Genomic DNA, 208,526 nt, shown 5'->3' on the forward strand with positions numbered 1-208,526 from the left:
ATTGGATCGTAAGCCGGATGGCAGTGAATATTGGTTGAAGGAATCTTGAAGCTAGGCGCTTATGAAATCAGCATTTTGCATAATTCGATTCCCAACGCTCGTAGGTACAATATATAGACGAACTAAAGCGTTTCGATCTATACATTGCTGATTTGAAAATGCTCTTGGGATTTATGCAAAATGCTCAAATAGGAGGATTCGACAATGAATCGAAGAAAAGAACTGGTGCAGCAATACATGGAGATTAAGACAGAGGCAGGAATCTATTGCATTCGCAATACACGTAATGGGAAAATTTTCGTCTCTTCCACGCCGAATTTAAAGTCGCTGAATGGACGGCGTTTTGAGCTAAATATGGGCGGATTTAAGAATAAACAACTACAACAGGAATGGAATGAGTACGGAGAAGATTCATTTGAATTTGAAGTGCTGGACGTTTTGAAGAAAAAGGACTCAGCGTTCTTTGATGTCAAAGATGCACTAGCAAAGCTGGAGCAGACCTGGCTTGATCGACTCCAGCCATACGGAGACAAGGGATATTTGTAAACTTACCGATTCACGGGATGCTCTTCCTGAAGGTATCCAAAAATAACAGCGTCGACAAACTGGCCTTTTTCATAAAAATAGTCTCTCAGGTGACCTTCTTTAGTAAAGCCACTTTTGAGCAGCAGCCGTCTGGAGCCTTCGTTATCTGGATCAATGAAGGCTTCTATACGGTGAACCTGCGGCAATTGAAAGCCATAATCCACTACCACCTTCATCGCTTCTGTCATCAGACCTTGCCGCCAATATTCCGGTGCCAGCTCATACCCAATTTCAATACGGGAGTGCTCCTTGTGCCAGTTATGGAATCCAATTGTACCCACGATCCGCTCAGGAGCTTCTTTTAACGTAATCCCCCAACGAAAGCCCTCTTGCTTCTCATATCTGGTTAGCATCGAACGAATAAATTTTTCGGCTTGCTCTACCTCAGTAAAGCTTTCCAAGTCATAATATTGTGTGACCTCATCCTTGGAGAAATAGCCGAACACATCCTCCGCATCCCCTACTGTAAGCTGTCTTAAACGAAGCCTATTGGTTTCTAAAATCGGAAACGTTTCCATTGACATTATCCATCTCCTCCTTCACATCGAAGAGCCTATCTTATCAGCCACCAGCCAATCCCAACCATCACTCCATTGATGAAGAATAATACAATACATACTCTCCACTTGTTGATTCCACTTGTTTGAAAAAAACCTGTCACTTTACTACGACACATGAACAACGTAAACAACAAATTCCAAATAATACGCATACCATATTTTACGTAGTATAAAGCAGGGTTTAACTGTACACCGCCCAACGTTGGAGGGACATCCGGAATAAACAGAATTGCACACGTATAACGCATGGTCTCATATGTAAAGTAAAATACTGCCAGCCACCAAGCCCACTTCTTACCAAATAACATGCCGACACCGGCAGTCGTCCCTGCCAAACCGAGTAACGCGATAAATCCTTGAAACATGCCTCTGCAAATGCCTACAAACGTAGAAGCCTCATTTAATGCATTAAGCGTCAATAGCTGGGTCACCAACAGAAGTGCTCCATTAAAGATCAATAAAATGGCTGAAATACTTACACCTAAAGGTCGTTCGAAAACCACGTTGGTTACATAATCTTCTACTTCTTTTTTCGTATACAGATCTGACACTTCTTCTACTCTCCTAACCCAAATTATATACATCCATTTTCGGGCGGGTATAATAACAGTATGTTCTCGCCTCATTCCCATATATCGGCTTTTAGGAAAATATGATTTAATCTTTCCTGAAAATTCCGTTATCCGTAGGCTAATCATTATTATTCAGTGCAGCCATACTGCTAATGATCATCCTCTAATGGTGTCAAATCAGCGTTGTGAGAATCTCTATCATTAACAGAATCCCAAATAGAGTAATATCTATCCTTATACTACCATTCCAAGAACGGATCTGACAAATGAATGGACTACTACTTACGCTTATGAATGTATACGCGTTATTTTCGTGGCTCTGTAACCTTCAGAAGACTGGATATACTCTACTTGATAACCCATTCGGGCATTCAAAAGCTCTTCCATAAATGGAAGGCATGGACTGTAAATAAAACTCCCTCCTGGCCGAATGGCTCTAAGCAATTCCATATATTTGCGAGCGTACTCATGAATATTACCATCTGCCTTCAGATGATGATGTATAAAATGATTGGAGAATGCCATATGTGAAACGATCGTCCCCCATGTACGTTCCCCAAAGGTGGTCTCTAACCAATCTCCTTGAGTGACCCAACCTTCTGTTTCAGCCAACCGATCTGTTCCGTAAGCCTCAATTCCACAGGCACGTAAATAAGTAACCAACCGTGCCTCAGATCCGCAACCAACATCTAGAACAGGCTCTTGCAAACGAGCAATGTCCAATCCTAGCAGATTGGCTTGCAACTCCGGCGTATATTCCTCACAAGGTATCCAAAAGGTATACTCACACTCTGCATACTTAGCAAACATTTCACGTCCGTTGGTACGAGTTAAAAAATCTCTCAAATGCCCGTAATGCTGCTGGAGCAGCAAGTCCAAGGTTGCTCTATCTATAGATTTCTTCTGGAACAGTTTTTCAATCCGGGTGAAGAGTCGATCATACAGCTTCGTGAGCTCCCTCGCATGGTCTGTGTGAAAATGTAGATACTGATTGGTATTTACAAACTGGGACAGTATTTTAGCCGCTACATCCGTCACAAAAGCGTTATACGTATGCTGGCGCTTCAAGCTTTGAAGCATGAGGATCAGTTCCGAGCTTCTCTGCGTTAGCCAGAACGTCATTTCTGTTGAAGGTCCTAACAGAACAGAACCCTCGCGCATATAAAATAAACTCCGATGCTGATTGTACAGGAGTTGATCGTTAATAAGATTATGAAGTTGAGCGACTGTCATTCTCGCTTCCTCCTTAAGATCCAGAACATTAAAGCCCTACCCAAGCTTAAACAATGCTATCTTTGGGTAGGGCCAGCTTATTTTCTAAGTATACCATGACTATGGAAATAATGTTTTATTGCGAATCTTCCACCTGTACATAAGAGGATAAAGGAATATTCAGCTCACGGATCCCTTGAGCTACCAGGCGAGCTATTTGCTCCGCACCGTTTTCCTGAAAATGTGTATCATCCTTCACTCCATCAGGAAATGCAGGATACACCCCTGGCTCCACATGTAAAAATAACGGGAGTGTTCCTTCCAGGCCAAGTGTATCATAGTACGCTACACTCAAGCGGCTAAGATCGACCAGTGCAACATTTGTCTCCGATGCTGTTTCCTTCATGGCCTGCACATATTCCGGGAAACTAATCCGAAACGAGGCACTTGCCGCATCATAATCCCGGCGGCCAACAGGAGTGATTAGCACAGGTGTTGCACCGCGTTGGATGGCTCCTTGGATGTAGGTTTTTAAGTAAACTTTGTAATCCGCGGGTGAAACATAACGCTCTTGGTTGTTGATCGCGGCATCATTATGCCCAAACTGTATGAGCAGATAATCTCCTGGACGGATATTGCGTAAAATATCATCTAACCGCCCTTGTACCAGAAAGGTTTTCGTGCTTCGTCCACCAATAGAACGGTTCACAAAAATAGGCTCATCTGTGAAGAACGGAGCAATCATTTGCCCCCAGCCCGCCTGAGGCTTCATCGCGGATTTATAGGTTTGAACCGTAGAATCTCCCGCAAGGTATACCGAAGGATGTTCTCCAGCCGTTCGAGCATCCTTTGGAGTAATAACCAAAGCGTTAATCTTCGCTTCATTACCTGAGAAATACAATTCGAGCTGACCGTCGATAAGTGCAAGTTCAAATCCAGCCTCGACAAATTGTCCTGCTGTTTTGGCGGTAGGTTCTACCTTGACGATAGACTCGGCTTTAACCGTAATGTCTGTGTTTCCGGCAGTATCTCCGGCAATCAGGGAAAGCGTGTAATCTGCAGGTGGTAAATTGACGACAAATGATGATCCTTGAACACGAACAAAATCTGAGCGTATAGCATCACTTCCACCACGATCCTCTTCATTCACTTTGGAAAGATCGGTAAATCCATAGCCTCGCTCAGGCGTGTAAGCATCCTTGGCAGTGACTTGGGTGTAGCCTTCAGCTACGTTGCCGGGGCCAAAGTCAAATCGAAGAGGCGCCGCAAGCTGTTTTTCGGCTAATGCCTGCCCTGGGATAAGTATGGTTGCAAACAATAAGCTGAACCCTGCGCATAATCCAATCATCTTACCGAACAACCTGTGACGCTTTCCCTTTTGTTTCAAGCGCAACCCTCGCTTTTCAGGTTATTTGAGTGGTTTGTCATTGTCTATACGTGTATTGATCCCCGCCAGCTTTTGACAGCCTTGGTCCAGTGCCCAGGATACCACAATGCCAACTGTGTACCTGATCAGATCCGCGGTCAGGAACCCTTTCCCAAGCACCAGGCCGCCCAGCGTCGTTGCCCGAATGTGGTTAATCCAGGGAGCCTGGTACATCTGGCTGAACTCAATGGCGAAGCAAAACAGCAAGCTGCCCCACAGGGCTACAGACAATTGACGATTCACCCACAACATTCTCAGCCCAAAATAAATCATGCACGCCCACAAGGCATCCCCAAAGTGATTAGCAACGAATTCAGGCAACTGGGAGGAGAAAACCCGGCTTCCCAAACCCAACAAAATCGTGACCAGCACAGCAATTAGGTACGCAGCGCGGGCCTTCCAGCGGAATTTCTCCTTTATTTCGCGATTGGCCTTCCTGCTGACGCTCTTACGATCGCTCCTCATGCTACATCACCTGTCCTAATGCTGGGACATCTGCGCCAAGCTGCTGGAAATTCGTAAAGCATCCTCTCTTGGATAGCGCTTGCAAGATTGCTGAACCTTTTGCTGATGTCATATTGTATGCACACCAACTTGTCTGTATTTTTCATAATATAATTAATCATAATAAGCCTCCGTAATATCGTACAAACATATCAGCAACTTCCAACCTGTTCATGTGAGGATACTAAAATTCAATACCACGCACCTTGGCAAAAACCATTTGGTGTGCCATGCTTCCCTTTTCATCATACTCGACGTTTCTTAAAATCCCCTCCAGTGTAAAACCTGCACGTTCCGCTACCTTGGCGCTACGCGTATTTCTGGAATCACAACGAATCTCCAACCGATTGGCATGCAAATGCTGTATGGCAAAATCCGTAATACCGTGCACGGCCTCTGTTATAATGCCTTTTCCAGTCCATGATGTTCTGAGCCAATACCCAATTTCAAATCTTCGTGCTTCCCAATCAATACGATGCAGACCGCTGCTGGCTACAAATTCTCCCGAAGCCGTATCAAATATATACAACATCATGTCAGACCGATCCAGAAATTTAAGTCTGGCTTGGCGCGAACGGATTTCAGATTCCTCTGCCGTCGGAAGATTTCTTGCAAACGGAAGCCAAGGCCGCAGTTCATTCGCACTTTCTCGCATCGCCTCATTGACTGCCGCTCCATCCCCCCACTGCGGAGCGCGTATAGTCAATCGCTCCGTCTGGAATTGGTCAGGGAACGATAAGAGAATGGGATTCGGTTGCTGCTCCATACTCATGATGCACCCTCCTCCTTATTCGTTGAATAACTGCGGCGATCCAGCCAACCTGTGATTTCACGCAAACTCCCAATCTGATAGTCCGGTACAATGCCCGTTTCCTGCCACGTCATAAAGCCTTCCAGCCAGATGGTATGCAATCCTGCACTTTGTGCACCACGAATATCATTTGTCGGATGATCGCCTACATAACAGGCATGGCCGGGATCGACAATGTCCAGCTCATTTAGAGCCAACTCGAAAATTCGAGGACTAGGCTTCTGGATGTTGACGCCACCCGATACGATAATAGAATCCACATAATCCCTCAGCATAACTCGGTCGATTTTCGCTTGCTGCGTGCGGAGTGAGCCGTTAGTAATAATACCAAGCTTCAAGCCACGCGACCGCAGTTCGGACAATACTTCCTTGGCCCCGTCCATCAACACCGTAAACTTATGAAATTCACTATACCAAAAGCCCAACATCTCTTGTACTGACGTATTGGGATTTTTCAGTTCCAAGTCTGCATGCAGCTCGGTATACAGTTCCCTCTTATCCCGATATCCGTCCTGATCCGCCAAACGCATCTGTTCAACGACAGCCGCGCGGATCGCAGGTTCTTCTACCACAATAAATCGTTCTATAAAGCGCTCTGTATATGCCGCAAACGCCTGTTTACGATGAATAAGAGTATTATCCAGATCAAAAATAATCGCTTCTATGGACATAAAAAGCTCCCTTCCTTCGTTTCGACTTATTCATCTTCCGGACACCCACTCACACAATTCGCTCCAAAAACGCACTTTTTTTACAGCATTAAAATCAATTTGTTCATAAGACTTCTCCCCAAATTCCAGCTTGAAATACTCCTGCAAAGATTCCCCATACACGATAATATCCGTTTGATACACTGAAAATACCGGATTTCCTTCTTCAGATGGCTGCTCTGGGATATATCGATGTCCGTTGATCGGGATTAGCTTGGGCACACGTAAAAACTCACGTTTACATATATCAACAGCTTCCGCCGAATCTGTCGGTTTTTCGCCCCATTCGGGAGGCCAGAATACATGCTGCTCTACATCAAAAATCATACCTTCCAGCGGCCAATTCAACCTTTGCCGGATTACACCCATCCGCTGTGGTGACGTATCTCTCCAAGGGATAAATCCTTTACCGATGGGAAGAACACTCAGCAGAAGCTCCCTCAAATCGGGCGGGAAGTAAATATCATACCTGCCTTCGACGTCGGTAATCTCCTGCATGGATAAGCCTGGAGCTAGGGTCACATCGTGTTTACGTAATAAATCTATGATATAAGCGATATCCATCTCTTATCGACTCCTCAGCAGCTAGCGTGCTCGGTATCCATGATCAATTGACCATCTTTATCTTCAAACTAGAATGTATGGCATAAATTCTCGTCGTCGTGATTTCATCGCTCCCATAGGCAAAATCGCAGCGGTACCCCTGAATAGGCAGTTGTTTCCTGTCTCCTTCTTCCAGCGTGTAGAATCGATATTTTATTGTAAAATCGTGCGTATGCTGCCTGCTGTTTTCATAGGGGAGTCCACATTTCATATCATCCCCTTAGGTCTTTTCCAAAAATATGTACTTCTTTCTAGTGTAGTTCAATAGGAAAAGAAATCCAAGACCTATCCGCAATACATTGCTGAATAAGCTTGGATTATATGAGAGTCCTTCATTAGAATGTATGACTTCTATGCTTGCTGTCCGTTCACCTGAATATCTACGGATACTTGCTGTCCCAACCAAACCCGCATGCGATTCCACGAAAAAACCTGCTCCATGTGAAATACACCATATGGAAGTTCTGAACGGTACAGGGCGAGCACTGCAAAGACGGCTGCCTTAGCGGTTAATTCAGACTGATGGTGCCCCCTTAGCCGGCATTCAACCTTCGTTTCCTTGCCATTGAGAGTTCCTCGAGCATCTACCTTGACCGCTACAGCATTCCCTCCTATATGTACCTTGCCAAAGCTGCGAACCACCGCATCACGCACGGTTTGCTGTCGGAGTAGACCTGATACTCCTATCGTTCGAAGTCCTGCCAGTAGCCGGGTGGTCAGGCGTGAGTCGAAGCAAAGGCGTGTGCTAACCGTAGGAACTTTGAGCGTACGAGGAAGTGTCTGCTGATCCGAAAAAGGGAATCGATACGCCCGATGACGACCCACTCCTGCACCAAAGTCTGCCACTATGCCATCGGTAAAGCTTTTTCGAGTCACAGGACGTCCCTGTTCTATAACCTCCAAATCGGCATGAATCTGATCTACTGTCCACTCAATAGCAGCCTGACCATGTCGATCCCCCAAGCCCAACATCAAAGATATATTCAACTCATCCGTCTGATCCATGAGCTGTGTCGCTTGCAGTGCCAACAGATTGGTCAGTCCCGGAGCTAATCCTACACTTAACAGGGCTGTGGCCTCATAATCTCGGGCCTCCTGATGACACTGCTCCACCTGACTCAAAAAGTCCGCATTCGCGGTAATATCTATGTAATGTACCCCATGTTGAAGACAGGCACGTACCAAGGCCGTATTGTCCTGATCCAGACACATGATCACCAATTTGGCTTGCTCTAATATCGACGGGTCCATCGGCTCATGAATATTAAGCTGCAAGGGCCTTATCTTACCATTCGATTGTTGGCTAAATTCAGTGGCCCGTTCCAGGCTACGACCTGCGGCAAATACCTTGCCGGGAAACATTTCACTTAATTCCGTGCATATAATTTTTCCAACATGGCCATACCCGCCAATGATGATGATGTTATCCTTTGTCATAAGCTGTCTCTCCCTCTTTAACTGCAAACCATGCATTTACTAAAAAAGCGCCATAATACCGGGTGATATGGGTAAAGCCTGCATTTATCAACAGTTCCTGTATTACCGCGTTGGATACCGGGTTTGACTCACGACCGATGGAAGCAGAGAATCGTTCCCAATCCTCCAGCGAAATGCCTTGACTTAGCATATGACCTTTCCACGCCTGCATTTGGATGGAAAAAGAAGGCCCCTGCGGATTCCCATTAATAGAAGCTAGACAAAAAGGCGCACCCGGCTTGAGTTGAGCCGATATCTGGCGTAGCAATGCTTGTTTACTTTCCAAGCTCTGAAGAAAATGAAGCACCAGCAGGCAGGTTGCAGCGTCATAGACCGCTTCTCTGCATAACTGTTCGCCTTGCTTTTCGAGCTGTTCTTCAGACTGTTCTCCAGACAAATCTTCCAACGTACCTGCAACAAACGATATTTTTGAACTGATGCCCGCATGTGTTACACGCTTACGAGCCAAATCCAGCATGTGCTCAGAGGGATCTACTGCCGTAAAGGACCATGCTTCATGGCGCTCTCCGAGCGTAATCAATTCCTGACCGCCTCCAGCACCGACAATTAACACATTTGGATCTATATTTCGAATATGAGCTTGTGCCTCAAGCTGTGCGGTTATCAAACCGTCTGTCATCTCGTACAAATGAGCATATCCAGGTATTTTTAAAGCAATCGTATCCGCGTACTTGTGCACATTCGGATGATTCCAGCTCATAGGTTGATTTGAGTCCGTATTTCCAATAGGGGTATGTTTCATATGTGCTTTCCTCCAATCATTTAGCCTTGATCTTCCCGGGCCATTCGTTTATTGTAGATTTAATTAATAATCATTCTCAATTATAAAGACAATACGAATATCCACCATCCCATAAATGTGGGATTTAATAATCGCGCTTGAGAATCTCCAGCTTTCACGATAGGAGTAAATGATGAACGCACACTACAAGCACACCCTAATCGACCGCTTGCGTACTCAAGTTACTTTTGATGCGGCGTGCTGTACCTCGGTAGATCCGCGTACGCTGCTTTCCACAGGGGCATTTACAGAGTCGGGTGTGGAGAACATTCATAACAAACTGCTAGAATACGAATACCTGCACGACGATATGATGAAATACGATCAGTTGGTGCGAGAAGGACAGTCTGTAGCGACGCTACATGGGTCTACACAAGGCCAACCGGATCGGAGCACACGATATAGAGATGTTTTGCAACCCGCCGGATTCGGGGACGAGCTACGTGTTCCGTTTATGTACAAAGGGAGCTGTTGGGGATTTCTTACGTTGTTCCGTCATCACGGAAAGCCTGTATTCAGCGTGGAAGAGCAACAACTGCTTGAGGCGTTAGCGCCGTCCATAGCCTACCATCTGCGTCAAGCCAGTGTCGGTTTATCTCCAGCCCCTGCCATGATCACGGAAAATGAACTTGAGCCAGGAGTTCTAATGCTTTCCGATAAGCTAGAACCGATCTCATCCAATACAGTAGCAGAACAATGGCTACAGCTGCTTCGGCAGCAGGAGGGAATCCATGAAGACAGCCTTCCGGCTCCTGTCCGGGCGGTATGCTTGCGAGCGCTATCCACTGCCACTGCACCAGCCCGACTATGTATCCCCTCCGCAGACGCAGGAACCCCATGGGTAACCATCAGGGCCACCCTTCTGCAAGGAGGAAAGGAGCATACGGGCCAGAAGCAGCTAGCCGTATGGTTCGAGGCTGCTAAAGCAACTGACATGCTGCCGCTTATGGACGAGGTGTACTCATGGTCCGAACGAGAGAGACAGATTGTCCAGCTCATTGTTCAAGGCTTTTCGACCAAGGAGCTGGCGAGCGCACTCCATATTACTGCCTACACGGTGCAGGATCATCTGAAAGCGATTTTCTTAAAAACAGATGTAAGCAGCCGTCGTGAGCTCGTATGGAAGGTATATTCCAGATTTAACTAACCTATGTAAAAAAGACAGATGACCCGATTAGCGGTCATCTGTCTTTGCTTCACTGCTCTATTTGGACGCAAGAGCCTTATTTCTTCGAAGAGGAGTTCGTATCATCGTATGACACTGGTGAGGGCTTCGCAATCCATTCATCAGCCTCAGGCTCGATATCCACGCCATTTTCCAGCTTCGTTTTCTCCATCAAGGAATCTCCGTCCTCGTCCTTCTTGTTGCGGATTTTCGCTTCGTCTTGAGTGTGGTCGCTCATGTTGATTCCTCCTTTTTTAATTTCATCTGATGGTTGTACCTTACTCATAATTACCCATTGCCGTCCTGTACAAACCTCTACACGACCAGATGCCCTTTTTTCTCCGCCGGTCCAATGACCGCCTCAATGCCAGCATTAAACTCCAGAAAGTCGCTCTCCAATCCATCGCTGAAAATAACTCCATTTTCCGGCATCTGCGATGCAATCCGTAACGGTTTTTCGGCTGCTACCTGACCAAACACGAGATCCGCAGCAGTCGTTCGACTGGGGAATGGTTCTCTCACCGTAAAATAAAGCGATGGTGAACTCCAGGTTGCACGATGATCCTGACTCATTCCGTCTGCTGCCCCTTCCTGACAGAAGGCTCCATCTGACATCAGGTGGTCTGGAGTCAGCGAAATCGAATGCCGCGTAGCGCTGCCGACAATTCCGGCCGCTCCAGCCAGCACGCTGGTCAGCCAGCCTGTCGCTCCCAATCCGGTTGAAACGATAATGCCGCTGGAGGATTGCTGCTCTACCTGATCCTCCAGCCTTAGCTCATATCTCGCGGAGACATGAGTTTTGCGCCCAATGAACAAATCATTTACAGCATACAAGGATTGGCCATCATTCAGTTGGGCCTTAGCCAGCGTAACTTCCTTAACTGGCCGTCTGTGCACGAATACATCCGGCACTACCCAGCGCAGGTCGGATACGGTAAACGGCAGCAATACCCCGTCCCAGCGCAATGGATCTGGATTCACACCGATAAGCGGCTGCTCGGTCAAATATTTTAATGTGTTGGCTACCAGCCCATCCTGACCCAGCACCACCACTGTATCCTGCTCACCAAAAATAAAGTTCGGCACATGCTCCCGCTCCACAATCTGAACACGCCCCAAGGCCGTTAACTCCGACGTTGCCGTTGCTACCGCCCTACGGTAATTTTCGTCCTCCAGCACATAATCACTGAAATCCGCACCCAACCGTTCCATAAAGAAGCGCGCCTGCTGCACCGTATTGTATCGGACAATCAGTTCCTCCAGTCGCGTTTTACGCTTCACCAAAATAATCTTCTGTTCTGTCATTCGGCTACTCATCGTGTTCTTCCTCCAGACCCTCTCGATCCTGCTGATCCGCTAGCTCCCGTATCTGACATGAGACCTTGCAGCAGATCCGGCGTAATATTCAGCTGACCGATTTTCCCTGCATTTTCTGCAAGCTCCTGGAACGCAATCGCAATTAGTTTATCCGGGCTCATATCCATGTTAGCCATAGCTTGAAGTACGTTCGGCTCAACATCCTGCAACGATTTCATGACTGCTGTCAGCTCATAGGCCTTGGCATCGGCTTCTGCCTTTCTATTCGTTACGGTCAGCTCAATCAGCTCGCGCTTTTTCTCCTCCAAGGCCGTGTCAAATCGTAGCTGTTCCTCTTTCATCTCGCTTTGCTTTTGCTTTACAGAACGCTCGGCATCGAGTTGAGTTTCGCGGATTTGTTTCTTTTTCGTCTCCACTGCAATCTCCGTATTCAGCTCGTTTTCCTTCACACGCCGCTCTTGCTCAATAGATGCATTACGACGCTCATACAAAGCATGATCCGCGTTGCGAAGAATCTCTTCCCTCGCTTGAGCCTCCAGCGCTCTCATCGTCTCCTTATTAGGTAGAATCGCCAAAATCGACAGCCCCATAACCTCAATGCCGAGCTTTTCCATTTCCGTATGCTGAGCAATATCCTTTGTCATGTTTTGGGCCAGACGTTCACTGGACTGAACAGCTTCTTTGAGCGGGACACGCTCCAAATACTTTTTGGTAAGCACCTTAGCGATGTTAATCACCCGTTGGGCCAGCTTGCTTGGATCATCCGAAATGTAGCGTCGTTCCTTCAAGTCATACGTATAGTTTAAAATCTGCGTCGTTCTCCGATAATCTACAATTCGATAAGTCAGTTGCCCCTGCACCGTCACCGCCTGAAAATCATTCGTCATGTCCTCAAACATGAACGGCGCATCAATGGAAGAGACGGGCACGACAACAACCGAGGTGGTCGGGGCGTAGTAATAAAAAGATAATCCAACACCCTCCCGAACCACCTTCCCGTTTTTCACCTTCATCACATATTCACTGGGCTGAAATTTAACAAAGTTAAATCCAAACATAGCCGCTTCCCCGCTTTCATTATAGTTTATAATATTTTGTTATTATCACTTTGTTATTAACAATAAAATAACACATGTTTCCGATAATATCAATATGACATTTATAAAAAAATAAAGGCTGTTTCCCCTCCGATACGCTCGGTTAGAGGAAACAGCCTGATTCGTTCTCTGCCGTCCTATGAAACTTTAAAGATCAACAAAAAATTGTATGATATCATCAAAAGGTGCTACATTGACATCATTTCATGGGTCATATATGAACAACAGTTGTATAAAGATATGATGGCTCCCCGGATTAGCGACGCACTGCATCGGCCTTAGGATGCAAGGAATCCAGCCTCATATCTATCCAATGTGTGCTGATATAATCCATACATGCCTCACGGCTGTCTGTCTGGTGAACGACCTCCCATCCAGTCGGTACATGCTGGAAATCAGGCCAGAGTGAATACTGTCCTTCTCCATTCATCAGCACTAAATAACCACCTTCATTCTGCTCAAAAGGATTAATCATGGTTTGTTTTCCTCCTTGCGATTGTGATGTATTGATTTAGAAAGCCTGTATAGTTTTGCCGCCATCAGTTTTCCAATATGAGCCAAGGGTCCCGGCTGGCACAGATCCTTATGACGGCAATCCAGTTCATGCTGCTCTAGCTGTCCATCAATATAGGGAAGCCAGGTTTCCGGAGCAATCGGCTCAAACCAATCTGGGATAATTGTCGATCGGAAAAATAATATATCGCCTTTGTACCGTCTCGGAACGTACTCCCCCAAGATACGCACAGAATTTACATAAGTATCCTTGAGATTTAAAATCGTCTCCTCGCTGAGGCTGGCCAAGGCGCTACCATCGCTTCGTAAGATATGCAGGGCAGTGGAAAGCCGCAAAGGCTCATCTTTCAGACTATCGGGGTCATAACCCCCCAGAGCCAGCAGAGCGATTAACGCTTCCTCCTCATCTGGTCCTCCCCGCAGGGGCAAATGGTTGCTTGGGTAGGAATCCAGCATGGTCAGAATCGCAATCGTCTCTCCTTCGTATTGAAGCTGTGTCGCTATTGCATGAGCTACATTCCCTCCCAAAGACCACCCCAACAGATGATACGGTCCTTTGGGCTGAATAGTGCGAATATGACGAATATAATCGGCTGCCATATCATCCAGCGTCTGCGGCAATTCCTCCTGTCGGGCGATCCCGCGAGCCTGTAAGCCATAAATGGGATAATCCTTGCCCATGGACTGGATCAAGCCCGCATAACACCAGCTTAATCCGCCTGCCGGGTGTACACAGAACAACGGAGCTTGCAATCCGCTTGCCCGTAAAGGCAGCAAAACGTCCAAAGCCCCTTGACTGGCACCTACGTTCAACTGCTCGGCTAGGCCAGCCACTGTTGGCGTTCCAAAAAGGTTGCCAATGCCCAACTCGATACCCAATGCCTCGCGGATTCTACTAATCAGCTTCACAGCCAGCAATGAATGACCGCCCAGATCAAAAAAGCCATCATCTATACTGATTCGCTCCATGCCAAGCGTCTCGGCAAACAAATCACACAGGATTTCCTCCTGTGGCGTTCGCGGTCCCCTTCCTCCACCCGCAGCCATCTGCATGGGAGCAGGTAATGCTTTACGGTCCAGCTTGCCATTAGGTGTAAGCGGGAGATCAGATACCGTGACAAAAGCTGACGGTATCATATAATCAGGCAAGCTGACTCCTGCATGCAGTCGGAGTCTGGACGCTTGCGGTTCACCGCCAGGTACAGGGACAATATAGGCGACGAGTCGTTTGTCCCCTGGCTGATCTTCGCGGACAATGACCGCTGCCTGAGCCACATCATCATGCCGAACCAGCACCGCTTCAATTTCTCCCAGCTCAATGCGAAAACCACGTATTTTGACCTGCTGGTCAGCACGTCCGGCATACTCCAGCGAGCCGTCAGACCGCCAGCGTGCCAAATCACCTGTCCGATACATCCGGCTCCCCGGCAAACCGTACGGATCGGCTACAAAACGCTCTGCCGTCAAAGCGGGTCTTCCAAAATAGCCTTGTGCCAATCCAGCACCGGCGACATATAAATCACCCGTTACACCCGGCGGGACAGGCTGAAGTCGATGATCCAGCACATACACTTGCAGGTCAGGGATGGGACGCCCAATCAGACTGTTTGCTTTTTCAGCCACCATATCACGATCCAACGCAATATAGCTGACATGTACAGTTGTCTCCGTAATCCCATACATATTCACCAAGGTAGGAGCATCGTCTGCATGACGCTCATACCATGCAGGCAGCCGGCCCAGTTCCAGAGCCTCACCACCAAATACGACATAACGCAACGCCAGCTTTTGTGAAAGGACAGGCTGTTCAAGATCAGCCTGCATCAGTTGATAAAATGCCGAAGGTGTCTGATTGAGCACCGTTATGCTCTCGTCCACCAGCAATTGCAGGAATTGCTCCGGAGAACGACTGACCGTATACGGCACAATGACAAGACGGCCTCCATGCAGCAACGGTCCCCAAATTTCCCATACTGAAAAATCAAACGCATAGGAGTGGAACAGAGTCCATACATCCGATGGACCAAAATGAAACCAGGGCTGCGTCGAATCAAACAAACGCGCGACATTTTGATGAGGAATAACTACTCCCTTTGGTTTTCCGGTAGAACCAGACGTATAAATAATATAGGCAGGATGAAGCGGCAACAAAGGTATCAGACGATCTGCATCCACCGGGTTCCGGTCGGGATATGACTTCAGCTCCTTATTTATCTGAGGATCCTCCAGTACAACCGGGAATACCGTGCTTGTTACCGGAATTGAGGATATTGTCACGTGAATGCTGGTAATCATCAGAGCAGGTGAAGCATCCTCCAGCATATATGCGAGACGGTCTGCCGGATAATCAGGATCTAGCGGCAAGTAGGCGGCTCCCGATTTAAGCACAGCCAGCAATGCAATAACCATATCCAGTGACCGAGGAAGTGCCAGCGCCACAATGCGATCTGGACCTGCACCACGCGCTATCAGCAGATGCGCCAGTCGATTGGCACGCGCGTTCAATTCCTCATAACTTAGCTGGCTACCTTCACATGAAACTGCAACAGCTCCCGGGGTACGGGCAGCCTGTTGTTCGAATAAAACAGGCAAGCTCGAGGACGCTTGGTTTGGACAAGTGCTCGCGTTCGTGTCACCGTTCCACTTCACGAGAATTTCGTGTCGTTCCTCTGGTCCCAAAATATCCAGGGCCCCTATCGGTTGTTCTGTATTAGCCACCGCGGCCACTAATAGCCGTTCCAGCCGTACCTTCATAGCTTCTATCGTTTCTCTTTTAAATAAATCGGTATTGTATTCGATCCATCCCTCGATTCCATCAGGTCGCCCGTCTGCGGTCCGACACTCGCGCAGCTCCACCGTCAGATCAAATTTCGCTGCACCCACACTGGCCAATTGCAGTTGAGTTTCCACACCGGGCAACAGCAATTCGGGATCAGGGGTATTTTGTAAAGCAAGCATAACCTGAAACAATGGATGTCTCGATCTGGAACGTGTAGGGTTCAGCATCTCTACAAGCCGCTCGAAGGGTACATCCTGATGTTCATACGCATCCAGACAAGTACGACGGACCCGTTCCAACAGCTCACAGAAAGTAGGGTCGCCCAATGTGTCGATACGAAGCACCAGCGTGTTGATAAACAAGCCTACGAGATGATCCAGTCCCTCTGCGTTACGTCCCGCTATCGGACTGCCCACCGGGATATCCGTCCCTGCACCCAATCGGGTTAGCAATGCGGCCAACCCGGCCTGCATCACCATAAACAGGCTGGCCCGACTTTCACGAGCCAAACGCAGCAACTGCTCATGCAATTCGGGAGCGATACGCAATACAACGGTATCTCCCCGGTAGCTGGCCTCGGAAGGGCGTGGATAGTCTGTAGGCAGATCTATTTGATCCGGAAGATCTTTCAATGCGTCGTGCCAATAAGCAAGCTGCTTGTTCATCAGGCTGCCAGTCTCGTTCTCCCTGCCAAGCAGCTCCTGCTGCCATAACGCATAATCCGCATATTGTACAGGCAGCATCGGCAACGCCGGTGCCATGCTTTCAGGATGTGCGGATTGTTCCGCATGTGCATTACGGTCGATGTGCGCAGCATAGGCTGTAGCCAAATCACGTGTGAGTGCATTCAGCGACCAGCCATCTCCGACAATATGGTGCAACGTCACGAGCAGCACATGCTGGTCAGCGGACAGCGTGAACAGTTCGGTTCGCAAAGCCGGCTCCACTGCAAGATCAAAGCAGTAACGGGACCCTTCAGCAAGTAAGTGTGGCAGCTCTGCCTCACAAATTTTTGTAACACGGAGTACAGGCCAAGCTTGCTGCGTTTCCAGAATGACCTGCTGCGCTACACCTTGCACATCTGGAAAAATCGTACGCAGCGTCTCATGGCGGGCCACGATGTCTCCTAAGGCAGCTTGAAGTGCCTCCACATTTACATCCCCCGACATACGGATAACGAGTGGGATATTATATGTAGGGCTTGGTCCCTCCATCCGATGCAGGAACCATAATCGGCTCTGGGCGAAGGAGAGAGGAATTCGTTGTGGACGTACGGCCGGGAGCAATGAGGGCCTTAAGCTCTGTCCTTGGTCCAGTCGTTCCGCAAAACTGGCAACCGTAGGAGTTTCAAACAGGCGGCCTATATTCACTTCTACCCCGAATACCTCCCGGATTCTGGTCATCAAGCGTGCGCCAAGTAGCGAGTGACCGCCCAGATCAAAGAAACTGTCATCAATACCGACTATCGGTAGTGCCAGCACTTCTGCGAACAGGTCACACAGCATGGCTTCCTGTGGTGTTCTGGGAGTACGGACGTGGAGAACCTTATCCATAACAGGAGCAGGCAATGCCTTACGATCCAGCTTGCCATTGGGCATGAGCGGCAAGGCCTCCAGCAGCATAAACGATGAGGGTACCATATAATCGGGCAGACTCGCAGCGGCATATTCACGTAACGCCAGTGAATGCAAACGATGAGGTGATGAGCCCAAGTCCCCTCTTATATTTTGATATCCAACAGGTTCGGCAGGCGCTTTTTGTTCGGATTGCTCACTTGGTCCCGATGACCTACCCGGCTCCTGCTGAATAGTCTCTGTCTCGGCTCCGGTAAGCACCGGCGTTGCTGCGGCAGCGATCGGTACGATATAGGCAACCAACCGCTGATCGCCCTCGCGGTCCTCACGGACAATCACAGAGACCCGAGCTACATCGGGATGCCGCGCCAAAACGGCTTCAATTTCACCCAGTTCAACGCGGAAGCCGCGAATTTTAATCTGGTGGTCCGCACGCCCCCCGTATTCAAGAGATCCATCCAATCTCCAGCGGGCCAAATCTCCAGTTCGATACATCCGGCTCCCCGGAGGGCCAAATGGATTGGCTACAAAGCGCTCCGCTGTCAAATCCGGACGGCCGTAATATCCCTGAGCCAGCCCATCCCCGGCAATGTACAGGTCCCCTGTGACCCCTGCCGGAACTGCCTGAAGACTACCGTCAAGCACGTACACTTGCGTATTGCGGATAGGTCTACCGATAGCCGGTGTTCCCGTGTCCCCATTTTCGATGGAAGCTGCCGTAGACCAAATCGTCGTTTCGGTGGGACCGTACAGATTCGTAATGCGGCAATCCAGGCGTTGGAGTGCATGCAGCAATTCCTCAGGCAGAGCCTCGCCTCCAACCAACACCCGCAAGCCCCGAATAGCCTCTGGGTGTTCCGTTGCCAGCACATGCCACAGCGTAGGCGTCGCCTGCATCAGAGTAGGCTGTGAACGGTTAATCAGCTCGGCCAAAGCAGACGGCTCCTGAACGGTTTCCTTCCGGGCAATAATCAGTTGCGCACCATTCAGCAAGGGCAAATAGATTTCTAGCCCGGAGATATCAAAGGATATCGTCGTAACTGCCAGCAGTCGATCCTGCTCATACAACGTGAATTGATCCTGCATGGCGAGCAAAAAATTCGTCAGGCTCTTGAAAGTAATAACGACTCCCTTCGGCTTGCCTGTCGAGCCAGAGGTATAAATAATATACGCAGGATGGTCCGTGGATAGAGGCTGAACACGTTCACGATCCGTAGGATTCGTATCTGGGTAGGCTGATAGTTCATGATTATGTCCGTTCAAAACGGCTGACAAATCCTCTTGGCCGCTTCCTCCATCCAAAAGCATACGTGGCACAGAAATGTCTGCCGGAATGCGGTCCGCTACCTGGGCATTTGTTAAAATGCAGACCGGAGACGCATGCTCCAGCACATAAGCAACACGATCCTGCGGATAATCAGGGTCCAGAGGAACATAAGCCGCGCCCGTTTTAAGCACAGCCAGCATCCCTATAACCATGTTAACGGAGCGTGGGAGCATCAGGGCAACGACCTGCTCAGGCCCTGTTCCATGAGCAATCAGCCAATGGGCCAATCGGTTCGCCCGCTTATTTAGCTCTTTATAGCTAAGTACCATGTCGTTGTCACATTCCACAGCTACAGCATCGGGTCTAAGTTCCGCCTGTAGCTGGAGCATATCCTGTAAGGAGGCGATTGGCATCGGACTGGAAGAACGATTCCAGCCCTCCAGTATAAGCTGACGCTCCGCAGGCAGCAGAAGGTCGATTTGTCCAATCGGCTGTTCTGGCTCCGAAGCTGCGACCTTTGCAAGCAACTGCAAGAAACGCTGTTGGTGCTCTTCTATTTCCCGTTTGCTATACATGGCAGGGTTGGCATCCCAATCTATGCGCAATCCAGATCCGTCCGACCTGTCATAGACATTCAAGGACAGATCATCAACCGGGCCTGCCGACAGGTTATGTGTAGTTCCGCGAGAACCGTTAAAATTCAGCTCATAGTCAAATGGCATAATATTGACCAATGGACCAAACAATCTCCTGTTTTGACTAAGCAAGCGCAGATCACGCCGCAGCTCCTCATGCCTGTATTTTGCATGACGCCGTATCTCATTCAGCTCCTGAACCAATTGGCGGAGCAATGTGGCTACCTTCATTCCTGGCTGAATCGACAAACGCAGCGGCAGCAAATTCATTACCATACCTGGCACACGGAGCGAGGCTGAGCCTAATCGGTTCATCATCGGCAAACCAAGTATAACGTCTTGTGCACCTGTGAGTCGGTGGATATAAATAGCCATTGCCGCCAAAATTAAATCCGGCCAGCTCACGTTGAGACGTTCCGCAGCCATCCGAAGACGTTCACGCTCCGCAGAGGTGACATATGCTGTATGGCGTATGAAACCTCCAACCGTCACTTCTTTCGAAGTTGCATGCTTAGAGTTTCTCGTTGCATGGTCTGCCAAGCTAACCACCTCGAACCCATCGGCAAAGCGCTTGATCCAAAACTCACGCTCCTGCCCAAACCTCTCCGAGGCGCGATAGACCGAATCTTCCTCCAATAGTTGACTAAACCGCGGAAAGCGGCCCTCTTCGTCCAAGCGGCCTTCCGCTAAAGATGTGTAGAGTTGAGCCACCCGCTGCGCTATGAGCGAAAAGCCAAAGCCATCCAAAGCAATATGGTGAACACGCTGATACCAGAAAAATTGATGATGACCTACCCGAAACAACGCCTGTGTAAATAGTGGCCCTTGGGTAAGATCAATCGGCTTGAGCAAATCATCCCTCATCCAGACTTCAGCAGCTTTACAAGGATCAGGAGCTGCGCTTACATCTATTTGGTGAAGCGTCCATTCCCCCGAAGGCATAATCATCTGCCAGGGTCCATCCTCATCCTCTCCGAACCGCAAATGCAGTGATTCAGCCTCTGCCATCGTGCGGCGCAGTGCTTCCTTAAAGCAAACGGGATCGACTGGCCCGTGAATTTCAACGTATTCACCGGTATTATAGGCCGGATTTTGCAAATCCATCTGTTGGGCAAACCAAATACCCGCTTGCGCTCCCGACAAAGGAAGACGAATATCCTGATGCTTGTGCATACACAAACCCTCCTTTAAAGGGAAAAATAGTCTAAATTAGGCATTGACTGCCTAGTTCGCGAAGACAATAGCTTCCACCAATCAGCAAGTGTCGGACGTTCAGCCAACTCCACGAACGTCACCCTTGCCCCGTAGCGGCGCCATTTTTCCACAAGACTCATCATTCGAATCGAATCCAATCCCCTATCCATCAGATTATCGTGGGCAGCCAATCCTTCCGGCGATTCCTGCAGCAATCCTGCGACCTGCTCACGTACCAATTGTTCAGTTAACTGCGGAGCCGCAGTTACTTCCTTTTCAGCCATTGCTGAATCTGAAGTCTTTGCCTCGCTTTCTCTTTCACCAGGCTTCTGGTCAGCTATGCCTGTCTGAACTGTAACCATATTTCCATCTTGCACCTGAGCACCTTCCGTTGCTGACCCCTTCGTAGTCTCCAACTCGTCAATCAAGGGGGCAGTCAGCATCGTAACTGCGCAACGCTCGGCAGCGTAAGTCAGGGCCATTTTGTGGTATTCCAGTGAAAAGTCCCCCAAGGCGTCAGCTACAAAAAAAGGCTGTATATCCTTCATAAATGCCTCGGTCGCGGTCATTAGACAGCCAATATGTGCGTAAATACCGGTAATCATGATCTGATCGCGATGATATTGCCGCAATATATCGTCTAAATTGGTTTTTTGAAATGCGCTATACCTCCATTTCGTCAAAACAATATCCTGATCCGAAGGGGCAAGCTCGTTCACAATCTCCTTTTGAACAGGTCCATCATCCATCCCCTTGCCCCAAAAGTCCTGCTGCAGCCCCCTTTTCTCAGGAGCCTGACCTCCCGGCTGCGCCGAATAGATTACAGGTATCCCAAGCCGCTGGCAGTGGCTTTTCAACAACTGGATGTTAGCGATCAATTCCTTGACCGGAGATTGCCCAGCCTCAAAAGCGGTAACAAAATATTGCTGCATATCATGAATCAACAGCACTGCACGTATGGGATCAGGCCGCCATGCCACTTTATTTTGGGGCATATCCGAAGCACTCGGCATCGGATATGCTGAGATTGGAGGAATAGCCATCATATCGCTTCCTTTCATTTTTCGATTCATTCCGCGTATCTGTCCTGTTTTATGTGTTCTTGCTCATCGTTATGTCTCAATGCGGTTCAGGGGCAGATGCTATCTGCTGTGTAATCATTTCCCGCAATGCTTTTTTACTAACCTTGCCTACACTGGTCTGTGGAAACGCTGATATAAACTCAATTCTGTCAGGAATTTTGTAAGCCGCCAAACCACGTTCACGCAGAAATTTCTTCAACTCCGTCACGGTCGGTACCATCTCATACGGGATAATAAAAGCACAGGAACGTTCACCCAAATATTCGTCAGGCATGGCTACAATCGCTGCATCATGCACACCGGGATGGGCCAGCAAATGATTTTCAATCTCCTCGGCCGCCACCTTTTCCCCGCCCCGGTTAATTTGATCCTTGGCTCGGCCTTCCACAATCACATTACCATCGGGACTCAACCTCACCAAATCGCCCGTACGATAAAATCCATCCCGCGTAAATGCTCTTGCATTATGCTGATCCGCCTTATAATAACCCCGAATCGTGTAAGGTCCGCGTGTAAGCAAATGGCCTACCTCTCCCGGTGCCACTTCCTTGTCCTCATCATCCAATATTTTAATTTCATCGTCGATTGAAATGGGACGTCCCTGAGTTGCTACAATGATATCCTCCGGATCATCCAGTCTGGTATAATTGACCAGCCCCTCCGCCATACCAAACACCTGTTGCAGGGTACACCCGAGCTCCGGCTTTATCCGACGAGCAGCCTCCTCACTGAATTTGGCTCCCCCTACTTGAAGCACCTGAAGACTGGACAAATCACAGCTTCTCGACGAAGCACTATCAAGCCATGCCAGCGCAAGCGGCGGGACCAAAGCAGTAATAGTTACTTGCTCCTGTTCAATCAATGGAAAGGCATCATCTGGACTGGGAGTAGGTGCAAGTACAATTTTGCCTCCCGCATACAAAGTTCCGAAGACACCCGGGGAACTGAGCGGGTAATTGTGAGCCATGGGAAGCGCGGCTAAATACACGCTATTTTCATCCAGACCGCATATTTCAACACTGCCCCGCAGACTGTAAATATAATCATCGTGTGTCCTTGGAATCAGCTTGGGTAAGCCTGTACTCCCACCGGAAAGCTGGAGAAAGGCAATATTCCCCGAAAGCACCCGGGGTAACGACTGATCGGGTTCGATATACAATCCGGATAGAGCTGTAAATTCCTGCGGCTTGCCTACGACAATGACATGACGCAGGGTTGCCACTCTGGCTTGTACCTCTCTGGCCAGTCCACGATAGTCAAAGCCCGAATATACATCTGGAATGATATAAGCGACCGCCTCGGAAAATTCACCGAAATAGGCAATCTCGCTACTTCGATGAGCCGGAAGCGAGAATATGGGTAACGCCCCCAATCTGAACAGCGCAAAGCATACATCAAAAAACTCCACGATATTTGGCAACTGAACGATGACCCGATCCGCCGGTCTAATTCCCAACTGGTAAAGTCCAGCTGCCAGCTGATTTACTTTTCCGTCCAATTCACGGTAGCTTGTACTTTTTTGACCGTCCGTCACTGCCGTCCGGTCACCTTGCGTTAATGCACGCTCCCGCAACATTTCTCCAAAGGTCACTCCCTCCCAGTAGCCTGCCTTCCGGTAACGCTCGGCAAATTCCTGCGGCCATGTAGGGCATCCGGGTAACATCATGATATTCCTCCTCTTTCTGTATCGTTCTCTTTATTCATGCTTCAGTCCCAATGCCTGAAGCATGGTTCCAAACTTGGCTGCTGTTTCCGCCAGCTCGTCTTCCGGGTTTGAAGCCGCCACAATGCCTGCCCCTGCAAACAGACGTAAGGAATGCTTTGCAGCTTCTGCACAACGGATCGTAATCACCCATTCTCCATCTCCGGCTGCATCACACCATCCAACAATCCCTGTGTAAAAGCCCCGATCAAACGATTCGATATCTCGAATAACCTTTTTGGCCTGCTCTGTAGGCGAACCGCATACGGCTGGCGTAGGATGCAGCGCCAGGGCAACGGCCAGAGATGAAACCGACAAATCCGCCAATTCCCCCGTAATTTCAGTCGAAAGATGCCACATCGTCTCTGTTTGTATCAGCGAAGGCTCCTGCGGCACATCCAGTCTCCGACATAGCGGTCTGAGTGCCAAGGCCACCGCTTCAACGACTACCGCGTGCTCATACCGATCCTTGACTGATTCCAGCAATGCCGCAGCCCGTAGCTTATCTTCAACAGGATCATCACTACGAGGAGTAGAGCCAGCCAGCGGATTAACCGTCAGATGCAGTCCTTCTCGGGAAACGAGTAGCTCGGGGCTGGCTCCAATCAGCGTTCGCCGTTCCACACCGACATCAGCCCCGTCCGAGCCTGCCTCTTCCGCCTCCAAAGCGGGTAAATCAACAGCGAAGGTATAGCCTTTGGTATTATGTCTGGCTAAATTATGCAAATAACCGGGAATGTCCACTTGTTCCGAAGTATCTAGCTGTAGCGTTCTAGACAGCACGATTTTGCTCAGCTCCCCGGACGCAATATATTTCAGGGCCTGTTCCACCCCCTGTACAAACTCCGACGGTTCGGGCACGGAACGAATACCGTAGTCCGGTGCCTGTCCAAGCTTCGTCGGGTTCACACGGCTGGCAGCATTCGCTGAATCGACATCTTTCCGATTCTCGGAGTGCCAGTTTGTAGAGTGAGAATGAAGCGGTCCCGCCCATCGAGTCTCTGCCGGAACCAGAAGCTGTGCTACCCGTGAATCATCAAAGGGAATAGCTCCCACCACAATCGGATGTCCACCGTGGGACTGACGCACACTCTCGAGCAACGTGGCTACACGCCCGGCCAATCCGCCCTCCGTATCGCTTGCCTCCCCATGCGGCAATGCCCCCAACATACCTTGGGCCAGTAAAGTCCGGGTGGGTGACGCAAAAAAGAAGGAAGATCCCGGCTTGTAATCTTTTAGCAACTGAGTTGCTTGCACCTCAAACGCAGTATTGGATTTCATACGTTATTGCCTCCTGTTCCATTGTTTTCTGTCACGATTGCCGTCACCTATTTCCATACAAGACCGCTGCATTCCAGTCAGACACCTAACGTAGCTCCACCATCAATGCGCAAATCATGCATCGTTATATGACGTGACTTGTCCGAAACAAGAAAAACAACAGCATCCGCGATATCTGCCGGATCAGCCAACCTTCGCAGTGGAATGCCGACCTTGTAAGCGTTCGGCGATCCGTCAATAGCTGCTTGTGCCCCACTTTCATCAGACCACAGAGACCACTGCATTTCTGTCTCCGTAGAACCTGGGGACACCACATTACAGCGAATATGATGGCAGGCAACCTCCAATCCCAAGCATTTAGTAAACATCGCCGAAGCGGCCTTTGAAGCTGCATAAGCTGCCATATACATACGAGGTACAGCTCCCGCATTGGAACCCACCGTGACAATCGAACCCGATTTGCGGGGAATCATATGCTTCACCACAGCCCGGGATATGTAAAAGACACCGTTTGTGTTTACAGCAAAGGTTTCCGTCCAGTCACTGTCACGGAGCGTGTCTACTAGCCCAATTCGTAGCACACCCGCAACATTCACCAAAATGCCAACTGGTCCGAGATGATGCTCAATCTGCTCGACCATCTCGTCGACAGCCGCACGATGGCTGACATCGACAGGAAAAGCCGTTGCACGATAGCCGTCACGCACCAGCTCGTCTACCAGCCTGCTCACACCTTCTGCGTTTCGGTCTACAGCGGCAATGATTGCTCCCAATTCGGCCAGAGAACGCGCCACAGCAGCACCGATACCTTGGGCAGCACCTGTAACCAGAGCTACCTTCCCCTGTATTCCGTCATCACTCATGTTCATTCCACCCTTTCCAGCGAAATCAAAAGAAGCAGTTTAACGCCCAGTTTCTGCTGTAATCATCATTCATTTTGAATTTAAATAACTAATAATGATAATCATTATCAATTAATAGTTACAAAATATGATAACTAAACCATCAATTACAGTCAATGTTGAAAATCGTCTGTTTTCGTCCATATTTGTACATTTAAGAAAATTATCAATTAAAAAAAACCTCTCCTAGTAGCATTGGAGAGGTTTTTTTGAATTTTATCCCTTTTTATACTCTATATCCCTTTATATATCTTCATTTTTTGGTTCTTTTTATAGTTTTAGTGACAAACCGAAGCAAAACGAACGGCTCTGCTCACCAGTACTGGCAACACGGATATATGGCCTTCATCTGCAAATTCACGGAATTCTACATGCAAGCCCGAATCATTCACATTTGTTAAACGCTCGGCAAGCTCCCTGGCCTTTTCCTGCATACCACTTGAATGTCCTGCTTCCAGCTCACCCACCGCAATCAACAGCCTTTTGTTCCGTTGTTCCTGAGCTGTGGAGGCTAAAAAGTGTTTCTCTTCCTCCATAATGGCCCTCCCGCCCCAGTGAATAGAGGGACTTCCCGCCACATAGACCTGAAAAGAGCCGGGTCTTGTAAACAGGGTATGTAATACGAACAGGCCCCCTAATGAATGACCGAAGATCGTTTGTCGGCTGCGATCAATGTGAAAATCACGCTCCATTTCAGGCTTTAGCTCATCTTCAATAAATGACAGGAAATGCTCGGCTCCCCCGCTTTCAATAGGTGCTTCTCCATTTGGTTTTACAGGAAGCTCTACTGCCGTCCTTGGTAGTGTAAGATCGTAATATCGAGAAGGATGGAACGGAGCCTCTGTTGGGTAGCCTATTCCTACAATGATAGCTGGGACAACACCCGTTTTGTCGGGTCGTCTGCCCTGAACACGCACCGCTTCCACCATGGTTCCAAAAACAGAATTGGCATCCAGTACATAAATAATTGGATATCCGGATACAGGAGGTTCCTCAGCAGGGATGGCAATATAAATATGATACTCACGGTTTTCAGCCTGTGAATACATCACTCGATGCTGGCTTCGAGGAACGTACACAGCTCCATGTGCATCACTGGAACGATGAGCATGCGTAAATAGGTCTTTCACGGGAATAACCTCCAATAGAACCTCAATTTCAATTCAATTAGGCCGTTTTTTTCATGAGCAGGACTACAAAATAAGGGACCCCGATCACCGCAATAATCAGCCCAACGGGAATTTCCGCAGGCGCAACCACCGTTTTGGCAACAAAATCAGACAACAGTACCAGCACCATACCCACCATGCCGCATACGGGAATCACAAGACGATGATGAAGGCCAACCAGTCTTCTGGCGATATGAGGGGACAATAATCCTACAAAGCCTATTCCTCCTGAAACAGACACACAGGCACTCACCAGTCCAATGCTGGACAGCAGAAGAATAGACTTTTCCTTTTCGGTCGCAACGCCGAGACTTTTAGCTGTATGTTCATGCAATTGAAATAGATCCAATACATACGATTTCAACCAAATAACAGGGATCAAAATGACAAGCCACGGAATTACGGCGGCAACCAGTTTCCAATCCGCACTCCAAATACTGCCCGACATCCATACTGTCGCCATCTCGAAATCCGAGGCTTTCATTTTCAGCGATAGATATAAGGTCAAAGAACCGAAGCCAGAGCCAATCGCGATACCAACGAGAAGCAGACGCTGCGGATCAAGACGTCCTGCTTTCCAAGCAAATAAATAGATTAGCAGGGCAGCCACCAAACCTCCAATCAAACCAAAAAAGGGCATAGCCAGCGCTGCAGTCCAGCCGGTTGTTTCCATCTGCCCTTGGTAAAAGAACATAAATATGACGATGGCTGCCCCCGCCCCTGCATTAATACCCAAAATGCCGGGATCGGCCAAGCCATTCCGTGTAACTCCCTGTACCGCCGCCCCAGCAACCCCCAGCCCCAGACCGACCAAGGCGGCAATCACAATACGAGGTAGCCGAAAATCAAATATCACCAAATCCAACTGCGGAGTAGGATGAATACGGAACAACGTCTGAACCACTTCCTGCAGAGTCATGTCGAACTCCCCATGGGTCAGACTAATATAGGAGGCTGCTAAAATGAGCGCGGCCCCGCCTGAAAGTACGAGCCACAGCCGTTTTGCACTGATTTTACGCATGCTCTCCCCCTCCTTTTCTACGTATTAAGTACAGAAAGAAAGGGATGCCAATGACTGAGGTTACCACACCAATAGGCGTTTCAAACGGATAATTAAGAAAACGGCTCAACACATCAGACATACCCAAAAAAACGCCACCGATCAAACCAGAGCATGGAATGACCCAACGGTAATCTACTCCGATTAAATATCGGGTGATGTGCGGAATCAATAAGCCAACAAAAGCAATTTTTCCTGCCAGCGCAACAGAAACACCCGTCAGCAATGCTACACAGAGCATCGCCCCCAGCTTGACCGGTAATGACCGCTGTCCCAGACCTGTGGCTACGTCGTCGCCTAGCGACAGTAGTGTTATTGGCTTGGCCAGCAGCATCGCTCCCACAATTGCCACAAGAGCAAAGGGAATTGCCAATTGAATCATCTCGGGGTCCATCTGATGCAGACGAGCGTTAAACCAAAAGCTTACATTTTGCGATACATTAAAATAAATGGAGAGAACGGCCGACAGACTGCTTAAAAACGTACCGATGATCGTTCCCAAAATGGCCATACGAACCGGAGCAAGGCCGCCGGGAATCATCCAGGCTAAACCGAATACAATAGCCACCCCCAGAGCCGATCCTACAAAAGAACTGCCGATCAGCCCCATCGAAGTGGAGTTCGGCGCGAGGATCATCATTAAGGTGATCACAAATGCCGCTCCATCCGACACGCCCATAATTGAGGGTGAAGCCAAGAAATTCCGGGTCATTCCCTGCATAATGGCTCCTGAAATCGCAAGAAAAGCACCAATCAATATAGAGCCGACCGCTCTAGGCAGACGAGAGTTTAATACGACCTGATGATCCACATTCCCAGCATCAAAATGAAAAAAGGTAGCAATTATCGTCTCCCATTCTATCGTCTTGGCTCCGTACATCACAGACAGCAGTAACGTTAACACGATAAACAAGGGAGAGACGAAGATGATAAGGTAAGGAGAGATTAACTTTTTTCCCATGTTCCTACCTTTACTGCGAAAGTCGGTTCATAACCGCTTCCAAAAAGGCTAGTTTGCTCCATGAAGTACCGCCTTGAGCATTGGGATCTACGATGTTGACGAAGGTTTTCCCATTCTTTACGGCGTTGATGCTGCTCCAAATCGGATTTTTCTCCAGATCCGCTAATGCCTCCGGTTGATCCTTGTTCTCACCTTCCGAGAATTGTACGAACAGATAATCAGGGTTCATATCAGCCAACTTCTCCAAAGAAACTGCCTCTTGTGCTTTTACTGTATTTAACTCTTCCGGTACCTTAGCTCCCAGATCAACATATAGCGAAGGATTGAAATATACGTCTGCAGGATATACATACAGATTACCTGTACGAATCCGTACCATAAGCACCTTTTTGTTTTCCCATAATGGCTTGAGCTTCTGTTGGGCCGCCTGAACATCTTGCTTGTACTTGTTCAGTATCTCTTTCGCCTTCGCCTCTTTGCCCGTAAGTTGCCCCAACATGAGCAGGTTCGCTTCCCAGTTCGTTGAAATATGAGATACTGGAATCAATGTAGCGACCTTACCCAGCTGTTCTGCCACCGCAGGCCGAAATTTGGAGCTCCCAAGAATCACATCTGCCTTCAGTTTCAGGATCGTTTCAGCACTAGGCTGCATTCGGTCACCAACATCTGCGGCTCCTTCCATCGCTTTTTCCATGTATTCGGGGAATTTCCCTCCCGAAGTAACCGCCCCAGTCGGCTTTACTCCCAGGACAGCCGCATCTTCCATCGCTTCCAGACTTGCTACAATAATATGATCCGTCTTGGTCAGCTTATAAGTCTTATCTAGATATGTAATCGTCTTGGCACTTTCTCCGTCGGAAACTGACGTCTGTGTCGATGCATTGGAATTCCTTTGAGCCGAGCTATCCACCTCCTGCACTTTTCCACCACACGCTGTCAACAACAAACTTGCCGATAATAAAGTACACACCCCTACTGCAAACTTCTTCATAACCTGAATGGCTCCCCTCTACTACTTGAATTACAGATAATAGTTATCATTATCAATGATAACTATTATCAATAGTAGGAGAGAAATCAGTGTATTGCAATATTTTTTCTAATATTTTTTCTAATATTTATTAAAAAGGCGAGCTTTTTTCCTTGGAATCACTGTATCTAAGAAGCATCAGCCTTCCTCTCTCTACTGAACATCATCCACATTCCATTCTCTATAGAACTGCTCCAGGTACATCTCCATCCATTGATGCCGAACCTCAGCCAGCTCTCGGGCATAAGCGGTATTCATTAAATCCTTAAGCTTGAGCAACTTTTCGTAAAAATGGTATATGGCACTTTTACCTGCGGCACGATACTCATGCTGTGAAAAATCTTTATCCGGGTGATGCATCATACTGCCTTTTGAGCCTGCATACATAAAGGTTCTTGCAATCCCAATTGCTCCGAGAGCATCCAACCGATCCGCATCCTGCACAACTTGACCTTCTAGCGACTCCATAGGCGGGTTTTGTCCACCATTGTAGGACATCGTAGCTATAATGGTCATCACGTGCGCGATTACCTCCAGATCATTTACATGCAGAAGCAGCCACTGCTCTACTTTATCCAGCCCAGCTTGTTTGGAATCATTTAATTTTTCATCCGCTACATCATGCAGCAGTGCTGCCAGTTCACAAATAAACGAATCTGCGCCCTCTTTAGCAGCAATTTTAAGGGACAGCTTTCTCACCCGGTCTATATGCCACCAATCGTGGCCACTATGATCATGCTCCAACTGTTGCTGTACAAAGGGCTCCGCTTTTTGAATAATATCTGCACAAATCGCTTCCTGTTGCTCCGTTCGTCTCTTCATATGTCACCTTTCAATCCCGTCCATACTTTCTATAGTAGGTTCGTTTGATTTTTTTAATGCTTGTCCATTTAATTACGCGAATCATTGAAAGTGCCTTACAGGCTGCCAGCTTTCAGCTTCCATCGTGTCGTCTGACAGATGAATGGCTAGCCGTTCAAGTACCTCTCGTAAGCTCATTTTTTTCACACTCCCTATCTTCATTTTATTCTATAAGGTGTATGCTATCCAACCTTTAGAATGAGAAGTCAGCAACCTGACAAAAAAAGAACCTCCAAAACCACATCAATCGTAGTCACGGAAGTTCTTTTACATTTTCCCTACCCTATCTTTAATCCTATATAACTTATGCTTCTTATCTTACTCCACGACACCAAGCTCGCGGTTTTTTTCCTTGAATCGGCTGTTATGAGAAGATACATATGCCGCTTTGTCAGCTGCCGGATCAATGTACAGCTTGGCACTGTTTAGTGCAAGGGCGGCATCTGTGAAGGTACCGGCAATTAGATACAGCTTGCTTCCGTACTCGACAAAATCGCCTGCCGCGAAAATCCCTGGTAGATTCGTTTCCAGCTTGTCGCTCACTCGGGCATGCCACTCTCCCATATCCAGTCCCCAATCCCGTAGCGGGCCGAAGTCGGATTTTAGTCCATGATTCACGATGACGGCATCGACATTCAACACCTGTATTTCGTCCGTATCTACATGACTGATCGTCACCTGTTCAATCGTCTCTCCATTGTTGCTATGTAGCTGACTCACCGCATATGGTGTAAGAACACGGACCGAAGATGATTTCATACGAGCTACATTTTTCTCATGTCCGCCAAAGTGATCCCGACGATGTACGACGGTCACACTCGCCGCAATAGACTCCAGCTCATTTGCCCAATCCACCGCCGAGTCGCCTCCACCGGAAATCAGGACGTGCTTGCCCCGGAATGGCTCCAGCTCTTGCACCGTATAATGCAGGTTCGTAACCTCATAGCGGTCCGCCCCCTCAATCTCCAGCTTAGCCATTTTGAGAATACCATAGCCTACTGCCAAAACGATCGTGCGTGTCCAATGCTGTTCTCCTGTGGCAGAAGTTAGCAGGAACGTGCCATCCTCTTGCCGATCCAAACCAGTGATCTGCTGTCCCAGCACAATGGTAGGCTCGAACGTCCGTGCCTGCTGCTCCAGCTGATCAATCAGCTTTTCACATAAAACCGGGGTAACCCCCCCGACATCCCATATCATCTTCTCTGGGTATATGCGCATCCGTCCGCCCAGCTCATGCTTGGCTTCGATCAGCTTTGTTTTCATATCTCTCATTCCACTGTAAAATGCGGTATACATACCGGCAGGACCACCGCCGATGATCGTTACATCATATAATTCCAAGGATACTGTCACTCTGCAACTCTCCCTATCATAGCGTAATATGTCTGCTTCTATTATAAGTGATAATAATTATCAATATCAATTAAGAAATAAAAACATGACGATTACAGAGGTTTTCGTGACCTTAGAACTGCATTTTATGGGTTAATATAGCTACTGCTTCCGTTATTCTCGTAGGTTATGCAAGGATTGCTGCACTATCGCATGCAATGCTTTTTCATTAAGTCCTGTCTGTACAAATTGAAAACGGTGATCTGCCAATCTCTGAACTCGGTCTATGATCTGCCCCAGATGATAAGCCGTATGCTCCACCACATGGTATACGTCATACATATTTATCGCCCCCGTGTGGTCCAATGCTGCACAGAAGGATGAAAAAGCTTCTTCTACCTCATCCCTCAGTTGTTCCTTGTTTTGCATGGAGGGTATAAAGCTATCCTCCATTCCTTGCTTGTATGTAATCGTCGGATCTATGAGCTTGGCTGCGTTTCTGCGCACATGCACCATGATATGGTTGATGATCCCACCAATGCTATTCGTTTCCGCCTCACCGACGCGCCACAGCACCTGTTCATCCAAAAGTCCAATGCATGCCCGCAACTTTACCCAATATTGATCGTACATTCTGTGCTTGGATATGATTTTAAATTCATGCATGGAAGAATTCATATATTCATTTCCTCCTTCGTCCTATCAAGTGAATTTCTCAAAAAAATTACTTCCATCGATCATCCAATATTGTTCAGGTGAAGGTACCTCGTTCAAAAAGTCTTGATATTTCCCTTCCCACCCCGCTGGGACATAGTCTTCAAACGAAGCTGGCTCAGGAAATAGCGAATAGAGAATTTTCTCGTCAAAGTTAACATACAGAGCAGGACAGAACTCCAACAATTCATCCTTATGCTGAATAGCATCATCAAGCAATTGGAGCACTGAAGTTAGTTCCCCAGTAGCCACCTTATATTCATAGATGTGATCCAAAAATGCTCCCGCTATGGTTTCATCCAACATAGGGATACCAAACCGTTCCTCCATCTCGGTATTCAAAAACCAATACTCTCTTTCCGTCACATACCAATTCCATTTCCCTTCAAAAATAACACCAACAATGATGTTTTGCGCATATTCAGGCCATATTTTCATGAGCTTCTCGCGTTCCCCTCTTTCTCACTCACAGTTCGATCCAAAACCGGTTTACACGGTTTCCATCTTCCTCTATGTAATCCTTGTCCGGCGTTCCGCCGTTTTGTATGATTGTTTTTTTGGAAGCAATATTATCGGAGTCGCATACGACCAGGGCTCGGGAAATCCCCAGCTCTTTTGCTTTTTCTAGTGCCAAGGCCAGCATTGTAACAGCGTACCTGTTCCCTCGAGCAGAAGGACGGATACCGTAACCAATATGACCTCCGGCATTCGTTAGATGTTCGTTAAGGTCATGCCTGATATTCACTGCTCCCACGACCTGTTCCTTCGCATTCACAAGCCAGTATGTTGAGCTTTTGACCCAGCCTTCAGACAGGTTGATTCCATTTTCCTGATTACTTAAAACCATCAGCATACCTTCAAAATCGTACGGCTCTACAGAGATCACCCAAGGTACCATATGCTCCTGACTCTGTTTCCATTCCTCATAAAATGAAAGATAAGCTTCCTTCCATTCCTGATCCGGTTTTACCAATCTGACGGTCTGCATTCACTCACGGCCTCCTCTTTAAACGTTCAGTTCATCTGCTATTGCTTATATACCTCAATATCCATGAATTTTTGCGCCCAATCTGCAAAAGAGAGCTTATCATCCCAAGTGACTTGCTTCATCGCTTTGGCACATCCCCAGTTTAGAACCTGCTGATGCAGCATATGCACCCGGAAACGCTCAGTAAATCCTTCTTTAGCTTCCATCCCTTGTGCGTAAGCAGTAAGAAAACCTTTTGCCAACTCTTCTTCGCCGTTCTCCAGATACATGGTGGTTATTTTCGGAAGATCTGCAACCCCATCCCCAAAATAGGCTGTCGTAAAATCAAAAAGGCCACTGACTCCCCAGCCCTTATTCCCATTCTGCACAAGGAAATTTTGCGGTTTAAAATCCCCCATCACGAAAGTGGCAGCTTCCAGCTGATCGAATGCTTGACGGGAGCCTTCCAATATTTCCTCTACCCATTCCATATCCTGTACAGAAATGTTCGAGTATTTTTTGGCATCCTCTAGCCAATATCGAATTCGTCCACACAACCATACTCGATAAGAGACTTCAAAAGGACGAATGGCTAGAGTTGTTGTATCCAGCTCTCCACAGTTCTTAACCTTCCATCTATGAAGCTCTAACAGAACAGTAGCAAGCATTTCAGCCATTTGCTGTTTATCCAGCGAGGTCAGCTTTGCTTGCAACTCAGGTGTATGTATATGCTGACCGTTTAGACGAGGCATAACTGCATAGCTCCAGCCAAAGATGTCCTCTGTATCATCGACAAAATACGGTGTTGGCACGGGAATTCGAGTCCGTGCCTGGATTTGCTCTACCATAAACTTTTCTTCTATCCATTGTCCTGGAAAAAGCGGGTTCCCCTTCAGCACAAACTGACCAGCCGTTGAGGAAACATAGAGAGTTTGTCCTAAAACACCTTCTGCCGTTTTTTCGTAAGATAGCAATCGCCCCAAATCAAAACGATTCAGCATCCTTTGCATTTGATCATTTGTTACCTCGCCTAGCCGATTAGACGAAAAATAAATGGTCGTCGTCATCTCTACACACCATAGCTCTTCATCGTTGCTTCCAGGGTTTCATCTGTATCCGCCAGCCAGACGGAACTAACTTCAAACGTTCCCGGTTCAAAAAACAATGGAAATCTCCGCTTAAACCAATCCTGCATCGGCAGATTTAGCGCCTCCTTCATATCCACCCACAGCAGTTCTCCCTCAGGGGGATTTTTTAATAGATCACCTTCAGTAGCTGTAGCTAGATAGTTAAAGACCATATATCTCAGCCCTTGGCTGGGGTCACAATATTCGTCGATTCCTTTAAATACAATTTCCTTAACAGTTAAGCCCGTTTCTTCCTTTACTTCACGAATGGCCCCATTCACAATGCTTTCTGGAAACTCTACTTTTCCTCCTGGAGCAATATAACCTGGAAACCCCTTTCGATTGGGTCTATTCATAAGCAATACCTTGCTTCCGTCTTGAATCATACACATGGTATATATTTTATGTGTCAATTCTGTTGTCAATCCGATCATACCTTTCTTTATTCACGATTCACTATAATCTAGCTTTACTTTCACACCGACAAACTGTGGTTAAATATGGCATTTCCCATACTTTAACTCGTTATTTTGTAGAGCGCAATAACTCTAACCATAGACTAGATCAGAAGGGTAACCTGGAGCGATCACAGTCCCTCGTCAAACAACTGTAGGCCTATGATTTCAAAGACTACCCCGTCGCCCGCTTTAACGTTGGCATCACCATTCATTTCTTCAGAATCCAAAATAATCATGGTGTCTCCTACTACAACCTCCAGACATTCTATCTCGTCAGCTTCGTTGTGCAGCACTTGATGTATCGTTCCTTGAATCCAGTAGTCGCCTAGCTTTGGTTGAGGTCTAACAATCCCTGTCTTTTCAGTAGACTTCAGACTTCTGAACCCCTCTATTCTAGATTGAGAAATCTCGACCGAAATTACACAACCGGGAATCAACTTATCCAAGCTTTGTTCATAGGGGACAACATATGCATATCCGGAAGTCAGTTCATGCCAAAAATATGTCCAGTAGCCGTATACTTTTTCCTTTCCAATACTACGAATGATAATATGCTGATCTTTATTTATTTCCTTGATCTGTACGCGCATATATAGAGTCCTCAGTAGATACTTTTCTTATAATAATAGTGTTTAAAGCCTCTCGGAGCATCGTCAATGACACCAACTACTTCATACCCATGCTTTTCATAGAATTCGGGCGCTTGAAAAGTAAAGGTATTAAGTTGTATAAAATTACACTCTTTATCTTTAGCAATTTGTTCAATTTCACCAAGCAGTTGTGAACCGTAGCCCTTTCCTCTGTAGCGCTGATCTACCCACAAAATATCAACCTCCACCCAGTTCCAACATAGTACACTTAGGAGACCGCCTATCACCTGACCGTCTTCATTTTTGAGCGTTAAATTAATCTCTTCGTATCGGCTTCGAATATCTGCTGGGACGTGTTTCGCATTAAACTCAATCAACTTGTTTCTGACTAAACGCGCTTCATCCCTACTACTTCGATTCATCTGAGGTTCCAGCGTCATGGCATAAATCCTCCAATTTGAAATGATTACTAGCACTTACTGATTTAAATATAGAAAATAATAGGGTTAAAATACTTTCATCTTCCTACTGTTATATATTGTATATACTTTTCTATGTTTAGTCACATGATTCAATTTAGATGGACAGAATTATTCTAATCTAAATATCGCTGATTAAAGTCGCTCCCTGGATTCATGCAAAATATTTAGTAAACGCAAAAAGCAGACCCCGATGAAACGGAGAGCCTGCTATCGTTGGTATCCATCGTCTGTCATACAGGAAAAGAGATGGGATGATTAAATTGAAATATCCAGTGATTTTCCAATCCCCGTAATATCACTGCTGTTAGCGCTGTTGATACGAGTTGTTTCTGTGTTACTTGGAGCGGGCTTTTCCATTTTTGGAGTTGACGTGCTGCTGGATTGCGAGCTTTGCTGTACCTTGTTGTACTCCGCTTCAAGTTGAGCTTTTTGCTTTTCCAGACTAGCTGTATCGTTGGTACTGGATGCTGATGTGCTTGCAATAGATATAGAACTGCTGGATGTGGATGAAATGTTCATACGAGATTTCCCCTTTATAAAAGTATGAGTTTTACACGTGTGGGCTAACCGGTTCTAAGCTATGGCATTGCACTCTAATGACTATGACGAAGATGATACAGATTGTTCAAAAATCTTAGCGATTTTATCGAATAAAGCCGATATTTCTTCATCTGTGGCATTCGATTCATCTGTATTTCCCCACGCGTCTTTTAATGCAGAAAGCAGATCTGTTTCCTGATCTTTGTCCGAAGCTATTGACCCGGATATAAGACTGGAGCTCAGAACGCTTTGCAAATCACTCAGCAAGGACCTTTTTTCATCTACTGTAAGCTCTTTTTCAGATGTAGTGCTGTTATCCTCTTGATTGGAAGTCTCTTGGATATTCCATGCGAATGGAGGCATAATTCCACCCATTGCCTGCATCATAGGAGGCAGACCACTGCTTTCCATTTCAGGATGGGATGGGTCACCTTCAGGCGGCGGTGCAGGACGATTATTTTGGATCGTTTCTGCTATCTTATCGAATAGATCGGATACTTCCTCATCTGTTGCCGTCGCAAGATCCACACCGGCTAATAAGTCGCTAACCGAAGCCAACGGATTCTTCGTGCTGTTGGTGAGTTCATCTGTATCAGAGGAAGTACTTGATGACATCAGGTAACTTTGCAGATCAGACAATAGCGTTTTCTGTTCGTCTGTAGTTAGTGCAATGGTATCCTGATCGTCGTGCTTGTAATCATTACTGTAGTTTTCCGTAGGAAGCGGAGTCTGCATTCCTCCCGTGTATTCCATGAATTCCTTACTCAATTCGAGTGAATCGTTAGAGTTCTTGTGTGTGGTATGACCCGCGGTATTTAGTCCATTCTCATTTGACTTCACCGTATTCGATTGATCATAGGAAGTTGTGATGAGATGCCTGTTAATGGATAGTGACAAAGTAGATCCCCTCTCAGTGTACATAATGTTTTTAGCTGCCCACCTACCTTTCATCGGTAACAAATCTGAATGCAACCTGAGGGGATGCTGAATGATAACTGAATAATTATTTCCTAGACCATAGTCAAGGAAAATCCCCTCCGCAAGACGGGGGAATCAACCCTACTCAAGACAGGAGTAAGTAAAGGGATAATTTGTTACTCTTAGCAAAGAATAAATGAACGTATTTTAAAAATTGAAAGTAGGGAAATGATGTATGATCCGTATTAGCCATTTGGTTCACGAGAGACTTATGTTCCTAGTCAAATTTTTGTACTCGCCTGCATACGTGGGTAGTGTAACACCAAGTTCCAGATTTTTAGCCAAAAATATGATAGAATCCATTCCATGGAGTGAAGTTCATGCTGTTGCCGAGCTTGGTGCTGGAACAGGGGCAATTACCCAATACATCCCGTCTGCTGCTGAATTTCAACCCAAGGTTTTACTCTTTGAGAAAGACCAAACCATGCAGCAGAGTTTAAAAAGAAGATTCCCGAATTATCTGTGCTATTCCGACTCGCGTGAGCTTCAGCTTGCTATGAAAAATGCCCAAATAGAACAGCTTGACTGCATAATCAGCGGGCTGCCTTTTTTCAATTTTCCACAAGCGATGCGGAATCAAATTGTAGAACAAATTCATCTATCGCTCAGGGATGGAGGAATGTTTGTCGCCTTTCAATACTCTAAACAGATGAAGCAGCAGTTAGGTGAATGGTTTGATATTGAAGAAATCAAGTTTGTGCCTATGAACGTTCCACCCGCATTCGTGTATGTATGCCGAAAGAAAGCATAAGAAAGGAGTATGCGTATGGACGTGGAATATTTAATTTCCATCATCGAACAATATGGCTATGCAGCATTATTCTTTTCTCTATGGCTCGGAATTGTGGGTCTGCCCATCCCGGATGAAGTCATCGTAATGACTGGCGGGGCTGTAACAGGCATGGGCATACTTCACCCGTTACCCGCTTTTTTAATTGTATATCTTGGGGTTATATCAGGCTTGTCCTTAGGTTATGTATTGGGGAGAACCGTGGGCACACCGATTCTAGAACGTTTACGCCGGAAGAAAAAAATGGACAAGTACATTACGTTTTCGGAAAAATTGATACATAAGTATGGAAACTTCACTATTTGCATCAGTTATTTGCTGCCGATCGTCCGTCACATTATTCCTTATATTGTCGGAATCAATAAAATGAGCTTCAAGCGCTATGCCCTCTTCTCTTATTCAACGGGTTTGATCTGGACGCTGATCTTCTTTCTGCTCGGACGTATCTTTGGCGATAATGTACAAGCAGCAGGAGAACTGATCCATCGTTATGGCTTGCAGATGGCATTGCTTCTCATCATGCTGGTCATTATATTTTTTATTATGAAATTGGTATGGGGGAAGAAAACAACGGAGGAGTAAAGGTTAAGTATATTCAGCATGTTCATTACCTACATGAAAAAGAAATAGACCGCCCTCTGGAAAAGGTTAGCGGTCTATTTTACTAATCCAACCATACAGCCACCGCCCTTATAAGCGGCTGTTGTAAAAGAGTGAGGATGTTGGCAGCATCCTTACTCTTTTTCAGTATATACTTATTAGCTTTAGTTTATCACAGGAAAAACCATATTGCCAATATGGCAAATCTTTTTAAGGGGCGGCTTTCCTTTCACACCATGTTACTTCTTTAATTGAAGCAACTTTACTAACTTGTCATGAATAGCAGTATTCGGATAATTCCCGCTAAACTGAGAGGACCCAGGTCCCATCGCGGTTAACGCCACATCAACAGATGTATGTCCTCCCGTGGTCCAGTCGATATAAAACTTCTCATCAGAGCCTTTTACAGTAAAAGGACCATCCTCTTTGGAGATGCCTTCACCGGATTCATCCTCCGCATCTTCGCCTTCAATCGCCAAACCGCCCGTTTCATGATCTGCCGTCACCAACACTAATGTATCTGGATGTGCTTTGGCATACTCTTTAGCTACTTTAACGGCCTTATCAAGCTGTTGCCCAGCCTTAATCGTTAACTCACCTTCATTGTCATGCGCCATCTCATCTGTTCCTTCTTCTTCTACCATCAGGAAAAAACCTTTTTGGTTTTTGGAAAGAACATCAATTGCTTTAGCCGTCATATCCGGTAGAGAAACCGTTGGGTTGTAAGAGTTACCCAGCTTGTTGTGAGCTTGGAACATCTCTTCATTGGCGAACAGCCCCAACAACTTAGAACCTTTAGCTGCTTTCATTTCTGTCTGATCTGTCACATAGCTATAACCCAGCTTCTTCGCTTGTTCTACTAAATTTCCTTGAGTTCCCTTACTCGCTTCCTCAGGATCTTCTGCCGGAGCATCTGCATGTTTGCCTACTGTTCCGGCAGGGTACCAAAAATCCTCACCACCGCCCAGAATAACATCTAGCTTGCTTTTCTCCAGATACTGTTTGGCAATCTCACTTTGAGCGGAGCGTTTTTCTACATGTGCACCAAAGGCGGCCCCCGTTGCGTCTGTCACTTGGCTTGTCGTCACGACACCTGTAGACATGCCTGCTTTTTTGGCCAGCTCCATAATCGTTGTCACTGGTTTTTTATTCAAATCCATTCCAATCGCACCGTTATACGTTTTCACACCTGTTGCAATTGCAGTCGCAGCGGCTGCAGAATCCGTAACCAGGTTATCCCCTGAACTTGTGCTAACCAAGCCGGTTACAGGCATGTTGTCCATTTCAAGCAATCCCGATTTCCCTACCGTCGCCAAGCGAATCGCGTTACGACTTGCTTCTCCCATACCATCGCCGATAAAGAGAATGACATTCTTAGGAGCATCGACTTTCGCTGACGAAGTTTTCAGTCCTTTGGATACCTGTGCGGTAGTAGACTTGGTATTAGATGAGGCTGCAAAAGCGTTAGGGATATTAGCAGATAACAATGGCGCACTCAAAACGGTAATGGCACCTAAAGCAAGGATACTCTTTTTCATTGAACGCTTTTTCACAAGGTCACACTCCAATAAATTTGATATTCATATATGATAAAGTAATCATATATTTGTTTTGTAAAGCATCGTCAAGAAATGGATTACGCGAATGTAAAAATTGGAATGGTCGCTTGATTATAAGAAAAAAGACACCGACTCTTGGAATACCAAAGTCGATGCCTTCTGATGCTTATATTAAATCGCGGCGATATTTTTGCCGATGGGCATAGTGTAGTACAGCGGTTTTTGCTGTCCATTTTGCTGATAGACTACAAGCAGCAGCGTGCGGCCTTCAGCAGTCAATGGGCTTCCCCCACTCAGGATATGATCCAGACTGAACGGCAGTACATCCAGCACCGCGTGCTTTTGCAGTTCCTTTTCACTCAGCTTCAATGAAGCAAAGGCGGGAATGATCTCGCGGTATGGTTGCGGCTGTTGGTTGCCTACATCCGTCCCACCTGTACTCTCCTTGCTCGTATCTGCCACAAAATCTGCAACCGCAGGTGACAACAGCGCATCCGGGTGCTGGAGAATCATTTTCATATAGCTGGACCAATCGTCCTTCTCCAAGGTATGTTCCCACCAGATTTTACGCGGCTTATATTTATGGTTAAGGAAATAATCAAGCTTCATCAGTCCAAGCACCATATCCATTCGCTTTGTTCCACGCGATTCCAGAAAGGACTGGAGACGCGTGAACAAGTCTTCGAGCTGATGTCCGATTTTTTGCCAGCCCTGTCCTTCCCAGTAGTCTCCGAATTCCTGAAAGAAATCAAAGGCGGACGAGAATTCACGCTCAATCAAGTAGTTGACTGTATGATCCATACGATGAGAGTTCCAGTATTTTTCCAATACATCTTCCAAGCGCTTGAGTCGAACGATATCGGCAAAAGAAAGGACGTCATTGCTCAGCATTTCATAAGGCGCCACGTCCATATACGTGTAATTGTACTTATCTGCGTCGATACGCAGTCCAGTGCCACGCAGCATTTTAAGGAAGCCAAGTTGAAGCTCTTCCGGGCCGAGTGCAAAAACGTCATTAAACGTTTTACGGAATGTGTTGTAGTCCTCCAAAGGCAATCCGGCGATCAAATCCAAATGCTGGTCGATTTTACCGCTTTGTTTGACCTTGGTAACAGTACGGGAAAGTTTGGTAAAGTTCTGGCGACGTTTAACCAACTCATTGGTGGGATCGTTTGTTGATTGAACGCCGATTTCAAAACGAAATACGCCCGGCGGCGCGTTTTCCGCCAAATAATCCAACACCTCGGGACGCATAATATCTGCCGTAATCTCAAACTGGAAGACGCAACCACGGTGATTTTCAATCAAAAATTTGAACATTTCCAGTGCATAATCGCGTTTAATATTAAACGTCCGATCCACGAACTTGATTAGGTTTGCTCCGTTATCGATCAGATACAGAATATCCGACTTTGTGCGCTCGATATCGTAATAACGCACCCCAACCTCAATGCTGGACAGACAAAACTGGCAGCTGAACGGACAGCCCCGGCTCGTTTCAAAATAAACAACCCGTTTCCCAAGTTCCGGTATATCTTCTGCAAAACGATAGGGCGACGGCAGCTCGTTCAAGTCCGCTTTCGGACGACCGGGCATCTGAATGACCTCTTCTCCCTTACGGTAAGCGAGTCCATACACAAAATGGAACTTGCGATCCCCTTCCAGCTCCTGCAGCAGTTGATGGAATGTTTCCTCTCCTTCACCAACGACGATAAAATCCACATTCGCCAAACGCTTCATCCAGTGATCCGTATCGTAGGATACCTCCGGACCACCCAGAACAATTTTGACCTCGGGCATAATCTTTTTCAACACATCAATGACTTTAATCGTCTCTTCAATGTTCCAAATATAACAGGAAAAGCCGATGACATCTGCCCCCCGTTGAAACAAATCGGATACGATGTTCATCACCGGGTCCTTAATTGTGTACTCCGCCAGCTCGATATCAAAGTCCTTTTCACTGTAGGCTTTGAGACATCGGATGGCCAGCGAGGTATGAATATATTTTGCATTTAACGTTGATAAAATGACTTTCATAGGTCACAACCTTCTATAGTTTGCATGGACTGTTATATCCTTACCTTAGTATAGCTATTCAAAATCCTCGTACACATCGTCTGCATAAATCTCGTCCTCGCTTACCGTTCCCCCGATATTCCCCTGATTTTGAAAAAAATCAAGAAACGGCTTGCCGTACTTGCGGAACTTCACTTCGCCGACACCCTTGATCCGCAACATGTCTGCCTCGGATTGCGGGCTCGCTACGCTCATCTCACGCAGCGTCGCATCATTGAAAATGATATAAGACGGTACATGCTCCTGAGCGGCCAGATCGCGGCGGATCAGGCGCAATTGCTCGAACACGGTTTCGTTGACTGCAGCCGGGTATGCATCGCGTCCCTGTCTTCCGCGTGAACCTGCTCCACCTGCAAAAGCCGTGGCATGTCGCACCACACGCTGCATGACTTCTCGCTGGCCTTTCAGCACTTCAGCCGCAAGCTGCTGCAAACGCACGACCGGATATTGTCCCTCGGACAACATCAGATAGCCTTCCGAAACAAGAACATTGATAATTTCGGCAATTTCTTTTTCCGTCCGGTTGCCCATCACGCCATAGGTTGGCAGGCTGTCAAAACCATACTGCAGCACTTTTTTGTTACGCGAGCCTTTCAACACCGAGGCGACCATCGAGACCCCATAACGTTCCCGCATGCGATGAATGCACGAAAAAATCTTTTGCGCATCTATGGTCATATCAACCAGTTCCCGCTCATCTGTACATGAACTGCATATGCCGCAAGCTTCATGCTCCTCCGCTTCTCCGAAATACTCAAGCTGTGCCGTACGTAGGCAACGAGTCGTGTAGCAATAATCAACCATCTGCTGGAGCTTGCGGTAGTCGTTGCGCTTGCGGTCTTCATCCTGTGGATTTTGCTCAATCAGGAACTTCTGCGTCACGATATCTTGCGGTCCAAACAGCAAAATACATTGACTCGGGTCGCCATCACGTCCTGCGCGTCCCGCCTCTTGCACGTAAGCCTCCATATTTTTAGGCATGTTGTAGTGAATGACATAGCGTACGTTCGATTTATCTATCCCCATGCCGAAGGCATTGGTTGCTACAATGACACGGATATCGTCGTACAGAAACCCTTCCTGGCTATCTGCACGTTCCTGATCTGTCATCCCGGCATGATAGCGTCCAGCCGCCATGCCTGCGTCACGCAGCCGTTGGTACAAATCGTCCACGTCCTTACGTGTCGCAGCATAAATAATGCCTGATTCACCCTCATGCTCACGGGCATAATTCAGTAAAAAGCTGCGTTTGTCTTCCCCGCGCAGTACACTGAACGCCAAATTTGGCCGTCCAAGGCCCGTAACGAACGTCTCCGGTGAGCGCAGACGAAGCAGGCGCACGATGTCATCCATGACCTGCGGTGTCGCCGTTGCCGTAAACGCCGCCACGATTGGGCGTTCATACAGCCCGTCCACGAATGGAGCCACGGCCAGGTAGCTGGTACGGAAATCATGGCCCCACTGGGATACGCAGTGAGCCTCATCTACCGCAACGCAGGAAATCGGCAACTGAGCCATTTCATCGCGGAACCAGTCCAGTTCCAGTCGTTCCGGTGCGACATACAGTAACTTCAAGTCACCATTCCGTGCGGCTCGTATGCGGTCATTCACTTCTCGACCACTCAACGTACTATTGATGTAGGCAGCAGCAATCCCCATTGTGGTCAGCGCATCCACCTGATCCTTCATCAGCGAGATGAGCGGTGACACGACAATGGTCAGCCCCTCATGCAACAACGCGGGGATCTGGTAGCATATCGATTTTCCGCCCCCTGTCGGCATGATGCCCAACGTATCGTTGCCCTCCAGCATACTGGCTACAATTTTCTTTTGTCCCTCCCGGAAATCGGGATAGCCATAAAATCTTTGCAGCAAGTCCTGCGCCCGTTCCAATGTTGGTGCTTGTACACTCATAGTTTCAAAACTCCTCATATTTCTAGCGTCCTTGACGCATATCGGCTTTTCTTTCGTTACCTTTAGTTTACCGGGGTTCAGGGTAATGTTCAACCGCTAGAAGACTGCCAATCTGGTTTAGTCCCTTATGGCGTTCGCTGTTTTCTCATGATATAGTGAACACGGTGCCGCAAATTTGTCCATAACTATGAAGAGACACGGCTCCAAGAAGGAGAAAGAACCCATGAACAATCGGAAACCCCAACGGAAAAATCATACAAAATCTACGTCAAACACAAGCCATTCCAAACGCAGTCATAAACCTGCCGGAAGATCTGGCTCCCATAAACCGGAAGCTCAACGGAGAACGAATGCTTTTGATAAAGCCCCTGCCAAAACATACATCGTCCAGGAGCCTGCCGAGCTGTTGAGCTTTTTAGTAGAGCATGTGACTGGCATGGGTCGTAACTCCATTAAATCAGCACTGGCTCGTGGGCAGGTGTCCGTCAACGGCATTCCGCGTACCGTGCACAATTTCCCACTGGAGCACGGTCAGACTGTCGCTCTTTCCAAGGAAAAAGTAACTCCCGTTGTACCACTGACTGGACTACGTATTTTGCATGAGGATGAAGCCATTATCGTTATCCATAAGGATGCCGGGTTGCTTTCCGTCGCTTCAGCGCAGGAGCAGGAAGTAACAGCATATCGCCAGCTTACGGCCCATGTGAGGCGCGAGCATCCGTACAATCGTATTTTTGTACTGCATCGTTTGGATCGTGATACATCAGGAGTGATGATGTTTGCGAAAAGCGAAGCCATACAGCAGGAAATGCAAAAAGCGTGGAAGGAAGTTGTGTATGAACGAACATACATTGCTCTTGTGGAAGGACAGGTTAAAAAAGCTGAGGGAACAATCACCTCATGGCTGAAAGAAAGCAAGACGCTAAAAATGTATTCCAGTCCTTATCCGAATGACGGACAGCACGCAGTCACTCATTACAAGCTGCTCCAAGCCAATCGGCATTTTTCTTTGCTCGAAGTACGTTTGGAAACCGGACGTAAAAATCAAATCCGCGTACATATGGAGGATATCGGTCATCCCATTGTTGGAGATAAAAAATACGGTTCCAAATCCAAGTCGATTGGGCGCCTTGGCCTACATGCGAGGATATTGTCATTTATTCATCCCGTCACCGGAGTATTGCTGCGTTTTGAATCCGATATTCCTAAAACCTTTTTGAATCCGTTTCGGGAGCAGAATTGAGCAAAGCATACGAAGATTAGATGGAAAAATAGAAGAGGTAGTGAGGGGGCTGTAGAAGACAGCACCCTTTTTTGATTGATTAAGCGGTATACCTCCGAACACCATCAGCCATTTTCATCAACTCATCCCATATATATATGGGCGTATTACACACTGGACAATCTACCCAACCGTTTAAATAGGGTAATTGGGCAAGCAGCTTGTTCTCTTCAATTTTTTGGGCATATTCGTGTAACCACTGCATATTAGCACCTTTATGGTCCAATGAACGGGGGCGGATCGGATGGGGAACCAGATTGTCTGAATTTACAGGATCTTTATCATAGACAACCAGGGTGTCATTCTGTTCATCAGGCCAAATATAGAGCGGGGTACCGCAATGCGGACAATCCAGCGTATATTCGTCACCTGTATCGAAGCTTTGTAGCATATAAGCTACGCAGCGATAACCCTGAAAAGCGGCACCCGCAGCCAGAACATAGCGTTTACCGATATCTCCTTCGTGTTCCTTCGCATAGAGCACCATTTCTTCAGTCAATTCTGCAAGCCGGACAATAGCATACCGATATTGCGTATAAATATATTCTGCCAGACTAGAATCCACTTTCACTTGGTCCCTTGTAAATTCCAATGGAATTTTGGTATGTAAGGGATTGTTATTCTTCGCTTCGAATATTCCGCAAATGTTATATATATCTGCACGAATCCCTATATCAGAACTTTTTAACGCAATGTCCACAAGATAAGGTACAGCTGCAAACGTACAAGTATACAACGTATTTTGGTGATACAGTTCCTCCCAATACAAGGTGTCAGCCATTTCGCCGTCATATCCGGCTTGGAGCTGCTTCAACATTTCTGGGACGTATTGAGAGGAACCGTAGGGGCCTTGGAGCAAAGTCCAGGCCGGATCGGACAAAGCCAGCATCTTGATACTCCTTTCACCGTTTTTTTACAGTAGAGGATCTTGCAAAAATCCAATAAGCGACTTTCAATGAACAAGACATAGAACGAAATGGTTTAGTTCGTCTATATCTTGCACTTCGGAGCGACTGGAATCGAATTTTGCAAAATCCCGACAGTAACATGGGATCGGTTTGTAAATTGAATTTTGCTAACAAAATTCATTTTAACTTCATAATTCTCAGCTTATTACGTTTATTTTATTATACGCATATTATTAGTTGAAGTTGCTTTTCTCGATTTACGCAATATACAAAATCACTATTTTTTCGGGTCTATATTCATATTCGGTTAAGCTTTCGGCATTGTGAAGGTGACACACATTAAATTAATGAATTACCAACCCAGTTCTTATGTTTTACTACGAGTTCTCTGTCCATTCAGTTCCTTCGTCCTATGCATAGTCTACATTATAAGTCCTGTTACTTAAAAATTGCTGAGTAAGAAATAAAGTATATATACGTTAAAATTTCCATACATGTAAAAACAAAGCCACTCCCCTGCCTGTTTTTAATTATGCCAAACGGGTAAGACATACTTGTTCAAGCCTTTAATCTAACACTAGAATCAATTTCATAAATGATTAAACCAACGAAGTGTATACTACATATAGACAAATTAAAACATTTTGATCTATATGTACTCTTTATTAAAGCTACTAAAGGTATTATGAAATGGATTCACTACAGAACTGATTTTATGAATCGGTATATGAAAAAGCGTGTTGGGAATATTATGTATGAATACTGCGACTATAAGGGGAAATAGCCTATGACCATAACACCGGAACAGCGGATTACCCTACATGGATTTAACAATTTGACTAAATCATTGAGCTTCAACATGTACGATATTTGTTACACCAAAACCAAAGAAGAACGCGAGGCGTATATTGAATATATTGATGAACAATACAACTCAGATCGGCTGACAGCTATTTTAAAAAATGTATCTGATATTATCGGCGCCCACGTGCTCAACGTAGCCCAGCAGGATTATGTTCCTCAAGGAGCCAGCGTGACAGTACTTATATCAGAAGGACCCATTGTGGAGGTACCAACTGAATCTTATGACGAGTCACCAGGCCCCCTGCCTGAATCTGTCGTGATACAGCTGGATAAAAGCCATATTACGGTTCACACCTACCCGGAATATCATCCAGACGAGGGGATCAGTACGTTTCGAGCAGATATTGATGTCTCTACCTGTGGGGAAATCTCCCCGCTCAAGGCACTCCACTATTTGACTCATTCTTTCGACACTGACATTATGACGATTGATTACCGGGTGCGCGGCTTCACACGTGATATGAATGGACATAAGCTTTTCATCGACCATGATATCGGCTCCATTCAAAACTATATTCCAGACGAAGTGCGCAGTCTGTATGACATGATAGACGTGAATGTGTATCAGGAAAATATTTTCCATACCAAATGTAAGCTAAAACAATTCGATTTGGACAATTACCTGTTCGGCTACACCAAGGAAAGTCTGAGTGAAAAAGAGCAACAAAATATATCAACACGTCTCAAAATCGAAATGGACGAAATTTACTACGGTAAAAATATGACGTAACAGATCGAATGCGTAAAAATAAAATAGATCATTTCATTGAAAAAAAGGATGATCGCTTGGACTGGAATACAGCCGGCTTTCGTCCTTTTTTAAATACAAAATAATAAGATATTACTCAACTTGATCTGTACAAGCGAGAGATTGTTCACTATGATAGGGGAAGAAACCACTAATTTAAAATATCAGCATGGATTTTACATTCACTTCTTATTGTAAGCGCAATCAATTGATCCTACGTATGATTTTGTTATGGAAGACAAAGGAGGAATTTGTATGCAAAGCGGTATTGGCGGTAAAAACATCATTTTACGATTGGAAATTTCCACCGGACACATCCAATTTGGTCAATTGATTACGCTGGTAAACGAACATGGCGGAGATGTGATTGCCATTGACGTCATTAGCACCTCTGAGATGGTCACTGTGAGGGATATTACAGTGACCATTGCCGATCCAGCAGAAATCGACCGAATGATTGCGCGGATTAAAAAAGCACAAGGTGTTAAGGTATTATCCATCTCTGATCGTACCTTCCTATTACACCTCGGGGGCAAAATTGAAATGCAGCCCAAAGTCCCAATTCAAAACCGCGATGACTTATCCCGGGTATATACCCCCGATGTGGCACGCGTATGCATGGCGATTCACGAGGAGCCGGACAAAGCTTTCCGTTTGACGATCAAGCGCAACACGGTCGCTGTCGTCTCTGACGGAAGCGCTGTCCTCGGGCTAGGTAACATCGGTCCCTATGCAGCCATGCCGGTTATGGAAGGCAAAGCCATGCTGTTCAAGCAGCTCGGCTCCGTCGATGCCTTTCCAATCTGTCTGGATACGCAGGACACCGAAGAAATCATTAAGGCCATTAAGCAATTAGCCCCAGCTTTTGGCGGTATTAATCTGGAGGATATTTCATCGCCACGATGCTTTGAAATTGAACAGCGGTTACGAAACGAGCTGGACATACCTGTTTTTCATGACGATCAGCACGGCACAGCTGTCGTTTTATACGCAGGGCTGATTAATGCGCTCAAGGTTGTCGGCAAAGCCCTGTCTGACGTCAAAATTGTCGTCTGTGGTATCGGGGCTGCGGGTGTGGCTTGCACCAAAATTTTGCTATCTGCAGGGGCTGTCAACATCATTGGCGTAGACCGTCATGGAGCTCTAACAGCTGATGAAACATACGAGCATCCGATGTGGAACTGGTATGCGCAGCATACCAACCCCGAACGGCTGTCCGGCACGCTGTCCGAGGTTCTGAAGGACGCTGACGTGTTTATCGGACTGTCGGCAGGAGGACTACTGCAACGAGAAGACGTGAAACGTATGAAAGAAGCCCCGGTGCTGTTCACTATGGCTAACCCAGTTCCCGAAATTGCGCCAGAGGATGTTGAGGACATTGCGGGTGTCATCGCCACCGGACGTTCGGACTATCCTAACCAAATTAACAATGTGCTTTGTTTCCCTGGCATCTTTCGAGCGGCGCTCGACTGCCGTGCCCGTGAAATCAACGAAGAGATGAAGTTGGCGGCCGCAGAAGCCATCGCAGGCACAATCCGTCCTGAAGAACTGAACAAGCTGTATATAATCCCTGGTGTATTTAACGAGAGTGCGGTTCAACGGGTGCGTGAAAAGGTAATTCAAGCCGCGATTGCGAGCGGTACAGCCAGAAGAGTGCCTCGGGATTTCAGATAAAAGAAAAGGATTGCTCCCCTACATGCGGGTGCAATCCTTTTTGCCATGGAAAGATTAGGCTGCATATCCGTTATCTTTACAGCGGTTATGACCTCCATTTAGAGAACAATTGACTGGCACGCTGGGCAAACTCCTCCAGATTAAAGTTGGAGTTGTCCAGCTTGTAGTACCATTTTTTAATCGTATCCAAAATCCATGAGGGAACCTTAACCTCCGAGATACCGGAATAAAACGTATGATACGCCCACACCAAATGCTCCCAGCGCTTATCATCGCCTTCCTTCACGTATTCAGATACGTCCAATACCTTGGCACGTCCGTCTTGCATGAGTACATTCTTGAGGTGAATATCACGGGGATTCAGCCCCTTGGATCGGACAAATTCCCTCGCCTTTTCCACATCCAGAATAACTTGCTCTGGCACAGGAATTCCTTGCAGCAGACAATCCAGCAGCGTAATACCGGATTCATAACTTATGACAATATACTTGTCGCCTTTTCCATAATAATGAGGAAAAAAGTCAGACCCTCGCAAACGCTCATATACGTCGGCCTCCGCATCTTTCTTCTCGATCGCCATGTCTGAGTACACCTTGAATGCGTAGCCTGGCAACGTATCAAGCGTAAATACGGCCGCATCTGTCCCGATGCCAATACAGCGGACGTCTTGAGTGGCTGTTTTAATGGTAACCGGATCATTATCCTCTGTACTGTATACGGTCACTTGACTTATGATGTCTTCTGCCTGCCTCCATTGTTCTACCATGCACGATCCCCTCCTTCTCTGTTCTAAACCAATACCAATGAAGTTAGTTCTATAACAGATAAACAGTATTACGGGTTATCTTTTGGAATGGCTTCAAAATAGGTTATTTTTTTAGAAGATACGGTATATGTACCGTGTCTAACGAGCTTCCGGCAGAAGCAACCTTCTTAACTCTGCATAGCTTGCTGCTGTTTTATAGATCCCTAACACGTCAGTTTCTGGGGGAGCGTTCCTGTGATTGAACCAGATCACCTGCCAATTCGCAGCTATAGCTCCCGCCACGTCATTGCGCCAGGAATCCCCAATGTAACAGCAGTGCTCTGCTAACGTCCCTGTCCGTTCGTTCACTACTTCGAAAATACGCGGATCAGGCTTGGCATAGCCAACCGTACCAGATACAAAGATATGCTCTGCTGCAACATGATTTTCCAACGCCATAGCCTTGATCTTGCTCATCTGGTGTTCTTCAAGACCGTTTGTAATTAATCCAACTAAAAAGCCAGCCGAGCTCAAATCATTTATTAAGGAGGTCGCCCCCTCAAAAGGCTCAATTCGGTACTGACGATCCAAATATTCTTGTTGAACATGTACTGCCTGCTCACGGGAAATTTCTACCCCGAATTCTTGTAAAGCCAGAATGAAACGGCCTTCCCTCATCTCATCTAGTTCATGCGTCCCTGCCTTCCCCTCCAGTAGTCCTCCTTTAGCCGATAGTACATCGCTGTAATAACGAATACGATGGTAGGCTTTCTCATAAGGAAAACGCTCACTCAATCCTAACACTGTACGCAATGCATCGCGTGTAGGGTGCAAATGATCGTACATCGTATCATCTACATCAAAAAAAACAGCCTTTTTTTGCAAGTTCATATGCCCACTTCTTTCTGTTAAATCTTCGGATGACGCTCCTTTTCACCTTGTCCTGATATTATACCCGTTGGCCTGTTGCGTTGCACTCTGTCCTTCACACTGCGCATCCTGCAATCACACTTCACGGTTACTAACATACACTGAAAAGACCGCATTTTCGCAAACTCACTTTACTTCTCTACCGAGCTAACATAGGTATCTTGTCCTGCTTTGCCCGAAAGCGTTTTATTTGACAACACACGGGTAAAAGGTCACATTTTTGAAAAGATTCGTCTTACAGGTTTACATTTCGTGTAAAATCACGTACCTTTTAGGGATGAACGCTTTATGGATGTATTGGATAAGGGAGGCATACACGATGGATTCCGGTTCTAACCTAGCCTATGGATCAGCTACACCTTTGATTGAGGCACTTATAGAATTTGAAAAGGAGCTCGAAGCGAACCGGCATTCTTTGAGTTTTGATTTGGGATTGATTATGGAACAGGGCCGCGCGCCACGATATATGGCTACACCACCAGATGTTATTCCTTTTGCCCACGCAGGGGTGGACGGAATACATTATGGCTTTTTAACGGATTTTGGTCTTGAAAAGGACCTTTCACGGGCCCCTATTGTATGCGTATCTCCCGTCGATTGGACGGGTGTATGGGTGGTTGCTCGTCATTTGCAGGATTTTTTAAGCGTTGTTTATACAGAGAACAGTTCATTAAAACGATATTACGCCAATGGAGAAGATTATTCTGGACATGCAGGTCAGCGACTTCCCCAAATTGTAGATGAACGCACCGCGTTTGTGCGCGAATGCTTTCGGGAACGATTTGGTATCGAACCGATTCAGGATATGGCTGCCTATATCGACAGCTTGCGAGCAGAACGGAAGCACAATGAAGCAGCTCCTACGCTGAACGGCTTGGGCATTCAGCTATCTTCTTCCGCGATGCATAGCTCTTCTACGGAAAGTGCCCTCTTGACCGTAACGGAGCCTTTCCTTTGGGAACACCAAGGCGAAGCTGTGCGTGAATTGTTCTATAACGGTTCGCGTGAAGCCAGACTGGCCTTTATTCGGGATGCCCAGACACGGCATCTGTTCACCCATTCTGCCCTTCGTGCTTTTGTAGCTGGACAGCTTAAGTTGATGGGCCTATCTGAGGCCGCAACATATCTGGAAGAGTCCTACTATACCGTTATTCCCGATATGATAGAATCTTGACGAATTCCTTGAGTTTCCCTAACATAACCGCCTCCGAAAAGGCGGCTTTTTGTGCTACAATAAATGAAAATAATAGGGTCGAACGGCCCGGTACGAATGAAAGAGAGCGAGCATGAATAATCATTCCTATCCTACTCCTGAAATCATTGAGGTTTGTCTGTTGGCGGGCAAACTGATGATGCAAAATGGAGCCGAAACCTATCGTGTTGAAGACACGATGTCCCGCATTGCTTCGGCCTACGGCATATCTCAGTCCCATAGCTATGTCACACCAACTGGGATTTTTTTTGCCATTAATGACTCGGAGCCTGCCACGCTCATCCGCATCGTAGAGCGGACCACCGATTTGCACAAGGTGACAGAGGTCAATTCCATTTCACGTAAAATCAGCACAGGTGATTTGTCTCCTCGCGCTGCCGTCAAGGAGCTTTCGGAGATTGAACGTGGTCCCCTCCGTTATTCTAACCGTGTACAGCTGATGGCTGCTGCGTTGGCCAGCGGTTGCTTTATGATCATGTTTGGTGGAGTCTGGCGAGACTTCCCCGCAGCTGTGTTTTGCGGCGGTATCGGATTTGCAGCCGTACAGTATTTTCACAGGCTCGTTAAGGTTAAGTTTTTCTCAGAATTTTCTGCATCTTTTCTAATCGGCTTGCTGGCGGCTCTGTTAACGATAGTAGGTTGGGGACAGATGATGGATAAAATTATTATCGGCTCTGTCATGCCACTGGTTCCAGGCCTGTTAATTACAAATGCCATCCGTGATTTAATGTCCGGGCACCTTGTTTCGGGTCTTTCCAAGGGAGCCGATGCTTGCCTGACGTCTTTCGGCATTGGAGCTGGCGTTGCGGTTATCATTTCTTATATGTGATTCGGAGGAGATTCAAGTCTATGCTTGCACAATTATTCACAAGCTTTATTGCCACCGCTGCTTTCGGCATACTTTTCCATGCCCCCCGGCGTTCACTACTGCAATGCGGTTTTGTTGGTATGCTAGGCTGGCTTGTCTATTATTCAACCACGGACAGCATGGGACCTGTGAGCGCCAGCCTTTTGGCAACGATCCTCATCGGCATCGTCAGTCAAGGCTTTGCGCGGCTGTACAAAATGCCTGTGATTATTTTCAGTGTCGCAGGCATGATTCCGCTCGTTCCAGGGGGAATGGCCTATAATGCCATGCGCCAGTTCGTACAACAACATTATCCTCAGGCACTGGAGCTGGCGATGAGCACGCTGATGATCGCAGGAGCGATTGCTGTTGGTTTGGTGCTGTCTGAGGTGCTTAATCAGATTTTTCACAGTATACGTTTTAAGCCACAGCGCTAAAAGCGATGAAAATAGAAAAGTTAAAGAGGCTGCTCCCACAATCACATACATCTGCAGTGTATGAGACGATTTTGGAAACAGCCCTTTTCTGTATACGTTACAAAGAATATTTATATGTCATAAGCTATTATTCATCCACTCTCTTGCCCAATATCGCCAAATCTCGCTCAATGCTATCCAGCACAGCTACACGCGGATAGTACCCCCATTGCTCAAAACCAAACTTCCGTAGCAGCCCAATACTTGGCTCATTATGACCAAAAACAAATCCTAACAACGTTGTAATCCCCAGTCTCGGACATTCATTTAGCAGGTGCTGTACCAGTCGACTTCCAGTTCCGGTTCCACGAGAATCCTCATGGACGTAAATGCTAATTTCTGCTGTACCGTTATAAGCTGGACGCCCATAAAAGGACTGAAGGCTGGCCCATCCAGCAATTGTTCCCTTTTGTTTTAATACCCATAAAGGCCGGTGGTTTTCCTGATGAGCCTCAAACCATGGAATACGGCTCTCCACTGTCACTGGTTCCAAATCTGCCGTGACCATTCGTCCTGCGATTGTAGAATTATAAATGTCCACAATATCGGGAAGATCCTCTTTGCACGCAAATTCAATGGAAAAAGATTGGTCCTTATTCATTATTCGTATCCGCCTCCTATTGTGTGATTTATTTATTGTACAAGACAAGCGCCCGATCAGCCATATTGAGTTGTTTTGCGGATTAGTCCCAAAGGGTTTTATAATAGAGCTGAGGAAAAACAAAAACGAGGTAAGCAATTTAACACGATGAGACGGGAGGTATGTTTCGGAGTCAAGGATTCTGAAGCAGCTTAATATGAATATTGGAACTCAACTCTTGATTTTGGAAATACCTATGGAATCTTTTTTTGGAAAAACGACGATTTATCCTGTACTGCTCAAGGACGAGGATGGACTTACACTGATTGACACGGGAATGCTCGGCCAATTGGAGCCATTACGCAAGGCTATTTCAGATGTGGGTGAGGATATCAGCCGCGTGAAAAGAATTATTTTAACACATCAGGATATTGACCATATCGGAAATGTTCATGCACTGCTGGATCTGCTGCCGAATACTGCCCTGTTAGCCCATAAGGATGACGTTCCTTATATGACAGGAGAGCGACCGTTTGTGAAGCTGACGCCAGAACGGATCAATCAGATGGACACTGCGCTCAAGCAGCAAGCAGAGGATATGATTCGCCGCCTGCCAGAATTGCGCTTTGCTCATATTCTTGAGGACGGTGAGCATCTGTCTTATGGTGGGGGCATACAGATTATTCATACACCCGGTCACACGCCCGGGCATATCAGCTTGTATGTGCCCGCACAAAAGCTATTGTTGGCAGCAGATGAACTGCTGGTAGTCGAAGGTGAACTGGTCGGTCCCGCTGAGTCGGCTACGCCAGATATGCCATTGGCTCTGAAGAGCCTCGAAAAACTGACGGTATTGGATGTTGAAAAGGTAATCTGCTACCATGGCGGCTACTATGATCAGAACGTACAAGCACGTCTGCAAACATTAAGTCAGGCAAGAGAATAAGCCATTCAAAGCTATAAATTATGATGTAATAAGAGCTATAATGAATACATGGACAGAAAGGAATGAGACTCTATGAATGATAAAATTACAAGATTATATGATGAACTGAAATCACAATCTTGGGACGGCCTGCTTGTGACCGATCCCAAACATATTTACTACCTGACGGGCTTTGCCAGTGATCCGCATGAGCGTTTTCTTGGTCTCGTGCTGCTTCGTGACCAAGAACCAGAACTGATCGTACCCGCCTTGGATGCAGAAGCCGCCCAAGCTGCTTCTTCTGTGACTCGTATATCCACCCACACTGATACGGACAATCCATATGATCTGCTGCGTCAACGTACAGGCACCGGTGTGAAAGCATTAGCGCTGGAAAAGGAGCACCTCTCCGTCCTCCGTTACGAACAGTTACATACTGCTATTGGCGCGGCTCAATATGTGGATCTGGGTCCTGTGCTACAAGAAATGCGTGTAAGAAAAACTCCTGAAGAAGTACAACGTCTGAAACATGCAGCTCGTTTGGTAGAAGATGCTCTTCGCCACGGCCTCACCCATGTGCGCGAAGGGGTGACGGAAGTCGAGCTGGTAGCAGAAATCGAATATCAGATGAAAAAGATCGGCGCAGATGGCCCATCCTTTGACACGACAGTGCTGTCTGGACCCAAAACAGCCTTGCCTCATGGTGTTCCGGGCACCCGCAAGCTACAGCATGGCGATTTGCTCATGTTTGATATGGGCGTATACTCCGATGGCTATGCTTCGGATATTACACGTACTTTTGCTTTTGGAAAGCTGTCGGCTGAGCTGGAAACGATTTATAATACGGTTCTTCGCTCGAACGAAGCGGGAATTGCTGCCATTCGCCCGGGAGTTTCCTGCGCATCCGTAGATCAGGCAGCACGGGCTGTTGTTGAAGCCGCTGGATACGGCCCTGCCTTTAACCATCGAGTTGGACACGGCCTTGGCATGAGTGTTCACGAATATCCATCTGTACACGGAGGCAATAGCGATCTGCTTCATGAAGGCTTCGTGTTCACAATCGAACCCGGCATCTATGTGCCAGGCCTCGGCGGTGTGCGGATTGAAGATGACGTTTTGGTCACCTCTGATGGTGTTGAAGTGCTTACCTCTTTTCCAAAAGAACTGACAGTGCTCGGATAAACCCATCGCTATTCATTATTGGTATGTGAGCATTTTGTATAAATCCCAAGAGCGTTTTCAAATCAGCAATATATAGATCGAAATGCTTTAGTTCGCTATATATTGTACTTACGAGTGTTGGGAATCGAATTATGAAAAATGCTGATGTTAAAAAGTATGAAAAAAAGGAGGGGTAACCCCAAGCCATCATGGCTTAAGGGTTTGCCCCTCCTCTTCTATAAAGCGGAAATTGCGTGCGATGTACAAAATGGGTGTACCCGCCGCGGTCAGTACAAATTTTAAGATGTAGGTGGTGAATAATATCTCGATCCATATCCCCCACGCATAACCGTAAAAGGCAATAGTACAAAAAATGAGCGTATCTATAAACGAGCTGATCATCGTGCTGCCATTGCCGCGAATCCAGAGCTGATGACGTTCCGGAAAAAACTTGCGAATCCAGGCATACAGACGCACGTCCAGCAATTGACTGACTGCATAGGCTGTCAAGCTGGCAAGCGCAAGCCTTGGCAACAATCCAAACAGCTGTTGCATCGGGGTCTGGGCAAAATCCGTTGCAGTAGGCTCGAATTGCAGCACCATTTGCATCGTTACCGTCGTCATAATCAGAGTGAAAAAGCCGAACCACACAGCTTTACGCGCCTCTTTAGGCCCATATTTTTCATTCAGTAAGTCGCTGGCCATATACATAGAAACATACATCGTATTTCCCAATGTCGTGGTAATACCCACTAGATCAATCGTTTTGGTTACCTGAATGTTGGCTAGTACAGTAGCAACACCAATCCAGGCGTACAGCCCTTTTTTACCGAACAACCGATAACATAACAAAAAGAACATAAAATTGACGAGGACAAAAGCTGCCCCCCATAACAGATTAAACATGAAATCCTCCTAGTTTTGATAGCGCGGGATGGTTGCGAACCGCGGTTCATCCGAAGCAAGCCGGAAAAACATTATTTTAATGTATCATAGATTAGGATTCGTGAACAGCTATAATTTACACTGTCCTAAACTCAGTACAAAGAGCCGACCTTATGGCCGGCTCTTTGTACTGAGTACACACTGCACGTGTGTTACATAGGCTACAGATGGGATATGAGACTACATCTTATCATTTAATTAGGAGTGTGCCGTTGCATCCAAATCCATGCCATGATTGTTGAACACGTCTTGATCGTTCTCTTTGAGCACCTTGCCTGAAATGAGACCTGCAGTAATAGAATCATTGACATTTAACGCTGTGCGTCCCATATCAATCAACGGTTCGACTGAGATGAGCAATCCTGCCAATGCCACTGGAAGATTCATGGTGGAAAGCACGATCAGAGAAGCGAAAGTGGCACCACCGCCTACACCCGCCACGCCGAACGAGCTGACCGTAACGACCAGAATCAGCGTGAGGATAAAATCCCAGCTCGTTGGATCAATACCCACGGTTGGAGCAATCATAACCGCCAGCATTGCCGGATAAATACCAGCACAGCCGTTTTGTCCAATAGTCGCTCCCAAGGTCGCAGACAGATTCGCGATGCCGTCAGACACACCAAGCTTTTTCGTTTGTGTTTCAACATTTAACGGAATGGTCGCCGCACTGGAACGAGAAGTAAAAGCAAAAACCAGTGTAGGCAATACCTTTTTCACATACGTTACCGGATTGTAGCCGAATAAGGCCAGCAAAATAAGATGAATGATAAACATGACCAACAGAGCCACATAAGAAGCGAGCACAAACTTGATTAGCTTCAAAATTTCATCTGGATTGGTCGTAGCTACTACTTTAGTGATCAGTGCTAAAATGCCGTAAGGAGTCAATCTCAGCACCAGCGTTACAATCCGCATCACTACAGCGTACACTGCATCGATCACTTTACGGAAGGTTTGCGCCTGTTCCGGTTTTTTACGATCCAATCCGAGCACAGCCACCCCGATAAAGGCCGAGAAAATTACCACCGCCAGCGTCGACGTACGACGTGCTCCCGTCATATCCTCAAAAGGATTTGAAGGAATAAATTCCAGCACCTGCTGTGGAATGGTCATGTCCTGAACTGTTCCAAGGCGCTCTTCCATCTTCAAGCCCTGTGCTTGTTCCTTTTCCCCACCTTGAATCTCAATTGCCTTTAGGTCAAATGACAGGCTGGTTACAATACTAACTGAAGCAGCAATTGCCGTTGTAATCAGTAGTACTGCAATAATGGACACGCTGATTTTGCCAAGGTTCTGTCTTCCCTTCAAATTCATAATAGCCGAAATAATCGACACCATGATAAGCGGAATAACGACCATTTGCAGCAAACGGACATAACCATTACCTGCGAGGTTGAACCAATCAACTGATTTTGTAATGACCTCTGAGCCTGCCCCATAGGCGTATTGTAGAACAGCCCCGTAGATCAGTCCGAAGCCAAGTCCGGCAAATACCCTTTTTGTAAAGGAGATGTGCTTCTTCTGCATCCAGACCAATACGCCTAGCAGCAACAGCAGCACGATTACATTTAAAATAATAAAGAAGGTATCCATGTATTATTTCCTCCAAACTTATACTTAATATGTTTTATAAGGTGATCCTTCAATCCGAAGATTACTATATCACAAAACCAACTATTTTTGTAGGTTTTATAACAATAAAATAGTTAAGCAGCTTCAACTTCGGGTTTTATTGAAAACGCCAAACAGCAAGCCTTCATTTTTCGAAGGCTTGCTGTTTTTTATCCTGAACACAACAATTCGTATTCAGCTTAGGCGTAAAGTTTTTATTCAGCCATTAGACGATCACTGTGTATAACAGTTCCTGTTCCTTAACCACTTTATGCTGATTACCAGCGGACTCCAACTCGCTAAACTGTGCTACATTCGTAACAATAACAGGCGTTATCGTTTCGTAACCAGCCTTGCGGATTTCCACCAGATCAAACTCCAGCACGAGGTCTCCTACCTTCACGCGATCTCCCGCTTTCACATGAGGCGTAAAATGAAGTCCTTTTAGTTTAACCGTATCCATCCCAACGTGAATGAGCATTTCAAGTCCTGAATCACTCACCAATCCAACAGCATGCCCACTTTTGGAAATGGAGAACACTGTGCCATCAACTGGGGAAACAACCCGGCCTTCGGATGGTTCAATAGCCCACCCTCTGCCCATGATTTCTTGAGAAAATGCAGGGTCATTGACTTCATTGAGTGGCTTAACTTCACCCATAATCGGGCTGTATACCGGGATTTTCTCACCTTTCGGCAGTGAGGACACAGCAGATTGTGCTATTTCATCAGTAGAGATGTCTCCGGCAGCGTCTGTTGTTGCTTGTGGTGCTTCTTCGTTCTTTTCATCTGTAAAGCCGATCAAATAGGTAACAATTGTAGCAACCACAAATGCAATAATCAGACCCAGGATTGCGTACAAGAAAGTCGGTCCAATAAACATCGCCAGACCAGGCACACCAACCAATCCACCCATAACATAAGCTTTTGTGCCAAACAAGCTCATGAAGCCCCCGCCGACAGCTCCGCCGATCAACGCAGCAATAAATGGTTTTTTAAACCGCATATTTACACCATACATCGCAGGCTCGGTTACACCCATAATAGCTGTCAAACTCGTCGAGAAAGCCACTGTTTTGACCTTGGCATTTTTTGATTTCAAGAATACACCGAGAGCAGCACCAGCCTGAGCCAAGTTAGCCGCTCCCATAATCGGAATCATGTAGTCAAAGCCCAACGTTGCAATCGAACCAATCATAATAGGAACCAACGCGTAGTGCATACCTGTCATAATGATCAGGGAGAAGGTACCACCTAGCAGCAGACCTGCAAGCGCACCTGTATTTTCAAACAACCAAGAGATACCGCCTGACAGGCCATTACCAATAATGGTGCCGAGCGGCCCTACAGCAACCAAAGTCAAAGGTACAATAATCAATAGAGTCAATGTCGGAACAACGAGCAACTTCAGTGATGCATGTGTATGCTTATCAATGAATTTTTCAACATAAGATGCCAGCCAGACCGCAATAACGATTGGAATAACGGTCGAAGAATACGTGGCCGCTGTCACCGGAATGCCAATAAAGCTAACCTTCACGTTAGATGCCAGTAAAGCTGTAATCGTCGGGTGTAAAATGGAAGCACCAATCGCTGCACCAATAAACATATTACTGCCGAGTTTTCTAGCAGCACTGACAGCCAGAATAATAGGCAGAAAGTAGAACGCACCGTCACCTATTGCCGCTAAAATCGTATAGGTTTGGCTCTTATCGGACATCCAGTTCATTGCCACTAAAAGAGCAATGATCCCTTTGATCATACCTGCACCGGTGATCGCTGGCAAAATCGGTGTAAACATACCCGCAATAAAGTCGAACAGTTTACTGATCGGGTTTTGTTTTTTCTTAGATGCGGTGCTTGCTCCTGAGTCACTTTGCGGAGCCTTGGACATGTTGCTCACCAACGATTTGTACACGTTAGCTACATCATTACCGATAATAACCTGAAACTGACCGCCACTTTCCATTACTCCCATGACGCCATCCGTTTTTTGTAACTGCTCTTTCTGAGCTTTCTTATCATCATGGAGGTTGAAGCGCAAGCGGGTCATGCAGTGAATAACCTGCTCTACGTTTTCTTCACCACCAACCAGTGTAAGTATCTCTTTGGATAATTGATTTCGATCCATGAGGTGTTCCTCTTTTCTTTTAAGGTATAAAATAAAATGCGCAAATGGGCAATAAAAAAACCTGAATACAGAAAGCAGACAGCTTTATAAAAAGCCAATCTTCTTTCAGCATTCAGGTTTTGCCTTCTGGTTTAGAAGTAGCAATCCTAAATCCCTGATCAAACATAAAATCATTGATTTTTAATGATACGCTCGATATGAATGGTGAGATACAACATCTCATCCTGGGACAAGCTTCGACCATAGATTTTAGTCGTATAATCTCTTATTTTTTCCGCGCAGGCGTAAGCATTCTTATACTGAACCTTAACCATATCATGAAGGGAATTATCTGTATTTTGTACAGGAGTCCCATTCATTACCCGTTGAGCAAAAAATTTGAGATGTGTTATAAAGCGGTAATAGCTTAAAGACTCTTCATCCAGATCCATTACAAAAAAGCGACTTACAATATTTATGATATCCTTGACAATGTTTGTCAGGGTTATCGTTTCGCGCATTTCGCTATTAAGCTGTGCATTCACCAAATGTAAGGCGATAAATGCTCCTTCATCATCAGGAAGTGTAACTCCCAGCTTGTCCTGAATCATGTGTAATGCTTTGGTCCCAATCGCGAATTCCTTGCGGTACATTCGCTTGATTTCCCAGTAAAGTGCATTTTTGATATCCATACCCAAACGATAACGCTCTATGGCAAAATGGATATGATCCGTCAGCGAAATATAGATGCTGTCATGCAACTCTACACCAAGTATCGTTTTGGCATATTGGATGATTTCATCAGAAATTTCAACATACTCAATAGGGATATCAGACATCAGGGTCATGAGTTTGCGGGAAACCTCGGTACTTTCAAGTTTGAAAATTTTCTCGATTTTCTCTTCTTCAATCTCATCGCCTGTGTTTTTTTTAAAAGCAATTCCTCTTCCCATAATGACTAATTCTTTCTGCTGTTCATCAATGACCGTTACGACGTTATTATTCAGCACCTTTGCTATCTTCATTCCATCACCTTAAGCCGCTTGGAGTAGTAAAAAAAGGCAATACCAAAACTGACACATAGTGCCTGCTTGTGGTTTTGCCTGATACGCTCAGTAACAATCCAGATTGTGCAGTTTTGAATAACTGCCACCATAATATCATATAAACACTGAGCTGACAAGATTTTTTTGTAAACACTTTCATGAGGCTTTTGGGCGTTGGCACACCTTAGCTATTTAAGGTCTTTTCTACAGTCATATCCGAGGGAGCACTGCTGTCTAAGACTGATGATGCTTTTGGAAGCTCCTCATTCTCATCCACGAAGCCCATAAAATACGTAACGACGCCAGCAGTAACTAATGATATTAACATTCCCAAAATGGCATATATAAATGTGGGACCGACGAATAATCCCAAGCTGGGCAGACCTGATATACCACCAATAGCCATTGCTTCAGTTTCAAATACACTCATAAATGCACCACCGAGAGCCCCTCCGATCAACGCCGCAACAAAAGGCTTCTTAAAGCGCATTGTGACTCCATACATCGCCGGCTCAACCACCCCCATCATGGCAAGCAAGCCTGTCCAAAAGGCCAGCGTTTTCACTTTGACATTTTTGGATTTAAAAAGCACGCCAAATGCCGCTCCTGCCTGAGCAAGTACCGCGGCCACTACCACAGGAAAGACATGATCGTAGCCCAGTGTTGCAAGCGAGCTGATCATAATCGGTACCATTATATATTGCATACCTGCCATAATAAGCAAAGACATCGCCCCCCCGAGCATCAGCCCTGCAAACACTTCTGCATTATCAAATAGCCATGCGAGTCCATCCGATAAATGTTGACCGAGATAACCCCACAACGGGCCAAGAACGAACATCATCAAAGGTATAAAAATCATCAGAGTCAAAGTCGGGACAGCCACTACTTTAAGCCAATAGGGGGTATGCTTGTGTAACCATTTTTCCACATACGACGCCATCCAAACGACAACAAGCATTAGTATTATGGAAGAAGCAGACTGCCCGTCTATGACTGACAAGTCGCCAAAGCGAACCTCCTCACCAGACTGGAACAACTCTGTCAGACGGGGATGCAATACTGATGCTCCAATGGCAGCCGCAACAAACATATTGCTGTTTAGCTTTCTTGCCGCACTTGCCGCAAATAGAATGGGCAAAAAATAAAATACCCCATCGCCGATAACCAATAAAATGGTATACGCCTGTTGATCAGATAACAAACTAGTAAATACCTGTTGGTCTGAAAACAAAAAACCTAAGGACATTAAAATAGATATTAATACCTTGATCATTCCCGCCCCAATCATTGCCGGCAAGATCGGAGTGAATACGCCTGATACATAATCTAATAGACGACTTATCGGATTTCTCCCTGTGGCAGCTCTGTAACTGCCGGAAGTCGGCTCCTGTTCATCTTCTCCTTTAACCTGCGAAATCATTTCTTTGGAAAGTAAATCCCGATTCATAACTACCTTTTCCCCTTTTATATGTATATTGAAGACCAAACCACTTTCGAACTTACCAAACCGAGCTTAGAAGAATATTGTGATAAAAGCGGTATTCCTTATGCTACTTATATTACTTCTTTTTTACAATAGTTTTAAAGAAGGAGTAATCTATTCGTTTTTATGCACCTGATAATTCACATCTAACTTACATCTAAACACCTAAGACCATAGTTATATATTTTTTGTTTGTTTTTGGGCAAATATGACTATTCAACCGCCTGTTAATTATGTAAAATAGGTCTAACCTACTTTTTAGTAAATCATGGATTACTTCCCTTTCACATTCTTGTCCCTTGAATACAGCTGAAATATACATAGAATCCGAACATTTTCAGTCTTTTCTTCAAGCAAGGAGAGGAAAACAAGTAGATCATGGCGTGTCTGGTATCTTATTGGACAAGCGGCCTACATCAAGCAGGGGAATTCGTCTGATTTTATTACCATCATGTGAGAGGAGAATTTTCATGAAGAGTTTTAATCGTTCCATTGGCGCGAAATTACGAATTATGTTTTTGCTGATTCAGCTCTTTGCATCCCTTTTGTTCAGCATCAGTTTCTATGCAATATCCATGAGTATCATTAATAACAGTGTCATGCCTCAGGTAGACCAATTGCTAGAAACTGGAGCTAAAAATGTATATCAGGATCTCAATATTTCCTTAGCTGTTCAGGCTGGGCAAGGAAGCGGTTCTGATTCCGGCTCCGCTATACAGATGGAATCCTATCTTCAGGACAAGGTCGACACTCTCAAATTAGAATCGGCATATATCGCGGTAGTGAAGGATGGTAAAGCCGAAGTCGTCGCACGGAATGTAAAATCAGTATACAAGGTCAAGGATGCACTCATCCCTGTAGAGGATATTAAAAAAGCAAAACAAGGCGAGATGAATATCAGTGAAATTTACAGCGATTCGTACGGAGTACACAAAACCGCCTTCTTTGCTATATCGGGTAGTGATCTAGTTCTAGGTGTGAACGAAGATGTCGGATTCGTACAGGAAAAATCCCAACAAGTTTTATGGATTTGCATAGGTATTACAGTGGCAACGCTTCTGCTGGGCGGAATTATTTCTACCCTCGTGATACGTAAAGTTGTAAAACCCATTGCTGAATTGGTTCGTCATAGCGAAAAAATTGCTCAAGGTGATCTTTCACAAGAAGCGAAGGTTCATGGAGTCAATGAAATTGCGCAACTTGCCCGCAGCTTCCAATCGATGTCTCATAACTTAAAAGAAATGATCGGCCATGTGCTTTCTACATCCGGTGCGGTTGTTGAAGGATCGGACGAGCTGCTTCGCCGGACTGAGGCTATGAGTGTAAAAGTGCAGGACTCTACAGTTGCCGCAGAGGAAATAGCAAAGGGCAGTACCAGCATAGCTACAGCTGCTGCTGAAAATGCGCAGGCTATGGAGGAAATCGCTCAAGGTGTTCAGCACATCGCCTCCTCTGCCAATGATGTATCCGATCAAATCAGTGAAGCGACAAAAGAAACGGTTAACGGTACTACACTCGCTCAAAAAGCTGTAGCTCAAATGTCACAGGTAGGACATGCTGCCGATGAATCGCTTCGATACATCCATAGTATGAATGAGCGCTCGGAAGCCATTGGCAGTATCGTTTCGGCTATTTTCGATATTACGAAGCAAATTCAAATGTTGTCCCTGAATGCCTCCATTGAAGCTGCCCGTGCGGGCGAACATGGACGGGGCTTTGCCGTAGTAGCCGGAGAAGTACGCAAGCTTGCCGAGCAATCTAAAGAAGCCACACAAGAAATTTCTGACTATTTGGTTACCATTCAAGAAGTATCGCAACAATCTGTGGACTCTGTGACCCAGGTAAGCCGTGAGATTCATTCAGGTACAGAAATGGTTCAACAAGCGAGCTCAGCCTTTAACCAGCTAAGTGAGCTTATGCAAAAGATCAATGCTACGATTCAAACGGTATCTGCAGCAACGGAGCAAGTATCTGCCAGCTCTGAGGAAGTATCTGCTTCCGTGGAAGAGACAGCTCTCATCGCTGCCAATGCACAGCATATGATTCAAGAAATCGGTTTAAATGCCGATGAGCAACTGAATGAAATGGAAAGCCACAGCGAGGTTGTTCGCCAATTAAGCAAACAAGCAATCGAACTGCAAAAGGCTGTCCAAAAATTTAAAATTACGTAAGCCGATACAATAGAGGATTTTGTAAAAATCCCATAAGCGACTTCCAATGAACAAGATTTAGATCGAAATGGTTTAGTTCGTCTATATCTTGCACTTCAGAGCGACTGGAATCGAATTTTGCAAAATCCTGAATAAAAAGAGGTATCTCACAGTCTTGAAAATGGCTGTAGAAATACCTCTTTATTTTTTAAAAGCGATTTTAATAATCATCCATGAAGTTTATGAGTTCATTCCCATAATACGATAAATTTGCTCCATATCTAAATGAGCCCGGACCACCTCTGCGACACGGTCAAACTCTCGTTCCTTGGCTTCACGTACAGTAAAAGTGCTATCCATAGGTTCCAAGCCCTTGGCTTGTCGCAATCCATCTAACCAGCACCGGCGAAAACGGTCATTATCAAACACACCGTGCAAATAGGTTCCCCATACCTTACCGTCTATCGTACCCCAGCCTTCCTCAAAAGCTGTTCCTTCGCCACGCCGGATATGGAATAACCTTTTCATTTCGCTCAGGTTTAAAGTTTTATCTGTAGGTGCGTATGGTTCCGTAACATACTCTGTAACGCCCATATGTATTTCATAGCCTTCAATGCTTAGCTTGGCGGCAGAACCCGAATCAGGCGCAGTGCTAAGCAAAAGCGGGCAATGATTAGACAGGGTTCCCTGTACGCGTACGGTTTGCTTTTCCTTTAAAAAAGTCGTGGATAGAGCCAGCCAACCTAATCCTTCTGCCTGCTGCGGCAACCCAGATTCGACGGCTTCGGGATCAAATAGCGCTGTACCCAGCATCTGATAACCTCCACAAATGCCAACCAGCTGTGTGCATCCGGTATTCATAGCCTGCCGAATGTCTTTCTCCAGACCTCTCTCACGCAATTCCAGCAGGTCTCCAATGGTGTCTTTGGTCCCAGGTAAGATAATGGCGTCCGGTACGCCCAACTGTCCGGCTTCTGTGACATAGCGAACACTTACATCCGGCTCTGCTGCCAGAGCATCCGTGTCTGTAAAATTGGAAATTCGCGGATATCGTATCACCGCAATATCCAGTTCTTTATCCTTTGCAGATTGCTTGGGCTTCTTGTCCAGTACTACCGAATCCTCTGCTTCAATACGGATGTCTGGTAAATAGGGCAACACACCGAGTACAGGAATGCCTGTCCGCTCTTCCAGCCAATCTAATCCCGGCTGAAGCAGAGACAGATCGCCTCTGAATTTGTTAATGATAAATCCGCGGATACGCTGTACTTCATGGGGTTCCAGCAACTCGATGGTTCCTACGAGAGAGGCAAAAACACCGCCCCGGTCGATATCTGAAATAAGCAACACTGGAGCATCCGCCCAACCTGCCAGATTCATATTTACAATATCGCGGTCCTTCAAATTAATCTCTGCCGGGCTGCCTGCCCCTTCCATAAGTACAATATCATAGGTATCACGCAACCGATTCAGAGCATCCATAACGGTCTGTTTGGCTTTTGGCAAAAAATCCTTCCGGTAATCAGAGGCGCTCATATAGGCATAAGGTACACCGTGTACAACAATTTGTGAGTGCATATCTTTGACCGGCTTAATCAGAATCGGATTCATGTCAGTCGTGGCCTCAATACCGCAGGCCTCAGCCTGCACCCCCTGAGCGCGTCCAATTTCCTTGCCGTCCTCGGTAACATAAGAGTTTAACGCCATATTTTGCGACTTAAACGGTGCGGGACGATATCCATCCTGCGTAAAAATACGACAAAGCGCAGTCGTCACCACGCTTTTGCCCACATCCGATGCTGTTCCTTGAAGCATTAATACGGCTGCCGGGTTCGTGCAGGACGGTTCGAAAGTTGACAATTGCCTCTTCCCCTTTAACGAATTCATTTCAAATCTGGTCACAACCCGTACAAAATGACAATAAACAACAATAAAACAGTCTCCAGCAATTCGTTTAAAGTTCCGTATATATCTCCTGTAAGTCCACCCAAGCGGCGGTTAATACGGTTTGCCGTGAAGGTTCCAACACCGTAAGCCAAGACCGGAATCAACACAAAACCTATCCAGATTGGAAGGCTCTCAGAATACGAAAGGAACGTCTGTATGTATGATCCTGTCAACGACAGATTCCCAGTATCCCTTGTTGCTGTAGCCAAACCTGCCAGGAGATATTGTCCTATGGCAGCACCCAGGGTCACTAATACAGCCCAGAATACGGCCAACCCTACGCGGCCACCACTCATATCAGCAAAACGCGCAGCCAGTCCATCATCATTACGTGCTTTAGGCCAGCGCTTCATTGCATGTACCATAAACCAGCGGCTCCAAGCCATTGGAAGCAGCAGCAAGCCAGACACATTCCGTTCAACCAGCACCGTATACAGCAAAGAAGCCTTGAGCATGAGCAGCAACACACAAGCAATAACGCCCATCGCCCCTACACGGCTATCCTTCATAATCTCCAGCATCCGCTCACGGGATCGGTAGCTGAACAAGGCATCAGCCGCATCCATCCACCCGTCCAAATGCAATCCACCCGTCAACCAAACCCAGACAACAAGAGTAAGAATCGCACACGGCAACGGCGGCAGCACCATAGAAGCAAGCGCCGCAAAGCCCCAGACAATGATGCCAATAACCACTCCCACCAGCGGATAATAACTTGCACTGCGTTTAAGCAAATCCGGGGAAAAATCTAATTCCGCCTTGACCGGAAGACGCGTTAAAAATTGAAAAGCCGCAGCAACAGCCTGACGTTCGCGGCTCATAGCTTATATTCCAACTGTTTGAGTTCTACGGGAATGCCCGCCGTCACCAAAAATACTTCATCGCAAAGACGGGCAATCCGCTGATTCATAACCCCACTCAAATCCCGGTACAGCCGACCAAGCGGATATTCGGGCACTATACCGTCACCAACCTCGTTGGTGACGATGACGAGCTGCCCTGGATACTGCTCCACAGCTGCCGCCAGTTCGTCCATGGCGGCTCTGGACGCAGCTTCGCCGTCCTCGCCTGCGGCCAGCAGCACGTTCGACAGCCACAGGGTCAGGCAGTCGACTAACACCATAGGCGCGGGTGATGGCTGCGACGCTTGATCGCCGCCAAGCCGTCGCAGCAGCTCCGGCAGCGCCTGCGCTTCCTCCAGCGTCTGCCAGTCGTACTCGGCAGACTCACGCTGGGCCCGATGAAGGGCGATGCGCTCCTTCATCTCCATGTCATAGGCTTGCGCCGTTGCAATGTAGCAGGCGCCAGGCGCGCGCGACATGCATAATCGCTCGGCAAAGCCGCTTTTCCCGCTGCGTGCCCCGCCGGTCACGAGCGCTTTCATCGCTGCGCGGCTCCCTGACCGTCCGATACGCCTGCATCGGCAAAGGTCGCCATTTCGCGCATAATGCGGCACGCCGCATCAATCAGGTGCAAGCTAAGCGCACCACCTGTGCCCTCCCCGAGCCGCATGTCCAAATGAAGCATGGGCTCCAGCTTGAGCTGGCGGAGCACCGCCGCGTGCCCGCGCTCGTCCGAGGCGTGCGAAGCAAGCATGTACGCAGCGCTTGCAGGCGCAAGTGCACGCGCTGCGAGGGCGGCTGCGCCTGAAATAAAGCCGTCCAGCACGACTGGACAGCGATGTGCGGCTGCGCCGAGGATGACTCCTGCCAAGGCGGCAATCTCCAGACCGCCGACCTTAGTGAGCACGTCGAGCGCATCATTTGCATCTGGCTGGTTCACGTCCAATGCGCGGCAGACAACCGCTATTTTACGGGTAAGCCCAGCCATATCTACACCCGTTCCTCGGCCTACGATAACTTCCGGCTCCAGTCCGGTGAGAGCACATACGACCGCAGCGCTGGCTGTCGTATTCCCGATGCCCAGCTCTCCGGTAACGAATAGCCGTGTGCCACCTTTGACCGCTTCTGCTACGGCTTCAGCTCCGGCCAAGACCGCCTGTTCCGCTTCCGTACGCAGCATCGCTGGCCCTTTAGCTATATTCGAAGTACCCATGCGTATCTTACGGTTCACCAGATTCGCGTGAGCGACATCTGCATTCACGCCAACATCTACCACCTTGACATCTGCGCCCGCATAGCGTGCCAGCACATTAATTGCCGCGCCACCTGACAGCATGTTATACAGCATTTGCTGTGTAACCTCAGCCGGAAAGGCACTGACTCCCTCTTCACACACCCCGTGATCCGCAGCCATGACCATAACCGTTTTACGATCAAATTCAGGCTTGTCCACTCCTGTAATTCCTGCTAGCTTGATGGCCACACTTTCCAACTTCCCAAGACTTCCCGGTGGCTTTGTTAATTGGTCCAAATGGGCTGAAGCTGCCGAGGCCGCCACCCCATCCGGCTGGGCAATGCTATCGATCAGCTGACGCAGCTTGTTGTTCATACCTTCCACTCCCTGCTCTTTTTAAGTGTGTTTCATCGTTTATTTAATCTGCTGTATCCGAAGCGCTCCTGCGCAGCAAGAGCTGCGGCACACCGCTATCAGGATGCGGAAGCATCACAGGCTCAACACCGTATACTCGTCGAATCCGATCCTCGGTTAATAACTTCGATGAGTCTCCCAATCCTTCAACCATCCCATCCTTGAGTACAAGCAAATCTTCGCAAAATTGGGCTGTCAAGTTAAGATCATGCAAGACCGCAATGATCGTCACGCCCGTTTCTTGGCGCCAATCTGCCAGCAGTTCCATAAATTCAAGCTGATAGCGCAAGTCTAGGTAGGTCGTAGGCTCGTCCAGCAGCAATATTCGTGGCTCTTGCACCATCACCTTTGCCAAGGCTACACGCTGTCGCTGTCCCCCACTCAAACGGTCCAATGCTCTGTCCGCCAGCGTGGTAAGTCCCAATCGCTCCAGCACGCGATCCGTGATCGCCTCCACATCAACACCCTTTTCCCTGCCTAGCCAGTCCTGATGAGGAAAACGTCCCATTTCTACGACTTCCCTAACGGTGTATCCCACTGGAGGAAGCCCTTCCTGTTGGAGTACGGCTATGAGTCGGGAAAGCTCTTTTCTGCTGTAGCTACCGACCTTTTTGCCATAGATATGAACGTTGCCTGAAGTTGGCTGATCTACACCGGAAAGCAAATGCAGCAAGGTTGATTTTCCACTGCCGTTTGGACCAATGATCCCCCACCAAGTTCCTTCGTCGACGCTCCAGCTTATATTCTTTAACGCATGGAACTTTCCATAGGCACGTGTCAGACCCACTACCTCTAATGCCCGATTACGCACCTTCTGTGATTCACTTTGTTCTGTCACAGTAGTTCCCCCCTGCGCAGCTTCTTGTTCCGGTACAGGAGATATGCGAAGAACGGTGCCCCAACAAAGGCCGTCATTACGCCCAGAGGAATTTCCGTAGGGGCTAACAACGTGCGAGCTGCCGTGTCTGCCCAAGCCATAAAAATAGCTCCACCGAGCGCAGATAATGGAACAATCATCCGATAATCAGGACCTGTCATCAGACGAATGATATGCGGTACAACGAGTCCCACAAAGCCAATCACTCCACATACCGAGACAGCGGCTGCTGTCAGCAGCGTGGAAATAATCAGAACAGATAGCTTCGTGGCATCTACATGAACTCCCATGTGAGCCGCCTGACGTTCACCCAAAGCCAAAATATTCAGCACACGTGCCCGATTCCATAGAAATACCAGTCCTATGACCACATAAGGTAAAAGGATTCCGGTATATGACCAACCGCGCAGACTAAGGCTTCCCATCGTCCAGTACAATATTTCATTGACCGTCTCCTTCGACATGGCTGTCAGAAAGGAAACAACCGCTCCCAGAAAGGATTGCATCACCACTCCCGACAAAATGAGACTTTGTGTCGGAATTTTCCCACCTTCCCGTGCCAACGTCAGCACCATCCACAGCGTGAGCATTCCGGTCGTAAATGCCACTAGCGGCAGCGTCCATATGCCAACAAATGAAAATTGAAGGCCCCAATAGATCAGAACTGCCGCTCCTACCGAAGCCCCCGAGGATACCCCCAGTGTATACGGATCAGCCAAAGGATTACGCAGCACACCCTGAAATCCGGCCCCCGCCAGCGCCAGCGCTGCTCCTACCAACATTCCCAGTAACACTCGTGGCAATCTGACCTTCAAAATAATCTGCTCTGAGGATGTATTCCAATCCGGTTTAAACGTATCGCCTAACCACGGAAGGTGGTTAACCAGAATGCCCGTGATCTGGCTGACCGGAAGCTTGGCCGAGCCGATGCCAAGACAGAGCAGCAGCGTCAGCAACAGCAGGACAAGACCTGTCCCTCCAAAGCCGATCAGTTTACGGTTCATTTGAAAATTTCAGGATACACGCCCTTGGCCACTTCCTTGAGACCTTCCGTTACGCGTGGACCCGGACGACTGATCAAATTATCATCCACGGCAAATACCCGGTTGTGGCGAACAGCCGATATTTGATCCCACCCACTGCGAGCTTTAATGATTTCGCCGAGCGTTTGACCCGTTTTGTCGTCCTTGACACTTTTGCTGTACAAAATCACGTCAGGGTTCGCAGCAATAATATTTTCTTCACTAATTTGGTACCACCCCTTCTGCGTGGCACCTACATTTTCGCCGCCCGCCAACGTAATCAGCTCGTCCATAAACTCGCCTTTACCAACTGTCCAGCCTGGTGAAAACTCGACGTATACCCGCAGCTTCTGCCCTTTACCGATATTTTTAACTCCTTCTTTCACTTCCGCTACATCTGCCCTCATCTTGTCAGTCACCGCTCTCGCTTCTTTCTGATGATCGGTGATTTTCCCATACAATTCGATGTTAGCTATGACATCTTCAACTGTCTTCGGTTCCGTTTTAAAAATCATAATTCCCATATCGCGCAGCTTGGTCGTAGCCTGTTCACTAAGTGATATCCCTGCAAAAACGACTTCCGGGTTAGCAGCAATGATCGCCTCTTCGTTCGGTTTCATAATACCGCCCACTTTAGGCTTTTTCGTAGCTGCTTCCGGGTAATCAGAGTAGTCGGAGACGCCAACTATTTCCTTATCCAACCCAATGGCGAACAGCGCCTCGGTTTCTGCCGGGGAGACGGAAACGATTTTATCCGGCGCTTTTTTGAATGTAAATTCCTGTCCTGTTGCATCCTTAACTGTGAGTGGGTAAACTGTTTTGCCCGGAGGCTCTTGTGTGGTTACGGTCTGTCCTGGCTGCTGTGCAGAAGTCTGATTATCTTTATTTTCAGCATTTTTTCCATTAGCGCCACATGCACTCAGCACAACTGCCAAAATCAGAACCAGTAGACCTGTTGTCCAAACCTTTATTTTTTTTCCTGCCATGATTTGCACCCCTTCATAAAAAATCGTTAAGAGCGTTACTTGAACATCAACAGATATCTTCTAAATCCAGCCTTCTTTTCCTATCAAAAAACCCCGTATCCTCATATCAGGACACAGGGGTCACGTTAGCGCAGATCGTGCGCAGGCGGCAGCTTCTTTCCGCACGGACAGTCACTGCGAGCACGTCATCCTTTCCTCGAAGGATTATGGTGACAGGCGGACGGGCAGGTATCCTGACTTATGGTAAGATGCATGTCCTGAAATTCCTTCATATGCTTAGTAGCACATAAAGCAGGACTAACCGGCATGTTTCCATTTACAGTGGCGGGACCGCGCCGGACTTACACCGACTTCCCTTTTAACAGCGTAGGCAAGGAAACCTTAGTTTCATCACGCTGCGCTGACCTCGTCTGCTGGATATTTGATGTAGTGGTAGTCAAGCCGTTCTTTTACTTGATGATTATAGGTTAAAAAGAGGCGGCTTACAACCCAAACAGCCTCTTTATCCGCTGGTGTCTAACCTAATGAGGAAGCATTTCTGCTATGTAATTGTGCGGTCCTGCCAGCCTCAATTGAATCCTAAATGCATCTCCCGGCTTCGGATTCAGACTCCAAAAATCATGGCCCGGTATCAGCATGCAAGCCAACTGACGAATTACGCCACCATGTGTAACGACCAGAACAGAGGGTGGCGCAGCAGTCAAATCCATAGGTTGAACTTCCATAGCAACACGCCATTCATACAGAGAGTCAAGAAATTTGCGCAGACGATTTACAAAATCTGTCCAAGACTCTCCTCCAGGTGGGGTGATCCGTTGCGGCTCATCAATCCAAGCCCGATACAACGACACTTCCTTGAGCATGTCATACGTTTTTCCATCCCACTCGCCAAAATGAAGCTCTCGCAGACATGGTTCCATCATAGGAGACATAGTAGATAGGGGATCTCCAGACGTCAATTCTGATTCTGGCACAATGATCTGCAAGGTCTGGCGACATCGCATTAAATCGCTGCAATAGATTCGAGCAAAGGACTGCCCCTGCAATTTTTCCTGCAAAGGCTTTAATTCCTGTTCTGCTCCTGGTAGCAAACCTAAGTCGGAGTGTCCCAGATATCGACGTTCCTTGTTCCATAAGGTTGTGCCGTGACGAACTAACACGAGTTCCATGTCCCAATGCAGATCTTCTTTAGCATCATACGGCACCTTATCCTCCTGTAAGTTCGGACTTTGTACGTATTCTACCGTCCTTTTTGCTGCTATATCTTGTTTCAAGATCATGTCACTTCCTGCTCGATCATTATTCAGTGTGTCACTCCTCACCCTCACCGCACCCATCCCAAGGCAAAACACCCTGCGGCTCCTAACAAACACAATCCTACAAACATGCTGGACACGGCAAACATCAGCTGGATTGTATGCTGTATATCTTTCGACTCTAGCGGTCGTATCCAATCGCCCATGTATGCACGAAAGGAGCGCACGCCATGATATACATTATATCCTCCAAGACGAATCCCCAATGCACCAGCAACAGCTGATTCCGGGAAGCCACTGTTCGGGCTTGGGTGCAGACGAGCATCTCGCCTGACTGTGCGCCAGCTTCTTGCAGCATCTCGTTTGTACATCCACGCCGCTACCACAAGCATTGCCGCTGTCAGGCGTGCTGGAATGTAGTTAGCCACATCATCTAGACGTGCTGAAGCCCAGCCTAAATGTAGATACTTTTCATTTTTGTAGCCAACCATGGAATCGAGCGTATTCACAGCACGATAAGCCAGCGCCAAAGGTGCCCCCCCGATCAAGGCATAAAAAAGCGGGGAAATAATCGCGTCCACGATATTTTCAGCGACCGTTTCAACCGTACCGCGTACAATCTCCGGCTCAGCAAGTTGCTGCGTATCCCGCCCGACTATCATGCCCAGCTCCCGCCGTGCCACAGCCAGGTCATCCGCCTGCAACGCTCGGTAGACTGCCATTCCTGCATCCTTTAGTCCTTTGGAAGCAATCGTAGTCGCAATCAGCACCATTTCTGCGCCGACAGATAACCACGGATGAATCCAGGCAAGCAATTGCAACAGCGCCCAGGCGAGCGCAAAGGAGCCTCCCGCCACAATGAGTGGAAACAGTATACCCGCACGTTTCAGCCCTCGGTCACTGCGGACCTGGCGGCGAATCACTTTTTCCAATGCCGAAATGGCATGTCCCATACCGATGACTGGATGCGGCAACCACCTCGGGTCACCGATCAGCCTGTCCAATAGATAGGCTGCCAGGATAATCAAGCTAACTGTCACGCCGCTGCTCCTCCTCCAGCACTTCACCCAATACAGATAGCAGCCTGTTATTGGCTTCTGCATCCTTGACTGCAATCCGAAAATGGCTCGTCGTCAGTCCCGGATACATAGCACAGCTACGTATAAGGATTCCGCGTTGTCCAAGCGCCTGCTGAATAGCCGATGCGCTCCACGTACCCGGCGCCCTTGCCAGCACGTAATTGGCTTCACTAGGAACGACACCGCAGCCCCATTCCGCCAAGGCGGTCAACAGGCGGCTGCGCTCCGCAGCAATCAGCTCCTGCGTTCGGCGCTCATATGCTTGCCCACTTCTCAAACACGCCTCCCCAGCCAGCAACGCCAATCCATTCACACTCCAGGTCACCTGTTTGGCCGTCATTCGCCGGATATAGTCCGGATGAGCAATCGCATAGCCCAATCGCAAGCCAGGAATGGCATAAAATTTAGTCATTGACCGGATCAAAATCACATGAGGATAACGATCCAGCACAGGCAGCAGTGAGATTCGCCGTTCCAGCGGGATAAAATCAATGAATGCTTCATCCACCACCAGCACGGTACCCGTTGTGCCAGCCGCCTCTGCCAGCTCGCACAGCTCCTGCTCACCATATTGCACACCGTTTGGATTATTCGGCTGCCCGAGGAACAAAACATCTACCTGCTCCATGAGCTGAAGGATGTCCTCCACGTCCGCCTTCCATTGAAGCGAGGCCTTCCCATACACCCGGTTGACCTCAGCTCCGAATTTGCCAGCCAGCTCGGCATATTCCGAAAAACACGGCTCCACTGTACCCACACGCTTAGGAGCCAGTCCCAATAGGAGGAGCGCCATGCTTTCAGCCGCTCCGTTTCCGATACTTAGCGACTCCGGTGGAACATGCAGTCGCCGTGCGAGCATATTTTTAAAATTCCGATGCCCAGGGTCTGGATAGCGAATCACAGTGTCAAATGAGTGTTGCAGCGCCTCAAGCACCTCCGGCGGTGGACCGAGCGGATTAATATTTGCACTAAAATCTACAAAATCCGCAGCAGCTCCGCCGAATGTCGCCGCAGCTGTTTCCCTGTCCCCGCCATGACCGTAAACCTCTATCATTGCCTCTCATCCTTTCCGCCCGTTTCCAATCATTTAGCTCCATTATGAGGCTGCTTTTTGCGTCCCGTCAATGCAAATGAGCTTTTGTACATGGCTCACTTGGGTTACAATAGAAGGAGACACACATAAATTACACAGTTTATATACGGAGGAATGGACATGCTGTTCATCGACAACCAGGGGATACACGATCCAGCCATTAATCTTGCTATTGAGGAATACGCGCTCAAGCATCTACCGCTGGACGACAGCTATTTGCTGTTTTACATTAATCAGCCTTCTATTATTATAGGCAAGCACCAAAATACCATTGAAGAAATCAACGTCGAGTTTGTCAGAGATAACAATATTCAAGTCGTTCGTCGCCTGTCCGGCGGCGGTGCTGTATATCATGACCTCGGTAATTTAAATTTCAGCTTTATTACCAAGGATAACGGGGAGTCCTTTCATAATTTCCTCAAATTTACGCAACCTGTGATTGATGCCCTGCGCCAAATGGGAGTAGAAGCTGAAATGACAGGCCGCAACGATCTGCAGGTCGGAGAACGTAAAATTTCAGGAAACGCCCAATTTGCCACACGTGGACGTATGTTCAGCCACGGTACATTGATGTTTAACCTGAATCTGGACAATGTGGCTGCATCGCTGCATGCCAATCCCGAAAAATTCAAATCCAAAAGCACTAAATCCGTCCGCAGTCGCGTAGCTAACATCAGCGAACTGATGGACCGTGAGATGACCATAGAGCAATTTCGCGAGGAACTGTTGCGTTTCATATTCGGTTCGGAATTGGATCAGGTACCTCAATATAAGCTCACTGATACCGATTGGGCCAAAATCCATGAAATTTCCAAAGAACGCTACCAATCGTGGGATTGGAACTACGGTCTATCCCCCGAGAGCAATATCAAGCACACACGTAAATTTCCGGTCGGTATTATTGATATCCGCATGGATCTTAAGGAAGGCTACATCCGTGATATTAAAATTTATGGAGATTTCTTCGGTGTGGGTGACGTTGCTGATATTGAAAATATCCTGCGCGGCAAGCGCTATGATGAAGGCGAGGTACGTCAAGCCTTATCCTCTCTCGATTTGAAACACTATTTTGGTAATATTGAGTTGGACGATTTTGCTGGACTTGTATTTTTGGAAGACTAACCGTTACTTTTTCCCATCGTTTCAAGCCAATACTTCAGTGGTTATAAGGGGACAGGCTCTTATAGGGGCCGTCCCCTTTTCATTGCGATATTGTCATTTTGAATATTATAAGATACAATTTTAGCATTGCCCCATGATAGAGATAAAGGAGAGAATATCGATATGTATAAATTAATTGCCATTGATATTGATGATACACTCATTAACGACCAAAAAGAAGTCACACCAGCGACACAACAGGCATTAGAAGCTGCTGTAGCGAAAGGTGTGGTGGTTACCCTCGCTACTGGACGAGCTTATGCCTCTGCACACAAAATTGCTCGCCAGACTGGTTTGAACGTGCCGATCATTACGTATCAAGGAGCTTTGGTTAAAAACCTGCTGGACGAAAACGTGCTGTATGAGCGTTATGTTCCACTCGTGGCTGCACGTCGCCTGTATGAATTCTGCGTAGAACGCAATCTGCATCTGCAAACGTATATAGATGACAAATTGTACACACGTGAAGATAATCAGAAGATTAAAGATTATACCGAGCTGAACAACACGGAATATTTTGTAGAGCCTGTATTCAGTAAAGTTATAGAGCAACCGGCTCCTAAATTGCTGATTATCGACGAGCCTGAAGTGTTGGATGAATTAATTCCTGAACTTCGCGAACTGCTTGGCAATGAAGTTCACATTACAAAATCCAAGCCTCATTTTCTGGAAATTATGCATCATGAAGGCACTAAAGGCCATGCGCTTACCTTCCTTGCAAACCATTTTGGCTGTGAACTGTCGGAAACGATTGCTATCGGTGACTCTTGGAACGACCATGAAATGCTTGAATGCGCTGGTCTTGGCATAGCGATGGAGAATGCCATTCCTGATTTGAAAAAGCTGGCTGATTACATCACTCGCAGCAATAACGAAGACGGTGTTAAGCACGCCATCGACAAATTCGTACTCAATGTTGAATAAGCAAAAAGTGACTGTTCCCATAATACTTAAATGAAGTGGTACAACAACAAAGCCTCCAAACGACGCATGTTCAGTAACATACGACGTTTGGAGGCCTTTTCTGTCAGATCATATAATAACCTGACCCTTTAAAATATCAGGCAGCAGAACGTACCTTACGCCTGTTCACCAGACGGATAATTCCATTGTTCATAAGGATTAGTCCGGTCACAATGAGCAGCACCCCAGCCAGCATCCACCAGCTTACATGCTCTCCATACAACAACGCTCCCAAGCCCACCGCAATCGGCGGTGATATATACAGCCACGTCGTCGGAAACAGGGGATTTGTACGCTCCATGAGCCAGTAGAACAGTGTATGTGCAATCATCGAACCAAACAGAATTAGATAGAGTAAAGACCCCATGGCAGGAAGGTACTGCCATCCCTCAGAACTCCACGGTTCCGTGATTGCAGACAGTAACAGCAACATCCATCCCCCATGGATCATTTGCGCCGCATTCAGGGCAATCGGGTTCGTTTCACGAAATACATCCATCACTCGCTTGGAATAAAGAGCTCCCCCGGAATAACACAGCTCCCCCAGCAAAATGACAATGCATCCCGCCAGCCACAGACCACTGATCTGAACCGCCAATCCGGGCAGCACAACCAGCACCACACCAAGAAAGCTGATCATACAGCCAACGACCGTAATCCGTGACGTTTTTTGCCGTAGCAGTACAGATTGCAAAATGACGATCATCATCGGCCCGGTAGCTGACAAAATAGCTCCGATCCCCGAGCTGACATATTGCTCTGCCCAATACAAGGCTGAAAATGTACCGAAGGTCGTTCCTGCTCCAATCAGCAACATTTCCTTACGCCATAATAACGACCATCGTACTTTTCCGGTCAGCTTCATAGCAATGAACAATATCGCCCCTGCCGCGAAAAAACGTACACCTGCCGATAGGAATGGCGGAAGTCCGGCTTCCACTCCCACTTTTATGGCCAAAAACGTTGTGCCAAAAATAAGACACATTACTGTAAACGCGATACCTATCATGATACGTCCCTCTCCCTTCAGTTGCTTTTAAGCATACAGGGAGACGAACAGAACAGATGTATAACTACAGAACAGTTGTATACGTTTTTGAAGTGCTATATAGTACAATACACAGAAAGGAGCGTGGACAACATGGGCAAGAACAACAGCGAACTACTCTTTCCAGCCGATCATGCCTTAAAGCTGTATGAGCAGGTTATCCATTATGTGACCGTGCGGATTGATCGCGGCGATTGGCAAACAGACATGAAGCTGCCGTCCGTACGAAGCTTGGCTCAGGAGCTGGATGTGCATCGGCTAACTGTTTTCCGGGCATATCAGGAGTTGAAGCAACGGGGACTGGTCTATGTAAAGGACAAATCAGGATATTACGTTCATGCTTTCCAAGCGACTGGACATACAAATTATGCTCGCTACTCGGGACATTCGTCCATTGACCTCACGATTGACTCCGAATCTGCCCATGCGGCAGATGATCCGTCAGTTTCAGCCTGGAGAGGAATGGATGGACTTAGCCGCGTTCAATCGGTGAATGCGAATTTCCAGTTTTCCAAAGCGCTGATTGACCCCTCTCTCCTACCCAACCGATTTTGGGGAGAGCTGATGATGCAAGTGTTTGAAAAGCATCCGAAAGTAGCGGCCACCTATTCCGCTGTACAGGGTGATGCCGAGCTTCGGGAGGCCATGGCGCAGCATTTTAGCGTGGATAAGCATTTTGCTTTATCACCGGATGAAGTGCTGATTACCTCCGGAGCACAGCAAGCCATTGATTTAATTGCCCGATCTCTGCTCCGTACAGGAGACCGTGTATTGATCGAACGCCCTGCCTATGGCCCCGCTATGGAAATATTCCGTAGACTAGGCGCACGTCTGACTATGACTGATATTCGACCAGAGGGTTATGATATCGACCAGATTGAATGGTGCATGAAAACGGAAAAACCACGCCTCTTTTATATGAATCCAACATTCCACAACCCGACGGGCTTTACGGTCCCCGATGAGCAGCGCAAACGACTGCCTGAACTAGCCGAGCGCTACGGCTGCCTCATTGTTGAGGATGACAGCACCTATGACATCAGTTTTGGGCGAAAGCCCCCTTCTCCGATTTTTGCCTATGATGTTTCGGGAAGCGTCGTCTACATTCGAAGTTACAGTAAATATGTCGCACCCGGTCTACGAATCGCAGCCGTGACCTGCCGACCACAGCTCATGAACAGCCTGCTGAACGTCAAAGCGTTGGTGGACAATGGATCGCCACTGCTGAATCAAAAGCTATTTTTAGAATACTTTCAATCTCCACGTATGCAGCAGCATATTAAAAAGCTATGTATCGCTCTCCAGATTCGTAAGGAAACGATGGAAGACAGTCTCCGCGATTCCGGTTGGACATGGACCAGCCCGGCAGGGGGACTCAACCTGTGGCTCCAGCTGCCTTCTACGTTGAAACCTAATGAATTACTTGCCAAAAGTGTACAAGAATCTGTATCCTTTGTCCCCGGCAATGTATTTGATCCCATCGGCGCAGAGGGTAAAACGCATGTACGACTGTCCTATTCATACGCCAACGAGCTACAAATCAAAGAAGGAATCTCCACACTTCTACGTATCAGTCGAACGATGTAAAGGTAAAGGGCACCTTTATTCTAACGGCAAACTCATGCCGGTGTATGCCAAGCTAATCCCTTCCAGAAGCCCATAGTTGCGTGTGACATCCACATCATGCGACATATGTGTAAATACTGTGCTTTCGGGCTTAAGCCTTCCTATAAGCTCCTGAGCCTCCAGCATGTCATATACGGAGCGGGTGGCGTACTCGGCCTCCTCATGATAAAAACTCGTTCCCAGGACGAGCAGATTCAGATTGTGCAAGGGGAGAATTTCCGCCTCATTCAATCCAATCGAATCCGAACAGTAAGCCCACGAGAAGCCGTCCTTTTCCAGACGATAAGCGTAGGCATATCCGTTCTTCCCGTGATTCACACGCCATCCCCGGATATTCCACCCGCCAAGTTGGGCTCCCTGATCTACTGGAATAAGATCCAAGTTTCCAGAGAGCCAGGAAAATTGACGTAAGATCGTGTCGATCACTTCCTGTGGTGCGTACAAGCGACCTCTGTTCCCAGTCCAGCGACAGGCATCCGCCCATTCTGGTAATCCTCCAATATGGTCAAAATGTGCATGTGTCACAAGGATCGTAGGGATAAAACGCAGACCGCGTAATTCTAGCTGTCTGCGCCAGTCCGGGCCACAATCAATCATAAAGTCATCCGTCTCGCTTTCGATCAGCACAGACGATCTCAATCTTACATTCGCCCCTGTCGTGCGAGCTTCTGTGCATACGAGACAATCACAATATACACGCGGAACCCCCATTGCATCCCCCGTGCCAAGAAAAATAAGCCGATTCATGGTTTAACTCCTATCTATCTGGGTCTTTTTACTACTATTATAACGAACAGACCGATTCTACGTAAATCATCTGCGTAAATCCTTCCAGCGTCCAACGCCAAAAGGAGCATGCCAAAGCCGTGAAATCAGACTAGACATCCCCTCATGCGTGATCGTATTTATTTGAGGATTTTGCAAAATCCTGATTTTCAAATGATGATAGGCATTGGATCTTCCTTCAGGCGGTTTTCCACCATCCAGCTGGACTGGTCATTATATAGATAGGCTCGATGCACTAACACTCGCACCTGCTGACCAGGTTCCAGCGTAGACTTCTCCAGCGAACGGTATGTCATGAGACGATGATCCCCGACCTGTACTTCAACCATCCACTCACTTCCACGAAAATGCAAATGCTTCACTGTGCCTTCCTCGGTCGCCGAAAGGAGCGTAAACTCCTCGCTTGGCCCGACATCAATATACTCCGGACGGATCAAGGCCCGTGTTCCCACTCCAGCAGCTTCTTCGAAGCCTCTGAGACTGCCTGCCTGTTCAATCACCGTAGATTCCCCAATAAAGGAAGCCACGAACGGAGTACCCGGTTTTTTATAAATATCCCAAGGTGTTCCCTTCTGCTCCAGTCGTCCCTGATTAATCACCATAATTTCATCCGCTACTTCAATCGCCTCATCCTGATCATGGGTGACAAAAATTGAAGTAATACCCACCCGCTCAATCAACTCTCGCAGCCAGGTGCGCAGCTCCTGACGAATCTTGGCATCAATAGCTGCAAAAGGCTCATCCAACAGCAGCAATTGAGGCTCTGGTGCCAAAGCACGTGCAAAAGCAACCCGCTGTCGCTGTCCACCTGACAACTGATGCGGATAACGATGCTCAAATCCTTTGAGCCCCGTTAGTTCGACCAACTCTGTGACCCGTTCCTTGATGCGGGTTTTGGAGCTTTTTTTCACTTTCAGGCCAAAGGCAATATTGTCGTAGACGCTCATGTGCTTGAACAAAGCATAATTTTGAAATACAAATCCGATTCCACGTTCCTGCGGGGACAGCTCGTTTACCCTTTTTCCATGAAAATGAATTTCTCCCGCATCCGGTTGCTCCAGACCCGCCAAAATGCGAAGAATGGAGGTTTTCCCCCCACCACTTGGACCGAGTAAGCCAATAAGATGGCCCGCCTGAATATCAAAAGATACGTCCTTTACTGCATGAAAATTACCGAAATGCTTGTTTAATCCTCTTACTTCCACATGCATATTCGTACACTTCCTTTCCGCTTCTGGACCTGTTCAGGAACAGCAGCAGCCTTGCTTATCGCAAAGCACGTACCTCATTTGAAATCATTTAATTATTCCAATCTATATACTATGTTTTTTTCTTATGTGATACTTTATCAAAGGAAAGTAATTTTCGTCAACTATATATTATATTAGGAATTAAAAGGGTAAAGTATTAGGAAGAAAGGAGCTGGAGTTATTGTTGCATACTTTAGAATTATCCACTACACGGCGAGATGAAATGCGCGATATTACACGAGAGGTTGCTTCATTGATCGAAAAAAGCGGGGTGCAACAAGGAACCGCACTTGTTTATTGTCCACACACGACAACCGGCATCGCCATTAATGAAAATGCAGACCCAGATGTCAAACATGATGTGATATTAAGACTAGATGAAGTCTATCCGTGGGAACATCCCCAATATCGCCATATGGAGGGAAATACAGCGTCCCACCTAAAATCCATTACGACAGGCCCCTCACAAACGATCATCATCCATGATGGGAAGCTGTTGCTCGGACGATGGCAGGGACTTTATTTTTGTGAATTCGACGGACCACGCAGACGCCAATACCATGTAAAAATCATGAAGGGCTGACGGACCGGGTAAAAAAAACAGACGATGATGTTTTCCTGCTGGATGCATCATCGTCTGTTAAATTCTTAGTCGCTTTCGCAAAGTACCGTAATGATAAGTCACCGTCATGAAGTGCATACACCCAGAAAAGCGCCCTACATGTTCATGGCTGAAGCGTGTGAATGCAGGTACGCTCATAGGTGTCTGCACAGCAGCTTTACATGTGCTAAAGCAGCGGGCCTAATCTCTTCAAATGTTAAACCGTCCTGAATATAAAAGGATACAAAACCATGCATGGATAAAAACAGACTTTTCGGTACCCTTGAGCAATCTTCCTCCGAATGCCCCTGACCACTCAATTCTTGACGGATCATGGACGCAAATAGTTCCACACAACGATTTTGCTCTGTGCGACAGTATGCAAATAATTCTTCATCGTGCATCATGAACATAATTTCGTACTGATATGGATTTTCCAAACCAAAACGGATAAATTCCAGCATCAAGTACTCCAGCCTGCTCAAGCCATCATCAGGTGTACCTGTTGCTGCTTGCAGTAGAATCCCACGCAATGTATTAAAATCTTCAATTACAATGGCATAGAACAGTTCAGCCTTCTCTTTAAAATGATAATATAACGAACCATGACTGTAACCCAGATGCTGGCCAATGCTGCGCATTGAAATTGCACGGTAGCCCTTGGTAATAAACAAGTGCCTGGCCGCTTCCAGAATCCGCCCTCTTGACAACTCCTGTTCTACTGCTCTTCTAGCCATATTATTTATTCCCCTTCAATAAAGTAAAGCTGCTCTCCCTCCGACACAAGCGATTGCCCCTGCGTCAAGTCTGTTATCCAGTTGCTGAAGGATTCCGCATCACCAGCCAGCGGCAGACAGGTTAAGGTAACTTTATCCGTAAACATTGTTTCTCCAGTGCGGATGCTGCGATTGCGTAATTCATTTTCCACTTTGCCCAACCAAGTATAATCCAACTCTACAAAAACTTCACGATGCAGCACACGCGTAATTGCATCCCCTGCCTCGATTGCTGCAACAGCACCATCTGAATACGCGCGAATCAGACCACCTGCTCCCAGCAAAATCCCACCAAAGTAACGGGTAACAACAATAGCGACATTTTTCAGCTTCTGGTTGCGGATCACCTCCAAAATAGGCCTTCCAGCCGTACCACTCGGTTCTCCGTCATCCGATTGCTTTTGGATTTCGTCTCTTTCCCCAATCATGTAAGCAGAACAATTATGGGTAGCGTTCCAATGCTCTTTTTTGATGCGTTCTATGAAAGCAGTTGCTTCTTCCTCAGTTTGAACAGGCTGAATATGGCCGATAAAACGAGATTTTCGGATCACAATTTCCTTGTTGCCGGCACCGCGTACGGTTCGGTATTGTTCCAACATACACGTATAACCTTCCTTACTTCATTTTACAAGAAAGCAGTCCCCCGCTTCTGGCAGCTGGTGAACTGCTTTCCTGTACTTTAATTGATGCTATACACTATAACACTTCTGACCGAAATCCTGTTTCGCATCAGAGATTACAGCACTCTTATTCAGACAATCTCGCTTCAAGCTCAGCTTTTTCTTTTTCGAAGCCTGGTTTGCCGAGCAGCGCAAACATATTCTTCTTGTAAGCTTCTACGCCCGGTTGATCGAACGGATTTACACCCAACAGGTAGCCGCTGATGCCGCAAGCTTTTTCGAAGAAATAAGCAAGATAGCCGAAAGAGTAAGGGCTTAAGTCAGGAATATTTACAATCAAGTTCGGTACTTGTCCGTCTGTGTGAGCCAGCAATGTACCTTGGAATGCTTTTTTGTTTACAAAATCCACAGTTTTGCCTGCCAGGAAATTCAGTCCGTCCAGATCATCCTCATCTGCTTCGATGGTGATGTGACTAGGTACATTTTCTACTTGGATTACTGTTTCGAAAATGTTGCGGCTGCCTTCCTGAATGAATTGTCCCATGGAGTGCAGGTCTGTCGAGAAATCAACAGAAGCAGGATAAATGCCTTTGTAATCCTTGCCTTCGCTTTCTCCGTACAGCTGTTTCCACCACTCGGATACGAAATGAAGGGATGGCTCATAGTTCACGAGAATTTCAATCGCTTTACCTTTGCGGTACAAAGCATTACGAACGGCTGCATATTGATAAGCCTCGTTCTCAGCTACATTCGGGTTGCTATATTCTTTGGAAGCGTCTGCCGCCCCCTGCATCATTTCCTCGATGTTAATACCTGCTGTAGCAATCGGCAACAAGCCTACTGCTGTCAGCACGGAGTAACGGCCACCCACATCATCAGGAATAATGAAGGATTCGTAGCCTTCCTCGTTAGCCAGTTTTTTCAAAGCGCCACGTTCTTTATCCGTCGTTGCATAAATACGCTTGCGCGCTTCTTCTTTACCATATTTTTTCTCCAGAGCTGCACGGAATACGCGGAAAGCGATAGCTGGCTCTGTTGTCGTACCTGATTTGGAAATGACGTTCACTGAGAAGTCTTTTCCTTCAATCAGTTCCAACAGATGATTCACATATGTAGAGCTGATGTTGTTGCCTGCAAAATAGATAGCTGGACCTTTGCGTTGATCTTTAGGCAGTGCATTGTAGAAAGAATGCGACAGCATTTCGATCGCAGCACGTGCTCCAAGGTAAGAACCGCCGATACCGATTACGATCAGTACTTCGGAATCGCTTTGAATTTTAGCAGCAGCCTTTTGGATGCGCGCAAACTCTTCTTTATCATAATTGGTAGGCAGGTCAATCCAACCCAAGAAATCGGAACCTACACCGGTTTGGTTGTGCAGTTGCTCATGAGCCAACTTGATAGGCTCTGCAAAATAATCAATTTCGTGTTGACCTACAAAGGAGAGCGCTTTAGTGTAATCAAAATTAACTTTTTTAGACATGTTTGGAACCTCCTGTTTGGTATTACTAAGACCATGAATACGAACATAAGGACTTAGGAATAGGATACTTTAATTTGCTGGGCCTGACAAGCTTGCGTTACCTGTGTATCCTGTGCTTGATAGCCCCTCCTGTAGATAGGGTAGCATGCCCATGCTACAATTAACTGAGATCAACCTGTTTCAATATTCAATTCAAGCCGAACTCGCATCTGCATCGGACGGCAACTTCCAACAAGAAAGGTGATTAGCAATGAAAAACATCGGATTTATCGGACTGGGCACCATGGGCGCCCCGATGGCATCCAATCTGCTAAAGCAGGGATTCGGAGTCACAGTTTATAATCGTACCGCTTCGCGCTGCGAGCCACTGGTAGAGCAAGGCGCACGTACAGCTTCAACCCCTCGTGAAGCAGCTGAAGGTCAGCACTTGGTCATTACCATGGTCAGCGATGATCACTCCATTCGTGACATCTATTACGGCGAAGACGGCGTGTTTGCCGGACTTACGGCTGGCATGACCGTGATGGACAACAGTACGATATCACCTGAACTGGTCAAGCAACTGGCCGCCGAAGCGGACAAGCTGGGCTGCTCTTTCATTGATGCACCCGTAACAGGCAGTAAACCTGCTGCTGTAGACGGTACACTTGTGTTCATGGTTGGCGGTAATGCAGAAGCCATTGCGGCACAATCAGATGTTTTTGATACCCTGGGCAAAAAGGTACTTCATATGGGACCTAATGGCAGCGGGGCCGTAGCCAAGCTCGCTCATAATACGATGGTGGGTATTCATAACCTCGCTCTGGCTGAAGGCTTTGCTATCGCGGCTAAATCCGGCATCCCGGCAGATAGCTTCCTTGAATTGGTACAACTCGGATCGGCAGGCAGCAAGGCCGCTGAACTGAAAGGGCGCAAAATCATTGAACATGATTTTAGCAACCAGTTCTCACTTGCCTTGATGCTTAAGGACTTGAAGCTTGCTTCCTCACTAACCGACAGCCTGTCCATCCCCGCACCTATGTTATCCATTGCTAAAAGCCTGTTTCAAGCCGGGCAAACGCAAGGCTACGGCGACGAGGACCTATCCGCCGTCGTGAAGACATACGAAGCATGGATTGGCCGCACCATTGGTGGTCAACCTCTCGAATAAGCTGTACCTTTCTGTGTAACCATACTGCTGTGCTTGTGTACATATGGCATAGCTTTAGGGTAAGCACACTTGGCTTGAAGGCTGAGTGTGCTTACCCGTTTTAGCTTATTATTCGGGATAAGAACAGCAATAATCAGTTACACTTCGTACTTCCAGCTTGAATGAAGACTTTGCAGGTACGTGAAAGGTTGATGTCCCTTGTATTTCTAGCCATTCCTCAGTACCTGGAAGCAACACTCTCAAATCCCCTGCCAAAATCTCCATGATCTCACGGGAATCCGTGCCGAACTCGTACGTTCCTGGCAGCATAATACCCAGTGTAACCTTACTGCCGTCACCCAGGATGACTGTACGGCTTGTAACCTGACCATCGTAATAAACATTTGCTTTTTTAACTACGCTTACTCCATCAAACTGTGTCATTCGTTATCCCCTCATCTGCTCTCAATGGTTGAATGAATATTGGTGCATCATAACATAGATTTGATTCCAGCTTCAGTATGAAAATACACACTGTATCACGTATGCAATACACTGGAATTCAAAGTGTTTTTTTGCAAAACATCAACTGTATGAAATAAACAGCCGTAAGCCTTTCTCAGGTTACGACTGTCTGTTTTAGATGCTCCAGTGGTTTATTTCAACAAAGCTTTCACACGGCTAACAACATTCTCTACTGTAAAGCCGTATTCCTTAATCACGCGGTCGCCAGGTGCGGATGCGCCGAATGTGCTGATACCAAGAATGTCGCCTTGGTCGCCAACATATTTTTCCCAGCCCAGTGGATATGCCATTTCTACAGCCAAACGAGCTTTCACTTCTGGCAGCAGAACGGAATCTTTGTATGCTTTGTCTTGTTTTTCGAACAGATCCCAGCTCGGGAAGCTGATAACACGTACTTGAATACCTTGTTCTGCCAGTGCTTCCTGAGCTTTAACAGCCAGTTGTACTTCGGAGCCTGTAGCTAGAATTTGAGCAACTGGTTTGCCGTCTGTTGCATCTGCAACCACGTAAGCACCGCGTTTGATACCTTCGCGTGCATGCTCAGCACTAGCAGCCAGAATTGGCAGGTTTTGACGAGTCAATACCAGAGCAACCGGGTTTTTCTTGTTTTCCAGCGTGTAAGCCCAAGCAGCAGAAGTTTCATTACCGTCCGCTGGACGAATTACTGTCAAGTTCGGGATAATACGCAGGGAAGCCAATTGTTCGATCGGCTCATGAGTCGGACCATCTTCACCCACAGCAATACTGTCGTGAGTCAGAACGTAGGTTACAGGCAATCCCATCAGAGCTGCCAGACGAACGGCTGGACGCAGATAGTCTGTAAATACGAAGAATGTACCGCCGAATACTTTTACCCCTTGGTGCAACGCCATACCGTTCATCGCAGCAGCCATACCAAACTCGCGGATACCGAAATAGATGTTACGGCCGGCGTAGTCTTCTGGCGTAAAGTTCGTCAGGTTGTTCAAGTGTGTCATCGTGGAGCTTTCCAGATCGGCAGATCCGCCTGTCAGGAAAGGTACGTTAGGAGCCAATCCGTTCAGTGCATTACCAGAAGCTACACGAGTTGAAACCGCTTTGTCTCCAGTCGAGTATTTCGGAAGATCACGATCCCATCCTTCTGGAAGATCGCCGTTCACAGCTGTTTCGAACTGAGCTGCCAAATCAGGGTGAGCCGCTTTGTATTTCGCGAATTGTTCGTCCCATGCTTTGTTCGCCGCGATACCGCGCTCTTTTACTTTAGCAAATTGCTCGCGAACCTCTTGTGGTACGTGGAAGTCCTCTTCGTATACCCATTTGTAGAATTCTTTAGTCAGCTTGGCTTCTTCTGATCCCAGCGGGGAACCATGAGTACCACCGTGTCCGCCTTTACCTTGTTTGTTCGGGCTTCCGTAGCCGATGACTGTTTTCACTTCAATCAGCGTAGGGCGTGTCGAGTCGCCTTGCGCTTCTTCAATGGCCTTTTGGATGGCTGGAAGGTCGTTACCATCTTCTACGCGCAGTACTTGCCAGTTGTAAGCTTCAAAGCGTTTGGCAACACTCTCGGAAGAGGACAGATTTAGCTTGCCGTCCAGTGTAATATCATTGGAATCAAACAATACAATCAGCTTGCCCAGTTGTAAGCGGCCAGCCAGCGAAGCAGCCTCGTGGGAAATACCCTCCATCAGGTCGCCATCGCCGCAAATTGCATATGTGAAGTGATCTACAACTTTAAATTCGTCTTTATTATATGTTGCACCCAGTTGAGCTTCAGCCATTGCCATACCTACGGACATTGCGAGACCTTGTCCCAGAGGTCCAGTTGTAGCATCTACACCAGCAGTGTGCCCAAACTCAGGGTGGCCCGGTGTAAGGCTGCCCCATTGACGGAATTGTTTCAGTTCTTCCATAGGAAGATCATAGCCGCTCAGGTGTAGAAGGCTGTATAGCAACATGGAACCGTGTCCTGCGGACAATACAAAACGGTCGCGGTTAACCCATGTAGGTTGATCGGGATTATGATTCATCGTTTTAGCAAAAAGTTGATATCCCATTGGTGCGGAGCCCATCGGCATACCAGGATGTCCCGAGTTTGCTTTCTCGATGGCGTCAATTGCCAACGTACGAATAGTTGTGATGGACAAATTGTCGATCGTGGAGTTTTCATCCTTTTGAATCGCTTGATTCTGGTCAGTCATGGTTTGCCTCCTCATATTGTATAAAGTATGTCAATTGCATTCGGTCATACGCTCCAACACCACCGTCCGATATAGAAACGCTGTCTATTGAAGTGAGTGAATCTGCTTGAATGTTTCAATATGACTTATACATTCTTAAGTATTGTACCATTTGCCGTGAAAGTTTGCCAGATCGTTTATAAAGATGATTGTAGAAATGTAGCACCGAATCCTCATATAAATATACCCGTAATGTATTAACCTCATTTAAAAAATTATAAAATCACAAAAAAATATTATGTACTGACTGTATATAAGGCAAGTAACTCACATAAAAAAACAAAGCCCGTTTTGCGACGGGCTTTTGTTTAACCAAAAATATATACTCACAAATTTATTTTCTGAAATTTTAAGATTAGTTAAAAACGACCGTTTTGTTCTCATGAACCAGAATACGATCCTCCGCATGCCACTTCACGGCTCTTGCCAAAACGACCCGCTCTATGGTGCGACCGATTCGTTTTAGCTCATTCACATCATCTCCGTGGCTTACACGCTGCACGTCCTGCTCAATGATCGGGCCACCGTCCAATTCTTCAGTTACATAATGCGCAGTAGCACCAATAATTTTCACACCGCGATTATAGGCTTGGGCATATGGCTTCCCACCCACGAATGCAGGCAGAAAGGAATGATGGATATTGATAATCCGGTTGCGATAATGCTCAATAAACTTGGGAGAAATAATCTGCATGTAACGGGCCAAAATGATAACGTCAATGTCTTCGCCAATGACCTCCAGTTGACGGCGCTCCGCCTCCGGCTTGGTATCGGCGGTTACCGGAATATGGTGATATGGGATGCCAAATGATTCCACATACTCCTTCATATCTGGATGATTACTAACCACCAATGAAATATCCGCGTCCAGATCTCCTGCCTGCCATTGCCACAGCAGTTCTACCAAACAGTGATCTTCTTTGGAAACAAAAATGGCCAGTTTTTTCTTGCGGCTGACCGCAGAAATCGTCCACTCCATACGGAATTGCTCGGCAACAGCGGCAAAATCCTGCTCCAACTGTGACTGGGTTGCACTCAAATTCGGCAGATCAAATTCAATCCGCATAAAAAACATTCCGCCGGACGGGTCCATTGTATATTGGTCAGATTGAACAATATTGGCCCCATGCTCGTACAAAAAACGAGACACGGCTGCTACAATACCTGGTCCGTCTGGACAAGATACAAGCATACGCGCGCGGTTTTCATGGGCAGATAGAGTGCTATTTGGCTGATGTTTTACGTGAATTTCCATGTGGCTATTAATCCCCCTTAGCTTATACCGTCACTGGCAAATGACTGCCGGCAAACCAGGCAATCAACCGTTGATTAATGTGTTCTTCGCTCAAATCTGGAAATAGTGCTGCTTCCGTTATCATGTCATACAAACGCTCCAACGGCTCACGTGGATCGGCTTTTCTTACTTTGGCATCATTTTTCAGCAGAGCCCAGGTGTCCAACACAAATTTACGGACGTCCACATCCTGTTTTTTGAAAAACGAATGCAATTGCTCTACTTGACCCAAAAACTCATCCCCAAAGCGATCCTTTACATTTCCGCGAAGCAGGGCAATTTCAACCTCATACATCGGACGCTGAGTTTTAGCTTCCTTGCCAATCCATGGCGTCTCCAAAATAAACGGACGTCCTTGAAGTGCTTCATGATGCACCACATTATGAATAGTCTGATAGCCAATCCAGCCTGATCCGATCGGAGTATGGCGGTCTTTATGAGCGCCAACTGGATTTTTACTATCATTGATGTGAACAACTGCGATGCGATTCAAGCCGACAATACGGTCGAATTGCTCCAATACACCGTCCAGATCATTTACGATATCATAACCCGCATCGTGAATGTGACAGGTGTCCATACAAACTGTAAGACGCTCGTTGCGCTCTACTTTATCTATAATGGAGGCAATTTCCTCAAAGCTACGACCCATTTCGGTACCTTTGCCTGCCATCGTTTCAAGCGCAATGTTAACATCTGTCTCCTTGACGCCGTTCAGTACCTCGTTCAAACCATCGGCAATACGCCCGATTCCGTACTCCGCATCCTTATCGGTAAAAGCGCCCGGATGCAGCACGATATTTTTCACACCAATCGCGTGTGTGCGTCGAATTTCCTCCTGAAGAAAGCTGACCGCAAGTTCATAGGTATTCTCTTTGTAAGAGCCGAGATTGATGATATACGGGGCATGCACCACGATATCTTCCATTCCCTTTTCAGCCATTAACTGCTTGCCTTCCTCCAAATACATGGACTCCATCGGTTTACGACGCGTGTTTTGCGGTGCTCCCGTGTATATCATAAAGGAGCTGGCCCCGTAAGAAGACGCTTCTTTTGTAGCGCTGAGCAGACCCTTGTCCGAGAAGGACACATGAGAACCAATTTTCAGCATGATCCTGATTCATCCCCTTATCCTGTTATACTTGTCTTATTTTAATTTAATCATTTTAACGTGATTATTGAAATCAAACAACATAGCTTTTATGGCAGCTTTTTTAAATCAGGATTTTGCAAAATTCGATTCCAGTCGCTCCAAAGTGCAATATACAGACGAACCAGACCATTTCGATCTATATATTCTTCATTGAAAGTCGCTTATTGGGTTTTTGCAAAATCCTCAAATGACTCTATTAAGGGAACACGTAGATAAAGTACACATCAGAATTTATCTTGGTCAAACGAGGGTAAATAAAATCATGGATTGACATCCTTAACCATATAAAGGTACATTCATATGAAGTTTTTTTCTCGAAAAGGGTTATATTCTATAACAGATGTATTTTTTTGTGAATCGGAAGGAGAGCTGGCTCCATGAACATCATCGTATGTGGAGGAACTGGATTGGTGGGGAGTGCACTGGTCAAAAGCCTGCTAGACGACGGATACACCGTGAAAGTCGTTACCCGCAAGCCACTGGTAGGACACGAAGCGAGCCCCCGCTTGCAATATATGAGTTGGAACGAATTAAAACAAAAGCCTGAAGTACTGGAAGGCACAGATGCGGTCGTTAATTTAGCAGGCGAAACGCTGAATCAGCGCTGGACGGATAAGTCCAAACAAAGAATTCTTCAATCTCGACTGCTATCTGTTGCACGGTTGGCTCAAGCATTGAATGCTCTACAAAAAAAACCGAAAGTTATCATTCAGGCTTCGGCTGTTGCCGCCTATGGTACATCCCTGACCGAAACATTCGATGAAACGAGCCCGCGCTGTTCGGGAGATTTTCTGTCTCAGGTGGTTGAGCAATGGGAAGAAGCAGCCAATGTCTACCCGTCTGATGCCCGTTTAATCAAGTTACGCATTAGCCTTGTGCTGGACAGAAAAAAAGGGGCATTCCCACTCATGAAGATACCTTATAGCTTCGGATTCGGCGGCAGAATAGGCAGCGGCCATCAATGGATGAGCTGGATTCATATTGAGGATATCGTTCGTCTGATCACGTACTGCATCCATACGACGGAAATCGTCGGGGTAGTAAATGCTTCATCACCAGATCCCTTGACGAACGACCAGTTTGGGAAAACGGTAGCTACGGTATATCACCGTCCGCACTGGTTTCCCGTCCCCAGCATTCTCGTTTCAAAGCTAGTTGGTGAGATGAGTACGCTTGTATTGGATGGTCAAAAGGTAATCCCGCGCAAAGCGCTGGAGCACGGATTTAAGTTTAACTATCCTTCACTTAAGGACGCTCTAGAGGAACTCCATTCTTCCCAAAAACAGCATTGAATTTAAAAAGAGGAACTCCAGGCTGGTAGGTTAGTGTCATTACCAGCTTAGGGTTCATTTTTTTTAGTCAGAAACAAACTATCAAACAGACCACAAGTTTTTAAGATGCCCCACTTTATTCCTATGAATAGTCCACTATTTATAAAGAAAGAAGCCCTGAATATAACAGGCCTCTTCTTGACATATATCCATATAACCTTTATTTATGATGCATTGGAGGATTTAAAAGAGTCCAACCGATAAGTATAAGAAACTCCAGCGATTTTAAAAATGTCTCCATCCTTCATTGTGTACTCCTTATAAGGCACCATGGGCTCTCCATTCAGAACAGTTCCGTTCGTCGAGGATAAATCCTTAACAATGTGGCTATGTTCTCCTGTAACTATGCAAAGCTCAATATGAGAACGGGAAGCTCCATCCGTATGCTCCACAAACTGGACCAATTGCGGATCTCTCCCGATGATAAAGCTGCCTGCAACGAATTGGTCTGGCTGCAACCGGATGCGCTCGGTCCCTCCACTACCTGGTGGCTTGCGATCCAGGCAAGCAATCGGTGATTGCTGAACAGTTGAACTCTGCATCTCTTGATCTGGACGAAGCAGCATCGTTTCCTGCTTAGATGCAGCATTTAGCAGCTCCGTTACTCCGGAGAGAGACTTATAATAAGCCTCACTGGTATCACTGGCTTCCAATTCATTCACCCGTTCCGCACCTTTCCACGATGGCTCGTGTAGGTCATAATTTGCTGAAGTTTTCTCCCTATCTTCCGTAACTCGGTTTCCCACGCTTTTAGATTCTGAGTTTGGAAAAGTCCATCTCCAGCTCTCCTGCCCTTGATCACTCGAATTGGAAGATTGCTTGTCTTGATGATGACGTCCCGCTACAAATCCGGTCAGCTTATCTACCTGATAACGATCATTTTTCCGCTGTGCTGAGGAAGAAGTAGTTCCTAACCATTCCGAATCCAATACAGGTACTGAATCACTGTACATATGAGATGAAGCTCGATTGCGCTCCCATTTTCCCGTCCAGCTTATATAAGCAACAGCGGCAAGTACCAAGGTCAGCACCACGGAAATGATCAACGGTACCGTTTCTGGATGGTCCAGGTAAATATAACGCCACACGATGGCCGAAGCGAGCATACATCCGAGAGCAATGTAAGTTTTATATTTTTGCAATCCAGGCTCCACATCTTCTAATTCGTTTTCTGTTACAAGCTCAGAATTCTCCTCTGATTTCACGGACGGTTTGAGCCGATTGATCCGTTTAAGCTCCTGAATCTCCTGCTGAGTTTCCCGATGCTCTCGCGCGTATGTTCCGCCACGATCCGTATAGTTTCTCTGTGAGGTATGAGCAGATAGGATAGGATCGGCTGATGAAAAAGCTTGCCCTTCCATACTTTCTCCCTGCACGCTAGCACTGTCAGTACCAGCCGTCATCCCTTGCAATAGCAGTTCCTTTAGCAATCCCAATTCAAATTCACTTCTATCACACAGATCGAGTATGCGTTGTATATATTCTCCCTGAAAGTGAGCCACACGAGTCATTAAACGAATAACCATCTGCTTAAATTGACTTCCTGGTTGCCCTGCATACTGTACACTGCGTATAGGAACATAAGTTAAACTGGCGGTTTCCCTTGTACCTGAACCACTTAGAAAAATATAATCCTCGTGCAAAATAAAATGGCGAATATCTAACATATATTGCGGGCTGCGATGGAGGGCATCTGCCACTTCAAAAAGAATCTGGTAGAAATCAGAAGTCGACACGCCCCCACCTTTCCATAACTGGGAAAGCATGCGTTGCCCCGAAATGTCGTAATGTAACTCAATCTGAAAATCGACTTCCTTTATTCTAAGTTCCAGCAGACCGGGAATCCGATTACCAGTCATCATTCCGGTCTGTACGGAATTTAAATCATCGGTCTTGAGCCCGTCTTCCTTGTTTAGAATCATAAATGTCCCGCCGTTCCGGGCAAAATCCCTGCTTAAACTAAACAATTCATGACCTCCTTAACAATTTCCTATCTCCGTGAGGTAGCATGATCTCCCCCAGCGGACATGTCATGGCAAGAAGTAAAGATAAGCACTGATCGCTCCCGGAATGACTGCCGTCATAAAAGGAAACCTGAGATGCGCTTCATTCCCACTGGTCAGCGCTTTGCCGCTGCGAAATAGAAAAAATCCTCCTAAATTAAAAGCCACGCGCCGCAGTCTCATGATAGTTTCCCTCTTCCATAGCAAAATCCCTATGCCAATAATACCTGCAAAAAAAATCGAATATAAAGCTGATTGCCATGCAAAAGCGGCACCTGTCCATGCTCCAATCAAGCCGAACAGCTTTACATCTCCTGCACCAACAGCACCCATCCAGTACAAAATCAGCATGAAACCAAATCCGGTACCCAGTCCAGCAACTGCAAATAAAAAACCGTGCCACCCTCCAAACAGAGTATTGAACACCAAGCCTACCACTATGCCGGGCAATGTAAGCTTATTAGGGATTTTCATGCTACGTAAATCCGTAACTAACGCAATCGCGAGCAGAACTCCGCATACAATGTACATCCACGTCAAAGCAATCTTCCCCCTTTATAAAATAGAACTAGCAGACTGCCAAAACATTTTCCATCGTAGTTATTCCTGTCCGTCTATGTCGAGTCGATCCTATCTATCCATCAGCTGGCTTTTCCACGGTAAACGGAACTTCTATACGTTGACCGTCCTCCGTTTCAATTACAAAGCTCCATTGACCGGGTGTTGTGTTCGTTCCCACAAACCAGTTCCATTCAATAATCCCGTCCGCATTGGCAGAGGTCCAGCCCAAGTGCTGAGCTGTGCTTTCACCCGACTTATAAAGTACAGAAAGGTTAGCAGTCGTCCCAGGCTGAACCTTGGCCTTGATCAAATTGTACACACCCTTCACAGCAGGTTCAGGCTTGACGAGCAACTGTATGGAATGCTGCGCATCCTTATCCGCTGTTGCCTCTCCTGTACCTGTCCCCTCCCCTGTGTTCCCAATCCAGAGACGTTCCTCTGCCGCCGCTTGAAGCACAATGCTACGATACAGAAAGGGGACCTTCATCGGCAGTTCATACGATAGCTCTACTCTAAAATAAGGGTCCTTAGTTCCTGTAAGAGCAGGTACATGTACGCTCGTTATATGAATACGGTCATACTCCAGTATGCTTTCTTCTATAAAAGGCTTTAGCATCGGCTTCAGAACAGGATCAAGTGCAGCCTCCGTAAATCGCCCCCGCAGCTCCTCCATCGGCTTTTGACCACCCTGAACAGCGCTCTCTACCCAATCACCAATTGGAGGTGGCAACTGGGAAGCGAATTGGCTTGCATATTCACTCACAGATAACTTGGGCAGTTCATCCAACGGGTCACGGACTGCATCTATTTTCGCGGACGCCGCCTCCACGGCTAGAGAAACTGGGTAGATTTTAGCCGAAACCTGTTTAACCGCTTCTGAAGTGGTGTTCTGCAACGCTGTAGATACCAGTGTCATCTGAACCATATAGATGAGAAAAATAATAAAAAACAGAAACATTGGCAACACCAATGACGCTTCTAAAACAATACTTCCTTGTTCACATTGCTTCTGCCTACAAACTTTCCGTAAACACCGATTAATAGGAAAAATGCGCTGTTTTCGTGACATAGTACACACTTCCCTTAATACTCTCGCCTTCTTTTGAGGCGGTCCCGAGCATCTTCATTACCCCAGGTAGAAACCACAGCCTCATCCCATTCTTGACCTCACCCGTTGCATACGTTTGCCGCTCAGCAGGATTGACATCTGTATTCAGGCGGATCAGAGCCAGCATACGGGACATTTTTCGTTCATTATTGCTATGGAGCATCAGGAACAATCGCAAATGATCCTTGTATGTCATTCGAAATTTCAGAAAATCAGACAATGGCACGTCCCCCTTTTGTGCCAGCATAATCATATCTTCTATCGCTTTTTCTACTCCATATAACAAAGCTGCCGCCAAAACGACCAGCGGATTACCTTTTGAGCTGTTTTTAACCAATCCCTCCATTGTTCGAATGGCAAGTCTCATAGCAAAAATTTCTCCATAGGCGGATGCCAAATTACCCGTCGGATTATGGAACCCATACAGGATGTACTCAACTTCCTGATTATTCACCTCCAGCTGATCTCCCAAAATCTGTGCAGCATTTCCCACATTTCCACCCGATCCGGCCAAACTGCCAAAACGGCTAAAATCCACATGATGGAAGTAAGAAAGCGCGTATTCATTCTGGTAAAACTCGTCTCCCAGTTGAGTCAGTAAATTGGATGTCGACCCGTATAGACCATCCATACTATCCATGGAAGCTCCCGCTGCATCATAGGTGTCATAGGGCAAATCAGCGGATACAGATGGACTGGATGTAGACTGGTTAAACGAAATACTTTCATTGTAATACCGCTCCAGATTTTGGAATTGTTCTGCACTTTGTTTACCTTTGGAAAGAACCTCAATGATCCGATAGGCTTGTTTGAGTTTGTTTTTCGCCTCTTTTTCCATTTTCTTGCGTTCTTTGTCTGGTCCACGTCGCGTATCCATCATTTTGGCTTCACCGTCGAGTACATTGGCAGGTCCCGTCCAAGCATACGCATTCAAGTATTTATCTATCTCTTTGAGCGTTGATGCGACTTCCTGCTTGAGCATGTCTGCATTCAAAAATGGATCTGTATAAAAAGATAAGGTACGCATCATGCTCGTTATTCTATTGTTAGCAGTATTTATAGAAGTCCGTTGCTTTTCGATTTCTGCTTCCCACTGCTCAAATTCCTTGTCTGGAATCAACAAATCCTCTGCCTTTTGCCGTGCGCTTCCTACCGACGGATCTGCGTTGGAGCCTGCTCCGCTTGGAGTAGGGGCTGCTGATACCTCATCATAGCCTGCATTGGCCGCCCTCTGCTTATATTGGGCAATGACTTTGCGCATCTCTTCATTAATCTGTCGGGCCTCATTTAAAGGTTCCCTGGCTTCCAGAAGCAGCTTATCATGTTCTTCTTCAGCCTGAACCATGACCTGGCGCAGTCGGTCAAGTGCTGTTCTTCCCCTTCTTGCATATTTCTCTATCTGCATGATTTTAACGTCGTCCACACTCTTCTTATTGTCCTCATATACGTGTACGTAATGCTTATATTGAGCGGCAATATCGGCTACAACCTCAAGCGGGTCCCATATATACTGATTGGGCATATAGCTGCCCCTCTGTTTAATAATCCGCTTGCGAACCTCTTCCATATAAACTCCTGCCTTACGCTGCTTCTCCAGCATGTCATCCAGTTTGGCCTCTCGTCTGTCGTACAGCTTTTGCAGCCGTTTCAGCAAATCTACCGTATGAGAAGCCTCTTTCATATTTTGGGAGAGCGGCTTTAGCTTTTCGAGCACTTCAAACGTAAAATCGACAGGTGCTTTATACTTCATCTCTTCACGGATCTGCTCGTTAAATATGGCATATTTACCAAGCTCCCTTTCCATTTGCAGGGAACTAGAATCCAGCTTCATATTCATAAGCGGGAGCGTATCTGCGCGTGTCGTACGCCGCGCGCTGTCATTCAGCACTTTGACCATAATTTGTTCTCCGCCGCCTTCGCCATAAGCAAACAAACCGTACTCCTGTTGTAATGTCGGATCATAAGCAGACATCACTGACCGAACCGCCGCATGGGTCAGCCGTTCGGTCTGCACATGCAGTGCAGCAATTCTTGCGTAATCAATAAATACAGCAATAAAACCGAACATGACTGCCAAAATCAGAATTAAAAAGACCGTGACAGCACCTGATTCCCCGTCCTTTGTATTGTGTCCCTTACCAAACACCCGCTTCCTCCTTTCCAGTTACATTCCTATTACTTACTTCTCACTGACCGTTTTCACCATATTGCATCAATACTTTCCCTACAACTGCCGAATCTACCTTTTCACCTGATCCTCTGCCCATAAACTTCGCACCATAATAACGGACCAACTCCACCGTACGAATCCATTCCACAGGTTCGACCACGCCAGAGCTCATTTTCCCTTGCAAATCTGTCTGATCTAAAAACTGATTCAACAAAGGTACCTTCACAATCTTATTTAACTTTGTGGTCACCTTACGGTGAATCATACTGTTCTCATATGTCATCTGCCCCTGCATGCCCGCAGGCATTCTATTTTCTGCATTGGACAGCTTCTGAGCAGGTAACGAGCCTCCCCCATTGCCGCCCGGCACCTGTACACTTTCCTGATTGTTGGCTCCGGTCCAGCCAAACAGGGCTCCCAGCATAACATCATCCTTCAGGCGCCAATAGAGAGAATCCCGTTGCCCTTGTGTAAATGCTCCCGTACGTGGGTCCTTGAAGCTGTTATCCCAACTGTAAGCGGCCCTTTCCGAAGCAGTAGCAGCGACCTGCACCAATATAGATTTTTGATATATGTAGAGGCAAAAAAATAACATCACAAAAATGACCAGCAGTAGAATGGGAAAGACGAGGGAAGCTTCCAAGGAGAAGCTCCCGTCCTCTTTTTGTGCCAATTTACGCAGCATTATGAATCCATAAAATCGTTACTTTTTTTATCCGCCTTTTTCAAAAGCCCTTCTACAATTTTCTTGATCTGATCCTTGAAAATAATTGCCACCGCAATCAGAATGGCAATGATCAGGATCATTTCTAACGTACCCAGACCATCTTCATCCTTGTACAATTTACGAATACTACCTGTTACTAATGTCATCATCGTTGTATTCCTCCTACATATTCATCATCATTAAAGCCGGAGCGCCCACCAGTACAATTACCGTTAGCAAAATCAGCGCCATCGGGAATACTAGCTTAGATGAAGCCTGCTCCCCTCTTGTGCGGCTAATTGAAGTCCGCTTGCCCCATAACGTTTGGGATAACTCACGTAAAGCCATCACGAAATCGCTCCCGCCGCGCCTCATATTCAACAAAACTGTCGTCGTAAATACCGTCATTTCCTGAATGCCACAACGTTTGCTCAGGTGCTCAAATGCCTGTTGAAAGGAAAAGCCACTTTCCCATTCCGCCACCGTCTGCCTCAGTTCTCGATACAACGGATGTTCCGTATCCGCCCCTTTACGTTCCACGCAATGTAGCAATGACCGTTGTACCGTCTCACCTGCACCTACTAAAAGCATCATTTTACTCAACAGTTCAGGCAGTTCCGTTAAAATTTGCTGATCCCGCTTCTGTACTTTCCCGTACAAATCCTTGATCAGCGCGATGGGTACCAGAATACCAAGTCCCAATCCGAGCACCAGCCCGGTCGCATCTCCACCCAGCAAAAGCGATATTATAGCTCCACCAGCAGCCATCATATATCCGTAACCCAACATTTCTGCCAGAAAAAGCATCGTTTTTTCTCCACTGTTGCGCATACCATACAGCTTCTGCACCGAACGCTGGAGCTTGAACATCAGCAAAGGCAGCCTATGAGTAGCACGTGAAGCATGAATCATGTGTACAAATGGGACTGAAAGTCTTTGCAGCCGCAGTCCCTCCAGCTTCATATGGCGGAAATGCGCATACTTAGCACCGTGCATCTGGTTCAGCACCACCCAACCTCCCACTTGCAGAACCAGCATAACCAGACAAACCAACATCATCACGCCTATCTCTCCTTACACTTCAATCTTCATAATGTGGTTGATCCACACAAGACACCCACCAAGAACCAATAAACAAAAGGTTGATAAAATCATACCCGTACCGCTGTATAAGGGCATCATGTAATCACCCGCTGTCATAGTCATAAACAATACAAACAAAAAAGGCGCCGCAAACATAACCCTCGATTCAAAACGTTTCTGCGCAATCATTACACCGATCTCCTGCTGAATTTCCAACTTCTCACCGATGACACTTGAAGCTCGTCGTACGACTTCCACCAGATCACCTCCGGTTCGCTTGCAAGCCGCAAATACGTCCGCAAAATTCGTAATATCCTCCATCTGCGCCCGACGGGCCAAATCCTGCAAAGCAGCCTCTACAGGCTGTCCGATTTCGAGACAGGCGGTAATGATGTTAAATTCAAAAATCAGGTCGTGATCTCCATCCGGACTAAGCAATCTCAAATCCTCTACAGCCTCACGAAAACCATTCTCCACCGACCTTCCCGCTGAAAGAGAAGACGAGAGCGAATATAAAGCCTGTTTGAATTGGATGCTTAGAGCAGACCTGCGTCTTTGCAGCAAAAATTGCCTAAAATAACGAGGGGTCACCACAGCCCCGGCAGCGCACAGCAACGATAATATCCATTGGTGATAAAATAGATAGCCGATCATCGCGAACAACACGCCACTAAAGAATATGCACAGACTTTTTTGTACTGTCGATAATATATATACCGTATAATCTGGCAGAGAAGGGACCTCCCGTGATACTTGCTTGGCCGTCGTTTTTCCTGACTTCACCCTGATACTCCTCCCCTGTGCCAGCTTTCCGGATTGATCCCGGCCATTTGCAGCTTCAAAGTATGTTGCAGCCCCTCGCCACAACGTTCCAGACCTCCTACGATTCGTCCCTTACTTTCTCCTCGTTCCTGAAAACGATAAAGGGGATTAAGCGTCACCTCACCATTTTCAAAACCAATCACTTCGCTAATTTCCAGCACTCGTCTGGATTTGTCGCGCATCCGTGACAGATGAACGAATATATCAATGGCCGAGCTGATCTGCTGCCGTACTACTCCAAGCGGAAGCTCTGCCCCTCCGAGCACCATCGTTTCCAGCCGGCTGACCATATCGCGAATATTATTTGCGTGGCCAGTTGACAAGCTTCCATCATGGCCAGTATTCATCGCTTGCAGCATATCCAGCGCCTCACTTCCCCGGACCTCACCCACCACAATGCGGTTGGGCCGCATACGCAGAGAGGAACGAATCAGATCACGAATCGTGATTTCTCCCTTTCCCTCGGTGTTCGCATTCCGTGTTTCCATGGAAACCAGATTAGGGACCGTCACAATTTGCAGCTCTGCTGAGTCTTCAATGGTAATAATCCGTTCAGACGACGGGATAAACTGGGATAATGCATTCAGAAAGGTTGTTTTACCAGAACCCGTTCCTCCGCTTATAAAAATGTTGTACTTGCTACGTACCAAGTCCTTGAGCATAGTAGCGGCTTCTGCATCCAGCGCACCCATTCGAATCAAGTCATCCATCGTCATAGGACGCTCGGGAAACTTCCGTATTGTCATCGTCGGACCCTTGAGAGCAACTGGAGGCAGCACAATATTTACGCGTGACCCATCCTTTAATCGGGCATCCACAATGGGGGAAGCCTCATTCACAATTCGATTCACCCCGGCTACAATCGTCTGGATTAAATCCTCCAGTCGCTCGCCGGACTCAAATTGATCGGGTATCTGCATCACCTCACCAGCCCGCTCCACAAAGATTTCCCGGTGACTGTTGATCATAATTTCCGTAACGGTAGGGTCGTCAATCAATGGCTGGAGTACATCCAGGCCACGGAAAGAGTTAAAAATCTTGCGGACAAGGGCGTGCTTCTCTCGGGAAGTTAAGCCCACCAGCTCTACATCGTGTAAAATTCGATTTTCAATATGCCGTACCAGATCGGCATCCTTTACCGAGGACGTTACGTCCAGCCCGTTTCGGATATCTGCTCGCAATGCCTTAAACCGTTCCTCATTCATGTTCATCTGCCCCTTTTAAGACCAAACGGCGGGCGAAGGTGTTACACTGTCCACATTCAGCAGCTCGCGGCACAGATGACGAATTTCCCGCTGATAAATCGGTGAACTAAGCAGTAGCTCACGGTGCTGCATCTGCTTCCATGAAGGTATATAGGGTAACGCTCCGTTTAGCTCCATGAAGTCACGAGGTAACGAGTTGATCATAGTTCCCATATAGCGGTTCACCACAAAGCTGGTTTTGCATATCATGTCTTCAAGCCCTTCAGGCTGCGTGGTTTCTAAAACATCCAGCCATAATCCGCACTTGTGCATGCTCATTAAATCGTCTGCCAGCAGCCAAATCAGCTTATGACTAGCTTCAAGCACGGCTTGAGCCCGATCACCTTTTTCAGAATCGCCATCTACGATCACTACATCATACTGTCCACTTTCGGCAACCGTTCGAATCAACTCTTTCGCTTCATCACAAGTCATGTCCGTCAGCTCCTTGCGATTGTAGACAGGCTGAAAAGTATCCGCCTGAATTTCAGGGCGACGAACACAATAGGCTGCCACAGATAATGGAGTGTCCTCACTCCCTTCTGCCTTGAGATCATAGAGCAGCCTGGATAGCCCTTCTCCTTCTGCTCCGCTAGCACTGCCTGAACCAGTGAACAATGAGCTTGAATCCACCGTCTCCAGATTCAGATAGAATACCGAATATCCCTCATTCCCCAGCTGTTTGGACATATTGAGTGCGGCCGTTGTCTTGCCCAGTCCACCGGAAGCTGCTACCATGCCGATAATCATTCCACCTTCCCGGCTGTTTACACTTTTCCGACCATTTGACTTCTGTCTCGCCGTTTCCAAAATAAAACCGACCAGCTCAGATAAAGGCTGATATTTTAATAAAGGCTGTCCATATTCGCTCACTTGCTCTCCCTCATGCAATACCAAACAAGGAATATCAGCAGCTTCTCTGTCTGTCCATAGATTCAAAAAAGAAGTTTCACCCACCACCACATCCGGTCTTTTCATTCCGCCGGTTTCCATCATGTATTGATGAAATGCCTCCGGTTGCGAAAAAGCCGTTATTCTCAGCCTTCTGGCGTACTCGCTTCCGTGAACATAATTCAGCAGCGGCTCAATATAATCCCGGCCTTCTACGGCCAATACCACTTTCACTGGAACCATAACGCTCATCCCTTTCCCTAACACAACAACGCAAAAAAGCACCGTTCATCCATCCGTAAGTACATACGGTTGGTGAACGGTGCTTCCGTCACGTGCAATCTATTTACTGGTAGAATAGCATAGAGCTTATATTAGAGCAAGTATTTTTTGTGCAAGTATCTTCCAAAATACTCATTTTAGGAGAAGGCGGGCAGTCTAGCCCCGCCTCCTACCATCTTCATCTTAGTAGAATTTGTGGTGACGACGATGACAGTCATGATGGCGATGATGGCGACGTTTCTTGCAATGACATTTCTTATCAAAATCTTCATGTTTCCAGTGATCACGTTTGAATTTAGGTTTAAACTTAATGACAGTCACCTTAATGATCTTCTTAAAGACACGTTTTTTTGGCTTTGGAAAATGACAATCATGCTTACGATGTTTATACATTCAAATTCGCCTCCATTTCTTTGAGATAGAATATACTATGGAAGCAGCGAACCATCGGTAACCAGCATATGACTATTTATGAATTTACTAGGCGAATTAATGATCTACCTCCAGCTTAATATCTGGATCATAATCCGCCACAATTAGAACATCCATATGACGTGCTTGACGGAGAATCCTCGGCACAACCGCAGCCTTACCCCAACGGCTACTTCGGGAAGACTGCCCCACGATGAGCTGCGTACCTGAATATCCTTCCACTGGAGCAATCAAAATGTCGGCAATCTCGCGTCGGCTGGAAACAAGCCGTATCTCAAAGGTTCCCCCCAGTCGGTGGGTCAGCAACTTTAGTTGTTCCAGACGAGGGTTCAGTCTCTCCGGTATACGCTCACCGACATGAGCATAAGTCACAATCCACACAGCCTTCAGACGAAAGGCAATGCGAAAACCACGGCGAATCAACCTTTCAGCATTTTCGCTTAGCGTCACGCCTACGAAGATTACTTCCTCCCTGCGCCACGGTCCCCGAAGTGATTCGTGTCGATCCCAGGATTCCAGCCGCTCATCTACGTCATCTGCCAATTCCCGCAAAGCAAGTTCACGCAACGCAATCAGATTGCCCAGTTTAAAAAAGTGGCTAAGTGCCTGTTCCACCTTCGCAGGATCGTATATCTTGCCCTCACGCATACGCTGCTGTAACGATTTAGGAGCCACATCAACAAGCTGCACTTCATCGGCCAGACGCATCATATGGTCGGGAACAGTCTCTCTCACTCGTATGCCAGTAATCTGTTCTACCGCATCATTTAAGCTCTCCAGATGCTGTACATTCATTGTGGATATCACAGAAATCCCTTGTTCCAAAATGGCGAGCACATCCTCATAGCGCTTGGATCTCAGACTTCCTGGGACGTTGGTATGCGCCAGCTCATCAATTAGCACCACCTCGGGATTGCGCCTGAGAATAGCTTCGGTGTCCATTTCTTCCAAGTGTGCGCCATGACGCTCGATGGACTGACGAGGGATCATCTCCAGAGGGCCTACCTGGGCCAATGTTTCTGCTCTTCCGTGCGTTTCCAGCAATCCGATAACCACATCGATCCCGCTCTCCAGCAGATCGTTTCCCTCTCTCAGCATCGTGTATGTTTTGCCGACCCCCGGAGCAGCGCCAATGTATACCTTGAGCTTGCCTCGCAGGATTTTGGCTGCCTCAGCCTGTGCTTCCTCAACGCTCAAACGATGATACGGATCATTCTCTTCTACCTCCTGTCTCATCGTTGGTAAAATTCGTTCCCCCTCCTGCTCGGCTCGGTCCGCAATCAGCAGTAGATCCATATTTTTCATTCGTTTTAAAATCCCGTTCACTAGCGATCCTTTCATCAGCTCCTGCCACGGAGTCTGCCGAGAATGCCCCATAACAATTCGGGTAACATTGTGCGTCACCGCATAATGAATCAGTTGACGAGGCAACCTTCTGCGGGAAAAAAGCGGGATTTCTTCAAATGTTGATCCGATCTTGTCAGCCAATTGCTCAATTGAACGCTTAAAGGCTGCTGATTCCTTGGACAGCTTGCGATTCGAGCTGACAAAGGAGACTACTAGCATATCTCCACCCAACCGCTTGGCGACCTGTTCCCCCCTGCGTACATAAATGGACCCATTCCAATGATATTGGACAGGTACCAAAATACGCTCTGCGGCTCCTGACGCCCCGTGCAAGCCTAACTCCTCCCGGTGCCGTTCCAGCGAATCATTCACATCCTCTGCTACCAATCGCAAGGCAAGCTCACGCAATTTACCCAGATTTCCCCGGTGAAACATCTCAGGATTGGGCGCATGCATGTAGCCTTTCGCCAGCCGTTCCAAAATCATCTCCGGGGTGGCATCAATCAGACGAATTTCATCCGCCAGCTCCAGTGTATTAACCGGAACCGTATATTCCGCCTCAAAGCCTGTCAGCTGATATACCCACTCCGTAATTCCTTCGAGTTCATAAACATTGACCGTCGTAATGACGCTAATTCCCTGCTCCAGCAAATACCGAATATCCTCCAGCCGTGTTGGGAATGGAGCGTCTTTCCGGTTATGATGTGCCAGATGATCCACCAGTACCACCTCGGGATTTCGCGCCACCAAAGCTTCCACATTCAGATCCTTTTGCTCCTCACCATCTTTTATCCAATGAATACTAGGCACGCGCTCCAACGTGCCGACCTGTTCCACGGTCACAGGCCGCTGCATGGTTGAGACCGCACAAATCACAACATCAATACCTTCATGCTGCAGCGATTGTCCCTCCTGCAGCATATGATACGTCTTGCCCGATCCACTGACCGCACCCATGTATATTTTGAGTCTGCCTCGATGCAGCTTGTTAATCGAATCCAGTATTTCCTCTGGTGATTTACGTTTGAAGCTCTCCACTTTCGTTCCCCCCGTAGCGTACCGATTGTTCCGTCCATTCTTATATGGTTGTAATGAATGTACTCCCGTGTCCCAATCAATTCAAGATGATCAATCAAGCTTGCCCCCAAAAAAGCCGCACAGGGTAGCATAAGCGCAAAAAAACGTGCATTCAGGTCTCTTATGCCTGAATGCACGCTATTTTGGGTAACTCATATGGGATCACTTCCTACAATCACTTGCTATCTTCGCCAACGATCCCCCGTTGTTGAATTAACTTTTGCCATACCACACCGTGAGACGGGGAAAAGAGAAAAGCCAAAAGCAGCAACACACCCGATACACACAGCATACATGCCGCAATAGAAGCATCCAATACACTTGCTGTGTAAAAGCCTGCGACCGAGCTGATGGCTCCAAGACCGACACTGTATACAATCATACGGGACAACTTCTCCGTCAGCAAATAAGCGGTAAGAGGCGGTACAACGAGCATGCCAACCACCAGAATTGCGCCCACGCTCTCAAATGACGCCACCGTCGTTAGCGAGACGAGGCTCATCAGCAGATAATGAAAAAAAACAACTGGAATGCCCAACGAAGCTGCTAATGCGGGATCAAAGGAAGTAATTTTAAATTGCTTAAAAAAGCCCCCTATCACGAGCAAATTGATCAAAAACATCGCGCCCGTAATCCACACAGCCCTGGGACCGACATCGAAGCCGGCTATTTCTAACGTATTCCACGGCACATAAGCAATTTCCCCATATAAAACGTGATCCATATCCAGATGGACATTGGAAGCAAACACGCTGACCAACAAAACACCGATAGCAAACAATGTCGTAAACACTACCCCAATGGCAGCATCACTTTGCAGACCGCTTTGTTGGAATAGCTGAATCAGGTACACCGTTAGAAGACCCAGCACAGCCGCACCAAACATCATCCACACCGAATCCCTCGACCCGCTGATGAGAAAGGCAATGACAATCCCCGGCAGTACCGCATGACTGATTGCATCACCGATCATAGCCATTTTTCGAAGCACAAGAAAGCACCCAACGATACTACATCCCCCTGCCACTAACATTCCCGTCAAAATTACATAAAATGAACTCATAGGGCACGCTCCTCCCTTGGCTGTGTTCCGACTGTCTGCTCCAGACTTTTTCTGGCGTTCAACCGAACAATAGCCTTGGAGATCATCCCGCGCTGTGGCGCAAAAATCAAGCTCACTCCAAACACCACAGTGGCACACAACACGCATAACGGTCCTGTAGGCAGATTTTGTCCCAAAGAGCTAATGAGCGTCCCACCAAGGCCTGCTATAGCACCAAACAAGCCTGATAGGCACACCATGACACCCAGCTTCTCTGTCCAGTATCTTGCCGACACAGCTGGGGTAATCAGCAGAGCAGCCATCATAATGACACCCACGGCCTGAATGCCCGCAACCACGGCAATGACAATCAATAGCATCAACAACTTATCCAGCAAACCTGCCGGAAAACCAAGTCCGCGGGCAAATCCTGGATCAAAGCTGAGCAACTTAAATTCCTTGAAAAATAATATACATATTCCGATGAGCACCACCGAAATTACTGCCATCGTATAGACATCAGACAATACCATTGCCGCAGCTTGACCAAATAAAAATTTATCCAATCCGCTTTGGTTTCCTGCGCCACTATGCTGGATCTCGGTCAACAACATAATGCCGAAACCAAAAAATACCGACAACACCGCTGCAATCGCCGAATCGCTTTTAATTCGCGAATACCGGGTTAACGCACTGATGGCAAAGGTCGCAACAATCCCTGCAATGGCGGCCCCCATCATAAATCCAAACACGGATTTTGTACCTGTGATCATAAAAGCCACACATACCCCCGGCAAAGCCGCATGTGCCAAAGCATCTCCCATGAGCGACTGCTTGCGCAAATACATAAAACTGCCGATTACCCCGCTGCTTAAACCGAGCAAAATGCAGCCCAGCAAAATCCACTGCATGTTCGGGTCGGTCAAAAGCGTTGCCAAGCTTGTCATACTGCTCACCTCACTCCGATTATCGTACCGGAATCCGGGCTTGTTTTGAGTATACTCAGACGCCCGCCATACGTACGCTGCAGATTTTCCTCGGTAAAAATATCTGTCGTCTCTCCAAACGCCATAAGATGCCCGTTCAACAGCATAACCTGATCAAAATAATCCGTGACTGTAGATAAATCATGATGAACGACAAGTACGGTTTTACCCTGCTGTTTCAGATCGTTGAGCAGCGAAATAATGGCTTTCTCTGTTGCAGCGTCCACACCGACAAACGGTTCATCCATAAAATAAAGCTGAGCATCCTGCGCGAGTGCTCTGGCTAAAAAAACACGTTGTTGCTGACCGCCAGACAATTGACTAATCTGCCTGTCTGCATATTTGCTCATTCCAACTTTGTCCAAACTCTCCATCGCAGCCTGACGATCTGCTGCACCCGGACGCTTAAACCAGCCCAATCTGCCATACCGTCCCATCAAAACAACATCCAATGCATTCGTCGGAAAATCCCAATCCACCGACTCCCGCTGTGGTACATAGCCAACCTTAAGCAGCTGTTGCTTATAGGGCTTGCCGTAGACCAGCACCTCGCCCCTAAGCTTTGGAATCAATCCAAGCGTTGCCTTGATCAGTGTAGATTTTCCAGCCCCGTTCGGGCCGATAATACCAATCAGCTTGCCTTCCGGCACCTCAAAGGAAACATCGAACAAAACGGGCTTTTTTTGATAAGCTACCGATAAATCACGAACGACAAGTGGTGAATGCCCCATGTATCTTTGCCTCCTTATTTAAGAGCTTTAACAATCGTATTGACGTTATGCTTGACCATTCCGATATATGTTCCATTTTCTGTGCCCTCTTCACCCATGGCATCCGAATACAGCTCGCCACCAACCTCAATTGTATGACCTTGCTGAGCGGCCCCCTGAATAACCGCATCTATGGCCTTTCTCGGAACACTAGATTCTACGAATATAGCCTTGATTTTATGCTCCACCAAATAATCTCGCAGCTTGGTCACATCTTGAGAACCCGCTTCTGATTCTGTGCTCATGCCTTGAAGTCCTCTCACTTGAATGTGGTAGGCATCTCCGAAATAGCCGAAAGCGTCATGTGCCGTGACAAGCACGCGCTGGGCTTCCGGTATACTCGCAATCTGCTCCCTCGTGTAATCGTCCAGCTCTCGTAGCTCAGTAAGATAGGCTTCTGCGTTGGCCTTATACTCCTCCGCATGAACAGCATCAAGCGCCGACAATTCATCTCTGACGGTTTCTACCGCAGACATCCAATTCTGTACGTTAAACCAGATATGTGGATCATGCTCAGATCCCATTTCTGGGCTACCTGCACGCAACTGATCCTGAGTGATGTTTTTGGACACGGGTATGACGGGTTTTTGCTTACTGATTTTCTCCAGAATGTCCTGCATTTTTCCTTCCAGATGCAATCCGTTATAAAAAATAACATCGGCCTGATCCAGCTTGCGCATATCTCCCTGAGAAGCCTTGTACAAATGCGGATCAACGCCTGACTTCATAATTCCCGTGACCTCCACATGATTACCGCCGACCTTGCCGACAATGTCAGAGATCATACCGATGGTAGCCGTAGCCTTTATTTTTTGTCCCGCCTCTCTCGCAGTTCCCTGCTCCTTCTTCTTAGCATCGGTACATGCAGTCGCTAGAACCAGAGCTAGAGACAATACTCCAACTGTCGTTACCCAGCGCGGCAAAGCCTTCTTAAACTGCTTGTTCACGTTTTAAAATCCTCCTTTGAATTTCGTTTTGGGACAAACTATTTCCTTGATTCAATTATTTTTTATCAATACTATATTTTAGAGTATACACTAAAGTTTTTACCTAGGGAAACATTTTAAAAAATATAATTCTTATGTATTTCGTTATACCGTTCGATTTTCGTTCTCCCAATGTGTAATATATAGAAGATATCCAGTCGTTAAACCAAAGAATACATATAAAGAGGTGCAGGTCATGGAGCCAACAGGATACAGCCCTTATCGGAACAAACGTCGGCAAGTTCGGATACAAAAAATACTGCTTATTTTTATACTGGTGTGCTGTCTGCTTGCCCTAACTTCCTGTGCTCGAGGTGACATCCATGTAGATGTTCATCTCGATCAAAGTGTAGATATGGATGCGACGTTCAGCGTGAACAACCAGACACTGATGATGTTGGACAATCCCGGGCTGCTAGATCAATTAGTCAAGCGTATTCAAAGCAACAATGTAGATGTACAGCCGCTAGCTGAACAGGGAAGAAAGGGATATCAAATCAAGGGGCATTATCAAGGAGATTGGAGCACAAACAAAAAAAATCCCAGTCAGGGATTACATCTACCTGAGGGATTCGAAATAAAGCGCGCTGTGAGCCAACATTTTTTCACAACGAATATTGATCTTACCATGAAGCTTGATCTACCACGGATGCTTCCTGAAGAAGCTCAAGGACTGAGTGACAAATTTAAGCAAATGAATGTGTTTGCGCGCAAATTACTGGAGCGGCAGCTGGATCTTAATTTCAGCCTATCCTTGCCCATCCAACCTGCTACCCATAATGCGGACCGTGTGTCGGAAGACGGAAAAACACTGTATTGGGACATTGCTCCATTGGAATCTAACGAGCTAAAATTGTCTGTTAACGTACCTAATGTACGACATATCGTATATGTAGCTGTTACGAGCCTGATACTGATCGTGATCGCTGTGATCTTACTAATTCGTAGACATCGCTCCAAAAAAGAAACTTAAAAAAGAAACTTAAAAAAGCAACTAAAAAAATCGTTGTCTCATTTCTGGTGGGGGGATCTGACATTGATCCTCTTCATCCTTGCCAAACCAACGATATCGGTTACGCGCCACCCAGTTATAGACAGCGTTGCGCACAAAGCGGGGAACCAGGATGAACACATAGGCCAGCGGGTATGGAAAACGAAGACGTTTGGCAATTCGCAAAGCCGCGGTGGACCTTGTATAATACGTACCGTCTTCAATCAGTACGAACGTATCCAGCTGATCTGTAGATAGTCCTCCTGCACGTAAAAGTTCTTGTCCTACCTCGGATTGCAGGGAACCAAAATGAAATTTCCCTTTAGGGTCACGCTTGATAATAAAGCGGGCAGCTCCCTGACAAAAGTGGCATATCCCATCCACCAACACAATGGAATGATCTGAATGAGCATGATCAGTATGGTTCATAAATGCATTTCACCTCCAGAGAAATCAACGGCATGAATACCAGCAACGCAACCATATGAATATAAACAAAAAAACGCCGAAATTATCCGACGCTTGTTTAGAAATGTATAGTCTTTACCTGTTCGAAAAACTAGCTCAATGCTTTCTCAAACAGCTGTTTCGTATTAATTTGCTCTAAAAACTCCTCATGAAACTTATCCATACACTTGCAGATAAAATCCTTATGGCATACCGGGCAAGGCGTCGTTAGCAGTCGACTAATATTCGTCAAGGTCCACTCCGGATGACGTTGAGAAAAAACGCGGCACTCCGTTCCATCGGCCAAACTCATTTTAAACTCATAAAGCCCTTCTTTTTCGTTGCTGCCAGCCAGCGTGAAATTAACAATATTCGGTCTGTAAGACATCATATCACCCGTATTTTTCAAATTTGTTTCGTACCTGATGACCAGAATCACCTAAGCCATCTTAATGAATTTTGGCGATGATGTCAAATGGTCGCAAATCTCAGCGAATCAATATCTATGTGCAAAAGCCACCGATAAATCGGCAGCCAGAGTGTAAAAGTTATAGAAATGCAGTTAAATGACATTAAGCTCGACATCAATGTTACCACGTGTTGCTTTGGAATACGGACAAAAATCATGCGCTTGGCGTGCCAAATCTTCGGCCTGAGCGCGTTCAATACCGGGTATTTTCACATCCAGACGTACCGCCAGCTGGAAGCCGCCATCGCTTGGGTCCTTGCCGATAGATACATGGCTGGTGACCTCAACATTGTCCACCTTCACCTTAGCCTTCCGGGCCACATTAGCCAATGCGCTCTCATAGCAGGCACCATAGCCTGCTGCAAACAATTGCTCCGGATTCGTAGCTTCTCCACCTGCCCCACCCAGTTCCTTCGGTGTGCTGAGCTTATGCTTCAAAACCCCATCGGATGAAGCGACTGAACCGTCTCTTCCACCATGTACCGTTGCCGATGCTGTGTATAATGCTTCCATGATTTCATCTCTCCTTCTCTATATCATTTGTTTTCCGCAGGAATCTATCGTCATGTTAATACATGATTTCCTTCTCGTATGTACTTTAAACGAACTACACAAAATGAATCATTTGAAATATGGATGTTAACTATTGCATTACCGTTTAATTCCACCTCATCGTGTTTACACTATATCGTATAAGCTCCTAACTTGAAATGTTCTCCCCAGGGCTATCCGCGGAAGAAATTGAGGAACTGGCTGCACGGCTCTCCCGCAATATTTAAAAGATGTAATTTACAAAAATCCAAAACGACCAAGCTGCTCCCCTCTGAGCGATATAGCTTGGTTTTTCTATTGTTCAGCTTTATACGATGGTCATATTGCTTCAAAAATACGATTAACTTGCTTGACCACACAACAGTTGCACTAGACAAAAACTATTGTGGGTGTACAATAGGGATAACACAATCGTTATGTCACTAATAATATATTTCAACATCAATAAAGAAGGTGAAGCGTATGAAAAATACAAAGGGCAACTTCGCGGAAATCGCTTCACTGTCGGAAGTGAAGCGTTCCTTGAGCGTCCCGAAAGACGGGACCTGGTTTCGGAAGTTTCTTGCCTTTGCTGGACCCGGCTATATGGTCGCAGTCGGCTATATGGACCCCGGCAACTGGGCCACAGACATCGCCGGCGGATCGAAATTCGGCTACACGCTGCTTAGTGTCATTCTAATCTCCAACCTGATGGCCATCCTGCTACAAGCCTTATCTGGCAAGCTTGGCATTGCCACTGGTAAAGATTTGGCTCAAATGTGCCGTGATGCCTACAGTCGTCCTGTCGCGATCGGCTTATGGCTCTTGTGTGAAATTGCTATTGCTGCCATGGATTTGGCCGAGGTCATCGGTTCAGCCATTGCGCTGAAGCTGCTGTTTGGTCTACCGTTACTATACGGAGTCATCATTACCGCATTTGACGTTATGCTTATTTTACTGCTACAAAACAAAGGCTTTCGGGCATTGGAAACACTCGTCATTGTGCTGATGGCGACGATTGCCGGCTGTTTTGGGATTAATCTCATTTTGGCACAACCGGAATGGGGCGGCGTATTGGGCGGCTTTGTACCAGACTCGCAAATTTTGACGAATCCAAGCATGCTGTATATCGCCATCGGTATTATGGGCGCTACTGTAATGCCGCATAACCTGTATCTGCATTCTTCTATTGTACAAACTCGCAAATTTGAGCAGACTTCAGCAGGTAAACGGGAAGCTATTACATTTGCAACTTGGGATTCCAGTATAGCGCTGATGTTCGCTTTATTTATTAATGCCGCCATCTTGATCGTGGCAGCTGCTGTATTCCATACGGCAGGAAGAACAGATGTAGCCGAAATTAGTGATGCCTATTATCTGCTTTCGCCATTACTGGGAACCACACTGGCGAGCATACTATTTGGGGTGGCGTTACTCGCCTCAGGGCAAAATTCAACCGTAACAGGCACTTTAGCCGGACAAATCGTGATGGAGGGCTTTTTGAATCTTCGTCTCTCACCTTGGTTGCGTCGTCTGGTGACCCGCCTCATCGCGATCATTCCAGCGGTCATCGTCACTGCTATCGCAGGTGAAAAAGGTGCAGAGGAACTGCTTGTGCTAAGCCAGGTCATCCTGTCCATCCAGCTTCCCTTTGCCATCATTCCATTACTGCTCTTTACCAGCGACAAAAAGATTATGGGTGAATTCGCAAATAAAATGTGGCAGAAAGTACTAACCTGGATCGTGACCGCTGTCATTATCATCTTGAATGTAGTGCTCATTGTACAAACGATTTCAGGTTGACAGACTGTTTGGATGTAACCAGTAAAAAAGAGGTATTCCTGGAGCCAAAATAGCCATGGAATACCTCTTTTTATCGTTTATTTTTCTAATATGCTTAGAATCAACGCTGCATTCTGTTCAACAAATGTAGCATCAAGCATGCTTTCATGATCTCCATACCCACCACAAATGGAATACTCCCCAATTGTAGAATGCTCCCACATTTGGATATCTCCACGGATATGTTTACTTTGACTCTGAAGAGATTTAATAACATGAATATGAGCCGCAACTTGTCCAGAATTCATTAAATTATCCAAATAAGCATAATATCTTTGAATCTTCTCGCCAACATGGAGATGAAAAAAATCACCTTCACTTTGTAGTTGTGGATATTTTTCTAACATAAGATCTACCGTTTCTTTTGCATATTTACGACTCTCCTCCGTTGTAAGCCGCTCTGAATTTATTTCTGTAATGTAAAATGAGTCCAATAAAATGAGCTGGCGAACCTTATCTCCCTGTTTTTCAAGGGCTTTTGTAATCTCAAAAGCCAAATTGCCTCCTGCTGAAATCCCTAGAAATACATAAGGTCCCTCAGGCTGAACTTCTTTTATAAGGCGGATATATTCTACAATGAGACGGTCCTGTTCAATCTCAAGAAAATTAAAACTATACAATCGATAGGAACTTAGGAATTCAGCAAGCCTTTGATATACAACCCCTAGAGCCACTACCGGAGGGAAACAAAATATGTTCCGGTCTCTTTTTCCCTGTGGATTAAACAACATTCTTTCGTTAGAAAGGTCACTAATCTGTGTCTCAGATGAAGAAACTAGGGATGCCAATTCTCGAATAGTCGGTGTCACAAAAATCTGCCGAATCGGAAGTTCTATTCCGTGCCCTGTAGCTAGTCTCGCCACAAATTTAATTACACTTGTCGAATCTACCCCCAGTTCAAATAAAGAATCGTCCACGCTAATGGAACTATACTCCAAAATCTCTTCCCAGATTCGTACCATAATGCACTCCATCTCCGTCACTGGAGCTTCATATTTCTTTTGAAATATGGTTTTAGCTGATGGCTCTGGCAGTGCTTTTCGGTCCAATTTCCCGTTAGGTGTCAAAGGAATTTGATCCAGACAAATATAATGGGTGGGCACCATGTAATTTGGCAATGCACGACTAATACCTTCTTTAATATCCTGAATGCCCAAGCTTGGTTGGGTCACAATATATGCACACAGTACTTTATTTCCTCTTGAATCAGGAGTATACAAGACCACTGCTTCTTTTACTCCAATAATTTGAAGAATCTGATTTTCAATTTCGCCAAGCTCTACACGATAACCACGGATTTTTACTTGCTGATCGTTACGTCCCAAAAATTCAATATATCCTTTTGAATTCAGGATTCCCTGGTCTCCAGTGCGATACAATCTTCCAAAATTCGGATGATTAAAGAATGAAAATGCCGTTTCTTCTTCTCCATGCAGATAACCTTTCGCTAGGCCAACACCTCCAATGTATAGCTCACCTTTTACACCTACTGGACAAAGTTCCTGATCATAATTCAATACATAATAAGTTTGGTTAGCTAATGGCATTCCGTAAGGTATGGAGGCCCAATCTTCATGAACTTCATAAACAGGATAATAAATGGACCAAATAGAAGCCTCTGTTGCCCCACCCATACTTACTACATTCGCGTGAATGTATTGTCTGCGAATTTTATCCGGTAGACTCAGAGGTATCCAATCTCCACTAAGAATGACCAAACGCAAAGAAGTGTTTTTCTTACGCGCTCCAGACGAGCGATACATACTATCCCAGTAATAGCCGCTTTCCTCTTCTTCTCCAAGCACATGATTCAACATCAAGTCCATTATAGCTGGCACGGAGTTCCAAATTGTAATTTTATGTTCCTCCAGTGTCTTGGCGACTTCTGTAATATTACGTTGATCATCAATAAGCACTAAAGCCGCTCCAACCGCTAACGCTCCAAATAGATCATAAACCGATAAATCGAAACACATGGATGATAATCCAATAATACGGTCCTGCTCATTCACATTGAATTTACGATTAATATCCTGCACCGTGTTAGCTACTGCCCCATGTGTAACAATGACCCCTTTAGGTTGGCCTGTACTGCCTGAAGTATAAATTACGTAGGCTACATCATCAGGATCACGTTCGACCGGGAGAGCTTCACCAGAATAAACTGCTAAACCTTCCTTAACGTATAGATCCGGTTCCAACTTTAATTTACAACCACTGTGATCCCTAATATATTCACGACGTTCCTCCGGATAATCAGGATCAATCGGCACATAAGCCGCTCCGGCTTTCAATATACCTATTATATTCACAATGGTTTCAATACTCCGATTGGCTAATACACTAATAAAATCACCACGACACACGCCATGTTCATGTAAATAGCGGGCCACCCTATTCGAGCGTTCATTTAACTCCTGATAAGTGATGTGGCTGTTCTTATAAATCACTGCAAATGCCTCCGGCCAACGCACAACCTGCTGTTCAAACAAGGAATGGAGTGTAGAGCTTGGAATTTCTTCACAAGTATCATTAAAAGCTGAAATCAGATGATGATTTTCACGTCCCCATGGGAACCTATTACCCGCATCTGAGCTTAAGGAAAATTCCAGCAGCATAAGGTACTGGTCAAACATCGCTTTAATTAATTCCGAATCAAACAATTGTTCAACATAATCCCAAGTGATTGTGAGTCCGCCATCTACTTCCAGAACCTGATAATCTAAAAAAACTTGAGAGGTTTGAGAAACCGCTGTCTTTACATCCCCCATAAAATAAATAGACTCATCTGTACCTTTCCCTGTATCCAGTAACATGCTTGTGAATACAATGGGCATCGCTGCCTTATGAGTTTCAGCACCACGTTGACGTATTATCTCTCTGATGAATTGGATTCCGTCGTAGTGCCTATGTTCGAGCGCCTCCATCAACAAGTTTTGCACGGATTCAGTCTGTTCCCAGAAAGATTTTCCTCCTTCAAGCGTGATGTCAAGTAACATAACGGATGTAAAGTCCCCTATCATCTTATATACATCTTTATGAAATGGATAACGATTAAAAATAGTACAATTGAGAGCCAATTGGGATTGATTACTCCAGTATGACAACACTTTGGCAAATACAGTACACAGCACTGCAGTTGGTGTCACGTGATTTTTTTGTGAAACTTGCTTTAGCTTTTCGTAAAGCTCCCTATTGCAGTGTTTGGTTACCCTTTTGAATCGCGGTTGTACAATCAGGCTCGGTGAGGAAACATACGGTAAAGCAGGAGGATCAGGAAAACATTCCAGTTTATCCATCCAATATTGCCGATCCCTTTTATATATTTCCGAGGATTTGAAACCCGTATAAGCCATCATGTAGTCTCTGAAAGTAATGTCCACACCTTCCAAATCTAAATCTGGATCATGATAAAATTTCATAATTTCCTGATGAATGAATTGAAAGCTTGCCCCATCCGTTATTAACATGTCATAACCGATAAAAAGGTAAAACATTTCTGCAGAACATTGATAAGCCTTATACTCAAATAGAGGCCACTGATCGGTCTTGAAAATGTAGTGAGACATGCGCTCTCTTTCCGCCAGTATTCTCTGTTCCTGGGCTTCCTTGGAGAGATCCTGTATCGGGATAACCTCAATATGATATTCCGGAACATAATCTAATATTTGTTGCTGTCCGCTCGGCAGGATAATCGTTCGCAACATAGCATGACGTTCAATAACTTTTTGCAGTGCTCGATTAAACCGATCCATATCCAATGAAGTTTCCAACTCAATATATACATGTGTCGACACTCCACCCATTTCAAAATGGTCTTCGCGTCCCATCAGATAAGCCATCTGCACATCCGTTAACGGAAACGGTTCATACATATGTTCTGGATCAGGTATTAACTCCGGATACACAATGGCCTCTTGTGTGTCTACACCTTCCTTGATCCGTTCCGACAGCTTCTCTATGGTATAATGCTGCAGAAAGTCTCGTAGATTCAAATCGATTCCCATTTCCCTGCTTATTCTTGTTCGGATTTGCACCATCAGAATCGAATTTCCACCCAATTCAAAGAAATGATCATGGATTCCTATTCGTTCGACGCCCAATACCTCTTTCCATATTTCCGTCAGTTTCTGCTCTGTTTCATTACGTGCTTCTTCGTATTTCGAATCCATTTGCTGCTCCACATTCGGGATCGGCAGCTCTCTTCGATTTACCTTGCCATTAGGGGATAATGGTATTTTCTCCAGTTCCATATAATATGACGGCACCATATAATTCGGCAGTTCCCGTTGTAAATATATTCGCAGTTCCTCTGGGGTCACTTCCTCCTCATCTGGAACATAGTACGCACATAGAAATACGTGATTGCGATCATCCCTTTGTTCCATTACCACTGCACTTTGGATGAATTCATGTGCCAGCAGTCGTCCTTCAATTTCCCCCATCTCTACCCGGTACCCCCGGATCTTGACCTGCTGATCCTTCCGTCCCTGAAATTCGATATAACCTGCCGGACGCCATACTCCATAATCTCCGGTTCGGTACAATCGGCCCAGTTCTGGATGTTCCACGAAGGATTCGCGGGTTCTCTGTTCATCATTCAGATAACCTGCTGCAAGCCCCATCCCACCAATGTACAGTTCCCCTTGTACATCCGCCGGGCAAGGCTTCAGCTCATAGTTCAGTACATACACCTGCTGGTTCGCCAGCGGTCTACCATAAGGTACCGAGGCTGTCTGTCCATTCCATTCCCTGATTGGGTAGTAGATGGACCAAATTGAGGCTTCTGTCGCTCCTCCCAGGCTAATCACTTCTGCATGCGGGCAATGTCGTTTGATTTTCTCTGGCAGCTGTAGCGGTATCCAGTCCCCGCTAAGCAACACCGTTCGAATTCCATCATTGTGAAAGTCAGCCGTGACGCTGGCGAGCACCATTTCCATAATTGCCGGTACAGAATTCCATAGGGTGATGCTCTGATGCTCTATCGTGTAGATTACATCTTCCACATCCCGCTGATCGTCAATCAATACCAATGCCGCTCCGGCTGCCAAGGCACCGAACAGATCATATACAGACAGATCGAAACACATGGAGGACAAACCTATCATTCGGTCGTGCTCATGGATGCCGAATTTATGATTTATATCCTGAATCGTATTGGCTGCTGCTCCGTGTGTTGTGATTACACCCTTCGGTCGGCCTGTGCTGCCCGATGTATAGATCACATATGCCACATCGTCCGGATGATCATCCAGCGGAAGTGCTTCGTCAGAATATCCTGCTACGCCGGCTGTATCGTAAAACGCCGGTTCTACAGTCAGCTTACATTGACTGTGCTCGTGGATGTAGTGGCGTCGTTCTTCCGGATAGTCCGGATCCACTGGCACATAAGCTGCTCCGGCTTTTAAAATACCTATAACGTTAGCAACAGTTGCTATACTCCGACTCGCCAATACACTAACATAATCACCACGACATATACCCTGCTCTTGCAAATAACGAGCTATTTGATTCGAACGTTTCTGCAGTTCTCCATACGTAAGGCATTCATCCTTATGCATTAACGCCACTGCTTCTGGAGTACGTGCTGCCCGCTCCTCGAACAAACCGTGCAAGGTAGTGTATGGTATCGGTTTCTCTGTATTATTGTAGCTCTCCATCAACTTCGTTTCTTGTTCAGTAATTCTCATGCAATTAGTATTCAGAGTTAATGTATCAATATATTGCTTGAACATTGAATGAATTACATTTTCATCAAATAGTTGCTCAACATAGTCCCAAACGATTCTCAACGAACCATTGTCTTCAAAAAGTTGGTGATCCAAATACACTTGAGACGTCTGTCCGGCCCCCATTTGTATCTCACCTAGTTCATACCAACTAACTTCGCCTCTTTCTTTGCTCCCCAGCAGCATGCTTGTAAAAACAACAGGCATAACAGCACGATTACCATAATTATGGTATTTAGATATTTCCCGTATCAATTCAATACCATCATAATGCCGATGCTCAAGTGATTCTAAAAGGCGTTCCTGGATCCGTTTAGCTCTCTCCCAATACCCTTTCTCGGATCTGAGATCAATTTCTATTAAAATTACGGAAGTAAAATCCCCAATCATGTCTTTTACGTCTTGATGAAACGGCAGTCTGTTGAAAACGGTCAAACTCACGGCTAATTGAGGCTGATTACTCCAAAAAGCCATCACTTCTGCATAAGCAGTAAGAAGAGCGGCTGTAGGCGTTATATTGTACTGATACGCCTGCTTTTTAATTTTCTCCCAGGTTTCTCTATCGATTTCTTGCTCCAGACGGCAAAAACGAGGCTTAGTCACACCGGACGGATCCGCTTTCAAAGGAAGTTCCGGAGCTGAAGGAAAATCCTCCAATTTATTCAACCAATACAGTTTGTCCTTTGTATAGGTTTCCGAATTTTTAAAATGCTGCAATGCCAAAATATAGTCCCTAAATGTGCTCTGTAACTGTGATGGCGTCCAATTTGGCTCATTATAGAATTTAACCAGCAGCTTCCCGATCAGCTGAATACTTGCTCCATCCGTAATCAACATATCGTAGCTGACAAACAAATAATGAATTCCTTCAGATAATTTAAAAGCTTTATATTCAAAGAGCGGCCATTGGTCTGTTGGAAATACATAATGAGACATTCGCTCTCTTTCTGACACTATCCGTTCTTGTTGCTCAGACGAACTCATATGGGTAAGGTCAACCACTGTTATTCGATATCCCGGTACATTCTCCAGAATAACCTGCTCTCCGGTAGGAAATACGACTGCGCGCATCATGGGTTGATGTTTAATGACCTGTTGTAATGCACAATTAAGTCTGTCTAAATCAAAGTCTGTTTTGATTTCAGTATATCCATGCGTTGACACTCCACCCAGCTCAAAATGGTTCTCGCGTCCCATCAGATAAGCCATCTGTACATCAGTTAGCGGAAACGGCTCATACATATGTTCCGGATCAGGTGTTAGCTCCGGATACACGATGGCCGCTTGTGTATCTACGCCTTCCTCGATCCGTTCTGACAGCTTCGCTATGGTATAATGCTGCAGAAAGTCTCGTAGATTCAAATCGATTCCCATTTCCCTACTTATTCTTGTTCGGATTTGCACCATCAGAATCGAATTTCCACCCAATTCAAAGAAATGATCATGGATTCCTACTCGTTCGACGCCCAATACCTCTTTCCATATTTCTGTCAGTTTCTGTTCTGTTTCATTACGTGCTTCTTCGTATTTCGAATCCATTTGCTGCTCCACATCCGGGATCGGCAGCTCTCTTCGATTCACCTTCCCATTAGGAGATAATGGTAGTTTCTCCAGTTCCATATAATGCGACGGCACCATATAACTCGGCAGTTCCCGTTGTAAATATATTCGCAGTTCTTCCGGGGTCACTTCCTCCTCATCTGGAACATAGTACGCACATAGAAATACGTGATTGCGTTGATCCCTTTGTTCCATTACTACTGCATTTTTGATGAATTCATGTGCCAGCAGACGTCCTTCAATTTCTCCCAGCTCTACCCGGTACCCCCGGATCTTGACCTGCTGATCCTTCCGTCCCTGAAATTCGATATAACCTGCCGTACGCCATACGCCATAATCTCCCGTTCGGTACAGTCGGCCCAACTCTGGATGTTCCACAAACGATTCACGGGTTCTCTGTTCATCATTCAGATAACCTGCCGCAAGCCCCATCCCACCAATGTACAATTCCCCTTGTACATCCGCCGGGCAAGGCTTCAGCTCATAGTTCAGCACATACATCTGCTGGTTCGCCAGCGGCCTGCCATAAGGTATCGAGGCGGTCTGGCCATCCCATTCCCCGATTGGGTAGTAGATGGACCAAATCGAGGCTTCTGTCGCTCCTCCCAGGCTAATCACTTCTGCATGCGGGCAATGTCGTTTTATTTTCTCAGGCAGATGTAGCGGTATCCAGTCCCCGCTGAGCAACACCGTTCGAATTCCATCATTGTGAAAGTCAGCCGTGACGTTGGCGAGCACCATTTCCATAATAGCCGGTACGGAATTCCAGAGGGTGATGCCTTGATGCTCTATTGTGTAGATGACGTCTTCCACATCCCGCTGATCGTCAATCAATACCAATGCCGCTCCGGCTGCCAAGGCACCGAACAGATCATATACAGATAGATCGAAACACATGGAGGACAAACCTATCATTCGGTCGTGCTCATGGATGCCGAACTTATGATTGATATCCTGAATTGTATTGGCTGCTGCTCCGTGTGTTGTGATTACGCCCTTCGGTCGGCCTGTGCTGCCCGATGTATAGATCACATATGCCACATCGTCCGGATGATAATCCATCGGAAGTGCCTCATCAGAATATCCTGCTACGCCAGCTATATCGTACAACTCCGGTCCTACAGTCAACTTACATTGACTGTGCTCGTAGATATAGTGACGCCGTTCTTCCGGATAGTCCGGATCCACCGGTACATAAGCTGCTCCAGCCTTCAAAATACCTATAACATTAGCAACGGTTGCAATACTCCGGCTTGCCAATACGCTAACATAATCACCACGACATACACCCTGCTCTTGCAAATACCGGGCAATCTGATTCGAACGTTTCTGCAGTTCTTTATACGTGAGGCATTCATCCTTATGCATTAAGGCCACTGCTTCTGGAGTACGCGCTGCCTGCTCCTCGAACAACCCATGCAAGGTACTAGGCGGTACAGCCTTGTTCGTATTGTTGTATAATCGGATAGCTTCCTCATTCTCTATTTCGATTTCCAGATTTGAGGAATGCACAGCATTTAACAAAAGAGAATCAATGATTTGCGTAAACTGTCTGAACATACCTCCAATCATTTCTGGCGAAAACAATTCCTCTACATAATCCCAAAATAACCATAATTCATCCGCTACTAACGTAGCCTGAAAATCAATATAAACCTGTGAGGTTTGCGTTATTCCTGTTTTCAAGTTTCCTAATTGTTCAAGACCGGGTATGCGTTCTGTTTTATTTTCAGAAAGCACAGAGGTAAAAACATATGGAATTACAGCCTTTCCATGTCTAATTCCATGATGTCTCACAATATCCCTAATAAACTCAACACCCTCATAGTGGCGATGCTCCAATGCATCAATTAATACAGACTGAACATCTTTGGCCTTTTCCCACAATGACGTACCAGGTTTAAATGAAATGCCCAACAGCAGGTTTGATGTAAAGTCACCCACAATATGTTCTACCTGTTCATGAAAAGGGTAGCGATTGAAGACCGTAAGATTAATGGATAGGTTTTCCTGATTCCCCCACATGGAAAGAAGATATGAATAAATGGCCGCGAGCAAAGCAGATGGGGTCACTCCATTTTGTAAAGCCAACTTTTTTAAAGAAATCCACTGTTGTTGATTGTATATCTTCTCTTTTCTTTGAAATTTTGGTGCTGTTATTTGTTCTGGGTTACATTGTAAAGGGAGAACAGGTGCTAATGGAAAATCTTCAACTTTATTAAGCCAGTATTTTCGGTCCAGCTCATAAATTTCAGAATGCTTCAAATCTAAATAAGCAAGAACATAATCGCGGAAGCTGAAGTCCAATTGGGGCAATTCGGCATTCGGATTGTGATAGAAATACATCAGATCACGACCGATAATATCCATACTTGCTGCATCAGCAATGAGCAAATCCCTGCCCATACATAATAGATACTTATTATTCTCAAGCTGAAAAGCCTTGAATTCGAACATCGGCCACTGTTCAGGAACAAACACATGGTGTGACATCCGGCTTCGCTCCAGATGAATTCGTTCCTCTTGTTCTCTTCTTGTCAGAAATCGAAGATCTTCTATAGCCATTTGATACTCAGGCACGTCTTTAAGAATAACCTGCTCGCCGCTTGGCATGATTATTGCTCTTAGCATCGGGTGTCTCTGAATGACTTTATTCAAGCATTGATTAAAACGCACCATGTCAACGTCAGTCTCCACCTCGGTATATACATGAGTGGACACGCCGCCCATTTCAAGCTCATCATCTCGACCTAGAAAATATGCCATCTGAATATCAGTTAACGCAAAAGGAGCGTTTATTTGTTCTAGATCGGGAAGCGCTGTCGGGTATATTTTTCCACTAAGCTCTCTTGTCCCAGATGTTACACAATGATTGATAATTTCCAGGAGATGATTCTTGAAATTCAGGGCAACTTCGATTAGTGTATCTTCATCATATTCATGCTTGTTGTATATAAAAGAAATTCTTAGCTCGTCCTCCATGACTGCTGCCGTTATATCAATGGAATAACTTCGCTCTGATTGCGGATCAAGCATTTGACCTTGAGACATATCAGAAAGTGTAAAAACTCCCTGATCTATACTTTGGGAAAACTCACCTAAATAGTTAAAACAAACTTCAGGACGAAGTTTCCACTTCATTACTTTATTGTGTTCCAGAGCAGTAACATATCTTAATAAACCATATCCGATCCCTTTTTTCGGGATTTGGCGCAATGTTTGTTTTACATGTTGAACCGTATCCTGCACAGAACAAGATGGCGGAAGATCAATTAATACAGGATACATTGTTGTAAACCAACCGATCGTCCGGGAGACATTAATACCAGGGACTATGTCTTCTCTCCCATGTCCCTCCAAACCGATAAGAATCTGGGTGTGATCTGTCCAATCTCGGAGTGCACTCCCTAATGCAGCTACCAATATATCATTAATTTCCGTATTGTAAGTCTGATTGGAATGACGAAGCAAATTGTCTGTGTCCTGCTTGGATAGTTGCATGTTTATCGATCTCGTATCCTTGATAAAATTGGTTGAACATGTGTGATCCTTAGGCAGAAGCTCAATATGCCGCTGATCCATATTCATCCAGTATGGAATCTCATCAAGTAATACCGGACTGTTCGCATACTCTTCTAGTGCACTAGCCCAGCTCTTATAGGAAGTTGTTTTATACGGTAATGAAGGCTTTTCTCCAGAACTAAGCTGTTTATAAACCTGTGTGATATCTTCCAACAATATTCGCCAAGAAACACCGTCGATTACCAAATGGTGCGCAACAATAAGGAGATGATCCCCTTCTATGGTTTGGAATAGTCCCAATTTCAGTAGGGGACCTGTAGTTAAATCCATACTCATATGAATCTTTTCTGAAAAATTTGCGATACAATCCCTTACATCAAAATCACTTGATAGATCTACAACTTGCAACCAAGCTGATTCTTTCATTTCCTGATTTGTTTGTACAATAGAGTCTTCCTTGCTTGCATACACCATACGCAGAGCATCATGATGATGAATAATATAATTCATTGTTTCTTGAAGGATGTCAGGTTCAAATCCTTCTTTTCTATACAACATAAAGGACTGATTCCAATGATGCTGTTGTATCCCCTGATGTTCAAAAAACCACTTTTGAATAGGTGTAAGCGGAACGATCCCCTCAACAACACTCTGATCAACAACTTTTGTTTGTACAGTTAACACCTGAGTTAATTGTGCAATCGTCGGATTCGCAAAAATATCCTTGATTCCGATATGCACATTATGACGTTGTAAACGTGATGATACTTGAATGGCTTTGATAGAATCTCCTCCGAGCGCAAAAAAATGGTCATAAATGCCCACTTTTTCTACCCCCAGCACTTCTTCCCATATCTCTGATGTCACAGTTTCAATATGATTTCTTGGTGGTGTGTAGCTAGCAGATACCTTTAATTTGATGTCCGGTATTGGTAAATTCCTACGATCAATCTTTCCGCTTTGCGATAGAGGAAATCTGTCTAACTTTATAAAATAAGACGGCACCATATAATCTGGAACGCATTGGATAAGATAATCTTTTATGGAGTTTTCATCGATAGATCGAGACTCCATAATATATGCGCATAAATGTCCATTATTTTCGGCATCCTTATATACTGTGACTAATGCCTGCTGTATACCTGGATATTGATGTAGAACGTTTTCTATTTCTCCAGTCTCAATCCGATACCCACGGATCTTAATTTGAAAGTCTTTTCTCCCCATATACTCAATATTTCCATCACTCATCCACCTTGCTAAATCGCCTGTTTTGTACATTTTTTGACCCGCTCTAAATGGATCTCTTACAAATTTCTCTTCAGTTGCTTCAGGAAGATTCACATATCCTGCTGCTACGCCTGTACCTGAAATACATAATTCTCCTGCTACACCAACTGGCTGTAATTGACCATCCTGGTCTATAATATGCATTTGAATATTATCGATCGGCTTGCCGATTGGTATGGAATCCATCTCAAAATCAGAAGGACAATCAAAATAAGAATCATGTATAGTGCCTTCAGTCGGTCCATATAGATTAGCGAAAACAATGTTTTTATCTCTTCTCCAGCCATCGTTAAACCGTTGAACATGCCTGCTTGTCAGTGCTTCTCCACTGGTAAAAACTTTTTGTATAGACGATAAACGCTGAATATGTCCCTCTCCATATTCCAAATAGTCTAAAAATGCATGTAACATGGATGGAACAAAGTGGATTACAGTTACTTTTTGTTGTTCAACTGTTCGGATTATGCTCTCAGGATCTTTTTCAGCTCCAGGCTCCAATAAACATAGGGTTGCTGCGCCCTGAAAATACCACCAGCACAATTCAAACACGGACACATCAAAAGTGTAAGATGTTTTTTGCATGATAATGTCCGCTTTTGTGATCGAATACTTTCGTTGCATCCACAACATATTGTTGACAACGGACCGATGCTGAACTATAACCCCTTTTGGTTTGCCGGTAGAACCTGATGTGTACATGATGTAAGCTATGTCATCAGGATTATTAACACAATTTAGATTGGTGTCATCTTCGTTACCAGACAAGCTTACATCCATAAGCAGGATTTCTGTTCCAAAATCCGAGAGGCGTTCGTTCCATTTGGTCTTTGTTAAGACAAGGTTAGTTCCGCTGTCTTGCAGCATATAACGAACCCGCTCTTTGGGATAATCGAGATCGATAGGTATATAAGCACCACCAGCCTTATGAATAGCAAGTATAGCTATGATCATTTCAAATGATCTTTCAACCATTATTCCAACGCTCCGATTACTACCTACCCCCTTACGTCGTAGTATTCTGGCTAATTGATTGGCACGTTTGTTAACCTCTTCATAGCTCATTTTTTTTTCACCCAAGATGAGGGCGGTTTTATTAGGATAAGCTATAGCTCTATCCTCAAAATATTCGTGTAAACATTGCTGACCAGAAAAAGCCTGGTCTGTGTTGTTGAATTCTGTTAATATGCGTTTTTTTTCATCTGGCGTGAGAATTGAAATATTTCTAACAAGTATATGTGGATTTTCAGTGATGGCAGTAGTGACCGTACGAATATGTCCGGCAACCTTTTGCATATCTTCATTCGAATAGAAAAATGCATTATACTTTAAATATACAGATATTTCTTCGGAGGGGATGATAATGATATTGAAATCGTAGTTTGTCTGGTCCTTTAAATCAAAATCATAGATTTTCAACTCATGGACATGCTGTCCGTCTAATAAATTGAATTCCAAAGGCACATTTTCAAAAACTACAATATGATTAATTAAATTCTCTTTCAATGGCGTAGCCGCTTGTATCTTCATCAGAGGATAATGACTATGCTCTTGGGAGTCAATCATTTGCTTATGGATGAGTGTCAACAGGTCTTCAAAATGGATATCTTGCTCAAAATTTATTCTTACTGGATTGGTATTGATAAATATTCCGATCATTTGATCGATTCCGGAAACCGCTGCATGCCTTCCTGAAACGACTGTTCCAAAAACCACATCATTGGTATTATTATATCTTTTTAGCACGATGCTCCAGATTGTTTGAATAACAGCATTCATCGTTACACGATAGGCAAGTGCCAATTCTTTAAGTTTTTTAGTCATTTCCTGATTGAAGGTAAACTTAACTTGTTCCTGCAAGTAGCCTTCCTTTTTCTGTTTCGGTTGCCATGGTAGAGCAGTGGACTGTTCAATCCCCTCTAAATACTGGTTCCAGTATAAACTTGCAGCATCTTGATCCTGCTGTTTAAGCCACTCGATATAATTTTGAAAAGAGTGGATTTCCTTTAGATCAGGTGATCGTTGCGTAGTTAAGGCACTATATATTTCAAAAAGCTCTTGTACTATCGCACTCAAGCTCCAACCATCTACAATAATATGATGAAAGCTTAGCAGTAACCGGAAATGTTGTAGATTCGTCTGAAATACAGCAAGCCGAACAAGCATTTCAGCAGTTACATCGAAACCTTTCATTTTTTCCTCATCGGCATAATGAGAGATATATTCCATTTGGCAGTCATTATTTTTTTCAGTTAAATCCTGAAAAACAATTTTATTTTCCAGATGGTCTACGACCATTTGAATGGGTCGCTTTGCTTTATCAACATTAAAAAGGGTACGGAAAACATCATGTCGCTGTACAAGCAATTGCATACTCTTATTCATAATATCTAGTGAGAGAGCCCCTTCCACACTGAAAAAAAGCTGAACTACAAAATTACCCTGATTTTCTTCACGCAATGTATGGTATAGAATTCCTTCTTGCATCGGTGTTAGCGAATAAATCTTTTGTAAAAGTTGTTTAGACGACATGACTAGTTTCCTCCTGTTAATTGATCTTAGAATTCAATTCTGTTTGAAGTTCGTGCAGATCACTTGCGGAAATCCCTAATTCGTCATAGCCATTTTGGATCACAGCAGAATTCACAGACTGCGTCTGCTTGGATTGTCTCTTTATAATAAAGGTGCTTAAGTCCGCTACGCTTGGATACTGGAATATATCTTTGGTAGTCACTATCATATCTTTCGCTCGAAGTTGCGCCGAGATTTGAATCGCTTTTATTGAATCTCCTCCCAATACATAAAAATCTTCGACTACACTTATGTTTTCAATCCCCAACACCGTTTCCCATACGCAGGCTACCGTCTCTTCAGTACTGTTCCTTGGAGGTATAGCTTGGTCCTGAAAGAGCTGACTTGTATCAGCTATTGTTAGTTTTTTATGATCCACTTTGCCATTTACGTTAAGGGGTAACTTCTTAACCTGTACAAAAAAGGATGGGATCATGTAGTTCGGTAGCCTTTCAGCAACCCATTGCCTGATTTTTTCGATATTCATTCTTTGATCTGCAGCAAAATACGCACATAAACGCTTACCTCCTTGTTTATCTACCTGCTCCATGATGAACACTTCTTTTACGGTTTGATTTTCAAGGATACACTTTTCAATTTCACCTAATTCAATTCGGAACCCCCTAATTTTTACCTGATGGTCATTACGTCCTAGAAATTCAATTTCTCCGTTTGCAATCCGTTGCCCTAAGTCACCTGACTTATATAATCGTTTATCATGCAGATAGAAAAATTTTTCTTGAGTTAATTGGTCATTGTTGAGATAACCTCGTGCGAGACCTTCTCCAGCAATACACAGTTCCCCAATTGCCCCAATTGGCTGCTGCTGGTTATCCGAATTAAGAACAAGCACCTCCGTATTCTTAATGGGTCGGCCGATCGGAATCGTATACATCTCCTCATTAACTTCTTGAATTTCATGATACAGCGCATAAACGGTACTCTCTGTGGGGCCATACATATGAATAATTTTCCCTTTACCCATCAACTGAAAAGCTTTATTTACATGCACTATGGATACTCGCTCGCCACCAAAAAGTACCTTTCTTACATTGGCCAAGCAATGAATTTCAAGGTCTACGAGTGTATTAAAAAGGGCCGTTGTCACAAAAAAAACAGAGACATTCTCTTTTAAAATCAACTGAGCTAACTCAGATATATTAAGCATTGTCTCTTTGTCTACTAAAACAAGTCTTGCTCCATTCAAAAGACTCCCAAATATATCAAAAATAGAACCATCAAAAGCAAAGTTGGACAATTGGAGAATGGTATCTTGTGGTGTAATTTGTACATAATCTGAGCCCTTCACAACTCTCATTACATTGATATGTTCAATCATGATTCCTTTAGGTATACCAGTCGAACCGGAAGTATACATTACATAAGCCAAATGGTTAGCCTCTGATATGCGTAGTGGATTACTCTTATCACGATCATTTGTTTGTTCCAGCACGTCCTCAAGAACCAATATCTGATGTCTTTTGGAACCTCCCAGTTGTTCTATTAGCTTTGTAACTAAAGAAAATTTCGATCGTGAAACTACAATGATTGATAAGCTAGCATCCTGCACAATAACCTTTAACCGCTCGATTGTATTTTCCGGATCAAGAGGTGTATAGCCTGCATTGGATTTCAAAATGCCTAGTATCCCAATAATCATCTCTGGTGAACGCTCTGTAAGTAGTCCAATTAGTTGATCAGGTTGAACACCCATATCTTGTAAAAAATGAGCAAGCTTGTTGGCTTGCTTATTTAACTCTCCATAGGATATATGAGTTTCTCCACATGTAAGGGCCGTTGCAAATGGCGCAACTTTAACTTGTCTTTCAAATAAATCTGCAAGTGTTTCTGTACCGCTGTGCTCCATACTCTTTGAACTTCTCAGTGCAATAAGTTCGGTCTCCTCATCAGCACTCAAAATACAAATATTTTTCAAGCAAACAGAAGGTTCACTGTAGATTTTCATTGCGACATTATATATATGATTTGTCATTCTTCTCACAGTATCTTCAGAATGAATATTGGAATTATAGATAAATGTTATGTTTGTTTCATCTCCCGGAAGCACTGTAATACTTAAGTCATAATTAGTATGTTCTATAACATCAACGTCCTTGATGTTTACATTTACTTCTGCTAATTTATGTTTCCAAGAGGAATTTAAAGGCGTATTATCAAACACATAAATATGACCAAACAGGCTTTGTCCAACCGACTGATTTTGAATCTGTGAAAGGGACAAATGCTCGTAGGGCTTAGAATTCAAATTTAGATGATGAATTTGTTGTATTAGTGAAGTAAAGGTTAAGTCTCCTGCTGATTGTATACGTAAGGGAACTGTATTAATAAACAACCCTATCATTCGCTCAACTGCTGGGATATCCGGTGGCCTTCCTGCAACAACTGAGCCAAATACAACATCGTTACTATTATTATATTTTTGCAGTACAATCCCCCACAGACTCTGATAGACCGCGTTTAATGTGACTTGGTTGTTTCGTGCCAATTCTTTTAAAAAATTGGACAGCCGATGCTCTAACTGAATAGAATGTTTACCCAAGCTATAATCTTGAATTGATTTGTTTCCATTAGTGCGTGTCTGACCTGGCAGGATTGAGCACTCTTCAAATCCGCTTAAATAATCTTTCCAGTATTCTAGTGCACTTTCTTGGTCTTGTTTTGCCAACCATTCTATATACTGACTATAAGGCTGCTCCATACAAATGGATTGGCTTTGTCCTTTAACTAAACCAGTATAGATTTCAAATAATTCACAAAGGATTAAATCGGAACACCAACCATCCATTAAAATATGGTGAAAAGTGAGTATACAAGTACATTCACTAGGGCTTGTCTGGAGTATGGATAACCTAATGAGCGGATCTATCGTCAAGTTGAATCCTCGCAGGCGATCCTTTTTTAAATATTGCTGAATCCACCCTTCTTTATCCAGGCTTGATATATCAGCTCTGCTTTCATAAACAAATTGAAGAGGTCTTTCCGTCAACACTACCTGAAGTGGCTGTTTGACTTTTTCCAATAAAAAAGTAGTTCTTAATACATTGTGCCGTTGGATAAGTGTCGAAAAACTTTGCCTCATAAGCTCAACATTAAGATGACCTTCCATGGTTAGGATTAGCTGTACTATATAAGTGTTGGGATCTGTATCTGAGAGAGAATGATATAATATGCCTTCTTGCATAGGGGACAGCGTATATATATCCTGAATTTGTTCTTTTGAAAACGGATTCACTCTACTCACCTGCCTAATCTAGTGTTTAGAATTTAAGGAACTGAGAAGCACATCATAAATCATATCTAAATCCTCTTCCTTTAAATTTTTTAATGTAAAATCACTTGGAGTGCGCAACTGCTCCTTTTTGTCTATGCAATGCCGAATAATCCTGATAAGCTGCTTTTCATATCCCTCCGCCAAATGCTGGATTTCTTGTCCACTAATTCGCGCACTATCATAGCCGATAGAAAGATGCAATTGATCTCCCGTGATATATCCTGTTATTTCAAGTGCATAACACAGTTCATTATTAGGGCTGATATTCCCTAATCCCTCGGGTCCAAAGGAAGCTACACTACTGTAAGGAGAGAGTTGGAAATATGGAGAACTTGAGATTGGGTTAAGCTGACCTAAATAATTAAAATTAATTTCTGGCTCAATAGAAAATACCAAAGGTGCCCTCAAACTTTCCGGGCTAAGATATTTTAGAACCTCATAGTCCAAACCTTTATTCGGGATAGCTCTAAGATTCTCTTTGGTTTTTATAATCCAATCAGGCAAATTATCAGGATCATGCATGCATAGAAGTACGGGGCACTGAGATGTAAACCAGCCGACTGTACGTGTAATATTCATATCAGGTAAAATATCAGTACGACCATGGGATTCCATATTGATTACAACTTGTTTAACTTCAAGCCAGTCATACAGTGCTATCCCTAAAGCAGTTATCAAAACATCATTTATTTCGGTGTTATACGCATGATGAACTTGACCAAGAAGCCATTTTGTGTTTTCTTTTGACAGAGTAAACTTTAAATTACGTTTGTTCCTTTGAGTTGATACCTGTACTTGATCTCTTTTCCACAGTAATGATTCCTGATTAACTTTTTCATTAAAATCCAACCAATAGGGGATGTGTTTTACTATTTCCTTACTATATGAGTAATTCTCCAATGCTTCAGCCCATTTTCGATATGAATCTGTTTTTCCTTGCAGTATAACCTGTCTGCCATTAATAATTTGCTCATAGGACTTTGAGAAATCTTCGATTAATATACGTAATGAAATTCCGTCCATCACTAAATGATGTATAGACAGTAACAAATGATCTCCTGTCTTGGATCTGAACAGTCCTACATGCACCAATGGACCCATTTCCAGGTTCTTATTCCCTTGAATCTCTGAAATTTGGTCGGTAATAAATTTTTCTTCATCCTCATGCGGTACATTGAATACATTGAAGCTGAATACCTCAGGACTCACGTCCATGTTCACCTGCTTTAGAATACCGTCCTCCATCTGGTAAGTCATTCTAAGCGCGTCGTGATGCTCAACCAGCGTTCTCAAAACTCTGAGCAAAACTTCTGTTTCATACCGTTCTGGATTATAAAACAGAATAGATTGATTCCAATGATGCTTATCAGTTAACTTTTTTGAAAAAAACCAATGCTGAATAGGGGTAAGGAGGACACTTCCCAAAACTTTACCTTGATCACTTTTAATGCTAGTCTGTTGAATAGACTGGCCAAATTGTGCAATAGTAGGTTGTTTTAAAAGATGCTGACTACTGAGCTTTAGATTATGGGAGTTCAACTTTGCAGATAATTGAATGGCTTTAATTGAATCGCCACCCAAATCATAAAAGTTATCATATATGCCAACCTGGCCTACGCCAAGAACCTCACTCATTAGCTGGCATAAAAGTTCTTCTAAATCAGTGCGAGGCTGCAGATGATTAGATTGCCCCGATAAATCTCTAGTTGGCTTAGGGAGAGCTTTTCGATCCACTTTTCCATTAATGGTCATAGGAAATTCAGATAAATAAACAAAATAGGTTGGCATCATATAAATCGGTAATTCTTGCTTGATAAACTCACGCAACTCAGGTGTGCTGATCGTATTTCGGGCTACATAATACGCACATAACTGCAACTGATCCTGCTCATCCTGAATAGCTTGCACCACTACTTCTGTGATTTCTTTATGTTTAAGAAGAATCACTTCAATTTCTTCCAATTCGATCCGATGTCCACGTATTTTTACTTGTTGATCCGTTCTCCCACGATATTCCAAACTCCCGTCAGGAAGCATCCGAACTAAATCACCGGTTTTATATATTGTTATTTCTGGAATTGTTGGATGTTGGATGAATTTTTGTTTTGTAAGCTCTGGACAATTCAAATAACCTCTTGCTAGTCCAATTCCGCTTATGAATAGTTCACCAATCTCTCCACAATCAACAGGGTTCAACTGCTCATCAAAAATATAAAAATTCGTATTCGGCAATGACAAGCCTATAGGAACTGAATTTCCTTCAAAATATGCTAAAGGAGCCACCCATAAAGAAGCACATATGCTCGCTTCTGTGGGTCCATATGCATTCACATAAGTTGTATAAGGACCCCATTGATTTACCAAATTACTGGATGATGATGATCCTGCTGTTATCATCAACCTTAAATTCGTAATACGCGAAGCTTCTAAATACACAGCATAACTTGGAGGCAATGTTAATACAGTAATCCTATTTTCTGAAACATAAGATTCAAAATCGAGGGGCTGATGTATTATTTCCTGAGGAATAATATATAAGGTTGCCCCATTGAAAAGTGCCATGAAAATTTCCCAAACAGAGGCATCAAATGAAAAGCTGGCGAACTGACCAATTCGATCTTTTGTAGTAATATGGAAATTATTTATCCAAATTGACTGCAAATTTTCAATTCCCTTATGTTCTAATAAGGTTCCTTTAGGCTGTCCTGTTGAACCTGAGGTATAGATTAAATAGGCGAGGTCGCTTGAGCAAACATTCCGCTCCAAATTGGCGATTAAGCGATTGGAATACAGTTGTTCAGTCACTATTAATTTACTTAATCCCGGATGATTAGGAGTTCGTAAGTGCTGTTGTGTAAGCAGCAACTTCACATTGCTGTCACTTAGCATGAATTTAATCCTTTCCTCAGGGTAACCTGGATCAACTGCCAAATAAGCTCCTCCAGATTTAAGGACCGCTAATACTGCAATGATCATATCGACGGAGCGTTCCATCATAATTCCAACAATACAACCAGTACAAACATTATGCTCAACCAATACTTCAGCTAATTGATTGGATCTTTCATTTAATTGACGATAAGTTAGGTATTCTTCATAACTGACAACAGCGGGACAATCTGGAGTAGCTACCACTTGCTTTTCAAACAGACTGTGGATAGTCATTGTTTTTCCTCCCTGCCGAGGTTCCATCGTTCTATTTACTTGAGTCCAACTTCAATGGAATGCAGCATAACCTGACTGGAATTTAGTTTGAAATATTTTTTAATTTTACGGAAATTCATATCACCAATAGAGCACAGCCCCACCTGCTCCAGCTCAGCTACTTGAGTCAACAGTTGCACCATAATTCCACAGTCGATAGCGGCATACAAATAGCCCATTCCTCCATATTTCGGCATCGTTACCTCGCTGTTATAAACCATAAATACAGAAAAAGCTGATGTGCTAAATATTTCTTGATTTTGGGCATAATGCGCTTCTTGCGTGATAACACAGGCGCTGCTTACCATTTGAAGCATATTACGCACAGGATTATAGTAATATAAGCCTGCCTTCACCTTTTCTATACGGGCATCCTTAACATAAATGAATATATCGATTGGATATAACCCACCATCGGTTGCATAAAAATAGCGAATCTCGCCATTAGTTATCGTCTGCTTAAAAACAGAGATTAGCTTTGAAAATGTTTTAAATGGAAGTTTGCAATTTATATCAAAATTACGAAAAGATCTGCGATTTACAATCTCTTCTGGAAAAGAAACATACTCTAAAGGAAGTTCGTGCTCCATAACATTCGAAAATGTGCGTTCAAGCTGTTTTTGTTTGAAATGATTGTATCGTTCCGGATCAATGAAAGTGTCTTCGTGATGAGGGTTGTGTACAAGATAATTATGCGGATAAAGGAGCTCTTGAGGGGTTAAAATAGAATTTACTAATATACGTTCATTAATTAAATGTTTAATAAAATCAACAAGAAGCTCCTGATCTAAATGAGAATAATACTCGATAAGAGATTCTAGCTTTATGCCTTTTTGCGTTATGTAGTACAATTCAGGAAATAATTCAAGTGCTATACCAGAGAATATGGAATGCTCAATTTCAACAGCGTCCTCTGTTTTGCACCAACGAACGGATGGAGACCAGAAATACACAGCTTCATTTTGGACTAATTTGGATAATTGTACAGGGACTTGCTTATGCATAATAGTTCCTCCTCTAAATATGATCATTTAAGATATCTGACCACTGACTTATTATGCTGGTTGTTTTTTACGAATGAATATCCATTCCATTTAACTATGCCTGCCGATACACCAACGACGGTACAGTTGGCGGGAACATTTTTTAATACAACTGCACCTGCTCCTATTTTGGAGTAATCACCAATAGTAATGGGGCCTAATACTTTGGCTCCCGCCCCTATAACAACTCTGTTTCCAATAGTAGGGTGCCTTCTCCCCACATCTTTCCCAGTGCCTCCTAAAGTAACATTCTGATATATCGTCACATTGCTCCCTATTTCAGCAGTTTCACCTATTACAACTCCAATACCATGATCTATAAAAACCCCATCTCCCATCTTCGCACCTGGATGTATATCTATTCCCGTAAAAAATCGTCCCCAATTAGATAACATTCGTGCAAATAAATACAAATGAACCTCAAAAAGGAAATGAGATAATCGATAGAATAACAAAGCATGAAAACCTGGATAACATAATATTATTTCAAGCCAACTATTTGCCGCTGGATCCATTTCTCTAATAAACCTGATATCCTTGATCAACTTGCTTAACATTTCGGATCACTCCCCTTGCAGAAAGTACCTTTCCGATAAATGTAAGCATCATTATAGACTGTTCATATATTCCCACCTCTCTAATAGAATAGAAAACATTAATAACTATACATTTTTTAAAAAATATAAAATACTAAATATTTAGTATGTTACACAAGAAATATTCTACCTCCTTATTTTCGTAAAGTAAATATGGAATTAATGTTTTTCAGGCTAAATTTATAATCGCAAACGATATAAATTTCATCAGACTTAATAAGTAAAAACTTTATTTCGCCAACGCGACTTCTTTTGAAGAGGCACAGTGAGAAACGCTGTAGGCAATAAACCTTTACATCATTGGATTGCAATGATATAATCCGACTATAATCCTTTACTAAATATTTAGTATAAAACATTTAGCAATAAAGTTATGGAGGAGATGTCATCTTGAGTACGACACGAGTAATGGTTCTTGGGCTCTTGTTACAATATGGAGCAATGTCAGGGTATGAAATACAACAGAAAATGCAATCAGCACAAACGGATAAATGGGCTTATGTGCAACCAGCTTCCATATATCATGCCTTAAAAAAAATGGATTCAGAAGGAATTGTACAGTTAGAAACGTTAGAACAGACAGGGAACCGGTCCAAAGCTATATATGCTATCACGGAGGCTGGAAAAAGTGAGTTTAGTCGGCTTTTAATCGAATCATTTAAAGAATCTTCTGTTGTGTTTCCAACAGCACTGTACACAGCTTTAACTTTTATGGATGAGGCTGGGCTCGATGAAATTGAAGAAGCTTTAGGTTTTCAGCAGCAAGCCATCGAAAAAATCTATAAAGAAATGAAACTAGGACAAGGACAAAAAGCTGAACTTATGGATATCCCCGTAAACGTCATGTTAATTTTCAGAAATATTTACGATCAATGTGAGCTTCAATTAAAATTTGTCAAACAAATTAAAGAGGAAATCAGAAGAAATTTATGAGGAGGATGTAATAATGAAACTGAGTAAAGGAGCACAAAATAAGCAAAAAGCTGCACTAATTGTTGTCGGATTAGCTGTATTCATTGATATGTTAATCTATGGATTAGTCGTTCCCATTTTGCCAAGGTATGCAGATTCTCTGGGCGCAACTCAAACTGAAATCGGATTTTTATTCAGCAGTTATGCAATCGCATTATTTATAGCTACACCTGTTTTTGGCCTATTAACGGATCGGATTGGGAGAAAGACACCTCTATTATGGGGGTTAATTGGACTCATAGCCTCTACTTTAATGTTTGCCATAGCCCACACTTTCTGGCTACTTGTAGTGGCACGCGCTCTTCAGGGAATTGCAGCCGCAATGACCTGGACAGCAGGACTCGCTCTCTTGGCTGATCTATACCCTACTGAAGAACGTGGAAAAGCCATGGGCTTGGCATTATCCGGTCAAGCCGCCGGAACCCTTCTCGGACCAACAATTGGCGGTTGGTTGTATCAATGGGGAAGTTACCAGCTTCCTTTCTACTTTGCCATCTCCTTGGCCGTCATCGATGCTATACTTCGACTAATTCTCCTGCATGATATTCCGGAAGCGAAAAATGAAAAGTATATTTCCCCTTTCTCGTTCATGAAAAATAAAGATTTGCTTTTGGTTATTGGAGTGGTGATTATCGGCGCATCCATCCCAAGCGTACTTGAGCCAACATTACCGTTACACCTACAGCACAATTTTAGCGCTAACCCAGGACTTATTGGATTATTATTTGCTATTCCCACGCTTGCTTATGGCCTAGCAACACCTTTTATAGGACAGTTTTCTAGTAAAATCGGCTATAAAAATGGAATTCTCCTCGGTCTACTTATGGTATCCATTGCACTTCCTCTGACTGCACTTCCAGCAATATTATCGCTTCAAGCTGTTATTTTAGCTGTTTTAGGGGTTAGCATGGGTATGGTCCTTGCTCCCTGCTTACCTCAACTTGCTGATATCTCTCAACGAAGTGGAATTCATTCTTATGGAATTACTTTCGCACTCTATAACACGGCATACTCGATTGGCCTAATGATCGGCCCTATTTTGAGCAGTACTCTCACGGATCTAATGAATATTAAGTTCTCTTATTTAATCATAGGCATTATTGTATTTATATACATGTTCGTACTCGCTTCAGCCTTAAGGAAAGCCAAAAATTCATCAAGCAACGTAAAGCTAAGTAAATAAATGAACAAAAATTCATATCCCCATAAGGAATAAAACATTTTATTGCATATTTTTTGCATCATAGAGCATTCCAGTCCCTGAAAAAAAGGTATCCCTCAAGCTTATCGCTCAGGAATACCTTTTTTTGATCCATCTATGGCTTGGTAGGCTCTACCTTCATTTGCGCCTCAAGCGCGAGATTCAGCTTGAGCACGTTCACACGCGGCTCGCCGAACACCCCGGCGCTGCGGCCTTCTGTCTGCTCCTGCACCAGTGCTCTCAGTTGATCCTGTGGGATACCCGTCAAGCCGCTAATACGCGGAATTTGCACCCGTGCCGCCTGTGGAGAGATGTGCGGGTCCAGACCGGAGCCGGAGTTCGTAATCAGGTCCACCGGAACCTGACTGACGGGTACATCCGGGTTATGCTTCTGCCAATCCGCAATAGAGTCCTTGACTCGCTGTATCAGGGCTGGATTCGACGGTGCGTAGTTACTAGAGCCTGAACCAGCCCCATTGTAATCAACGCTCGATACCCGACCTTGAAAAAACGCCGAATCGGCAAAGGACTGCCCAATCAGTTCGGAGCCGACCACCCGCCCCTCTGTGTCATGGAGCATACTGCCGTTTGCTTGCTGTGAAAACAGAACCTGCGCTACTCCTGTACTGACTAGCGGATATGCCAAACCGCACAAGAGAATCATCAGCACTGAAGTTCGCAAAGCCACTCCAATAACTGTACTTCCTCGCATCTCCTGTCTCCCCGGTTGTCCTTCCGACACTGTCCCTGTCCCTGTACGTTTATTATGATCTTGCCCTCCAGATTCGGCTTTTTCGTGCGCAGCAAATCTGCGTCCAGACATCATCCGATAAAAACCACTCATGTCGTTCACCCTTTCTGCGCTAAATCCACAAATGCACCAACAAATCAATGGCCTTGATGCCGACAAACGGTACGACCATACCGCCCAGACCGTAAATCAGCAAATTCCGTCCCAGCAGGCGATCCGAGCTCATCGGCTTATACTTCACGCCCTTCATGGCCAGCGGAATCAGAAGCGGAATAATAACCGCGTTAAAGATCAGCGCCGACAAAATAGCGGACAGCGGGGAGCCAAGCCCCATGACGTTCAACGCCCCCATTTGTGGAATGGCCAGCATGAACATCGCCGGGATGATGGCAAAATATTTGGCAACATCGTTCGCAATGCTGAACGTTGTCAATGCTCCGCGCGTCATAAGCAGCTGCTTGCCGATCGCGACCACCTCAATAATTTTGGACGGATCGGAATCCAAGTCCACCATGTTAGCCGCTTCTTTGGCCGCGACTGTGCCGCTATTCATGGCAAGACCTACATCGGCTTGCGCCAACGCAGGTGCATCATTGGTGCCGTCTCCGGTCATGGCAACCAGCTTACCCTGTTCCTGCTCACGTCGGATAACCGCGATTTTGTCCTCTGGCTTGCTCTCAGCTACAAAGTCATCCACACCCGCTTCTCGTGCAATTGTAGCTGCTGTCAGCGGATTATCTCCGGTACACATGATCGTACGGATACCCATTTCCCGGAGCTGATCAAACCGTTCCTTCATGCCTGGCTTCACTGTATCCTTCAAATAAATAATGCCGTATATCTGATCATCTAGCGCGACTGCCAGCGGTGTACCTCCTTCAGAGGCTACCTGATTCGCTTTTTCCTCCAGATCGGCTGGAACACTGCCGTTTTGCGATACGATCCATTGCCAAACAGAATCCACCGCGCCCTTGCGTACCTTTCGTCCATCGGCCAGATCCAGACCACTCATCCGGGTCTCCGCCTTGAATTCGATAAAGGTTCCACCTGCTGCCAAGGATGCATCCAACGTATGCTCCTGTTTGCGCATCAATTCGAGAACCGAGCGTCCCTCTGGCGTCTCATCCTTCATAGAGCTAATCGCTGCCCACTTCACTAACTCTGCCTTCTCCACGCCCACTACAGGCACGAATTCACTCGCCATTCGGTTCCCGAAGGTGATTGTACCTGTTTTATCCAAAATCATCGTGTTGATATCCCCAGAAGCTTCTACCGCCTTGCCTGACATGGCCAGTACGTTAAACTGGGTGACCCGGTCCATACCGGCAATCCCGATAGCTGACAGCAGTCCTCCAATCGTAGTCGGAATCAGACAGACTAGCAACGAAATCAGTACAGGAACAGGCAAATCAATGTTAAAATGTCGGGCAATCGGCGCTAGCGTAACCACTACAATTAGAAAAATAATCGTCAAGCTAATCAGCAAAGTGTTCAGTGCAATCTCATTCGGCGTTTTTTGCCGCTGTGCGCCTTCCACGAGCGAAATCATTTTATCAATAAACGTCTCGCCCGGCTCTGTTGTAATCCGCACCTTAATCCGGTCACTGACCACCCGCGTCCCGCCGGTTACCGAGCAAAAATCACCACCCGATTCCTTGATGACCGGAGCCGATTCTCCCGTAATTGCAGATTCATCGACCGAAGCCAGACCTTCAATGACCTCACCATCGCTTGGAATCATTTCGCCCTGAGAGACAACAACCACGTCCCCCTTACGCAATTCGGTTGAGCTAACCACCTGAATGTCATTTCCGATGAGCTTGTTAGCTTGTGTATCCTGCTTGGATTTTTTTAAAGAGGCAGCTTGTGCCTTACCCCGCCCCTCCGCGAGCGCTTCGGCAAAGTTAGCAAAAAGCAACGTAAACAATAGAATAACAAACACGGCCAGGTTAAAGCCTATTTCCTTGTCAGTTCCAAAATAACCGGGAAACAGTAACATTAGCAGCACGACCAATGTACCGATCTCCACGACGAACATGACAGGATTTTTCATCATGATCATCGGATTTAATTTTATAAAGCTATCCTTGATCGCATGCTTCAAGATGCTTCTGTCCAGCATGTGTTTGCGTTGTTCCTTCATGATCAAACACCCCGTTCATCCATTCTCATTTTCTTCTTCACATGGTCAAAAATTCAGCAACAGGTCCCAATACGATGACAGGTAAAAAGGTCAACGCACCAATCAGCAGCACGACCCCGATCAGAATGGCTCCAAATAGCTTATTGTCCGTGCGCAGTGTCCCCGTCGTCACTGGAGTCGGTGCTTTGGCATTCAACGAAGCCGCCACAGCCAACAATGCAATCATAGATACATATCGTCCAAAGAACATAACCATCCCCGTTGTCACGTTCCAGAATACGTTGTTATCCGCAAGACCTTCAAATCCCGAACCGTTATTTGCGGCAGATGACGCATATTCATAGAGCACCTGAGTTAACCCGTGATAGCCAGGGTTAGTGACCGCATCGTATCCCCAATGACTCATAAACGCAAGCGCAGTTGGGGCGAGAATGAGAAACGGATGTACCAAAATGGCAATCGCGATCAGCTTCATTTCCTTGCCTTCAATTTTCCTTCCCATAAATTCTGGAGTTCTCCCGACCATCAGTCCGCATATAAACACACCCAGAATCGCATACATCAGCATATTCATCAGTCCGACACCCTTGCCGCCAAAAATGACGTTTAGCATCATTTCTCCCAAAGCAGCCATGCCACCCAGCGGAGTTAGTGTATCATGCATATTATTGACTGAACCTGTCGTTGCCGCTGTTGTGACCGCAGTGAATAAAGCCGATTGTCCAATGCCGAAACGAACCTCTTTCCCTTCCATGCTTCCCTGAGAAGCATCCACACCCAGTGTCTGGATTAACGGATTACCTGTCTTCTCAGACACATACGTAATGGATAGAAAAATAAGAAACAATACCATCATGGAGCTAAAAATAATCCAGCCCTGCTTACGATTACGAGCAAACAATCCAAAGGTATACGGCAACGAAGCCGGCATTACCCACATTGCCAAAATTTCCAGCACATTCGTCCAAGGACTTGGATTTTCAAAAGGATGCGCAGAGTTAGCTCCCGCATAACCGCCCCCGTTCGTCCCCAAATGCTTGATGGACTCCAGAGAAGCAATGGGTCCCATAGAAATCTGCTGCTGTGTTCCGCTCAGCGTCGTAATATCCGCCGTAGGCTGTAGTGTCTGCGGTACCTTCAATCCAACCAGCACCAGCGTAAGCACAAAGGCCAGCGGCAGAAAAATCCTTATGATGGCTTTAATAAAATCCTGAAAGAAATTGCCCATCCCTTCACCGCGCCGCGTCAATCCTCTCATAAAAGCCGCAGCAACCGCAAAACCGGAAGCAGCCGAAGTGAACATCATCATCGTGACGAACGCCATCTGTGTCAGATACGTAAGCCCGCTTTCTCCGCTATAATGTTGGAGATTCGTATTCGTCATAAAGCTGATTACTGTATTAAAAGCTAGTGATGCTTCCATATTACTGTTTCCAACCGGATTACCGGGAAGCATTCCCTGTAAACGCAACAGCAAGTAGCTGATCGCCACAAGAACGACATTCGTTGCAATGAAACTCATAACATACGTAGTCCAACGCATGCTCTCCAGCTTCTTCAATCCTACTACCTTATAAATCAGCTTTTCTGTTCCGCCAAAAATCCGATCCGTCCGATTGGGTTCATTCGAGAATACGTGATACATATAGGTGCCCACTGGCTTTACCAAGAGCAGCAATATGACGATCACAATTCCAATTTGAAGCAGCTCCATCCTCTATTCCTCCTCCAAAATGCTCCTACGTTTGGAACAACAGACCTGCTTCAGAGCACCAAACATGTGCACACGTTTGCGAAAACCTGCTACTTATGATGCTTACCATTCAGATCTGTTGTTCCACCCGCTCTATCCCCTATAGCTAACTAGAACTTTTCAGGGTTCAGGAGTGCGTAGATTAAATACATAAATACAATAGCCGTAAGCCCAAGTATAACGATCATCCTCTTCGTCCTCCTTTAGAGGTCTGCGCATCACACCAGCGTACAAACAGCAGTATCACTCCATAACTCACAGCCATGACGAGCAGCATGTATATATCCATCATGTTTATACCCTCCGTTCGGTCCTTAGATCGCCATTCTTATTTCATCATAAAATCATAAAACAACTATGTTATAAGTGCTTATCCGTTCAGCAGAAAACCCACCTCTCCGTTCAATGTGTAGATCACATGGTCCGCTCCCAATCCCCGATAAATTCCTTGTGGATTACAGCCGTGCGTAATAACATAGATCGATTCCGATGTTAGTGGCCGACATATTTGCAGGAAACGGCAAGTCAGATTCAAGCTGTTCTCGAACAAATACACACTACCAATTTCTTTTTTTGGAAAATTCCATTTTCCCGCTTGCATGGTATTGATGCGGACAATGTGCTCCACACCCATTTTTTTGAGTTGTCGTTCCTCCTGGGCGCTATTCGTGAGAACTGCAAACGCCAATTTTTTGAAAATAAGCAATTTCACAAAACTTCTGCCCGCTTCATTCGGTGCAGTGACAATAATTAACCGACCTTCCATCAGTAGCTCCTCTCCCGGTATAAAAAGACAACAAAAAGAAGCCGAAGGAAAAAGGCTTTCCTCCGGCTTCTTACATATCCATGATAAAATAAACCATGGCTGCACACGGCGGTTTGTTGCCTCTCCCTGTACGCTTACGAGGTTAGCTGTCGGATTCGGACGTGAGAGTCGCCCTATTTCTGGCACTTGACCGGAAAATTCACCCCATGAGACACACGGCTTCCGAAGCCGTACAGTCTCGATTGGTTCCCCCGCTTTTGCAACTGCAAAATTCAGCGCTATAGACATTTCGTTGTTGCTTCATTCAAGTTAATTTGAAATTACGTCTTGAATCATACACCCGCGCATGGAAGACTGTAAAGCATAACTGCGGGGTTATAAATCGGCCTTTAGAGCATAGAAGATTAATAATAACGCTTACAATACAATTATGCTTCTCACAGCTCCTTCAATCTCTGTTTTTCATCCCTTTTTGAAAATGACAAGCATGTCAATATTGGCGTAAGGTAAGGCGTTATTGGCCTTTTTTTGTAAAAAGAGAAGAAAATACGCTATATGTACCAGCTAAACACCGATTGAACCTGCTTTTATAAGAAGAAACACCTTAATTCGCTCCATTTGCGTTGCGATTTACTGTTTTGAACAAAATTCGATTTTACAGCGGCTGAAGGCTTAATACAGCTTTTCCAGACTTGCAACCCTTCTTTAAATTGCCTACAATTTAATTGCAGAATATCGAATTAGAAGGGATACCATAATCGTTTATGAATACGGCGCCAAAACCCTGCAAGGAAAAGAACTCCCTTTGGGATTCCCCAGCAACCAATTCGCCAAACAAGAGCCGGGTTCCAGTGAGGAAATTTCGGAGTTTTGCCAGATCAACTACGGGGTTACCTTTCCGATGTTCGTCAAGACAGATGTCAATGGTGATCAGGCACACCCTTTATTTCGCTACCTTCCCCACACCGCTCCAGGCGTATTAGGTGTCCAGAGAAAATAAAGTATTAGACTGGTCCCAGCTATAAGAACAGCGGTAGTCTTGGACGAGAAAATAAAGTCCTAGACTGCCGCTGCAATATTGAGCTAACGTTCTCCGTTAGTTGAATCCCAATCCTCTATGAAATATATTAATGATAGCGTGTTTGAAAGGACGAATCAAATGGCTAAAGAATTGTTTACGATTGGACACCTTGCTGAAAAATGAAGAAGAACATATTGAGTGGCTGCGTTTCATTAGCTGTTTGCGGGAAACGGGTTTGTCCATTTCGAAGTTGAAGAATTTTGTAGCACTCACTTACTGCCAAGCGACTTATATTTCATGTTTAATCCTACCAAACTAGCAGCAGTCAATCTGTTAGTGAGAGGCCGTTACTTTAATGTCATCCAATTTCGAAGGCTTAGGCTGCTTCAGTGCAAGGAAGGCACTTTGGGAGAGAAAATAAAAAAAACAGACATTATCATGGTCTGACCAAGCGAGAATTAAGTGCACGAATGGGAGTTGATGAAAAGACAATTCATAACTGGGAGCTTAACAAGACCAGCCCTAAAACTCAAAATCTAGATATGATCCACAAGTTTATAGAAATCTTTGCGAACTATGACATACAGTAAAATTGATGCTATAGCTTGTAAAAATATCTTTTTTTTTGATTCTTTATCTCGATTTCTGTTTTTAACAAACCAAGCTCCTGAATCTCCCCTAGGGAAAAATTCAAGAGCTTGTTCAATAGGTGCCGATGATCAAACGATCCGTACTCCCGGCGGTGCATCCACGCTTAAATCGATGTTTCCGTCATCGCCTTTGGCCCACTGGACCTTGATGGCTCCTTTCGGAGTGATGACCTCGCCCTTCGCCCAGTCCAAATAACCGGGAACCGGGTTGACGCGAACACTTGCATATCCCGGCTCCGCCGGTCTTACGCCCAAGATGACAGACGGAAGCTCATACAGGACGACCGCCCCCCATGCATGACAGTCACTGCGTTCGCTGACATCATCTTCCACGAGCGTCGTGAGCTTGTTCTTCAGCATATTTCTCCATAAGCCCCATAATTCATCGGTTCGTTCATAGAGTCCCACCTTCTCCAGCGCCCGGAACAGATAATATGCCATTGCCACGGAACACTTGGCCATGTGCTCATCGGCCAAAGCGATTTCCATCAGCCTGCGGGCTTCAGGGCCTGTAACCACATCCGTCAATACGGCGAATACTTGCGCGTGCTGGCTGTATTCCTCAAATCCCGGGCCGTCCTGAATCAGGCCGTCCTTGCCTGCACAGTGAGCGAGCACGGCACGTTTGATGCCTTCAGCTTTCTTCAGGAAACTTGCCGCCAAATCAGGCCGATTTGAATAACCGGCCAAATCCGCCGCCGCTTGCAGCCCCATCCGGTATAACAGCGAGTCGAAGGTGACGGGACCGTAACGAATCGCGTTCGGAACCCCTCTGTCCCAGGTCCTCACCCAATCGACGAAGGACCAATAGGGATCCCCCATGCCTCCCTCCGAAGTTTTCATCGTCAACCCGGTTTCATCCAGGCGATCATCGAAGAACCTGAGCACTCTCTCCACGGAAGGCAGCAGCTTCTCGACCAGCTTCCGGTCACCGAAATACATCATATGATCGTGAATCATTAAAATGTAGTAAATGGAGAACCCGGGGATCACGTTGGGGCCGGTAGAAGGATAGCAGCTGTTCGTCAAGCCGTCATAACGCTGGGATCGGAAAAAATCGTCGATGCACTTTGTCGCCAGCCGATCATCCGCGGCGATGGCATAAGTGAACAAAATTTGCGAGCGCGAGTCCATCGCATATTGCAGTTGCTCGTAATACGGGCAGTCCTCATAGGTTTCATGCATACAAAGACGCAAAGTCCGCTCACTGATGTCCCAGATTCCGGACAGCGAAGGATCAGAGGCTTCCGCCTTCGTCTGCACATCGAGCGGGTATCCGGTCTCGCGATAGCCCAAGCGGACGATCGTCAACGGCTCCGCTCCGGTTTCGACGGCCATTTGCACAAACCGGAAGGTCCGAAACCAGAAGGGCTCGTATTCTTCGGGCCGCTCCACAGAACCGAAGCCACCGATTTCGTATTCATCCGCCACGCCCGGCAAATAGCCGCTTTGGAAATCGGTGCGATCTCCCTTGAAGAAAACCGCAGGACGGGCCGCCTGGTCATCTACAGGGTAAACATAAGCTTCCGCACAAAGAACGGAAAGCTTGGCACCTCTTCCTCCGGCAAATGCCATCTCCAAAAATCCGGTCGTCTCCGCCCCGGCGCTAATCTCCACAACAGCCTTTGTACCGGCCGGAATCGTTAACGCTTCTTCTTCTCCGATCAGTTTCTCCCATGCCTTAACATCGGTTTCCGGCGTTCTTGCGCATACCACGCTATCGAAGCTTCGCGGCTTCTCAAACATAAAGGGGATCGGTCTTGGACTTAACCCGCCGGGACTGACCGCCTTTTTGACGCCGGATTGCGGATAAGCAAACACATGACCCCATTCCAGGTCGGAATAACCCTCTTGCTTCCAGCCAAAAGACCGGGCATCCCCTTTCGCCTGTTCCGTAATTTGCAGCGGTTCGAAATAGGGATTGCCTTTGCCTACACGGATGTGATCCGCATAGAAGCATTTCCAGGTATCATCCGTGCCGAACGTGAGACGCTCTTCATTTTGCAGCATAATTGTCCCGTCCGCATAAAACCCCGGCATTTCCGTTCTCCACACCGAATGATTGCCCTTATCATGCTCTTGGGGATAGCGCAGCACAATAGCTGCGAAGACGTTGACACCCTGGCGCAGTTCCTTGGACACATCGATCTCGTCATAATACCAGACGTGACAGTCGCCCTTACAAGGTCCTTGCGCCACGGAAACCCCATTAACATAAAGCCTGTACCGTGAATCGGCACTGATCTTAAACACCGCAGATTTCACGCCCTGCTCCAGCACAAGCTCCTTGCGAAAAAAAATAATTGCAGCCCGATTCCGATCATAAGCGTCCCGGGTCCAAATCCAATGGCTGTGACTTCCAGTTGATCGTAAACTCATCTGAATTGGCGAGCCCCGTCCGGCCATGTATGCCAAACGGGGCTCTTCCTCCCTTCCTGCTGTGCAGTTTTATCCTTTTACGGCTCCAATGGTGATGCCTTTGACAAAGTATTTCTGGAAGAACGGATACAATGCCAGAATCGGCACCATTCCCACGACGGCAATGGCCATGCGGATGCCAGAGCTTGGCAATTCCGTGTTCACCTTCTGACTAACCGTGCTGCTGCTCAAAAATTGAATATCCGTTAAAATCCGGTTCAGCACATTTTGCAGGCTGAATAATTTGGGATCTGTTAAAAAATACAAGCCATTGGTCCAGTCATTCCAATAACCGATCCCGAGCATCAGACCCACCGTAGCCAGAATCGGCAGCGACAAAGGCATAATGATGTGAAAAAATGTCTTGTATTCTCCAGCCCCGTCAATCTCCGCCGCTTCGATCAGTTCGGGAGGAATGTTATTGGAATAATAGTTTTTCATCAAAATGACATAAAACGCACTGACAAGCAAATTCGGAAAAATAAGCGCATAGATCGTATTTTTAATATGGAAAAATTGCGTCCACATCAGATAGGAAGGAACCAGTCCTCCATTGAATAGCATCGTGAAGAATACGATAAACGAGAATACATTCCGTTTCGAAAAATCCCTTCTCGACAGCGGATAAGCCAGCATGGCCGTAATTATGAGTCCCAATGCGGTTCCGACAACGGTCACCAGTAGCGTAATTCCGTAAGCCCGCAACAGCATAGGGGCCTGCTCAAACAGATATTCATAGGATTTCAAGCTGAACTTCTCTGGAAAAAAAGAGTAGCCGTTTAAAGTCAAGGTCGTCTCGTCGGTAAACGAGGAGATCACAAGCAGCAAAAACGGCAAAATGCTCGCGAGCGCCAGGATCATCAATACGAGATGAATCCCGGCCTGAAACCAGAAATTTCGCTGTTGGGTCATTTCATTCACCTCCTAGAACAGGGCATTGTCCTTATCCACTCTTCGGACGATATAATTGGCCAGCAAGACAAGGAAGAAACCAACAATGGATTGGTAAGCGCCCGCTGCTGAAGACATGCCGATATCATTCATTTGCAATAAGCCGCGGTATACATAGGTGTCGATCACATTGGTTGTGCTGTATAGCGCCCCTGAATTCAGCGGAACTTGATAGAAGAGGCCGAAGTCAGCGTAGAAAATTTTTCCGATCGATATCAGCACCAGCACAATAACGGTGGGTTTGAGCAACGGCAGCGTAATCGAGGTGATCTGCTTCCATTTGCCGGCCCCGTCGATTTCCGCCGATTCATACAAGGAGCGGTCGATCCCGATGATTGCGGCGAGATAGATAATACAGGAATAGCCAAGGCCCTTCCACAAATGAGTAAAGGTCAATATGAAGGGCCAATAAACAGGTTCCGCATACCAGGAAACCGGGTCTATACCCAACATTGGCAGAAGACTATTGTTCAACAGGCCGGTATCCACGCTCAAAAAGGCATAACCGATATAAGCCACGATAATGATAGAAATCAATTGAGGCAACAGCAGAACCGTCTGATAAAACCGGGAAAAAAACTTTCTAGTCACTTCGCTGAGCAAGATACCTACAGCAACACCCAGAACGGTTCCTAGTATAATAAAAGCCACATTGTACAGCAACGTATTGCGAGTAATGATCCAGGCGTCCGAAGTGCTAAAAAGATATTTAAAGTTGTTGAAGCCCGCCCAATCACTATTAAAAATCCCTTTGGAATAATCGACATCCTTGAAGGCAATGAACAAACCGGCCATCGGCACATAATTGTTAATGAACAGATACAACAAACCGGGCATCATCATCAAATACATGGGAATACTTGTTTTTCTCTTACTGCGGGTTCCGGACAAATATGCTCCTCCTTACTTTACTTGCTTCAATTAACGCAAGGAACTTTTGGCTTCACTTTTTACCGTTGGCTTCGACCCATGCATCCAGTTGCTTTTGTTTCTCGGCGATGATCTTGTCGATACCTGCAGCCTTCAGCTTGGAAAGAAACTCCGGCAAAACCTGATCCGGATCAACGCTTCCCGATTCAAGCGCCGGGCGGTATTGATTGCTCGCATTGGTCACGTTGGCAATTTCGGTCTTGACCTTGGAACTGTCGTAAGAAAAACCGAGCGCGATTGAAATTGGAGCGTTCTTATTGTTTTTCTCCAATATTTTATAGTTGTTTGGATCGTTTCCTTCCCACACATGAGCGATCAATTGATTGCCCATGAGCCAGTCCTGACCCAAGCCGTACCCGGTATTACTGGAATTCACTCCATCAGGGTAGCCGATCGTTCCGTCCTTCTTCTTCACATAGTGCTTTCCCTCAACTCCCCAGTCGATCAGGTTGATAACATCGGGGTTGGTGTAGGTCAGGTTCAAGAATTTCATCGCCGCTTCAGGATTTTGTGAAGTAATCGGTACCACCCAGGTCAATCCCTGAATAACCGAGGAGGTAATCAAAGGCTCCTGTAATTTCTTGGTGACGAATGAAAATCCGGTGTTCCGGGTCAACTGGGTGTCTTGACCGACTTCCCCGTTCACAAATTGGGAGAAGCCTTTCCCTGCTTTGAACAAATTGACGGCCGTTTCGTTCGTTGTCGCTGCATCCTTTAGCACGTAGCCTTTTTGATACCAATCCCGCATTGTCTTGAGCAGCGATTTATACTCTTCGGTCTCATAGAGGTTAACCACCTTGTAGTTGTCGTTCCCCATGATCACCCCAAAACCGTCGCCAAGACCATCATACTGGGAATGCATTAACAGACTGGAAGGAGTTAAAATGATATTGCCTGTACTGGCCGGAACGAGCATGGACATTTGCGGTTCGTTGTTAGCTACCGTTTCGTAAATCTTCGCAATATCCTCCAAGGTGTTCACATTGTCGATACTCAGCCCATATTTATCCAAAATATCCTTTCTCATCGCGATGTTCGGAACAGAGGCTTTTCCGTTGCCTACCGTTACCCCGTAAATTTTCCCGTCCACCGTTGTTCCTTTAAGAAATTTCTCGCCAACCGCGGACTTGATTCCCTGACCATGCTGCTCCAGCAAGTCGGTAATATCCCTCAGTTGTCTTTGGGCGACCATCGGGCTGAAATAGGTATCGAGGGTCGGCATCAGATCCAGCTTCTCCCCGCCTGAAATCATCAAATTAACCTGTTGCCTCCAACTGCCAGCATTGATCGGCAGAAGCTTCACCTTCACATTAATTTCCGGGATTGATATTTTGTTGACCTCATCCTCGATAAGCTGCATATCACTGGGGATGTTGCCGAATACGGGAAATCCATAAACAATTTCATCCGGCTGACTTGCCGCGGAATTGCCCGGCGTTCCCGCACTGTCGCTGTTCCCTCCGCCGCAAGCGGATAACAGCATGGCCATCAATGTGAATACGGCCAGAATTATACGCGTTCTTTTCATCTTGCTCTCCCCTTTACCTTCGTTTTGTTGTTAAAGCCTTGCTATTTATTTATTGTAAACGCTAACATAATGGAGACGCATTCACCCTGGCGACTTAAACTAATACATTTCCGACCATCCGCTAACCATTCATTTGCATTCCGTAATGAAAACAATCCCATATATTGATGGGATTGTTCTTATACGACTTCTTTTATTCCATTTCCGACTTCTGATGCTGTCTTCGATATTCCGACGGAGCATATCCTGTCGTTTTTTTGAACAGCTTGGAGAAATAAGCCAGGTTATCGTAACCGACTTGGCTGGCTACCGTACGGACCGGCAAATCCGACCGTTTCAGCAGTATCATCGACTTTTTGATCCTAGTGTCCGTGATATATTCCATAATGGACCTTCCGGTGGACTTCCTGAAAAGGCGGGTCAAGTAATCGGAATTGAGAAAAACAAGGCCGGCGAGCTCATCCCGCGTGATTTCGTTATGCAAATTGGCATCAATATACTTCTTCACTTTATCGATGACCGTTTGCGACTTGGCAACTTCCTGCGAATAATCAGCTGCCTTTCCGATGAAATAATGAACCCAGCGGATCATCTGTTCCATGGCTGTCGTAGCCTTGCGATACAACTCCTGCGACTCAGGGTCCAGGAACAGCCGATGCGCTTGAACCCCTTGCTGCTCCAAAAAAGCATAAACGAATTGCAAAACATCTTGTTGCAGCAGACTCAGCGTTTCAAAAGTAAGCTGCCCTTTAGCCGCCAAATTGCGAATGTAATGATCCATTTCATGCTGCAATTTTTCCTTGTCGCCGTTTTCAAGCAGCTCCGTCCATTGCGGATGGGGTGCCGATAAGGCTGCGTAAGCGAAGCTGCCCACGCTTTGCCACTCATTCAGGCCAATGATTTTACCGGTCATCGTCACATTGTTTTTATCAATCTCCAGCAGCCGGTTCACCATATCGCTCAACTGTTCTCCAAAGATAAAGTCACCGACGTAGCAGTTCACCGTACATCCCAAATATTGTTGACAAGCGTCTATCACTTTCCGGCATGTTTCTCTTATTTGATGTTCATCCTGCGAGTCAGGGGCTTCCGGCAAAATCGCCAGCAACTGGCCGTTTAAGATCAGAACAGCATTCGGATTCACGGCTTCGAGGAGGATTTCGCTCGCGATATTTTTTAAAGCGTAATCAAGCAGATGAGGATTCCAGCTCTTCAGCTTGGTCACCAGTCTTTTCGGAATAATCAATACAGGCAAATATCGCTCGTCCAGCTGGTAATCTACGTTTCTTTTCTGGGCTTCCCGGGCAATTTCTTCAGGCTTGCCGGACAAACGCCCCCTGATCAGATCGGACCAGAAGCTTTCGGCCAACGCCGGCTGGTTTTTGATCCAATACTCTCCGTATTCGCTATAAGTTTTCAAGCGCCTTGCCGATACGATTTGGGAAGCGGCTTTGAACACCGCCTGCTCCAGTTCCTCAAACGGAATCGGCTTGATCAGATAATCAAAACTGCCCAGTTGAATCGCTTTTTTGGCAAATTCGAATTCCGCATGACAGGTCAGCAAAATGCTCTCCATATCCGGAAAGTTTAGTTTTATCCATTGAAGCAGTTCCAGCCCGCTGCCCTGAGGCATCTCGATATCGCAAACGGCAATGTCGGGCTTGCTCTGGGATATGATATCCTTGGCATGCGCGATATTATACGCCATAAACACCTCTTCAATCCCAATCTTCTCCCAATTAATGGTATACTTGATCGCTCGGACAGTCTGGATTTCATCATCTATAATAATCACTTTCATAATCCATTCGGCTCCATTTCTGCGGGGATTACAATTTCGATGCGGGCCCCGCCGTTTTCGCGGTTGCTGGCAGTTACGCTGGCTTTGTCGCCGTACATTAACTTCAGTCTTTGCTTGATATTCCAAATCCCGATGCGCTCTCCGTCCTCTTTGTGGCCGCTATAGGAACGAATTTGCTCTAACGCCTCGGGAGAAAAGCCTTCCCCGCTATCCTCGATGACGATGCAGGCAAGCTTGTCCTGATTATTCTCAAGCAGGAATCCCTTAATATGCACCTCGATCGATTCGTATATATCGAAAGCATGCTTCACTATATTTTCGATAAACGTATGCAGAATCAACGGCGGGAGACGCAAATTCATAAGCGACGGATCGGTGTCGATGTAGCATACCAGATTATCTCCGGATCGAATTTGCTGGATCTGCAAGTAGTTCTGAACATGCTTTAATTCATCTTCAAACCGGACGAGGGAGAAGTTCCCTCTGACCATATATCGCAAATAGTTCGACAAGCATCTCGCCATGTCCTGAATCATCCGGTAATCCTTCATCTGAGCCATGCTGTAGATCGTATTGAAAGCGTTTAAGTAAAAATGCGGCTTGATCTGCGACTGAAGATACTGAAGCTCGGCCTTTTGTTTCTGCAGTTGTTCTTCGTAAACGTCGATCTTAAGCTGGCTGATTTGGGAAGTAAAGCGGTTGAACGTGTCGATCAACAGCATAAACTCGTACGGATGCTCTTCTCCCTTAATGTTATGGCTCATGTCTCCGCCTTCCATCTTTTTGATGGCATGCTTCAATTTTGTAATCGGCCTGAAGATCCATTTCTGCAACAGGATATAGGTTAACGGAATACAAAGAATGGATAACAAAGCGATGATAAAAATGATGATCTGGATACGGTCAAGCCCCTCCAGTATGCTCTTTTCATTACCAACAGCCGTTAAACGAAAGCCTCCCTGCCTTGATTCCTGGCCCACTACCATAAATTTGTTGTCGGCTCCGGTGAAATAGTATTTTTCCAAATCGCCAGACAAGTCGATCTTGTGGTTTTCGATAAATTCAGCGTTGTTCAGGGGAACTCCCTGCTCGCTGGCCAGAATGAACGAGTCGGTTCGCTCTAGGTTTATGCCATTCAGATAATGGACGAAAGTATCCGTGTTTACCCACGCGCCTATATAGGTGCTCCCCGTATTGAATATCCTGATGAGATAGTGCGAGGAGTTGATGGAAGCCGGAAACCAGCGCTCACCCGCAAAACTGTCGCCCTCGTTGATGATCCCCATCGTATATTTGGATACGGCGATTCTTTCGGGATAGTTTGTCCGGGAACTAAAAGAATATAAATAATCATCAGTTAGCTTTGAATAAATAAACAGTCCGTCGATCATCTTGTAGAAGGAGTTCGCTTGCACCAGATCATCCCTTAATCCGCTCTTGGCAACCTCTCTCACCCCGATATCCTCATTTTCAAAATTCGAAATACTTAAATCATAAGTCAGCATCCTCAGCATATAATCATCGACATTTCTCAATTCGGCGTCAATTTCATTCATATAAAGAGCGACGGTTTCTTTTTTGGACTCCGATATTTTATTATGCAATACATTAATTGAATATAAATTATCGAATACCAGGAAAAACACCAGCGGGATGATCAGCAACTGTGACCCCAGCGTAAGCTTGAAAGTTAATGTTTTGGTCATATTCGTCCAGTCGATCTTGCGCATCCGCTTCACCCGTCTTCCGTAAATTTGCCGCCTGGAACAAAGGCCGCCCATATCAAGTTCTCCTTGAATATAGCGCAAAGTTCTCCGCGCCTCAAGCGTTGAGAATAAGGGCGAACCCTGAACACCCCCTTGCTGGCGGTCGAGACGGCTATTGGCGGCGAAAAAACTCCCCGAAGCATTAAATGGAATTTTACGAAATTCTTAATCATACGAGAAGGTAACGTATTTAAGCGCTATGTACCGCAAACAACTCCGGATAAGCTGGCAGGAGTATTGAAAAGCTCTTGCAGCAAAAATGAGCTCTTAAACCAAAAAAAGCATCCCTTCACACAAAACGTGTCAGGATGCTTTTTTGATTATTGTTTTATGGTAATCGTGTCTTACATATAATGCGGTCGAGAGGACTCGAACCTCCACGGGCGTACGCCCACTACCCCCTCAAGATAGCGTGTCTGCCATTCCACCACGACCGCAAATCATAATGTTTTGAGGCAACAGATTTATTATACTCTCTCATCAACTATTTGTAAACAAAAAATATAATAATCATTTTATATGTTATTTTAACTAACATATATGAGCGATAAGAATATTTAATTTGACACAAAAGTGATTTAAATGTAAATATAAATTACATATAATTCGAATATATCCGTTACCCCTAAGTACAAAGTAAAATAATATAACATTAGTATTCACTTCGAGGAGGCGAACCGCTCTGCATAAAGGCAACCGCTTGCTGAACTATGCATTAATGTTGGACCCTTCCCTACCTGTTGGTGGCTTCACCCGTTTTAACGGACTGGAGAAACTATTCCGTAACGGACGTTTGAGCAGTCTACAAGACCTGGAACATTACATGCTGGATGATCTGTATCCTCAATTTACAACCGTTGACGGCATGGCTATCAAAAGTCTGTATGTCGCCATTCAGCAGAATGACGGTTGGCGGATCGCCCTCATTGATAAGATGCTGCATACCCAACGTCCCTCCTTGCAGCATGTGAAGGAGTCGCGTCTATCCGGTCAGCGTCTACTCAAGCTCGCTAAGGCTCTTTATCCTTGGCTTGAATTTGACCAGTTGGAATCCATACTCATTCAATACAATACGATTGGCACACTCGCTACCGTTCACACCTGGATTAACTTCCTCCTCGGAAACGATGTAGAACAGACCGTTCACGGCTATCTTAGCGCAGCGGTGTCCTTCTGTGTGGAAGACGCCTTCAAACTACTCAATCCTCCTTACGAGGAAAAGAACCCTCTTATGGAGCGTATGACTAGCGAGCTGCTCTCCGCATGGAAGAAGCTTAACGAACCTGAGCCAACCGCATTTCAGCGTCGCCTTCTTCACAGACATTGGTCCAGCTCCTACATCACTCTACCACTTTATATGAGTCATAATAGCCAATGGGATGAACCTAGACTGTTTCTCTCTCCCGGCCTCCCCAAACGCCTTCCAGCATCCCCCTGATGCCTCATTTCACCAATCAGTCTGCAGCACCAAAAGCACTCTACCGCTTTCCTCAAGTGGCAGAGTGCTTTTTTTATCCAGGCATAACCGGCAATTCCACATCGTTAACGGGCTTGATGGATGATTCAGGTCACCTGGCACTTCACGATTTCGTAAAATTCCCACTTATTTAAGTAATTAATTGAATGAAATAACGTATTTCCGATTGTAAAAACACGTATAAAAGTGTATCATGGTTTCAGATGGTTAATTCTAACATGTTTACTGATGATTATTATAACACACCAATTATTCCGCAAGAATCCGTAAGGGGCGATTTCTCTTGAACAACAAAATGCCTGTCACCTCCTTCGGGTGGGCCATCAAACAACGGCTTGTCGAACTTCGACTGGATCAGAAAACATTTTGTGAGACACACAATATTCCGCCTTCACGCTTGTCCAATCTGATTCACGGCACCCGCAAAGCACAAAGGTACAGAAAACAAGTTGCTGCAATTCTGAACATCGACGATAACGATTATAAGGAGGCACCGCCACTCTAAACCCAACAAGCATTCCAGTTACATATAGGTCATTCCATATCACCAAGAAACCAAATAAACCCGTAAAGCGAACCCCTCCAGTTCGTTTACGGGTTTTCAACCCAGACGATCTTTAGCCAAAAAATTATTCCGGCTTTGTTTTATCCTTCTCACTTTTTCGCTTACGGTATTTCGCAAATTCAACATATTCTAAAATAAAATTCTGTTCTTCCGTCTCAAGATCTTCTGCCTGGCAATTCAGTGGCCCCATCACTCCAAAAAAATAAGCAGCCTTCTGCTCCTGAAGTACGCCTTCTCCTGGCTTAATCCCTTTCATTAACCAATCGAGCGATACATTAAAAAAGTCCGAAATCTGAATCAAATGGGTGGTACCCGGCGTTGTTTTACCTCTTCTCCAATCACCGAGATTCCCTGAACTGATTTTAAGTTTTTCGCAAAATGCCTTCTTGGTCATTCCCCGATCCTTAATCAAAGCTTCAATCCGCTGATAAATAGTTTGATCTCCCAAAATATTTCCCCTCCGACACAGTAACTTTTTCTGAAATAATTTTCATTTTTCAGCCTTACCCATTAGTAATCCTCATCAAATCCTAAGCAACCATTACCCCATAGTAGAATTGCGCTGGTTTTTCTCTTTACGAAAGCGGGTAAATTCAATATACTCAAGTATAAAATTTCTTTCCGCCTCACTAAACGTTTCCCCCTGGCAATTCAGTTGCCCTGAAGCGTCAAAAAAATAAGGGTCTTGCGACTCCTTTAGCACCTCACCCTGTACATCTCGACCCAGCATAATCCAATCCAGACTGGCATCAAAAAAAGAAGCAATTTCAATGAGTTTATTCGTGCCCGGCGTCGTTTTTCCTCTTTTCCAATCTCCGAAGTTCCCTGTACTAATGCCTAACTGCTGGCAGAACGCCTTTTTCGTCATTCCCCGTTCCTTGATGAGTTCCTCAATGCGATGATAAATAGATTGCATAGAAGTTCCTTCCTCCCTAGCAGGCTCTCAAATAACGATATCATGTTCTCTGTTTCCATTTCAAAGATCACGTATGCTAAAATTACCGAATTATGTATGTTGGTTTCCATTATACCACAACACGCAACAAAAACCGCCTGTTTTCCGAAGAAAGGGCGGTCTTTAAGCCAGTTCACTTACGCCAATCACGTAGCAGAGTTGTCGATTTTAAGTAAGATATGCTTCAACTCATTCAAAGTTTCACTCAGATGTAATAAATCTTCTTCTGGCAGATACACCAGTCTTTCTTGAATTTTATTGGAGAAGTTATGAAATACCTGTTCACAAAAAGCATCGCCTTCCTGTGTAATCGCCACATTCACGACTCTGCGATCCGAATCACACGATTGGCGGTCAGCCAACCCATGCTCCACCAGCTTATCCAGAAGAGGAGTCATGTTTGGACGTGAGACATTAAGTTGTTTGGACAAATCGGATACTGTAGACGAACGCACTTCACGCAGAAGCATGAGCACCTGAAAGTTATTAGGCGACAAATGCAACGGAAAATCAAGCGGACCGTAGGTGAAAAATTTCTTCTTCACAATCGGAAACAAGCCCAAAATATTTTCTGATATATTTCCTAACAGTTGAGTGTCCATATTTTTCACCGTCACTTCTTAAGTTTATATATTTATTATTCTATAACATTCTGGCGTTATATTATACTATGGAATCATTATTTCATCATAATCATTACTTTATTACATCACTACACAAATAAAAAAAAGCCTCTACCTCGAGAGACTTTTCCGTTTATTCCATTGATGCGGTCGAGAGGACTCGAACCTCCACGAGCGTACGCTCACTACCCCCTCAAGATAGCGTGTCTGCCATTCCACCACGACCGCATAACAAAATATAAATGGTGAGCCATGAAGGACTCGAACCTTCGACACCCTGATTAAAAGTCAGGTGCTCTACCAACTGAGCTAATGGCTCATGCTGTTCATCCAAGCTGTCCGCCATTAGACCAGACCTCAGGAATTTCCCTTAAGCATGCAACATGTAGTCTATAAAGACAACAATGACCCGTAGGGGATTCGAACCCCTGTTACCTCCGTGAAAGGGAGGTGTCTTAACCCCTTGACCAACGGGCCTTATTATTATGCGCCAACTTGGCGACAAGAAAGAGTATATCAAATAGAATAACGAATGGCAATACTTATTTTTGAAATTTTTAAAAAAGCAGTTTTTATAATTACAAAATGCGTATTTGCTTAAAATAACTTATCTAAAATCACTTAAATCCTGAAAATACCGATAAATGATTGCAATATCACTTGCATTTACTTATAATCACTTACGAGATACCGAAATAATTATATATCCGAGGAGCTTTCTATGTATCAGGAAGAACGAATGTTAAAAATCGTTGATTACTTACAGCTTCACAAGCGTATTTCGGTGGATGATATTTGTGAATTTTTTAATGTTTCACGAGATACGGCCCGTCGAGACTTGGTAAAACTTGAGGAGCATCAAAAAATTATTCGCACTCGTGGCGGCGCTCTTCTCCCTACACTTCATCATGATCCAATTGGAAATTATAACGAAAGACTACTTACTGTATCCGAGGAGAAACAAGTGATCGGACAGCTGGCTGCCAGCATGGTACGAGATAAGGATCGTATTATATTGGATTCCTCTACCACCGTGCAGGCGTGTGCAGAAAGACTGAATGTGCAGGAATGTTCGGTCATCACCAATTCAATCAATCAGGCTGACGTGCTATCTGGAAAAGACGGTGTCTCCATACATCTGTTGGGAGGCCGCCTGCAAAAAGAACACCGATATGTATATGGCTCCTCCGTGATCGCCACTTTGTCTCACTATTTTGTAGACAAAGCCTTTATCGGGATTGGTGGTATATCTGCCCACGGACTAAGCCTGATTCATGAAGAAGACGGTATGCTGAAGCATCAGATGATGAAGCAAGCAGATCAGGTGATCATCCTTGCAGACCATTCAAAATTCGGAATCAATTTTCCATATCGCTTTGCCGATCTGTCTGAAGTTAATATCGTGATCACCGACAGATTGCCAGAACCAGCGATGCTGGAAATTTTGCAACATTATGATGTTGAAGTTGTTGTACCCTCATAAAATATGAAACTGCTTAGCTAGAACTCAAGATTTATCACAGAGATATCGAAAGACAGGAGTTGGAGACAAATGAAACTGTTTGCGATTGATATGGATGGAACACTGCTGAACGAGGAAGGAAAAATAAGCAAAGTGAACGCGGAGGCTATACGCCAAGCACAGAAGCAAGGCGTTCAGGTGACAATTGCCACTGGTAGAGCCGCTTATGACGCCTGGACGAAGCTAGAGGAAGCAGAACTTATAACTCCCGTCATTGGAGCAAACGGCGCAACCGTACACGATGTGCATCGTCGTCAGTTAACCTCTACTCCTATGGGCCGCAGTGAAACGTTTGAAGTGCTGAGCTGGCTGCACGACAACGACTTTTACTATGAGGTCATGACAGACCGCGCTATTTATTCTCCACAAAACGGACATCAGCTACTTGCTGTTGAAATGGACCGATTGCTGAGCGCCAACCCGGATATTTCGCTGGATACTTTATTACACGCAGCTGAAAAACAATATGAACAGACCGGACATACCCGCATCGCTTCATATGAGGACATTCCACTGGATGTAGAGATTTATAACGTGCTCTGTTTCTCCTTTGATCAAGCCAAATTGGATCGGGGCCGTGAGCGTTACCGAAGTTTTCAGGGCCTGAACATGGTCATCTCTTCAGACCGTAACTTTGAAGTCGAGCATAGGGACGCGTCTAAAGGTAATGCATTGCGTTATCTGGCGAATCATCTGAGCATTCCCATGCAGGAAGCTGTAGCGATTGGGGACAGTTACAACGATATCTCCATGCTGACAATGGCAGGAAGAGGCATTGCCATGGGCAATGCAAAAGACGACATTAAGGCCGTCTGCTCCGAAGTGACTTTGACTAATGCAGAAGATGGCGTCGCTCATGGTCTGTTGAACATACTCAAGACAGTCGAGGCTGACACTGTGAAATAGAAGTCATTGGCTGCGTACAAGCAGGCTGACGTCGCTTCATGCTCTACGCAGCACGTTCGTCTCTCCATTTAAACGAATTTTAGTCCACCGTTATCTCAAAGCAGATATAGACGAAAAGGACGCTCGCAAGCATCATTACAATGCATACGAGCGTCCTTTTTCTACTTAAAATACCAACGGAGAGAGAGGGATTCGAACCCTCGCACCGCTTTCGCAGCCTAACCCCTTAGCAGAGGGTCCCCTTATAGCCACTTGGGTACCTCTCCATGGCTCCCCGAACAGGACTCGAACCTGTGACAACTCGATTAACAGTCGAGTGCTCTACCAACTGAGCTATCAGGGAACATTACTGTAAATGTTCATACAGTATGGTTAATTTACCATGATTCAGGGGGTGCCGTCAAGTGCCAACAGGCGAAGTTTACCTCCACATTTCCCACAGCGATACCGCTGAGGATTCATCTTACGCTTGCGCATATACTCCTGCTTACAGGAAACGCATACTAGCTTGTAACGATAAGGCTGAGGCTTACGTTCCGTTCTTCCCGGCAGAGTCTGACAATGCCTGCTTCCTCCTACACGGGTCAGCCATGCTTTGAAGTCAGCATCTCGATGCTGATAGCCCATTCCACGCAAATGTAAATGATAATGGCACAGCTCATGCTTAATAATTTTCTCTACCTCAGAACGTCCGTAAGCTGCGAGTTGATGTGGATTAATTTCAATATGATGACTTTTCATAAAATACCTACCGCCTGTGGAAGACAGGCGCGCATTAAAGGTGGCTTGATGTCGAAACGGGACGCCGAAGCTCTCCAGCGAAATGCGCTCTACCCATTCTTGTAGCTCTTCATTACTCATAGAACGGCTCATTGAATGGTTCATTGAATTGCTCAGGGACTTGGACTCCATCCTTACGGTCTCTCCTCCTTTGCTCCTTACTGACAAGCATATTATAAAATAACGGCCGAAGTCTAACCCCCAATTCATAAGCACACTTTAGGTATCCACCCCATATGCTAAACATACAGATGTAACGCAGAGGAGGAGATCGGCTTGCCTCAATGGCTCAGCAACCAGCTCATGCGGGCCTTTTACAAAAAGGACCGGCGCCAAATTAAACTGTTGAACGATTGTTGGTTTTTTTATCATAAAGCACCTGGCGTGGAGTTCGATGCCAACAACGGGTAAAAGCTAAAGGCATCCAAAAATGAAAGCCGGAATCTCCGATGCAGTTCGGAGATTCCGGCTTTTGTTAACCCTTCACAAAAAGGTTGTACAGCATTATTTAAAGTATTATGCCTGCGATTGCGCCTCTGCAGGAGGTTTCATCGTCAGACCAACCCTGCCTTTTTTCAAATCAATATTTAACACCCACACCGTTACGTTATCACCGACAGATACGACATCCATCGGATGCTTTACGAAGCCGCTGCGCAGCTGTGAAATATGAACCAACCCGTCACTTTTAATACCGATATCGACAAACGCGCCAAAATCAATGACATTGCGGACGGTTCCCTGAAGCTCCATACCTGGTGCCAGATCCTCGATCTTCAGCACATCCTTGCGGAATACAGGCAACGGCAGCTCGTCACGCGGGTCACGGCCCGGACGCTGGAGGCTGTCGAGAATATCCTTCAGTGTCGGCACGCCGACTTCCAGCTTCGCGGCCAGTTCGTCAATGTTGGACACGCTCAGCGCTTCCATTGCAGCCTTGGTGCCCAGATCGTGGGCACTAATGTTCAGTTCCGCCAACAGGCGGTCTACGACAGCATACGATTCAGGGTGAATCGGTGTGCGGTCCAGCGGATTTTCTCCACCCGGTATACGGATAAAGCCTACAGATTGCTCGTAGGTTTTTGCACCAAGACGCGGCACCTTCTGCAACTGACGACGGTTGCTGAATTTACCGTTTTCCTCACGGTACTTAACGATGTTTTTGGCAATCGTCGCATTGATTCCTGCTACATAGGATAACAGCGCGGAGGAAGCCGTGTTCACATCCACACCAACATGGTTAACGGCTGATTCGACAACGTCCTTTAAGCTTTCATCCAGATGTTTCTGCGACACATCATGCTGGTATTGACCTACACCAATAGCCTTCGGCTCAATTTTAACCAGCTCAGCCAGTGGGTCCTGCACACGACGTGCGATGGAAGCCGCACTACGCTCGGCCACGTCCAAATCGGGAAATTCCTCCTGTGCCAGCTTGGAGGCAGAATATACGCTCGCGCCGGCCTCATTGACGATCAGATACGCTAGACTGCTGTCACCAATGTCCGCGATGACTTCCGCTACGAATTGCTCTGTCTCGCGCGAAGCGGTTCCGTTACCAATGACAATCAATTCGATACCGTATTGGGCAATCAGCTGCTTGAACTTTTCAGCAGCCTCGCGCTTCTTGTTGTTCGGCGGTGTCGGATACGTCACAGCCACTTCCAGCAGCTTGCCGGTGTCATCGACAACCGCCAGCTTGCAGCCTGTCCGATAGGCTGGATCGACACCGAGCACACGTCGGCCCTTGATCGGAGCCTGTAGCAACAGGCTGCGCAAGTTGCCTGCAAAGATGGAGATGGCCTGCTGCTCGCCCTTCTCCGTCATTTCAGCGCGTACTTCACGCTCGATAGATGGCGCGATAAGTCTTTTATACGCATCCTCAATGACACTGCGCAGCAAATCTTGCACAACAGACGATCCTTTAATCACTTGGCCTGCCACGTAATTATAAATGGAATCTGGCACTACCTCCAGACCAACCTTAAGAATGCCTTCCCGTTCCCCGCGATTAATCGCCAGAATACGGTGAGGTGGCATTTTCTTGGCGAGTTCACGATAGCTGTAGTAGTTCTCATACACGGATTCTTGCTCCGCGTCCTTCGCTTCGGAGGTCAACATACCATGGTCCAGCGTATATCGGCGTACCCATTGGCGAATAGCCGCATCATCCGCTATATTTTCAGCTAAAATGTCCAAGGCCCCTTGGATGGCCGCCTCGGCGCTGTCCACTCCCAGTTCCGCATTTACATAAGACTCGGCTTCTTTCAGAGCATCGCCCTGTTTTGGCTGGCTCCAGATCCAGATAGACAGCGGCTCCAGTCCCCGTTCCTTTGCTACACTGGCGCGGGTTTTGCGCTTTTGCCGATACGGACGGTACAGATCCTCCACTTCCTGAAGTTTAACCGCAGAGGTGATAGCCGCCTGCAGGTCTTCCGTCAGCTTGCCCTGCTCATCAATAATGCGGATGACCTCTACCTTACGATCCTCCAGATTACGCAAATACACTACACGATCTTCAATTTCACGTAGCTGATTTTCATCCAGCTCTCCTGTCATTTCCTTACGATAACGCGCGATAAAAGGAATTGTATTCCCTTCATCCAACAAACTGATCGTTGTCCGGATTTGCTTGAGTGCCAGCGACAGCTCTCTCGCCACTTGTTTGACAATCCGCTCTTGGCGTTCTGCTTCGTTCGGCTCCTGCCGGATTTCCGTCTTCGTTTCCTCGTTAGACAAACCTATCCCTTCTTCCTCACAGCTCTTGTCATACACCATGTCTTTCATTATCACAAAAAATGATTCAAAGCGCCAGCAGGTGACGTTAAAGCAAGCCCTACCTGCAATTTTCATTGGACACGCAAAAGGACAGCGCCCAAGCGCTGCCCTTTTCCCGTTTCACTCGTCGTTCCATCACGCTAAAAATCAATCAAACCGAGACTGATTTGTAGCGAATCGCTCACTTTGCGCATGGTTTCTTCATCTAAGTGGGTGATTTTGTCGGTAAGCCTTTGCTTGTCGATCGTCCGAATTTGCTCCAGAAGAACAACAGAATCACGATCAAAGCCATGCGTCGCCGCGTCGATTTCCACGTGTGTAGGCAGCTTTGCCTTCTGAATCTGAGCGGTGATAGCTGCCACGATCACGGTAGGACTAAACCGGTTGCCGATATCATTTTGAATGATCAGCACAGGTCTGACGCCACCTTGCTCGGAACCGACTACGGGTGAAAGGTCTGCAAAAAAAACGTCGCCGCGCTTTACGATCAATATGGATTACACCCCGCTAACTGTACGGCCCAAGGTGCTGTTTGCATCTTCCTCCGCGTGAAAGGCTTCGGATGCCATGGTCAAGTTAATTTTAGCCATTTCCATGTATCCACGCTGCATAGCTTCACGAATGTAACGTTTTTTACGTTCGCCTACATACAGCTTCATGGCCTGCCTGATAAATTCACTGCGGTTGGAATTTTCCATAGCTACGATCCCGTCCACTTCCTGCAAGAGATGATCTGGCAAACTGATCATTATTCTTTTGGTGTTCTGCAAATTGGCCAACTTCTCTTCCACCCCCAAAACCTTGTCGCCATTGTACCATTATAACGTTATTCCCGGTAATTTATTCAAACGGAATACAAGAATGTATATGATATTCGTATATCATCTATGCTGCATTCCATTATAAACTACGCAGTTCGTTTTCGTACAGGCGTTTGATCCCCGAAATACAAGTGTCAGCGGAGCCTGATGCGTCTTTTGACAGTTATAGCGCTCTTTTCTTTCCTTTGTACATATTTCGGGACGTTCTGCGAAAACTCCTGCTTTTATTCGGTAATTTGCGTTATGAAATTAATTCCAGTAGGTTGGAAGAAGCGAGTTCACTCGAATAACAGGAACATGACCTCGTGTGTATACACGCGGTACCCTGTCTGCGATCATGCAGATCACCTCATAGTGGATCGTACCAAGCTTGGATGCCAGCTCATCCGCGGCGATAGTTTCGCCGGACTGCTGGCCGATGAGAACAACCTCTTCGCCGGTTTGGATTTCTTCCGCATCTTCTGCGAAAGATTGTAAGGATACCATACACTGGTCCATGCAAATCGTACCGAGTACCGGGACGCGGCGACCGCGTATCAACACTTCGATCTTCCCACTCAGCATGCGGGAGTATCCATCCGCATAGCCGATTGGCAGTGTACCGATCCGTTCTTCACTGGAGGTTACATACCGGGTGCCATAACTAACTCCCCAGCCGGGAGGAAGCGTCTTGGTGTAAACCACCGCCGTCTTCAATGACAATACAGGTAGCAGCTCAATGACCTGCCGGTTAACCTCATCAGACGGATACAGACCGTATATACTGATACCAACCCGCACCATATTGGGGGAAAGAGAAGGGGTATCAATGGTAGCGGCGCTGTTGGCCGTATGTATAATGGGAATGGTGATATCTTGTTCCCTTAGCGCTTCCGCCACGCCCCGAAACCGATCATATTGTAGCAGTGTATAGCTTTTGTCTTCTTCATCCGCGCGGGCAAAATGGGTGTACATGCCTTCCAGCAGCACTTGTTCTAATTCGTTAGCCTGCCGGACAAAAGCCATAGTCTCTTCTCCAGGCAGCAAACCCAGTCTTCCCATGCCGCTGTCTATTTTGATGTGCACCTTCAGCTTGCGTTCGTTTCCTTGGCGGTCCATTCTGCGGATACCCTCCAGCACTTCCTCACTGAACACTGTCAATGAGATATCATGCTCCCAAGCCGTTTGTACAGCTTCCGGTGAGGTATAACCAAGTACTAGAATTGGTAGCTGAACCCCCGCATGACGAAGCTCCAACGCTTCATCCAGAAAAGCGACGCTCAAATAATCCGCACCAAGGCGTTCCAATTCCTTTGAAATTTCCACGGCACCGTGTCCGTAGGCATTAGCCTTGACACAGACCAGTATCAGCTTATCCGCTGGCAATGCCTTGCGAAAAGCTTCATAGTTGGCGCCAAGGTGATCCAGGTTGATTTCGGCCCGGGTCGATCTGTATTGTGCTTGCAAATCCAGTCACCTTCTTCAATTGTTAGCCTGTAACATAACCTTTTACCATTCGGAGTGTGGCAAAGTACTTGCTTCCAAAGGTTAATGGTAATGTTCAAAAACCTGGCTGTCAATGGCAGGGGGGCTTTACCAGCCTCCTCTACATCTCTACAATAGAACAGGATATACAAGCGGTGCACATCTTAGACTGCGAATGAACAAAAGACGGATACGGGCGGCAGCAGAGCATTTTTACACTCTAGACCGTCTGCATCCGTCTATAAAGTTTTATTTACCCGATTGATCCTGTATAGAAGCGGCAATTTGTATCATTTCGCTTACAGGCAGGTCAGCACTGGTGATTCTGAACTCGATTCCGTCATTCATCCAGGTCATCGTCTGCTGTTCGCTTCCGGTCAGAACGGCAAAGCTCCCACCAATATCAACCAGTTCGCCTGCGGCCAGTGCGACCGCCCGATCTTTTGGACGCGCCTCCACAATGGTATAATTATACGTCCCACTATACCGCAGCATCACCGCATGTGTACCATTATCCTCCAGCTCCGGCGTATCCTTGATCTGTACTCCGGCTGGCGTATAGGACGGTTCGATCAAGCCGAACTCACCCATCACAGCTTCTGCCGCATCTGTTCCCGCTGACGTTCCGTTTGCGGCGTCCGATGTACCCGGGGTTTGTTGCTGCGCCTCTGCGTTGGCTGCTGCGTCCGGTTTGGACGTATCGTTTGTGGCAGTTCCGTCTACCTTTGCTTCCCCTGAAGGCTGCTGAACTGCATCCCCTGCTGTTCCCTGCTCTTGTCCGGGTTCGCCAGACGTCACGCCAGTGGTCCCATCCATCGCACCGGAAGGATCAAGCTGACCGCTGGGATCCACTGCTCCAGAAGATGGCGCCCCTTCACTACCCGTACTGGTCTTACCTGAAGCCATATTCCGCTCCATATCAAAAGAGTCCTTGTCAAACTTCGTATCAAAAGCAAATTGATCGAATTTCAGATCAACAACTACCTTGGCATTCGCATCAGACACCTGTACCTGAGTGGGTGCATAGTCATTTTTGGACAGCCATATCTTTTGTCTCACCAGCGCATGGCTGTTGTAATTTGCTGCCACATCAAACACATAGGATTTATCGTCGGTAGCCAACTGACGGGAGGCATCGCCGATAATGCTGCGAACCAACGTTTCATATAAATATACTTGACCCTGATTGTTTGGCCAGTCGCTTTTGAAACGGAAGCTTTTGTTCAGGCTAGGTGTTAGTACAAATACACCCTCATCATTACGAAGCACAATTTGCGTAACATCCTTTTTCTCGTTCGTCATGGCAATTCGGTAATAGGACGGCTTGCGGTAGGAAATATCCACCTTGTATTCCTGCGGCGTGTCGCCGGTATGCAGCGTCATCAAAGCTGTACCGTGGTAGCTGTTCAGGTCGCTCACCACGTCACTCAAATCTTTAACCACATCGTCCGCGCTCTTCTTGCCGCACCCGGCCAGCAGCAGCGTTACACACATGACCATGGCGAGCATCCATGAAATCCGGCGCATGTCATCAACCCCTTCAGCACATGTTTTAAATGAATTAGTACATGTCTATGAAGGACTTGTTCGATTTATGCAGACTGGCATGACAAGCTTGAACGTATCCTTGCGTAATGCTATAAAATCTTTTGGAGAGTGATCATAAATTCATACAGAAAATAAATTGAAAAACCGATCAAAACCACGCCTGCACCGATCGTAACCCACTTGATGGCGGTTCGATTCATGGCTTTTCGTGTTGTGGCTACGAGGGTCATCAATCCTAAATCATGGATAAGAATACCGAACAGAATACCTAAACCAACAACCAAGAATTGACTTGTGTTTGACTGATCAAATGAGCTTGCCAGCACAGTCCCAAAAACACTCACCCAGAACACTAAATTCCCCGGTGAAACAGCTACAAGCAGTCCATTTTTATAGGAAGAAAATAATGATTTCGTCTTTTTTTCTCCTTCCAGCGCAATATCATGATCCGCATTTTTAATACTGTCGTACCCTACGTAGCACAAAAAAAGGGCTCCAACGAACCACATAATCACTTGTACAACAGGTAATGACAAGACTGAGGCCAGACCAAAATACAAGCCAGTGATTAATAACAAATCAACAGTCATTCCTCCAAGGCCGACAATCCATCCATGCATGAACCCATTTTTCAGTCCCTGCTTCGTCATTTCAACCGTAATTGTACCTACAGGTAGTGCTATAGAGAAACCTAGTAAAACATATGTAATAAACAATGCCATTTCAAAACCCCTTTCAAATGTATAAAAATGATAATGAGCTAAGAACATTTTGTACAAAATCGGATTCATTGACCAAGTTTGTCCATTGAGTATTGAGGGTTCAGCGCTTATCATAGCTTTTGTGATAATAATTCTCATTTGCAAAATTCTGAATCATTCTATTATACGGAGGTTGCTATGACCAACAAGAACTCGACAATCAACAAAAAATCCACTCGACAATACACTGCTCTCATCTGCCTATTCTTTCTTATGGGGACATTGCTGCTGGGATGCGGCCCATCTGAAAATCAGACTGCAAGCAGCAACACAACAGCATCTACAAAAACATCGGAAGCTGCCACAACTCGTGACTACACAGACTATAAGGGACATACAGTGAACATTCCCACGACTCCTGGGCGCATTGCTTACTTCGGAGAAAACTATGGGGATCTACTGGTTTTAGGCGTACAAGCTGTAGGTACATCGACTTCTATGATTGAAGGCAAGGTTTATGAAAAGCAGGTTCAGAACGTGGCCGATCTGGGGTTCCCGATTAATTTGGAAAAAGCCTTGGAACTACAGCCTGACCTGATCATTACCGCCGATACAGATGAAAAACAATACGCAACGTTAACAAAAATTGCACCTACAATTATGTTCGATACCTTTGCCCCGTTAAACGACCGTTTGCTGCATCTCGGAGACATTGTGAACAAGAAAAAGGACGCTGAAGATTGGCTTGCCCAATATAAAATAAAGGAAGCGGAGATGTGGACCAAACTTCACGCAGAAGGTGTTAAGGCGGGGGAAACAGCTTCAGTCTTTACCTACTATCCAGGTGATCGTTTATTCGCAATGGGACGGACAGGACTGTCACAAATACTGTATGAAAAGAATGGTTTCAAACCTACCCCTCCTATTCAGAAAGCACTGGATGAAGACAAAGGATTTGTACAAATATCTCAGGAAGTGATCGGACAATACGCTGGAGATCGGATTTTCATACTAAGAACACCAAGTTCAGAAGCCCAACAATCCACCGAACAGTTAATGAAAAGCAAGCTGTGGCTCCAGCTTCCTGCTGTCAAACAGGGACGTGTGTACATTCAGGATATTGGCAAAACTGAAAGTGATGCTTCCACTCGAGAATGGCTGCTGGAGGAATTGCCCAAGCTCATCAAATAAAATTGGAGAAGCTTATCAACACTTGTTGATAGGCTTCTTTTTTGTTGAACCTAAAGGAGGTATACTTATATATATATGATAACCATTCTCAATAAAAGGAGCAATACCGTGAACCAGTCTCCGCCGTCCGTATATCCTCCCCCGTTCAGCTCACTGCTTTTTCATTTTAAAGAAATTGCGTTGGTTGGTGAGCCTACCGATGAATTATTATCACGTCCCAATTCATATCACTGTCTGCTTATGTTCATCTGTGGGACAGGGATGGTGGACATTGGTCCAGAGCAGTATCTATTCCATACAGGTCATGGGTATTGGCTAGCTCCAGGTGAATCCTATCAAATCGCTCCTCTGAATGGAACTGTACCTGAATATTACAAAATCACATTTGAGGTCATTGCTTTGCTGTCAGAACCACAAGCGGACATGGCCTTGGCTGAACACCCATCGCGTATGCCATCCATATATCATGGGCCTGTCCTGCCGAGACCGCGCGAATGCATCGTCTCCTCTTCTTCCTCCAAACTTATTCAGTTGACTGAAGAGTTATTTCATTGTACCCAACAAACGGTACAGTCGCATAACCAAACATCTGTATTACGGCAGCAAATCATGTTTCAAGAGTTGCTCTTGCTGTGGCAGGAAGACCACACCCCTATTGATCAAAATAATACCTCTTATCCGGCATTGCCAGCATCGGTAGAAGGCACTCTCTCCTATATGGAAAACAACTATGAAAAGCCCATTACCGTCAAGCAGCTTGCCGAGCAGGCGAACGTTTCCATATGGCAGTACTCACAAATGTTTCGTAAAATCACAGGCAAAAAGCCGCTGCATTACCTCACTGAGCTGCGCTTGAATCATGCCAAGCGGTTGCTGCTGGATTGCAAACGGCCTTTACGTGAAATTGCCCGTCAGGTTGGTTTCTCTGACGAATATTATTTTAATCGACGGTTTAGGCAAATGACCGGGATTCCCCCTGGCAAGTACGCACTTTCTGTCTCCGGTTCTGTGCGCGTCAAGGATTGGACGGGTCACCATATTCATATTCCGCGCCGAGCAAGCCGCATCATCTATCATGGAGAAACGATGGGTGATCTATTGGCATTAAGGGCCAAAGCCGTCGGCGGAAGTCTGCGACTCAGTGAATACAGCGTCTATAAACATCGTCTTGTGAACGTCGCCGATGTGGGCCTTCCACTGGATACCCGCTTGACCAGCGCTCTTGATCCTGATCTAATTATCATCGCCAATTCGGACGAACAGGAATATGAGCGCATTGCCAGCATCGCTCCCACCGTCACCTTCAACTCCTTCGCCACACTGGAGGAACGGATGCGTACACTTGGCATCTGGCTCGGTAAGGAGCGAGAGGCCGAACGCTGGTTGTCTGCCTTCACAGCCCGTAATCTGGCAATGTGGCAGCAGCTCGGTACGCAAATCACAGCTGGAGAAACAGCCTCCGTCTTCATCTTCGATCATGGCGATCGGCTCTTTGTCATGGGTATGTCTGGATTCTCTTCGGCCCTCTACCACCCCCAGGGCTTTCAGCCCGTTGAGCCGATCCAAAAGGTGCTCGACGAGGGACACGGCTTCGCGGAAATAGATCCGAACGAATTGCCTGATTACGCCGGGGACCGCATTTTTATGCTTGTCCCGACAGCCCCAGAATCCAAACGTACGCTGGAACGCATGATCAGCAGCCCTCTCTGGGGCAGCCTCCCTGCTGTACGTCAAGGTCGGGTATATTTCGTAGAAGCTGACCGCTGGAACTGGAGCGATGCCATGACCCGGCAAAAGCTGCTTACTGCACTGCCCAAACTGCTTGGCACTTCATCCTGAGAAGCTGCCATTTTTCTAAAGATACTACATTAGACCTTGAATGCTTCCATCTGCCTCCAGCGACATATGCTCAGCCGCTGGGGATTTGGGCAATCCTGGCATCGTCATAGTATTGCCTGTTTCCACGACCACAAAGCCTGCCCCTGCGGACAAGGAAACGCTGGATACGTGAATGGTAAAGCCCTCCGGTGCACCTAGCAGAAAAGGTTGATCTGAGAAAGAATACGGTGTTTTGGCCATGCATACAGGCAGTTGTCCAAAACCAAGCTGCTCCATACCGGCCAACGCCCGTTTGGCCGCAGGAGTGTAAGCTACCTCTGCCGCACCGTAAATCTCCTTCGCAATGGCACTAATTTTCGCTTGCAAACTAAGGGTATGCTCATACAATGGTGCAAAATGGGCTTTGTCCTCCTGGAGCAGGTTGAGCAGGCTTTGGGCCAGCTTTTCTCCCCCTTGGCTTCCCTGTGCCCACACCTGTGACAGCTCTACGGGTACTCCCAGCTTGCGGCATTCCGAGAAAATCAGTTCCAGCTCGGCTTCTCTATCTGTTACAAAATGGTTGACCGCTACCAGTACTGGCACGCCAAACTTTTGCAAATTCCGTACATGCCGGTTCATGTTGGCTAATCCAAGTTGCAATTGCTCCAGATTTTCTGCGTCCAGCTCATTTTTAGCTACACCGCCATTATATTTCAGCGCTTTGGCGGTTACGACCAACAGAGCGGCATCTGGCTGCAAACCGGATTGACGGCACTTGATATCAAAAAACTTTTCTGCCCCCAGCTCAGCCCCGAATCCAGCCTCCGTGACGACCACCTCTCCCAGCTTCAAGGCTAGCTTCGTACCGATCAAACTACTGCATCCATGTGCAATATTCGCAAAAGGTCCACCATGCACAATAACTGGAGTTCCCTCCAATGTTTGCACCAGATTGGGTTTCAATGCTTCCCGAAGCAGCACAGCCATACCTTCCACCGCATGTAGTTCCTCAGCTGTTACCGTTTCGCCATCTTCGTTATAACCAATTACCATCCGACCCAATCGCACTTTAAGATCGTCCATATCTTCACTTAAACATAATACCGCCATCACTTCTGAAGCTGAGGTAATCAGAAAGCCACTTTCCCTCACCGCTCCATTACCTGACCCCAATCCGGTCACAATATTTCGCAAACTTCGGTCGTTCATATCGACAGCGCGTTTCCACACGATCCGCTCCGGTTTCAACCTCAAAGCATTTCCATGAAACAAATGGTTATCGATCATCGCTGCCAGCAAATTATGCGCAGCTGAAATCGCGTGAATATCACCTGTAAAATGCAGGTTAATGTCTTCTGCTGGAACAATCTGGGCTTGTCCTCCCCCGGTTGCTCCTCCTTTCATGCCGAAGCAAGGGCCAAGGGACGGCTCACGCAACGCAGCAACGGTTTTATGCCCCAGCGCATTCAGCGCCTGTGACAACCCGATGGTTGTCAGCGTTTTTCCTTCTCCCGCCGGCGTGGGATTCATCGCCGTAACCAGCACCAGCTTTCCATTCGGGCGATCCTTTAACTGCTCCCACAGGGACGGATTCAGCTTTGCTTTATATTTTCCATACGTCTCCAGATGTTCTTCTTCAATTCCTGCTTCTTTGGCTATATCAATAATCCTCTTCATCTTTCGTTATGTACCCCCCGTTTTGTAAGTCTGACCAATGGTGCCAAACCCTGTATCGTTTTATTTTACCAAAGTGTGCCGCTTATTGCGCTATGATTCATTTCATCGCAAGCGTTGCTATCATGTGAGTTATAAAAAAAGAGCATCCCCCGTCCGCATGGACTTTGGTGGATGCTCTTTTGATACGTCTCGTTTAACAAACAGCTCTCAAATTAACCTGCAAAGTTAGCAGCGTAATTTTCAGCAATAAATCCCTTAGAAACCAGGACAGCTTGGGATTTCTTAGTAGCAGGACCATAGCCTTGGGTCAACAGATCATTAATATGTAAGCGGTTATAAATGAAGCAAAATACAAAGTTGGACGCGCCACTCGTAAGGACCGATACCAGAAAAATAATAACTGCCCACTTCCAATCCCCTCTAAACAACGCAGGGAAAAAACCGAAAAAGAGCGTAGTCCATGAAAAACCTACTTTGCGTTCCTTGATCATTCCAGTTTTATTTCTTAATTTAATCTTCATTTACCCCTTACCTCTCTTTATATAGTCTTTTAGAACTATATTAGATTATATAGGACAGAGGGAATAAATGGAACTTAATTTCGGTAAAATCATAAATTTCTCAAATACTTTCTAGTTTATAATGTTTTTCTAGCATTTCTTTAAAAACATCAACAGGGTACTTATATTCGACTGTTTTGAAAACAATCCGGTTATTCCACTGGTTTTTTTCCAGCTCGCACCCATGCTCCATATCCAGTTCTTTCATGATAAAAATAATCTCATCCAAGGTTCCCATTACACTATGACTATTCGTCGTAGTAGCCAGCATCTGCTCGCCTTCCTGTGTGTATGCCTTTACAATCTGTTCATCAAAGCCTTCGCTGATCATTAATTCCTTCAAGGCTTGCATAAAAAGAGCTGGCAGGTTGTTGTACTGCGATTTTTTAATCCCAAAAAGCGTGATGCTTAAGCGGGATATATCATGCATAAACACTATATTTTTTCTTCGATTAAGTAAAAACAAGCTGGCATGCCAACTATTCAAAGGCGGATAAATATCAACTTGAAGTGGTTCCGTCTCCCATTCCTTCAGCAGTTTTTGTGTTCCTCGTATAACAAACATCGTTGTTCTCCTTTATTGACGGTCCTGTACCGCAGCGTAATTCGACATACCTAATCTCTCACATGAGGCACGTCCCAGATATCATAACACCGTATTCCAAACATCGGATTGTAAACTCTTTCAGTATAATATAGGAAAGCGGTGAATTTCCAGTAATTTGATTACATCTTACGCTGGGGTTGGAGAAAAAAATCTACTTCAGTGCCTTCAGGTTGAGAATATTTAGATCATTTCATGTGGTGGTTAAAGCAATCACCTAAGTGTGAGTAATCAATTATATTTGAGACTGATTTCATTACTTTTAACGGCACATGTTTGAGAGAATATTAATAGTAATTTTGGAGAAAGTCTTGCCTCTACAAGGTTTTCTCTTTTATCTAAAAAAGAATAGTTAATTCTAACTGAATAAAGAATATAGTAGAGTTAAGTCACATGTCAGCAGATTAACTGCTCTAAGTCAAAATCATAAGAAAATCAGTATTAAAAAGCTGACTTCTCGGGATAAAAAGTCAGCTTTTTACGATTTAGACCAAGACCTTTTCTGATTATTCACAAATGGATTGCGGTTTAAATAGTGTTTTTTATTCTTGTCTACTAACTATACTTTTAATATTTTCTTTAAATGTACTTAGTTTTTGCCCATCAATATATTGATTGTTTTCTGCGTCAATACTATTAAGACTAGCTTGTTCTTTTAACGCCTGATTGACCGCATAAACGTTTCCGTTTTTAATGTCAAACTTACCTTGATATTCACCAGCCACAAAGTAAATTGGATTAATTTTAGGATCTTGGCCCTTTTTCAAAAATAGAACGAGTTCATCGCCTTGCTTAAGGTAGGGATTGTCTGTTTTTTCAACAATATCGTCTTTTTTTATTCCTAATTGGGTAATAACAATATTTTTTTCTGATTCTGTTCCTTTAATCACATCAGTCAATTCTGCATTATACCGTGTAGAATCCTCCTCTGGTAAAGTCCCCTGAATACCTGTTATTTTTACCTGTGCAACCAAATCTACAGCATTAGTCAAAGCATCAAGTGTATCATAAGATTTACTTAGGCTTAGGCTTGTAATAACTTTGGTTTTTCCGTTTTTTTCAGGCTCAGGTTTATTCGGTGTCGCTTGTTTTGAGTCTGCAACGATTGGTGCATTATTTGTTGTTGGTTGGAGAGCATCACTTTTTACTAAATACCCAACCACACCCACAATGGCCACGGCAGCTATTGTTGTAATAATATATTTCTTCATTTAACTTACCTCCCTTATTAATAAAGATCATTAATACCAAACACATCTTCGCTAGGCTGTGGAGTGTAAATTCCCCAATTATCATAGCGTTGTGGTGTAGTTGGATACATCAAGCATTTACTAAAGTCTTCATCTAGTCCTAAGACATGTCCTAGCTCATGGGCAGCCACTGATTGTGCCTTCTGAGAAGAATAATTTTGGGTGAAGGCGGTATTGAACCAGCTATAGGAACTATAGATATAAGAAACTAAAAAGTTTATCAAATCATTAGTTCGCCCAGAAGAGTAGTAGTCGGAGACATTCATTACGAAAATTTATAAAATATTACTCACACCAAGCGCTTTTCAGACAAGCCAATACATCCCATATTGCAGTTAAAGGTTATTAGAATCAAGCTTTTCAGTTTTAACAATGTGCTTATTTTTATTACAGCCACCAGGGTTTCGAATTTTTTGCCCACCCGCAGTCAACCTTCTCACCACATTTTTATATACAAAAATGGGGCTGTACGCCTTGCTTCTCTTAGGTTTTTCAACTTTTCATCATGTTAGAGAGGTTGGGAAAAAACGCCCCTTCAAATCTCCTACGAACATTCCCCACTCAACTTCAATGGATATTTATTATGGAAATCCCCTCCACTGCTCTATATAATTCAGGTACAGTTCGTCACGCGAGCTTAATCTAAAAATTAGGGGTGTTCCACACCTATGCCACAGCATATTTTACTTATTGAAGACGATCTATCCATTGCCGAAATGCTACTCAAAGCACTCACTAAGGAAGGATACAGCCTAACCACTGCCTATGACGGGGAAGAGGGGCTTCTTGCCTTTGAACGTCATACCTATGATCTGGTACTGGTGGATTTGATGATGCCGAAAGTGGAAGGTATGGAGGTGATCCGCCAGATCCGTACCCACAGCGCCGTGCCGATTCTGATTATGTCAGCCAAGGACAGCGACGTAGATAAAGCGCTTGGATTGGGCTTTGGGGCAGACGATTATGTTGCCAAACCTTTTTCAATGCTGGAAATGACGGCTCGTATTCGGTCCGCGATCCGCAGATCTACTACATATGCCCGTCAGCAACAGCAGGAGGAACATCCGCAAGCACAAGTTTTGACCTACGGCAGTCTGCGCATTGATTTTGATCATTTTACAGTCATACGCAATGAAAACGAAATTCAGCTAACAGCTAAAGAGTCCGATATTTTGAAGCTGTTTGTAACCAATCCGAACCGGGTATTTACAAAAGCACAATTATACGGATTTATTTGGAAAGACGATTATATGGGCGACGAGAACGTGATTAACGTCCATATTCGCCGCCTGCGTGAGAAAATCGAAGAAGATCCCTCTCATCCTGTCCACATTAAAACACTATGGGGCATTGGCTACAAATGGGAGAATGGTTGATATGAACATCCAAAACATTTCTGAATGGATTATCGTCCTCATCATGTCAGTCGTTATCATATGGCTTTGGCGGGAGCGTATGGCCTATAAGCGTAAAATAAAGGATATCCGAACCCTACTAGAGCGAATAGTGACGGTGAATCATGCAGAAAAGCTGCTATATGTCACAGGTGACGTTGAACTGCAGCGACTCATGACGGAAATTAATCGACTGCTGGACTTGAATCTCAGAGTGTCTGCAGATTACAACCGTAGCCAAATTGCTATGCGCAAAATGATTTCGAATATTTCCCACGATCTCAAGACCCCGCTTACGGTTGTGCTTGGATATGCCGAGATGCTGGATGGCGATCCGACTATTTTGCCGGAAGAACGTATAAAGCTGCTATCCAAAATTCATCAAAAGACAAGCGAAGCGATTGAGCTGATCGGGAGCTTTTTTAGTTTGGCAAAGCTGGAAGCTAATGATACGGATATTCCGTTGACTCGGCTAGAGGTGGGAGAACTATGTAGACGCAGCATTTTAGAGTTTTATGACCTGCTGACTGCACAGGGGTTTACTGTGCATATTGAGATCCCGGAGCACCCCATTCATGCCTTGGGGAACGAAGGAGCGATTGGGCGGGTGCTGAACAATCTGATCTCGAATGCCATTCGCTACGGGGCAGACGGACGGACGCTCGGTCTGGCTCTATCGGAACAGCAGGATACAGTGCGTATAGAGGTATGGGATCGTGGAAAAGGCATACAGGAATCTGAGCAAGATAAAGTTTTTGAACGCATGTACACACTGGAGGACTCCCGCAATAAGGCGGTACAAGGCAGTGGACTGGGCCTTACGATTGCCAAACGCCTGGTTGAAGCGATGAACGGAGAAATTCAATTGACCAGTAGACCTTATGAGCGGACGGTCTTCTCTTTTACATTGAAGAAAATCAACTATTAATCGTACTGAACATGCTCAACTTAATAAATTTGTAAGAATCACGAAAGAAAAATGAACATTTCGCCCTTTATCCTTGAATTATCAGCAGTATACGAAGGGAGAACACCTATGACTTACGTAATACGTACACATCAGTTGACCAAGGCCCTGAAGGGCAACGAAATTGTAGCGGGAGTCAGTATGAATGTGCGCAAGGGAGAAACCTATGGCTTTCTCGGCCCTAACGGGGCGGGCAAGACAACGATGATGAAAATGATTACGAATTTACTCAAGCCGACATCGGGTGAAATTGAATTATTCGGTGAGAAATTAACGCCAAAGTCGTATCATCTGCTCGGACGGATGGGTTCGATTATTGAATACCCGATTTTTTATGACAGGCTGACGGCGCAGCAAAATCTGGAACTTCATTGTGAATACATGGGTTATTATAATAAGCAGGCTGTTCGGGATGCCCTGGAATTAGTGAATTTGCGAAATGCGGGTGACAAGCCGGTAAAAGACTTTTCACTGGGAATGAAACAGCGTCTCGGGATTGCCCGCGCTATTGCGACTAAGCCAGAGCTCCTCATTTTGGATGAACCAATTAATGGTCTGGACCCAGTGGGAATCAAGGAAATCCGCCAATTATTCCACATGCTATGCAAAGAATATGGGATGACTCTGCTCGTGTCCAGTCATATTTTAGCGGAAATAGAGCAGATTGCGGATACGGTAGGCGTGATTAATCACGGAAGGCTGATTGAGGAAGTGTCGATGGAGCAGGTGCGGGAAACCAATACAGAATACATCGAATTTACGACCAACGATTGTAAAAAGGCGACCTACGTCCTCTCCCATCATCTGAATCTGAATAATATAAGGGTGCTCAATGAACAGAGTATACGTATTTACGATTCAAATGTACCGCAGAAACAAATTACGAAGACGCTCATTTTAAATGATATAGAAGTGGATTCCATTCATCAGAAAAGCAGCACGCTGGAAGACTACTTTTTGCGGCTGTTAAACGGAGGTGATCTCCATGCTTAAATTGATGCAATTGGAGCTCAAAAAATTTCATCTGGCGGGTTATATCCGTTCAGCACTGATCGCCAATGCATGCATTCTTGGGCTGCTCTGTATCATCGCGCTGGACAGCCAAAGTACAGGAATACCCGAATTTACACAGTACACTCAGCTTCTCGATCTCATGGACATGCTGGTTCGAGGCACATTTATTGTGTTTGCCTCCGTTCTCCTGTGCCGCTTTATCGTTGGGGAATTTAAGTCCAAATCGATTACGATCCTGTTCATGTATCCGATTCACCGTCAAAAGCTGATGATCGCCAAGCTCTTGGTTGTGCTGCTGTTTACGTTCTTGTCTATTGTTATTTCGGAAATAATCATTACGGCTGCTATTCATCTGCTCAACCAGTTTTTCTTGATTGTACCGGATAACCTTACTCTTTCGATACTGGGTCAACAATCAGCACGGACGCTGATCAATGCCGTTGCTGCCAGCTTTATGGGACTGGTTCCGCTGTATATGGGAATGCGAAGATACTCTGTACCCACCACCATTGTAACCTCAATCCTGATTGTAGCATTGCTTTTCTCCAATAATAACGGCGCTACACTTAGCTCCATTGCCCCCGTGCAAATCGGCTTCTCTTTACTGGGAATGTTTGTGGCTTATGCAGCGATTCGACGTATTGAGTATAAGGATATTACCTCGTAATATGTAACTTAGTAAAGCGCTTTCGAAAAATAGATGAAAATCATTGTTAGATATACACACATTTTTCACTGGACTTCATTCTAAAACAGGTATATCCTATAGGAGAAATTAAAAAACGGAATAAGGATCTTCGGGGTAGGGTGAGATTCCCAACCGGCGGTATGGCTCATGGAGCTAAGCCCGCGACTCTGTATCTGGCAACAGGATACGGACTGATTTGGTGAGATGCCAAAGCCGACGGTAAAGTCCGGATGGAAGAAGATCGAAATATCAACATGCCGCGAAGTGGATGAATGCTGCGTTATTGGTTTTGCAGTAACTTCGTTTAACTTGCATAAAGCGGCAAGTTTATTTGATCAACCCCCGTCTTGCATGGCTTACGCCATGGACGGGGGTTTTTTGTGCCACCGGTCCTGTATTCGCAAGGAGCTAATTGAGTATGAGTCAATCTTCTACTGTACTAACATCCAAAGGTTTTGATCGTAGCTCCCACATGAAAAGCGGTTTTTGGCTGGTCGCAATTGGCGCGGCCTTGTGGGGCGCTGATCCGCTGTTTCGTATTATTTTGCTAAAATCATTTACTTCAACACAAATTGTACTAATGGAGCATGTGCTGCTCTTCCTCGCTCTGACACCGATGTTGTGGAAGCATCGTGAGGAACTCAAAACGGTACGGCTTCGTCAAGTTTTCGCTATTTTATTCGTCTCGTGGGGCGGCTCGGCTCTGGCCAGCGTGATTTTCACCATGGCACTTAGCAATGGTGATTTGAATGCTGTACTCTTACTCCAGAAGCTTCAACCCTTGGTCGCTATTGTTCTAGCCCGTATTATTTTGAAGGAAATGTTGCCGCGTCATTTTGGATTATTAATTGTCGTCGCTTTGTTCGGGACGTATCTTCTGACCTTCGGTTGGTCGCTCCCCTTCGGGCATGTTCGTGATTTTGTCCAGGTCGGTAGTCTGCTTGCACTCGGTGCAGCAGTTCTATGGGGCGGCTCGACAGTCATGGGAAGTTACTTGCTTCGTTCAATGAAATATGAAACGGTAACCTCCCTCCGCTTCATGGTGGCGCTCCCTCTGCTGATTGTCCTCACCTCTGTAGAGCATGCGCCATGGAATATGCCTGCCGGTACATGGGCGGGCGCAGCTGTGATTATCAATCTGCTATTGCAGGCATTGCTTCCGGGTCTTCTTAGCTTATTGCTGTATTACAAGGGCTTAAGTACGACCAAAGCGTCTTATGCTACGATGGCAGAATTGAGCTTTCCCATGGTGGGTGTCGTGATTAATTGGATCGCATTTCAGCAAATCGTTACTGTAGCGCAATTAACTGGTTTTATGCTCATCTGGATTACGCTCTTTATGATTTCACGTCAGCAAAAAAATTAACAGTTTAATGTCCCTTTCATGACTCATCCAAGCCAAATCGTGAAGATGCTTTTGCATCTCCGATTTGGCTTTTTATGTATTCGTATTCATATAAAACATAGTTCTTTAGACCCGTTTTTCAAAAAAAGTGTCTAAAATTTGCTACTATTCCTCGTTTCCCAAAGATTACATCTATAAAATTCGTCGGTTTCTGTCGAATAAAACAATGTAGTGATCATCAGACACAGAGGAGCAAGAACTATGACTAAAACAAAACAAACAGTTCCGTGGTGGAACAGGTTTCTCAAGCAGTTTTATTTAATGAGGACAAGATTAATAATATCTTTTTTGGCTGTGTTATTGATTCCAAGCGTACTTATCGGGTACTTTTCCTATCAGGGGGCTACGACACAACTCAGTCAGCAAATGGGCGGTTCCGTATACACGAATCTGTATCTGATCCGAAGCAATGTCAATCAGTATGTAGCGCCCATTATGAAAGACGTGGACGTTCTTACCACTGAAATCGAATCTAATTCCATTGGTTCCAACGAAGAGGCCCTTCAGAAAAAGTTGGATGTTATCGTCAAGGCTCATCCCGAGCTAGATGCTGCACTCCTCGGCAATGCGGAAGGACAGTACATTCGTACGCCGAAAAAAAAGGAGGCTGATTATGATCCAAGGGAGAGAAAATGGTACAAAAACGCGATGCAGGAGAAGGGTAAAGTAGCCGTTAGTGTTCCAGCTGTCAGCGTCACGACAGGGAATTTAGTAGTTAATGTATCAAAAACGCTGGAGGACGGTCAAGGAGCTGTTGCCCTGGCTTTGAACCTGGACAAAATGAGTGAAAGTCTGCAGTCTGTTAAGATTGGTGAACGCGGAGGACTCATTATTGTTGATTCTGATCATAAAATTGTGGCTGGAGCCGGATCAGCCTTTAAAAATACAGGCAAAAAACCAACAGACACCATGGAAGGACTTCCCGAAGTGGCGAAAACCGCCGAAAACGATACTCCTTCCATATCACAAATTCAATTCATGAATCGGGACGTGCTGGCCTTTACACTCCAGGACTCTCTCACCGGCTGGAACATTATCGCACTATCGGATTTGGAGGATTACAGTGATGCTGCCCAACCGATTTTGAAGCAAAGCCTGATTGTGATTGTCATTTCCATACTTGCCGCTGCGATTATCATTGTGCTTATGGTCCGCTCGTTCTTAATTCCGCTGCGCAAGCTGCAAGCAGGAACACGCATCGTCCGTGACGGAAATCTGACCGAACGTGTTAATCTATCCAGCAAGGATGAGTTCGGCGAACTGGCACAGAATTTTGACCAGATGACGCATTCCTTGCATACGATGGTTTCCGAGGTCAATCAAACGTCCTCCCGACTTGCTTCCTCTTCTCTGATGATCAAGGAAAGCACAGAGCAAACGACGGAGTCCGTACAACATGTAGCGGAAACGGTTATGGAATCCGCAGAAAATGCAGCGACCAGCGCCGAGGCATCCGAGCAAACCGCTAATGCCGTTGAAGAAATGGCGAAGGGTGTCAGCACTATTGCCGAATCGGCAAGCTCCATCGTAGATTCAGCAGGACAAACCGAGCATGATGTAGCCCAAGGCAGTCAAATGATCAGCCATGTGCGGACGCAAATGGACCGTATTCTGGAAGCTGTAAGCCAAACGGCTAGCCTAATGGATGAGCTATCCCAGCTCTCGGACGATGCGAAGCAGATGAATACGGCTATTGCCGCCATTGCCAAGCAAACCAATTTGTTGTCTCTGAACGCGTCTATTGAAGCTTCCAGAGCTGGCGAAGCCGGGCGTGGATTTGCCGTAGTCGCTATAGAGGTACGCAAGCTGTCTGAGCAATCCAAGGAAAGCGCGGATTCCATCAGTCAGATTATTACTCAGATGCTCGATTTGATTCAACGCTCTACCGCTACCATGAACGGTAATGTTCGTAACCAGGTAGGTGAAGGCATGCGTATTAGCCAAGATGCAGAAGGTGCATTTACGAATATTGAGCGCTCTACTTCTCATATCGTGGAACAAATTCAAAGTGTGTCCGCTGCTGCTGAACAAATCTCAGCCAGTACAGAGGAAGTCTCCGCCACCGTTACCCATTTGGCAAGCCTGTCTCGCAATTCAGCGGACAGCTCGCAGACAACATCTGCTGCTGCTCAGGAACAAATGGCGGCCATGGAGGAAATCGCCTCTTCGTCACAGGAGTTGTCCAACATGGCGCAGGATTTGCAACAGCTGGTTAAGCGATTTAAGATTTAACTTACACATTGCATCGTTGCAATTTTATGCAAGTAAGAATGAGCAGCACATCTGATTACTAGAGGATTTTGCAAAAATCCAATAAGCGACTTCCAATGAACAAGATATAGATCGAAATGGTTTAGTTCGTCAATATCTTGCACTTTGGAGCGACTGGAATCGAATTTTGCAAAATCCTGACTAACAAAAGCCTTCGACCGTATATAAATTACGGGCGAAGGCTTTTTCCATGTGAGTTCTTGGGATGCTCTCTCTTGTTTACTTATAGGGTCATCTGACCGGTTAGCTGACGGCGTCTATCTCCTTCGGGGTCGTGCTCCACCTTAATATCCTGATGGAAAATAGCTGTAGTCCGCTCTTCCCTGTCGTACATCGGCCAAGCCCCCTCGGACAGCACAGGCTTCCCGTCACGTGCAAAAGCAACCCATGCCTGCTGCATAGCTTGAGCCAGCTTCTGCATCGACGGTTGAATCTCTAATCCAAGCTTACCTAGCAGCTCCAGATTATCGAAAACAAACGCAATTTCTGCACCGTGAACCGCTTGTCCAAAAGTAGGATGCCCCGGCAATGTCCAATCAAAACGATACATCCATACAGGCGCATGCGCCGACTGCGCAACAGCAAGAGCCAATGCAGGACGCCAAAAAAATAGATCAGTCAACATTTGTGCCTGCCCCTCAATCGTAACCGGAAATGGTTCTATCAGGTCGCCGATGTCTGACATGCCTGTCATCATTTCCAATGCCTGACTCGCTGTTGACTTGTTCATTAGATGGGATTCTTTTCGGATGAAATAGGCCCCCTCATGCAAGTTCGTTCCAATCAAAACGGATACCTGCTTTGCTGAACCTTGCGCGATTGCAGACAACGGTTCTTCTGGCAAGGTCACACCGTCCACGACGGGTTGATAGATCATCGCCATTCCTGGTCCGATGACTTCATGCGTCTTCGCCATAGCTAGCATCAGCGCATCTGTCGGCAGCGTAAATAACCGTTCTGGATGTTGAGTGTCCACACCCAGCTGCTGCAGATACACAGCCGTCACTTGTTCGGCCTGTGAGGTTGGCAATACCTGCGACGCACCGCTCTGCAAAATCGCACGCTGGAACAGTCCCTCAGCGGCTGGCATCGCCAATAAAGCGGCAATACTCATCGCGCCTGCCGATTCACCGAACACCGTTACTTCGTCCGGGTTACCGCCAAAGGCAGAGATGTGATCCCTAACCCATTCCAGCGCAGCAATCTGATCCAGCAGTCCCGCATTAGAGGTCAGGCCATCTCCCTTTGGAGTCAGATGCAAAAATCCTAACGGTCCCAATCGATAATTGATCGTAACAACCACAACATCGCCATTCTTCGCCATGCGTTCCCCGTCATATAAAGGTATAATCCCGGACCCCGTGACAAAGGCACCGCCATGAATCCACACCATCACCGGACGTCCCTTCTCAGGAGCCTTCGAAGCAGGTGTCCAAATGTTCAGGTATAAGCAATCCTCTGACTGCTCAGGCGGTTCCACCAGATTCCCAGTCATACTTTCAGCGGATGGCATAGGTTGCGGACAGATTGGCCCAAAACTCGTCGCAGCCCGTACACCCTCCCAAGACTCCAAAGGCTGGGGTGCGTGAAAACGTAGTTTTCCAACAGGAGGCTGTGCATATGGGATACCTTTCCATACATGATATCCATTCCCCGTTTCCCCACGTAATTGACCTAAACGAGTATGTACTGTAATACTCTCCATCATGAAGCCTCCTTTATTTCGTATCTTCAACACAACGGTATAATATCAATCTTTACATATCTCTATTATACCCTTTGCACACGGCCAAACCAAAAAATACCGGAAGCACTTTTGCGCTCCGGCATTTTTATAAACAAGATAGGGAAATAGCGATTAATCCCGAACTTCTTCTTTAGGAATCAGCTTGTAAATTTCTTCGCTTTCCATAGAGTCAATTAGTCGGTCTAGCCACTTGTAATAAGCGACGGCCTGCTTCATTTTCAAACGGTCTTGCTGAAGAATTGCCTTAAATTCCTCGTACTCTTCACCCTGATTCATCAATCTGTCCAGCTCATCTATGGCTTTGCGCAGCACCAGTAAATTTGTTTCTACCGCTTTTCTCCATTTAATAGCGAAGAAGTCAGTGAATGTTTGATGCCAGTCATATTCAACTTCATACAAGTCTTTGCGTGAGCCCTTGCTCCATACCTTATTTACCATTTTCAGATCCAATAATGTTCGAACTCCTGTACTCATGCTCGTTTTACTCATTTCCATTTCACGGCCCATCTCGTCCAGCGTCATCGGTTTATCCGCAAAAAAAAGCAGACCGTATAAATGCCCCGCAGACAAAGTGATCCCATACAGGTCCATGTTTTTACCTATAGCTTCTATGACACGTTTGCGAATTTTTTGCAGCGAAGCCTGCTGCTCATCACCTAACTGGTACAAGCTCATGCTTGCAACCTCCTAATTTTAGAGCATTTTGCACAACCTAGTATGAACGATTTACCCGTAAAAGATTAGCTTTGACGCAATATATGAAATCTTTCAATAATATATGAAATGTTTCAAAAGCAAAGCTTCTGTCTATATTACAACAGCATGGGTCGTTCAAAATCATAATTCGCAAAATTGCTAATGATAGTAAACTTTTAAAATTATGGATATACATAAATCTTTTTCTTATGGTTATATTTCATTGTCTATTTTAAAAAAAGCACTATCGGTTGTAAAGTTCCGAATGTTTGAGCATTCTATAGAACGAGGGAGCATATCAAAGGAAACTTTGTACAGTTTTTTCTGTACGTACTTTATGAACAGTTTTTTTGTTTGAAATGTAAGCAATGCTTCTGTTACAATTAATTTTGTCATTAACCGTTCAGGATGTTCAGAATTATGATTTTTATACTCAATCCTTAATGCAACATGGGGTTAATACCAAGCAAAGTATAGAAAGAAGAGGTGTATGTATGACGATTTTGGAAGTCAAAAATGTCAGCAAACTCTTTGGTCCTCACGCAGAGCAAGGTGTTCCGCTCCTGGAGCAAGGCTGGGGCAAGGAAAAGCTGGCCAAAGAAAAACAGATTACTGTTGGTGTCAATAAGGCCAACATGGAAATTAAGCAAGGTGAAATTTTCGTGATTATGGGGCTATCAGGCAGTGGGAAGTCCACTTTGGTGCGAATGCTAAATCGCTTGATTGAGCCTACCTCCGGTGAAATTCTGGTCCACGGCAAAGATCTCCGTAAGATGAACAAAGAACAACTTCGCGAAGTTCGTCGTAAAACCATCAGCATGGTTTTTCAAAAATTCGCCCTGTTCCCACATCGGACTGTACTAGAAAATGTAGAATACGGTCTTGAAATTCAAAAGGTAGAAAAAGCACAGCGTCAGGAAAAGGCGCAACAAGCGCTGGAACTGGTTGGTCTTAAAAACTGGGGCGATAAAATGCCGGATGAATTGAGTGGCGGTATGCAGCAGCGTGTCGGTCTGGCACGGGCGCTGGCTAATGACCCTGAAGTGCTTCTGATGGATGAAGCGTTCAGTGCATTGGACCCTCTCATTCGCCGTGACATGCAGGATGAGCTGTTGGAGCTTCAAGATAAAATGAAGAAAACCATTGTGTTTATCACCCATGATCTGGATGAAGCGCTGCGGATTGGTGACCGGATTGCATTGATGCGAGACGGGGCGGTCGTACAAATCGGTACACCGGAAGAAATTATGATCCAACCGGCTAACTCTTATGTAGCCCGCTTCGTCGAGGATGTGGATCTGTCCAAGGTATTGACGGCTGCTCATGTCATGCTTCGTCCAGAAACCATTACCATGGATCGTGGTCCGCGTGTGGCTCTGGAATTGATGCGGGAGCGTGGGATTTCCAATTTGTTCGTCATTGACCGTACCAAAAAGCTACTGGGTGTTATTAACGCCGAGGATGCTGTTCATGCACTGCGCAATAATTTGAAAATTGAAGATATTTTGATTACTGACGGACCACAGGTCGCTGCCGAGACTGTCATTAATGATTTGTTTGAAATTACAAGCTCGTCCAAGGTGCCGCTGGCTGTGGTCGATGACAAGCAAAAACTGCTGGGCGTTATCGTCCGTGGAGCATTGCTCGGCGCACTTGGTGGAGATGTTACCACTACAAAGGAGGTGAATGCCCATGATACCGAAACTGCCAATCGCTGAGTGGATTCAATCCATTGTCGACTGGATGGGTATTCATCTGGCTGGATTGTTTAATGTTATTTCTTCTATTATAGAAGCTGTAGTAGGCTTTTTCTCAGGCCTGTTCATGCTTCCGCACCCTCTGGTGTTCATTGTGATCATCGGGATTATCGCCTTTATGATCGGGCGGGTTCAGCTTACGCTATTTACTGTCATCGGCTTCCTGCTGATTGATAATCTCGGCTATTGGAGTGAAACAATGAATACGCTCGGACTGGTCATCACGTCTGCGCTCGTATCCATTGTTATCGGGATTCCCATCGGGATCTGGTGTGCATACAGTAAATCCGCATCCCGCATTATCACGCCTTTACTTGATTTTATGCAGACGATGCCTGCGTTCGTGTACTTGCTCCCAGCGGTTACCTTTTTCAGCCTGGGTGTTGTGCCGGGTGTTATCGCATCTGTTATCTTTGCTATCCCCCCAACCATTCGCATGACTAACTTGGGGATTATGCAAGTATCAGGTGAGCTGATCGAAGCCTCAGATGCTTTCGGTTCAACATCTGCGCAAAAGCTGTTCAAAGTTCAGCTTCCACTGGCATTGCCTACCTTAATGGCTGGTATTAACCAGACGATTATGCTGTCACTGTCCATGGTTGTCATTGCTTCCATGATCGGTGCAGAAGGTATCGGTGCTGTTGTGTACCGTGCTGTGACACAGCTGCAAATTGGTAAAGGTTTTGAAGCCGGCTTAGCTGTTGTCGTTCTGGCTATTGTGCTTGACCGTTTTACGCAAAACCTATTTAAACCTACGCAAAAAGGCAAAAGCCGCGTATCCAGCAAGCAAAAAGTATGGATTACTTCTGCAGTTACAGCTGTCATTTTGATCGCTGGTGCTTCCCAATATTTTGTTGCTACAGATCATTCCGCATCTGGCAAAGGTAACGCTGCTGCCAACCCGGTTGGCGAAGAAGTCGGTTACAAAATTATCGGTATTGATGCCGGGGCAGGCATTATGAAATCGACTGCCAAAGCAATTCAAGACTACAATTTGTCTGATTGGAAGCTCGTTGAAGGTTCCGGAGCAGCCATGACAGCCACACTGGACAAAGCTATTAAAGCGAAAAAACCGATCATTATTACAGGTTGGACTCCACATTGGATGTTCAACAAGTATGATCTCAAATATTTGGAAGACCCTAAGAAGTCTTATGGTGAAGCCGAGGGTATTCATACGATTGCCCGTAAAGGATTGCAACAGGATGCTCCTATCGCTTATGAGTTTCTGAAACGTTTCAAATGGACACCAGAAGATATGGGTGAAATGATGGTCGCCATTCAAGCCGGAACCAGTCCTGAGCAAGCTGCCAAGGATTGGGCGGAGAAACATGCCGACAAGGTTCAGGAATGGACTCATGGACTGCAACCTGTCAATGGCGACACGTTCAAGCTGAGCTATGTAGCTTGGGATTCCGAAATTGCCAGTACGAATTTGCTAAGTTATATTTTGGAGAACAAACTGGGTTACAAAGTAACCGCACTGCAAGTGGAAGCAGGTCCTATGTGGACGGGTGTCGCTAGTGGTGATGTAGATGCCTCACCGGCTGCATGGTTGCCGTTAACACATGCGGATTACTGGGCTAAATACAAGGATAAGCTCGACGATCTTGGGGCTAATATGAGCGGTGTTAAAACCGGATTGGTCGTTCCAGCTTACATGGATGTTAAATCGATTACTGATTTGCAGGATAACGGAGCCGAAGCGGCTCCGGCTTCCGCCACAACTGAGGACTTTGGCAAAGAGGTCGGCTACCGCATTGTCGGTACCGATCCTGGAGCCGGACTAATGAAGCTGACCGCTAAAGCTATTAATGACTATGGCTTGTCCGACTGGAAGCTGCTTGAAAGCTCTGGAGCTGCTATGACCGCTACACTGGATAAAGCTATCAAAGCCAAGCAGCCTATTGTCGTAACAGGTTGGACTCCTCACTGGATGTTTAACAAATATGATTTGAAATACCTGAAAGATCCTAAAAAAGCGTATGGAGATAAGGAAGAAATTCATACGATCGCCCGCAAAGGTTTGAAGCAGGATGCTCCTGTGGCTTATGAATTTCTAAGCCGCTTTAAGTGGACTGCTGAAGATATGGGTGAAGTGATGATCGCGATTCAGGACGGTACTGCCCCACAGCAGGCTGCCAAGAACTGGGCTGATAAACATCCTGACAAGGTTCAGGAATGGATCAAGGGTCTACAGCCCGTCAACGGTGATCCTTTGAAGCTGAGCTACGCTGCTTGGGATTCTGAAATTGCTAGTACGAACGTATTGAAATATGTATTGGAACAAAAATTGGGCTATAAAGTAACAGCCCTGCAAGTGGAAATCGGCCCAATGTGGACTGGCGTGGCCGGCGGAAGTGTAGATGCTACCGCTGCCGCTTGGCTTCCATTGACGCATGCTGATTATTGGGCTCAATACAAGGATAAGGTAGATGACATCGGAACAAGCATGACTGGCGTTATGTCCGGGCTTGTCGTTCCATCCTATGTGCCGATTGATTCTATCGAGGATCTTAAAGCGCCGCAATAATATTTTTTCCGCTTTTAAACCATACAAATAAGTAAAAGGCAGATCAGGGTTTACTCCTGATCTGCCTTTTTATGATATCCATATTTAAAGTTGCTCTCAGCCTTTTAGCGTGAATCCTTCTTGAGCGGGCACATCGGCATGCTGGCCTGTCGTCTGGTGCTGTCTAAAGAATAACGGATAGATTGCAAAGGACACCAGCAGACTCACACAACCAATGACGCCTAGAGCAATCATATCTTTGAAGATGTATGTGATATCCAGTCCTTTGAGCGTGATGTTCCGTACAGCATCCAAGTAATACGTCAGTGGCAATATTTCAGCAAGCCCCCGCAAGAAGCCGGGCATTGCTTCCAATGGCCACGTATAGCCTGATAGCATAAAGGAAGGAACAGCAATCAGCATCAAGGTTTGGGTCGCATCCACTCTGGTCTTGGAAAAGAGACTGAACAGGAAGCCTAATCCGCACAAGGCAAAGTTAAAGACCAGCGACACCAAAATCAATGGCAGTACCTGCCCCCTAAACGGAATATCAAAGCATAGAGCGCTGATACTGAATACAGTCAGCACATTGAAAGCTCCCGCTGCATAATACGGTGCCAGTTTGGCAATAGCCAAACGCCAAGGGGTATTTCTCCATGCACCAAATCTTCCCCAAGTCCCCGCTTCCTTATCACGCGTGCAGGACAACGCAATCCCAAGCAACAGACACTGCTGGAGAGCCGCAGAAATAACCCCTAGTGGCATGAAAAGCTTATAATCATATACCGGGTTAAATAGCACTCTGGATCGGAACGGAATGGTAGTCAGCGTCGAGGCAGCCTGATCGGCATTCATTCCCTTTTGTTTCATGGAATTGACCGATACTCCAGCGCTTACGCTGCTAATGACCTGATTCGCAATCCTACTGGCGCTATTGGAGTACATCATATTACTGCCGTCAATCAGCGTGAGCACGGGGGGATTTTCCCCATGCTTAAGCCGAGTGGTAAAGTTGTCGGGAATGACGATTCCGACCTTAGCTTCTCCGGTCTCTACCTGGCGAACTACATCTTCCTGATTGGTCGCTTGCCGTGTAACGGCAAATGAGTCGGTCGAATCGAACGCCTGAATGATCTGGCGACTGAGCTGCGAATTATCTCCGTCGTACACTGTGACAGGCATCTCGGTAATCCGCTGATGTGAATACAGGAAGCCGAATAGTATCGTATACACAATCGGCGTAATCAGCAGAATAGCCATAAAGCGGCGGTCCCGGAAGATGCTCAGCCATTCCTCGCGAAACACATCGCGGATACGAAGTCTTTCCTGTGAATCCTGCATATTACTGCGCCCCTTTGCCTGTAAACAGAACCGTGGAGCCTGTTGGAACCGAAGCAGCAAGGTCTGGCAATGCTACTTTAACACCGAAGGAACGGACATCCTTGTCACCGGAGCTTTGGCTTGGTTTTTGAATGGCAAAGTCCGCAGCCGATTCTAACAGAATGACTTTGCCCTTCAGCTCCTTACCGCCAGACAGCAATTTAATTTGGACGGTATCCCCTGCTTGAAGACCGTTCAGAGACGTTTCAGGTACATAGAATTTAGCCCAACGTTGTGTCGAAGTTTCAATGGTATAGACCGGGAAGCCTGCGCTAGCCATTTCACCCAAGCTAAGCGACTTGGATTTTACGATTCCATCTTCGGACGCATATAGCGTAGTGTAGCTCAAATAGGTCTGAGCTTCCTGAAGCGCGGCTTCCGCTTGGGCTACCTGTGCATTGGCACCTGCAACAGCAGATTGCGCCTGCTCAACTGTCGATTGCGCCGCCTTCACAGCGGATTGCGCTTGCTCTACCGAAGCCTGAGCAGCTTTGACATCTTCCTGTTGCACGGCAACCTTGCCTGCTCCTGCCTGTGCTTCCTTCACTGCAGCCAAGGCTTGACGGTATTGAGCTTCAGCCGCCGTAATTTCCTCCTTACGGCTTCCTTCACGTACCATATTCAGTTGTTGAGAGGCTGAATTGTACTTGGCTTCAGCCTGTTGATGATCCAGCGTCGCTTGATCCAGTGACGCTTGTGTTGCTGCCCCGGCCTCTTGCAGCTTTTTGGCACGCTCCAAATTTTTAACGGTCAGATCTAGTGTTTCTTTGGCTGCTTTCACAGCTACTTGCGCTTGCTCCAGCTCTTGCGGTCTTGCGCCGCTCTTGAGTGCATCCAGCTTTGCTTTGGCTGCGCCCGCAGCCGCTTGTGCCTGTTCAATCTGGCTGGAGGAGGCCTGTGCAGTTACACCGACTGCTGTCGTGCCTTGGCTTTTCTTGGCCTGAGCGGCGCTCACAGTAGCCTGTGCCTGGCCTACTCCTGCTTGAGCCTGCAACACTCCAGCTTTTGCTTTGGATACATTACTCTTGGCTGCCAGCAACGCCGCCTGTGCCTGCTTCACCTTATCTTCCAACTCGCGACTTTCCAAATGGGCTAACACCTGCCCCTTTTTCACCTGATCGCCTTCTTTGACGAGCATCTGGTCAATCCGTCCTGCCATTTTAAAGCTGGCATTGAGGGTATCTGACTCCACATAAGCCGTAGGAATGGAAGAAGACTGATCCGCAGACAAGCTACTTCCCCCCCGTGGAAAAGCAGTTAAGGCATATATTCCAACCGCGATTAAAATAATAAGTACGACGTAAATCGTATATTTTTTAGCTTTCATGCTCTCATCACTCCATCTGTCTATTAATGTTGCATGCCCAATGCATTACACACAAATACTTCAATACTTTCACGAACCTCTTGCAGATTCATCGTTTCGCCCCAAACCATTGACCGCATCGGAGCAAAAATGTAAATCCCAAATAAGCAATTGGCTGTCGTTTTGGCATCCAGCTTACTTGAAATTTTCCCATATAACTTACCTGAATCGATCTCTGCCTCCATAAAATCAAAATAATCAGCCAGCACCTGCCTAATATTAAAATGCTGCTCTTGTGAAACCCAGCCCTTACTGACCAATAGACGGCAAAAGTCCGGCTCTCTCACAATAAACTCAATATGTACTTGGATCAGCTTACGAACCCTAAGCTCCACCTGATCTTTAGGAGTATGAGCCATTGCTTCATGGATATCCCGGACAAAACGCTCCATCCCCATCTTCAAAATGTAAATGTACAATTCTTGCTTGTTTTTAAAATTGTAGTACAGGGTGCCCTTGGCTATGCCACAAACCTTAGCGATTTCTTCCATATTTGTTTCATTAAATCCTCGTTCGGAAAAAGCTTTAAGTGCGCCGTTAAAAATAATTTCCTTCGTTTGCTGTTTCATGCTTCCTCCTTTTTTGAACTGACCGTCCAGTACAAAAATTATGTATTTATTATAAGCCCATTTTTAGTTATCCAGCAATAGGAAAAATGAAAATAATTCATTTTAGACTTTTCGTCTAAACACTTATTCTAAAAATGAAAAGCAAAAACGGATCGAATAAGTGAGGGGGTCACTCGTTCGATCCGCTATGTCATAAAATCGGATGATAAGGGGGCCATTCCACGGATTATCAACCGATTTTAAGGGAAGGCCGACTATTTTTTCACCGTTTGATTGTATTGCGCAATTTTGCCTGTAATTTCTTGTGCGGCTTGATCCAATGCCTGTTTTGGCTGTTGCTGGCCACTCAGAACGGCCTCGATTGCACCTTCGACGATTTGACGCGCTTCTGGGAATACGCCCATCACTGCGCCCTGTGTAGCGGTGGATTGTGCCGATGCGTGCAATTGGTCAACCGCTGTCTGGAATTGTGGATATTTTACCATATTGTCTTTGAGCACCTTTTCGTCATAGGCTGCTTTCGTGATCGGGAAGTACCCGGTATTTACACTCCATTGCGCCTGTACAGCTGGGGAAGCGACGAATTTAATGAACTCCCATGCTGCCTTCTGCTGGGCTTCAGGCTTGTTGTTCATAATGTACAAACTCGCGCCGCCTACAACCACGCCGCCTTCTTTAGCTTCATTGGCTCTTGGCAGGAATCCTGTGCCTACTTCAAATTTATCGCCAACCTGCTCCACAATATTACGCAGCGAAGCGGTGGAATCCAGTGTCATCGCAATTTGTCCTGCGGAAAAAGCTTTTGCCGTATCGTCCGAGTTACGTCCCAGATTGGATACAACCTTTTCATCGATCATTTTCTTCCACCACGTCAGCGTTTTTACACCAGCATCCGAATTTAGCATGGATTCCGTTGCAGCTTGATCGCGTCCGTTGCCATTATTCACATAATCCGCGTTCTGATTGGCAAACAGTTGCTCCATAAACCAGCCGTAGATGGCAATGGAAGCACCGGACTTACCATCCTTGCTCAAGGCTTTGGCAGCCTTTTCGAATTCATCATACGTTTTCGGAGGGTTAGCTGGATCAAGTCCTGCCGCTTTGAATGCATTCTTGTTATAGTACAAGATCGGGTTTGACGTATTGAACGGCATGGCGTTCAATTTACCATCAATCGTGTAGTATCGTGTAATATTCGGCTCTAGTTGCGACAGATCGAACTTGTCTGCATCAATAAATTGTTGTACAGGTGTAATCATTTTGGAGTCGATCATGAATTTACTACCGATTTCGTATACTTGAATGATGTCCGGGCCGCTGTTGGAACCAAGCGACGCTTTCAGCTTGTTCAAGCTATCATCATATTTGCCTTGATATACTGGCTCTACCTGAATGTCCTTATGACTGGCGTTAAAGTCAGCAGCGATCTGCTTGATTGCTTTTTCACCGTTACCGGACATCGAATGCCACCAAGTCAGCTTCACTGGGGAAGCCGCTGCTGCCTCATCACTACCATTACTCGGCTTCTCTGCAGCAGTATTATTGCTACAACCTGCTGCAACCACCATGGCAGTCAGAATAAGCAGGGTCAATGCACTTTTCAGACGAAAAAATCTCATAATCTCTCTTCTCTCCCTTTGATTAAATGATTCTTGAATTGGCATTCTCATGCGATATTCTTGTGGTTGAAGCTCTGTATATGGGCTGCTTGCGCAGGTGTTGCTTTTCATTTGACATATGTGATCAGCCTTTAAGTGCACCCGCTGCCATTCCACGAACCAACTGTTTTAGTCCAAAGATCAGCAGGAGCAGAGACGGTAAAATGACAAGGGCCGTACCCGCAAATACCAGATTCCATGAAGTCGATTCCTGAAATTCGAGCATGGATATCCCGATCTGTACCGTACGCATATTTTCACTGTTGGTAATCAGTAAAGGCCAGAGGTACGAATTGTACATATTCAGGAACGAATACACAGCCAGTGTTCCGAGCGCTGGGCGCGATAACGGAAGCACATGGAACAGAAAGTAACGGATATGTCCGCACCCATCCATTCGAGCCGCCTCAAACAGTTCCTTGGGAAGCTGGAGAAAAAATTGCCTTAACAGGAATGTCCCGAATGCCGTCGCCAGAAAAGGAACCGTCAATCCTTGATATGTATCAAGCCAATTCCAGCTTCGTACCGTTAGGTAGTTTGGAATAATGGTCACTTCCCAAGGGATCATCATCGTCGCTACAAACATGCTAAAAATGAAGTTTTTCCCCTTGAATTCCATTTTGGCAAAGGCGTAGGCCGCCAAGCTGGCTGTAATCAACTGCCCAATCATCGTCAGACCCGAAATGAGAAATGTATTTCCAATAAAGGCTGCAATCGGAACAATTTCAAACACTTCTGTGAAATTCGCCATATGAAAAGAATGAGGAAAAAAGCTTGGTGGATAAGCGCTTGCTTCCTCCGGCGACATGACTGCCATAAAAAACGTATATATAACCGGATACAAAATGAGAGCAGCTGCAATCGTAAGCAGCACATACAGCAATGTTGAATTCAGGTGTCGTTTCATTGGTAATGCACCTTTCTTTCCACCCATTTGAACTGAATCATCGTGAGCAGCAGAATGACAGCAAACAAGACAATGGCCTGCGCGCTCCCCGTTCCGAACCGGAAATTAACGAAAGCTTCCTGATAGATGGAATACACGAATACATTCGTACTGTTCACCGGGCCGCCTTTGGTCAAAATGTTAATTTGAGCAAAAGACTGGAAGGCTCCAATGATGGAAACTACGGTTACGAAAAAGATCGTCGGTGATAACAGTGGCATGGAGATACGCCAGAAGGTGACGAGCGGGCCAGCTCCGTCCATTTTGGCACTTTCATACATGTCATCTGGAATCCCTTGAAGTCCGCTCGATAAGATAATGTAATTGAAGCCAAGATTCATCCAGATGGTCATCATGGCTACTGAGAACAGTGCCCAATCCGGGCTGGTCAGCCACGGAACCGGATTGATATGTAGCAGGGAAAGCACATAGTTGAACATCCCCAGTGTCGGATGAAAAAGAAATTTCCAAATGACCGCAGATGAACCCACCGACAACACCATCGGCAGCGAAAAGGCAAACTGGAAGATACGCATTCCCCGTAATTTACTGTGTGTAAGTGCAGCCAGTACCAGCGCCAATAAAATACCTACTGGTACTGTTAGCAGTGCAAACAGGAGTGTGACCTTAATCCCTTGTAGAAACAGTCCCGAGCTGAAAAGTGTAGTAAAATTATCTAACCCCACATAAGCTGCAACGTTTCCTGCGGGATCTGTAGAATGCAAGCTGAGATAAACAGACTTGATCATCGGGTAAAACATAAATACAGCAAACAAAATAAGCGATGGAGCCAAAAAGGTATACGCCAGCGCGTTTTCGCGCAGTCTTTGAATTTTTAGCGAACCCGTGCGTATGTGGGCTTTAGACGAAGTCTGTTGCTGTCTCCTCGTCCCCAGTCCCATAGATTTGTTAAGCTCACCCAAAACGGAGCGCCCCTTTCTTTTCAAACCAACCTCAGTAAGTGTATCGTTTTGATGTAAAGGGAACATCAAGTGGGCTGGAGTAAAATGTTAATGTTTTTTCTTTTTGTAAAAGCAACTCTCTATTGGTTATAACCCTGTTGAGCTAGCGCTCGCTCCATATATCTCTCTAATTAAAAGACAAAAAACCTCCAAATTCTGTAAGTAGCCTTCTTGGCACATTACGAAGTTGGAGGTTTTAGTTATTTGTTTTCCATAATCATTAGTTCTCACAAGAGATACCTGCTTCTTGCTCTAGTTCAGCTACAAACCTTTCTATACAATCTCCACTCGACAGGTGGGTGAACACCTCGTTCACACCCTGATTGATCAGCGTGATGTTACCCCTAGAATCCAACAAATCCTTATCCAGCTTAGCCAGTGAAATATGGTGATAATTGATGAACTTGACCCAAGGAGTACCCATAGTGCAGGAATAAAAGATGATTCGTTGGGACGTCACTGCCAGCATTCCATGATGCGATATCTTCTGGGAGCTCTGTTGCAAATCATACGTACACCCCATACATGATCGGATGTGTTCGCCCGCTTCTAACGTCAGACTAATAGCTCGCAACTCTTTTTCATTTGTTTGCATCCCGTCTCATCTCCTGTTCGAAGTTCAGGAACGAGTCGCAGCTCCATGACCTCAGATCAGCTTTTGCGGCTTGTCCCGTAACTGCACATTGAAACCAAGGATGGATATGTACAACTTAACATGGGTACAGGATGTTATCAACAAGCAAGCTATCACTCTTCTTCAGCATAACTCCGTAATCCGCGCCTTGCTGTGTCAGCTTGTATCTCACAATACTATACTAATATTACTACGCAGGTCGTATCACACCTCTCCCCTGTCCTTACAGGGATGATATAACAAAGGGACATTGTATGGGAAGTTCAACCGACCACAAGGAAATGAAAAAAAGGACATGAAGTCTGCAATCATACCTTCCATAATCCATCCTTCCATCATAGTTCCGTAACAAAGCTCTGTCTGGAGGATCAGTGCCAAGCCCGCATCGTATAAGTTACGGGTACAGAACCCCATCTTTTTCCTCCTCCAGATGCTTCCTATACTGAACTTGCTCGTCAAATCATAAAAAAAGACTTCCCAGAGTTTATTCACTTTGAGGAAGCCTTTTTCTGTTTCTCGCTTATAAATAGAATAAAAATACAACAAACTATTTAATTAATATGTTTGTAATTGTGAGGTTGCTTGACTGTTGTGAACATATAAAAATAATTTGTATGTAGAGCTAAAGTAACCATTAATTTTAACCCAAGTAAATGTCAAGGTTGCACGAGCAGGTCTTGAGTCAGTCTGTTTAGGTTGATCAACAACCAAATTATCACCACTTGAGTATCCCCCGATGATATCAACATAAGGATCATAAGCGTCTGATATATAGCTATTTCCACCTTGAACTAATGTATAATCAGCAAAAAATCTTGCTTTAACGAAAGAGGTTTCTTCTCTTACTGTTGCATTTGTAAATGTTCTATAACCAGTTCCTCCTGAGGCATATCCTCCTGAAACATCATTTGGAGTAATAACATGTTCTTCCTTTATTTTCGCGTTTGTAAGATCTATTGTTGACTGAATTACGGAGCCATCGGGAAATGTAGTTTTTTGTATTTTTAAACCATCTGGTGATTCTATTTCACTTATAATACCAGTACCTTTTTTCTCTGGATTGTCAGAATCAGGAAGTTCTCCTGCCTTAATCTTTTCTATTAAGCTTTGTTGCACTTTTTCAGAAAGCCCCAAATCATTTAAATGATTAGATATCTTATCTAAATCCTGATTTGAAAATGTAACAGAAGGAACCTCACTTGCAAAACTAGCGGGTGCCACTGAAAGTAAAAGAGAGGCGGACAATATTGCAGACGCTACAACTTTTTTCATGTTCTTCCTCCTATAATATGGTATGATACTATTGAAGATTAACATATTATAGATTTATATGTCAAATATTATTAAATTTTGGAGGGTTATTTATGTTTGACAAATTATTTCTTCATGAAATGTCTATTTTTTTTTTCTTAGGAAGCGAAATACTGCTCTTCATTTTTGCGCTTATTTTTATCATTAACACTTTTAAAAAAAACAAAGCAATGCATCAATTGGATAAGATTTTGGCAGAAACAACCCAGCTAATAAAATCGAAGTAAGGAGAGGATTCCAATAGGAACCTGGACTATATCTGTAACCATAATCTACTGGTTCTGCTTTATTCATGTTTTTATATGTTCATGTGCGTCGATCTACTTCTTTAAAGTAAGAAAAACAAATAAATTATTCCAGAGAAAAATAGAATTGCTTACTAAGCAATTAGAAATACTAAAGGAGCAGCTAGAAAAAAAATACTAATTTGCAAGAGGGATTATTAGTATTAGGCACTATTCGGCTAACTTGAAATTCTAACCGAGTTATGTCAAGGAATATATAGTCTATTTCAAAAGGTCGCCAACCAAGACCTCTCACAAGTTCAATGAACTCATGAGAGGCCTTGGTCTCTTTAGAGGTGATCAATTCCATTATTACATCTTACACCCTCTTGGATTTAGCCTCATCAAATGATCGCATTTAATCTTAAGACCTGTTCTAAAGCTTGTACCCCTCCCTTTAAGAAAAATTTTATCGTTACATTCATTCGCCGAAATTATGATTTTTAGCGTGTTTTCTTAGTGTAATCTTTCGTGAGTTTCAAATTTCAAATACCGCATCGCCCTCCACGCAAATGGTCGTACCAACAGCTTCTTTACAATTAACAAAATCGCCACGCTTCTCTTCCTGAGGTCTAATATCCCAAAAATGAATTTCAGAAACGAGGAATGGTATACGCTTCTTCTTGGCAAGCTAATGTGAGAATACGTTAGAACGGAGAAGAAGCCTTATGAAATATAACCGTTTGCTGTGCGCTGGAATCGCTGTTTCTTTACTCTGTATCAGCTCATGCCCTACTCCATCTACCAATGCACAAGCCCCATCATACGCCTCCCCTACTCCTACAAAGGGAAGGGCCTATTACGAAGAACGGGGCGACATTGTGTGGGAAGTTCCTACCCATCGTAAGCTTATCGCTCTCACATTCGATGACGGACCGGACAAAAGCAATACGCCTGCCATTTTGGATTTGCTTAAAGAATACAATGCTAAAGCGACCTTTTTTGTCGTCGGCAGCCGTGTAGAAAAGCTTCCTGATATTGTGAAACGAGAACGAGCAGAAGGGCATGAAGTGGGCAACCATACCTTCCTTCACTCATCCTTTCAGTATATTTCCCGCAACAAAGCTCTGTCAGAATTGGATCAAGGCCAAGCGAGCATCGTTCAAGCAACTGGTGCGGGAACCCATCTTTTTAGACCCCCCGGCGGCTCCTACACCGATTCGTTAGTCAAGCTCTCCAAGGAGAAGGGGCTGAAAATTATTTTATGGTCCTGGCATCAGGACACCCTGGATTGGCGAAAACCTGGCGTACATCGTATCGCTAATAATGTGCTTCGCAACGCCCGTAATGGCGACATTGTCCTCATGCACGATTATGTACATCAAAGTACACAAACCGTCGAAGCCCTGAAAATCATTTTACCAGAGCTCAAGAAGAGAGGGTTTACCTTCGTAACGGTATCCGAATTACTCTCTAATCGTGAAAAACCGGATGGGCTGATTGAAGTGAATAAGTGAAAGGAAGAATTAAACTCCGTCAATTATTTGTTGACGGAGTTTTATATAGCGTTGCAGTATGAGATTCTTGGCATTTGGCCTATACTTTAGTCCAATGTTTTGGAGGCCAGCCATTGCATCATCGTTGTTTTCTTTCCGTTAATCACCTTTGATACTTCGTTGTTATACACGTAAATCCAGGACCAGTGGCCATTGTATTCATACGGTGTTTGGTCGCTCTTCTTGTACAAACCAGAAGTATCCACTACATTATCAAATAAGGACATATGAACATCCTTTGCTCCGGCATTCACTAAGCGGTTGTATGTCGGAACCGTATAATCGTTGGGCGGAACCACGGTGTCGGTTTTGGCAGCCACAAACCAGATCGGCAGGTCCTTCATTTCGTTAATTTGTTCATCGGTTATAAGGCTATCCTTCAAGGCTTCACATGCAACCACAGCGGCTGCAAAATAGTCTTTATAGTCACGGATCAACAGCATAGTCATATAACCACCGTTGGAGTCTCCGCCAATGTAGATTCGATCTGTATCAATGTCTTTGTTCTTGGCCACATAATCCTTAATTAAGGACATCAATGCTTGTTCGTATTTGGAGGTGCCGTCTCCGAAGCCTGTAAAACCATCCATCCAGTAGGTTGGAGTCTGAGGTGCCAATACATAAGCCCCACCAAAATAGGATTGAATATCCTTAGATGCAAAATTGGCTGCATTATTTCCGGAAATCGGAATCGTCGGATCTGTACCTCCCTCACCCATACCATGCAGCCAGATCACCAAGGGGTTTTTCACTTTGTCTTTTGCCGGTGCATAGTCCGCATACGTTAAAGTAATCCCGTCAAAAGTAGCTTTGCCGGTTGTAAATTGATCAACTAGCTTCCGTATCTGTCCTGCGGAAGTATCAATCTTCAAGCCGGAAATCGTTCCTGATGTGGTTTTAATAGCTTTTTGCTGCGTGATTGTGTATTTGTTATCATTCCATGCATTAAACCCGGAACCTGCCGCATCATAATGAATAGCTGAGCTTAGTGTTAAGGCTGGGCCGACTTCCATTTCTAATACAACGTAGCTTCCGGTTTTATTTACAGGGTTGCCACTTTTGTCCGATACATAAGCCTTGGTGACCTTACGGTTGCCATTCTCAATAAAGGGATTTACCAACCTGCTGTCGCTTCTTCCCACATGCACCTTAAATGTATCCTTTGTTATCGCATCTTTAGGTACTGGCTTACTCAGGTTAACAATGATCTTCGTAATGGCTGCCCCCCAATCCTTAACCTCCGCAACCGTTCGGTATGAGGTGGGCTGTATCTTTGCATCCTTAGCCCATGCCCCGGAGCTGAACGCAAGAGTCGTACCGATAGCTAAAGTGAGTAACATAGTTGTTTTAGCAGCCTTTTGAAACCGTTTAAACATGATGTCTTACCTCCCAGGTCCATTAATGAAACGCTTACATTTATTTATTTTAATGATCTTTTTAATTTGCATCCTGTCTTTTATTAGCCTAATTAAGGTCAATTACTGACTCCTTGCGCCAGAATACCTCTTGTTCTCTTTTCGATATTGATGCGGTGTTGCCTGGAAAACCTTCTTAAATACCCTGGCAAAAGACTTCTCGTTCGGAAAACCGTGCTCCAGCGCAATTTGTATGATGGAATGATCCGTATTCATAAGAACACGATAAGATCTTTCCAGTCGGATGGCATTGATATATTGAAATAGAGTCATCCCTACATGCTTGACAAAAAAACGGGACAAATATTCGGGAGATAGTCCAAAAACCTGGGCTATGGAATCCAAGGATAAGCTTTGATCGTAATTCTCTTTGATATAATTGGTTATCAACGTCAGCCGCTCCAAATATTTATCGGAGTTAAAGCCGCGGATAGATGCGTTATCCATTTTAAAATGCATTAATAACAGATACACCAGTTTATAAGATAGCGATGTTAAATGGATATGTGCTAAAGAGTCATTATGCTGATTGAGATAAGCCACAAATAAGGTGTTTAACAAATCACGCAGCTCCGCAAAATGCTGTAATCTCTGCTCGTTAGTTTCGAAAATGGATATACAGTCAAATGAAATGGACGTATTACCATTAACATTTGCTCTAATAAATTCAGAAGGAATCAGAACGGTTATAGCCTCTCTTCCTTTTCCCTTAGCCACAGAAAAGGAATGAATAGCATTCGAATTAATGAGCACAATATCTCCTTCTTTGGAGCTATAACTCGCGCCATCAATATAGATATTGTCAATTCTTCCTGAAAGCACATAGGATATTTCGATGCTATCGTGCCAATGCCCAGGTATGTACGCTGGATCATTTGAGGAATGAACTATAATTTTTAACGGAAAATGATTGTCTGCCTGAACCAGCTCATATTTGTATTCCACGTTTGTCGCTCCTCTCAGGTGTGAACTCATAAAGATAAGAAAATGGCTTCAGCAGAGTGCCGAAACCACTTGTATTTAACCTTCCTCTCTCTATAAACAAAAAAACCTAAGTATAACAAAATACATAAGATCCTTGGATCTTAACATTTTGTTCCTTAGGTTTTGCCTGCGTAACAGTAACAATCCTAGTGCTATTCATTTAATTAAGCTAAGTATATAGTGGGTTGAAACACATGTCAACGCTTTCATTTTAAAAGTAACAAAACAAAAAAACCTTATAAATAGTGTGTAAGTCTATATATCACTGTATTTTGGATCATTAAAAAAGGCTGATTATGAGAGAGCCCATAATCAGCCTTTTGTTTTATGCTATGTGGCTAAACAGGGCGTCTAATCATAGAAGCCCTTGATGCATAAGGTTTTTCAACCCTATTACATCATACCGCCCATCTTTGATTGATTCTCGCCGATAAACGTTTCTGAACTTAATTCTTATTTTATAACATGGTTTGTTCCCTATTCAGAAAATTTCATTTGCCTATATTCATCCATATTCGCCGAGATTGTGATTTTTTATGTGATTTTTTGTGATTCAAATAACGAAATATTCACCACATATCGGTCTCATCAACAATTTCCTTCTATTGTATATTGAGGCATAGAAGTAGCAATGATATTTCCGAAATTTATTATTCTCTAAAGTCCCCTTCTCGTCTCCTGCGAGCATGACGATCTTTTGTATCTTGCTCTAAAGCAAGCACCCTAACTTTTATGTCTAACATAATTACTGAGAGATAAAAGTAAGAAAATGTCCAGCAACGAGAACATTGTTGCAATGAAAGTTGCAATTAAAGATGCATTTATCGAGGGACAAGAACATGTTCCGAGCTGATTAGATAGCACCTAATAAATTTCCTTAGAAACTTGTTTTGAAGTTCTTATTAAATTGATTTATCCTAAACAGCTGGCATTTTAACGATCACATATCATAATTGTGGCTTGGTAACTTGGAAAAATGTACTGAAATTAATTTATTGACATGAAACCAGTTACATATCTTAGTCTTTTTTTGTAGCGAGAGATCAAAGATAAGAATGTGACCAACTCGTTATGTTTTTTTAAATACATTTTAAACGTTCATTATAAAGTATTTAAAAAAAGAGTTTTATGAAGTTCACAGGAGGCGAATATTGATGGAATATTATTGGAAATTATATTTACCACGTGC

The 208,526-nt window shown here is 45.6% G+C and carries 168 protein-coding genes, 6 tRNA genes, 1 pseudogene and 3 riboswitches (1 of these 178 cut by a window edge); of the genes and pseudogenes, 42 read left to right on the plus strand and 133 right to left on the minus strand.

The features are described from left to right. Both AC5ELV_RS04070 and AC5ELV_RS04075 read left to right on the plus strand, forming a co-directional pair. Positions 1-49, plus strand: partial view of a DUF2087 domain-containing protein gene (locus tag AC5ELV_RS04070; RefSeq protein WP_493429203.1) — the 3' portion only. It extends 710 nt beyond the left edge of the window; only the last 49 of its 759 coding nucleotides appear in the window; its start codon lies beyond the left edge, outside the window; its stop codon occupies positions 47-49. A 155-nt stretch (positions 50-204) separates the two neighbouring features. Next, positions 205-546, plus strand: a complete 342-nt coding sequence (locus AC5ELV_RS04075) for a GIY-YIG nuclease family protein (protein WP_444954001.1) — start codon at positions 205-207, stop codon at positions 544-546. Positions 547-548: 2 nt separating this feature from the next. Here AC5ELV_RS04075 and AC5ELV_RS04080 read toward each other — a convergent pair whose 3' ends face one another. The 10 genes from AC5ELV_RS04080 to AC5ELV_RS04125 all read right to left on the minus strand — a co-directional run bounded on the left by AC5ELV_RS04080 (position 549) and on the right by AC5ELV_RS04125 (position 9,222). Then, positions 549-1,109 carry a GNAT family N-acetyltransferase gene (locus AC5ELV_RS04080; RefSeq protein ID WP_493429204.1) on the minus strand — a complete coding sequence of 187 codons (561 nt, stop codon included), beginning with the start codon at positions 1,107-1,109 and terminating at the stop codon, positions 549-551. 29 nt (positions 1,110-1,138) lie between these two features. After that, on the minus strand, positions 1,139-1,696 hold the full coding sequence (locus AC5ELV_RS04085; protein WP_493429205.1) for a hypothetical protein: 558 nt from the start codon (positions 1,694-1,696) through the stop codon (positions 1,139-1,141). A 309-nt stretch (positions 1,697-2,005) separates the two neighbouring features. Beyond that, positions 2,006-2,950: a class I SAM-dependent methyltransferase gene (locus AC5ELV_RS04090; RefSeq protein WP_493429206.1), complete on the minus strand. Its 945-nt coding sequence runs from the start codon at positions 2,948-2,950 to the stop codon at positions 2,006-2,008. Positions 2,951-3,065: 115 nt separating this feature from the next. Beyond that, the gene (locus tag AC5ELV_RS04095; RefSeq protein ID WP_493429346.1) at positions 3,066-4,277 is read right to left on the minus strand and encodes a rhamnogalacturonan acetylesterase; all 1,212 of its coding nucleotides are present in this window, start codon (positions 4,275-4,277) and stop codon (positions 3,066-3,068) included. Between the two features lie 60 nt (positions 4,278-4,337). Beyond that, the gene (locus AC5ELV_RS04100) at positions 4,338-4,820 is read right to left on the minus strand and encodes a ribosomal maturation YjgA family protein (RefSeq protein WP_493429207.1); all 483 of its coding nucleotides are present in this window, start codon (positions 4,818-4,820) and stop codon (positions 4,338-4,340) included. 223 nt (positions 4,821-5,043) lie between these two features. Beyond that, complete coding sequence (locus AC5ELV_RS04105) at positions 5,044-5,631, minus strand: GNAT family N-acetyltransferase (protein ID WP_307348838.1); 588 nt, start codon at positions 5,629-5,631, stop codon at positions 5,044-5,046. Then, a complete protein-coding gene (locus AC5ELV_RS04110) occupies positions 5,628-6,341 on the minus strand; it encodes an HAD family hydrolase (protein ID WP_493429208.1) in 714 nt (237 codons plus the stop codon). Before AC5ELV_RS04110 ends, AC5ELV_RS04105 begins: the two co-directional genes overlap by 4 nt. A 30-nt stretch (positions 6,342-6,371) precedes the next feature. Then, positions 6,372-6,944, minus strand: a complete 573-nt coding sequence (locus tag AC5ELV_RS04115) for an SMI1/KNR4 family protein (protein ID WP_493429209.1) — start codon at positions 6,942-6,944, stop codon at positions 6,372-6,374. Positions 6,945-7,334: 390 nt separating this feature from the next. Next, entirely contained in the window at positions 7,335-8,420 is a 1,086-nt protein-coding gene (locus tag AC5ELV_RS04120; RefSeq protein WP_493429210.1) for a saccharopine dehydrogenase family protein, read from the minus strand. Continuing rightward, positions 8,407-9,222, minus strand: a complete 816-nt coding sequence (locus AC5ELV_RS04125; protein ID WP_493429211.1) for a class I SAM-dependent methyltransferase — start codon at positions 9,220-9,222, stop codon at positions 8,407-8,409. Before AC5ELV_RS04125 ends, AC5ELV_RS04120 begins: the two co-directional genes overlap by 14 nt. Before the next feature lie 172 nt (positions 9,223-9,394). Between AC5ELV_RS04125 and AC5ELV_RS04130 the strand changes: the two genes are divergently transcribed. Continuing rightward, positions 9,395-10,408 (plus strand): helix-turn-helix transcriptional regulator, encoded by a 1,014-nt coding sequence (locus AC5ELV_RS04130; protein ID WP_493429212.1) that lies wholly within the window; start codon positions 9,395-9,397, stop codon positions 10,406-10,408. Positions 10,409-10,484: 76 nt separating this feature from the next. Here the strand turns inward: AC5ELV_RS04130 and AC5ELV_RS04135 are convergent, their stop codons facing one another. The 24 genes from AC5ELV_RS04135 to AC5ELV_RS04250 all read right to left on the minus strand — a co-directional run bounded on the left by AC5ELV_RS04135 (position 10,485) and on the right by AC5ELV_RS04250 (position 37,957). Beyond that, positions 10,485-10,664: a hypothetical protein gene (locus AC5ELV_RS04135; protein ID WP_013309345.1), complete on the minus strand. Its 180-nt coding sequence runs from the start codon at positions 10,662-10,664 to the stop codon at positions 10,485-10,487. Positions 10,665-10,741: 77 nt separating this feature from the next. Next, on the minus strand, positions 10,742-11,743 hold the full coding sequence (locus AC5ELV_RS04140; RefSeq protein WP_493429213.1) for an NAD(+)/NADH kinase: 1,002 nt from the start codon (positions 11,741-11,743) through the stop codon (positions 10,742-10,744). After that, positions 11,740-12,801: an SPFH domain-containing protein gene (locus tag AC5ELV_RS04145; RefSeq protein WP_493429214.1), complete on the minus strand. Its 1,062-nt coding sequence runs from the start codon at positions 12,799-12,801 to the stop codon at positions 11,740-11,742. Before AC5ELV_RS04145 ends, AC5ELV_RS04140 begins: the two co-directional genes overlap by 4 nt. Before the next feature lie 295 nt (positions 12,802-13,096). Then, on the minus strand, positions 13,097-13,315 hold the full coding sequence (locus AC5ELV_RS04150; protein WP_493429215.1) for an MbtH family protein: 219 nt from the start codon (positions 13,313-13,315) through the stop codon (positions 13,097-13,099). Continuing rightward, positions 13,312-20,781, minus strand: coding sequence for an amino acid adenylation domain-containing protein (locus AC5ELV_RS04155; RefSeq protein ID WP_493429216.1), 7,470 nt, complete (start codon positions 20,779-20,781; stop codon positions 13,312-13,314). Before AC5ELV_RS04155 ends, AC5ELV_RS04150 begins: the two co-directional genes overlap by 4 nt. A 14-nt stretch (positions 20,782-20,795) precedes the next feature. Continuing rightward, positions 20,796-21,845 (minus strand): isochorismatase family protein, encoded by a 1,050-nt coding sequence (locus tag AC5ELV_RS04160; RefSeq protein ID WP_493429347.1) that lies wholly within the window; start codon positions 21,843-21,845, stop codon positions 20,796-20,798. 76 nt (positions 21,846-21,921) lie between these two features. Continuing rightward, complete coding sequence (locus tag AC5ELV_RS04165) at positions 21,922-23,547, minus strand: (2,3-dihydroxybenzoyl)adenylate synthase (RefSeq protein ID WP_493429348.1); 1,626 nt, start codon at positions 23,545-23,547, stop codon at positions 21,922-21,924. A 33-nt stretch (positions 23,548-23,580) separates the two neighbouring features. Next, positions 23,581-24,867, minus strand: a complete 1,287-nt coding sequence (dhbC, locus tag AC5ELV_RS04170; protein WP_493429217.1) for an isochorismate synthase DhbC — start codon at positions 24,865-24,867, stop codon at positions 23,581-23,583. Positions 24,868-24,944: 77 nt separating this feature from the next. Beyond that, entirely contained in the window at positions 24,945-25,730 is a 786-nt protein-coding gene (locus AC5ELV_RS04175; RefSeq protein ID WP_342428399.1) for a 2,3-dihydro-2,3-dihydroxybenzoate dehydrogenase, read from the minus strand. 317 nt (positions 25,731-26,047) lie between these two features. Further along, positions 26,048-26,818, minus strand: a complete 771-nt coding sequence (locus AC5ELV_RS04180) for an alpha/beta hydrolase (protein ID WP_342429087.1) — start codon at positions 26,816-26,818, stop codon at positions 26,048-26,050. Between the two features lie 118 nt (positions 26,819-26,936). Continuing rightward, positions 26,937-27,959 (minus strand): FecCD family ABC transporter permease, encoded by a 1,023-nt coding sequence (locus AC5ELV_RS04185; RefSeq protein WP_493429218.1) that lies wholly within the window; start codon positions 27,957-27,959, stop codon positions 26,937-26,939. Then, positions 27,952-28,959: a FecCD family ABC transporter permease gene (locus AC5ELV_RS04190; RefSeq protein ID WP_493429219.1), complete on the minus strand. Its 1,008-nt coding sequence runs from the start codon at positions 28,957-28,959 to the stop codon at positions 27,952-27,954. The genes AC5ELV_RS04185 and AC5ELV_RS04190 overlap by 8 nt, the downstream gene beginning before the upstream one ends. 10 nt (positions 28,960-28,969) lie before the next feature. Next, positions 28,970-29,950: an ABC transporter substrate-binding protein gene (locus AC5ELV_RS04195; protein WP_493429220.1), complete on the minus strand. Its 981-nt coding sequence runs from the start codon at positions 29,948-29,950 to the stop codon at positions 28,970-28,972. A 192-nt stretch (positions 29,951-30,142) separates the two neighbouring features. Beyond that, the gene (locus tag AC5ELV_RS04200) at positions 30,143-30,811 is read right to left on the minus strand and encodes an HD domain-containing protein (protein WP_493429221.1); all 669 of its coding nucleotides are present in this window, start codon (positions 30,809-30,811) and stop codon (positions 30,143-30,145) included. Between the two features lie 357 nt (positions 30,812-31,168). After that, on the minus strand, positions 31,169-32,203 hold the full coding sequence (locus AC5ELV_RS04205) for an NAD(P)/FAD-dependent oxidoreductase (RefSeq protein ID WP_493429222.1): 1,035 nt from the start codon (positions 32,201-32,203) through the stop codon (positions 31,169-31,171). Between the two features lie 153 nt (positions 32,204-32,356). Next, the gene (locus tag AC5ELV_RS04210; RefSeq protein WP_493429223.1) at positions 32,357-32,860 is read right to left on the minus strand and encodes a DinB family protein; all 504 of its coding nucleotides are present in this window, start codon (positions 32,858-32,860) and stop codon (positions 32,357-32,359) included. Between the two features lie 24 nt (positions 32,861-32,884). Next, complete coding sequence (locus AC5ELV_RS04215) at positions 32,885-33,334, minus strand: hypothetical protein (RefSeq protein WP_493429224.1); 450 nt, start codon at positions 33,332-33,334, stop codon at positions 32,885-32,887. A 28-nt stretch (positions 33,335-33,362) separates the two neighbouring features. Beyond that, complete coding sequence (locus AC5ELV_RS04220) at positions 33,363-33,884, minus strand: GNAT family N-acetyltransferase (RefSeq protein ID WP_493429225.1); 522 nt, start codon at positions 33,882-33,884, stop codon at positions 33,363-33,365. A 38-nt stretch (positions 33,885-33,922) separates the two neighbouring features. Continuing rightward, positions 33,923-34,930, minus strand: a complete 1,008-nt coding sequence (locus AC5ELV_RS04225) for a phosphotransferase family protein (RefSeq protein ID WP_493429226.1) — start codon at positions 34,928-34,930, stop codon at positions 33,923-33,925. Between the two features lie 2 nt (positions 34,931-34,932). Further along, complete coding sequence (locus tag AC5ELV_RS04230) at positions 34,933-35,424, minus strand: 8-oxo-dGTP diphosphatase (RefSeq protein ID WP_493429227.1); 492 nt, start codon at positions 35,422-35,424, stop codon at positions 34,933-34,935. A 152-nt stretch (positions 35,425-35,576) separates the two neighbouring features. Next, a complete protein-coding gene (locus AC5ELV_RS04235; protein WP_493429228.1) occupies positions 35,577-36,038 on the minus strand; it encodes a hypothetical protein in 462 nt (153 codons plus the stop codon). Between the two features lie 11 nt (positions 36,039-36,049). Next, positions 36,050-36,478 (minus strand): GNAT family N-acetyltransferase, encoded by a 429-nt coding sequence (locus AC5ELV_RS04240; RefSeq protein ID WP_493429229.1) that lies wholly within the window; start codon positions 36,476-36,478, stop codon positions 36,050-36,052. Positions 36,479-36,775: 297 nt separating this feature from the next. Continuing rightward, positions 36,776-37,039 carry a FlxA-like family protein gene (locus tag AC5ELV_RS04245; RefSeq protein ID WP_493429230.1) on the minus strand — a complete coding sequence of 88 codons (264 nt, stop codon included), beginning with the start codon at positions 37,037-37,039 and terminating at the stop codon, positions 36,776-36,778. A gap of 81 nt (positions 37,040-37,120) precedes the next feature. Then, positions 37,121-37,957, minus strand: coding sequence for a hypothetical protein (locus tag AC5ELV_RS04250; RefSeq protein WP_493429231.1), 837 nt, complete (start codon positions 37,955-37,957; stop codon positions 37,121-37,123). A gap of 256 nt (positions 37,958-38,213) precedes the next feature. Here AC5ELV_RS04250 and AC5ELV_RS04255 point away from each other — a divergent pair, with 256 nt between their 5' ends. Both AC5ELV_RS04255 and AC5ELV_RS04260 read left to right on the plus strand, forming a co-directional pair. Continuing rightward, positions 38,214-38,789, plus strand: a complete 576-nt coding sequence (locus AC5ELV_RS04255) for a class I SAM-dependent methyltransferase (protein WP_029516416.1) — start codon at positions 38,214-38,216, stop codon at positions 38,787-38,789. Positions 38,790-38,804: 15 nt separating this feature from the next. Then, complete coding sequence (locus AC5ELV_RS04260) at positions 38,805-39,410, plus strand: DedA family protein (protein ID WP_493429232.1); 606 nt, start codon at positions 38,805-38,807, stop codon at positions 39,408-39,410. 257 nt (positions 39,411-39,667) lie between these two features. Here the strand turns inward: AC5ELV_RS04260 and AC5ELV_RS04265 are convergent, their stop codons facing one another. The 3 genes from AC5ELV_RS04265 to recQ form a co-directional block, all read right to left on the minus strand. Continuing rightward, positions 39,668-40,981: an alkaline phosphatase gene (locus tag AC5ELV_RS04265; protein WP_493429233.1), complete on the minus strand. Its 1,314-nt coding sequence runs from the start codon at positions 40,979-40,981 to the stop codon at positions 39,668-39,670. A 177-nt stretch (positions 40,982-41,158) separates the two neighbouring features. Next, the gene (locus tag AC5ELV_RS04270) at positions 41,159-43,027 is read right to left on the minus strand and encodes a B12-binding domain-containing radical SAM protein (protein ID WP_493429234.1); all 1,869 of its coding nucleotides are present in this window, start codon (positions 43,025-43,027) and stop codon (positions 41,159-41,161) included. 54 nt (positions 43,028-43,081) lie between these two features. Next, complete coding sequence (gene recQ / locus AC5ELV_RS04275; protein ID WP_493429235.1) at positions 43,082-44,980, minus strand: DNA helicase RecQ; 1,899 nt, start codon at positions 44,978-44,980, stop codon at positions 43,082-43,084. 223 nt (positions 44,981-45,203) lie between these two features. Here recQ and AC5ELV_RS04280 point away from each other — a divergent pair, with 223 nt between their 5' ends. After that, a complete protein-coding gene (locus AC5ELV_RS04280; RefSeq protein WP_493429236.1) occupies positions 45,204-46,223 on the plus strand; it encodes an RluA family pseudouridine synthase in 1,020 nt (339 codons plus the stop codon). 79 nt (positions 46,224-46,302) lie between these two features. Here AC5ELV_RS04280 and AC5ELV_RS04285 read toward each other — a convergent pair whose 3' ends face one another. After that, positions 46,303-47,151, minus strand: a complete 849-nt coding sequence (locus AC5ELV_RS04285; RefSeq protein ID WP_493429237.1) for a hypothetical protein — start codon at positions 47,149-47,151, stop codon at positions 46,303-46,305. 806 nt (positions 47,152-47,957) lie between these two features. On the opposite strand from AC5ELV_RS04285, the gene speD reads away from it, so the two are divergent. Both speD and AC5ELV_RS04295 read left to right on the plus strand, forming a co-directional pair. Further along, positions 47,958-48,764 (plus strand): adenosylmethionine decarboxylase, encoded by an 807-nt coding sequence (gene speD, locus AC5ELV_RS04290; RefSeq protein ID WP_493429238.1) that lies wholly within the window; start codon positions 47,958-47,960, stop codon positions 48,762-48,764. A 273-nt stretch (positions 48,765-49,037) separates the two neighbouring features. Continuing rightward, a complete protein-coding gene (locus AC5ELV_RS04295) occupies positions 49,038-50,456 on the plus strand; it encodes an NAD-dependent malic enzyme (RefSeq protein ID WP_493429239.1) in 1,419 nt (472 codons plus the stop codon). A gap of 85 nt (positions 50,457-50,541) precedes the next feature. Here AC5ELV_RS04295 and AC5ELV_RS04300 read toward each other — a convergent pair whose 3' ends face one another. After that, complete coding sequence (locus tag AC5ELV_RS04300) at positions 50,542-51,222, minus strand: protein kinase family protein (RefSeq protein ID WP_069291431.1); 681 nt, start codon at positions 51,220-51,222, stop codon at positions 50,542-50,544. A gap of 138 nt (positions 51,223-51,360) precedes the next feature. After that, a complete protein-coding gene (locus AC5ELV_RS04305; protein WP_493429240.1) occupies positions 51,361-52,092 on the minus strand; it encodes an HAD family hydrolase in 732 nt (243 codons plus the stop codon). A 358-nt stretch (positions 52,093-52,450) separates the two neighbouring features. On the opposite strand from AC5ELV_RS04305, the gene AC5ELV_RS04310 reads away from it, so the two are divergent. The 3 genes from AC5ELV_RS04310 (at position 52,451) to AC5ELV_RS04320 (ending at position 54,628) form a co-directional block, all read left to right on the plus strand. Next, the gene (locus AC5ELV_RS04310; RefSeq protein ID WP_493429241.1) at positions 52,451-53,305 is read left to right on the plus strand and encodes a hypothetical protein; all 855 of its coding nucleotides are present in this window, start codon (positions 52,451-52,453) and stop codon (positions 53,303-53,305) included. Positions 53,306-53,417: 112 nt separating this feature from the next. Further along, the gene (locus AC5ELV_RS04315; protein ID WP_493429242.1) at positions 53,418-54,173 is read left to right on the plus strand and encodes a threonine/serine exporter family protein; all 756 of its coding nucleotides are present in this window, start codon (positions 53,418-53,420) and stop codon (positions 54,171-54,173) included. A gap of 20 nt (positions 54,174-54,193) precedes the next feature. Next, on the plus strand, positions 54,194-54,628 hold the full coding sequence (locus AC5ELV_RS04320; protein WP_013309318.1) for a threonine/serine exporter family protein: 435 nt from the start codon (positions 54,194-54,196) through the stop codon (positions 54,626-54,628). A gap of 127 nt (positions 54,629-54,755) precedes the next feature. On the opposite strand, the gene AC5ELV_RS04325 is transcribed toward AC5ELV_RS04320, so the two are convergent. Next, positions 54,756-55,268: a GNAT family N-acetyltransferase gene (locus AC5ELV_RS04325; RefSeq protein ID WP_493429243.1), complete on the minus strand. Its 513-nt coding sequence runs from the start codon at positions 55,266-55,268 to the stop codon at positions 54,756-54,758. Positions 55,269-55,464: 196 nt separating this feature from the next. On the opposite strand from AC5ELV_RS04325, the gene AC5ELV_RS04330 reads away from it, so the two are divergent. After that, a complete protein-coding gene (locus tag AC5ELV_RS04330; RefSeq protein ID WP_493429244.1) occupies positions 55,465-56,193 on the plus strand; it encodes an MBL fold metallo-hydrolase in 729 nt (242 codons plus the stop codon). A gap of 72 nt (positions 56,194-56,265) precedes the next feature. After that, positions 56,266-57,354, plus strand: coding sequence for a M24 family metallopeptidase (locus AC5ELV_RS04335; RefSeq protein ID WP_493429245.1), 1,089 nt, complete (start codon positions 56,266-56,268; stop codon positions 57,352-57,354). Positions 57,355-57,540: 186 nt separating this feature from the next. Here AC5ELV_RS04335 and AC5ELV_RS04340 read toward each other — a convergent pair whose 3' ends face one another. From AC5ELV_RS04340 to AC5ELV_RS04360, 5 genes are all read right to left on the minus strand, one after another. Then, positions 57,541-58,239, minus strand: a complete 699-nt coding sequence (locus AC5ELV_RS04340; protein WP_250243849.1) for a queuosine precursor transporter — start codon at positions 58,237-58,239, stop codon at positions 57,541-57,543. A gap of 237 nt (positions 58,240-58,476) precedes the next feature. Beyond that, positions 58,477-59,874 carry an L-cystine transporter gene (locus tag AC5ELV_RS04345; RefSeq protein WP_025724316.1) on the minus strand — a complete coding sequence of 466 codons (1,398 nt, stop codon included), beginning with the start codon at positions 59,872-59,874 and terminating at the stop codon, positions 58,477-58,479. A 244-nt stretch (positions 59,875-60,118) separates the two neighbouring features. Continuing rightward, positions 60,119-62,023, minus strand: coding sequence for a beta-glucoside-specific PTS transporter subunit IIABC (locus AC5ELV_RS04350; protein ID WP_493429246.1), 1,905 nt, complete (start codon positions 62,021-62,023; stop codon positions 60,119-60,121). Between the two features lie 170 nt (positions 62,024-62,193). Further along, on the minus strand, positions 62,194-63,027 hold the full coding sequence (gene licT / locus AC5ELV_RS04355) for a BglG family transcription antiterminator LicT (protein ID WP_322155879.1): 834 nt from the start codon (positions 63,025-63,027) through the stop codon (positions 62,194-62,196). 205 nt (positions 63,028-63,232) lie between these two features. Continuing rightward, the gene (locus AC5ELV_RS04360; protein WP_493429247.1) at positions 63,233-64,498 is read right to left on the minus strand and encodes a PTS transporter subunit EIIC; all 1,266 of its coding nucleotides are present in this window, start codon (positions 64,496-64,498) and stop codon (positions 63,233-63,235) included. Positions 64,499-65,004: 506 nt separating this feature from the next. On the opposite strand from AC5ELV_RS04360, the gene AC5ELV_RS04365 reads away from it, so the two are divergent. Next, positions 65,005-66,705: a methyl-accepting chemotaxis protein gene (locus tag AC5ELV_RS04365; protein WP_493429248.1), complete on the plus strand. Its 1,701-nt coding sequence runs from the start codon at positions 65,005-65,007 to the stop codon at positions 66,703-66,705. A 219-nt stretch (positions 66,706-66,924) separates the two neighbouring features. Here AC5ELV_RS04365 and AC5ELV_RS04370 read toward each other — a convergent pair whose 3' ends face one another. From AC5ELV_RS04370 to cobD, 10 genes are all read right to left on the minus strand, one after another. Continuing rightward, positions 66,925-68,544 (minus strand): cobyric acid synthase, encoded by a 1,620-nt coding sequence (locus AC5ELV_RS04370; protein WP_493429249.1) that lies wholly within the window; start codon positions 68,542-68,544, stop codon positions 66,925-66,927. A gap of 38 nt (positions 68,545-68,582) precedes the next feature. Then, a complete protein-coding gene (cobS, locus tag AC5ELV_RS04375) occupies positions 68,583-69,452 on the minus strand; it encodes an adenosylcobinamide-GDP ribazoletransferase (RefSeq protein ID WP_493429250.1) in 870 nt (289 codons plus the stop codon). Next, the gene (gene cobU, locus AC5ELV_RS04380) at positions 69,449-70,015 is read right to left on the minus strand and encodes a bifunctional adenosylcobinamide kinase/adenosylcobinamide-phosphate guanylyltransferase (protein ID WP_493429251.1); all 567 of its coding nucleotides are present in this window, start codon (positions 70,013-70,015) and stop codon (positions 69,449-69,451) included. Before cobU ends, cobS begins: the two co-directional genes overlap by 4 nt. Next, positions 70,012-71,082: a nicotinate-nucleotide--dimethylbenzimidazole phosphoribosyltransferase gene (gene cobT, locus AC5ELV_RS04385; RefSeq protein WP_493429252.1), complete on the minus strand. Its 1,071-nt coding sequence runs from the start codon at positions 71,080-71,082 to the stop codon at positions 70,012-70,014. The genes cobU and cobT overlap by 4 nt, the downstream gene beginning before the upstream one ends. Positions 71,083-71,125: 43 nt before the next feature. Beyond that, positions 71,126-71,959 carry an ABC transporter ATP-binding protein gene (locus AC5ELV_RS04390; protein WP_493429253.1) on the minus strand — a complete coding sequence of 278 codons (834 nt, stop codon included), beginning with the start codon at positions 71,957-71,959 and terminating at the stop codon, positions 71,126-71,128. Continuing rightward, the gene (locus AC5ELV_RS04395) at positions 71,956-73,002 is read right to left on the minus strand and encodes a FecCD family ABC transporter permease (RefSeq protein ID WP_493429254.1); all 1,047 of its coding nucleotides are present in this window, start codon (positions 73,000-73,002) and stop codon (positions 71,956-71,958) included. The genes AC5ELV_RS04390 and AC5ELV_RS04395 overlap by 4 nt, the downstream gene beginning before the upstream one ends. Beyond that, on the minus strand, positions 72,999-74,006 hold the full coding sequence (locus AC5ELV_RS04400; RefSeq protein ID WP_493429255.1) for an ABC transporter substrate-binding protein: 1,008 nt from the start codon (positions 74,004-74,006) through the stop codon (positions 72,999-73,001). The genes AC5ELV_RS04395 and AC5ELV_RS04400 overlap by 4 nt, the downstream gene beginning before the upstream one ends. A 206-nt stretch (positions 74,007-74,212) precedes the next feature. Then, positions 74,213-74,405, minus strand: a riboswitch (cobalamin riboswitch). A 122-nt stretch (positions 74,406-74,527) separates the two neighbouring features. Next, positions 74,528-75,286, minus strand: a complete 759-nt coding sequence (locus AC5ELV_RS04405; RefSeq protein WP_493429256.1) for a histidine phosphatase family protein — start codon at positions 75,284-75,286, stop codon at positions 74,528-74,530. A 44-nt stretch (positions 75,287-75,330) separates the two neighbouring features. Next, the gene (cbiB, locus tag AC5ELV_RS04410; protein WP_493429257.1) at positions 75,331-76,302 is read right to left on the minus strand and encodes an adenosylcobinamide-phosphate synthase CbiB; all 972 of its coding nucleotides are present in this window, start codon (positions 76,300-76,302) and stop codon (positions 75,331-75,333) included. Then, complete coding sequence (cobD, locus tag AC5ELV_RS04415; RefSeq protein ID WP_493429258.1) at positions 76,292-77,395, minus strand: threonine-phosphate decarboxylase CobD; 1,104 nt, start codon at positions 77,393-77,395, stop codon at positions 76,292-76,294. The genes cbiB and cobD overlap by 11 nt, the downstream gene beginning before the upstream one ends. Positions 77,396-77,554: 159 nt before the next feature. Here cobD and lplA point away from each other — a divergent pair, with 159 nt between their 5' ends. Beyond that, positions 77,555-78,556 (plus strand): lipoate--protein ligase, encoded by a 1,002-nt coding sequence (gene lplA / locus AC5ELV_RS04420; RefSeq protein ID WP_493429259.1) that lies wholly within the window; start codon positions 77,555-77,557, stop codon positions 78,554-78,556. 162 nt (positions 78,557-78,718) lie between these two features. Further along, positions 78,719-79,519 carry a Cof-type HAD-IIB family hydrolase gene (locus AC5ELV_RS04425; RefSeq protein WP_023987642.1) on the plus strand — a complete coding sequence of 267 codons (801 nt, stop codon included), beginning with the start codon at positions 78,719-78,721 and terminating at the stop codon, positions 79,517-79,519. A 136-nt stretch (positions 79,520-79,655) separates the two neighbouring features. Here AC5ELV_RS04425 and AC5ELV_RS04430 read toward each other — a convergent pair whose 3' ends face one another. Next, complete coding sequence (locus tag AC5ELV_RS04430) at positions 79,656-80,567, minus strand: DMT family transporter (RefSeq protein ID WP_493429260.1); 912 nt, start codon at positions 80,565-80,567, stop codon at positions 79,656-79,658. 132 nt (positions 80,568-80,699) lie between these two features. On the opposite strand from AC5ELV_RS04430, the gene AC5ELV_RS04435 reads away from it, so the two are divergent. Then, a complete protein-coding gene (locus AC5ELV_RS04435; RefSeq protein ID WP_493429261.1) occupies positions 80,700-82,193 on the plus strand; it encodes an aminotransferase-like domain-containing protein in 1,494 nt (497 codons plus the stop codon). A 15-nt stretch (positions 82,194-82,208) separates the two neighbouring features. On the opposite strand, the gene AC5ELV_RS04440 is transcribed toward AC5ELV_RS04435, so the two are convergent. Then, positions 82,209-82,979, minus strand: a complete 771-nt coding sequence (locus AC5ELV_RS04440) for an MBL fold metallo-hydrolase (RefSeq protein ID WP_493429262.1) — start codon at positions 82,977-82,979, stop codon at positions 82,209-82,211. 188 nt (positions 82,980-83,167) lie between these two features. After that, a complete protein-coding gene (locus AC5ELV_RS04445; protein WP_061829549.1) occupies positions 83,168-84,229 on the minus strand; it encodes a sulfate/molybdate ABC transporter ATP-binding protein in 1,062 nt (353 codons plus the stop codon). 220 nt (positions 84,230-84,449) lie between these two features. Here AC5ELV_RS04445 and AC5ELV_RS04450 point away from each other — a divergent pair, with 220 nt between their 5' ends. Beyond that, entirely contained in the window at positions 84,450-84,851 is a 402-nt protein-coding gene (locus tag AC5ELV_RS04450) for a secondary thiamine-phosphate synthase enzyme YjbQ (RefSeq protein ID WP_493429263.1), read from the plus strand. A gap of 173 nt (positions 84,852-85,024) precedes the next feature. On the opposite strand, the gene AC5ELV_RS04455 is transcribed toward AC5ELV_RS04450, so the two are convergent. From AC5ELV_RS04455 to AC5ELV_RS04465, 3 genes are all read right to left on the minus strand, one after another. Then, positions 85,025-85,606 carry a TetR/AcrR family transcriptional regulator gene (locus AC5ELV_RS04455; RefSeq protein ID WP_029516378.1) on the minus strand — a complete coding sequence of 194 codons (582 nt, stop codon included), beginning with the start codon at positions 85,604-85,606 and terminating at the stop codon, positions 85,025-85,027. Positions 85,607-85,611: 5 nt separating this feature from the next. After that, complete coding sequence (locus AC5ELV_RS04460; RefSeq protein WP_493429264.1) at positions 85,612-86,244, minus strand: YigZ family protein; 633 nt, start codon at positions 86,242-86,244, stop codon at positions 85,612-85,614. 148 nt (positions 86,245-86,392) lie between these two features. Then, entirely contained in the window at positions 86,393-87,748 is a 1,356-nt protein-coding gene (locus tag AC5ELV_RS04465; protein WP_061829551.1) for a glucose-6-phosphate isomerase, read from the minus strand. 250 nt (positions 87,749-87,998) lie between these two features. Between AC5ELV_RS04465 and AC5ELV_RS04470 the strand changes: the two genes are divergently transcribed. Next, positions 87,999-88,898, plus strand: coding sequence for an NAD(P)-dependent oxidoreductase (locus AC5ELV_RS04470; RefSeq protein ID WP_493429265.1), 900 nt, complete (start codon positions 87,999-88,001; stop codon positions 88,896-88,898). A gap of 108 nt (positions 88,899-89,006) precedes the next feature. Here the strand turns inward: AC5ELV_RS04470 and ppnP are convergent, their stop codons facing one another. The 4 genes from ppnP to AC5ELV_RS04490 form a co-directional block, all read right to left on the minus strand. Then, positions 89,007-89,321, minus strand: a complete 315-nt coding sequence (gene ppnP, locus AC5ELV_RS04475) for a pyrimidine/purine nucleoside phosphorylase (RefSeq protein ID WP_025722684.1) — start codon at positions 89,319-89,321, stop codon at positions 89,007-89,009. A gap of 212 nt (positions 89,322-89,533) precedes the next feature. Next, positions 89,534-91,579: a transketolase gene (gene tkt / locus AC5ELV_RS04480; protein ID WP_493429266.1), complete on the minus strand. Its 2,046-nt coding sequence runs from the start codon at positions 91,577-91,579 to the stop codon at positions 89,534-89,536. 394 nt (positions 91,580-91,973) lie between these two features. Next, complete coding sequence (gene purU, locus AC5ELV_RS04485; protein ID WP_493429267.1) at positions 91,974-92,873, minus strand: formyltetrahydrofolate deformylase; 900 nt, start codon at positions 92,871-92,873, stop codon at positions 91,974-91,976. Positions 92,874-92,895: 22 nt separating this feature from the next. Continuing rightward, entirely contained in the window at positions 92,896-94,023 is a 1,128-nt protein-coding gene (locus AC5ELV_RS04490) for a deoxyribonuclease IV (protein WP_493429268.1), read from the minus strand. A 419-nt stretch (positions 94,024-94,442) separates the two neighbouring features. Here AC5ELV_RS04490 and AC5ELV_RS04495 point away from each other — a divergent pair, with 419 nt between their 5' ends. Next, a complete protein-coding gene (locus tag AC5ELV_RS04495; RefSeq protein ID WP_493429269.1) occupies positions 94,443-95,357 on the plus strand; it encodes a TIGR01777 family oxidoreductase in 915 nt (304 codons plus the stop codon). Between the two features lie 203 nt (positions 95,358-95,560). Here AC5ELV_RS04495 and AC5ELV_RS04500 read toward each other — a convergent pair whose 3' ends face one another. From AC5ELV_RS04500 to AC5ELV_RS04570, 15 genes are all read right to left on the minus strand, one after another. Continuing rightward, positions 95,561-97,363: a DUF6382 domain-containing protein gene (locus AC5ELV_RS04500; protein ID WP_493429270.1), complete on the minus strand. Its 1,803-nt coding sequence runs from the start codon at positions 97,361-97,363 to the stop codon at positions 95,561-95,563. A gap of 63 nt (positions 97,364-97,426) precedes the next feature. Next, a complete protein-coding gene (locus tag AC5ELV_RS04505; RefSeq protein WP_025722689.1) occupies positions 97,427-97,939 on the minus strand; it encodes an A24 family peptidase in 513 nt (170 codons plus the stop codon). Positions 97,940-98,033: 94 nt separating this feature from the next. Beyond that, positions 98,034-99,029 carry a TadE/TadG family type IV pilus assembly protein gene (locus AC5ELV_RS04510; RefSeq protein WP_493429271.1) on the minus strand — a complete coding sequence of 332 codons (996 nt, stop codon included), beginning with the start codon at positions 99,027-99,029 and terminating at the stop codon, positions 98,034-98,036. Then, the gene (locus AC5ELV_RS04515) at positions 98,998-101,214 is read right to left on the minus strand and encodes a hypothetical protein (RefSeq protein ID WP_493429272.1); all 2,217 of its coding nucleotides are present in this window, start codon (positions 101,212-101,214) and stop codon (positions 98,998-99,000) included. The genes AC5ELV_RS04510 and AC5ELV_RS04515 overlap by 32 nt, the downstream gene beginning before the upstream one ends. 40 nt (positions 101,215-101,254) lie before the next feature. Continuing rightward, a complete protein-coding gene (locus AC5ELV_RS04520) occupies positions 101,255-101,923 on the minus strand; it encodes a TadE family protein (RefSeq protein WP_493429273.1) in 669 nt (222 codons plus the stop codon). After that, the gene (locus tag AC5ELV_RS04525) at positions 101,923-102,114 is read right to left on the minus strand and encodes a Flp1 family type IVb pilin (RefSeq protein ID WP_013309278.1); all 192 of its coding nucleotides are present in this window, start codon (positions 102,112-102,114) and stop codon (positions 101,923-101,925) included. Before AC5ELV_RS04525 ends, AC5ELV_RS04520 begins: the two co-directional genes overlap by 1 nt. 13 nt (positions 102,115-102,127) lie before the next feature. After that, a complete protein-coding gene (locus AC5ELV_RS04530; RefSeq protein WP_493429349.1) occupies positions 102,128-103,000 on the minus strand; it encodes a type II secretion system F family protein in 873 nt (290 codons plus the stop codon). 18 nt (positions 103,001-103,018) lie between these two features. Then, positions 103,019-103,810, minus strand: coding sequence for a type II secretion system F family protein (locus AC5ELV_RS04535; RefSeq protein WP_493429274.1), 792 nt, complete (start codon positions 103,808-103,810; stop codon positions 103,019-103,021). Then, positions 103,807-105,054 carry a TadA family conjugal transfer-associated ATPase gene (locus AC5ELV_RS04540; protein ID WP_493429275.1) on the minus strand — a complete coding sequence of 416 codons (1,248 nt, stop codon included), beginning with the start codon at positions 105,052-105,054 and terminating at the stop codon, positions 103,807-103,809. The genes AC5ELV_RS04535 and AC5ELV_RS04540 overlap by 4 nt, the downstream gene beginning before the upstream one ends. A gap of 15 nt (positions 105,055-105,069) precedes the next feature. Beyond that, positions 105,070-106,227, minus strand: coding sequence for a P-loop NTPase family protein (locus AC5ELV_RS04545; protein WP_493429276.1), 1,158 nt, complete (start codon positions 106,225-106,227; stop codon positions 105,070-105,072). Between the two features lie 528 nt (positions 106,228-106,755). Continuing rightward, positions 106,756-109,083, minus strand: a complete 2,328-nt coding sequence (locus tag AC5ELV_RS04550) for a histidine kinase (protein WP_493429277.1) — start codon at positions 109,081-109,083, stop codon at positions 106,756-106,758. Between the two features lie 214 nt (positions 109,084-109,297). Then, positions 109,298-110,185 carry a metal ABC transporter permease gene (locus AC5ELV_RS04555; protein WP_493429278.1) on the minus strand — a complete coding sequence of 296 codons (888 nt, stop codon included), beginning with the start codon at positions 110,183-110,185 and terminating at the stop codon, positions 109,298-109,300. After that, the gene (locus tag AC5ELV_RS04560; RefSeq protein WP_493429279.1) at positions 110,182-111,111 is read right to left on the minus strand and encodes a metal ABC transporter permease; all 930 of its coding nucleotides are present in this window, start codon (positions 111,109-111,111) and stop codon (positions 110,182-110,184) included. Before AC5ELV_RS04560 ends, AC5ELV_RS04555 begins: the two co-directional genes overlap by 4 nt. 5 nt (positions 111,112-111,116) lie before the next feature. Beyond that, positions 111,117-111,881: a metal ABC transporter ATP-binding protein gene (locus AC5ELV_RS04565; RefSeq protein WP_493429280.1), complete on the minus strand. Its 765-nt coding sequence runs from the start codon at positions 111,879-111,881 to the stop codon at positions 111,117-111,119. Positions 111,882-111,895: 14 nt separating this feature from the next. Then, positions 111,896-112,867 (minus strand): metal ABC transporter solute-binding protein, Zn/Mn family, encoded by a 972-nt coding sequence (locus AC5ELV_RS04570; protein ID WP_493429281.1) that lies wholly within the window; start codon positions 112,865-112,867, stop codon positions 111,896-111,898. A gap of 235 nt (positions 112,868-113,102) precedes the next feature. Between AC5ELV_RS04570 and AC5ELV_RS04575 the strand changes: the two genes are divergently transcribed. Continuing rightward, positions 113,103-113,879 (plus strand): DUF3153 domain-containing protein, encoded by a 777-nt coding sequence (locus tag AC5ELV_RS04575; protein WP_493429282.1) that lies wholly within the window; start codon positions 113,103-113,105, stop codon positions 113,877-113,879. A gap of 21 nt (positions 113,880-113,900) precedes the next feature. On the opposite strand, the gene AC5ELV_RS04580 is transcribed toward AC5ELV_RS04575, so the two are convergent. The 3 genes from AC5ELV_RS04580 to AC5ELV_RS04590 all read right to left on the minus strand — a co-directional run bounded on the left by AC5ELV_RS04580 (position 113,901) and on the right by AC5ELV_RS04590 (position 115,326). Continuing rightward, positions 113,901-114,326, minus strand: coding sequence for a thiol-disulfide oxidoreductase DCC family protein (locus tag AC5ELV_RS04580; RefSeq protein WP_493429283.1), 426 nt, complete (start codon positions 114,324-114,326; stop codon positions 113,901-113,903). 130 nt (positions 114,327-114,456) lie between these two features. After that, positions 114,457-114,783 carry a hypothetical protein gene (locus AC5ELV_RS04585; protein WP_013309265.1) on the minus strand — a complete coding sequence of 109 codons (327 nt, stop codon included), beginning with the start codon at positions 114,781-114,783 and terminating at the stop codon, positions 114,457-114,459. 123 nt (positions 114,784-114,906) lie between these two features. Continuing rightward, positions 114,907-115,326, minus strand: a complete 420-nt coding sequence (locus AC5ELV_RS04590) for an organic hydroperoxide resistance protein (RefSeq protein WP_013309264.1) — start codon at positions 115,324-115,326, stop codon at positions 114,907-114,909. A 501-nt stretch (positions 115,327-115,827) separates the two neighbouring features. On the opposite strand from AC5ELV_RS04590, the gene AC5ELV_RS04595 reads away from it, so the two are divergent. Further along, positions 115,828-117,147 (plus strand): Nramp family divalent metal transporter, encoded by a 1,320-nt coding sequence (locus AC5ELV_RS04595; protein WP_493429284.1) that lies wholly within the window; start codon positions 115,828-115,830, stop codon positions 117,145-117,147. Between the two features lie 77 nt (positions 117,148-117,224). On the opposite strand, the gene AC5ELV_RS04600 is transcribed toward AC5ELV_RS04595, so the two are convergent. From AC5ELV_RS04600 to cysE, 5 genes are read right to left on the minus strand one after another with little or no spacing between them, the layout of a single operon-like run. Further along, on the minus strand, positions 117,225-131,816 hold the full coding sequence (locus tag AC5ELV_RS04600; protein WP_493429285.1) for a non-ribosomal peptide synthetase: 14,592 nt from the start codon (positions 131,814-131,816) through the stop codon (positions 117,225-117,227). Positions 131,817-131,832: 16 nt separating this feature from the next. Then, on the minus strand, positions 131,833-135,108 hold the full coding sequence (locus tag AC5ELV_RS04605; protein ID WP_493429286.1) for a non-ribosomal peptide synthetase: 3,276 nt from the start codon (positions 135,106-135,108) through the stop codon (positions 131,833-131,835). A gap of 18 nt (positions 135,109-135,126) precedes the next feature. Beyond that, positions 135,127-138,312, minus strand: coding sequence for an amino acid adenylation domain-containing protein (locus AC5ELV_RS04610; RefSeq protein ID WP_493429287.1), 3,186 nt, complete (start codon positions 138,310-138,312; stop codon positions 135,127-135,129). A gap of 35 nt (positions 138,313-138,347) precedes the next feature. After that, positions 138,348-139,355, minus strand: a complete 1,008-nt coding sequence (locus tag AC5ELV_RS04615) for a SagB/ThcOx family dehydrogenase (RefSeq protein ID WP_493429288.1) — start codon at positions 139,353-139,355, stop codon at positions 138,348-138,350. 23 nt (positions 139,356-139,378) lie between these two features. Beyond that, positions 139,379-139,951, minus strand: a complete 573-nt coding sequence (gene cysE, locus AC5ELV_RS04620; protein WP_493429289.1) for a serine O-acetyltransferase — start codon at positions 139,949-139,951, stop codon at positions 139,379-139,381. A gap of 429 nt (positions 139,952-140,380) precedes the next feature. Here cysE and AC5ELV_RS04625 point away from each other — a divergent pair, with 429 nt between their 5' ends. Both AC5ELV_RS04625 and AC5ELV_RS04630 read left to right on the plus strand, forming a co-directional pair. Further along, positions 140,381-140,923: a PadR family transcriptional regulator gene (locus AC5ELV_RS04625; RefSeq protein ID WP_493429290.1), complete on the plus strand. Its 543-nt coding sequence runs from the start codon at positions 140,381-140,383 to the stop codon at positions 140,921-140,923. Positions 140,924-140,936: 13 nt separating this feature from the next. Next, complete coding sequence (locus AC5ELV_RS04630) at positions 140,937-142,145, plus strand: MFS transporter (protein ID WP_493429291.1); 1,209 nt, start codon at positions 140,937-140,939, stop codon at positions 142,143-142,145. Positions 142,146-142,278: 133 nt separating this feature from the next. Here AC5ELV_RS04630 and kdpC read toward each other — a convergent pair whose 3' ends face one another. The 5 genes from kdpC to AC5ELV_RS04655 form a co-directional block, all read right to left on the minus strand. Further along, positions 142,279-143,007, minus strand: coding sequence for a potassium-transporting ATPase subunit KdpC (gene kdpC / locus AC5ELV_RS04635; protein ID WP_493429292.1), 729 nt, complete (start codon positions 143,005-143,007; stop codon positions 142,279-142,281). Positions 143,008-143,026: 19 nt separating this feature from the next. Beyond that, a complete protein-coding gene (gene kdpB / locus AC5ELV_RS04640; RefSeq protein ID WP_493429293.1) occupies positions 143,027-145,057 on the minus strand; it encodes a potassium-transporting ATPase subunit KdpB in 2,031 nt (676 codons plus the stop codon). A gap of 37 nt (positions 145,058-145,094) precedes the next feature. Continuing rightward, positions 145,095-146,771, minus strand: coding sequence for a potassium-transporting ATPase subunit KdpA (gene kdpA / locus AC5ELV_RS04645; protein ID WP_493429294.1), 1,677 nt, complete (start codon positions 146,769-146,771; stop codon positions 145,095-145,097). 149 nt (positions 146,772-146,920) lie between these two features. Next, positions 146,921-146,998, minus strand: coding sequence for a potassium-transporting ATPase subunit F (locus tag AC5ELV_RS04650; protein WP_071559652.1), 78 nt, complete (start codon positions 146,996-146,998; stop codon positions 146,921-146,923). 182 nt (positions 146,999-147,180) lie between these two features. Then, complete coding sequence (locus AC5ELV_RS04655) at positions 147,181-147,576, minus strand: hypothetical protein (protein WP_023987603.1); 396 nt, start codon at positions 147,574-147,576, stop codon at positions 147,181-147,183. A 115-nt stretch (positions 147,577-147,691) separates the two neighbouring features. Further along, a riboswitch (cyclic di-AMP (ydaO/yuaA leader) is annotated at positions 147,692-147,864 on the minus strand. A gap of 466 nt (positions 147,865-148,330) precedes the next feature. On the opposite strand from AC5ELV_RS04655, the pseudogene AC5ELV_RS04660 reads away from it, so the two are divergent. Beyond that, positions 148,331-148,561, plus strand: a pseudogene (locus tag AC5ELV_RS04660) (glutathione peroxidase); the annotation flags it as partial. Between the two features lie 425 nt (positions 148,562-148,986). Further along, positions 148,987-149,187 (plus strand): helix-turn-helix domain-containing protein, encoded by a 201-nt coding sequence (locus AC5ELV_RS04665; protein ID WP_493429295.1) that lies wholly within the window; start codon positions 148,987-148,989, stop codon positions 149,185-149,187. 129 nt (positions 149,188-149,316) lie between these two features. On the opposite strand, the gene AC5ELV_RS04670 is transcribed toward AC5ELV_RS04665, so the two are convergent. The 7 genes from AC5ELV_RS04670 to AC5ELV_RS04700 all read right to left on the minus strand — a co-directional run bounded on the left by AC5ELV_RS04670 (position 149,317) and on the right by AC5ELV_RS04700 (position 159,078). Then, positions 149,317-151,653, minus strand: a complete 2,337-nt coding sequence (locus AC5ELV_RS04670; RefSeq protein ID WP_493429350.1) for an alpha-L-rhamnosidase-related protein — start codon at positions 151,651-151,653, stop codon at positions 149,317-149,319. Between the two features lie 42 nt (positions 151,654-151,695). After that, the gene (locus tag AC5ELV_RS04675; RefSeq protein WP_493429296.1) at positions 151,696-152,577 is read right to left on the minus strand and encodes a carbohydrate ABC transporter permease; all 882 of its coding nucleotides are present in this window, start codon (positions 152,575-152,577) and stop codon (positions 151,696-151,698) included. Between the two features lie 12 nt (positions 152,578-152,589). Continuing rightward, on the minus strand, positions 152,590-153,459 hold the full coding sequence (locus AC5ELV_RS04680) for an ABC transporter permease (protein WP_493429351.1): 870 nt from the start codon (positions 153,457-153,459) through the stop codon (positions 152,590-152,592). 100 nt (positions 153,460-153,559) lie between these two features. Next, positions 153,560-155,074: an ABC transporter substrate-binding protein gene (locus AC5ELV_RS04685; protein ID WP_493429297.1), complete on the minus strand. Its 1,515-nt coding sequence runs from the start codon at positions 155,072-155,074 to the stop codon at positions 153,560-153,562. Between the two features lie 193 nt (positions 155,075-155,267). Further along, the gene (locus AC5ELV_RS04690; protein WP_493429298.1) at positions 155,268-156,875 is read right to left on the minus strand and encodes a response regulator transcription factor; all 1,608 of its coding nucleotides are present in this window, start codon (positions 156,873-156,875) and stop codon (positions 155,268-155,270) included. After that, on the minus strand, positions 156,872-158,656 hold the full coding sequence (locus AC5ELV_RS04695) for a sensor histidine kinase (protein ID WP_493429299.1): 1,785 nt from the start codon (positions 158,654-158,656) through the stop codon (positions 156,872-156,874). Before AC5ELV_RS04695 ends, AC5ELV_RS04690 begins: the two co-directional genes overlap by 4 nt. Positions 158,657-158,995: 339 nt before the next feature. After that, positions 158,996-159,078: transfer RNA gene (locus AC5ELV_RS04700), tRNA-Leu, on the minus strand. Positions 159,079-159,341: 263 nt separating this feature from the next. Between AC5ELV_RS04700 and AC5ELV_RS04705 the strand changes: the two genes are divergently transcribed. Further along, positions 159,342-160,079, plus strand: coding sequence for an urease accessory protein UreF (locus tag AC5ELV_RS04705; RefSeq protein WP_493429300.1), 738 nt, complete (start codon positions 159,342-159,344; stop codon positions 160,077-160,079). A gap of 322 nt (positions 160,080-160,401) precedes the next feature. Beyond that, complete coding sequence (locus tag AC5ELV_RS04710) at positions 160,402-160,623, plus strand: Rha family transcriptional regulator (RefSeq protein WP_069291380.1); 222 nt, start codon at positions 160,402-160,404, stop codon at positions 160,621-160,623. A 124-nt stretch (positions 160,624-160,747) separates the two neighbouring features. Here AC5ELV_RS04710 and AC5ELV_RS04715 read toward each other — a convergent pair whose 3' ends face one another. The 6 genes from AC5ELV_RS04715 to AC5ELV_RS04740 all read right to left on the minus strand — a co-directional run bounded on the left by AC5ELV_RS04715 (position 160,748) and on the right by AC5ELV_RS04740 (position 162,738). Continuing rightward, positions 160,748-161,131 (minus strand): helix-turn-helix domain-containing protein, encoded by a 384-nt coding sequence (locus AC5ELV_RS04715; protein ID WP_279831776.1) that lies wholly within the window; start codon positions 161,129-161,131, stop codon positions 160,748-160,750. A gap of 93 nt (positions 161,132-161,224) precedes the next feature. After that, positions 161,225-161,599, minus strand: a complete 375-nt coding sequence (locus AC5ELV_RS04720) for a helix-turn-helix domain-containing protein (RefSeq protein WP_493429301.1) — start codon at positions 161,597-161,599, stop codon at positions 161,225-161,227. A 185-nt stretch (positions 161,600-161,784) separates the two neighbouring features. Continuing rightward, on the minus strand, positions 161,785-162,240 hold the full coding sequence (locus tag AC5ELV_RS04725; protein WP_493429302.1) for a MarR family winged helix-turn-helix transcriptional regulator: 456 nt from the start codon (positions 162,238-162,240) through the stop codon (positions 161,785-161,787). 166 nt (positions 162,241-162,406) lie between these two features. After that, positions 162,407-162,489, minus strand: a tRNA-Leu gene (locus AC5ELV_RS04730). 15 nt (positions 162,490-162,504) lie between these two features. Further along, positions 162,505-162,580 (minus strand) — tRNA-Lys (locus AC5ELV_RS04735). 86 nt (positions 162,581-162,666) lie between these two features. Continuing rightward, positions 162,667-162,738, minus strand: a tRNA-Glu gene (locus AC5ELV_RS04740). A 244-nt stretch (positions 162,739-162,982) separates the two neighbouring features. On the opposite strand from AC5ELV_RS04740, the gene AC5ELV_RS04745 reads away from it, so the two are divergent. Beyond that, positions 162,983-163,744 (plus strand): DeoR/GlpR family DNA-binding transcription regulator, encoded by a 762-nt coding sequence (locus AC5ELV_RS04745; protein WP_013309250.1) that lies wholly within the window; start codon positions 162,983-162,985, stop codon positions 163,742-163,744. A gap of 69 nt (positions 163,745-163,813) precedes the next feature. Continuing rightward, the gene (locus AC5ELV_RS04750; RefSeq protein ID WP_493429303.1) at positions 163,814-164,689 is read left to right on the plus strand and encodes a Cof-type HAD-IIB family hydrolase; all 876 of its coding nucleotides are present in this window, start codon (positions 163,814-163,816) and stop codon (positions 164,687-164,689) included. Positions 164,690-164,866: 177 nt separating this feature from the next. Here AC5ELV_RS04750 and AC5ELV_RS04755 read toward each other — a convergent pair. From AC5ELV_RS04755 to AC5ELV_RS04765, 3 genes are all read right to left on the minus strand, one after another. Further along, positions 164,867-164,955, minus strand: a tRNA-Ser gene (locus AC5ELV_RS04755). A 1-nt stretch (position 164,956) separates the two neighbouring features. After that, positions 164,957-165,032: transfer RNA gene (locus tag AC5ELV_RS04760), tRNA-Asn, on the minus strand. 44 nt (positions 165,033-165,076) lie between these two features. Then, on the minus strand, positions 165,077-165,601 hold the full coding sequence (locus AC5ELV_RS04765; protein WP_493429304.1) for a SprT family protein: 525 nt from the start codon (positions 165,599-165,601) through the stop codon (positions 165,077-165,079). 144 nt (positions 165,602-165,745) lie between these two features. Here AC5ELV_RS04765 and cmpA point away from each other — a divergent pair, with 144 nt between their 5' ends. Further along, positions 165,746-165,880, plus strand: a complete 135-nt coding sequence (cmpA, locus tag AC5ELV_RS04770; protein WP_007429337.1) for a cortex morphogenetic protein CmpA — start codon at positions 165,746-165,748, stop codon at positions 165,878-165,880. A 105-nt stretch (positions 165,881-165,985) separates the two neighbouring features. Here cmpA and AC5ELV_RS04775 read toward each other — a convergent pair whose 3' ends face one another. The 6 genes from AC5ELV_RS04775 to AC5ELV_RS04800 all read right to left on the minus strand — a co-directional run bounded on the left by AC5ELV_RS04775 (position 165,986) and on the right by AC5ELV_RS04800 (position 172,802). Further along, positions 165,986-168,208, minus strand: a complete 2,223-nt coding sequence (locus AC5ELV_RS04775) for a Tex family protein (protein ID WP_493429305.1) — start codon at positions 168,206-168,208, stop codon at positions 165,986-165,988. Between the two features lie 179 nt (positions 168,209-168,387). Then, positions 168,388-168,738 carry a type II toxin-antitoxin system PemK/MazF family toxin gene (locus tag AC5ELV_RS04780; protein WP_007429335.1) on the minus strand — a complete coding sequence of 117 codons (351 nt, stop codon included), beginning with the start codon at positions 168,736-168,738 and terminating at the stop codon, positions 168,388-168,390. 6 nt (positions 168,739-168,744) lie between these two features. Continuing rightward, on the minus strand, positions 168,745-169,026 hold the full coding sequence (locus tag AC5ELV_RS04785; protein ID WP_007429334.1) for a CopG family ribbon-helix-helix protein: 282 nt from the start codon (positions 169,024-169,026) through the stop codon (positions 168,745-168,747). A gap of 291 nt (positions 169,027-169,317) precedes the next feature. Then, the gene (gene alr, locus AC5ELV_RS04790; RefSeq protein ID WP_493429306.1) at positions 169,318-170,514 is read right to left on the minus strand and encodes an alanine racemase; all 1,197 of its coding nucleotides are present in this window, start codon (positions 170,512-170,514) and stop codon (positions 169,318-169,320) included. 267 nt (positions 170,515-170,781) lie between these two features. Next, positions 170,782-172,059: an outer membrane lipoprotein-sorting protein gene (locus AC5ELV_RS04795; protein ID WP_493429307.1), complete on the minus strand. Its 1,278-nt coding sequence runs from the start codon at positions 172,057-172,059 to the stop codon at positions 170,782-170,784. Between the two features lie 110 nt (positions 172,060-172,169). Then, a complete protein-coding gene (locus AC5ELV_RS04800) occupies positions 172,170-172,802 on the minus strand; it encodes a LysE family translocator (RefSeq protein WP_493429308.1) in 633 nt (210 codons plus the stop codon). Positions 172,803-172,979: 177 nt separating this feature from the next. On the opposite strand from AC5ELV_RS04800, the gene AC5ELV_RS04805 reads away from it, so the two are divergent. Further along, positions 172,980-173,972 (plus strand): ABC transporter substrate-binding protein, encoded by a 993-nt coding sequence (locus tag AC5ELV_RS04805; protein ID WP_493429309.1) that lies wholly within the window; start codon positions 172,980-172,982, stop codon positions 173,970-173,972. A gap of 108 nt (positions 173,973-174,080) precedes the next feature. Then, positions 174,081-175,811, plus strand: coding sequence for an ABC transporter substrate-binding protein (locus AC5ELV_RS04810; RefSeq protein WP_493429310.1), 1,731 nt, complete (start codon positions 174,081-174,083; stop codon positions 175,809-175,811). Positions 175,812-175,835: 24 nt separating this feature from the next. Here AC5ELV_RS04810 and AC5ELV_RS04815 read toward each other — a convergent pair whose 3' ends face one another. From AC5ELV_RS04815 to AC5ELV_RS04835, 5 genes are all read right to left on the minus strand, one after another. Further along, positions 175,836-177,467: a formate--tetrahydrofolate ligase gene (locus tag AC5ELV_RS04815; RefSeq protein WP_493429311.1), complete on the minus strand. Its 1,632-nt coding sequence runs from the start codon at positions 177,465-177,467 to the stop codon at positions 175,836-175,838. A 212-nt stretch (positions 177,468-177,679) separates the two neighbouring features. After that, the gene (locus tag AC5ELV_RS04820; protein ID WP_493429312.1) at positions 177,680-177,988 is read right to left on the minus strand and encodes a hypothetical protein; all 309 of its coding nucleotides are present in this window, start codon (positions 177,986-177,988) and stop codon (positions 177,680-177,682) included. A 100-nt stretch (positions 177,989-178,088) separates the two neighbouring features. Continuing rightward, positions 178,089-178,592 carry a DUF6933 domain-containing protein gene (locus AC5ELV_RS04825; protein ID WP_493429313.1) on the minus strand — a complete coding sequence of 168 codons (504 nt, stop codon included), beginning with the start codon at positions 178,590-178,592 and terminating at the stop codon, positions 178,089-178,091. A 581-nt stretch (positions 178,593-179,173) separates the two neighbouring features. Then, positions 179,174-179,842 carry a hypothetical protein gene (locus tag AC5ELV_RS04830; protein WP_493429314.1) on the minus strand — a complete coding sequence of 223 codons (669 nt, stop codon included), beginning with the start codon at positions 179,840-179,842 and terminating at the stop codon, positions 179,174-179,176. 17 nt (positions 179,843-179,859) lie between these two features. Then, positions 179,860-180,147, minus strand: coding sequence for a matrixin family metalloprotease (locus AC5ELV_RS04835; RefSeq protein ID WP_493429315.1), 288 nt, complete (start codon positions 180,145-180,147; stop codon positions 179,860-179,862). A 402-nt stretch (positions 180,148-180,549) separates the two neighbouring features. Here AC5ELV_RS04835 and AC5ELV_RS04840 point away from each other — a divergent pair, with 402 nt between their 5' ends. The 6 genes from AC5ELV_RS04840 to AC5ELV_RS04865 all read left to right on the plus strand — a co-directional run bounded on the left by AC5ELV_RS04840 (position 180,550) and on the right by AC5ELV_RS04865 (position 187,581). After that, a complete protein-coding gene (locus tag AC5ELV_RS04840) occupies positions 180,550-181,257 on the plus strand; it encodes a response regulator transcription factor (RefSeq protein ID WP_493429316.1) in 708 nt (235 codons plus the stop codon). 1 nt (position 181,258) lies between these two features. Beyond that, on the plus strand, positions 181,259-182,203 hold the full coding sequence (locus tag AC5ELV_RS04845) for a sensor histidine kinase (RefSeq protein WP_493429317.1): 945 nt from the start codon (positions 181,259-181,261) through the stop codon (positions 182,201-182,203). A 108-nt stretch (positions 182,204-182,311) separates the two neighbouring features. Further along, a complete protein-coding gene (locus tag AC5ELV_RS04850) occupies positions 182,312-183,235 on the plus strand; it encodes an ABC transporter ATP-binding protein (RefSeq protein ID WP_493429318.1) in 924 nt (307 codons plus the stop codon). Then, positions 183,228-183,923: an ABC transporter permease gene (locus tag AC5ELV_RS04855; RefSeq protein WP_493429319.1), complete on the plus strand. Its 696-nt coding sequence runs from the start codon at positions 183,228-183,230 to the stop codon at positions 183,921-183,923. The genes AC5ELV_RS04850 and AC5ELV_RS04855 overlap by 8 nt, the downstream gene beginning before the upstream one ends. A 122-nt stretch (positions 183,924-184,045) precedes the next feature. Then, a riboswitch (FMN riboswitch) is annotated at positions 184,046-184,190 on the plus strand. Between the two features lie 172 nt (positions 184,191-184,362). Beyond that, positions 184,363-185,310, plus strand: coding sequence for a DMT family transporter (locus AC5ELV_RS04860; RefSeq protein WP_493429320.1), 948 nt, complete (start codon positions 184,363-184,365; stop codon positions 185,308-185,310). A 240-nt stretch (positions 185,311-185,550) separates the two neighbouring features. Beyond that, positions 185,551-187,581, plus strand: coding sequence for a methyl-accepting chemotaxis protein (locus AC5ELV_RS04865; RefSeq protein WP_493429321.1), 2,031 nt, complete (start codon positions 185,551-185,553; stop codon positions 187,579-187,581). Positions 187,582-187,843: 262 nt separating this feature from the next. On the opposite strand, the gene AC5ELV_RS04870 is transcribed toward AC5ELV_RS04865, so the two are convergent. Further along, entirely contained in the window at positions 187,844-189,325 is a 1,482-nt protein-coding gene (locus AC5ELV_RS04870; protein ID WP_493429352.1) for a carboxylesterase/lipase family protein, read from the minus strand. A gap of 153 nt (positions 189,326-189,478) precedes the next feature. Then, entirely contained in the window at positions 189,479-190,042 is a 564-nt protein-coding gene (locus AC5ELV_RS04875; protein WP_023987581.1) for a GbsR/MarR family transcriptional regulator, read from the minus strand. Positions 190,043-190,557: 515 nt separating this feature from the next. Here AC5ELV_RS04875 and AC5ELV_RS04880 point away from each other — a divergent pair. Together AC5ELV_RS04880 and AC5ELV_RS04885 are read left to right on the plus strand one after the other, a co-directional pair. Then, the gene (locus AC5ELV_RS04880) at positions 190,558-191,781 is read left to right on the plus strand and encodes a quaternary amine ABC transporter ATP-binding protein (protein WP_029516322.1); all 1,224 of its coding nucleotides are present in this window, start codon (positions 190,558-190,560) and stop codon (positions 191,779-191,781) included. Next, positions 191,756-194,353, plus strand: a complete 2,598-nt coding sequence (locus AC5ELV_RS04885; RefSeq protein ID WP_493429322.1) for a glycine betaine ABC transporter substrate-binding protein — start codon at positions 191,756-191,758, stop codon at positions 194,351-194,353. The genes AC5ELV_RS04880 and AC5ELV_RS04885 overlap by 26 nt, the downstream gene beginning before the upstream one ends. Positions 194,354-194,449: 96 nt before the next feature. Here the strand turns inward: AC5ELV_RS04885 and AC5ELV_RS04890 are convergent, their stop codons facing one another. From AC5ELV_RS04890 to AC5ELV_RS04925, 8 genes are all read right to left on the minus strand, one after another. After that, positions 194,450-195,673 (minus strand): ABC transporter permease, encoded by a 1,224-nt coding sequence (locus tag AC5ELV_RS04890; RefSeq protein WP_071639924.1) that lies wholly within the window; start codon positions 195,671-195,673, stop codon positions 194,450-194,452. Position 195,674: 1 nt separating this feature from the next. Continuing rightward, positions 195,675-197,039 (minus strand): HlyD family secretion protein, encoded by a 1,365-nt coding sequence (locus AC5ELV_RS04895; protein WP_493429323.1) that lies wholly within the window; start codon positions 197,037-197,039, stop codon positions 195,675-195,677. 23 nt (positions 197,040-197,062) lie between these two features. Next, positions 197,063-197,647, minus strand: coding sequence for a TetR/AcrR family transcriptional regulator (locus AC5ELV_RS04900; RefSeq protein WP_220027288.1), 585 nt, complete (start codon positions 197,645-197,647; stop codon positions 197,063-197,065). 254 nt (positions 197,648-197,901) lie between these two features. After that, the gene (locus AC5ELV_RS04905; RefSeq protein WP_493429324.1) at positions 197,902-199,266 is read right to left on the minus strand and encodes an ABC transporter substrate-binding protein; all 1,365 of its coding nucleotides are present in this window, start codon (positions 199,264-199,266) and stop codon (positions 197,902-197,904) included. Positions 199,267-199,390: 124 nt separating this feature from the next. Then, positions 199,391-200,212, minus strand: coding sequence for a carbohydrate ABC transporter permease (locus AC5ELV_RS04910; protein WP_029516315.1), 822 nt, complete (start codon positions 200,210-200,212; stop codon positions 199,391-199,393). Then, positions 200,209-201,174 (minus strand): carbohydrate ABC transporter permease, encoded by a 966-nt coding sequence (locus AC5ELV_RS04915; protein ID WP_493429325.1) that lies wholly within the window; start codon positions 201,172-201,174, stop codon positions 200,209-200,211. Before AC5ELV_RS04915 ends, AC5ELV_RS04910 begins: the two co-directional genes overlap by 4 nt. Before the next feature lie 259 nt (positions 201,175-201,433). Further along, positions 201,434-201,808, minus strand: coding sequence for a hypothetical protein (locus AC5ELV_RS04920; RefSeq protein ID WP_493429326.1), 375 nt, complete (start codon positions 201,806-201,808; stop codon positions 201,434-201,436). A 594-nt stretch (positions 201,809-202,402) separates the two neighbouring features. Beyond that, the gene (locus tag AC5ELV_RS04925; protein WP_493429327.1) at positions 202,403-203,119 is read right to left on the minus strand and encodes a hypothetical protein; all 717 of its coding nucleotides are present in this window, start codon (positions 203,117-203,119) and stop codon (positions 202,403-202,405) included. 991 nt (positions 203,120-204,110) lie between these two features. Here AC5ELV_RS04925 and AC5ELV_RS04930 point away from each other — a divergent pair. Beyond that, the gene (locus tag AC5ELV_RS04930; RefSeq protein WP_493429328.1) at positions 204,111-204,899 is read left to right on the plus strand and encodes a polysaccharide deacetylase family protein; all 789 of its coding nucleotides are present in this window, start codon (positions 204,111-204,113) and stop codon (positions 204,897-204,899) included. Positions 204,900-204,985: 86 nt separating this feature from the next. On the opposite strand, the gene AC5ELV_RS04935 is transcribed toward AC5ELV_RS04930, so the two are convergent. Beyond that, the gene (locus tag AC5ELV_RS04935; protein WP_493429329.1) at positions 204,986-206,314 is read right to left on the minus strand and encodes a prolyl oligopeptidase family serine peptidase; all 1,329 of its coding nucleotides are present in this window, start codon (positions 206,312-206,314) and stop codon (positions 204,986-204,988) included. Positions 206,315-206,416: 102 nt separating this feature from the next. Further along, complete coding sequence (locus AC5ELV_RS04940) at positions 206,417-207,298, minus strand: AraC family transcriptional regulator (protein WP_493429330.1); 882 nt, start codon at positions 207,296-207,298, stop codon at positions 206,417-206,419. Positions 207,299-208,526: the final 1,228 nt, after the last annotated feature.

The sequence above is a fragment of the Paenibacillus sp. NMA1017 genome, assembly GCF_058895805.1.

Bases quoted from the DNA above. Each gene is read 5' to 3' on its own strand.
- AC5ELV_RS04210 (WP_493429223.1), bottom strand. From the start codon at position 32,860: ATGAATTCTTCCATGCATGAATTTAAAATCATATCCAAGCACAGAATG.
- AC5ELV_RS04255 (WP_029516416.1), top strand. From the start codon at position 38,214: ATGATCCGTATTAGCCATTTGGTTCACGAGAGACTTATGTTCCTAGTC.
- AC5ELV_RS04920 (WP_493429326.1), bottom strand. From the start codon at position 201,808: ATGCAAACAAATGAAAAAGAGTTGCGAGCTATTAGTCTGACGTTAGAA.
- AC5ELV_RS04195 (WP_493429220.1), bottom strand. From the start codon at position 29,950: ATGAAGAAGTTTGCAGTAGGGGTGTGTACTTTATTATCGGCAAGTTTG.
- AC5ELV_RS04120 (WP_493429210.1), bottom strand. From the start codon at position 8,420: ATGACAAAGGATAACATCATCATCATTGGCGGGTATGGCCATGTTGGA.
- AC5ELV_RS04395 (WP_493429254.1), bottom strand. From the start codon at position 73,002: ATGAACCGTAAACTGATCGGCTTTGGAGGGACAGGTCTTGTCCTGCTG.
- AC5ELV_RS04145 (WP_493429214.1), bottom strand. From the start codon at position 12,801: ATGTTTGGATTTAACTTTGTTAAATTTCAGCCCAGTGAATATGTGATG.
- AC5ELV_RS04160 (WP_493429347.1), bottom strand. From the start codon at position 21,845: ATGGCTATTCCTCCAATCTCAGCATATCCGATGCCGAGTGCTTCGGAT.
- AC5ELV_RS04295 (WP_493429239.1), top strand. From the start codon at position 49,038: ATGCAAAGCGGTATTGGCGGTAAAAACATCATTTTACGATTGGAAATT.
- AC5ELV_RS04880 (WP_029516322.1), top strand. From the start codon at position 190,558: ATGACGATTTTGGAAGTCAAAAATGTCAGCAAACTCTTTGGTCCTCAC.
- AC5ELV_RS04165 (WP_493429348.1), bottom strand. From the start codon at position 23,547: ATGTTACCCGGATGCCCTACATGGCCGCAGGAATTTGCCGAGCGTTAC.
- AC5ELV_RS04125 (WP_493429211.1), bottom strand. From the start codon at position 9,222: ATGAAACATACCCCTATTGGAAATACGGACTCAAATCAACCTATGAGC.
- AC5ELV_RS04105 (WP_307348838.1), bottom strand. From the start codon at position 5,631: ATGAGTATGGAGCAGCAACCGAATCCCATTCTCTTATCGTTCCCTGAC.
- AC5ELV_RS04510 (WP_493429271.1), bottom strand. From the start codon at position 99,029: ATGTCACGAAAACAGCGCATTTTTCCTATTAATCGGTGTTTACGGAAA.
- AC5ELV_RS04865 (WP_493429321.1), top strand. From the start codon at position 185,551: ATGACTAAAACAAAACAAACAGTTCCGTGGTGGAACAGGTTTCTCAAG.
- AC5ELV_RS04465 (WP_061829551.1), bottom strand. From the start codon at position 87,748: ATGTCTAAAAAAGTTAATTTTGATTACACTAAAGCGCTCTCCTTTGTA.
- AC5ELV_RS04470 (WP_493429265.1), top strand. From the start codon at position 87,999: ATGAAAAACATCGGATTTATCGGACTGGGCACCATGGGCGCCCCGATG.
- AC5ELV_RS04360 (WP_493429247.1), bottom strand. From the start codon at position 64,498: ATGAATCGGGATTTACTTTCCAAAGAAATGATTTCGCAGGTTAAAGGA.
- AC5ELV_RS04400 (WP_493429255.1), bottom strand. From the start codon at position 74,006: ATGGCAGGAAAAAAAATAAAGGTTTGGACAACAGGTCTACTGGTTCTG.
- AC5ELV_RS04540 (WP_493429275.1), bottom strand. From the start codon at position 105,054: ATGAATGAGGAACGGTTTAAGGCATTGCGAGCAGATATCCGAAACGGG.
- AC5ELV_RS04150 (WP_493429215.1), bottom strand. From the start codon at position 13,315: ATGATTAATCCTTTTGAGCAGAATGAAGGTGGTTATTTAGTGCTGATG.
- AC5ELV_RS04080 (WP_493429204.1), bottom strand. From the start codon at position 1,109: ATGTCAATGGAAACGTTTCCGATTTTAGAAACCAATAGGCTTCGTTTA.
- AC5ELV_RS04630 (WP_493429291.1), top strand. From the start codon at position 140,937: ATGAAACTGAGTAAAGGAGCACAAAATAAGCAAAAAGCTGCACTAATT.
- AC5ELV_RS04870 (WP_493429352.1), bottom strand. From the start codon at position 189,325: ATGGAGAGTATTACAGTACATACTCGTTTAGGTCAATTACGTGGGGAA.
- AC5ELV_RS04245 (WP_493429230.1), bottom strand. From the start codon at position 37,039: ATGAACATTTCATCCACATCCAGCAGTTCTATATCTATTGCAAGCACA.
- AC5ELV_RS04840 (WP_493429316.1), top strand. From the start codon at position 180,550: ATGCCACAGCATATTTTACTTATTGAAGACGATCTATCCATTGCCGAA.
- AC5ELV_RS04530 (WP_493429349.1), bottom strand. From the start codon at position 103,000: ATGTTGGTTTGTCTGGTTATGCTGGTTCTGCAAGTGGGAGGTTGGGTG.
- AC5ELV_RS04830 (WP_493429314.1), bottom strand. From the start codon at position 179,842: ATGAAGAAATATATTATTACAACAATAGCTGCCGTGGCCATTGTGGGT.
- AC5ELV_RS04795 (WP_493429307.1), bottom strand. From the start codon at position 172,059: ATGCGCCGGATTTCATGGATGCTCGCCATGGTCATGTGTGTAACGCTG.
- AC5ELV_RS04600 (WP_493429285.1), bottom strand. From the start codon at position 131,816: ATGTCGTCTAAACAACTTTTACAAAAGATTTATTCGCTAACACCGATG.
- AC5ELV_RS04310 (WP_493429241.1), top strand. From the start codon at position 52,451: ATGGATTCCGGTTCTAACCTAGCCTATGGATCAGCTACACCTTTGATT.
- AC5ELV_RS04685 (WP_493429297.1), bottom strand. From the start codon at position 155,074: ATGAAAAGAACGCGTATAATTCTGGCCGTATTCACATTGATGGCCATG.
- AC5ELV_RS04325 (WP_493429243.1), bottom strand. From the start codon at position 55,268: ATGAATAAGGACCAATCTTTTTCCATTGAATTTGCGTGCAAAGAGGAT.
- AC5ELV_RS04595 (WP_493429284.1), top strand. From the start codon at position 115,828: ATGAAAAATACAAAGGGCAACTTCGCGGAAATCGCTTCACTGTCGGAA.
- cobU (WP_493429251.1), bottom strand. From the start codon at position 70,015: ATGAAAGCGCTCGTGACCGGCGGGGCACGCAGCGGGAAAAGCGGCTTT.
- AC5ELV_RS04690 (WP_493429298.1), bottom strand. From the start codon at position 156,875: ATGAAAGTGATTATTATAGATGATGAAATCCAGACTGTCCGAGCGATC.
- kdpC (WP_493429292.1), bottom strand. From the start codon at position 143,007: ATGAGTGGTTTTTATCGGATGATGTCTGGACGCAGATTTGCTGCGCAC.
- AC5ELV_RS04575 (WP_493429282.1), top strand. From the start codon at position 113,103: ATGGAGCCAACAGGATACAGCCCTTATCGGAACAAACGTCGGCAAGTT.
- AC5ELV_RS04285 (WP_493429237.1), bottom strand. From the start codon at position 47,151: ATGCTGGCTTTGTCCGATCCGGCCTGGACTTTGCTCCAAGGCCCCTAC.
- AC5ELV_RS04435 (WP_493429261.1), top strand. From the start codon at position 80,700: ATGGGCAAGAACAACAGCGAACTACTCTTTCCAGCCGATCATGCCTTA.
- AC5ELV_RS04440 (WP_493429262.1), bottom strand. From the start codon at position 82,979: ATGAATCGGCTTATTTTTCTTGGCACGGGGGATGCAATGGGGGTTCCG.
- AC5ELV_RS04860 (WP_493429320.1), top strand. From the start codon at position 184,363: ATGAGTCAATCTTCTACTGTACTAACATCCAAAGGTTTTGATCGTAGC.
- AC5ELV_RS04590 (WP_013309264.1), bottom strand. From the start codon at position 115,326: ATGGAAGCATTATACACAGCATCGGCAACGGTACATGGTGGAAGAGAC.
- AC5ELV_RS04305 (WP_493429240.1), bottom strand. From the start codon at position 52,092: ATGAACTTGCAAAAAAAGGCTGTTTTTTTTGATGTAGATGATACGATG.
- AC5ELV_RS04615 (WP_493429288.1), bottom strand. From the start codon at position 139,355: ATGCATAAGCAAGTCCCTGTACAATTATCCAAATTAGTCCAAAATGAA.
- AC5ELV_RS04095 (WP_493429346.1), bottom strand. From the start codon at position 4,277: ATGATTGGATTATGCGCAGGGTTCAGCTTATTGTTTGCAACCATACTT.
- AC5ELV_RS04455 (WP_029516378.1), bottom strand. From the start codon at position 85,606: ATGGCTAGAAGAGCAGTAGAACAGGAGTTGTCAAGAGGGCGGATTCTG.
- AC5ELV_RS04815 (WP_493429311.1), bottom strand. From the start codon at position 177,467: ATGAAGAGGATTATTGATATAGCCAAAGAAGCAGGAATTGAAGAAGAA.
- AC5ELV_RS04935 (WP_493429329.1), bottom strand. From the start codon at position 206,314: ATGTTTAAACGGTTTCAAAAGGCTGCTAAAACAACTATGTTACTCACT.
- tkt (WP_493429266.1), bottom strand. From the start codon at position 91,579: ATGACTGACCAGAATCAAGCGATTCAAAAGGATGAAAACTCCACGATC.
- AC5ELV_RS04845 (WP_493429317.1), top strand. From the start codon at position 181,259: ATGAACATCCAAAACATTTCTGAATGGATTATCGTCCTCATCATGTCA.
- AC5ELV_RS04140 (WP_493429213.1), bottom strand. From the start codon at position 11,743: ATGAGTAGCCGAATGACAGAACAGAAGATTATTTTGGTGAAGCGTAAA.
- AC5ELV_RS04405 (WP_493429256.1), bottom strand. From the start codon at position 75,286: ATGATCTTGAAACAAGATATAGCAGCAAAAAGGACGGTAGAATACGTA.
- AC5ELV_RS04565 (WP_493429280.1), bottom strand. From the start codon at position 111,881: ATGGGGCATTCACCACTTGTCGTTCGTGATTTATCGGTAGCTTATCAA.
- AC5ELV_RS04670 (WP_493429350.1), bottom strand. From the start codon at position 151,653: ATGGCCGGACGGGGCTCGCCAATTCAGATGAGTTTACGATCAACTGGA.
- AC5ELV_RS04135 (WP_013309345.1), bottom strand. From the start codon at position 10,664: ATGAGCGACCACACTCAAGACGAAGCGAAAATCCGCAACAAGAAGGAC.
- AC5ELV_RS04090 (WP_493429206.1), bottom strand. From the start codon at position 2,950: ATGACAGTCGCTCAACTTCATAATCTTATTAACGATCAACTCCTGTAC.
- AC5ELV_RS04270 (WP_493429234.1), bottom strand. From the start codon at position 43,027: ATGAAAGTCATTTTATCAACGTTAAATGCAAAATATATTCATACCTCG.
- kdpA (WP_493429294.1), bottom strand. From the start codon at position 146,771: ATGGAGCTGCTTCAAATTGGAATTGTGATCGTCATATTGCTGCTCTTG.
- AC5ELV_RS04345 (WP_025724316.1), bottom strand. From the start codon at position 59,874: ATGGATACCTTCTTTATTATTTTAAATGTAATCGTGCTGCTGTTGCTG.
- AC5ELV_RS04875 (WP_023987581.1), bottom strand. From the start codon at position 190,042: ATGAGCTTGTACCAGTTAGGTGATGAGCAGCAGGCTTCGCTGCAAAAA.
- ppnP (WP_025722684.1), bottom strand. From the start codon at position 89,321: ATGACACAGTTTGATGGAGTAAGCGTAGTTAAAAAAGCAAATGTTTAT.
- AC5ELV_RS04555 (WP_493429278.1), bottom strand. From the start codon at position 110,185: ATGAGTTCATTTTATGTAATTTTGACGGGAATGTTAGTGGCAGGGGGA.
- AC5ELV_RS04850 (WP_493429318.1), top strand. From the start codon at position 182,312: ATGACTTACGTAATACGTACACATCAGTTGACCAAGGCCCTGAAGGGC.
- AC5ELV_RS04115 (WP_493429209.1), bottom strand. From the start codon at position 6,944: ATGGATATCGCTTATATCATAGATTTATTACGTAAACACGATGTGACC.
- AC5ELV_RS04110 (WP_493429208.1), bottom strand. From the start codon at position 6,341: ATGTCCATAGAAGCGATTATTTTTGATCTGGATAATACTCTTATTCAT.
- AC5ELV_RS04675 (WP_493429296.1), bottom strand. From the start codon at position 152,577: ATGACCCAACAGCGAAATTTCTGGTTTCAGGCCGGGATTCATCTCGTA.
- cobS (WP_493429250.1), bottom strand. From the start codon at position 69,452: ATGAGCCGCGAACGTCAGGCTGTTGCTGCGGCTTTTCAATTTTTAACG.
- lplA (WP_493429259.1), top strand. From the start codon at position 77,555: ATGCTGTTCATCGACAACCAGGGGATACACGATCCAGCCATTAATCTT.
- AC5ELV_RS04100 (WP_493429207.1), bottom strand. From the start codon at position 4,820: ATGAGGAGCGATCGTAAGAGCGTCAGCAGGAAGGCCAATCGCGAAATA.
- AC5ELV_RS04825 (WP_493429313.1), bottom strand. From the start codon at position 178,592: ATGTTTGTTATACGAGGAACACAAAAACTGCTGAAGGAATGGGAGACG.
- AC5ELV_RS04340 (WP_250243849.1), bottom strand. From the start codon at position 58,239: ATGTTTAATCTGTTATGGGGGGCAGCTTTTGTCCTCGTCAATTTTATG.
- AC5ELV_RS04695 (WP_493429299.1), bottom strand. From the start codon at position 158,656: ATGGGCGGCCTTTGTTCCAGGCGGCAAATTTACGGAAGACGGGTGAAG.
- AC5ELV_RS04240 (WP_493429229.1), bottom strand. From the start codon at position 36,478: ATGACGCTGGAACCTCAGATGAATCGAAGTAGTAGGGATGAAGCGCGT.
- AC5ELV_RS04855 (WP_493429319.1), top strand. From the start codon at position 183,228: ATGCTTAAATTGATGCAATTGGAGCTCAAAAAATTTCATCTGGCGGGT.
- AC5ELV_RS04230 (WP_493429227.1), bottom strand. From the start codon at position 35,424: ATGATCGGATTGACAACAGAATTGACACATAAAATATATACCATGTGT.
- AC5ELV_RS04900 (WP_220027288.1), bottom strand. From the start codon at position 197,647: ATGAAACAGCAAACGAAGGAAATTATTTTTAACGGCGCACTTAAAGCT.
- AC5ELV_RS04610 (WP_493429287.1), bottom strand. From the start codon at position 138,312: ATGACTATCCACAGTCTGTTTGAAAAGCAAGTGGTAGCTACTCCAGAT.
- AC5ELV_RS04720 (WP_493429301.1), bottom strand. From the start codon at position 161,599: ATGCAATCTATTTATCATCGCATTGAGGAACTCATCAAGGAACGGGGA.
- AC5ELV_RS04745 (WP_013309250.1), top strand. From the start codon at position 162,983: ATGTATCAGGAAGAACGAATGTTAAAAATCGTTGATTACTTACAGCTT.
- AC5ELV_RS04280 (WP_493429236.1), top strand. From the start codon at position 45,204: ATGAACAATCGGAAACCCCAACGGAAAAATCATACAAAATCTACGTCA.
- cobT (WP_493429252.1), bottom strand. From the start codon at position 71,082: ATGAACAACAAGCTGCGTCAGCTGATCGATAGCATTGCCCAGCCGGAT.
- AC5ELV_RS04185 (WP_493429218.1), bottom strand. From the start codon at position 27,959: ATGCGTAAAATCAGTGCAAAACGGCTGTGGCTCGTACTTTCAGGCGGG.
- AC5ELV_RS04215 (WP_493429224.1), bottom strand. From the start codon at position 33,334: ATGAAAATATGGCCTGAATATGCGCAAAACATCATTGTTGGTGTTATT.
- AC5ELV_RS04260 (WP_493429232.1), top strand. From the start codon at position 38,805: ATGGACGTGGAATATTTAATTTCCATCATCGAACAATATGGCTATGCA.
- AC5ELV_RS04200 (WP_493429221.1), bottom strand. From the start codon at position 30,811: ATGAAGAGACGAACGGAGCAACAGGAAGCGATTTGTGCAGATATTATT.
- AC5ELV_RS04820 (WP_493429312.1), bottom strand. From the start codon at position 177,988: ATGAAGATTAAATTAAGAAATAAAACTGGAATGATCAAGGAACGCAAA.
- AC5ELV_RS04560 (WP_493429279.1), bottom strand. From the start codon at position 111,111: ATGACAAGCTTGGCAACGCTTTTGACCGACCCGAACATGCAGTGGATT.
- AC5ELV_RS04190 (WP_493429219.1), bottom strand. From the start codon at position 28,959: ATGGGAAAAAAGTTAATCTCTCCTTACCTTATCATCTTCGTCTCTCCC.
- AC5ELV_RS04445 (WP_061829549.1), bottom strand. From the start codon at position 84,229: ATGCATGTGGAAGTAAGAGGATTAAACAAGCATTTCGGTAATTTTCAT.
- AC5ELV_RS04885 (WP_493429322.1), top strand. From the start codon at position 191,756: ATGATACCGAAACTGCCAATCGCTGAGTGGATTCAATCCATTGTCGAC.
- AC5ELV_RS04765 (WP_493429304.1), bottom strand. From the start codon at position 165,601: ATGGAGTCCAAGTCCCTGAGCAATTCAATGAACCATTCAATGAGCCGT.
- AC5ELV_RS04365 (WP_493429248.1), top strand. From the start codon at position 65,005: ATGAAGAGTTTTAATCGTTCCATTGGCGCGAAATTACGAATTATGTTT.
- AC5ELV_RS04235 (WP_493429228.1), bottom strand. From the start codon at position 36,038: ATGCGCGTACAGATCAAGGAAATAAATAAAGATCAGCATATTATCATT.
- AC5ELV_RS04580 (WP_493429283.1), bottom strand. From the start codon at position 114,326: ATGAACCATACTGATCATGCTCATTCAGATCATTCCATTGTGTTGGTG.
- AC5ELV_RS04910 (WP_029516315.1), bottom strand. From the start codon at position 200,212: ATGAAACGACACCTGAATTCAACATTGCTGTATGTGCTGCTTACGATT.
- AC5ELV_RS04895 (WP_493429323.1), bottom strand. From the start codon at position 197,039: ATGAAAGCTAAAAAATATACGATTTACGTCGTACTTATTATTTTAATC.
- kdpB (WP_493429293.1), bottom strand. From the start codon at position 145,057: ATGAAGGAACAACGCAAACACATGCTGGACAGAAGCATCTTGAAGCAT.
- AC5ELV_RS04490 (WP_493429268.1), bottom strand. From the start codon at position 94,023: ATGCTGAAAATTGGTTCTCATGTGTCCTTCTCGGACAAGGGTCTGCTC.
- AC5ELV_RS04655 (WP_023987603.1), bottom strand. From the start codon at position 147,576: ATGGAAGGTCGGTTAATTATTGTCACTGCACCGAATGAAGCGGGCAGA.
- AC5ELV_RS04930 (WP_493429328.1), top strand. From the start codon at position 204,111: ATGAAATATAACCGTTTGCTGTGCGCTGGAATCGCTGTTTCTTTACTC.
- AC5ELV_RS04905 (WP_493429324.1), bottom strand. From the start codon at position 199,266: ATGAGATTTTTTCGTCTGAAAAGTGCATTGACCCTGCTTATTCTGACT.
- AC5ELV_RS04545 (WP_493429276.1), bottom strand. From the start codon at position 106,227: ATGGTTCCAGTGAAAGTGGTATTGGCCGTAGAAGGCCGGGATTATATT.
- AC5ELV_RS04330 (WP_493429244.1), top strand. From the start codon at position 55,465: ATGAATATTGGAACTCAACTCTTGATTTTGGAAATACCTATGGAATCT.
- AC5ELV_RS04680 (WP_493429351.1), bottom strand. From the start codon at position 153,459: ATGATGATGCCCGGTTTGTTGTATCTGTTCATTAACAATTATGTGCCG.
- AC5ELV_RS04800 (WP_493429308.1), bottom strand. From the start codon at position 172,802: ATGGCATTGTTTATTACATATGTTTTACTAGGTTTCTCTATAGCACTA.
- AC5ELV_RS04180 (WP_342429087.1), bottom strand. From the start codon at position 26,818: ATGTATTCACAGGCTGAAAACCGTGAGTATCATATTTATATTGCCATC.
- AC5ELV_RS04495 (WP_493429269.1), top strand. From the start codon at position 94,443: ATGAACATCATCGTATGTGGAGGAACTGGATTGGTGGGGAGTGCACTG.
- AC5ELV_RS04320 (WP_013309318.1), top strand. From the start codon at position 54,194: ATGCTTGCACAATTATTCACAAGCTTTATTGCCACCGCTGCTTTCGGC.
- recQ (WP_493429235.1), bottom strand. From the start codon at position 44,980: ATGAGTGTACAAGCACCAACATTGGAACGGGCGCAGGACTTGCTGCAA.
- licT (WP_322155879.1), bottom strand. From the start codon at position 63,027: ATGAAGATAGCAAAGGTGCTGAATAATAACGTCGTAACGGTCATTGAT.
- AC5ELV_RS04350 (WP_493429246.1), bottom strand. From the start codon at position 62,023: ATGGATCGAAATCAATTATCCAAAGAGATACTTACACTGGTTGGTGGT.
- AC5ELV_RS04460 (WP_493429264.1), bottom strand. From the start codon at position 86,244: ATGTTGGAACAATACCGAACCGTACGCGGTGCCGGCAACAAGGAAATT.
- cysE (WP_493429289.1), bottom strand. From the start codon at position 139,951: ATGTTAAGCAAGTTGATCAAGGATATCAGGTTTATTAGAGAAATGGAT.
- AC5ELV_RS04155 (WP_493429216.1), bottom strand. From the start codon at position 20,781: ATGCACAAGCATCAGGATATTCGTCTTCCTTTGTCGGGAGCGCAAGCG.
- AC5ELV_RS04725 (WP_493429302.1), bottom strand. From the start codon at position 162,240: ATGGACACTCAACTGTTAGGAAATATATCAGAAAATATTTTGGGCTTG.
- AC5ELV_RS04075 (WP_444954001.1), top strand. From the start codon at position 205: ATGAATCGAAGAAAAGAACTGGTGCAGCAATACATGGAGATTAAGACA.
- AC5ELV_RS04525 (WP_013309278.1), bottom strand. From the start codon at position 102,114: ATGATGACATTAGTAACAGGTAGTATTCGTAAATTGTACAAGGATGAA.
- AC5ELV_RS04430 (WP_493429260.1), bottom strand. From the start codon at position 80,567: ATGATAGGTATCGCGTTTACAGTAATGTGTCTTATTTTTGGCACAACG.
- AC5ELV_RS04425 (WP_023987642.1), top strand. From the start codon at position 78,719: ATGTATAAATTAATTGCCATTGATATTGATGATACACTCATTAACGAC.
- AC5ELV_RS04225 (WP_493429226.1), bottom strand. From the start codon at position 34,930: ATGACGACGACCATTTATTTTTCGTCTAATCGGCTAGGCGAGGTAACA.
- AC5ELV_RS04300 (WP_069291431.1), bottom strand. From the start codon at position 51,222: ATGGTAGAACAATGGAGGCAGGCAGAAGACATCATAAGTCAAGTGACC.
- cobD (WP_493429258.1), bottom strand. From the start codon at position 77,395: ATGATAGAGGTTTACGGTCATGGCGGGGACAGGGAAACAGCTGCGGCG.
- AC5ELV_RS04220 (WP_493429225.1), bottom strand. From the start codon at position 33,884: ATGCAGACCGTCAGATTGGTAAAACCGGATCAGGAATGGAAGGAAGCT.
- AC5ELV_RS04835 (WP_493429315.1), bottom strand. From the start codon at position 180,147: ATGAATGTCTCCGACTACTACTCTTCTGGGCGAACTAATGATTTGATA.
- AC5ELV_RS04175 (WP_342428399.1), bottom strand. From the start codon at position 25,730: ATGAGTGATGACGGAATACAGGGGAAGGTAGCTCTGGTTACAGGTGCT.
- AC5ELV_RS04315 (WP_493429242.1), top strand. From the start codon at position 53,418: ATGAATAATCATTCCTATCCTACTCCTGAAATCATTGAGGTTTGTCTG.
- speD (WP_493429238.1), top strand. From the start codon at position 47,958: ATGACCATAACACCGGAACAGCGGATTACCCTACATGGATTTAACAAT.
- AC5ELV_RS04890 (WP_071639924.1), bottom strand. From the start codon at position 195,673: ATGCAGGATTCACAGGAAAGACTTCGTATCCGCGATGTGTTTCGCGAG.
- AC5ELV_RS04335 (WP_493429245.1), top strand. From the start codon at position 56,266: ATGAATGATAAAATTACAAGATTATATGATGAACTGAAATCACAATCT.
- AC5ELV_RS04805 (WP_493429309.1), top strand. From the start codon at position 172,980: ATGACCAACAAGAACTCGACAATCAACAAAAAATCCACTCGACAATAC.
- AC5ELV_RS04750 (WP_493429303.1), top strand. From the start codon at position 163,814: ATGAAACTGTTTGCGATTGATATGGATGGAACACTGCTGAACGAGGAA.
- dhbC (WP_493429217.1), bottom strand. From the start codon at position 24,867: ATGAAATCCAATACTGCGTTTGAGGTGCAAGCAACTCAGTTGCTAAAA.
- AC5ELV_RS04130 (WP_493429212.1), top strand. From the start codon at position 9,395: ATGAACGCACACTACAAGCACACCCTAATCGACCGCTTGCGTACTCAA.
- AC5ELV_RS04520 (WP_493429273.1), bottom strand. From the start codon at position 101,923: ATGCTGCGTAAATTGGCACAAAAAGAGGACGGGAGCTTCTCCTTGGAA.
- purU (WP_493429267.1), bottom strand. From the start codon at position 92,873: ATGGAAATTCACGTAAAACATCAGCCAAATAGCACTCTATCTGCCCAT.
- AC5ELV_RS04925 (WP_493429327.1), bottom strand. From the start codon at position 203,119: ATGAAAAAAGTTGTAGCGTCTGCAATATTGTCCGCCTCTCTTTTACTT.
- AC5ELV_RS04650 (WP_071559652.1), bottom strand. From the start codon at position 146,998: ATGATCGTTATACTTGGGCTTACGGCTATTGTATTTATGTATTTAATC.